A 222,117-nucleotide genomic window follows, 5' to 3' on the forward strand; every position below is an offset into this window, starting at 1 on the left:
CGGGCTGATCAGCGGCCGGCTGAACGTCTCCGAGATCGTGGAGGAGGTCATGTGGGACAGCCCGCCGCTGGCCGTCCTGCCGGGCCGCTTCGCCGCGAGCGACCTGGAACTCGGCGGTCACCGCGTCCAGGAGGGCGACCTGCTGGTGCTGGGGCTCGCCGCGGGCAACCGGGACCCCGAGATCCGCCCGGACGCCGGGGTGTCCGTCCAGGGCAACCAGGCACACCTGGCGTTCAGTTCGGGCCCGCACGAGTGCCCCGGACAGAACATCGGACAGTCCCTCGTCGAGATCGCCGTCGACGTCCTGCTGCACCGGCTGCCCGGACTGCGGCTGGCGGTGGAACCGGAGGAGCTCAGCTCGACCGCCTCCACCTGGGAGTCCCGGCTGGACGCCCTGCCCGTCGAGTTCGGCGGGTGACGCCGCCGCCCGGCCCCGGCGGCCGGGCGGCACGGCCGCCTCACACGGTCAGCAGATCGTCCACGGAGCCCCGCCCGGCCCGTTCCGCGGTGGCCACGGGGCCCTCCTTCGCCGCCGCGTACCGGCCGGTGGTCAGCGCCCACTCGTAGTTGCCGTTGATCCAGTGCTGGATGGCCTCCACACCCCGGCGCACCCGGTCGCGCTCGTCCGCGTCCAGCCCGAGCTCGTCGCACATCCGCGGCACCCGCGCTTCCAGTTCGACGTACTCCGCCAGCCGGGCGGTCGTCATGCCGTACGCCTCGGCGGCGGCCTCCTCCCAGGAACAGCCCCGCTCCCGGTGCAGGACGGCGATGAGGTTGTGACCGTCACCGCGACGGCGCTCCCGCTCGAAGGAGTGGATGTCGTTCATGAACCCGATGGTGTCCGCGGCCAGATCGCGCAGGCGCTCCATCAGCGGGTGCGCCATCGCCTGCGCCGGGACCTCGAAGCCGCGGCTGCGCTCGCCCGCGTCGATGCTGTGGTGGATGCCGACGGTACGGCGCCGGAAGGCCGCGTACTCGTCCAGGCCGAGTGTTCCGGCCAGCCCCCGGGCGGCCAGGTCGACCTCCTCGCAGTGCGCCACCAGGAAACGCCCCCAGGAAGCCGCGAACCGGGCCTGCCAGGTCAGGGACATGCCATCCGAGAGGTGCGTCCAGACCTCGGCCCAGGCCAGGGTGATGGGGCAGGCGACCCTGGGCGTGCTCCCCGCCGGCCGCAGCGGGGTCACGATCAGTTCCCGGGCCACCTCGGCTATGCGCTCGGCGCGGTCGGGCCGTGCGGCGTCGAACTGGTCGTCGAAGAGGAACGCGAGGGAGAACCAGTTCATCAGGACGACCAGGTCCTCGGCCGAGGCGTGGGGATAGGTGCGGGCGGCGGCCTGGGGCAGGTCCCAGGACCGGTACTCCTCGAAGCCGGCCAGGCTGCGCACCAGTCCCCTCTCCCGCACCCAGCGCAGATGGCGTGCCCGCGCGTACTCCAGATGGTCGCTGACGGGGGTGTCGAAGGGGAGATCGAACCGGACGTCCTGGGACATGTGTTTCCTTTCGGGAGACGGACCGCAGAGTCCCCCCGCCCTGCGAGCGGGCGGCCGTGACGGCGGCCACCCGCACACTCGAACTCGACTTCCCCACAAGGAAGTTGAATCGGCAAGCGCTACGAGAATGCCCCAAGATCGAAAAATTCGCACCGTGACGGCCGGTGATCTTCGTTACTGCACGGGGCAGTTGGGAAGAGTACGCTCACACGTCCCGCTGAAGTCACTTGCCACGGACCCCGGTTGAATCCGGCGAGCGGGGACAGGAGTCACGTACAGGGCGGGGCCGGAGCGCCCCGCGCCCCGGACTCCCGAGGAGGAGACATGACCCTGGTGACGGCCGGAGTGGTGGTGCTCGACTGTGCCGAACCCGAGAAACTCGCGGAGTTCTACAAGGAGTTGCTGGGGGCGCAGGACGTCGACGCCCACGTCAACCGGGTGGAGATCCGGGCCGCCGACGGTTTCCGCCTGGCGCTGCGCCGCGACGTGAACGCCACCGCCCCGAGCTGGCCCCGCCCGGAGAACTCCCTCCAGGCGCACCTGGAGTTCGTGGTGGACGACCTGGACGCGGTGGAACGCCTGATCGTGGGCCTCGGCGGGCGCCCGATGGAGGCGGGCGACACCTCGGGACCCACCGAGGAACGCGGCTACGCCGACCCGGCGGGCCACTCCTTCACCGTCCGCCGGGGCGCGTCGACGGCGCCCAAACAGGGCTGACCCGCCGCCGGGGGCGGCGGGCCGGCCGTCGTACGGACGCGTCAGTCGCGACCGCCCTTGTCCGGGACCGGCCAGGTGCCGGTGGAGCGTTCGATGGCCTTGGCGCCGGCCCGGTCCACGGCGCTGCGCACCACCGCGAAGATGGCGCCCTGGATCGCCGCGGCCAGCAGGATCTCCCCCCAGCGGCGGTCCCGGTCCAGCGCGTCCGGCGCGTCGTCCTCGTGCCGGATCACCTTCCAGGTCTTCTGGAACGCCATTCCCGCCACGGTGCCGCTGGTCCAGCCCAGCACGAAGCCGATCGGCTTGTACGCCAGGGGAAGCTTCTTCTTCGCCTTCTTGCTCTTCTTCGCCACGTGGATCTCCTAGGTCGGCTGCGTCGTCTCTCGTCGGTGGATGAAGCGTCGGTGGATGAAGCGTCGGTGGATGAAGCGTCAGCGAACGGACCGCCGGTGGACGGACCGCCGGGCCGGGACGGTCGGGGACGGTTCAGGGGCGTCCCCGGGCCGGCACCTCCTCGCCGGCCCGCACCGGACCGGGCGCGGTGCCGTCCCCGAACGGCCGGCCGCCCAGCTCCGCACGGTGGTGGGGCGCCGTCCAGCCGGACAGGTCGGGACCGAGGGGCACGATGCCGGACGGGTTGATACCGGTGTGCACCCGGTAGTAGTGCCGCTTGATGTGGTCGAAGTCCACGGTGTCGCCGAAGCCCGGCGTCTGGTACAGGTCGCGGGCGTACGCCCACAGCACCCGGTTCTCCGTCAGCTTCCACCGGTTGCACTTGAAGTGGCCGTGGTACACCGCGTCGAACCGCACCAGCGTGGTGAACAGCCGGATGTCCGCCTCGGTGATGGTGTCGCCGACCAGGTACCGCTGCCGCTCCAGCCGCCCCGCCAGCAGCTCCAGCCGCCGGAACAGGGCCGTGCACGCGGCCTCGTACTCCTCCTGGTCCGTGGCGAAACCCGCCCGGTACACGCCGTTGTTGACGTCCTGGAAGACGTCGGCCGTCACCGCGTCGATCTCCTCGCGCAGCGCCCGCGGATACAGGTCGGGCGCCCCCTCGCGGTGCAGGGCCGTCCACTCGGTGGCGAGGTCCAGGGTGATCTGCTGGTAGTCGTTGGTGACAAGTGCGCCGCTCCGCACGTCCACGACCGCCGGCACGCTCACCCCGCCCGGGTGACCCGCCTCCCGCCGGTCGTACGCCTCGCTCAGGTACCGGATGCCGAGCACCGGGTCGCGGCCGTCCGGATCCAGGGTGAAGCGCCAGCTCCGGTCGTCCTGGACCGGGTCCGCGACGGCCAGGGAGAGCGCCTCCTCCAGCCCGAGCAGCCGCCGGGACACCAGCGCCCGGCTCGCCCACGGGCAGGCACGGCTGACCACGAGCCGGTAGCGCCCGGCCTCCACCGGCCACCCGTCCCGCCCGTCCGCCGTGATCCGGTCCGCGAAGTGGGCCTTCGACCTCCTGAACTTCTTCCTGCCGTACGAACTGTTGCCGCCGCCCCCGTCGTCGCGGCCCATGGTGTCCTCCTCGTCGCCGTTCGGATGTCCCCGTGACCGCGTTCCCCGTTTTCCGCCGACGGCACGGTGTGCCCTGGGCCGACCGGGGCAATCGGCCGAAGGTGAGTACTCGATCGGATCGCAGAACCCGGATCACCGTACTGGTGGCGCTCGCCGCCAATCTCGTGATCGCCGTCGCCAAGGCCGTCGGCGGACTGGCCGCGTCCTCCCCGGCGCTGCTGTCGGAAGCGGCGCACTCGGTCGCCGACAGCCTGAACGAGGTGTTCCTGCTGGCCGCACTGCGCCGCAGCCGCCGCCCGGCCGACCGCCGTCACCCGTTCGGCTACGGCAAGGAGCGGTTCTTCTGGTCGCTCCTCGCGGCCGTCGGGATCTTCGTGATGGGCGGCTGCTTCTCGTTCTACCAGGGCGTCGAGGCGCTCGGGAACGGGGGCGAGGAGGACCTGGACGGCTACGTCGCCGGACTGGTCGTGCTCGGCGTCGCCCTGCTCGCCGAGGGCGGCTCCCTGCTGCGCGCCCTGTACCAGGTGCGCCGGCAGGGCGGCCTGGGCAGCGGACTGCGTGATCCGGCGCTGCGCACGGTGGTCGCCGAGGACGGCACCGCGGTGGTGGGCGTCACCCTGGCCATCGCGGGCATGGTGCTGCACATGATCACCGGACAGGTGGTGTGGGAGGCGTCCGCCTCGCTCGCCATCGGGGCGCTGCTCGTCTACGTCGCCTTCCGGCTCGGCCGCGACGCCCGCGACCAGCTGATCGGCGAGGCCGCCGACCCGGAGGCGAGCGACCGGATCCGGGAACTGCTGTGCGAGCAGCCCGAGATCGACAGCGTGGAGGCGCTCTTCACCATGAAGACGGGCCTGGACACCGCCCTGGTGGCCGCCCGCGTCGACCTGGTGCCCGGAATGGACAGCGAGCGGGTGGAGGAGGTCGCCGTACGCATCAAGCGGTCCATCACCCGTGCGGTTCCCGAGGCGGATCAGGTCTTCCTCGACGTCACCGAGCGGGGGGACCCGGAGGCGCGGGAGGCATGGGAAAGCCCCGCCGCGACGGGGGAGCGCGGCGGGGCCTGACACACGGGTGCCCGGCGGCCGGTGCTTCATGCGCACCGGGGCGGAGATTTCCTCCTCCGCCCGCCGGACCCGCATCCGTCAGCCCTGTTCCCGCCGCTCCAGCACGAAGACGGGGATCTCACGGTCCGTCTTCTCCTGGTAGTCGGCGTACGGCGGAAAGGCCGCGACGGCGCGCTTCCACCACTCGGCCTTCTCCTCCCCGGTGACCTCACGGGCCGTCATGTCGAACTTGGCCGGCCCGTCCTGGAGCTCGACGTGCGGATCGGCCTTGACGTTGTGGTACCAGACCGGGTGCCGGGGGGCGCCGCCCAGCGAGGCGACCGCCGCGTACCGCCCCTCGTGCTCGACCCGCATCAACGGGGTCTTGCGCAGCTTGCCGCTCTTCGCGCCCCGGCTGGTCAGCACGATGACGGGCCTGCCCTGCAGGGTCGTCCCCTCCGTGCCGCCGGAGCTCTCGTACAGTTCCACCTGCTCGCGCACCCACTGTGTCGGACTGGGGTCGTACTCACCTTGGAGAGGCATGGCATCCGTCCCGTCGTTCTCGTGTACCGCGGTCGAGTCGATCACCCCTGCAACACCACCGCACCTCGAATTCATCCGAACCGGGCCCGTAGGCCGTCAGACGGGCGCCACCACCGTGTGGACCGCGAGGGCCGTCATCACCCCGGACGCCACCAGCGAGGTCACCAGCCGGCCCCGGTGACCGGTCAGCGCCCGCCCCAGCAGCGCGCCGCCGCCGGCGAGCAGCACCTGCCAGCTCGCGGACGCGGCGAAGGCCGCCGTCACGAACACGGCCTGCTCCAGGGGCCCGGCCGCCTCCCCGCTCCGGGAGCCGAGCACGAGCGCCGCGAAGTAGACCACGGTGGTGGGGTTCAGCAGGGTGATCCCGAGCAGCGACAGATACGCGCGGGCGGCGCCCGGGGGAGCGGCTCCGGTGCGGGTGGCGAGCCGCCGCCCGCGATACCGGCGTACGGCGCCGGCCGCGCCCCACACCGCCAGCGTGAGCAGCACCAGCGCACAGACCCACCGCATCGGCTCCAGGACCGGTTCCAGCGCCGACGCGAGGGCCGAACCGCCGAGCACGGCCGCGAGGGCGTACAGCCCGTCGGCCGTGGCGACCCCGAGGGCCGCGCAGACCCCGGTGCGCAGGGTGGTGCGGGCGGTGAGGGAGACCAGGTGGGCCCCGACGGCACCCACGGGGACGGCGATGCCGTAACCGGCGAGCACTCCCGCGAGCAGGGCGGCCGTCATGAGCGCGGCGGCGTCGGTCCTCCCCGGGAGCCGGGCTGCCGCTGTCGGCCCGCCGCGGGGGCGGTGGCGGACGACGGCAGCGGGAGGGGGCTCGTGAACATGGCAGGATCCTGGGCCTTCCGGCCGGGGCGGGCAATCGGTTTTCCGCCCCCGGACGGCGGCGGGCCGCGCCCGGCGCCCGGCTTCGAGCGGGCACCGACACGTACGCTCGCCTCTGGCGACAACCCTTCCAGGTGACAGGAGCAGCAACGATGCAGTACGTGAAGCTCGGTTCGACGGGCCTGGACGTGTCGCGGATCTGTCTGGGGTGCATGACCTACGGCGTGCCCGGCCGCGGCACGCACGAGTGGACCCTCGACGAGGAGGCGTCCCGCCCGCTGATCCGGCAGGCACTGGAGGCGGGCATCACCTTCTTCGACACCGCGAACGTCTACTCGGACGGCACCAGCGAGGAGATCGTCGGCCGGGCGCTGCGCGACTTCGCCCGCCGGGACGACATCGTGCTCGCCACGAAGGTGCACGGCCGGATGCGGCCCGGACCCAACGGCGGCGGCCTGTCCCGCAAGGCGATCATGACCGAGCTGGACCACAGCCTCGCCCGCCTCGGCACCGACCATGTCGACCTCTACCAGATCCACCGCTGGGACCCCGACACCCCGATCGAGGAGACGATGGAGGCGCTGCACGACGTCGTCAAGGCGGGCAAGGTGCGCTACATCGGCGCCAGTTCGATGTACGCCTGGCAGTTCTCCAAGGCGCAGTACACGGCGGAACGGCACGGCTGGACCCGGTTCGTGTCCATGCAGAACCACTACAACCTCCTCTACCGCGAGGAGGAGCGCGAGATGCTGCCGCTCTGCGCCGACCAGGGCGTGGGCGTCCTGCCCTGGAGCCCGCTCGCCCGGGGCCGGCTCACCCGGGACTGGGACGCCGCCACCGGGCGCAGCGCCACCGACGCGTTCGGCGCCACCCTGTACCAGGAGGGGGACCGTGCGATCGTCGAGGCGGTCACCCGTGTCGCCGAACGGCGCGGGGTGCCGCGCGCCCGGGTCGCCCTCGCCTGGCTGCTCCACCAGGACACGGTCACCGCACCGATCGTCGGCGCGTCCAAGGCCCGTCACCTCGAGGACGCCGTGGCCGCCGTCGACCTCGAGCTGACCGGCGAGGAGCTCGAGGAGCTCCAGCGGCCGTACGCCCCGCATCCGGTCGCCGGTCACTGAGCGGCCCCCGGACCCCGTCGTCGCGTTCCCGCCCGCCGCGCGACGCCGTGCACGCACTCCCGCCGCACCGGGCCCCGAGCCGAGCACGTCCCGTACGGGGCTCGGGGCCCGGCACGCCGGGAGCACGCACCTGACGCCGCGCGGCCCGCCCTCCGGGCGGACGCCGGGAAGGTGACGACAGGGCCTAAGGCCCGGTACCCGGCTCCAGCACCGTGAGGAACACCGAGGACGCGTTTCCGGACACCGGGACCGCACCGGCCTTCCACGGCACCTTCAGGGGATCGCGTTCGTCCGGTGGGGTGACGAGGAGCGCCGCCGGGGTGGCCGCGCGGGCTCCGCTGACGCCGGGGCTCGCGTAGCGCAGCCCCGCCCAGGCACTGGCGCCGGGCCGCAGTGTGACGGTCGCCGGGTCGCCGGGGGTGCGCTTCGGGTCCTGGCCCAGTCGCTCGCCGGCCGCGTCCACGAAGGCGGCGCCGGGATGGCCGTACAGGGTGCAGGTGCGGGAGGAGACGTTCGTCAGCACGACGGGGAAGTTGCGCTGTCCCGCGCCCGGGTCCATCCGGCCGACGGCGGCGCTCAGCTCGGCGGTGCGGCACCGGGACACCGGGCGGTCCGTGGGCCCGGCGGACATCGGGGACAGGCCGTCCGCGGAACGGGCGGCGTCACCCGGGACGGCGCCGCGCGGAAGGTCCCCGGCGGTCCGTCCGGCGGACGCGGAGGGCCGCGGGGCGGAGCCCGCCGTTCCGTCCTCGGTGCCGCAGGAGACCAGCGCGCCCGCCAGGACCAGCGCGCCCACCACCGACATGCCCACGTGCCGTGATCCGTTCGCCATGGTCCACCCCATGTCACATCTCGTCCACCAGGGCCAGTTCCGACCAGATGGTCTTGCCGTCGGCCGTGTGTCTGCTGCCCCAGCGCTGGGAGAGCTGGGCGACCAGCAGCAGGCCCCGGCCGCCCTCGTCCCAGGTCTTGGCCCGGCGCAGATGCGGTGCCGTGTGGCTGGTGTCGGACACCTCGCAGATCAGCGTCGAGACGTCGTGGATGAGCCGCAGCCGGATGGGCGGGGCACCGTACCGGATGGCGTTGGTGACCAGCTCGCTCACCACCAGTTCCGCGGTGAACGACGCCTCGGTCAGCGCCCAGGTGGCCAACTGGTCGAGGACCTGCTTGCGGATGGGGGCGACCAGTGCCGGGTCGGCGGGGATGTCCCAGGTGGCCACCCGCTCGGACGGCAGACCGTGGGTACGGGCCAGCAGCAGGGCCACGTCGTCCGTCGCGCCACCCGGCGCGATCACGGTGTGCAGGACCCGGTCGCAGGTCTCGTCGAGCGGGCCGGCGGCGTTGGACAGCGCCTCGCGGAGCAGGGCCTGACCGACCTCGGTGTCCCGCCCGCGCGACTCGACCAGCCCGTCGGTGTAGAACGCCAGCACCGCGTCGTCGGGCAGCTCCAGCTCGACCGACTCGAACGGCAGCCCGCCCAGGCCCAGCGGCGGCCCGGAGGGCAGATCGAGGTGCCGGGCCGGACCGCCCGGCGGGATCAGCACCGGTGCGGGGTGCCCCGCCCGGGACAGGGTGCAGCGCCGCGACACCGGGTCGTACACCGCGTACAGACAGGTCGCGCCGACCTCGTCCGACGCGGGGGCGCCGCCCGACTCGTGCGAGAGGTGCAGGACCAGGTCGTCGAGGTGCGTGAGCAGTTCGTCGGGCGCCAGGTCGATGTCGGCGAGGGTGCGCACCGCCGTGCGCAGCCGGCCCATGGTCGCGGACGCCTGGATGCCGTGTCCGACGACGTCCCCGACGACCATGGCCACCCGCATCCCGGACAGCGGGATCACGTCGAACCAGTCGCCGCCCACGCCGGAACGCGCGGCCGGCAGGTAACGGGTGGCCGCCTCCACGGCGGCTGTGCGCGGCAGGGCGCGGGGGAGCAGGCTGCGCTGGAGCGCGAGGGTGGTCTCGCGTTCGCGGGAGTAGCGGCGGGCGTTGTCGATGCAGACGGCGGCGCGCGCGGTGACCTCCTCGGCCAGCAGCACGTCGTCGTGGGTGAACGACTCGGGACGGGTGAAGCGGGTGAAGGCGGCCACCCCGAGGGTCGTACCGCGCGCCTGGAGCGGGACGGACAGCATGGAGTGGACGCCGAACTCCCGGACCTGCCGGGCGCGTGTCTCGTCCACCGCGAGCCACGGGTCGAGATCGCCGGAGGGCACCGAGGCCACGATGCTGTGGCCGGCGATCAGCGAGTCGGCCTGGGGAGCGGCGGCCGGGTAGACGACCATCTCGCCCGTGCGGGCGACCGACTCGGGGCTGCCCGGCGTGAGGGACTGATGGGCGACCCGGCGCAGTGAGACCGGCGTGGTCAGCGGGCCGGCGGGCTCGCCTCCGGGCTCCTCGGGCTCCAGCAGGTCCACGCTGACGAAGTCGGCGAGCGCGGGCACGCACACCTCGGCCAGTTCCTGCGCCGTCCGGGTGACGTCCAGGGTGGTGCCGATGCGGATGCTGGCCTCGTTGACCAGTTGCAGCCGCTCCCGCGCCCGGTACTGCTCGGTGAAGTCGTGGGCCGTCGCGCACACGCCCCGCACCCGGCCGGACCGGTCGGTGAGCGGCGCGAGCCGGGCCAGCCAGGCGTGCGCGCGGTTCTCGCCGGTGGCCTTCATGTACGTCTGCATCTCGGTCGGCCGGCCGGTGCGCAGCACCTGGCGCAACTGGCGCTCGAGCTCGGTGTGCTGGGGCCGGCCGCCGATGTCGGTGGGCCTGAGCCCTCGCAGGTAGGGGGCCGGCAGCCCGAGGAGGTGGGCCATGGCGTCGTTGACCCCGCGCAGGCGCAGCCCTTCGTCGAAGACCATCGTGGCGCAGGGCGACTGGAACACGGCCGCCCTGACCAGTGGATCGTCGGGCAGTTCCTGGTCCGTGGCGTCCAGCGGGGTGACGGCGAGCCACTCTCCCGGACCGTCGTCCGCCGACTGCCTGCGGTGGGCGAGCAGCCACACCGTGACGGTGCCGCCGTCGCGGTGCCGCAGGGCGAGGGTGCCGCTCCAGCGGGCGGCCGGGAGCCGGGGCGGGCCGGAGCCCTCGGCCAGCAGGGCGGCGGCCGGGCGGCCGACGACCTCCTCGGCCGTGTGTCCCAGCAGCAGGCGCGCACCCTCGCTCCACCGCGCGAGCGTGCCGTCGGCGGCGATGACGGCCCGGGCCGTCACGGCATCGTCGAACGGGTCGTCCGGCCTCATCGTCGCCACTCCATCGCGCACACTCACCGTGAACCGGTGCATCGCCTGAGTTCCAGACTAGTGGGTCGCGGCCCGGTGCGGACTGCGAACCTCCGCTCCGGGCGATCCTCACCAGTCCCGTCCCAACCGTTGACGGAGTGTCACACCTGCCACAACCATGGTCCGCGTACGGAGATGGGAGCGCTCCCATCGTGTGCTTCCGCGCCCCCGCACCTCCCAAGAGGAGCCCAGACGTGAACAGACGCAGAACCGCCCTGCTGTCCCTGACCGGACTGCTGGCGACCGCGCTCACCGCGCTGCCCGCCGCCCCGGCCGGGGCGGACGAGGTCGAGCAGGTCCGCAACGGAACCTTCGACACCGGCACCGACCCCTGGTGGGCCTCCGCCAACGTCACCGCGGGCCCGTCCGACGGCCGCCTGTGCGCCGACGTCCCCGGCGGCACCACCAACCGCTGGGACGCGGCCGTCGGCCAGAACGACATCACCCTGGTGAAGGGCGAGTCGTACCGCTTCTCCTTCAGCGCGACCGGCTCGCCCGCGGGCCACGTCGTGCGGGCGATCGTCGGCCTGCAGGTGGAGCCGTACGACACCTACTACGAGGTGTCACCGCAGCTCAGCGTCTCCGGGGACACCTACTCGTACACCTTCACCTCGCCCGTTGACACCGCCCAGGGCCAGGTCGGCTTCCAGCTCGGCGGCAGCGCGGACCCCTGGCGGTTCTGCGTGGACGACGTGTCCCTCCTCGGCGGGGTCGCCCCCGAGCCGTACGAGCCCGACACCGGGCCCCGCGTCCGGGTCAACCAGGTCGCCTACCTGCCCTCCGGACCGAAGAACGCCACCCTGGTCACCGACGCGACCGAGCGGCTGCCCTGGCGGCTGAAGGACGACGACGGCCGGGTGGTCCGCAAGGGCTGGACCGTACCGCGGGGCGTGGACGGCTCCTCCGGGCAGAACGTCCACTCCATCGACTTCGGCGGACACCGCAAGCGGGGGACCGGCTACACGCTGACCGTGGACGGCGAGACCAGCCGGCCCTTCGACATCGACGCCGGCGCCTACGAACGGCTGCGGCTGGACTCGGCGAAGTACTACTACACCCAGCGCAGCGGCACGGAGATCCGCGACGACCTGCGCCCCGGCTACGGCCGCCCGGCCGGACACGTGGGCACGGCCCCCAACCAGGGCGACGGCGACGTGCCCTGCCAGCCCGGCGTCTGCGACTACACCCTCGACGTCACCGGCGGCTGGTACGACGCCGGCGACCACGGCAAGTACGTCGTCAACGGCGGCATCAGCACCTGGGAGGTGCTCAGCACCTACGAACGCGCCCGGCACGCCCGCACCGGTGAGGCGGACAAGCTCGGCGACGGCACGCTGGACATCCCGGAGAGCGGCAACAAGGTCCCGGACATCCTCGACGAGGCCCGCTGGGAGCTGGAGTTCCTGCTGAAGATGCAGGTCCCCGAGGGTGAGCCGCTGGCCGGCATGGCCCACCACAAGATCCACGACGAACAGTGGACCGGACTGCCGCTGCTGCCCAGCGACGACCCGCAGAAGCGGGAACTGCACCCGCCGACCACCGCCGCCACCCTCAACCTCGCGGCCACGGCCGCCCAGGCGGCACGGCTGTACCGCCCCTACGACAAGGAGTTCGCGGACGGGACCCTGGCCGCCGCGCGCAAGGCCTGGGCGGCGGCCCTCGCCCACCCGGACGTCCTCGCCGACCCGAACGACGGCATCGGCGGCGGCGCCTACAACGACGACACCGTGACCGACGAGTTCTACTGGGCGGCCGCCGAGCTGTACCTCACCACGGGGGAACGTCAGTTCGAGGAGTACGTCCTGAACTCCCCGGTGCACACCGCGGACATCTTCGGCCCCCTCGGCTTCGACTGGGCGCGCACCGCCGCGGCCGGCCGGCTCGACCTCGCCACCGTGCCCAACCGGCTCCCCGGCCGGGACAAGGTCCGCCGGTCCGTGATCAAGGGCGCCGACGGCTACCTGGCCACGCTGAAGGCCCACCCGTACGGCATGCCGTACGCGCCGGCCGGCAACGTCTACGACTGGGGCTCCAGCCACCAGGTCCTCAACAACGCGGTCGTCCTCGCCACCGCCTACGACCTCACCGGCGCCTCGAAGTACCGGGACGGCGCGCTGCAGAGCATGGACTACATCCTGGGCCGCAACGCCCTGAACATGTCGTACGTCACCGGCTACGGCGAGGTCAACGCGCACAACCAGCACAGCCGCTGGTACGCGAACCAGCTCGACCCGAACCTGCCGAACCCGCCCGCCGGCACGCTCTCCGGCGGACCCAACTCCAGCATCCAGGACCCCTTCGCCCAGTCGAAACTCCAGGGCTGCGTCGGTCAGTTCTGCTTCATCGACGACATCCAGTCCTGGTCCACCAACGAACACACCATCAACTGGAACGCGGCCTTGACCCGCATGGCCTCCTTCGTGGCCGATCAGGGCTGACACCCGTCCCGGCGCCGGGCCGGCGGCCACTCGGCCGCCGGCCCTCGCCGGTACCCTTTCCTGTACGGCTTGACCTGCACTTATTTACGATTCAGTACCCGCGCGGTACCGTGAAGGCATGCCAGCTCTCAACGTGGAGTTCAGCGACCGCGAGCTCGAGGACCTGCGGCAGATCGCCAAGGAACGCGGTACGTCCATGAAGGCGCTCGTACGGGAGGCGGCCGCGGCGGACATAGCACGCCACCGCGCCCTGCAGGAGGGCGCCGAGGCATTCCGCCGGTTCTTCGCCTCCCACGCCGACGAATTCGCCGCGGCCTTCCCGGACGACGAGCCCTCCGCCAGCGGTGCGGGGCGGGCCGCCTGACCGATGGCACCCGTGCTCCACATCGACGTGCCCTGGCTGCTCCAGCGGCACGAGGAGGTCCTCCCGGACCAGCCCGTCGTCAACGACTTCTCCGCCCTCGTCGCGGCCGTCGCCCGCCACCGCGTGGACCCGCCCCGGCTGGGCGTCGACTCCGATCCGGCCTGGCGGGCGGCGGCCCTGCTGCACACCCTCGCCGTGCTCCGGCCGCTGCCCTCGGCCAACGCCCGCTTCGCCTGCGCCACGGCGGTCGCCTACATGTTCGTCAGCGGGGTCGGCATCGACCCGCCCTACGGTGCCCTGGTCGATCTGGCGCGCGACCTGATCTCCGGCGAGGCGGACGTGTACAGCGCGGCCGACCGGCTGCGCTCCTGGCAGATCTGAACCGCGCGGGACGCCGGGGCCCTGGGGCCCCGGTCGAGGGTCGGAGGGCCGCCGTCTCCGCGCGTGATCTCCGGGAAGGAACGTGACCGGTTGACCGCGCTCCGGCGCGCGCCGGAGCGTGCGGGGCGTCGGCGCGAGCACGGAGCGCGCGCGGGGCGCGGAAGGGACCCCGGCACCCCCTGAGGCGTTCCGGCTGTGAACGGAGCGAAAACCCGGGCCGAAAGCCGTGGTGAGAGCGGCGGGCCGCGTTTCCCCTCTGACTTTCCGTCAACGGGCGGATGTTGCCCGAGCGCCTTGTTGGCCGAGCGCGGGTTGTGCGAGAGTGAGCCACCCGTGCGGGGGGCAATGGCCGGGGGCGCACGTGAGTTGATGAACCGGGTCCGATTCGCCGTCGGTGAATTCTCGCCCCCCGCGTCGCGCCCAAGAGGTATGCACCAAGCGGTCTCCTTTTCGGCGCCGGAAACCCTCGAATGTCACATGCGCTGTGGGAAGGAACCATCTCAGTGCACACCCCCCACCCTCCTGGCCCCCCGTATCCGCCGCCCGGCGGGGACCGGGGGGAATCCGACGAGTTCCTCGCCGTCCGGTTGCGGGGCCGTCCGGAAGGCGAGGCCGCCTATTCCGTCGCGCTGCTGTCGGCACGGCACTGGCAGTCCATGCACGACTACGCGGCCGTCTGCCTCGCCTCGTCGGGGCGGACGGCCGCCATGGTCACCGCGGCCGCCCTGCACCGGGTCCTGGACCGGGTCGCCGTCGGTGAATCGGCCGTCGCGCTCCGGCCGGTGCTGCTGGTGGGCGTGCGGGACACGGTCCGCGAGTGGGCCGCGGACGACCGAATAACCGGAGTCGTGCCGGAGCTGCAGAAACCGGCGGGCGGGCGCGGCATGCGCGCGGCGACCACCATGACTCCGGAAAACCGCGCACTCGCCCAGCGGGCATTCCGCTCGCTGCCCGCACTCGCGCGCTGTTTGCTCTGGCACGTCGAGGTCGAGGCCGAGCCGATTTCCGTGCCGGCCGGTCTGCTCGGCATGGACCCCGACATCGCATCGGGCGCACTCGAACAGGCACGTGAAAAATTCCGTCAAGGATGTGTCCACGCCCATCAGGAACTGGCACCGACGAAGGAGTGCCGCTTCTACAACCGCCTCCTCGACGTCCCCATCCGACGGGGCGGGGCCCTGCTGCCGGACGTCCGGCAGCATCTGGCGGAGTGCCGGCACTGCCGGAACGCGGCCGAACAACTCAGCCACTTCGAGGGCGGGTTGGGCACGCTGATCGCCGAGGCGGTGCTCGGGTGGGGGGCCCGGCGCTACCTCGACTCGCGTCCGGGGCGCCTGACGGCCGGCCCGCGCGGCGGACGTGCCGCCCGCCGACGCCGGGACGGGAGCGGGCGGCCCGGCGGCGGCCGGCACCGCGTGCTGTCCCGCATCCCCGTCCCCGGACGGCTGACGGGCATCGTGTTCCCGGACCCGGTGCGCTCCACCAGGACCCTGCTCACCGGCATCGGCGCGGTCTCCGCCGGGGTGCTGGTGAGCGTGCTCATCGCCGGGCCCTCCACCCCGGACGGCGGTGCCGCCGACCCGACGGGCTCCACCGGAGCGGTGGGCGGCCGCGCGGCCGTGCCGTCCGTGTCCCCGCCCGGCGCCGCCGGGCTTCCCACCGCACCGGGACGGACGCGGCTGCGCAACGTGGCCTCCGGCCTGTGCCTCGACACCCGGGGCGAGCCGCAGGACGGCTCCGGGACCCGGCTCGCGGACTGCTCCTCGGCGTGGACCCAGCAGTGGACGTACGAGGAGGACGGGCTGCTGCGCAGCGTGGCCGACCCCGGTCTCTGCCTGGACTCGCACAAGGACGCCGGTGTCGTCGTCCTCGGCACCTGCGCCGACCCCGGCGACCGGCGGGGCGACGACGTGCGGTACGACCTCACCGTGCAGGGCGAACTGGTGCCCCGCTGGGACGTCCAACTGGCCCTCACCCCGGCGACCCCTGACGCGAACGCCGACATCGTCGTCAAGGTGCGCGACCGGACCGTGAACCAGCGCTGGACCCCCGAACCGGTACGGGAGGCCACGGGCTCCCTGTCCATCAGCGGCACCGGCACCCCGGCGGCCCGGCACGTGGAGCTGGCCGAGCCGGTGACGTGACCCCCGGCCGGGCGGGGCGGGGATCCGGTCCCGGAGGCCGCCCCGCCCCGGCCAGGGACGTGCCGCGACGGTGCGGCACCGGGCAGGGCCTCGCCCCTGAAGCCCTCCGTCCCGACCGGGGCCGGTACGTGCCGTGGATCAGCGGGCGGCGGCCGCCTCCCGCAGGATCCGGGCCAGTTCGCGCGGCCGGGAGAACATCGGCCAGTGCCCGGTGTCCATCGTCACCAGGTCCCAGTTCTCGCTCTTGAGCGCCTCCGCCACGGACGGCAGCGGCTCCTCCCCGTCCAGCAGGCACTTGACGTACGTCGCCGGCAGCTCGCCGACCGGCCGCTCCAGCACGGCCGGTTCGGTGAGCGTGGCGCCGGGGTGCGGGGTCGATCCGGCGGTGATGCGGGCCGTCTGCTCGTCGGTCAGGTCCTGGCCCGCGTAGCCGTCGGCCCCCATGGGCGGCCAGAACCCGCCGTTGGCGTCGATCTCCCGCCGGACGTCGTCGCTCGGCCAGCCGGACAGGAACGACTCCCCGTCGACCGGCACGTTCGCGTCGACGAACACCACGCGCCGCAGCCGCTCGCCGATCCGCTCGGCCGCCTGGCCGACCGGTATGCCGGAGTAGCTGTGTCCCACGAGGACGACGTCCCGCAGGTCGAGCCGCTCCACCTCGTCCACGACGTCCTGGACATGGGTCCGCTGCCCCGCCGGCACCCCCTGTTTCTCGGCGAGTCCGGACAGCGTCAGGGGGTGTGCCTCATGCCCGCCCGCGCGCAGTTCGTCCGCCACCTCGTCCCACGCCCAGGCCCCGAGGCGGGCACCGGCCACCAAGATGAATCGAGTCATGCCCGCACCGTAACGGACGCCACCGACAACGCCGTTCACCCGCCGCCGGTGCCGGGCCCCGCCTCCCCGGGGTCGCCGTCCGGCCCCCGCTCCCGCACCCGCTGGACGTGTTCCAGCGAATCGCGCAGCTCGGTGAGCCAGTCGTCGGTGTGCCGCTGGACCAGGCGCACGCACCAGGCCAGCGCCTCGCTGCGGCTGCGGGCCACCCCGCCCGCGATGAGGGTGTCGAGGACCTGCCGCTCCGGCTGGCGCAGCCGGGTCATGACGGGCGCGGCCACATGCGTGAAGAGGGCGCGGCGTCCGTCGCACTCCACGCCCCAGGACACCTTCCGGCCGAAGCGGTGCTCGGCGTCCCGGGCGACCGCGATCCGGTCGTCCCGGGTGCGCTCCCGGAACTCCTGGACGCGACCCTCGACCGCCGCCTCCCGTTCGGCCGGAGAGGCGTCCTCCGTCGGCCGGGGACCGGGAATGCGGCCGATGACGGTGATCTCCTCGCGGTCGACCGTGACCTCGGTCAGCTCCTCGAAGAGACCGTCGGGGATCCGGCCGGTGAACCATCCCCGCAGTTGCTCTCGCTGCTCTGCCGTAATCATGTAATGACGATTACTCGCCCTGTCCATGAACACAAGGCGTCATGGAACGGTCTGCCGAGAGCGGAATCGGAATGTTTCAGGCCGATTAACGAGCAGCCGTGTTCCGGCCATCTGGCCACTTCGCGCGCCCGGAGTCCGTGCGGTTACAGGGCGGCGCCCCGCGCCTTCCGTGACTTCTAGCCACTGATTCAATACGCAAGGTTACTGAAATCCGCATGCCCGATGTGAAGTTCCGGCGCGGACTCGGCAGACTCCGGCACGCCGGTTCGGCACCGACCGAGCACGAGCCGGCGACTCGTCGACACGAGCGGAAGGATGCACACGATGCGGAACACCGCGCGCTGGGCCACCACCCTCGGCCTCACGGCCGCAGCCGTCTGCGCACCCCTGTCCGGGGCGGCGCTGGCCGCCCCGGGAACCGACCCGTCCGCGCTCTACGCCCCCTCGGCCCTGGTGCTCACCCTGGGCCACGGCGACAGCGCGGCGACCGTCACGCCGGAACGCGCGGTCACCCTGACCTGCGCCCCGGCCCCCTCGGGCACCCACCCGGCCGCGGGGGACGCCTGTGCGGAGATGGACCGCGTCAGCGGTGACCTCGACGCCCTGACGATGAGAGAGGGCGTCTTCTGCGCCAAGCAGTACGACCCGGTGCTCGTCACCGTCGACGGGGTGTGGCGGGGACAGCGCGTCTCCTACGAGCGGATCTTCCCCAACGCGTGCGTGATGAACGCTCACGGTTCGAGCGTCTTCGCGTTCTGAGACCGGGATCGCACGGTTTCCCGTGACCGCGTGGCGGCCGGCGGCTGGGGAGTAGCCGGTTCTCCCGCGGAACGTGCGATCCCGCGCAAGGAGGCCGGCGGGCGGAGTGGGGCCGCCCGCCGGCCTCCGGGCTTCACAGGCCCCCGGCCCCGGGGCTCACGCCCGGTCCCGGTGGCTGGTGTCGCACCACGGATACCGCCGGCTGCGGCGGCAGGTGCACAGGGCCACCCGGAAGCGGTCGGAGGCGACGACCGTGCCGTCCTCCAGCTCGACCTCCACCGGGCCCTCCACCAGCAGCGGCCCCTTGCGTTGGACGGTGACGCGACGCGGCGTGTCAGACGGGGAGTTCGGCACGGATCACCACCAGCTCTTCCTTGTCCTCGGCCCCGGACAGCAGCCCCCGCTCCCGCAGCCAGCGCTCCCTGCCCCGTACCACCGGGCCGAAGGCGATGCGCCGGCGCCGGATCACCGCGGCCTTCGTCCCGGCCGCCCGCAGTCGCCCGATCGTCAGCCCGGGGTCGCTGAGCGCCGACTGCACCAGCAGCAGGACGCCGCCCGGCCGCAGCAGCGCGGGCGCCTCCTCGCAGATCCGGTCCAGGACGAGCCGTCCGTCCCCGCCCGCGTCCCAGGCCCGGGCCGCGCCCCGCGGCGGCGAGCCGCCGCCGGGCGCCGGAACGTACGGCGGATTGGCGAGGATCAGATCGAACGACTCACCCCGCACCGGCGCGAACAGGTTGCCGCGCCGGACCCGGACCCGCACGCCGGCCCGCAGCGCGTTCAGCCGCGCCGCGCACACCGCCCGCCGCGAGACGTCGACCGCGGTCACCCGGCAGCCGCGCCGGGCGGCCGCCACCGCCAGCGCGCCGGATCCCGTTCCCACGTCGAGGACGTCCGCGCCCGGAGGGACGGGCTCGTCGTACAGGGCACCGGCCAGCAGCTCGGTGTCCTCCTGAGGGGCGTACACGCCCGGTGGCGCCAGTGGACTCACGGACCGCCGGGTACCCCCGCCGTCAAGAAGCATGGGTGAGCTCCCGGGGCAGCGGAGTGCGCAGCGACGAGCGGCCCGCGCTCCAGTCCGCGAGCAGCCTCTCGCCGAGGCGGTCCTCGGCGAACACGGTGGCGTCGACGCCGAAGGCGACGTCCGCCGCGAGGTGCGGCTCCACCTCCAGCAGACCGGCGACGACCTCGTGGCGCACTACCTGCTCGTGCACCGCGTCCGCCTCCACGTGCTCGTCGTAGAAGTGCTCGGCGGCGGGCCCCGCGCCCGTGCGGCGCATCGCCTCGGCGAGCCGCCGCGAGCCGGGCGACGAGGTGATCTCGACCGTCGCGAAGTGGCCCACCAGCGCGCCTCTGAGGGAGCGGTGCAGTCCGAAGAGGGACATCAGGTTCACCGTCACGAGCAGCTCGGCGCAGGCCGCGTCGAGGTAACGGCCGTACGTCGTGTCCAGTCCCAGGTCGGTCATCAGGTCGGCGAAGAGGCGGGCGTGCACCCGGTCGGCGCGGCCGCCGCCGTACTCGTCGAACTCGACCGCCGCCATCGCCGCCTTGGCCCGCCCCCACAGCCGGGGCAGCACCCACGCGTGCGGGTCGGCCTCCTTCAGGTGGTACAGGGAACGCTGGGCGGCGTACTCGCGGACGTGCCACAACTCGCCCTTGTCGCGCAGGAAGTGGCTGACGCCCGTGCCGTCCACCGGTTCCACCAGGAGGCCGGCGAGCGCCTCGTCGACGCCGTCGTGCCGCCGGGCGTCCGCGCGGAGCGCGGTGAGGAAGCGGTCCTCCAGGGCGGCGCGGACACGCAGCAGCTCCGGGTCCCATTCGAGGTCCGCCGCCACGCCCGCGAACCCGCGGTAGTGCAGCTCGTAGCACAGGTACAGGGCGAGCTGGAGATCGTCGCCGTACACGGGGGCGGCGGCGATCCCCTCGTCGGGCGGCAGCGGGCCGGTGCCTCTCAGATGGTCCTCGACGGCACTGCTCAAGGGGCCGCGCGGTGCGGGCAGCCGGGGTTCTTCACAGGGGTGCTCCATGCGTCCCGGGTACCCGGACGGCCCACGGACATCCGCGTTCGCGTGGCAGCCGGCCGCCCGCGGGGTACCCCATGTCCCCATGAAGGCACTAGTGATCAACTGCACCCTCAAGAAGTCACCGGAGACCTCCAACACCGAGGCGCTGGCCGGGACCGTCGTCGAGCAGCTGCGGAAGGACGGCGTCGAGGTCGACGTCGTCCGCGCGGTGGACCTGGACATCGCTCCGGGCGTGGTCAGCGAGGCCGTGCACGAGGGCGACGCCTGGCCGGGCGTCCACGAGAGGATCCTCGCCTCCGAGATCCTCGTCATCGCCTCGCCGACCTGGCTCGGGCAGCCGTCGTCGGTCGCCAAAAGGGTCCTGGAGCGGATGGACGCCATGCTCTCCGAGACGGACGACGACGGCCGGCCGGTCGCCTACAACCGGGTCGCGGGGGTCGTCGTCACCGGCAACGAGGACGGTGCGCACCACGTGATCAGCGAGATCACCGGCGGTCTGCAGGACATCGGCTACACCATCCCCGGCCAGGCGTGGACCTACTGGAACCAGGGCCCCGGCCCCGGGCCGAGCTTCCTGGAAGGCGGAAGCGGCCACGACTGGTCCCGCAGGACGGGCCGCGCCATGGCCGCCAACCTGCTGGGCGTCGCCCGGGCCCTGGCGGCGCGCCCCCTCGGCCCGCCGCCGCAGTAGGGAACCCGCCGGTGACCCGGGCCGGTTCCGCCGGCCCACGGGCGGGACGGCGTTCGGCCGCGTCCTGCCCCACCTCGACGGCGATCACACGATCACCACGTTCGCGAGCGGCTTCCCCGGCGACCCGTCCGGCCCCACGGGGCGCCACCGCCTCACGGGACTCCTGCCGTACGGGCTCGCACCCCGGGGGCGCGGAAGTGCCGGTGTCCGTCCACGGGCGGACACCGGCGTACAACCGGGGGCCGACACCGATCAGGCCGTGGACGGACGCCCGGGCGGAGTCCGCTCCCTAGTCTCACCGGTATGAATCATCTGCCCCGCGGCACAGCCGCCGCCTTGCTCGGCCTGTCCCTCGCCCTCCTCGGCACGGGCGTGGCGGGAGCCGCGCCACCCGCGTCCACGACAGTGCCGTCGGCCACCGGGACCGCCGACGTGCGCCTCGAACTGCCACCGCCCACCGGGGCGTACGCGGTGGGCCGGGACACCGTGCACCTCGTCGACAGGAGCCGCCCCGATCCCTGGGTGCCGGAGACCGGGGCGCGTGAGCTGATGGTGTCGATGTACTACCCGGCACGGTTCGGCGGCGGCCGGACGGCTCCGTACATGACCGCCGCCGAGGCCCAGGCCTTCATCGACGACCGGGGACTGACCGGAGTGGTGTCCGCCGGGACGCTCAGCGGCACCCGCACCCACGCCCGCCCCGCCGCCCCGCCCGCACGCGGGACGTACCCGCTCGTCGTGCTGTCGCCCGGATTCACCACCAACCGCGCCACCCTGACGCTGCTCGCCGAGGAACTGGCCGGCCAAGGGTACGTCGTCGCCGCCGTCGACCACGCCTACGAGTCGGTCGGCACGGCCTTTCCCGGTGGGCGCCTCCTGAACTGCGTCGCCTGCGAGAAGACCGCCCCCGGTGGGTACGGCGTGGTGCCCAGGGGCCGGGCCGAGGACGTGTCCTTCCTCCTCGACCGGCTGCTCGCCGACCGGCACCCCGCCTGGCGACTCGCCCGCATGATCGACCCGGCGAGGATCGGCATGGCCGGCCACTCCATCGGCGGCGCCTCGGCCGCGACGACCATGGCGGGTGACGAGCGGGTCCGCGCCGGGGCGAACCTGGACGGCTCCTTCATGGAACCGGTTCCGGCGGAGGGCCTGGGCGAGCGCCCCTTCCTGATGCTGGGCACCGGCGACGACGACCGCACCTGGACACGCGACTGGCCGCTCCTCGACGGCTGGAAGCGCTGGATCGACGTCACCGGCGCGGGACACTTCACGTTCACGGACGTGCCCGTCCTCGGGGACCAGCTCGGCCTCCTGCCGCCGGAGGAGCCCCTGTCGGGCAAGCGGTCGCAGGAGATCACCCGCGCCTACGTGACAGCCTTCTTCGACCTGCACCTGAAGGGCGTGGACCGGAAGCTGCTGGACGGGCCGACCGCCGAACACCCGGAGGTGGTCTTCCACACGGAGGGCTGAGGCGGGTTCGTCCGAGCGGCACCCCGGCGCCCGCGACGGCGCCCGGCACCGCGGACCCGGACGGACCGCGCGCCCAGGACCGGCCGCCCCCGTCCGGGTCTGCGGAGGGTCGCGTGCGTCGCTCCTTCAGGACGGGCCCGGGGCGTCGCGCGCGCGTTCACGTGGTCGGGGCGCGGCGGGGGCGGGCCGTGCGCCCGGTGCCACCGGCACGATGTCCGGTACCGGCCGTCCTCGTCCGGGTTTGCGGAGGGTCGCGTGCGTCGCTCCTCCAGGACGGGCCCGGGGCGTCGCGCGCGCGTTCACGTGGTCGGGGGGGTCCGCGTGGCACGGGCCCTTCGGACACCGGCCGGTCACGGGCGGCGTCTTCCTGCGGCCCGGGACCGGCCGGCCGGGGCCCGGTCGCCCCGGGACTCCTCCTGTGCCTCGGTGTTCGGGGTGACGGCGTCCCCGGCCTCGCCCCGGTGGGCGGGGTCCTCGGGGCGCCGCTCGGCCTCCTCGACCTCGCGCAGCACCTCCTCGGCGGCCGTCTCGGGCTTCTCGCGGTCGTTCCGCTCGGGCACGGGCCCGCTCCTTTCGTCGTGCGTCCGGGTCAGCCGCGTGCGGTGGCGACGCGCAGCGGTACGGGACCGGCGTCCGCCGTCTCCTTCTCGTTGAGGCGGACGATCTCCGCCCACCAGGACGGACCGTCCTCGATGTGGCGCAACAGCACCCCCTCGCGCAGCGCCCAGGGGCAGATCGTCACCGTCCCCAGGCCGGTCAGCTTCATCGCCGTGTGCCCCACGACCGCGCCCGCCAGGCTCTGCGCGGCGCGCGGGGCGGAGATCCCGGGCAGCCGGGCGCGTTCGGCGGCGGGCAGGGCGGCCAGCCGGTCGATCGCCCCCCGCAGGTCGGCGCAGGTCAACTCCCGTTCCACGAACGGACCGTGCCGTCCGGGGGCGGCCCCGCACAACCGCCCCAGCTGCTGGAAGGTGCGGGAGGTGGCCACCGCCGTACGGGGTCCCTCCCAGCGGATCCGGGCCGCCACGTCCCGCAGTTGGTGGCGCACCCGACGGCGCAGCGCCCGCACCTGCTCCGGGGAGGGCGGGTCCGCGTCCGCGAAGTACTCGTGGGTGAGCCGGCCCGCTCCCAGCGGCAGCGAGGCGACGAAGTCGGGCAGCCGGCCGCGCCCGAAGGCGACCTCCAGCGACCCCCCGCCGATGTCCAGCAGCGCCAGCGGCCCGCAGCGCCAACCCATCCAGCGCCGGGCCCCGAGGAACGTGAGCTCGGCCTCCACCTCACCGGGCAGCGTGCACAGGTCGACGCCGGTGCGGGCCCGGACCGTGCTCAGCACCTCCCACCGGTTCGGGGCGCCGCGCACCACGGCGGTCGCGAACGCCAGGGGACCCGACGCGCCCCACCGCGCGGCGGTCCTGTTCGCCGCGGCGACGGCGTCCACCAGGCGCTCCACCGCCTGCTCCGGCACCGGCTCCCCGGGCGTGACCTGCTCGGACAGCCTGAGCGGCCACTTCGCCGTGTGCACCGGCAGCGGCGCACCACCCGCCGTGTCCGCCACGACGAGTCTGACGGTCTTCGATCCCACATCCATCACGCTGGTCCGCATGGCCCGTGGGTACCCACTTACCGCGCGGAGCAACGGACGGGCCCCGCATATGGCGAAGACACGTCCCAGGCGTGACCGTAGGGTTACCGATCGTTGACATGCGGGTGATCACCGCCCGACGCCTCACGCCATCTGCCGCCGCACCAGTTCGTGCAGCCGCCCGCCGGTGTCGGCGAGCAACTCGGCGGGCGGACCCTGCTGGACCACCTTGCCGCCCTCCATCACCACCACCCGGTCCGCGTCGAGGACCGTCGACAGCCGGTGCGCGATGACGATCCGGGTCGCCTCCAGGGCCTTGGTGCTCTCGATGACCGTGCGCTGCGTCTCGTTGTCCAGGGCGCTGGTCGCCTCGTCGAAGAAGAGGATCCGCGGCCTGCGGATCAGCGCCTGGGCGATCATCAGCCGCTGCCGCTGGCCGCCGGAGATCGTGCCGCCGCCCGACACGAGGGTGTGCAGTCCCATCGGCATCCGCCTGATGTCCTCGGCCAGCCCCGCCATCTCCGCCGCCGCCATCGCCTCCTCGGGCGTGTACGGCTCGCTCCCGCAGATGACGTCCAGGACGGACCCGGTGAACGGCTGCGCGTGCTGGAGCACCACACCGCACTGCCGGCGCACCGCCGACCGGTCGAGCGCCGCCAGGTCCTGACCGTCGTACAGCACACTGCCGGACACCGGCCGGTCGAAGCCGATCAGCAGCCGCAGCAGCGTGGACTTGCCGCAGCCGCTCGGGCCGACCACCGCCACGAACTCGCCCGGCCGCGCCTCGAAGGACACGTCGTCCAGGACCAGCGGACCGTCGTCGGAGTAGCGGAAGGACAGCCGCCGCGCCTCGACCGCACCCGACAGCGGGCCCGGCCGGGTGCTCGCCGCGCGCACCTCGGGCATGGCGTCCAGCACCGGCCTGATCTGCTCGAACAGCGGCAGCGCGGCGACCGCCGAGACGAACGCGCCGGTCAGCTGGGTGACCGAGGTCAGCACCATCGTCACCGACGTGTTGAAGGTGAGGAACTCCGCTGCCGTCATCGATCCGCGCGCCGGACCGGCCAGCAGCATGAACATCGCCAGGGTGACCAGCGGCAGGTAGACCGCGCCCAGCACCGCCGTCAGGTTCTTGATCCGGCCGGCCTTCTGCTGGAGCTCGCGGCTGCGGGCGAACTGGGACGCCCAGGCGGCGTACGCGTAGTTCTCCGCCGCCGCCACCCGCAGCTTCGGCAGACCCCGCAAGGTCTGGAAGGCCTGGTTGTTCAGCTTGTTGGTGAGCACCACCAGCCGCCGCTGCCAGCGCACCTGCCACAGCCCGAGCCCCAGGAACACCCCCGCGACGACGACCAGCATCCCGAGCGCGGCCAGCGCCATCGGCACGCTGAACCAGAGCAGGATCCCCAGGTTCATCGCTCCCACGGTGACCGACTGGGCCACCGTCGGACCGACCCCGGCCAGCGTGCGGCGGATCGCGCTGACGCCCATGGCGGCGCTCGCCAGCTCACCCGTCGAACGCTCGGTGAAGAACGTGGTCGGCAGCCGCAGCAGCCTGTCCCACACGGCCGGCTGGAGGGTCGCCTCCACCCGGCCCTCGAGCCGCAGCAGGGTGAGGTTCTGCAGCAGCATGAACGCGGCGGCCACCACACTGCTCAGGATCACCGCGAGACACACCTGCACGATCAGCCCGGTCCGCGCCTCCGGCACGAACTCGCCGAGCACCTTGCCGGTCGCCAGCGGCACCAGGGCCCCGATCGCCACCGTCACCAGACCGCTCAGCACCAGACGCGTCAGATCACCCCGCGTACCCCTCATGCAGAACCGCAGCAGCCGCAGCGGGCTCAGCCGCCGCTCGGGCAGCGGACGGTAGAACATCACCGCGCGGGGCTCGAACTCCTCGGCGTTCGCCTTCTCGACCGGGGTCTCCCGGCCGGTCGCGGGATGCACCGCCACATAGCCGCCGCGCCGCCACAGCAGCGCCACGGGCGCCCCCGACAGGGCCCGGTGACCCACCAGCGGCCCCACGTCGTCCCGCCACCAGCGGCCGTCCAGCCGTACGACACGGGTCCGCACCCGGGAGGCCAGGGCGATCCGCTCGACCGGATCGAGCCGGTCCCCGCCGACGGCGGACCGCGCGGGCGCGGCGAGCGTGATCCCGGCCGCCCGGGCCACCAGCTCGCAGGCCGCGTACGTGGCGTCCGCGTCGGCCGCCGTCGTGCGCTGTCCCGACCGCTTGCCGATCGCGGCGAGCAGCGTCCGGTCGGCCCGGGCACGGACCGCCTCACCGGCCGCGATGCCCTCGGCGGTCCGCGTCTCGTGCGTCTGCTCCAGCTGCTCGATCCACCGGTCCAGCGCGGTCATCAGCCGGTACTGCTGGTCGACCATGCTCTGCCACAGCGCCGGATCCATCAGCAGATCGGCCGCCGCCTCGGCCCCGTACAGCGAGCCGTACTGCACACTGCCCGGCGGGACCTGCATCCAGAACACGTCGTCGTCGCCGGGCGCGCCGGCCCGCTCGGTGGCCATCGGAGCCTGGAACAGCACCGCCAGGCCGCGGCCCGCGCCGAGCGCCAGCGCGTACTCCAGGGGGCTCGTCGTCGGCGGCACGTACTGCGGGTTGCCGTACTCGTCGTACGACCAGGTCTGGGTGCTCGCCGGCTGGTACAGCTCGCGCAGGGCGATGCGGCGCACCACGCAGTCCCGCAGCGGACGCGCCACCAGCGTGTGCGCCGGGCCGGTCACCGGGCCCAGCACCAGCGAGCCCGCCTCCAGCCGGCCCAGATGGTGCCAGTGGCCCTGCCGCTCGGCGTCCACCGCGAACAGGTCCACGGCACCGGACACGATCAGCCACAGCGTCTGCGGCCCCTCCAGGTCCAGCCGGCCGGACCCGGAGCAGTCGACCGGCGTGCCCAGCGACCCGAGCGCGCCCAGGACGAGGTCGCCGCCCTGCCCCTCGTGCACGGTCGTCATCTCAACGCTCCCTGACCAGTGCCGCGTACGCGCCGCCGCGCGCCACCAGTTCCTCGTGCCGTCCGCGCTCCACGACCGTGCCGTGGTCCAGCACGACGATCTCGTCGCTGTCGCGGACCGTGCTCAGCCGGTGCGCGATCACCACGCAGGCACAGCCGCGCCGGCGCAGGTTGTCCATCACCACCAGCTCGGTCTCCGCGTCCAGCGCGCTGGTCACCTCGTCGAGGACCAGGATGCTGGGCCGGCGCGCCAGCGCCCGCGCGATCTCCAGGCGCTGGCGCTGACCGCCGGAGAAGTTGCGGCCGTCCTGCTCGACCGGGCTGTGGATGCCGCCCGGCCGGCGCAGGACCACGTCGTACAGCGCCGCGTCCTTCAGCGCCTCCACCACCGCCTCGTCCGGGACCGACGGGTCCCACAGCGCCACGTTGTCGCGGACGGTGCCCTCGAAGAGGAACACCTCCTGGTCGACGAAGGAGACGGAGGCGGCCAGCGCCCCGCGCGGGATGTCCTCGATGCGCTGCCCGTCGATCCGGATCACGCCCTCCCACGGCGTGTACAGCCCCGAGATCAGCCGGGACACGGTGGACTTGCCGCTGCCGGAACCGCCCACCAGCGCCACCTGCTGTCCGGGCCCCACGGTCAGGTCGAAGCCGGTCAGCAGCGGCTTGTCCAGCGGGTTGTAGCCGAAGGCGAGGTTCTGCAGCTCGACGTGGCCGTGCAGCCGGCGGGTCGACTCGCCGGCACCGGGACGGCCGTAGAGCGGGTCCGCCCGGAAGTTCTCCACGTCCTTCAGCCGGGCCACGTCCGCGGCGAAGTCCTGGATCCGGCCCGCGACGCCGTTGAGGCGGGTCAGCGGGGCGGTGAAACGGGCGACCAGCGCCTGGAAGGCGACCAGCAGACCGACCGAGACGTGCCCCTCGACCGCCCGCATGCCGCCGATCCACAGGATCAGCGCGCTGTTGAGCGTGGCGAGCGTCGGCGCGACGACACCGAGCCAGGCGCTCGGCACCCCGAGCCGCTGCTGCTCCTCCAGCGTGGTGGCGTGCTGCCCGGCCCACTTGCGGAAGTAGCCGTCCTCCCCGCCGGTCGCCTTCAGCGTCTCGATCAGCTGCAGACCGGTGTACGCCGTGTTGGTCAGCCGCGCGCTGTCCGCCCGCAGCTTCGCCGTACGGGTCGCGCGCAGCCGGATCACGATCCGCATCGCCACGATGTTCAGCAGCGCCACCCCGACGCCCACGAACGTCAGCTGCGGGTCGTACGTGTACAGCAGCACCGCGTACAGCACGACCACCACCGCGTCCACGCCCGCCGCCGACAGGTCGCGGGCCAGCGTCTCGGCCACCGCGTCGTTGGACTGCAGCCGCTGCACCAGGTCGGCCGGGCTGCGCTGGGCGAAGAACGTCACCGGCAGCCGCAGCAGATGGCGCAGGAAGCGGGCGCTGGACAGGGTGGAGGAGATCAGCCGGCCGCGCAGCAGGTTGCCCTGTTGCAGCCAGGTCAGCACCAGCGTGAGCAGCACGCAGGCGCCCATCGACGTGAACAGCACGTCCAGCGTCGAGGTCCGGCCGCCGATCAGGAACTCGTCGATGAAGGTACGGCTGAGCCCCGGCACCGCCGCGCCGACCGCGACCAGCAGCAGGCTCGACAGCACCACCGCGGGCATGGTGCCCGCCGTGCCGCGCAGCCGGGCCGGCATCGCGCCGAGCACGCCCGGCCTGCGCCCGCCCCGGGTGAAGTCCTCGCCGGGCTCCATCACCAGCACGACACCGGTGAAGCTGCCGTCGAACTCCTCCAGCGGGACGAACCGCCGTCCCTTGCCGGGGTCGTTGATGTAGACCCCGCGGCGGCCGAAGCGGCGGCCCATGCCGTCGTAGACGACGTAGTGGTTGAACTCCCAGAACAGGACGGCCGGCGCCGTCACCTCGGCGAGGGCGGCCAGGTCCATCTGCATGCCCTTGGCGGTCAGCCCGTAACTCCGGGCCGCCTTCAGCAGGTTGCCGGCGCGCGAGCCGTCCCGCGAGACGCCGCAGGCGATGCGCAGCTCCTCCAGCGGGACATGGCGGCCGTAGTGGCCGAGCACCATCGCCAGCGAGGCGGCACCGCACTCCACGGCCTCCATCTGGAGCACGGTGGGGGTGCGGACCGTCTTCGCCCGGGCCTTGGGAACACCGCGCTTCGGCGGGGCGGCCCGGCGCCGGCCGTGGGTCTGCCGCGCGGTGGTCACGGCAGCAGCCAGTCGACGGGGCGCCGGTCGGCCAGCCGGATCGAACCCGTGGCCAGGGTCATCGAGGTCAGCTCGAACGGCGGGCCCTCCGCGGAGGACCACGCGTAACCGCTCCTCGTGCCGGACGACTTCTCCAGCTCGACCGTGACCGCCACCGGCCTGCCCTTCTCGGTGAACTGCTCGCCGAGCTGGGCGTCCCCGAGGAACGCGGCGATCTGCCGGGGGGACTGCGCCGAGCGGCCCACCGACGTCACCTCGCCGCGCAGCACGCCGTACTCCTGGCTCGGCACCGACTGCACGGTCAGGTCCACGGAGGCGTGCGCGGGGATGCCGGCGGCGCTCTCGGCGGGGACGTACACCGTCGCCCGCAGCGGGGCCTTCGCACGGGCGACCTTCTCCACGGCGGCGACGTTCGCGCCGGTGGAGATGATCTGCCCGGTGCCGACGGCGAGCGCGGTGACACGGCCCGCGTCGAGGCTGCGGACGACCTCGTCGCCCTGCTCGGTGCCGACCTTCAGGACGGGGGAGCCGGCGGGCAGCCGCTCGCCCTCCTCGGCGAGGACGGCGGTGACCTGGCCGGCGACGGGGCTCTGCAGGACGTAACTGCCCTGTCCGTGCGTGAGGACGGCGGGCGCGCTGACCGTGGAGGACACCGAGCCGGTCACCGCCCACACCGACGCGGCCGCCATCACGACCACCGTCACGGAGAGCACCAGCCAGCCCTGCGGCCGCGCGAAGCGCACCGGGAGGTCGAGCTCCTCCGGCGACTGGAGCCTGGCGAGAGCCTGTTGGCGGAACTGCACGGGTCTTCCCTCACCTGTGTGAGCTGTGCGGCATGACGCGGGGGGCGTGGACGCGCCGCGAAGTCCCGGAGCCGGGGAGCGGCTTCGGGACTTCGCGGCACAAGGGCGCGATCAGAGACCGGCGACCAGGTTCGTGACCGGGGCGGTGTTCAGGCCGGTGACACCCTCGACGGTGCCGACGACCGTGTCGACCAGGCCGGAGACCGGGGCGATGCCGTCCACCGCGCCCGTGAGGGTGTTCACGGCGTTCACGGACAGGCCGCCGGAGACGTTGTCGAGGTCGGCGTCGGAGATCTCGGCGGTCTCGACCTGGGGGGTGGAGTTCATGATGGAACGTCCCTTCGTATGGATAGGTCACAAGGGGGAGAGCGGCCCCCTCCGGTGCGGATGAAGGCCGCGACCGCGGGCGCCGGACGCCCGTCGCCGGGAGCCCGAAGCGGCCTTGCGGTGCGATGGATCAAAGCACGCGGCGGGCGCGGCCTTCCAATCAATCAAACGTCTCACCAGGCAATTCGTGCTCCGCAGGGGTGCAGACGTGCAGACGCGGGCACGGCTCGGCGGCGACTTCTTCACATGCCCCACCGCATCGACGCGTCCCGGCCACTTGCGCCCTGGTGGCCGGAATCCGACACACCGGTCCCAAAGGCGTGGCCCGGTCCGCCGGCCTGTGGACGAATCCCGGCTCCGGTGACCGGGTTGGGCATTCGATGTGCAGATTCGCTGAAGCCAAGATTCCGCTACGTGATCGCGACCCACCGCACACGAACGATCACCGCACGTGGTCGATCGGACGGGATTGAACGCCCCTCGCTGCCCGTGCGTACCAACAGCCGTCCGGGCGCCCCACAGTCGCCGAACACCGGCGCGACTCCGGTCCCCCCAGGAGGTCGAGAAGTTTGAGTCACAAGCGGATTCCGAAGCGCAAGGCCGCGATGGCGGTGGGCGGTGTGGTGGCGCTCGGCGCCGCCGCGATCCTGCTCCCGAACGCGAACGCGTCCCAGGACGGCGCGTCGGACGGCGCCGCGGCGGCGCCGAAGACCCTGAAGGCGGGCGACGCCTCGGACCTCGCCTCGCGGCTCGCCGGGCTCCTCGGCGACGCGTTCGCCGGCTCCTACTACGACGTTGACGACAAGCAGCTCGTCGTCAACGTCGTACCGGGCGACGACAACAATGTGATCGTGCAGGCGAAGAAGGCGGGCGCGGCCGTCCGCGAGGTCGACAACAGCATGACCGAGCTGGAGGCCGGGGCGCGGACGCTGAAGTCGGAGGCGACCATCCCGGGCACCTCCTGGGCCGTGGACCCGCGCACCAACAAGCTCCTCGTCACCGCGGACAGCACGGTGACCGGTGACAAGTGGAACAGGCTGGAGTCCACCGTCGAGAGCCTCGGCTCCGGCATGGCGACCATCAAGAAGTCCGCGGGCACGTTCAGGACCTTCGCCTCCGGCGGCGACGCCATCTTCTCGGGCGGGGCGCGCTGCTCGCTCGGCTTCAACGTCACCGCTGGCGACGGCGCCCCGGCGTTCCTGACGGCCGGTCACTGCGGTGTCGCGGCCGAGCAGTGGTCCGACGCGCAGGGCGGGCAGCCGATCGCCACGGTCGACCAGGCGGTCTTCCCCGGCGAGGGCGACTTCGCGCTCGTCCGGTACGACGATCCCGCGACCGTCGCGCCGAGCGAGGTGAACCTCGGTGACCAGACCCTCCCCATATCCGGGGCCGCGGAGGCCACCGTCGGCCAGGAGGTGTTCCGGATGGGAAGCACCACCGGGCTCGCCGACGGCCAGGTGCTGGGCCTGAACGCCACCGTGAACTATCCGGAGGGCACGGTCACCGGCCTCATCCAGACGAACGTCTGCGCCGAGCCCGGCGACAGCGGCGGCTCGATGTTCACCCGGGACGGCCTCGCCGTCGGCCTGACCTCGGGGGGCAGCGGCGACTGCGCCTCGGGCGGCGAGACGTTCTTCCAGCCGGTCACCACGGCCCTGGCGGCGGTCGGCGCGACTCTTGGTGACGCGGGTGCGGAGGGCGCGGAGGGCGCCGCCGGCGAGGAGACGGGCGGTGAGGAGGCCGGCGAGGGCGCCGGTGACACCGCGGAGTGGGGTGCCCAGGAGGGCTCCGGCCTGACCGGAACCCACTGACGCGCCCTCGCTCCCGACGGCGTGCGGCCCGCCCCCCACAGGGTGGGCCGCACGCCGTCGGGGCGTCCCTCCTCCGCGGTTCCGCAGCCTGTGTCGTCCTGGGTTCCCGAGCCCTTTTTCGCCCCCGCCGCCCCTTCCCGTCCCGGCCCTGGGGGCTCCGCCCCCAGACCCCCTTTGCGCCCACGCGGCGGAGCCGCACAGTGGCACGGCCCCGCGCCCCTTTCCGTCAGACCTCCTTCGCGGCCACGCGGCGGAGCCGCACAGCGACAGGGCCCCGCGCCCCTGTCCGTCAGGCCCCTTTGCGTTCACGCGGCGAGCCGCGCAGTGGCACGGTCCCGCGCCCCTGTCCGTCAGCCCCCTTCGAGGCCACGCGGCGGAGCCGCGCAGTGGTACAGCTTCGCGTTCCTGAAGTGGTCAGGGCGGGGTGCGGGTCTTCAGTGGTTCGCCGGGGGTGTGTTCCCGGTCGTCGTGCCAGGTGGGCCGGGTCAGCCGTCCGGTAGGGCCCGCAGGAGGAGCAGGGCGATGTCGTCCAGCCGGTCCTCCGCGTCCGTGCCGTGCTGGACCAGGGCGTCGGCGAGACCGTCCAGGGGCAGGTCACCGAGGTCGGTGAGGCGGCGGCACAGGTCGGCGACGGCGTCCTCGAAGTCGGTGCCGGGGGATTCCACCAGGCCGTCGGTGTAGAGGACGAGCAGGGAACCGGGGGAGAGGGCGACCTCGGTCGCCGGGTACGCCGCCGAGCCGTCGATGCCCAGCAGCGGGCCCCCGGCCAGGTCCAGCACCCGCACCCGCCCGTCCGGCCTGCGCAGCAGCGGCGGCGGGTGACCCGCGCGGGACATCACGGCCCGCCCGCGCGCGGGGTCGAGCCGCAGGTACAGACAGCTGGCGAACAGGTCGGCCCCCAGGTCCAGCAGCAGCCGGTTGGTGCTGCGCATGACCTCCTCGGGCGCCTGCCCGACGGCCGTGTACGCGCGCACCGCGGTACGGACCTGCCCCATCAGCCCGGCCGCCGCCACGTTGTGCCCCTGCACGTCCCCGATCACCGCCGCCGTCATCCCCTGCGCCGGCACCAGGTCGTAGAAGTCGCCCCCGATCTCCATCCCCTGAGTGGCCGGCAGGTAGCGGGCCGCCGCCTCGAACCCCGCCAGCGACGGCAGCGTGTGCGGCAGCAGCGCCTCCTGCAGCCCGTGCGCGAGCCGGTGCTTGGCGTCGTAGAGCAGGGCCCGCTCCAGCGCCTGGGCGATCAGGCCCGCCAGGTTGGTCAGCACCGCCCGCTCCTCCGTCGTGAAGTGGTGCGGCGCCGCGTACGACAACACACACGTCCCCACCGGCCGCCCCGAGGCGATCAGCGGCAGGAACGCGAACGCCGCGAACTCCGACGGGTCCACCAGCAGCGCCGGATACAGGTGCTCGAGCTCCTTCCGGTTCTCGAAGAAGGCGGGCACCCCGGAGCGCAGCACCTGAGTGCCGGGAATCGGCTCCGACAGCGGCACCCCGTCGAACCGCTCCACGAACCGCGCGTCCGCGTACCCCCGGTGCCCCAGCACGCGCAGCCGGCCCGCCCGGGACCCGAGGATCACCAGCCCCTGGCCGCCCACCGCCGGGACGACCTCGGTCGCCACCAGCCGCACCACGTCCTCCACCCCGACCGTCTCGGTCAGCGCACCCGCCAGGCTCAGCACCTGGGTGATGGTGACCAGCCGCGGCTGCGCCTGTCCGGACCACGGCGCCGCACGGTTCGTCTCCGCCACCGCCCGCGCCCGGCTGATCCGCACGCTGAGCCCGGTGGTGCTCGGATACAGCCGGAACGACAGCCACTCGTCCGGAGGGCGCAGCGCGACGAACGAGGTGACCTGCTGGCTGAACAGCGCCGCCCGGTACCGTTCCTCGTACACGGGGTCGTTCAGCCACGGCACCGACGCCCACATCCGGGCCCCGAGCAGCCGGTCCGCCGGAACCCCCAGCAGCTCCTCGGCGGCGGCGTTGGCGAAGCCGACCCGCCCGTGCGGATCGAGCGAGCACAGGCCGTACGGCAGCCGGGACACCATCCGTGCCGCCTCCGCCGTGCCGAGCGTGCCGGCCATGCCGTCCACCAGCGGCGCCGCCAGCAGATCGGGCTCCGCCGCCGGCGGCAGGCTCTGCTCGGCGGCCCGTTCCAGCCGCACCGCGAGCCGGTCGCAGGCGGCGGTCAGATGATCGCGCTCCCGGTCGGACAGTTCCTGCGGATGCGTGGCGGGCCAGGTCACGAAGACCGCGCCGTACGCCTTGGCCGCGGTCGACACCGGCAGCGCGGCCAGCGAGAAGGGGTACGGCAGCACCATGGCGATCCGGGGGTAGCGGCGGGCCATCTCCCCCTCGTCGCCCACCCACACCAGCCGTCGTTCGCGCACCGCGTCGGAGACCGGGATCGGCGCGCTCAGCCCCACCCGCTCCCACGGGGCCGCGAAGGCGCGGGGCAGCCCCGCCATCACCGCCATCTCCAGCACCGGCTGGTCCGGCGAGAGCAGGTACACGGCCCCGGAGTGGGCGTGCACCTCGTCCATCATCGAGGTCAGTGTCAGCGACAGCAGCGGACGGCCGACCGGCGCCCGCCCACCCTCCGGTGTCCGCGCGGACGACTGCCCCTCGGACACGCCGACCACCTCCTCGCACGGCCGCGCCACCGGCCCCGGGACCCAATCTCCCCCCTGCCGGGCCGTCGCGCACGACGAGCGCCCGGGGGACCGCGCGCCCCGCCCGGTGACGCGCCCTCCGTACACCCCGCCCCCGGGCCCGCAGGGCTGTCCGGGGGGCCTCCGCGCCCCGCGCACCCCGGAGCCGCCGAACGCGCACAGGGGCTGCGCGGGTGTCCCACAAGCGCTGTAATGGCCAGTGTGGTCGGTGAGGGCGCTGCGGGACGCAGCACGAGAACGCTGCGTGCCGAAGGTGCCCTGACGGCGATCGCGGACGACCCCGAGTCACCCGAACGGGTGCGCAGGATCCTGGAGCAGGCCCTCGTCTTCGCCGGTGCCGCGTTCGCCGCCGTGTACACGGCCGACGCGGACGGGGAACTGCTGTACCTGGCGGAGTCCGTCGGGGTGCCGCGCACCCTGTGCGGGGTACGGGACAGCTACCCCGTCGCCGGGCGCGCGCCGGTGGCCGAGGCCCACCGCGGGCGGCCGGTGTGGCTGGGCCCGGACGACCTCGCCGCGCAGGCGCAGTCACGGCGCGTGCCCAGCCACGACTTCTTCCTGGCGGCGCTGCCCCTGCGCGGCGACCGCGGCGGCTGCCTGCTCGCGGTCGGCGAGCGCGCCGGCGGCTTCGACGCCGACGACCGCTTCTGTCTCGGCCTCGTCGCCGACGCCCTCGCCCTCCCCGCGCCGGCCGCCACCGCCGAGGGCGCCGACCTGCGGCCCGGCGGCTTCAGCCTCGCCGTGGACACCGGGCGGGTCCGGGTCGGCGAGGACATCCTGGAGCTGTTCGGCCTCGACCCGGACGACTTCGACGGACGGGTCGAGACCCTGCTGGCCCTGACGGTGCCGGAGGACCTGCCGTCGCTGATGTCGGTCGTTGAGGCCGACCACATGACGATCGGCGACCGCGAACTGGAGTTCCGGGTGCTCCAGCCCGCCGGCCCGCCCAGGTGGCTGCGGCTGCGCGGCCGGCTGGTGCCCGGTGGCGAGGGGCGCCCCGCCCGGCTGGTGGGCTCCGTCGCCGACGCCTCCACGCTGCGCTCCGACGTCACGGACGTGGCCCGCGTCCAGCGCCTCGCCGCCGCGCTCGCCACCGCGGTCACCGTCCGCGACGTCGGCAGGGCCGTGGTCGCCGCGCTGCGCCGGCCGCTGCGGGCCGACCGGATCGCGCTCGCCGAGCTGGAGAACGAACGGCTCGTCGTCACCGTCCTCGACCCGCCCGAACCGGAGGCCTGGCCGGAGCTGTGGCGCACGGAGTGGCGCACCGAGTGGCCCGACGCGCCGGTGCGCACCATGCCCACCCTCGCCGCCGCCCTGCGTGAGGGCCGCGCCGGGATCTGGCCGGCCGGGTCCCCGCTGGAGAGCGCCCTCGCCGAGGTCGGCCCCGGCGGACTCGCCGTGCTGCCGCTGCCGGCCGGGAACCGCATGGCCGGTGCCTGTCTGATCGGCTGGGACACCCCGCACGACTTCGGCCCCGACGAACGCGCCCTCCTCACCGCCGCCGCCGGCCTCGCCGGACAGGCCCTGACACGGGCCCGCGCCTTCGACGCCGAGCACGAACTGGTCGGCATGCTCCAGCGCCAACTGCTGCCGCGCCGCCTGCCCCGGCTGCCCGGCGCGGTCGCCGTCGCCCGCTATCTGCCCAGCACCGCCGGCCTGGGGCTCGGCGGCGACTGGTACGACGTGATCCCGCTGCCGGACAACCACGTCGCCCTCGTCATCGGCGACGTCCAGGGCCACAGTGCCGGCGCCGCCACCCTCATGGGCCAGATGCGCACCGCGCTGCGCGCCTACGCCGTCGAGGGACACCCCCCGGACGTGGTGGTCTCCCACGCCAACCGGCTCCTCATGGACATGGAGACCGACCTCTTCGCCACCTGCTGCTACGTCGACGTCGACATGGAGGAGGGCTCCGCCTGGTGCGTCCGCGCCGGACATCTGCCGCCGGTGCTGCGCCACCCGGACGGCCGCACCGAGATCGCGGAGGCCGAGGGCGGCCCGCCGCTCGGTGTGGTGCGGCAGAGCGACTTCCCCATGAGCCCGCTCCGGCTGCAGCCCGGCACGATGGTCGCGCTCACCACGGACGGCCTGGTCGAGTCCCCCGAGTCCGACATCGACGAGGGCATGAACGGCTTCGCCCGGCAGCTGTCCGCCGCCGACCCCGCCCACCTCGGGCCCGTCGCGGACGCCCTGCTCGGCAAGGCCCCGCGCAGCGACGACGTCGCCCTGCTGCTGCTGCGCTACGACGGCATGGCCTCCCGCCCGCTGCGGGAGAGCTGGACGGTGTGGCGGGTGCCCCAGGCGGTCGGGCACGCCCGCCGCTTCACCCGGCGCACCCTGCGCTCCTGGGGGGTGACCGCGGACTTCGACGGCGCCCTGCTCGTCGTCTCCGAACTGGTCACCAACGCCCTGGTGCACACCGAAGGGCCGGTCCGTCTCGACATCTCCCTGGTCAACGACCGGCTGCGCCTCGCGGTCGCCGACGTCTCGCCCCGTACCCCCGTGAAGCCCACCAGCATCAGCTGGGAGGCCACCGGAGGCCGGGGCATCCTCCTCGTCGAGGCCGTGTCGGCCGCCTGGGGGACCCTTCCGGTCAGCGGGGGCAAGCAGGTGTGGGCGGAGTTCGTGCTGCGGCCCTGACGGCCGCCGGGTCCGCCGGCCGGGAACGCCCGCGCCCGGTGACCGCACCGCTCCACCGGGTACCCGGGGCACCACCGGAAGAGAAGGAGAGAGGACACGTCATGGCACAGCACGTGCGCGACATCATGACCGGCGCGCCGGTGACCGTCGGTCCGCAGACCTCCGTCGCGGAGGTCGCCCGCATCATGCGCGACCGCGACCTCGGGTCCGTCCTGGTGACCGACGGAGACCGGCTGCGCGGACTGGTCACCGACCGCGACCTGGTGGTGCGGTCGGTCTCCCGGGGCGGCGATCCCGAGGACACCACCGTGGCCGGCGCGTGCAGCGACGACCTGGTGACCGTGGCACCGGACGACGACCTGGACCACGCGGTGCGGCTGATGCGCGAACACGCCGTGCGCCGCGTCCCGGTCGTCGAGGACGGGCGGCCCGTCGGGGTCGTCTCGCTGGGCGACACCGCGATGGAGCGCGACCCGGAGTCCGCCCTCGGCGACATCAGCGCGGCCCGGCCCAACACCTGACGAGGACCCCGGTCCGGACGGTGACTCCCCGTCCGCGCCGGGGTGTCGAGGAAGAGGCGGAGCCCGTATGCCGGGCGGGTGTTCGCCCGGCGCGGCACCGGGGAGCCGAAGTGCAGCGGACAGGAGGAAGTTGACGAGCCGTGGCCTCGGGGACCACCGACCGGCCCCGCCGTGGACCGCGGTACCCCCTCCACCACCCCGAACACGAGTGCGGGGGAAACGCCGTGGGGGTGAGGGCCCGCCCGCGTCCGGGCGGCTCGCCGGCCGTCTCGCGGGATTCCGTGACGCACGGGTGAGGCGAGCGATGTCCCCTCCGCCGGAACACGGCTATGGTGAGTCGGATGAAGGCTCTCGTGCTGTCCGGCGGTGCCGGAACCCGACTGAGGCCGATCACCCACACCTCGGCCAAACAGTTGGTGCCCGTGGCCAACAAGCCCGTGCTCTTCTACGGGTTGGAGTCCCTGGCGGAAGCGGGCATCACCGAGGTCGGGATGATCGTGGGCGACACGGCCGCGGAGATCGAGGACGCCGTCGGCGACGGATCGAAGTTCGGTCTGCGGGTGACCTACATCCCCCAGGAACAGCCCCTGGGACTGGCCCACGCCGTACTGATCGCCCGCGACTGGCTCGGCGACGACGACTTCGTGATGTACCTCGGCGACAACTTCATCGTCGGCGGCATCACCGGCCTCGTCGAGGAGTTCCGCCGCGACCGGCCCGACGCGCGGATCCTGCTGACCCGCGTCGCCGACCCCCGTTCCTTCGGAGTGGCCGAACTCGACCCGTCCGGCCGGGTGATCGGCCTGGAGGAGAAACCGGAACACCCCAAGAGCGACCTCGCCCTCGTCGGTGTCTACCTGTTCACGCCCGCCGTCCACGAGGCGGTGCGCGCCGTCGAGCCCTCCTGGCGCGGCGAACTCGAGATCACCCACGCCCTCCAGCACCTGATCGACTCCCGCGCCGACGCGCGCTGCACCGTCATCGAGGGCTACTGGAAGGACACCGGCGACGTCGTCGACATGCTGGAGGTCAACCGCTCCGTCCTCGAGGGCGTCGAACGCCGCATCGACGGCCAGGTCGACGACCGGTCGGAGACCATCGGCCGGGTGGTCGTCGAGGAGAACGCGCGGATCGTCAACTCACGTATCGTCGGCCCCGCCGTCATCGGCGCCGGCACGGTCGTCAGCGACTCCTACGTCGGTCCCTTCACCTCCGTCGCGGAGAACTGCCGGATCACCGACAGCGAGCTGGAGTTCTCCATCGTGCTGCGGGACTCCTCGATCGACGGCGTCGGCCGCATCGAGGCCTCGCTGATCGGCCGGCACGTCGAGGTGACGCCCGCGCCCAGCGTGCCCAGCGCCCACCGGCTCGTCCTCGGCGACCACAGCAAGGTGCAGATCCATTCATGAGCCTCCCGGCCACCGACCGCCGCACCGCCCGCGGCCGCCGCGCGCGGGCCGTACGGGAGGAACCGCCCGGCGCGGGCACGACCGCGCGTACCGTTTGGCTCCACGGGGTCCACGGCGCTAACTTCGTGCGAACGATGACCGGTCCGGAAGAAGCCGCCGCCCCACCGTCGCCACCGGCGCCGGCGGGACCACCTGGTGCGACCCGCCCCGGAGCGGGTACGACCCACCACCGGCCCTCCGCGCCCCCCGGTACCGCGCCCTCGCGCACGACCGCGGGCAGGACATCGGCCTGCCCGCGCCGCGCGACCGGCGCGGCCCTGCACGAAGCACTGCCCCGCATCCGCAAGGAGAGTCCCCTTCGTGAAACGCCATGAGTTCCTTCGGGAACTGCACAAGGTCAGCGCCAACCGCAACTACCTGGAGATCGGCGTCAACGACGGCCGCAGCCTGCGCCTGTCACGCGTCCCCAGCATCGCGGTCGACCCCGCCTTCAAGGTGGTCTCGGAGCTGAAGTGCGACGTCCACCTGGTGAAGGCCACCAGCGACGACTTCTTCGCCCGCGACAACCCGCTGGCCCACCTCAAGGGAGGCCGGCACCCGCTGCGCAATCTGCGCCGGGGCCGCAGCCCGTTCGGCTACTGGCGCCGCACCACGCTCGACCTGTCGTTCATCGACGGCATGCACCTGTTCGAGTACGCCCTGCGCGACCTCATGAACGTCGAGAAGCACTCCGACTGGGCCAGCGTGATCGTCCTCGACGACATGCTGCCGCGCAGCGTGGACGAGGCCGCCCGCGACCGGCACACCAACGCCTGGACCGGCGACGTCTACAAGATCACCGAGGTGCTGGCGCGCTACCGCCCCGACCTGGTGACCGTCCTGGTCGACACCCAGCCCACCGGCCAGCTCGTGGTCTTCGGCGCCGACCCCGACAACACGGTGCTGCACGACAAGTACGACGAGATCATGGCCGAGTACAAGGTGCCCGACCCGCAGAAGGTGCCCGAGGCGATCCTGGAGCGGGCCGGGGCGGTGCCCCCGGAGGCGCTGCTGCAGGCCGGGTTCTGGCGCGCCCTCGCCCAGGCCCGCAACCGCGGCCTGCCGCGGCGCGTGGGCTGGGAGCCCCTGCGCCGCGCCCTGGAACAGGTCGGCGTCAGCCGCTGAACCCCCGCCGCGCGGCCCTTCGCGGCGGGCGCGGCGGCTCCCGTACGAGGGCACCGGGCCGAAGGGCTCCGCCCCGGCCCCGCCGGCCCTCCGGGGACGGCACCGGGCCGGTGCCCGCGGGTCATGTGCGACCCGCGGAGCACGCCCCCGGCGGGACACCGGGCGGCCGGCCCGCGGTCACCGCTTCCCGCGGATCAGGGGAGACACCCTCGCACGGGCCGCGCCGAGCGCCCGCCGCGCGGCACGCACCAGTTTCCGTACGGTGCCGGGACGCGGGACGGCCACCACCCGCGTGCTGCCGCCGGCGGAGCGGATCGCGAACGGCAGCCCGCTCCAGGCGGGCCGCGCGGCGTCGGGGTCCGGGCTCAGGGCGACCCGCCAGACCCCCCGGGGGAGCCGGGCGGGAAACGCGGCCTCCAGCAGGGAGCCCGGCCCGTCCACCTCGCCGGTGAGCGTGCCGGACGCGTGCAGCGTCCTGCCGGAAGCGGTGAACCTGAGCCCCACCCGGGCATCCCCGGCCGCGTGCAGCGGGACCCGGGCGCGCAGCCGGGTCCCGGAGACGGTGACGTCCGGCCGCCGCACACCGCCCAGACCGAGCCGCCTGCCCTTGACGCCCGTGTCCAGCGAGAGATTGCCGTGCGGCTCGGTCCAGTACGGCAGGACCGCGCGACGGCCGGTCACACCCGCGTACGGCTCGGGACGGGTGGCGCGCGGGGCGGGGCCGAGCCGGCACTCCTTGGTCCAGCCGCCGAGCTTGACCCGTACGACCGCGTCCCAGACCCCGTCTCCCGGCAGCTCGGCGGGATCGACGGTGGCGGTCGCCCGCAGCACCAGCCGCACCCGCTCACCGCCGTCGACGGGGACCGTCTCCCGGGTGAACTCCACCGGCTGGAAGTACTGGGCGGAGCTGGACCGTTCACGCAGCAGCAGGTCCGCGGTGGCCTGTCCGAACCGGGCCGCGGTCTGGGCGCCGACCCACGCCACCGCCTCCTCCACGTTCTTCGGGGTGTCGGCCAGCGGGGTGTGGGCGGCGTCCGCGGGGAAGGTCATCGGCTCGCGGGCGGAGGTGTACTCGGCGGTGAAACCGATACGCAGCGAGCCGCCGTGCCACTCCACGCCCGTGGGCGTCGCCGTCGGCGCGACACCGGCCTCCCACGCGGCGAAGTCCACCACGTCGTCGTACCGGTCGGCCTCGGTCAGCGCGGCGACGACCTGCTGAGTCGGCTGCAGCCCGGCGGAGACCCCGGGGCCGAACCGCTCGACGACGACCTTGTGGATCTCCGCGAACAGCTCCCTGCGGTAGTCGTCCGGCAGGCCCAGCAACCGCCGCGCCCGCAGCCGCTCCACCATCTCCACCCGCAGCCAGCGGCGGAACAGCCGGTCCCGCACCGGGCCCGGCTCGGTGTACCGCTCGACGACGTCGAGCGCCTCCCGCAGGTTGCCGAAGTACCCCACGGGGTCGAAGCGCTGGAAGCCGGCGTTGGAGGCGTCGTCGCGTCTGATGTGGTAGTAGCAGACGTAGTCGCTGAGCACGGACACGTTGTCCGCGCGCAGGTACGCCTCGGTGACGAAGACGTGGTCCTCCAGGCGCCGCCGCCCCTCAGGGAAGCGCAGCCCGATACGGTCGAGGAACTCCCGGCGGAACATCTTGTGCGGGGTGAGGCTGTCGATCAGCGGGGCGTTCTCGACCGTCGCCCGCGGATGGTTGCGGCGGAACAACTCCACCGGCACTCCGCGGTTCTTGCCGGCCATCTTCCCCACGACGACATCGGCGCCGTGGGCCGTGCCGTACGCGTACATCCGCTCCAGGGCCTCGTCGCCGAGGTAGTCGTCGTTGTCGACGAACATCACGAACTCGCCCCGCGCGGCGGCGATCCCCACGTTGCGGGGCTTGCCCGACCAGCCGGAGTTCTCCTGGTGGATCACCCGCATCCGGGGGTCCTCGGCGGCGAGCCGGTCGAGCCGGGCGGGTGTCCCGTCGGTCGAGCCGTCATCGACGAAGATCGCCTCGTACTCGTCGGGGGGCAGTGACTGCCGCTGCAGCGAGGAGATGCAGTCCTCGATGTAGATCCCCGGGTTGTACACGGGAATGATGACGCTGACCTTGACCGGCATCTGGATCTGGGCCCTTCGGGTCTCTCGCCGTGGAACGTGCGGGCTTGACATGCGTCGCCCGATCGTAACGCCACGGCAGCCGCGTTCCCCGCTTCGCCCCGCCGCCGGGAGCCCGCCGTGACGGCCACCGGCGGCCGCCGACCGGCGTGCCCGCCGGGCCACTTGAGGCGTGGCGTCCCGCCGGGGACGCGGCGCCGCCTAGGCTGCCGCTCGTGCGACTGCTCCTGACCTCCGACACCCACCTGCCGAAGCGCGCCAAGCGGCTTCCCGCTCCCCTGCTGGACGAACTCCCCCGCGTGGACGTCGTGTTCCACGCGGGGGACTGGGTCGACACCGCCACCCTCGATCTCCTGGAGAGCCGTAGCCGCAGACTCGTCGGCGTGTACGGCAACAACGACGGGCCCGAGGTGCGGGCCCGTCTGCCGGAGACCGCGTACGCGGAACTCGGCGGGGTGCGCTTCGGCGTGGTCCACGAGACGGGCCCGGCGCGGGGGCGGGAGGACCGGTGCGCCGCGCGCTTCCCCGAGGTCGACGTGCTGGTATTCGGACACAGCCACATCCCGTGGGACACCACCGCCTCCACGGGACTCCGTCTGCTCAACCCGGGATCACCGACGGACCGTCGCCGACAACCCCACTGTACTTATATGACCGCCACGGTCGCCGGGGGCCGGCTCACGGAGGTGGAACTCCACCGGCTGCCCCCACGCTGACGGGCCGGGCCGCTTCGTGTCGGTGGAAGCGGCCCGGACGCTGCGAGTAGTTGTGTTCTCACGGACCTCCTTCCCACGATCGGAGGTGATACCGGGCGACTACCCCTTCCCGCGGAACTCACACACCTGATTCCCGGGTTTTCCGCCGGGCGTCGTCCCGTTGTGACCGGTGGGAACCGAGTGAGTCGGGTGAGCCGGAGGACCACAGAGGCCGGACGGGCTGCCCCGGTCCCCCGTGAACGGAGGGACGGCAGTGGTGTCGGTGCTGGTTGCGGTGTCCGAACAAGTGCAATATGTGGCGAGTTGTGCGGCAAGTCGCTGTCACACACCCCTTCGGCGTGTCACGCGCCACGACCATCCACCACGCATGCGCGAACACGTCGCGCCGGGAGTGACCCATGCCTGACCAGTCGACCCCGCGCGGGCCGAACACCGACTCGTACGGCGCCGAGCTCTCTCGGACCCCTCTCCGGGACACCGCGCCCGGCACGGAGCTGACGCGACGCAGGGTCCTCGGGCTCGGCGCCGCGCTGGGGCTGGTCGCGGCGGGCGGTACGAACGCCGCCGCCGCGCCGTCGCGCCACCGGGACAACACCGGTGGGCAGCTGCGCAGCGCCGTGCCGCTGCCCGAGCCCTACACCGTGCCCCTTCCCGTCCCGCCCGTTCTGGCGCCGGCCGACACCTCCGGCGGCACCGACCGGTACGAGATCACCCAGCGTCAGGTGACCGCCCGGATCCTGCCGGAGGTGACGACGACGCTGTGGACCTACAACGGCACATATCCCGGCCCCACGATCGAGTCCCGTCGCGGCCGGCCGGTCACCATGCGGCACCGCAACGAACTCCCCGTGCCGACCGTGGTGCACCTGCACGGCGGACGCACCCCGGCCGGGTCCGACGGCTACCCCACCGACCTCGTCCTCCCGGACGGCTGGCCCGACCCCGCCCCCGGCCGCCACGGCGAGGCGAACATGGCACACGACCCGCGCGCGGTGACGAGCCGGACGACACGGGAGTACACGTACCCGCTCGACCAGCGTGCCGCGCTGCTCTGGTACCACGACCACCGGATGGACTTCACCGCTCCGGCGATCTGGCGGGGCCTGGCCGGCATGCACATCGTCCGGGACGAGGTCGAGGACGCCCTGGACCTGCCCGGCGGGGAGCGGGAGCTGGCGCTGATGATCGCCGACCGGGCGTTCGCCGACGACGGTTCCCTGGCCTACCCGGCCCTCGATCCGGAGCTGCGCGACCGGCCCGGAGTGACCGAGCCCTACGCGGCCGGCGTCCTGGGCGACGTGATCCTGGTCAACGGGGCGCCGTGGCCCGTCCACGAGGTCGACGCCGTACGCCACCGGCTGCGGCTGGTCAACGCGTCCAACGCCCGCCACTACCGGCTGGAGGCCGTCACGGACGACGGGCACCGGCTCGACCTGGTGCAGATCGGCGCCGACCAGGGGCTGCTCGCCACCCCCGTCACCCTCACCGACCTGCCCATCGCGCCGGCGGAGAGGTACGACGTGGTCATCGACTTCGCGGGCCTGCCGCCCGGCAGCCGGGTGCGCCTGCGCAACCGGCTCGGCAGCGGACGCACCCGCGACGTCATGGCGTTCCGTGTCGCACGCGCGGCGTCCGACCCCAGCACGATCCCCGAGGTGCTCTGCGACGACCTGCCCTCCTGGCGGCGCTCGCAGGTGACCATGCTCCGCCGGTTCACCTTCCGCGCGGGGCACACGGAACAGGGGGTCGGCTGGTTCGTCAACGGCGAGCCGTTCGACCCGACGCGCACCGACGTCTACACCTGGCGCGGTGCCGTGGAGGTGTGGCGCCTCACCGCCGACGTCCACCATCCGGTCCACCTCCACCAGACGGGGTTCCAGGTGCTCTCCCGCGACGGGCGCGCACCGCTGCCGCACGACGCCGGCCTGAAGGACACGGTGTCGCTGCGCCCCGGTGAGACGGCGGACATCATCGTCCGCTTCGACGTCCACCGGGGCCGCTACCTCTTCCACTGCCACAACGCCGAACACGAGGACATGGGCATGATGGCCAACCTCGAGATCGTCTGACGCCGTTCCTCCGGACCGAGCGGGAGCGGGTCCGCCCCGCCGCACGCCCCGAACGGTCCTGGGCGCTCCGGTGGAGCGGGGTACCGCACACCGGGCACCGGAGGGCGACCGGCCGGGTCACCGCCCTCCGTCCTCCGCGCCCGCCCAGCCGGCCTCCACATGGCCGAGGCGTACCCGCTGCGGGTGGTCGCCCACGGGGACGGACACGGTCTTCTCGCCGGTCGCGAAGTCGATGGCGGTGACCCGGTCGGCGCCGCTCTCGGAGACCACGCAGGACCTGCCGTCACCGCTGACGGTCGCCCAGTACGGCTTGGACGCGGTGACGAGCGGCCCCTGCCGGAGGGTCGCGCGGTCGACGACGGTCGCGTAGTCGTCCATGGTGCCCGCCACACACAGCTTGGTGCCGTCGGGCTTCATGGTGATGCCGTGGTGGCGCGAGTCGTTGACCCAGGTGGTGCGGTCGTCGCTGGTGGCCGGGTTCTTCGGCAGGGTCTTGATGCGGGTGATGCGGTCGGTGGCGACGTCGTACTCGAAGAAGCCGTTGAAGAACGACACCTGGAAGTACAGCTTCGACTCGTCCGGGGAGAACGCGGCCGGGCGCACCGCGTCCGAGTGGTCCTTCAGGCCGATGGCGTCGAGCCGCTCCCGCATGTCGATCACCTTCGCCTGCTTGAAGGTGGTCGCGTCGACGACCGTGATGCGGCGGTCGCCCTTCGTCCAGTCCAGCCAGGTCGCGTCGAGCGCGGTGTTCACCTCGCCGATGGACATGTTCCAGATGTGCTTGCCGTCCTTGCTGAAGACGTTCTCGTGCGGCTTGTCGCCGGTCTTGAACGAGCCGAGTTCGTCACCGGTCGCGATGTCCAGGACGTGCACCGTGTTGGAGGTCGAGGCCGAGACGGCGACGCGCTTGCCGTCGGGGGAGACCGCCATGTGGTCGGAGCGGTAACCCGACACCGGGAAGCGCCAGTTGATCCGTCCGGTGGCGAGGTCGAGGGAGACCACGTCGGCGAAGCTCGGCCGGGAGACCACCACCGAGGTGCCGTCCGGGGTGGAGTACATGTCGTCGACCAACTGGTCGTGGCCCTCGCCGACGCCGCTGCGGATCGCCATGAAGTAGATCCAGCGGATCGGGTCGGCGTTGATCTCGGCCATCCGCTCGGCCTTGTCCGGGACGACGTCGATCCGGCCGATCCGTGCGAAGTCACCGGTGGACTCGATGACATCGGCGGTGCCGTCCCAGTTGTTGCCGACGAACAGCACCTCCCGCAGGGCGGGGGAGGAGTCGGCGGCCGCGGCGGTGGGCGCCGTGACGGTGAGGACGAGCGTGGCGGCGATGGCGTACAGGTGCCTGGTTCTGCGGACCGGCATGACGGCTCTCCCCACAATCCGGGATCACGTGCCCTGAAAAGCAACTTACTGAAAAGTAAGGAAGGGGGCCGTCCGCGACAAGAGCGCGTACACGACAAAATTGGATGTCGTCGGCGTCCGGTGCGGCGGCCCTCACTCGCGGCGCCCGGCATGCGCGGCGGGTGACTCTCCCTAACCGGCCGACAGGGCGACGAGGACGGCCCCGAAGGCCAGGGCGCAGCCCAGGAGCACCCAGCCCAGCAGCCGCTGCCGCAGATGGCGGTACCGGGTCTCGTACTGCGCCCGCAGTTCCTCGCCCCGCCGGGCGGTCCGCTGCCACGACGCCCGGCTGAGGGCCAGGTGCCGTTCGGTGAACCGCCGTACCACCTCCTCCCGTTGGCGTTCCGTCAGCCAGTCGAGGTCGGCGGTGAGCTCCGCCGCCGCCGTACGGGCCTCGGCGCGGGCCGCGTCGACGAGGAGATGGCCCTCGATCTCGTTCAGCAGGGCCTCCATGTCGACGAAGGAGCTGTCCCGGCCGGTCACCGGAGACTCAACTCCTTCACGGACTCCGAGGGGTGGTGCAGGTCGAACGCCGGGGACTCGCTGCGGATGCGGGGGAGTTCCACGAAGTTGTGGCGCGGAGGCGGGCAGGAGGTCGCCCACTCCAGCGAGCGGCCGTAGCCCCACGGGTCGTCGACGCCGACCGGCTTGCCGTACTTGGCCGTCTTCCAGAGGTTGTAGAGGAACGGCAGCATCGACATGCCCAGCAGGAACGAGAAGACGGTCGACAACGTGTTGAGCGTCGTCAGGCCCTCCACCGCCAGATAGTCCGGGGTCCGCCGCTGCATTCCGTTGGTGCCCAGCCAGTGCTGGACCAGGAAGGTGCCGTGGAAGCCGATGAACAGCGTCCAGAAGGTGATCTTGCCGAGGCGCTCGTCGAGCAGCTTGCCGGTGAACTTCGGCCACCAGAAGTGGAAGCCGGCGAACATCGCGAAGACGACGGTGCCGAAGACCACGTAGTGGAAGTGCGCCACCACGAAGTACGAGTCCGTGACGTGGAAGTCCAGCGGCGGCGAGGCCAGCAGGACGCCGGTCAGACCGCCGAAGAGGAAGGTCACGAGGAAGCCCAGCGCCCACAGCATCGGCGTCTCGAAGGAGAGACTGCCCTTCCACATGGTGCCGATCCAGTTGAAGAACTTCACCCCGGTCGGCACCGCGATCAGGAAGGTCATGAAGGAGAAGAACGGCAGCAGCACACCGCCCGTGACGTACATGTGGTGCGCCCACACCGTCACCGACAGACCCGGCTGGGCCGGCCCGGCCAGGCCTACGTGTACGACGACGGTTCCGGCATCCGCCACATGCTGGTCCTGGACCCGTCCACGGGCGCCGTCCTCGGCCTGGAGCAGACGTTCACCGCCGACCAGCCCGAGTACGGTGTGCGGGCGGGCGACGTCATGCAGTACAGCGCCTGGCTGCGCTGATCACCTCCGTACCGGCGTTCCTACTCGTCCCAGGCCTGGATCATCACCTGCCCGGTGATCCTGCCGTCCCGCAGGGTGAGCATCGACTCCGACAGCACCCGCACCCCGTCCGGGTACCGGCAGCTCTCGCAGTAGGCGGCGTGATCGCCCTGGACGACGCACGCCTCCAGGGAGTGCGTCATGTCGCGGCTGTAGACGTCGTCGAGCATGGCGGCGATCTCGTCCCGGCCGTGCAGGACCTTGGGGTGGCTGGGCTGGGTGTTGCGGTCCACGATGCGCAGTTCCGCGTCGTCGGCGTAGAGCGACACCAGCGTCGTCGGCGTGTCCGCCTCGATGCCCCGACGCAGCGTGTCGGTGCCGAAGACGGGGTGTGCCGCGGTCGTCATGGTGACCCACCTCCTCCGCGGGGCCGCGGTCCGGACCTCCGGCGGGCCGGGACGGCCCCTCCTACGAGCGTCCTCCGGCCCGCCGGGCACGGCAAGCCCGGCCCCCGCGCCACCCGGCGCCGCTCACTCGGCCGTCGCCAGGAACTGCGTGGCCGCCAGCTCCGCGTACAGCGGATCAGCGGCCACCAGCTCCCGGTGTGTGCCGACGGCCCGCACCCGGCCCGCGTCCATCACCACGATCCGGTCGGCCGCCGTCACCGTGGACAGCCGGTGCGCGACGACCAGGACCGTCGTCGTGCGCGCCACGTCGGCGACGGTGTCGCGCAGCGCCGCCTCGTTCACCGCGTCGAGCTGCGAGGTGGCCTCGTCGAGCAGCAGCAGCCGGGGGCGGCGCAGCAGGGCGCGGGCTATGGCGACCCGCTGGCGCTCCCCGCCGGACAGCTTGGTGCCACGATGCCCGACGAGGGTGTCGAGCCCCTCCGGCAGCCGGGACACCAGACCGTCCAGCCGGGTCGTCTTCAGCACCCGCGTCAGGGTGCCGTCGTCCGTCTCGGGATTGCCCAGCAGCAGGTTGTCCCGCAGGGAACCCGACAGCACCGGCGCGTCCTGCTCGACGTACCCGATCGCGGCCCGCAGCCGCGGCAGCTCCCAGTCGGCCAGATCACGGCCGTCGAGCGTGATCACCCCGGAGTCGGGGTCGTAGAACCGCTCGATGAGGGAGAAGACGGTGGTCTTGCCCGCGCCGGACGGGCCGACGAACGCGGTCATGCCCTGCGCGGGCACGGTGAACGTCACCCCGTGGTGGACGTACGGCAGGTCGTCGGCGTATCGGAAGCGGACGTCCTCGAAGGCGAGCGCGGCGGGCGCCGTGCCGGCGTCGGGCAACCGGGCGGGCCCGGCGGCCGGTTCGGCGGGCAGCCGCAGTGCCTCCTGGATCCGGGCGAGGGCGGCGCTGCCCGTCTGGTACTGCGTGAGCGCGCCGACGACCTGCTGGATCGGCGCCATCAGGTAGAACACGAACAGCAGGAACGCCACCAGCGTCCCGATGTCGATGGCGTCGGTCGCCACCCGCGCGCCGCCCACCGCGAGCACCGTGATGAACGCGATCTGCATCGCGAGCCCGGCCGTGTTGCCCGCCGCGGCCGACCACTTGGCGGCGTGCACGCTCTGCCGCCACGACTCCCGCGCGGCCTCGTGCAGCGCGCGCTCCTCGCGCGGCTCGGCACCGGACGCCTTGACCGTGCGCAACGCGCCGAGCACCCGCTCCAGCGAGGCGCCCATCGCACCGACCGCGTCCTGCGCCTGCCGGGAGGCCCGGTTGATGTGCGGCACGATCACCCCCAGCACCGTGCCCGCGAGCGCGATCACCCCCAGGGTGACACCCAGCAGCACCGGGTCCACGAAACCCATCAGCACCACGGTCGCGACCAGGGTCAACCCGCCCGTGCCGAGACCGACCAGCGAGTCCGTGGTCACCTCGCGCAGCAGGGTGGTGTCGGAGGTGACGCGGGCCATCAGATCGCCCGGCTCGGTGCGGTCGACGGCGGCGATCCTCAGCCGCAGCAGGTACGACGACAGCGAGCGCCGCGCCCCGAGCACCACCGACTCGGCGGTGCGCCGCAGCACGTACGAACCCAGCGCCCCCAGCACGGCGTTGGCGACCACCAGCGCCGACATCAGCAGCAGCGCGCCGGTGATCGCCCGGTCGTCCGAGAGGTCATCGATCAGGTCCCGGGCCACCAGCGGCAGCATCAGCCCCGTCGCCCCGGTCATCAGGGACAGCACCGCACCGCCCAGCAGGGCCCACCGGTGCGGTCGTACGTATCCGAGGAGCAGCCGCCAGGCGGGCGGACCGGATTCCTCTGCTGCGATGCTCACGTCGCCCCCCTCGGCGTCGGACGGAGGTCCAGGCTACGTCGCGGGGGCACACCCGCCGCACGGCGGGCGGCGGAAGCGATCATTCCCGCGTAGGGTCGGGGGAAGACGGACACGGCGGACGAAGGAGTCAGCAGCATGGCGCAGGAAGTACGCGGCGTGATCGCACCCGGCAAGGACGAGCCGGTGCGGATCGAGACGATCGTCGTGCCCGACCCCGGCCCCGGCGAGGCGGTCGTCCGGGTCCAGGCCTGCGGGGTGTGCCACACCGATCTGCACTACAAGCAGGGCGGGATCAGCGACGACTTCCCGTTCCTGCTCGGCCACGAGGCCGCGGGCGTGGTCGAGTCGGTCGGCGACGGCGTCACCGACGTCCAGCCCGGCGACTTCGTGATCCTCAACTGGCGCGCGGTGTGCGGGAAGTGCCGCGCCTGTCTGCGCGGACGCCCCTGGTACTGCTTCGACACCCACAACGCGAAGCAGAGGATGACCCTGACCGACGGCACCGAGCTCTCCCCGGCCCTGGGCATCGGCGCCTTCGCCGAGAAGACCCTGGTCGCCGCCGGACAGTGCACCAAGGTCGACGCGGCCGTCTCCGCGCAGGTCGCCGGGCTGCTCGGCTGCGGCGTGATGGCAGGCATCGGCGCCGCGATCAACACCGGGAACGTCGGCCGGGGCGACTCCGTCGCCGTCATCGGCTGCGGAGGCGTCGGTGACGCGGCGATCGCCGGGTCCCGGCTGGCCGGGGCGGCGAGGATCATCGCCGTCGACATCGACGACCGCAAGCTCGAGACCGCCCGCTCCATGGGCGCCACCCACACCGTCAACTCCCGCGAGACCGACCCCGTCGAGGCGATCCGCGAGCTCACCGGCGGCTTCGGCGCCGACGTCGTCATCGAGGCCGTCGGCCGCCCCGAGACCTACCGGCAGGCCTTCTACGCCCGTGACCTGGCCGGCACGGTCGTCCTGGTCGGCGTGCCCACCCCGGAGATGAAGCTCGAACTGCCGCTGCTCGACGTCTTCGGCCGCGGCGGCTCCCTGAAGTCCTCCTGGTACGGCGACTGCCTGCCCTCCCGCGACTTCCCGATGCTGATCGACCTGCACCTCCAGGGCCGCCTGGACCTGGCGGCGTTCGTCACCGAGACCATCCAGTTGGACGAGGTGGAGAAGGCTTTCGAGCGGATGCACCAGGGCGACGTGCTGCGTTCGGTGGTGGTGCTGTGATGGCCGCCCGCATCGAACGACTCGTCACCTCCGGGCAGTTCAGCCTCGACGACGGCACCTGGGACGTCGACAACAACGTCTGGATCGTCGGCGACGACCACGAGGCGATCGTCATCGACGCCGCCCACGACGCCGACGCCATCGCCGAGGCGGTGGGGGACCGGCGCCTCACCGCCATCGTGTGCACCCACGCCCACAACGACCACATCGACGCCGCGCCCGCCCTCGCCGAGCGCACCGGCGCCACCATCTGGCTGCACCCCGACGACCTGCCGCTGTGGAAGCGGACCCACCCCGACCGCGACCCCGACTCCTGGCTCGTCGACGGCCAGGTGATCGAGGCCGTCGGCGCCGACCTCACCGTGCTGCACACCCCCGGGCACGCGCCCGGCGCGGTCTGCCTGTACGACCCGGGCCTTGCGACCGTGTTCACCGGCGACACCCTCTTCCAGGGCGGTCCGGGCGCCACCGGCCGCTCCTTCTCCCACTTCCCGACGATCATCGACTCGATCCGGGACCGGCTGCTGACCCTCCCGCCGGAGACGAAGGTCCTCACCGGCCACGGCGACCCGACCACCATCGGCACGGAGGCCCCGCACCTGGAGGAATGGATCGCGCGCGGCCACTGAACGGTCCGTCCGGACGACCTGCGCGAAAAGGCGACAGAAGATGTCCGGCTTACCTGTCACGCTCGAGGTGACAGCAAAGAGCCGTTGAACAGGAGGCCGTACATGTCGGAGCAGTTGAAGGGCAAGGTCGCGCTGGTGGCCGGGGCGACCCGGGGTGCCGGACGGGGCATCGCCGTGGAACTCGGGGCGGCGGGCGCGACCGTGTACGTCACGGGCCGCACCACCCGTGAACGCCGCTCCGAGTACGGCCGCCCCGAGACCATCGAGGACACCGCCGACCTGGTCACCGAGGCGGGCGGCCAGGGCATCGCGGTGCCCACCGACCACCTCGAACCGGGGCAGGTGAAGGCACTCGTCGACCGCATCGCCGCCGAACAGGGCCGCCTGGACGTCCTGGTCAACGACATCTGGGGCGGCGAGACGCTCTTCGAGTGGGAGGCTCCGGTCTGGGAGCACGACCTGGACAAGGGCCTGCGCCTGCTCCGCCTCGCCGTCGAGACCCACGCGATCACCAGCCACCACGCGCTGCCGCTGCTGCTGCGCCACCCCGGCGGACTGGTCGTCGAGGTCACCGACGGCACCGCCGACTACAACCGCGACCACTACCGCCTCTCCTTCTTCTACGACCTCGCCAAGTCCTCCGTCCTGCGCATGGCGTTCGCCCTCGGCCACGAACTCGGCCCGCGCGGCGCCACCGCGCTCGCCCTCACCCCGGGCTGGATGCGCTCGGAGATCATGCTCGACCATTTCGGCGTGCGCGAGGACAACTGGCGCGACGCCCTCGGCGAGGTCCCCCACTTCGCCATCTCCGAGAGCCCGCGCTACGTCGGACGGGCCGTCGCCGCCCTCGCCGCCGACCCGGACGTGGCCCGCTTCAACGGCACCTCCCACTCCAGCGGCGGCCTCGCCCGGGAGTACGGCTTCACCGACCTCGACGGCAGCCGCCCCGACGCCTGGCGCTACATGGTCGAGGTGCAGGACGCGGGCAAGCCGGCGGACGTCACCGGCTACCGCTGATCCCGCCCGGCCCCTGACCGCGGACACGAGACGTCGCCGCGGCAGCCGATCGTTCCGGTCCCGTCCGCCGGATGTCACCGTTCGGTCGCACCCCGGTCCGTCCGTACAACCGATTTTCCCGCTGAGTCGTCTCTCTGGCAGAGTGCGCAGGCCCTGCGCTCACTTCTGCGGAAAGGCAAAACGGACCATGGGGGAAATACGTAGACGGAGTGCCGTCGTTCTCGGGGTCACCTCGCTGGTGGCCCCGCTCACGCTCGCGCTCGGTGCGACACCGGCGCAGGCCGCGAGCTGCACCACATCGACGGGCCCGTACCAGAAGAAGGTGGAGAAGTTCCTCGGCCGCCCGGTCGACGGGAAGCAGTCCTCCGCCGACTGCAAGGCCATCCGCGCCTTCCAGACCAAGCACGGCATCACGCCGAACATCGGGTACGCCGGCCCCGTGACCTGGGGTGTGATGGACCTGATGAACAAGCAGAAGGCCGTCGGGAAGAAACCCAACAAGTCAGGTAAGTGCCCCACGAACAAGGGGCGCATCGCCTGTGTGAACCTCACGCTCCAGATCAGCTGGATCCAGGACGGCAAGAAGCTCGTCTACGGCCCCGTCCCGGTCCGCACGGGGCGCAACGGGTACGAGACCCGCACCGGCCTGAAGAAGATCTACTGGCGCAACATCGACCACGTCTCGACCATCTACGACGTGCCGATGCCCTACAGCCAGTTCTTCGACGGCGGTCAGGCCTTCCACTCGGTCGGCGTCAGCATGTGGAACCCGCCCGGCTCCCACGGCTGCGTCAACATGACGAAGACCGCCGCCAAGAAGTACTGGTCGCTGCTGAAGAACGGCGACGACGTCTACGTGTACGGCCGCAAGCCGGGCACCTGATCGCCGCGGGCGCCCGGCCTGCCGGGCGCCCCGCACCCCGGACGTTCCCCGAAGACCGGGGTGTGAACTCGCCCACGTTGCCCGGCAGATGGACGTGATCAGCACCACTGCCCGAAATGTCCGATGGGCGTGCGATTGCTCACAGCGCCTTCACGTCGGGCCCCGTATGCTTCACGGCATGTCCACCACTGTTGAACCCTCCTCCGAGCGATCGGCTGCCGAGGTCAACGAGGAGATCCGGGCCCTGTGGCTCCGGTCGGGCGGGACACTGAGCGTCGAACAGCGCGAGGAGTACCAGCGCCTGGTCCAGGAGTGGGCCTCGGCCCTCCCGCAGCCGGCCAGAGCCGCCTGACCGCCCGGCATCGTCCTCCGCTCGACGGGGCACCCGTGAACGGACGGGTGCCCTCCTCGCACCGACCCCACCCCTTCGCCACGGCATCGTCGACCTCGCGGGCGGACCACCGCCCCGCCGCGTCCCGCATGCCGCCCTTCACCTTCCCCGTCCGGCTCGGCGGCCCACTGCTCGCCGCGAGGCCGCTCTCCTCCTGCCCGTCGACGCCCTCGTCGGCTCCGACCTCCTCCGGGGCGCCCGTCCGGCGCCGGTGGCGCCCACCGCCCGGCCTCCCGCAGCTGCCCGTACGGCCGTGTGCCCGGACCCTGCTGATCGCGGCCTCGTCCTTTGCCCGTGGGCCGTCCAATGGCAGACGCTCACCGTCGCGGTGGTCCTCGCCTCCCTCTACCCGGCGCTCCCGGTCGTCCTCGGTCTCGCCGTCCTGCACGAACACGTCTCCCGGCGGCAGGCCGCCGGGCTGCCGGGAGACGCCCTGGCGACCGTGCTGCTCACCGTCGACTGACGGTCCGGACCCGCCGCCCGCTCAGCCCCATGACGCCGAGTAGTGGCGCCGGTACTCCTTGCGGTCCTGCTCCGCCCGTATCCAGCGCGACGCCACCAGGGCGACCAGGCTGCCCGCGATCACCAGCAGTCCGGGACCGACGTTGCGGGGGTCGGCCAGCCGGGACAGCAGGGTCGACGGGTCCGGGAGGATGCCCCGCACCGGAGTCGACGGCCCCGGCGAGGCGGCGTCCGGAGCCGCCGCGCCCCGCGCGTCCGACGGGGCGGGGGAGGGCGCCGCCGCGCCCCCGTCGGCCCCGGGCGCCACGATGAGCCGTACGCCGAGCCGCGCCAGCGCCTTCGTCACCGGCTGGAAGTACGTCGTGCCGCCCGTCCGGCAGTCGCCGCTGCCGCCCGACGTGACACCGAGCGCGATGCCCTCGGAGAACATCGGACCACCGCTGTCCCCGGGTTCGGCGCACACGTTCGACTCGATGAGACCGCTGACCGTGCCCTCGGGATAGTTCACCGTGGCGTTGAGCGCGGTCACCTCACCGTCCCGCAGCCCGCTGGTGCTGCCGCTGCGGAACACCCGCTGGCCCACCGCCGGATCCGCCACCCCCGTGATCCGTACGCCCTTGCCGTCACCGACGGCCACCACCCCGGCGCCCTCGCCGGCCCGGCCGCCGGCGTACTCGATCAGCGAGTAGTCGTCCCCGGGGAAACTGCTGCCGACCGTCGTCCCGACCTCCTGCCTGCCCTGGTCGTCGGCGAACCACACCGACCCGTCGGGCCCGCAGTGCCCGGCCGTGAGGATGAACTCCCGTTCCCCGTCGGTCACGTTGAACCCCGCCGAACAGCGGCCGGCCGTCGACAGGATGGGCAGCGCCCCGTTGAGCCGGGTGGTGAAGGTGCCACCGCTCCGCTCCATGCGGACGAAATCGCCGATGCCGTCCGCCACTTCGGTCAGCTCGGACCAGTCGTCCGCCGACACCGTGCTGTCGCCCCGGACCACCACCTCGTTGGTCCGGTAGTCCATGGCCCACGCCGTCCCGGGCACGCGCGGCGCCGAACCCAGTGTCCTGGTCGCGGACTTGAAGTCGTCCATGCTGTGCCGCACCATCTTCGGCTCGGCACCGGCCGCGCGCACCTCGGCCGCCGCCTCCTCGTCGGTGACCGCGACCACCGTCCTGCCGTCGTCGGCGATCCAACTGCCCGCCGTACGGGACGTGCCGAGCCTCGACACCAGGCCGGCGCCCGGCCCGGCCGTCGCCTCCCCGGCGGTGGCGAACGGAACCGCGTCGGACGCGCGGGGCTCACCGGCGACGGCGTGGGTGACCATCGTGGCCCCCAGGAGGAGTCCGCCGACGGCCGCCAGCCGTGTCACTCGCCGGACGGCCCGTCGTCGTGCGTGGCTCATGCGTGGCTCCCGAACCTCGACGCGCGGTGCGCGCACCGCGGGAGCCTCCCCTGAGTCGAAGGCCCCCTTCCCATACGGGTCCGCGGCCCGACGTGTTCAGCCCGGGCATGATCCCGCCCGGCGGAAGGCGGAAGGCGGAGGGCGTCCGGTGGAAGGCGGGCGGCGGGAGGCGGGCGGCGCCCCGTCGTCCCGGTGCCCCCGCGCACCACGGCCGCCTATCGTGGGCCCATGACCAGGATTCCGCACGAGACGTCCGGTGAGCCGAATCCGCTGCACGCCCTCGACCTGGACCGCCTGCGCCGCCGCACCAGCATGAAGTGGCGCACCTACCCCGAGGACGTCCTGCCCCTGTGGGTGGCCGAGATGGACGTCCCCCTGGCCGAACCGGTCGTCCGCGCCGTCACCGGGGCGATGGAGCTCGGCGACACCGGCTATCCCGCCGGCCCCGCCTACGCCCGGGCGCTGGCCGCCTTCGCGGACAAGCGGTGGGACTGGGACGGAATCGCCGTGGAGCGCACCGCGATCGTCCCCGACGTCATGCTGGGCGTGGTCGAGATGCTGAAACTGGTCACCGGGTACGGGGACGCGGTGGTGGTGAACTCACCGGTGTACCCGCCGTTCTACGATTTCGTCGGGCACATGGACCGCCGGGTGGCCGAGGCCCCGCTGGGTGCGGACGCGCGGATCGACCCCGACGTCCTGGAGGACGTCTTCCGGCGGGTGACGGCCGGCCGGCGGCGCGCCGCCTACCTGCTGTGCAGCCCGCACAACCTCACCGGCACCGTGCACACCGCCGACGAACTGTCCGCCGTCGCCGCCCTCGCCGAGCGGTACGGCGTACGCGTCGTCGCCGACGAGATCCACGCCCCGCTGACCCTCGGCGGCACCCGCTTCGTGCCGTACCTGAGCGTGCCGGGCGGCGAGCGCGGTCTGTCGCTGATGTCGGCGTCGAAGGCGTGGAACCTGGCCGGACTCAAGGCCGCCCTCGCCGTCGCGGGGCCCGGGGCCGCGGACGACCTGGCGCGGATGCCCGAGGAGGTCGGCCACGGCCCGAGCCACGTCGGCGTCCTCGCCCACACCGCCGCCCTGCGCGACGGCACCGCGTGGCTGGACGCCCTGCTCGCCGGCCTCGACACCAACCGCCGGCTGCTCGCGGACCTCCTGGCCGAGCGGCTGCCGGCGGTCCGCTACCGGCCGGGCGACGCCACCTGCCTCGCCTGGCTGGACTGCCGCGCCCTCGGCCTCGGTGACGACCCCGCCGGCACCTTCCTCCGGCACGGCCGCGTGGCCCTCAACCCCGGTCCGTCCTTCGGTACGGGAGGAGCGGGCCACGCCCGGCTGAACCTCGCCGCCTCACCCGAGGTGCTCGAGGAGGCGGTGCGGCGGATGGCGGACGCCGTGGAGCGCGCGGGCGGCGCCCGTGGCTGACGAGTGCTACGGCCACCCGCGGCTCGCCGCGGTCTACGACCCGCTCGACCCCGACCGGAGCGACCTCGACGCCTACCTCGGCATGGCGGAGGAGTTCGGTGCCCGGCGGGTGCTGGACATCGGCTGCGGGACGGGGGTGTTCGCGCTGCTCCTCGCCGACCGGGGCATCGAGGTCGTCGGCGTCGAACCCGCCGGGGCCTCCCTCGACGTGGCCCGGGGCAAGCCGGGCGCCGCGCGGGTCCGCTGGATCGAGGGCGACGCGACGGCGCTGGAGCCGCTGCGGGCGGATCTGGCGACCATGACGGCGAACGTCGCCCAGGCCATCGCCGGTCCGGGCGCCTGGCACGCCACCCTGCGGGGCGCCCGCGCGGCCCTGCGGCCCGGGGGACGCCTGGTGTTCGAGACCCGCGACCCGGCCCGAAGGGCCTGGGAGGGGTGGACCCGGGAGGAGTCGTACCGCAGGACGGACGTGCCCGGCGTCGGCACGGTCGAGCACTGGCACCGGGTGACCGAGGTGGACGGCCCGCTGGTGACGTTCCGGACCACCTACGTGTTCGCCGCGGACGGGGAGGTGCTGACCTCGGACTCGACGCTGCGCTTCCGCGAACGGGAGGAGGTCGAGGCGGACCTCGCCGGGCACGGCTTCACGGTGGAGGAGGTGCGGGACGCCCCCGACCGCCCCGGCCGGGAGTTCGTCTTCGTCGCGCGCCGCCCGGACGCCTAGACTTCCCCGCATGGACGACGCGTCGAGGGACCGGCTGGGTGCGGGGAAGTACCTGCTGGTCACCAGCTACCGCAAGAACGGCACACCCGTCGCCACTCCGGTGTGGGTGGTGCGGGACGGTGACGCGCTCGGGGTGTGGACCGTCGCCGACTCGTGGAAGGTGAAGCGGATCCGCGCCCGCGGCGACGTCCTCGTCGGCCCCTGTGACGTACGCGGCAACCCGACCGGTGACCAGGTTCCCGCCACGGCGGAGATCTGCGACCCGGCGACCACGGCCCGTTACCGCAGGCTGCTCGCCCGCAAGTACGGCCTCGTGGGCCGGCTGACCCTCCTGGGCAGCCGTCTCCGCCGGGGCACGGACGGTACGGTCGGGATCCGCATCACCCTCTGAGCCGCGTGCCGGACCGTACCCGGCGGCCCGTCAGGTCCACGCCCGGAACGGCTCGTCCACCAGCTGGAAGACCGGCTCGCCGCGCACCGGGTCCTCGGCCGTCGACAGCCGTACCCGGTCGCCGCTGTGGATGCCGATGGGCGGCCCCATGACCCGGCCGCGCACCACGAACCCCTCGGCCATCTCGATCAGGGACACGTTGCGGGCCGCCGGGGTGTTGCGGTGCAGCACCGTGGAGTGACGGACCGTCCCGACGCCCTCGCTGCGCTCCGTGCGCAGGTCGCTGCCCTGGCAGACCGGGCAGAGCAGCCGGTGGTACATGGTGGTGCCGCACCAGGCGCAGCGCTGGAAGAGCATGGCCTCGGCCCGGCCCTTGTCCCGGGGGTCGAGGACGCCCGTCGTGGAGCCGGCTGCCTGCTGAGCGACGCTTTCCGAGGGGTGGTACACGCTGGTCAACTCCCTGCGCTCGGCCGGAATCCCGCGTGCGCGGTCACCCGGCACGCGCGTGCCGGTGCGTCGTGCCACCGCGCACAGCCACAGGGTATGGCACTCGGTGCCACCCGTAAAGGCACTCCGTACCCTCGCGTTCGGGCGGGCGTCCGTGCCCGGCCGCGGTCCCCGGTTCCCGCACCGTCCGCCACCGCGGTGTTCCGCACCGCGGAACGACCACCACCACGTCCTCGGGCCCGGCACCGAACGAGGCCCGCACACGGTCCACCACGGCCTCCGCGTCCGTCCCCGCCCGAACGCGGCCAGGAGCGCGGCGCGTTGTCGTGCACGGCGACCGCCGCCGTGATCACCTCGGCGCGGAGGACGTGGCCCCGTGGACCGGCGAAGCGCGCCCGCAGGCATCCGGCCGGCGCGCGCTCGCACCGCCGGGCCGCGGACGACGCGTACGCACGCGACCGCCGTCGGGAGGCCGTCCCGTCATGCCGGCCGGGCACCGCTCGTGGCCGGGAGGACCGCGTCCCCTCGGCCGGGAAGGAGCGGAAGAAGGACCGCCGGCCCGCCCCGGCGAGCGTCACGACGCCGTCGGCGGAACCCGGTGCCGCCGAGGCGGCGGGCCCAGGTCGTTCCTATGATCGGGCCACCGCCGTCCCCGAGGAGCCCGTATGCCGCCCGCCCGCCCCCGCGTCCTGTACGTCACCGACCTGGCCTACCCGGCCCGCGGACGCCGCTACGGCGACGAGGACGTCTTCCTCACCTCCCGGCTGCGCGAGCACCTCGACCTCGCCCTGTGCCATCCGCGGGACGCCGTCGCCCTGATGGACGGCTTCGACGCCGTCGTGGTCCGCAACAGCGGTCCCGTACTGGCGTACCGGGACGCCTACGACGCCTTCCGCGAGCGCGCCACCGCGACCGGCACACCGGTCTACAACCCGCTCACCGGCAGGGGTGACATGGCCGGCAAGCGGTACCTGCTCGACCTGACCGCCGCCGGCCGCCCGGTGATCCCCACCGTCGACCGGCCGGAGGACCTGCACCGGCTGCCCGCGGCGGAGCGCTACGTGGTCAAGCCCCGGCTCGGCGCCGACTCCATGGGCCTGCGCGTCGTCCCCGCCGACGAGGTGCGCGACCACGTCGACGGGGACGTCCTGGTGCAGCCGCACGTCGACTTCGCCTACGAGGTCTCCTTCTACTTCGTCGACCACGACTTCCAGTACGCCCTGTACGCCCCGCACACCGGGTGCCGCTGGCAGCTGGAGCCGTACGAACCCACTCGGGACGACCTGGACTTCGCCCGGGGCTTCATCGACTGGAACACCCTCGACCACGGCATCCAGCGCGTCGACGCCTGCCGCGCGCCGGGCGGCGGACTGCTGCTGGTCGAACTGGAGGACCTCAACCCCTACCTGTCCCTGGACGCCCTCGACGACACCGGCCGGGAGGCGTTCGTGTCCGCCATGACGGCGTCCCTGCGCCGCTTCCTCCACGACGCCTGAACCCGGGGCCCCTCCGTCACGTATCTCTCCGCACAGGCGGACCGACCCCCGCGCGCGGCACGGAAGGAGAGCGACGTGACGACACCGTCCGGGCCGGAACGGCCGCACGAGGGACCGCCCCTCGAACCCGTCCGCGTCCTGCGCCCGCGTCGCACCGACGCACTCGCCGAGCTGTTCCGGGAGTTCGAGCGGGAGGAGCGGGGCGGGTACGAGCCGGTGCCGCCGCCCGCCGGGGCCGAGGACCGGACGCGGGAACTCCCGCCCGTGCCCGCGGCCCGGCACGCCTCGGGGACCCGCCGCACCGCCCTCGCACTCGCCGTGGCCGCCGCCGCGGTGGCGGGCTTCGGCGGCGCGCTCCTGCTCACGGAACGCGACGCCGACGACCGCGCGGCACCCGGTCCGAGGCCGCCCACGACCGCCCCCGTCACCCCGGCCCCGCCCGTCCCCGCCGAGCGGGGATTCCTCCGCGAGGGCGACTCGGGCCCCGAGGTGACCGAACTCCAGGAGCGGCTGCTGCGCATCCCGGACGTCTACCGGTCCGGCACCACCGACGGCCGCTACGACGCCACCCTCTCCGCCGCCGTCGCCCGCTTCCAGCTCTGGTACGGCATCCGGGGCGACGAGACCGGCGTCTACGGCGACGACACCCGCCTCGCGCTGGAGTCCCGCACCGGCCGGCCGGACGGCTGACCCGGTGGCTACCGCTCCTTCGGCACCCGGATGTCCAGCACGCACACGTCGTCGCGGCGCTCGTCCTCCAGCATCGTCTCCAGCAGCACCCCCAGGGACCCGGCCTCGTCATCGGGGTGGGCCGCCACGGCCGCGGCGAGACGGGCGAGGCCCACGTCGATGTTCTCCGGGGGCCGCTCCACCAGACCGTCCGTGTAGAGCAGCACCCGGTCGCCGGGTTCGAGGAGGCACTCGGCCTCCTCGAAGTGCGGCCCGGCGGCACCGCCGAGCAGCATGCCGCTGGGCCGGCGCAGATACGTCACCTCGCCGTCGCGCAGCAGCAGGGGCGGGGTGTGGCCCGCCTGGGCCCAGACCAGGCGACGCTGCGCCGGCCGGTAGCGGGCCAGCACCATGGTCGCGGTGCCGTGGCTGTCCCGGGAGTGCAGCAGCAGGGTGTTGAGCCGGGCGAGCGCGCCGGTCAGCGAGGATCCGGTGATGACCATGCCCTTGGCGGTGAACCGCAGCTGGGCCATGGTGGCGACGGCGTCCACCCCGTGCCCGGCGACATCGCCGACGACGAACAGGGCGTCCCCGTCGGGCAGTTCGATGGCGCTGAACCAGTCGCCGCCGACGTGTATGCCGGCCTGGGCGGGAAGGTAGGCGACCTCCACGCGCAGTCCGGCCAGGTCGACCACCCGCTCGGGCAGCGGCAGCAGGGCGTTCTGCAGCCGGGCGACCAGGGACCGTTCGGCCTGGAGCACGTCGTGCTGGGTGACGATGGCCCGCTCGGTCTCCACCAGGGCGAGCTCGGCCCGCCGCCGCGCGGTCAGGTCCTGCACGAAGCCGTGCACCTCGACGGGCGTGCCGCGCAGGTCGGCCACCGCCTCCGCGGCGAGCCGCAGATGCCGGACCCCGCGCGCGTCGCGGACCCGGAACGGGGCGTCCAGCGGCAGCCCTTCACGTATCAGGGCGTCGACGGCACCGCTCAGCGCGGACCGGTCCTCGGGCACCGCGAGTCCGGGGAGGTCGACGAGCCGGACGGGCCCGTCCGCCGGGTCCCGGCCGAGTATCGCGAAGACCTGCGACGACCAGGACGCCTCGGACGTGGTCAGGTTCCAGTCGGCCCAGCCGAGGCTGCCCAGCCGCTGCAGGTCGGCGAGCCGCTGCTCCTGCCGGTCGGAGGAGGCGTGCCGGAGCCAGGTGACGACCAGGGCGTCCGCCGACCGGGTCACCCGTACGGAGTATGTGGCCGGCTCGGTGACGCCGTCCACGACCTCCTGGTGGGCGAACGGCTCGCTCTCGTACGTCCCCCCGCCGACCAGGGTGTCCAGGCAGCCCCGCCACATCGGTGTGTCCACCAGGTCGGGCCGCACCTCCCGCAGCCGCCGCCCGGCCGGATCGCCCCCGGTGCCGTCCAGGACGTCGGCCGCCTGCGCCGTCATGGCGTCGATCCGGAAGTCCTCGGTCCCGCCGGACGGGCCGGGCAGCGGGGTCAGCAGCACCGCCGGGACCGGCAGCGCCGCGAAGAGCGCCCGCACGGAGCCCGGGAGGGGGCCGGCCACGGGCTCGGACGGGGCGGCGAACGCGCGCAGCCGGTCGGCGCAGAGCCGGACCGCTCCGCGCAGATGGGCGCGGTCGCGCGGGGTGAAGGGGCCGGAGCGCCCGCGCAGCACACCGACGCAGATCCCGGGGCCCTCCCCGCCGGGCAGCGGCAGCCAGGCGCGCGAGCGCCACCGCTCGGGCGGGTCACCGATCAGCAGGTACCGGGTGCTGTCCTCGGCGAAGTCCTCCAGCCAGAGGGGCTCACCGGAATCGAGGGCGTCCAGTACGGCCACCCCGCCGAAGGGGGGCACCCGGCTCCACCGGGCGGCCAGCCGTTCACCGGTCCCGGCGTGCCCGAGCAGTTCCAGGCTGCCGTCGGTCCGGCGGGCGTAGATCATGACCGAGTCCGCGGCCAGGTCCGGCCCGAGGTGTTCCAGCAGGCACCGGGCCAGCTCCTGCGGGGTGTCGGTGCGGACGAGGACCCGGGCGAGGCGGCCCAGGGCGTCGGCGACGTCGTCGGGGGGCGAGGGCGTCGCCGGCGGGTCGGCCTCGGGGAAGCCGGCCGTCGTGTCCCCGGTGTCCTCGGCCGGCCGCGCGGACGGCTCACCGGACCGGGCGGGCGCCAGTTCCCCCAGGGTGATCCAGCACTCCTCCAGCAGGGTGCGGCGGGCCGCCTTGGCACGCTGGAGGAGGGTCTCGCCGGCGGTGTCGGCGGAGCATCCGCCCAGCGCCATCACCACGCCCTTGGCCCGTTCCACGACGGCCGATGTCGCGGCCTGCTCGCGCAGCCGGTCCATCTCGGCGCGCTGCCGGCCGACGACCCTGGCCAGTTCCACCAGGTCGGGCGCGGTTCCGGGCTCCGCCGGGACAACAGGTTCCCTCATCACGCGACGAGCATCGCACACGTTTCCCGGTTCGTTGAGCGGCCCGTTCGCCCGGGAGCCGCGGGCGGCCCGGACCAGGGGCCGTGACGCGTGCGCCCGGGGGGCACGGTCAGCGGCCGGACTCGGACAGGGCCAGGGCGACCGCCCGTACGCTGCGGGCGATGTGCTGGAGCTGTGTGACCTCGGCGGCGTAGAGCTTGATCGTGTGCTCGATGACCCCTTCGCGCAGTCCTGCCCGGGGCAGGTCGGCCCGGGCGGTCTGCAGGGCGGTGCGGGCCACCCGGATCTCGTGCTCGACCTGGATCTGGGCGTGCCGGGCCAGCAGGACGGGGTGCCGGACGAACGCCGGGTAGCTCGCGTAGCGCGCGGGCACCAGCTCGCGCAGCCACTTGGCGGCCGAGCGCTCCCAGTCGTAGCTGCCGGGGGTCTTGACCTGGCAGGGCCAGTCGGGACCGAGTCGCATGGTCGTCGAGGGCATGATCATCGCTTCCGGGTGTACGGCGTCGCACGGGCGGACGACGGAGTGGGGCGGCCCCGGCCTAGGGGATGACCGGAGCCGCCGTGGGTGGCCGGGCAGGGGATGCCCGGCCGAACACCCCGACCGCCGGAGCGGGCAGGAGCCGACGGCTTCGGGTGTTCGTGCAGGCGCCCGGTGCCGAGCGGCCGGGCTGTGATCCGTGAGCAGTATTTATATATGCCATCTGGTTTGCAAGACGTATGAAAACATTCATGCGTGCTTCGATGGGGACGTACCTCGCACGGCGCGCCCGCCGGAGGTCAGTCCCTGAGGAAGAACTGGTGCTCGTCGGCGACGTGCTCGTACTCGTCGAGCCGGGCCCGCGTCCGCTCCGGATCCGCGTCCGTCATGGCCTGCAGCAGCGCCGCGCACATCACGACCGGGGCGGCGTAGGAGTCGAACACCAGCCGGGACCCGGTGCCGGTGGCGAAGGTGACGTCGGCCTCGTCCACGATCGGTCCCAGTGCCAGATCGGTGATCAGCGCGACCTTCAGCCCGGCGCTGCGGGCGACCCGCACCGCGGTCAGGGTCTCCTGGGCGTGCCGCGGCATGGAGAACGCCAGCATCCAGGTGCCGCCCGCTTCCCGCGACTGCAGCAGCGCGTCGTAGGCGACGCTGCCGCCCAGCGTCACGAGCCGGACGTCCGGGTGGATACGGCGGGCGGCGTAGGCGAAGTACTCGGCCAGGGAGACGGAGATGCGCAGCCCGAGCACGGTGAGCGGAGCGGACGCGGCCAGCCGGCGGCCGACCTCGATGAACCGGTCGGCGTCGGCGAAGTCCCGCCGCAGGTTCTCCAGGTTCTCGATCTCGGCGTCCACCGCCGCCTGCAACTCGTTGCCCCGGACCTCCTCGGCGGGGCCCGCGGGGCGGGTGCCGAGCGTGATCGACTGGAGCCTCTCCCGCAGCGCGGGGTAACCGCTGAAGCCGACCGCCGAGGCGAACCGGGTCACCGAGGGCTGGCTCACCCCGGCCCGGTCCGCGAGATCCGTGATCGACAGGAACGCCGCCTCGGAGATGTGCTCGATCAGGTACCGGGCGATGCGCCGCTGGCCGGGGGAGAGCCGGGGCCGGTCGAACAGCGTGCGGAGCTGGGCCGTCGGGGACACCTCCGGGTCCCGGCCCGCCTTCCCCGAGGTGATCGCGGATGCCTGTGCGCGTGCCTGCTGCGGCGATCGCACCGGTGCGCCTCCTTCGTCTCCCACGAGAGTTCAACATAGCCCACCCACCGTGGTGACCAGGCCGCTCACCGGAGCACGACGGACCGCTCCACCGGGTATATCCGTGCCTTCCGGGGGAACCCGACGGCACAGCGAAGCGGAAACCCCCGACACACCAGGAGCCACCGGACATGACCGTCCCCGAGGAGAACCGGCCGAAGACCCGGGACACCGACGACGTCGTCGAACAGCGGCAGGACAAGGAGGCACGCGACCAGGGCGGCACCGGCCGCACGATGCGCGAGGCGCTGGAGGAGGCCGAGATCAAGCCCGACGACTTCCAGGAACGCTAGACCGAACCCGCCGCTCCCCGCCCCCGACCACAACAGCAGGTGAAAGCATGAGCGCCCTGAGCGCGCTGGAGAACGCCCTGGAGAACCGGTGGGAGGCGCTGTGGAGGCGGCTGTCCGGCCGGGAACCGGCCGAAATCGTCGACGCCCTGCGGCGCGAGTGCGACAGCCACGCCGTGGTGTGCCGGGCGGGCCGGGTGATGGTCCCCAACGCCTACGACGTGGAGCTCGCCGGGCCCGTGCACGAGGAGCTCACCCGTCGCGGCGGCCGTGTGGGCCAGGCGCTCGTCGACCGGCTGGCCCGGCACGCCGCGCGCCACGGCTACGAGTGGGCGGGCCCGCTCGCCGTGCACGTCAGCCGGTCCTCCGAGGTCCCCAACGGCCGCTTCCGCGTGGCGAGCAGCGTCATGCCGCACGTGAGCGCCGCGGGCTTCCGGCGGGCGGGAGACTAGTCCTCGGCCGGGCCCGGCCGACCGCGCGCCGGGCCCGGCCGGCCGTCGCACAGCGCCCGGTCGATGAGGTCCCGCATCGCTTCGTCGACCCGGTCCTGGCGCTCGCCGTCGAAGGTGTCGAAACTGTTCGTGGACACGGTCACCGCGCGCCGGCCGTCGGCCGTGACGCCGTTCTCACCGGCGTGGCCCAGGGCGTTGCCGCCGTGGTGCCGGTAGAAGCCGCCGCAGCTCAGCGGAGTCCGTTCCAGGCCCGGACCGCAGCCGCGTCCCGGCTCGTCGGGCACGGCACGGGTCCGTTGCATCTCGGCCGGCTCGTCCGGCCCCGGCAGGCGTCCGCCGATCAGCGCGGTGAAGAACCGGTTGACGTCCTCCGGCGTGGTGACCAGGGCGCCGGAGGCGTCGGCGGCCGTGGTGTCGACGCGGCGGCCGTCCTCGGCGTAGGTGTGGTAGCCGTGTACGTACGGGGAGGGCGGACGGGGATCGCCCGCCGACAGGGACGTACCCGTGAGAGCGAGCGGCCGGATGATCCGGTCGCGGACCTCGTGCCGCCAGGTGCGGCCGGTCACCCGCTCGATGACCATGCCGGCGAGCACGTAGTCGGTGTTGGAGCAGGCGTGCCGGTGCCCGCCTCGAAGCGGGGCGGCCACCGCATCGCCCCGGCCACCGGTTCCGCGGCGGTGTGGTGCCGGAAGCGGTTGTCGTAGTAGCCGCGCGCGGAGTACCCCGCCGGGAAGAGGTCGCGGACGCTCGTGTGGCTGTGGATGCCGCTGGTGTGCTGGAGCAGGTGGCGGACGGTAACGCGGCTGCCGTCGTTGCCGTTGCCGGTGACGACCCCGGGCAGCCACCGTTCCACCGTGTCGTCCAGCGACAGCCGGCCCTCGGCGACCAGTTGCAGCACCACGGTCGCGACGAACGCCTTAGTCGTACTGGCGGCCCGCAGGGCGGCGCCGTACGGCACGGGGCGGCCGCTCCCCGGCTCCGCCTCCCCGGCCCGCGCCCGCACGCGGTGGCGCCCGTCGCGGACCTCCACCGAGACGCCGACGTACCCGGCCTCCTCGAGGGTGAGCTCCACCTCGGCGCGCAGTTCCTCCCGGTCCAGCGGACCGGCCGGTTCGGACGGGGACGCGGAGGACGGGGGAGCCTCGGAGACCGGGGCCGCCGAGGCGGGTACGGGACGGCACCCGTGCCGAGCGCGGCGGCCGTCAGAAGGGCGGCCAGACGCGCACCGCGGGCTCTCGGCGATGGCTCGGTCACGGAACCAGCGTCGGCGAGGGAGGACGGCGGCGCCATCCGGGTACCGCCGGACGTGAAGGCGGGGAGCCCCGGCACCGGTCCCCGGTCACCCCGGTCCGCGGTCGCCCCGCCCGCCCGGAGGGGCGGCGCCCGCGTCACCGCCGGCGGGCCGTGAGCAAGTGACCGACGCCGCCGGGCCCGGCCCCGTACCGGCGCGTGCCGGACGGAGGGCCACCGTCCCGTCGGGCGTCAGGGCACCCGGTGCGTGACGGCCGGGGCGTGCGCGGCGAGCTCCTCGAGCGGGGCGCCGGTCAGCCGGCACCCCGTCCACTCGTCCAGCAGCTCCGCCCCGAGCGACTTGTAGAACCCGATGGCCGGCTCGTTCCAGTCCAGCACCATCCACTCGAAGCGCTCGAAGCCGTTCTCCCGGCAGATCGCCGCGAGGGCGGCGAGCAGCGCCTTGCCGTGTCCGGAACCCCGGGCGTGCGGTCGGACGTAGAGGTCCTCCAGATGGAGGCCGCGCGTGCCGGTCCAGGTCGAGAAGCGCGGGAACCACAGCGCGAACCCGGCGATCTCGCCGGTGCCGTCCTCCTCCGCGATCAGGACGGACGCGGCGGGGTGCTCCCCGAACAGTGCCCGACGCAACTGTTCCTCGGTGGCGCGTGCCTGCTCGGCGGCCTTCTCGTAGGCGGCGAGTTCGCGGATCATCGCACGGATGTCGGGAATGTCGTTCACGGTGGCTGCTCTGATCATGTCCCAGAGCCTGCGGCACCGCTCCGGATCACGTCCAGCCGGTTCCGAGGACCGGGACGGCCCCGGGCACCGGACGCCCGCCCGTCCTACGCCCCGGCGCCCGCACCCGGCAGGGCGGACCCCGGCACCACGAGATCGGCCCGGTCCCGTGTCGCGGCCACCAGCGCGGCGTTGCGCTCGTCCGTGCGCAGCACCCACGCCACCGCCTCCTCGTGGCTCTTGCCGAACTCCTCGTGCCGGGCCACCAGCCGCCGCACCCGCTCCTCCCCGTCCAGGTCGCAGAACCACACCTCGTCGAGGTGCGGCCGCACCCGGGACCAGGCACCGGTGTCCAGCAGCAGGTAGTTCCCCTCCGTCACCACCAGCCGGACGCACGGCGGCACCGGGAGCGCACCCGCGACCGGCTGCTCCAGCGTCCGCTCGAAACCGGGCGCGTACACGACGTCGTCGTACGTCTCCTCGCGCAGCCGCCGCAGCAGCGCCGCGTACCCGGCGGCGTCGAAGGTGTCCGGGGCGCCCTTGCGGTCGCGGCGGCCGAGGCGGTCCAGTTCGGCGTCGGCGAGATGGAAGCCGTCCATCGGCACCTGCGTGGCCCACGGCTCCCCGGTGCCGTTCAGCTCCCGCACCAACTCCCGGGCGAGCGTGGACTTTCCCGCGCCCGGGCTGCCCGCTATGCCGAGGATCGCGCGCCGGCCGCCCCGCGGGAGGGCACGGGCACGGCGGAGGAGGTCGTCGAAGGTCGGTGCCACACGGAAGAGTGTGTCACCCGGCACGCCGGAGTCCTGCCGCCATGTGGCCCGCGCCACTCACGGTCCTGCGGCGTGGGGGGGGAACGGTGTCCTCATGACGGATCCAGGTCTGCCCGATGACATCCTCGCCTGCCTCTTCGACCTCGACGGCGTCGTCACGAAGACGGCCGTCGTCCACAAGGCCGCCTGGAGGGAGATGTTCGACGCCTTCCTCCGCGAACGGGACGGCGACGCCTTCCGGCCCTTCACCGACGCCGACTACGACGAGTACGTCGACGGCCGCCCGCGCGCCGACGGCGTCCGCGTCTTCCTCGCCTCCCGCGGCATCGGACTCCCCGACGGCGACCCCGGCGACCCGCCCGACGCCCGCACCGTGCACGGCCTGGGCAACCGCAAGAACGAACTGCTGCTGGAGAGGATCCGCACCGACGGGGTGGAGGCCTACGACGGCACCCTGCGCTACCTCGCCGCGGTCCGCGCCCGCGGACTGCGCACCGCGATCGTCTCCTCCAGCGCCAACTGCCGTGACGTCCTGCGGTCGATCGGCGCCGAGGACCTCTTCGACGTCCGGATCGACGGCGTGGTCGCCGCCGAACGCGGCCTGCCGGGGAAGCCGGAGCCCGACACCTTCCTCGCCGCCGCGGCGGACCTCGGCGTCGAGCCGTCCCGGGCCGCCGTGTTCGAGGACGCGCTGGCCGGCATGGACGCGGGCCGTGCCGGGCACTTCGGATACGTCGTCGGCGTGGACCGGGTGGGCCAGGCCGACGCACTGTACGCGCACGGCGCCGACCGGGTCGTGACGGACCTCGCCGAACTCGGGGGCGACACGTGATCACACAGCGGGCGTACGCCGTCGAACCGTGCGCGAACGCGGCCTGGACCTCGACGTCCCGGCCCGGAGCGAGTCCGTGTTCGCGCTGTCCGACGGCCCCGTCGGCCGGCGCGGCGACCCTGACCGTGCGCGAGGGTGCCCCCGCCGGGTGTCCCGTCCCGCCGTCCGGGCTCCGCCCGGCGCCCGGGCAGTCCCTGCCCCGGGTCCCGTCCCCGCGCTGACCGGCGACGGGCCCGCAGGGCGGCCGTATCCCGCCCTGCGGGCCCGCCGCACGCGGGTTAGGTTGTCGGTGATCTCCGGAACGCCGGTTTCCCGGAACCCGTCCTCCAGCGCGCAGGGTCCACGGGACCCGGGACCCGACGACACGCGGGAATGAGGGACGGACGATGACCGACGGCACCGGTGCCCTTCTCACCGGCATACGCAAGCGCGAGCGGCGGCCCGGACAGGGCCCGTCACCGCGCGGCGGCACCCGTCCGCTCGCGGTGCTCGCCGTCGTCTTCACCCTCGCCCAACTCGCCCTGGTACGCCCCGTGCTGGGCCTGGGCTGGGACGAGATCGTCTACGTCAGCCAGGTCACCTCCCACCACCCGGCCGCCTTCTTCAGCGCACCCCGCTCCCGGGGCGTCTCCTTCCTGGTGGCGCCGGTCGCGTCCTGGTCCGAGTCCACCGTGCTGCTGCGCGTCTACCTCGCCCTCCTCTCCGGCCTCGCCCTCTTCCTGGCCCTGCGCTCCTGGCGCGGCCTGTTCCCCGTCCGGGTCCTGGTCACCGCCGGCGCCTTCTTCGCCTCCCTGTGGGTGACGCTCTTCTACGGTCCCCAGGCCATGCCCAACTACTGGGTCGCCGTCGGCGCGCTGACCGCCGTCGGCTGCTTCCTGCGCCACCGTGCGGACCCCTCGTCCGGCGGCCCCCTGTGGGGAGTCGTGGCGGGGGCCGCGCTCATGGCCTGGATGCGGCCCACCGACGCCGTCTGGGCGACGCTCCCGCTCCTCGTCCTCGCCCTGGCCGGCCGGCACGGGCGGTCCCTGCTCGCCCTCACCGGCGGTCTGCTGGCGGGAGGGGTGCCGTGGGTGGTCGAGGCGTACACCGCGTTCGGCGGCCTGCGGGAGCGGCTCGCCGAGGCCTCCCGCATCCAGGGCGGCCTCGGCCTGGACATCGCAGTCGACGACCAGCTGCGCAGCCTGGGCGGGCGCGCCCTGTGCCGTCCGTGCACGGGCTCGATGCCCCACCCGGTGATCACCCTGTGGTGGTTCGTCCTGCCGCTGCTCGCCGTCCTCGGACTGGTCGTCGCCGTGCGGGCCCGCCGCGCCCTGCGGACCGTGGTGCCGCTGGCCTGCGCCACGACCGTCGCCCTGCCCTACCTGTTCATGATCGAGTACGCGGCGCCCCGCTTCCTCCAGCCCGCCTACGCCCTGCTTGCGGTCCCGGTCGCCGACGCGCTGTGGTACCTGGTCACGGCACCGCGCGGAAAGTGGCGGCCGGCGGCCAGGATCCTGGTCGCGCTCGGCCTGGCCGGTCACCTCACGGTGCAGTTGACCGTCCTCGTGTACACCGCGGACCGCAACGTCGACAGCCGCCGGGACTGGGCCCGCACGGCCGGTGACCTGCACCGGCTCGGTGTCCGCCCGCCCTGTCTGATCACCGGCCACGAGGCGATCCCCATCGGCTACTACACCGGCTGCTCCTCCGGCGCGACCGCCGGGAACAACGAGAACACCACGGCCGCCGAGATCCTGCGCACCGCCGGCCGCGTCCCGGTCGCCGCCCTCACCGGGCCCGGCGGCACACCCCCCGGGTACGCCCGCTCCTGGCCCGTCCACCGGATCGGCGACCTCGAGGCCCGTATCGCCCCGGCGCCCGGCTCCGGCTGACGGCGACGGGTTTCCCGCGCGTCCGGCACAGGTAGGAGTCGACTGTCGGTGCGCGAAGAGGCGACGAGGGGGAGGCGGCATGACGCGGAGCGATCACGAAGGGCGGCTGGGGGAGGAGTTCCTCACCCCGGGCAGCTCGTCCTTCACCGAGTTCCTGGCGGCCCACCGCCCCGAACTGCTCGGCACCCGCACCCTGCCCGAGGGGGTCCGCGCCACGGAGGTCCCGCACGGCACCACGATCCTCGCCCTCACCTACGCCGACGGCGTACTGATCGCCGGTGACCGCAGGGCCACCATGGGCAACCTGATCGCCCAGCGCGACCTGGAGAAGGTACTGCCCGCCGACGACCACACCGCCGTCGCGATCGCCGGCTCGGTGGGGACCGCCCTCGACATGGTGCGGCTCTACCAGGTCGAACTCGCCCACTTCGAGAAGATCGAGGGCGTCCCGATGACCCTCGGCGCCAAGGCGACCCGGCTCGCCGCCATGCTCCGCCAGAACCTCGCCCAGGCCACGCGGGGCCTCGCCGTCGTCCCGCTGCTCGCCGGCTACGACACCACCGCGCCCGCAGGAGGGCGGGGCCGGATCTTCTCCTACGACGTCGCCGGCGGCCGCTACGAGAAGTACGGCTTCCACGCGGAGGGCTCCGGATCCCCGTACGCCAGGGGCGCCCTCAAAAAGCTCCACCGGCCCGGCATGTCCCGCGAGGAGGCCGCCCTGGCCGCCCTGGAGGCCCTCTACGACGCCGCCGAGGACGACTCGGCGACCGGCGGCCCCGATCTCTCCCGCCGCCTCTTCCCGGTCGTGTCCGTCATCACCGAGGACGGCTACGAACGGCTCGGCGAGACCGAGGTCCGACGGCTGAGCCTCGACATGGTCGACCGGCGTCGCTCCCGCCCGGACGGCCCGAACGCGCCCCTGTGATCCCTTGCGGGGCCCCTCCCCGTCATCACACGCACCGAGGTTAGAGATCGCGTCACGGGAAACGCGGATCTGACACCGAGGCGAACGCGCCGACGCGGCACGACAGGGAGGAAACCATGGGCACCGAGCCGATGGGGGACGACGCCTACCAGCCCACCGGGAGCAACGAGGAACAGGAGGACGCCGCACCGCTCGACATGCAGGACGCCCTCGACGAGCGGACCTACGACGACACCCTCGACGAGGGCTACTCCCCGCCGGAGAAACCGCTCGGCGTGACCAAGTACGGCACCACGGCCGCGGAGCAGCACGACGGGGAGAGCCTCGACCAGCGGCTGGCCCAGGAGGTGCCGGAGGCGTCCGAGCCCGTCGGGGACGCGGTGGGCGACCTCCCCGGCGGCGAGGGCGAGCCGGTCGACCCGGAGGCGGGCACCGGCCGCGCCGGACGCCTGGTCGCCCCGGACGAGGGCGCCCGCACGGACACCACGAAGGAGTCCGTCGCCGAGGACGTCGGCGTCGACGCGGGGGCGGCCGGCGCGGAGGAGGCCGCGATGCACGTCGTGGAGGACGGGACGGCGCTCCCGGAGGACCGGGACAGAACCTGACCCCGGCACGCCGCCGGCCCGGTGCGCTCGCGCACCGGGCCGGCGGCGCCGTGCTGTCCGCGCACGGGTGTGCGCGGGCTCAGGGCAGCATCTTGTCCAGGGCGGCGGGCCCCTCCTGGTCCAGCTTCCGCCTGGCCCACTCGAGGTTGTGCGGGGTGAGGTCCTTGCCCGAGGCGAGGACGATGTCCTCCGCCGACACATCGGTGCCGGTGCGGGCATGGAGCAGGCTGTCCGGGGTGGCGCGGTCCGCGGACCGCCGGGACGCTTCGGGCTGGGACGCGTCGGGCTGGGACGTCGACATCTTCTGGCTCCTCGGGTCCGGATCGCTGGAGCGGCCCCGGTGCTGTCATCGGGTCCGATGTCCACCATTCAACGCGGGAGCCCGCCGTGCATCCGGAACGCTCGCGGCACCGCGGTGAAGGGCCGCTCCTCCTGGCTGCCGGGGTACCTTCCCCGGCCCGCGGGAAACCTGCTCCGCGAGCCGCCTAGAAGGGCGAGAGCGTCAGCCGCAGGCCCGTGGGCGCCGTGTCCTGGATGTACGAGGCGAAGTCGGCCACGTCGTCGAAGGCGAAGCCGTACGCCTTGCCGTCCTCGGTGGCCGTGTGGATCGCCTTGGAGTAGTGGTTGGTGAGCTCGGTCCGGTAGAAGACCGAGGCGTCGGCCGTCGGCTGGTCGGGGTGGCTGAGCAGCGTCGAGCGGTTGAAGCCGGCGCCCAGCACGGCGGCGACCGGGCCGGTCGTGCCGTCGTTGGGGGCGGCGAGGGCGCCGTCGCAGAAGAGGACGTCCCGCGTGGAGGGCTTGCCGAAGGAGACCTGGGCGGGCCCGTCGAAGGTGAACCGCTCGCCGCGCACCCGGCCGGTGAAGGTGCCGGCGTTGGTGGTGACCTTGAGGTCCCGGCCGGTGTAGGTGCTCCACACCTCGTCGATGTACGGGGCGAAGTAGTCCTTGGCGAACAGCCCGGCGTCCAGACCGTGGCCGGGGGCGATGATCCGGGTGTCGTCCACGACGAGCCGGGAGAACGCCTCCACCCGCTTGACGGCGGCGAACGCCGCCGCGCGCCCGCCCTCGCGGACGGTGCCCGTCGTCTGGTCCTTGGCGCCGGTGAGCCGGATGCCCATCGGCACACTGAACATGTCGACCATGGTCGTGTTGCAGAACATGCCCGAGGAGTTGTACGTGAACTCGGCGCAGTCGTGCAGCACGCCGTAGTTGGGGTCGGAGGTGACCCAGCCGGCCGGGTACTGCAGCGCCGCGTTGCCGTTGCCGTCCGTGACGACCTTGAACTTGAGCTTCGCGCCGAGGGAGACGTAGATCCGGCCGGACATGTACGGCAGGGACAGTTTGGTCTCGCCGCTGCCGGCCAGGTCGATCGCGTAGTCGGTGAAGCCGTCGGGGCCGTTGTCGGAGGCGGCGACCGGGGCGACGGTGCCCTCCGGGGTGACCCGGACCTGACGGCCGTCCACGTTGCCCACGATGTAGAGGTGCACGCTCGCGTTGTCGAAGGAACCGCTGTTGTTGACGATCGTCAGCGGCAGGGCCCCCGCCGCCGTCGTACCGGCCTTCTGCCCGCCGGACTGGTCCGCGAGGGCGTACGGGGCGATCGCCGCCGCCGCGGGGATGGCCACGGCGGCTCCGCCGAGGGCGAAGAGGACCTTGCGGCGGCCGAGGTTGCGCTGGTGACGGGGGCTCATGTGGGGGATCTCCAGGGTGCTCGTGCGGGTTCCTGACCGCGCCGGCCCGCCGACGTGGGGGAGGAGACCTGGAGAGAGCGCTCTCAGGCGGTACGTCGGGAGCGGCGCGCGCCACCGATGGTAGGGACGGCCGAGGCCCCCGCCAATGGTCCGACTTGTCCATGGAATCGCTCTGACCTGCGGTTACACAGGGAACCGGCGAGGACCCCACGATCACTTAACCGGTCTTTAAGGGCCGCTTAAGCCGGCCGGGGCCGAAAGCCACGGAGCGCGTCGGGAGCGCTCCGTTGCGCAGCCGTCCGGCAGGGGGCCGCCGTCAGCGCGCCCCGCCGTCCAGCCGCGCCTCCGTCGCGGCCAGGACCTCCGTCACCCGGAGCGCGAACGCCGCGTCGCAGGGATGGGGGGTGCCGGTACCGGCCGCGGTGAGGAGGGCGTCCGCGGCCCGGGCGAGTGCCGGGACCGCGCCCTCGGAGGCCTCCGGGAGGGAGGTGACGCCCGCCGTGCCCCGGAGCTCGACCATGGCCCCGGCCGCGGCCGGGGGAGCGGTCAGGCTCAGGGTGAGGCTGCTCGACGCGCCGCCCGCGTGGTCGAGGACGAGGTGGACGGTGTCGCCGGGACCGTACGCCGCCGCCGTCACCCGCCGCGGTGCGCCGAGCACCGGGAGCAGGACGGACAGGGCGTGCGGTCCGACGTCCCACAGGGCGCCCTTCTCCCGCCGCCACGCGGAGGCGGCGAAGGGATCGCCGTCGGAGGTGAACACCGCCCCGAGCCACTGCGCGCGCCCGGTGAACCAGCCGCCCACGCGCTCCTGTTCGGCGATCCACGCCTCCGGTTCCGGCTGGAAGCGGGTGGTGAAGAAGACCACGGACGCGACCCCCGCCGCCTCGGCCGCCTCGACCACCGCGCGGCCCTGCGCGACGGTCGGCGCGAGCGGCTTGTCGAGCAGCAGGTGGCACCCGGCCCGCGCCGCGCGCACCGCCAGCTCCGCCTGCACCGCAGGCGGCAGCGCGACGGCGACGGCGTCCACGTCGGCGAGGAGCGCGTCGACGTCGCCGTACGCCCGGGTGCCGTGCAGCGCGGCCAGCTCCTCGGCGGCCTCGGGCCGGCGGCCCCACACCCCGGCGAGGTCGAGGTCCGGGTGGCCGCTCAGCGCGGGGGCGTGGGCCGCCCGCGCCCAGGGTCCGGTGCCGAGCAGTCCGATCCGCATGCCGCCGCCTCTCCCGGTGCGGCGACCGCCGCCCGGCCGGTGTCCTGTCGCGCTCCGCCGGCGCGCTCCGGTCAGTACGGTGATCCCCGCCGGAACGCCCTGTCAACGGCCGCTCACCGGGAGGCCGTCCGGGTTCAGTCCCCGGGCTGGTTGATGTTGACCATCCAGGGGACGCCGAAGCGGTCCGTGCACATCCCGAACACGTCCCCCCACATCTGCTTCTCCAGGGGTACGGCCACCGAGCCGCCGTCGGACAGCTTCTCCCAGTAGCCGCGCAGCGCGGTCTCGTCCTCTCCGCTGACGCTCACGGCGAAGTTGTTCCCGGGGACGTGTTCCATGCCCGGCGGTATGTCGGCGCCCATGAGGACGAAGCCGGCCGTGCTCGCCAGCATGCCGTGCATGATCTTGTCGGCGTTGTCGGATCCGGGCCGGCCGAAGTCGCCGTACGTGTTGAGCCGCAGCTCGCCGCCGAAGACCTCCTTGTAGAACTCCAGCGCCTGCCGCGCGTTCCCGTCGAAGCTGAGGTACGGGTTGAGGAGCGAGGCCATGATCACCTCCCGGAACGTCCGCACAGGGGCAGCCGCCCGCAGCGTAACGCCGGAGGCCGGCGTCCGCGCGGCGGCGGTGCCACGGGCGGGGCCCTGATTCAGTGCCCCGTCCGCTGAATGCGTTCGCTTTCTTCTATTGGATTTCGGGCCGTGCGGGGACCAGGCTGGTACGCGCTTTCCGAGACCGTGAGACGACAGCCGGAAGAGGTCACATGCACACCCGCCGTATCGGTGATGTCGAGGTCGGCGCCATCGGCCTGGGCGCCATGCCCATGTCGATCGAGGGGCGCCCGGACGAGGCCCGCTCCCTGGCCACCCTGCACGCCGCGCTGGACGCCGGTGTCACCCTGATCGACACCGCGGACTCCTACCACCTGCGCGCCGGCGAGGCCGGCCACAACGAGACCCTGATCGCCAAGGCCCTCGCCTCCCACGACCGGGGCGGTGACGTCCTGGTCGCCACCAAGGGCGGTCATCTGCGCCCCGGCGACGGCAGCTGGACCCAGGACGGCAGCCCCGGACACCTGAAGCGGGCGTGCGAGGCGTCCCTGCGCCGGCTCGGCGTGGAGGCCATCGGGCTCTACCAGTTCCACCGGCCCGACCCCCGCGTCCCCTACGCCGAGTCCGTCGGCGCGCTGCGCGAGCTGCTGGACGAGGGGAAGATCCGCATGGCCGGCATCTCCAACACCGACCCGGAGCAGATCCGGCAGGCCCGCGAGATCCTCGGCGGCCGGCTGGTCTCCGTACAGAACAAGTTCTCCCCGGAGTTCCGCTCCAGCGAGCCGGAGCTGCGCCTGTGCGACGAGCTCGGCATCGCGTTCCTCCCCTACAGCCCCTTCGGCGGCATCGCCCGGGCCGGTGAACTCGCCTCTGCCCACGCCCCGTTCGCACGGGTCGCCCGGGCGCGCGGGGTGAGCGCGTACCAGGTGTGCCTGGCGTGGATGCTCGCCAGGTCGCCGGTCGTCGTCCCCATTCCGGGGGCGAGCCGGCCCGAGTCGGTCCGTGACTCGGCGGGCGCCGCCGACCTCGTCCTGACGGCCGAGGAGATCGCGGAGCTGGACGCCGTCTGAGTCCGCACCCGCCCGTCCCAGGCGCCGGACGCCGCGGGCGGGCATCCGCGTGCCCTGGTGTACTCCTGGCACGCGGGTGTAGAAAGCGCTTGCTGAAGAAAGTCACAGGGGAGGACCACCACCCATGGCGTCGTCGCTGGAAAGACCGCTCGACCACCGCTACCGCGGCGAGCATCCGGTCCGCACCCTCGCCTATCTGTTCCGCGCCGACCGCGGCCGGCTCGCCGCCGCCGTCGGCGTCTTCACGGTCAAGCACAGCCCGGTCTGGCTGCTGCCGCTGATCACCGCGTCCATCATCGACACCGTCGTGCAGCACCAGCCGATATCCCGGCTGTGGACCAGCACCGGCGTCATCATGTTCATCCTGCTGGTCAACTACCCGCTGCACGTGCTGTACGTCCGCCTGCTGTACGGCAGCGTCCGCCGCATGGGCACCGCCCTGCGCTCCGCGCTGTGCACCCGCATGCAGCAGCTCTCCATCGGCTACCACTCCCGCGTCAGCGCCGGCGTGCTCCAGGCCAAGGTCGTCCGGGACGTGGAGACCGTCGAGCAGATGGTGCAGCAGACCGCGGAGAACGGGCTCGGCGCGCTCACCGTCCTCACCGGCGGACTCGTCATCATCGCGATCCGCACCCCCGAGTTCCTCTCCGTCTTCCTGATCGTCGTGCCCGCCGCCGCCCTGCTCGTCGCCCGGCTGCGGGCCAGACTGCGCACGCACAACGAGCACTTCCGCCACGAGGTGGAGACGCTGTCCTCCCGGGTCACGGAGATGACCCGGCTCATCCCCGTCACCCGCGCCCACGGCCTGGAGGGCAAGGCGCTGCGCCGGATGAACGGCACCCTGAACCGGCTGCTCACCTCCGGGAACCGGCTGGACCTGGTCAACGGCCGGTTCGGCTCGCTGGCCTGGGTCGTCCTCAACGTCGTCGGCGTGCTGGTACTGGCCGGCGCGGCCCTCATCTCGTACTACGACGTCTGGGGCGTCACCGCCGGCGACGTCGTGATGCTCAGCGCCTTCCTGACCACGCTCACCAACTCCACGACCACGCTGGCGGGTCTGGCCCCGGTCATCACCAAGGGGCTGGAGTCCGTCCGCTCGGTCGGCGAGGTCCTCCAGGCCCCCGAACTGGAGGACAACGAGGGCAAGGCGGAGGTCGACGGGCTGCGCGGCGCGATCACCTTCGAGGGCGTCGGTCACGCCTACGAGAGCGACGGGCGCCCCGCCGTGCGCGACTTCACCCTCGACGTCGCCCCGGGCGAGACCATCGCGCTCGTCGGCGCCTCCGGGGCGGGCAAGTCCACGGTGCTCAACCTGGTCATCGGTTTCATCCGTCCGACCTCCGGCCGGCTGCTGCTCGACGGCACCGACATGAACGGCCTCGACCTGCGCACCTACCGGCGCTTCCTGTCCGTGGTGCCCCAGGAGTCGATCCTGTTCGACGGCACCGTCCGGGAGAACGTCGCCTACGGCATGGACGACGCCGACGAGGAGACGGTCCGGGCAGCGCTGCGCGACGCCAACGCGCTGGAGTTCGTCGACCGGCTGCCCCAGGGCCTCGACACCCTCGTCGGGGAGCGCGGCGCCCGGCTCTCCGGCGGGCAGCGCCAGCGGCTCGCCATCGCCCGCGCGCTGATCCGGGACCCCAAGGTGCTGGTCCTGGACGAGGCGACCTCGGCCCTCGACACCCGCTCGGAGGCGCTGGTGCAGGAGGCCCTCGCCCGGCTGCTGCGCGGACGCACCACCTTCGTCGTGGCGCACCGCCTCTCCACCGTGCGCGGCGCCGACCGGATCGTGGTGATGGCGGACGGCCGGATCCAGGAGATCGGCACCCACGAGGAACTGCTGCGCAGGGGAGGGGCGTACACGGCGCTGCACAGCGGTCAGGTGGCGTGACCACTGGTCGGGATACGACGGTTTTCGGTCAATCGCGGTCAGTCGAGCATGTGGGGTGAGTGCTTCCGTCTGGTGTGGGCATACGCAGCGAAAACCAGAAAGGGGTGCTTCGTGCTCGTACCGGACCCGAAGGCCGTCAGACGGCTGCTGACGCGGTATGCGACGCTGCGGATAGCTCAGGCGGAACGGCATTCGCCGGCGGCGGCGCGTGAACTGGAGGACATCAGCCACACGCTCTGCGCGATGATGGGGACGTCCGGCGTCCAGGACGCCATCGCCCTGGCGGACGCCCTCCTCGACCGGGCGCGGCCCGCGGCCGGCCGGACCCGGGAGGCGGGCGGGGAGCGCGGTCTGCCTCTGGCCGTCTGAGCCGGCGGGCCGCTCACCCGGTCACCCGCCGCCGGCGATGGCGGCGCGCCGTCCGTTGAACGTGGAGCGGTAGGCGTACGGGGTGGTGCCCACCACCTTGCGGAACCGCTCGCGGAACGCCGTGGGGGAACCGAACCCGGCCTGCCGGGCGATCCGTTCGACCGTCTGGTCGCTGTTCTCGAGCAGGTACTGGGCCCGCCGCACCCGCGCCCGCAGCAGCCACTGCAACGGAGTGGTGCCCGTCTGCTCGCGGAACCGGCGGCTGAAGGTGCGTTCGCTCATGCCGGCGCGCGCCGCCATCGCCTTGAGGGTGACCTCGTGCGCCAGGTTGTCCTCGACCCATTCCAGCAGCGGTTCCAGATCCGACCCGCGAGGCACGGGCGGGTGCTCGTGCACGATGAACTGGGCCTGGCCGCCCTCCCGTTCCAGCGGCATCACCGACATCCGGGCGGCGTTCGCGGCCACGGCCGAGCCCAGGTCCCGGCGGATCATGTGCAGGCACATGTCCAGCGCGGCGGCGGCGCCGGCCGAGGTGAGGATCTGCCCGTTGTCGACGTAGAGCACGTCCGGCTGCACGTCGACGTCCGGGAAGGCCCGGGCGAGCCGTCCGGCGGCCACCCAGTGCGTGGTGGCGCGCAGACCGTCCAGCAGCCCGGCCTCCGCCAGCACGAACGCGCCCACGCACACCGAGGCGATCCGGGTGCCCGCCGCGGCCGCCTCGCGCAGCGCCGCGAGCACGGCGGGCGAGGGCGGGGGCGCGCCCTCGGCGCGGCCCGGGACGATGACGGTGTCGGCGTCCGCCAGCGCCCGGAGCCCGCGCTCGACGCGCAGGGTGAAACCGCCGTCCGCGAGCACCTCCGGCCGCTCGGCGCACAGCCGGACCCGGTAGGGACGGCGACCGTCGGGCAGCCGCGTCCAGTCGAAGACCTGCAGGGGCGCCGCCATGTCGAACGGCACCACCCCATCGAGAACCAGAACCACCACGGAGTGCATGACCGCCACGATAGGCGGATTCCCGCCACCCGCCGGAACCGGGGCGTCGAGGCGGTGACGCGCATGTGCCGTGGTGGAAGGTGTTGGCGGGAATCCGTTGGAACCTGTCGTTCCAGCCCCTGGGTGATCACCCGCCGGGCTCCTAACGTGAGCCCGGCACCGCCGATCACACATGGAAAGAGTCCCGGTGACCAAGCTCCTGCTGTCCCTCCACGTCCTGGCCGCCATCGTCGCCGTCGGTCCCGTCACCGTCGCGGCCAGCATGTTTCCGCCGGCCGCGCGCCGCGCCGTCCCGGCGGGGTCCGACGGACCCGTCGCGGCGGACGTGACCACCGTCACGCTGCTGCACCGCATCTGCCGGGTCTACGCCCGCCTGGGGATCGCGGTGCCCGTCCTCGGCCTCGCCACCGGCCTGGCGATGGGCGTCCTGGACGACGGCTGGCTCGTCACCTCGATCGGCCTCACCGCGGCCGCCGCCGGAGTCCTGCTCGCCTTCGTCCTGCCCCGACAGGACGACATCGTCGAACACTTGAGCGATAATCGGCCCGTCGACCGACGGAGCACGGTGCAACTCGCCATGTTCACCGGGGTGTTCAACCTGCTGTGGGCGACCGTCACCGTCCTGATGATCGTCCGCCCCGGCTCGACGACGGGCGCCTGACCATCAGGGCCGTCCTATATGCCCTACCTGTGCCTTACTTTAGAAATGTCCGTTCCGTATTCCGTTGTGCCGGGGAATTCCCCCGTCGGGGTGGTCGGCCGCCTAGACTCTGCACTCGCGTCCCGCATCGGGGCCGACGAGCAGAAAGGCACGTTGACGGGTGTTCCAGGATTCCCCCATCTACGACCGACTCATCGCGGAGTGCGGCGACGTGCCCGCACAGGTACGCCGCGAGGCCGAACGCGTGAGCAGGGAGCTGGAGCTGGTCATGCGGCCCCTGCGGTCCCCCGGTCACGCCCCCGGCCTCGATCGGCCGCACGCCCCGGGCAACGGATGGCAGCGCACCGCCCTGCTGCCGGGGCCGCGGTCGCACTGAGCCCCGCGCGGTGACGGTCCCCTCACCGCACCGTGCTGCCCGCCTCGTCGAACTCGACGGGTTCGTCGGGGGCGGGACGGGACAGCCACTCGGCGATGGTCCGGGCGATCGGCTGCCCCGTCTCCACCTCCACGAACCCGAACTGCCCCGACTGGTTGCACTCCAGGAACCACCAGGTCCCGTCGGCGTCCTCGGCGAAGTCGAAAGCGCCGTACGCCAGTTCGGACCGGCGCAGATACGCGCGTACGGCGTCGGCGGTGCGCGCCGGGACCTCGACCGGCTCCCAGGGTGACCCGGGAGCGGCGAAACGCACGTCCACCTCCTGCGGATCCGCGTCCGGCCGCGTGGCCTTGCGGGCCGCCAGCAACCGCCCGCCCACCGCGGTGAGCCGGATGTCGGCGCGCTTGGCGATCCGCCGCTGCAGCAGCGTCGGCCCGAACGCGACCGCGGAGAAGTCCGTGTCCGGCGCCACCCTGCTGGTCGGCACCGCCCGCGGCGGGTCCTGCGGATGCGCCCCCGACACCGGCTTGACCACCAGGTCCGGGAAGCGCTCCGCGAACTCCCGCGCGGCGCGCGGGAACGTGGTGATCAGCGTGGCCGGCACGGGCAGGCCGCAGCGCTGGGCCAGCCGCAGCTGCCACGGCTTGTGGCGGGCCCGCCGGGCCGCGTCCGGATGGTTCATCCAGCGTGCGTCGCAGCCGCGCAGCATGCCGTAGAGCGCCTGCGAGGCCTCCTCGGTCAGCCACGCGGACGGCTGCGGCGCGCGCCCGGCCGGCGTGCCGGGCCGGCGCACCCACACGGACCGCAGCCCGCCGACGCTCACCAGCCTCCCGCCGGCGGACAGATGACCGCGGAAGCGGCCGTGGACGTACTCGCCGGACAGCGAGACGCCGTCCGTGAGGTCGGCGGGATCGAGGCGCACCACCGGCACACCGGAGCCGTTCAGATGGACGACCACCATGTCGGCGGTCACATCCTCCTCACAGGTGAGGATCAGCACGGTCATGGTTCACGGTCCGCGTTCAGTCGTCGAAGTGGGTCTTGGAACCCGCGGTGGACGTCGTCGTCCCCGCCTCGCGCAGCAGCGCGTGGTCACAGGCCGCGATCCTCCCGTCGCCGAGTACGTTCAACTGCATTCCGGGGTCGTACGCGTACGGAGTGGCAACGGCCAACTCCACCGCCGGACGTGCGTAGTTGAGCGCGAACGGTTGCATCGTCTCTCCCTCGTCGGTGCCGCGTCGAGCAGGCGACGGCCCACGGTGCGCCGCCACTTGGTCCGCCGACTTCTCATGGCTTCCAGAGACTTATACGAATCGAACGGATGGTTGGTTTCCTTACGGAGCGTAATCATCGGCGGGTTGCCGGGCGTCCCGCCGGAGGGGCGCTCCGGGAGCCCGCGCGCCGGAGTAACCACGCATGATGCGCAGAGTGATCAGGAGCACGCCGATGTCGTCCAAATAGAACGGATCGGGCAGCAGATCGACCGGCAGCACCAGGTAGAGGACCGCGCCCCAGAACACCCGGCGGGGCCCCGTGGGCAGACCCGCGTGACGCAACTCACGCCGCGTACGCACCAGTCGGGCCAGAACGGCGACGGCGCCGGCCAGCGCCGCGGCCGCGAGGACCGCGACGACGAGGGCCACGGTGGTCGTCTCCAACGGGCCGTCCTCCTCCCGTGACATGCCGCGGCCTAGCCGCGACACGGCCTGCACTGAGCGGATTCCCGCTCGCGGTGCCGGTATGACGGCCGGGACCGGCCATGCGCGCACGCGTCCTATGCCCCGCGAAATCCGCGCGAAACGCCGGCTCGTCGCAGGTCGTCCCGATGGCTCGACCGAGTGCCGGGGGCGCCGGAAACGGTCAGGGGCCTCCTTCCCGCGGAACCGATCACGACCACTTTCCCTCCGGCACCTTCCTCGCGCGCACGCCGTGACCGAGGCGCCGCACGCCACCGGGGCGTCCTGCCGACCACGTGCCGGACCGGCACACGAGACTCGGGGCCGGTGAACGGCACGGCGAGAAGACCCACGCCCGGACGGCGGTACGGCCACTGGTTCCTCACGCCCCCAACGGACCTGCGCGGCCCGCATTCTGACGCTCGTTCACCCAGGACTCGCCGAGGGAGCGATGAGCCATGCGCCAGACCGTCACGTTCCGGTCCGCCGCGATGCCCGCCGTCACCGTCACCGTCGCCGCGCCGGGAGCCGCCCGCGCGGGAGCCGCCGTATGTGCTCCCTAGAGACCGGACGCGGTCGGTCCGTGTTCCGGGTCCTCGGGGGCGGGGCGGCGGGTTCGGCTGCCGGTCTTGAGGCGTTCCAGGGTGCGCGTCAGGTGCTGGAGGGGGGAGGACGCGGGGGTCCGGGGCGCGGGCGGCTGCCCGGTGCCCCGGGGCCCGGCCGACTCCTGGTACGCGGCCAGCGCCTCGTGGGCGCGTTCCGCGGCCTCACGGTAGAGGTCCCGGGACTTCGTCATCGCCTCCAGCGCCTCGGCGTACATCGCCACCAGCGCCCGCTCCCGGACGAGTTCCTCCTCCGTCGTCAGCAGGCGCCACTCCTCCCGCAGCGCCGTCAGCGCGTCCTCCGCCTCCTCCGGCAGCACGCGCGGCAGCGCGTCGTACCGGGTCACGGCCTCCACCAGGTCGACCGGTTCCGTGCCGTCCAGGAACACCGCGCGCACGGCGAAGGCGTCGGCGTCGTAGCCCTCGGGCGCCAAAGCGCCGGGCAGCACCACCGCGCCCCCGCGCGGAACCTCCACACCGAACTCCCGCAGCGCCCAGTTCGCCACCCGCGACTGCTGGGGCACGGCCCGGTGCTCCACCACCCGGTCCCGCAGCCCCGGCGGCAGCCAGCGCGCGAGCGGCACCCGGCCGCGCTCGTCCGTGGTCATCGCCTCGTGGACGACCACATGGACGTGCCACGGGTCGCGCGCGCAGGCGCGCAGCAGCCGTCGTACGTCCTTGTCGTCCTCGGGCAGCGGATTGATCACGCCCGGCCGCACGCCCGTCACCGGGTCGGCGTTCCACTTCGGGTCCGGCTCCGACGGCCAGAACATGGCGGCCGGGGACGGCCAGGAGGGGTCCCAGGGCTGCTCGGCCTCGGCGACCAGGATCCAGTCCCGGCCCGCGTCCGTGTCGGGCGCGAGGCGCAGCCGGGCGCGCACGGTGACCCCGCCCGCGACGCGCGTCCGGGCTTCGAACACCAGGTCGGGGGCGGTGTCCGGTGCGGGGAGTTCCAGGAAGTCGTCGATGTCCTGGCCGGCCTTGAGCCAGTGCAGGGTGTGCCGGATCGCCGTGTCGGGCGTGGGACCGGCGTGGCGGCCGCGGGCCAGCCAGACGGTGGGAGGGACGGTGGGGCGGGCTGAGGAGGAGGTCGGCATGGGTCCAGTCGTGAGCGGGGGCACGTGCTCCTGCCAGTATCGTCGTGGCCGGACGGAGGGGTGAGCCGGGGTTCCGCCGGTCGGCGTGTCGCGCGCGGGGTGTGCGCGGCGCGCACGTGGTGACAGCGGTTCACCCGTGGTCCCGGAGGCGGGGCCGGTACCAGCATGGGTCCCGCGGGCGGGGCCGGCCCGCCATCCGCACCGGGGCCGGCCCCGCCCGCACCCTGCCCCGGCGGTGGTCCGGCGGCAAAAGCCCGGACCCTACCAGCGGCGCACCACCTCTGTCGCATATTCCACCGGAAAAAGCCAAAGCCCTCACCACGGTCGAGCACACACCGTAGCGTCGACGTCACGTTCGCGGTACAGCCGTGCGAGAAGGGGGATCCGGCGTGCCCGGAATCGACGAGAGCCTGCTGGAAGCCATGCGACTGCCGGGGGCGCGCGGTGCCCTGGTGGTCGACTGGATCAGCGGGCTCGCCCTGGGGGCGGTGGGCGAGGCACCCGGCGAGGACGCGGAGGCCACGGCCGCGGAGACCGCCGAACTCGCCCGCCTGGCCATGGAGAGCGGCACCCTCGCGCCCGCCGGCGGCGGGGTCGGGGCGGGCGGGGGACCACCCGTCGACGACCTGATCCTGACCACCGCCGACGCGTACCACCTCCTGCGCTTCGTCGTCACGGCCTTCGACAGCACGGTGTTCCTGTACCTCTGGCTCGACCGCGCCGAGGGCAACCTCGCCCTGGCCCGGATCCGGCTGGCCGACATGGCGGACCGGCTGGTGCTCGGATGACCACGGCGTGCACCGGCACCACCGCGCCGGAACTGCTCGGCACCCTCGCGGCCGACCGCGCCACCGGCGCGCTCTCCACGGAGTCCGGGATCTTCTACCTCTCGGCCGGACGCGTCGTCCACGTGGAGTCCGCCCACAGCCCCGACCTCGGCGACCTGCTCACCCGCAGCGGCGCCGTCGCCCCGGCCGGCTGGTGGGACGCCGTCGAACGGGCGGGGGCGGTGCACCGCGTCGGCCGCCAGCTGGTGGACAGCGGGCGTCTCACCGCCGGGGCGCTGGAACTGTGCCACCTGGGCGCCCTGTTCGACGCGGCGTACTTCGCGCTCGCCCACGACGGCGCCACGCTCCGCTTCCGCCCCGGAGCCGCGCACTGGCTCGGCGAGGTCCACCCCGTTCCGGTGACGACCGTGCTCGACGAGTCACGACGCCGCCGCGACCTGCTGCACCGCATCTGGCCCGACCCGGCCGTCGACACCGCCCCGCTCACCCGCGTGCCCGACGCCCCGCCCGCCGGACTGCCGCCGCGCCGCGCCCGCGTCCTCGCACAGGTCGACGGCGCCCGCACCGCCGCACAGATCGCCGCGGACCTCGCCCACCGTGCCTTCCACACCCTCGTCGAACTGCGCCGCCTGGCCGCCGGCGGACTGGTCACCCCCGCGCCACCCCCGCCCGCCACGGTCGTCCACGCCGTCCCCGACGAGGGCGGCGCGGCGTGGGACGAGCCCGACACAGCGCTGCTGAGACGGCTCCTGGACGCCCTGGAGGCACTGTGATCCGCGCGCGCCGACAGCGTGCCGAAAGGAGACTGCTCATGGCCGTCGAGACCGACGTGCTGGACGAACTGCGTCGGCTCCGCACCCGCATACCCAAGCTGACGGGCTCCCTCGCGGCCACCGTCGACGGACTCGTCCTCGCCCACGACGCCCCCGACACCGAACCGGAAGGGCTGGCCGCGCTCACCGCCGCCGCGCTCGGCGTCGCGTACCGCATGGCGGACGCCGCCGCCCGCGGCGAGTTCCGTGAGCTCCTGGTGCGCGGCAGCCAGGGCTACATCGCCACCTACGCGGCCGGCACCACCGCCGTCCTCACCCTCCTCGCCGACGACCGGGTCAACGTGGGCCGGCTGCACCTGGAGGGACGGCGCGGCGGCGCCCGGATCGCGGAACTGGTGGACACCCGCATCGGCCCGGGGGGAGGGCGGCACGCCGACCGGCTCGCGCTCCGGGACACCCCCGCGCCGTCCCAGAACCCGGACCGGCCCATCGGCACCCTCCCGGTGCGGACCCCGCAGCGGCCCGCACACCGGCCCCGGCCCCAGCCCGGCGGCTGACTCCCGGCTTTCCCCTCCGGCCGGACGCCCCGTACGACCCGGCGCCCCGGCCCGAACCACCCGTCACGACCGAAAGGACACGTCCCATGGCCAACACCGAGACCTCGCTCAAGGAATGCCTCAGCTCCATCGACGGCGCGACGGCCGCCGCGCTCGTCGACTACACCAGCGGCATGGCCCTCGGCACGCTGGGCGGCAGCAAGGACTTCAACCTGGAGGTCGCCGCCGCCGGCAACACCGATGTCGTACGGTCCAAGCTGCGCACCATGGAGCACCTGGGCCTGAACGAGGAGATCGAGGACATCCTGATCACCCTGAGCAACCAGTACCACCTGATCCGCCTGCTCAAGGGGCGGGGCGGGAACGGCCTCTTCCTGTACCTGGTGCTCGACGCGGGCCGGGCCAACCTGGCGATGGCACGGCACCAGCTGCGGCGCATCGAGACCGAGCTCGAGGTCTGACCCGGCCCGCGGGCCCTTCGCGCCGCGGCGGCGCGAAGGGCCCGGACGGTCAGGCCGCCCCGGGCAGCCACAGATCGGGGCCGAAGACCTCGTAGCGGATGGAGCGGGCGGGCACCCCGGCGTCGAGCAGCCCGCCGCGCACGGCACGCATGAACGGCAGCGGGCCGCACAGGTACACCGTCGCGTCCGCCGGCACGCCGACCCCCGAGAGGTCCATCAGACCACTGCGGGCGCCGGGCTCCTCGGGGCCGGGACGCTCGTACCAGAAGACCGCCTCCGCGTCGGGCAGCGAGTCCACCGCCTCGCGGGTCTCGGCGCGCAGGGCGTGCTCGCCGGGCGAGCCGTCGGCGTGCAGGACGAGCACCCGCCGGGTGGAGCCGGTGGCGGCCAGCCGGGCGAGCATGCCCAGCATCGGGGTGCAGCCGATGCCGGCCGAGACCAGGACCAGCGGGGTGCCGGCCTCGTCGAGCGCCACGTCCCCGGCGGGCACGGACAGCGTCAGCTCGTCCCCGGTGCCGATCCGCTCGTGCAGCAGGCGGGAGACCTCGCCGTCCGGCGCGCCGTCCGCTCCCGCGACCCGCTTGACGGTGATGCGGCGCAGATCGTCCCCGGGGTCCGAGGACAGGCTGTACTGGCGCGGCTGGTGCACCCCGTCGGGCATGAGCACCTTCACGCTGACGTACTGGCCCGCCCGGGCCGGCGGGGCGGGCTCGCCGTCGGCGGGGCGCAGCAGGAACGACACCACGTCGTCCGTCTCCTCGTGGCGCTCCACCACCGTCCACGGACGCCAGACGTCGCCCGCCTCGACACCGGCCTCGTGGTACAGGCGCGCCTCCCGCGCGATGAGGGCGCCGGCCATCAGCCAGTACACCTCGTCCCAGGCGGCGGCGACCTCGGGCGTCACCGCGTCGCCCAGCACCTCGGCGATCGCGCCGAACAGGTACTTGTGCACGATCGTGTACTGGTCGTCGGTGATCCCGACCGCCACGTGCTTGTGGGCGATCCGGGACAGCAGGGCGTCCGGGCGGGTGTCCGGGTCCTCGAGCAGCGCCCGGGCGAAACCGGCTATGGACCCGGCGAGCGCCCGGCGCTGGGCGCCACTGGCCTGGTTGCCCCGGTTGAACAGGCCGTCCAGCAGCTCGGGTCGGTCGCGGAACATCGAGCCGTAGAAGCGCGTGGTGATCTCGTCGAGCGCCCCGGCCACGGCGGGCAGGGTGGCCCGCAGCACTGCGGCGGACTCTTCGGACAGCATGAGGTCTCCCAAAGGCGGGACGGGGGAAGCGGGTTGGACCGCGGATCCGGACCGGCGGCAGCACCTGTATAGCAATCCCCCCTGCCCGTTTCCGGGGGTAACGGGGCCGTCGGGGGCGATGCGGGACCGTCGTCCCCCCGGAAGGGGACCTCCGGCCCCGGAGGGCGGCCGCGGGACAGGGCCGGCCGGCCCGCCCGGCACGGTGGGCGGCGGCCCGCCCGCGGTCCCCGCCGCTCCGGCCGCCCGGCCCATGCCGTACCGTCGCGTTTACTGGACCGTTACCGGCGTGCCGGCCGGGTGGCCGCCGGGCGACGGCGTCGGACGAAGGGACGGGAGGCACACGGGTGGCAGGCTCCGAGCGCGACGGGGACGCCCGCGTACGGCTACCGCAGCTGAGGCTCGACGAGCTGCTGGAGGAGCTCCAGGCGCGGATCGACGCGGCCCGCGGCACCCGCGACCGGGTGCACAGCCTGCTGGAGGCCGTCCTCTCGGTCGGCCGGGAACTCGACCTGGAGCAGGTGCTGCACAGCATCGTCGAGGCCGCGGCGGCGCTGGTGGACGCGGAGTACGCCGCACTGGGCGTGATCGGCTCGGACGGCAAGCGGCTGTCCGCCTTCCACACCGTCGGGGTCAGCGAGGAGGAGATCGCCCGCATCGGCCACTACCCCGAGGGCCACGGCATCCTCGGCGAACTGATCCGCCACCCCGAGCCGCTGCGGGTGCCGAAACTCTCCGACCACCCCGCCTCGTACGGGTTCCCGCCCCACCACCCGCCGATGAACACCTTCCTCGGAGTCCCCATCCGGGTCCGCGACCAGGTCTTCGGCAACCTGTACCTGACCGAGAAGCGGGGCGGGGCGCACTTCGACGAGGAGGACGAGTCGGTCCTGTCCACCCTCGCGGTCGCCGCCGGCGTCGCCATCGACAACGCCCGCCTGTACGAGGAGTCCCGGCTGCGCGAACGCTGGCTGCGGGCCAACGCCGAGATCACCCACGGACTGATGTCCGGCAGCGAACGCGGCGCGGCGCTCGCGCTCATCGCCGAACGCGCCCGGGAGATCACCGGGGCCGCCCTCGCGGCGGTCGCGGTGCCCATGGCCGACACCGACTCACTGACCGTGGAACTGGCCATCGGACAAGGCGCGGACACCCACCGCGGGCTCGTCGTGCCCGTCGACGACAGCCTGCTGGGCCGCGCCTTCACCAGTGCCGCTCCCGTCGTCAGCGCGGACATCGCACGCGACGACCGGACCTTCCCGGGCCCCCAGCGGTACCCGGCCCTCGGTCCGGCGGTCGCCGTGCCCATCGGGTCGGGCGAGGGCGTGCGCGGCATCGTCCTGCTGGTGCGGGCCGAGGGCCGCAACGCGTTCACGGAGAAGGAGATCGAACCGCTGCGGGGGTTCGCCGCCCAGGCGGCCGTGGCGATGGAGCTGGCGGAACACCGCCAGGACGCCGAGCAGATCGCCGTGCTCGAGGACCGCGACCGGATCGCCCGCGACCTGCACGACCTGGCGATCCAGCGGCTGTTCGCCACCGGCATGACGCTGCAGAGCGCCGGCCGGTTCATCGAGCACAAGGAGGCCTCGGAGCGGGTGCTGCGAGCCGTGGACGACCTGGACGAGACCATCAAGATCATCCGGTCGACCATCTTCGGCCTGCGCTCGCCCGCCGACGAGGGCGCGGGCGGAACCGGTCTGCGGGCCCGCGTCGTACGGGTGGTCGGTGAGGCCGCGTCCGTACTGGGCTTCCCCCCGAGCGTGCGGATGGAGGGCCTGATCGACACCCACGTCCCCAAGGAGGCCGCCGACCACCTGGTGGCCGTGCTCTCCGAGGCGCTGACCAACATCGCCCGGCACGCCCGCGCCGACCGCGCCGAGGTGGTGCTCGAGACCGACGGGCGCGAGGTGCGGCTGACGGTCGCGGACGACGGCGTGGGCGTCCCGGACGGGGGCCGCCGCAGCGGGCTGCGCAACATGGCCGAACGCGCGGAACGGCTGGGCGGCACCTTCGACGTCACCAGCTCCGCCGGCCGGGGCACCACCCTGCTGTGGCGCGTGCCGGTGGGGGAGCGGTAGGCGGCTCCCGCCGGTCCGTGTGTGCCGGGCACCCGCCACGGGTACTCCGGTGGTCGGCCGCGGCGGCCGTCCGTGCGGTACCGGCGGGGTCTCACCGCCGGTGACGCCCGCGGGACGGACCGCGGCGGCGCGGAGCCGCACGGCGGCCGTCGGCGGGAGGAGCGTCGCAGTGACGGGCTGGACCTGGGAGCACGAGGGCTACGATCCCGCCGACGCGCGCCTGCGGGAGTCGCTGTGCACCCTCGGCAACGGATACTTCGCCACCCGGGGCGCGCTGCCGGAGTGTTCCGCGGACGAGGTGCACTACCCGGGCACGTACGCGGCCGGCGTCTACAACCGGCTCGTCTCCGAGGTCGCCGGACGGCACGTCGAGAACGAGGACATGGTCAACCTGCCCAACTGGCTGCCGCTGCGCTTCCGGCTCCCCGGCGAGCCCTGGCTCACCCCCGACACCGCGCCCGTGCTCGACCACGGCGAGACCCTGCACCTGTCCTCCGGACTCCTGGAGCGCAGGACGCGGTACGGCCTCGGTGCCGGACGGACGCTCCTGGTGCGCCAGCACCGCTTCGTGCACATGGCCGACCCCCACCTGGCGGGCCTGCGCACGGAGTTCACCGCCGAGGGCTTCTCCGGCGCCCTGGAGACCGAGGCGGCGCTCGACGGCGACGTCACCAACGCCGGGGTGCCGCGCTACCGGCAGCTGGACGGCCGTCATCTGACCCACGTGCTCACCGGCACGGCCGCCGCGGACACGGTGTGGCTGCGCTGCCGCACCCGCACCTCGGACATCCGGATCGCGCTCGCCGCCCGGCTGACGGCACCCGCGCCCGTCACGAACCGGCACGACCGCCCGCGCGCCCTGCAGAGCACCCGGCTGGACCTGGCCGCCGGGGACACCGTCACCGTCGACAAGATCGTCGCCCTGCACACCTCCCACGATCCCGCGATCAGCGACCCGCTGCACGCGGCCGTCGACCGGGTGGCCCGGGCGGGCGGCTTCGACGAACTGCTCCCGCCGCACCTGACGGCCTGGGCCCAGCTGTGGCGCCGGGCCGAACTGGACGTACCCGGCGAGGCGGGCCGCATCCTGCGGCTGCACCTCTTCCACGTCCTGCAGACCCTCTCCCCGCACACCGCGGAACTGGACGTGGGGGTCCCCGCGCGGGGACTGCACGGCGAGGCCTACCGGGGGCACGTCTTCTGGGACGAGCTGTTCGTCCTGCCGTACCTCAACCTGCACTTCCCCGAGATCTCCCGCGCGCTGCTGCACCACCGTCACCGGCGCCTGGAGCGCGCCCGCACCGCCGCCCGGGACGCCGGGCGGCACGGCGCGATGTACCCCTGGCAGAGCGGCAGCGACGGCCGGGAGGAGACCCAGCAGCTGCACCTCAACCCCCGCTCCGGCCGCTGGCTGCCCGACCACTCCCGCCTCCAGCACCACGTGGGGTCGGCGATCGCGTACAACGTCTGGCAGTACTGCGAGGCCAGCGGCGACCAGGAGTTCCTGCACACCAAGGGCGCCGAGATGCTGCTGAACATCTCCCGCTTCTGGGCGGACTCCGCCACCTTCGACGACCGGCTGGGCCGCTACCGCATCAAGGGAGTGGTCGGTCCCGACGAGTACCACGACGCCTACCCGGACGCCGCCGAACCGGGCCTCGACGACAACGCGTACACGAATGTCACGGCCGCCTGGGTGCTCGCCCGCACCCTGGACGTGCTGCGCGGCCTGCCCGAGCCGCGCCGCCGTGAACTCGCCGAGCGGACCGGACTGGACGCGAGGGAACTGGAGAAGTGGGAGGAGGTCTCCCGCACCCTCCACGTCCCCCTCCACCACGGCGTCATCAGCCAGTTCGAGGGCTACGGGGAACTCGCCGAGCTCGACTGGCGGGGCTACCGGCGCCGCTACGGCGACATCCGGCGCCTGGACCGGCTGCTGGAGGCCGAGGGCGACACCGTCAACCGGTACCAGGCGTCCAAGCAGGCGGACGTCCTGATGCTGGGCTACCTCTTCTCGCCCGCCGAACTCCGGGGGATCTTCCGCAGGCTGGGGACGATCCTGGACGAACGGACCTGGCGGCGCACGGTCGACCACTACCTGCACCGCACCAGCCACGGCTCCACCCTCAGCGGCCTGGTCCACGGCTGGGTGCTGGCCCGCGCCAGACGCGCGGACGCCTGGAAGTTCTGCCAGGAGGCCCTCCAGGCGGACATCGCCGACATCCAGGGCGGCACCACCGGGGAGGGCATCCACCTCGGTGCCATGGCCGGCACCCTCGACCTGGTCCAGCGCGGACTGACCGGTCTGGAGACCCGGGGCGGGGCCCTGTGGCTCGACCCGGTGCCCCTGCCCGAACTCTCCTCCTACGGCTTCACCCTGCGCTACCACGGCCACTGGGGCGTCCGGCTGCGGCTGGAACACGGCCTGCTGGAGATCGCCGTGCCCTCCTCCGGCCGCTCCCCGATCGAGGTCCACCTCCCGGACCGCACGGTCCGCCTCCACCCCGGGGAGACGGACCGTCTGGCCCTCCCGGACTGACCGCCGGGCGCCGGATCACTTGTGGAACGACACGTACCCGTTGCCGTCCCGGTCGGAGCCGCGCGCGGTGTACGCGTGGGCGTCGGCCCGGCTGCCCGTCGGCTTGACGAGGTAGACGGTGTCCTTGTCGTTGTTCCACATGAAGTTGCAGTTGTCGCGGTAGACGACGTTGTACTTGTCGGAGTCGGTGCCGTTGCCGCCGCGCAGCTTCACGTGGTCGCCGGGCTGGAGGCGGTGATGGGCGGTGAAGACGAACCTGTTCCCGGCGGTGTCCTTGACGAGGTAACCCTTGAGGTCGACCGTCTTCGACGACGAGTAGTTCCTGATCGTCAGGTACTCCTGGTGGGTGTTGCCCCCGGAGCACCGGTTGGAGTCGCGGCCGGGCGCGTCGTACTGGATGCCGCGCACCTTCAGCGCGGAGGTGTACTCGGCGGCCTGGGCCGGAACGGCCGTCAGAGCGGCCAGCGCGCCCGCGACGGCGGTGGTCGCGACGGCGGCGGTGCGTATGCGCATGAAATCGTTCCCCCCTGCATGACTCTTCCGTGAAGGTCATGTGGTGTTCCGGTGAAGGATCGGATCGTACACAACGCTCCGCCGTCTTCACCCTCCGGGGTGAGCACGCCGGCGGCCGTGGACGCGCCGAGCGCCCGTCGGGTCCGGGGAACGGACTCGACGGGCGCTCGGCGGTGGGCCCTTGGGGGCGGGAGGTCAGGCGCCGCTCTCGCGCAGCATGTCCTCGCGCTCCACGAGCTTCACGCGCTCACGGCCCTGCGGCTCGCCCAGCGCCTTCTCGGCGGCGTCCAGGCGGTACCAGCCCTCCCAGGTGGTGAAGCGGATGCCGCGTTCGGCGAGGAACGCGTCCACGGCCTCCGGGTCCGGCGACGCGGGGGTCTGGAGCCGGCCGCCCGCGTAGTCCGCCAGCAGGTTCCCCACCGTCTCGTTGGCGTCGCCCTTGGTGTGGCCGATCAGGCCCACCGGACCGCGCCGGATCCAGCCGGTGACGTACGTGGAGTCCAGGTGCTCGCCGTTCTCCTGGATGACGCGCCCGCCCTCGTCCGGGACCGTGCCGGAGCCGATGTCCCAGGGCAGCTTGGGGAGTTTGTCGGAGAGGTAGCCCACGGCCCGGTAGACCGCGCTGACGTCCCAGTCCTTGAACTCGCCGGTCCCCTTGACGTTGCCGGTCCCGTCGAGTTCGGTGCGCTCGGTGCGCAGGCCGACGACCTTGCCGTCCTCACCGAGGATCTCGGTGGGCGACTCGAAGAAGTGCAGGAACAGCTTGTGCGGACGGTCGCCGACGTCGCGGATCGCCCAGTTCTCCAGGGTCTTGGCGACCATGTCGGCCTGCTTGTTGCCGCGCCGGGTCGCGATCGAGCCCTCGTCGTAGTCGATGTCCTCGGGGTCGACGATGACCTCGATGGTGGGGGAGTGGTCCAGTTCCCGCAGCTCCATCGGGCTGAACTTCGCCTGCGCCGGGCCGCGGCGGCCGAAGACGTGGATCTCCACCGCCTTGTTGGCCTTCAGGCCCTCGTAGACGTTCGGCGGGATCTCGGTGGGCAGCAGTTCGTCGGCCGTCTTGGCCAGGATGCGGGCCACGTCGAGGGCGACGTTGCCGACGCCGAGCACGGCGACCTTCTCGGCCTGGAGGGGCCAGGTGCGCGGCACGTCCGGGTGGCCGTCGTACCAGGAGACGAAGTCCGCGGCGCCGTAGGAGCCGTCGAGGTCGATGCCGGGCACGTCCAGCGCGCGGTCGGCCGTGGCGCCGGTGGCGAAGATCACGCCGTCGTAGAACGTGCGCAGATCGTCGAGGTGGACGTCGGTGCCGTAGTCCACGTTGCCGAACAGGCGTATCTGCGGCTTGTCGAGCACTTGGTGCAGGGCCGTGATGATGCCCTTGATCCGCGGGTGGTCGGGGGCGACGCCGTAACGGATCAGTCCGAACGGCGCCGGCATGCGCTCGAAGATGTCGATGGACACGCCCGGTTCGGCGGCCACGTCGGACTTGAGCAGGGCGTCGGCGGCGTAGATCCCGGCGGGGCCGGATCCGACGATGGCTACCCGCAGGGGGCGGGGCATGGTCAGGTTCCCTTCGAGTGAGGACAGGCGACTCGATGGGAAGCCTAAACTGAGGCATGCCTTACCTGGTACGCGGGTCCGGTCTATGGACTCATAAGCCTCTCTTATGAGCTCTCCCCACCTCCCCTTATGTCTCGCGGAATGGGCTGTTCCGCCCGGATGACCTTGCCGGCGGGCGGATGGCGGGTGCCCCGGCGTTCGGCGAGCCGGGCCATCGGGAACAGGCCGCGTCCGCCCTCGTCCGTCATGGTCGCGTACCGCGGACGGGGCGAGGTGCTGCTGCTGTCGTAGACCTCGCAGATCAGGGTGCGGTCGTACAGCGTCCGCACCCGGACGGGGGCGCCGCCGTGGCGGAGCGCGTCGGTGACCAGCTCGCTCGGGATCAGCTCCGTGCCGACCGCCGGCCCCTCCAGCCCCCACTCGGCCGGCTTCCGGGCGACCGGCGGGCCGTGACCGTTCAGTGGTTCCCCGGGGGGGGGGGGGGGGGGGGGGGGGGGGCGGGCGCGCCCGCCGCCCCCCCCCCCCCCCCCCCCCCCGACCCTCCCCCCGGCGCGCGACTCGTCCCCCGAGGTCGCGCGCGTTCCTCGACCGGGCCACCCCGGAAACCGTGCTCCGCGGCCTCAGTCGGCCAGGACGCGGGCCAGTTCCGTGGTGGCGCGGGCGATCTCGGTGTCCGGCTCGGCCAGCAGCCGGTTCAGGTCACCGCGCCGGGCGCGCACCGCCTGCCGGGCGGCCCGTTCCCACACCACCGGGTTCTCCCTGCGGTTGAGCAGCTTGGGGTACGCGGCGGCGGTGCTCTCCCACTGCCGGGCGTCGGCGATGGCCTTGAGCAGCTGGATGATCCCGGCCCGGCAGGTGACGTGCGGCAGCTGGGCCAGCTCCCAGAGGAAGGGGACCGTGGCGGCGGTCGCCTGTTCCGTGACGAAGCCGTACTGGCAGATCCGTTTCCGCAGGTCCTCCAGGGCGGCGCGGGCGGTGTCGGCGTCTCCCCAGGCGATGCCGTTCAGCAGCAGGGGGATGGCCGCCGCCGAGCCGGTGGAGTCCCGCATGTCGGCCCACGGCACGTGGGACAGTGCCGTGAGGGGCGTGGTCCGTGCCACTTTGGTGGGAGACGCGTGGCGCACAGGGCGCTCGCTGCCCGGCTGTTCCGTAGAAGCGCTGCGCATGGCGTTGGGTGCCTTTCCGCGGCAGTCGTGTCAGATGGGGGGTCGGGTCGACAACCGGGCCCACACCGTCTTGCCCGCCGGAGGGGTGGGGGTCCAGCCCCACCCCTCGGACAGGGCGGCGACGATGCACAGCCCCCGGCCGTCCTCCTCCAGGCCGAAACCGGCACCGGGCGGGCGGACGGGTGGGCGGTCGTCGGGGTCGGAGACGGTGGGCAGCAGGTGCGCGGGCTCCAGGCGGAACCCGAGCCGGATGTCCGGCGCACCCGCGCACCGCGGTGCCGCGTGCGTCACGGCGTTGGCGGCGAGCTCGGTGATCACGAGGGTGGCGTCGTCGCAGTGGCGGCCGAGCGACCAGCCGCGCAGGGTGTCCCGGGTGAAGGACCGCGCCCGCGCGAGCCCCTCCCGGCCGCGTGCGAGGCGCAGTGTGACCGAGGCGGACGCGGGGCGTGCCGTCTCCGGCACCGGGAGCGGCCGGCGAGGATCCGCCGCCGCCGGGCCGCGGCCGCTCGCCCGTACCGCGGCGGCCGGTGGCCGGAGCAGTGGATGCGCAGGTGATGACACGGCATCTCCCCGATGCGACGTCAGGACGTGGCGCCAGCACGGGGGTTGACGCCACGGCTATTATCCACGCTGTCAGCGCTCGCGTGCAATTGCACGAGAAATTGCGCGAGATTTTTCCCGGTGCGCGGCCGGACGTCCGGCCGCGCACCGGGAGACACGGGAACAGCGAGGAGACAGCGGTGCCAGGAGTGCGCAACGGAGTGCGGGCCAGCCAGTTGGACGCCCGCTGGATCAAGAGCCGGCACAGCAACGCCGAGGGCAACTGCGTCGAGGTGGCCCCGCTGGCCGACGGGGGGATCGCGATGCGCAACTCCCGTGACCCCGACGGTCCCGCCCTCGTCTACACGGCCGCGGAGCTGGCGGCGTTCCTGGCCGGCGCGAAGGACGGGGAGTTCGACCACCTGGTCTGAACGCCCGCGACGGACCGGCGCCGGCTGTCCGGGCCCGCACCGGCCCGGACAACCGGCGCCGATGAAGCGGAACTCAACGCGTCATTTCCTCGGGGCTTTTCGTACGCGGATGCGGTGAGGGTCAGTCAGGTGCGATAGTGTGAACCGCCCTTGTGCCTGTCTGCTGGGAGTCAGGATGTCCGCCGCGTCGCCTCGAATCTCCCGTCTGGAACCCTATCTGGACAGGTCCGAGCCCGCTCCGACCCTGCTGAAGATGCTGGTCGGCGTGCAGTTGGCGGGCTTTCGTGACGATGCCGGACTGTCCCAGGACCAGGCGGCGCGCTCCGTCGGCTTCAGCCCGGCGAAGCTGTCCCGCATCGAGTCGGGCAAGGGCCGCCGCCCGCCGACCGAGGGCGACGTCCGGGCCCTGCTGACGCTGTACGGCACCGACGAGTACGAGGCGTCGGTACTGCTCAAACTGCTCCGGCGAGCCGGGGAGCCAGGCTGGTGGCAGCGGTACGACAAGCGGCTGATGCCCGAGTGGTTCGACCGTCTGGTCGGACTCCAGGAGGCCGCCGCCACCATCCGCACCTTCGAGATCCAGTACGTCCCCGGACTGCTGCAGACCGCCGCCTACACCCGCGCGGTGGTCGAGCGGGGGCTGCCGAACGCCACGGCGAGCGAGGTGCAGCGCCGGGTCGAACTGCGCATGCGCCGCGCCGAACTGCTGCTGCGCGAGGCCGCGCCGCAGCTCTGGGCCGTCATCGACGAATCGGTGCTGCTGCGCGTCCTGGGCAGCCCCGCGGTGATGCGCGAACAGCTCGAACACCTGGTGACGATGGCCGAGCGGCCCAACGTGACGGTACAGATCGTGCCGCTGGACGTGACGAACGCGTCGGCGCCCGCCATACCCGTGACCTACCTGCGCTTCGGCGGGCTCGACCTGCCCGACGTGGTCTACCTGGAGCACATCAGGAGCGCCAACTTCCTCGAGGACCTCGACGAGACGGAGGAGTACCGGATCGCGCTGGACCGCCTCGCCGACGAGGCCCTCAAACCGCGCGATTCGGTGGAACTGCTCCACAGGACGATCAAGGAGCGCTACGCCACGGCGTAGCGGCGGGCGCGAACGCGCCGACGCCCCCGTGGGACCCGAGCGGTCCGGCGGGGGCGTCGTGGCGTCGGGGGATCACAGCGGGAGCCGGCCCACACCGCCGAACTCGATCCACTCCTTGGTGAGCTGACGGGGCGCCACCTCGGTGTCCGGGCGCCAGGTGGACACCTCCACCAGGCCCGGCTCCAGGACCTCCAGGCCCTCGAAGTACGACTCGACGTCCTTCTCCTCGCGCACCCGGCCCCAGTTCCCGTGGGTCGTCCGGTCCATGAAGTCGGTGACGGACGCGCGGACCTCCGGGTCCTCGCTGACGAGCTGGCACATCACCATGAAGCTGCCCGGCGCCAGCCGCTCGCGCACCCGGCGGGCCAGGGCGAGCGGACCGTCGGTGTCACTGTCCGGGATGCAGTGGAAGACCGAGTTGAACAGCACGCACACCGGCTCCGAGAAGTCGATCAGCCGCCGGGTCTCCGGGTGACCGAATATCCCGTCGGTGTCGCGCATGTCGGCCTGGATGACCACGGTGCGCTCGTCCTGCTCCAGCAGGGCACGGCCGTGCACCAGGACCATCGGGTCGTTGTCGGTGTACACCACATGGGTGGTCGGGTCGACGCGCTGCGCGACCTGGTGGACGTTGTCCTGGGTGGGCAGGCCGGAACCGTGGTCGATGTACTGCCGTATCCCGTACTCCTGAGTGAGGGTGCGGACCACCCGCTGGAGGAAGCGCCGGTTGTTCAGCGCCAGGCGGCGGGTGCTGGGCACCACCTTGTCGAGTTCCTCGACCGCGGCGCGGTCCGCCGCGTAGTTGTCCTTGCCGCCCAGGTAGTAGTCGTACATGCGCGCTGCCGTCGGCACGGTCGCGTCGATCTCGGTGGACAGCTGCTTACCGGTGTGCATCGTTCCCCCTGCGGGCGCGCCAACTGGACTGGCCGGACAGGGAGTACATCCTAGGGAGCCGCGAAGGGGCCGTGCCAGTCCGGTGGCGGACGGCCGCCCGGAGAAAGAGCACGCCGACCGCTCGAAAAGGCACAAAGCGCCACATCGGATGCCCCGTGTGAGCGCTTGCCCTCCGGAAAGGGGGTACTCGCGGAGCGACACCGTTCCCCGTGGGAGGCCGGACCTTGGACAGCTCGACGGACCGGATCGCGGACCCCTGGGGCACGCGCACCCCCTACGCGCCCGGCACCCCCTGGCCGGCCCGCACCGACACGCACCTGGCGGAGGGGCTCACGGAGGAGGACGTGGAACGGTGGGTGCGGTCCGCCTCCATCCTGCACTCCAACGGCGACGCGCTGGACATCGCGGTGCGCGAGGGGCGCATCGTGGGCGTGCGGGGCCGCGCGGTCGACCGGGTGAACCGCGGCCGGCTCGGCCCCAAGGACCTCTACGGCTGGCAGGCCAACCACTCGCCGAACCGGCTGACCAGGCCCCTCGTACGGGAGAACGGACGGCTGGTGGAGTCGGACTGGGACACCGCCATGGACCGGATCACCGCCCGCACGAAGCACCTGCTGGACGAACGCGGTCCGGGCGCCGTCGGCTTCTACACCACCGGACAGCTCTTCCTGGAGGAGTACTACACCCTCGCCCTCATCGCCCACGCCGGCATCCGCACCAACCACCTCGACGGCAACACCCGCCTGTGCACGGCGACGGCCGCCGAGGCCCTCAAGGAGACCTTCGGCTCCGACGGCCAGCCCGGCTCGTACGAGGACGTCGACCACGCCGACACCATCGCCCTGTTCGGGCACAACGTGGCGGAGACCCAGAGCGTGCTGTGGATGCGGATGCTGGACCGGCTGGAGGGCTCCGACCCGCCCCGGCTGCTGTGCGTCGACCCCCGGTACACCCCCGTCGCCCGCCGCGCCGACATCCACCTGGCGCCGCGCCCCGGCACCAACGTCGCGCTGCTCAACGCCCTGCTGCACGAGATCATCCGCACCGGCCGGACCGACCGCGCCTACATCGACGCGCACACCGTCGGCTTCGACGAACTCGCCGCCCGCGTCGAGGCGTGCACCCCGAAGTGGGCGGCGGGGATCTGCGACGTCCCCGCCGCGCAGATCGAACGGGCGGCGGAGCTCCTCGGCGACGCGCGGCGGCTGCTGTCCACCGTCCTGCAGGGCGTCTACCAGTCCCACCAGGCCTCCGCCGCCGTCCAGGTCAACAACCTGCACCTGATCCGGGGCATGCTGGGCCGCCCCGGCTGCGGCCTGCTGCAGATGAACTGCCAGCCCACCGCCGAGAACACCCGCGAATGCGGCGCCGACGGCGACCTGCCGGGCTTCCGCAACTGGCAGAACGACCGGCACGTGGCGGAGCTCGCCGAGATCTGGAACGTTGAGCCGGACGCCATCCCGCACTACGGCCCGCCCACCCACGCCATGCAGATCTTCCGCTACGCCGAGCAGGGCTCGCTGGGCATGCTGTGGATCACCGGCACCAACCCGGCCGTCTCCCTGCCCGAACTCGCCAGGATCCGCTCGATCCTCGCCCAGGAGCGGCTGTTCGTGGTGGTGCAGGACCTGTTCCTCACCGAGACCGCCCAGCTCGCCGACGTCGTCCTGCCGGCCGCGACCTGGGGCGAGAAGACCGGCACCTTCACCAACACCGACCGCACCGTGCACCTGTCGGAGAAGGCCGTCGAACCGCCCGGCGAGGCCCGGGCCGACCTCGACATCTTCCTCGACTTCGCCGCCCGCATGGACTTCCGCGACAAGGACGGCGGCCCGCTGATCGGCTGGCGGGACCCGCAGGGCGCGTTCGCCGCCTGGCAGCGGTGCAGCGCCGGGCGCCCCTGCGACTACACCGGACTCAGCTACGACAGGCTGCGGCACGGCAGCGGCATCCAGTGGCCCTGCACGAAGGACGCCCCCGACGGCACCGCCCGCCTCTACACCGACGGCTTCGACCACGCCCACCCCGACCGGTGCGAGAGCTACGGCAAGGACATGGTGACCGGCGCGCCCGTCACCCCGGTCGAGTACCGCTCCCTCAACCCGGACGGCAAGGCGGTGATCAAGGCCGCGGAGTACCTCCCGCCGCACGAGGACGCCTCACCCGAGTACCCCCTCCAGCTGATCACCGGCCGCACCGTGTACCACTTCCACACCCGCACCAAGACCGGCCGCGCGCCCGAGCTGAACGCCGCCGCGCCGGACGTGTGGGCGGAGATCTCCCCCTCGGAGGCCGCCGCACAGGGCCTGTCCGACGGCGACCTGGTCCAGGTCGCCACCCCGCGCGGGGCGATCCGGGCCCGGCTGCGGACCACCGCGATCCGCGACGGCGTGGTGTTCGTGCCCTTCCACTACGGCTACTGGGACACCCCCCAGGGCCACCGGCCGCCCGACGACACCCCCGGCCGCGCCGCCAACGAGACCACCGTCACCGACTGGGACCCGCTCTCCAAGCAGCCCCTGTTCAAGACGTCCGCGGCCCGCGTGACACTGGTCGCCCGGCGCGGCGCGGGGCCGGGCACGGACACCGACGGCACCGGGACGACGAGGAGCGGATCATGAACGGCGTCGACAACACCCTGCGCACCCTGCACGACGACGAGCGGGACCTGGAACAGGACCTGCTGGCCGCCGCCGAGCGCCATCGCGCCGAGCACGAGTTCCACCACGTCGCCACCGACGTCGCCCGCTGGTCCCGGGAGCACGCCGCGCGGCTCGCCGCCCTCGGCCACGGCCGTGGCGTCCGTCTGTCCGGCCCCCGCGACCACCCCTCGCCCGGACCGCTCACCGCCCTGCGGGAGAAGGCCTCCCAGGCCCTCGGACGACGCCCGGAGACGGGCCTGCCGCTCCTGCACGACCTGCGCGACCTGCATCTGGCCGCCTCGCGCAATTCGCTCCACTGGGAGATGCTCGCCCAGGCGGCACAGGCCACCCGGGACCGGGAGCTGCTGGAGCTGGTCTCCTCCTGCCATCCGCAGACCCTCCGCCAGATGCGCTGGACCAACACGATGATCAAGGTGCTGTCGCCGCAGCTCCTCGTCAGCGCGTAACCGGTACGGGTGGCGGCCCCCGGGGAGGCCTGCGCCGACGTGTGTGCCCCGCTATCGTCGGTTTCGTCCCTACCGGACGCCCGCTGCCCCGGGAGGCACACATGGACGACTACTACGACCTCGGCGACCACCACCGGCCCGTGACGACCTCCTCCGCCGACGCCCAACTCTGGTTCGACCGGGGTCTGACGTGGACGTACGCGTTCAACCACGAGGAGGCGGTCGCCTGTTTCGAGAAGGCGGCCGAGGCCGACCCGGACTGCGCCATGGCCCACTGGGGCATCGCCTACGCCCTCGGCCCCAACTACAACAAGCCCTGGGAGGCCTTCGACGGCACCGAACTCGTCGACACCGTCGCCCGCACCCACCACGCGGTCGAGCGGGCGCACGAGAAGGCCGCGCACGCCACCCCCGTCGAGCGGGCCCTCATCGAGGCCCTGCGCGCCCGCTACCCGCAGGCGGAGGCCGCCGAGGACTGCTCGGTGTGGAACGAGCCCTACGCGGACCGGATGCTCGCCGTGTACGAGGACGCCCCCGGCGACCCGGACGTGGCCACGCTCTGCGCCGACGCCCTGATGAACCTCACCCCCTGGCAGCTGTGGGACCTGAAAACCGGCCGTCCGGCCGACGGCGCCCGCACCCTGGAGGCCAAGGCCGTCCTCGACGGCGCGCTCGCCACCGACGCGGGCGCCCGGCACCCCGGAGTCCTCCACCTGTACGTCCACCTGATGGAGATGTCCCCCACGCCGGAAGCCGCCCTCACCGTCGCCGACCGGCTGCGCGGCGCCGTACCCGACGCCGGGCACCTGCACCACATGCCCTCACACCTGGAGGTGCTGTGCGGCGACTACCGCCGGGTCGTCTCCGACAACACCGTCGCCGTCGCCGCCGACGAGAAGTACCTCGAGCGGGCCGGCGCCATGAACTTCTACACGCTCTACCGCGTCCACAACCACCACTTCAGGATTTACGGCGCCATGTTCGCCGGCCAGTCGCAGGTCGCCCTGGACGCCGCCGCGCGGCTCGAGGCCGCCGTCCCCGAGGAACTCCTCAGGGTGCAGAGCCCGCCCATGGCCGACTGGCTCGAGGGATTCCTGGCGATGCGCGTCCACGTCCTGATCCGCTTCGGCCGCTGGGACGACGTCCTGGCGCTGCCGTTCCCCGCCGACCCGGAGCTGTACTGCGTGACCACCGCCATGCTCCACTACGCGCGGGGCGTCGCCCTCTCCGCGACCGGCGCCACCGACGGGGCCGAGGCGGAGCGGGCCGCCTTCCGCGCGGCCGTGGCCCGCGTCCCGGGGACCCGGATGCTGTTCAACAACACCTGCCACGACATCCTCGCCATCGCGTCGGCGATGCTGGACGGCGAACTCGCCTACCGCAAGGGCGAGTACGACACCGCCTTCGCCGCGCTGGAGCGGTCGGTCGAGCTGGACGACAACCTGCCCTACGACGAGCCCTGGGGCTGGATGCAGCCCACCCGGCACGCCTACGGGGCGCTGCTGCTGGAGCAGGGCCGCGTCGAAGAGGCCGAAGCCGTGTACCGGGCCGACCTCGGCCTCGACGGCGTCCTGCCCCGGCCGCTGCAGCACCCGGGCAACGTCTGGGCGCTGCACGGGTTCCACGAGTGCCTGCTGCGCACCGGGAGGACCGGGGAGGCGGCGATCATCGCCCAGCAGCTCAGGCAGGCGGCCGCGCTGGCGGACGTGCCCGTCGAGTCCTCCTGCTTCTGCCGGCTGGAGACCCACCGCCCGGAGACCTCCGGCGCGGGCCACCCCTGTCACTGAACCGGCCAGCCCGGGCCGGTCCGGCGGAGCCGGACGGCGGCCGGTCTCAGCTCGCCTCGACGACGGCCTGGAACGTCTTCATGCAGGAGAAGCAGTGCCGGTCCGTCACATGCCGGTGAGTCGGCTCGTCCTGCTTCTCCACTCCGCAGAGCGTGGATGACTTGTCCGACGTGAGGACATGCCACACCAGCTCTCCCGAAGTGTCTGCACCGCACCACATCTCGTGCATTTCCAGCTCCCTCCGGGTAGGCATGGGGGCTGCTCCCATTCGAGCACGGACCGGGCCCGGGGGGCTCGTCCGGCGGGCCAGTCGGGTGACGCGCGGCGCCGGAACGCATGGCGGCGGTGCCGGCCGGATCCCGGAAGGACGACGAAGACGCCGGTCACGGTGCGCCCGCCTACCGGGCCGGCCCGGCCCGGTAGGCGGGCGGGTGACCGCGCGGTGGGACCGCCGGCCGTGCGGACTCCGGCCGGGACGCGGTGGAGTTCTCGCGGCGAGGGGCCGTCGGCGGGCGGACGACTGCCGGCCTGTCCCGCGTCCGTGGCGCGGGGCAAGGCTTCTGCCGGCCGGCTGGGGGCCGGTGAGGAGCCGGGAGCGGCGCGGGACGGTCAATGGGCGGACGACTGCCGGTCGGCCCCGCGTGGGCCGGGCCCGTGTCCGTGGTGCGGGGCAAGGCTTCTGCCGGCCGGTTGCGGGCTGGTGAGGAGCCGGGAGCGGCGCGGGACGGTCAATGGGCGGACGACTGCCGGTCGGCCCCGCGTGGGCCGGGCCCGTGTCCGTGGTGCGGGGCAAGGCTTCTGCCGGCCGGCTGGGGGCTGGTGAGGAGCCGGGAGTGGCGCGGGACGCGGTCACCGTCGGCGCCGACTCCGACGGTGACCGCGCCTGCCCGTGTACCCCCGTTCCGCACCGGCACGCCGTACGCGCGGGCACGGCCGCTTCGGGTGCCCGAGCCCGTCGCGGAGCCCCGCCACCCGGCACCCGGGACGCCCGGCGCGGTGCACGAGACCGGTGAGATTGCCGGTCCGCACCGGCCCCCTTCTCTCCGACAGTGGCACCCCCCAGTCAATCGGCGGCGCCCCCGGCCGGGGCACGGCCCCCACCACGCCGTGATCCCCGCGCACCGGCCGGGCGGGCCGCCCGCCGCGACAGAGAGGACCACTCGTCGTGCAGCAGCACCCCCACACCAGCAGGCGCCGGACCGGCCGGCTCGCCGCACTGGCCGCGGCCGTCACCGCCGTCGTCGGCCTCACCACGCTCAGCGGCCCCGGCGCCCAGGCGGCCGACAACCCCTACGAGCGCGGCCCGGCACCGACCGAATCGAGCATCGAGGCGCTGCGCGGCCCGTACGCCGTGTCGGACATCTCCGTCTCCTCACTGTCCGTCACCGGCTTCGGCGGAGGCACCATCTACTACCCGACCAGCACCGCCGACGGCACCTTCGGGGCGATCGCGATCTCGCCCGGCTTCACCGCCTACCAGTCCTCCATCGCCTGGCTGGGCCCGCGCCTGGCCTCCCAGGGGTTCGTGGTGTTCACCATCGACACCAACACCACCCTCGACCAGCCCGCCTCCCGCGGCGACCAGCTGCTCGCCGCGCTGGACTACCTCACCCAGCGCAGCGTGGTCCGCGGCCGCGTCGACAGCAGCCGGCTGGGCGTCATGGGCCACTCGATGGGCGGCGGCGGAACCCTCGAAGCCGCCAAGGACCGGCCCTCGCTCCAGGCGGCGATCCCGCTGACGCCCTGGAACCTCGACAAGACCTGGTCCGAGGTCAGGACCCCCACCCTCCTCTTCGGCGCCGACGGCGACACCATCGCCCCCGTCTCCAGCCACGCCCAGCCCCTCTACAGCGGCCTGCCGTCCTCCCTGGACCGGGCCTACATCGAACTGAACGGTGCCACCCACTTCACGCCCAACTCGTCGAACACGACGATCGCGAAGTACAGCATCTCCTGGCTGAAGCGGTTCATCGACAACGACACCCGCTACGAGCAGTTCCTGTGCCCGCTGCCCCGGCCGAGCCTGACCATCGAGGAGTCCAGGGGCAACTGCCCGCACACCTCCTGAGACACCCGGCTCCCCCCGAACGACCACCCGGTGGCGGTCCGCGCACGACGCGGGCCGCCACCGGCGTTGTGCGCGCGCACCGCCGGGCACCGGGCGCCCTGGGCCACGGCACACTCGTGGACGCGCCCCCTCCACATCACCTTACGCATGAGTAACATCGGGTGGATGACCGGACAGACGATCCCCCGGCGGCAGGCGCTCCACCGGCTGCCGGACGGGCTGCGCACCGACGGCGGCGTCCACGTCGTGACCGGTGAACCCGGCTGCGGACGTACGAGGTTCCTGGAGTACGCCGCCGGCTCCTTCCGAGCCGGACCGGTGTGGCACGTACGCGCCGAACCCGGCCGTGACGCACCGCCGCTGAGCGGCCTGCGCACCCTGCTGCGCGCCGCCGGCCGTACCGCGCGGGTCGCCGGGGACGGCACGGCGGGGGAGGCGCTGTTCGACGTCCTGCGCGCGGCGGCCGACGCGTCGCCGCTCCTGGTGTGCGTGGACGACGCCCACCTGTGGGACCCCGCGTCGCGCGCCGCGCTGGGACACGCCGCCGCGCGGGTGCGTGCGACGGGGGTCCGGGCGGGAGTGCTCCTCACGGTTCCCGGACACCGGCCCGTCGACCGGGAGCTGGCGGCACTGCCCGTGCTGCGGCTGGGCCCGCTGGCCCCCGGGGACGCGGCCCGGATGGTCGACGACGTGACCGGCGGTGCCGTCGACCCCGGCGTGCGTGAGGAACTGGTGACGGCGGCCGAGGGCAACCCCGCGCTGCTGCTGGCGCTGGTCCACCGGCTGTCGCCCGCCCAGCTCGCCGGAGGCCGGGCGCTGCCCCGGCCGCTGGCCGACGGGGAGGTCCTCACCGGAGTGGCCGGCGGGTGCCTGACCGGCGTACCGCCGGACCGGACCGGCCTGCTGCTGACGACGGCGGCCGCCGTGCGCGCGACGGGCGAACCGGACGCCGACGCGGACCTCGTACGGCGGGCGGCCGGGGCCGACGCGGCGCGGCCGTTGCCCGAGGTGCTGGTCCTGGCCGAGGGCCGCCTGCGGTTCCGCAGCGCGCTGCTGGGGCGGGCGGTGTACGCCGGCGCGCCGCCCGAGCGGCGCCGTGCCGCGCACCACGCACTGGCCGCGTGCCTGACGGGCACCGGCACGGACGGCGTCCTCGCGCTGCTGCACCGCTCCCGGACCGTCACGGGTCCCGCCCCCGCCCTCGCGGCCGAACTCGCGGCGGCGGCGGCCTCCGCGCCGCCGGGCCTGCGCCGGGAGGCGCTCACCCGCGCCGCCGAACTGACGGCGGACGGGGCGGAGCGGGCACACCGCTACACCGCCGCCGCGTCGCAGGCCCTGCTCACCGGGCACTCCTCCGAGGCCCTGCGCCTGCTCGACGCCGCCCGGAGCGGTCCGGTCCCCGCCTCCGCACGCGGCGGCGCGGAACTCCTGCGCGGCACGGTGCTCCTCGCCGACGGGCCGGTGGACGACGCCCGCGAGTCCTTCCTGCTGGCCGCGGGCCTGCTCGCCGGGGCCGGCCACGAGGCCGCCGGCACGGCGACGCTGGGAGCGGTGGACGCGGCATGGGCGGCGGGCGACCCGGACTCCTGCCTCCACGCCCTCACCCCCACCGGGGCGTCCTCCTCCGGGGCCTTGGCCGCCGGCCCGTCCTCCGTACCGCTGCGGGAGCACCGGGACGGGATGCGGGCCGTGCTCCTGGGACGGTTCGACCGTGCCGCCGGCCCGCTGCGGCGGGTGGTCGAGCGCGGGCTGTCCGGCGACGAGCCCGAGCCGCTCCTGCGGTCCGCCTCCGCCGCGCTCGTGCTCGGCGACCTGACCGCCGCCCGCCGCGCCGGCGCGCGGGCACTCGCCACGGCCCGCACCCTCGGCAGTGCCGCCCTCGAACCGAGGGCGCTGGAGTACCTGGCCTACGCCGAACTGCGGGCCGGACGCCACCAGCTCGCCCGGACCCACGCCGAGGAGGGGCTGCGCGCCGCGGCGCGGACCGGACAGCGGAACACGGCCGCCCACCACCACGCGGTCCTGGCGCTCGCCGCGTCCATCGAGGGGGAACGGGAGATCGTCGCCGAGCACGTCGCCGCGGCCCTGCGCACCGCCCGCCGGCACGGGCTCGCGCAGGCCGCGACGCTCGCCCAGTGGGCCGCGGCCCGCGCCGACCTCGGCGCCGGACGCCCCCGCGAGGCAGCGGACCGGCTGGGCCCCCTGGTCCGCCCCGGTGCCCGCCGCGGCCACTTCGCGGTGTGGATGCTCGCCGTCCCCTGTTTCGTGGAGGCCACCGTGCTCGCCGGGCGCCCCGAGCACGCGGCCGCGGCCGTCGAGGACTTCGCCCTGTGGGCCGCCTGCGGGGCCGACCCGCAGGCCCCCGCCCAACTTCTGCGCTGCCGCGCCCTGCTGGCCGCCCCGGACGCGGCCGACGCCCTGTACCTGCGCGCCCTGGACCGCCACGAGGAGACGGCCGGGGACTTCGAGCGGGCCCGCACGGAACTGCTCTACGGCAAGTGGCTGCGGCGCAGACGCCGGCTGCGCGAGGCGCGCGGCCGTCTAGGGGAGGCGCTGATGGGCTTCGAGCGCTGCGGCGCGCACCTGTGGGCGCAGCAGGCCGCCGCGGAGTCGCGGGCGGGCGGCGCGGCCCCCGGGCGGCCGGGGACCGGGGAGCTGTCCCGGCTGACCCCGCAGCAACTGCGCATCGCGCGGCGCGTCGCCGAGGGCGCCACCAACCGGGAGGTGGCCCTGAGCCTGTCCGTCAGCACCCGCACCGTCGATTACCACCTGCGGAACATCTTCGCCACCCTGGGGGTCCGTTCCCGCGTCGAGCTGGTCCGCCTCGTCGGTCAGGCGGAAAAGACCGGTGCACAACCCTAGGGACCGACCGGACGGTATGTCATCCTTCGGGCAGGACGAGTCCGACGGCGGCCGGCCCACGGCTCTCCCGTACCGGCCGGGCGCCGGTACGGGGACCGCCGCCGTACGGGCACCGCCGGGAAGCCGACCCTGGGGGAGATGCGCGATGCGACACGCCGTACGGCCACGTACCCTGCCGCGCCCTGGGCCCGCGCCCGCCGCGCGGCCCCGGACACCGCGCGTGCGGTCGCTGATCGACGCCGACGCGCTGCGCGTGCTGCACCGGGCCGCCCGCGTCCTGCTGGACGACCTGCCCCAGCTCACCGACGGGCTGGTCGCCGTCCTGCAGGAGCAGGAGCCCGCCTACCGGGCCGCGGTGGAGGGCGACGCCGCCACGATCTGGCAGGAGGTGCACCGCTCGCTGCGGCACAGCATCTCCTCCCTGCTCGATCCGCGGGGCGCCCGCGACGCGGCGCGGCGCTGCACCTGGAAGATCGGCGCCGCGCGCGCCGAACAGGGGCTGCCGCTGGACGCCCTGCTGCACGCCTTCCGGCTGGGCGGCTCGCTGGTGTGGCAGGGCCTGGTCGACGAGACGTCCCGGACGGCGCCCGAGGACGTACGGCTGCTGGTGCACGTGGCGTCCGACGTGTGGAACTTCGTCGACGAGCACTGCACCCTCGCCGCGGACGCCTACCGGCAGACCGAGCGACAGCTCGCGTGGCGGAGGGAGAACAGGGTGCGTCTGCTGGCCGCGGCCCTGCTGGACGGCACGAGCAGGATCGCCGACCTGCCCGAGGCCGCGCGGGCGCTGGACCTGCCCGAGCACGGGCGGTACGTGGTCGTCGCGGTCGCCGGCGACCGGTCCACCGGTTGTGCCGGTGCCCGGGCGGCCCTCGCTCCGGGTGTGCGCGCGCACTGGCACACGGGCGTGGACGCCGACCACGGCATCGTCCTGGTCGAGGACGGCACGGAGCCCGTCGTGACGGAGGAACAGGCGGCCGGTGCGCGGGTGGGCGTCAGCAGCGTGGTCGAGGGGCTGGCCGCGGTGGGGGAGGCGCGGCGGCTCGCGGACACCGCGCTGAGCCTGTGCCCCGGACAGGGCGGCACGGTCCACCTGACCGAGCACCTGCCGGCGGCGCTCGTGGTGTCGGCTCCCGAACTCGGCGCCGCGCTGGCCGAACGGCTGCTCGGCCCGCTGGCCCACCTCGAACCCGCCGACGCGGAGGTCCTGCTGGACACCCTGGCCACCTGGCTGGCCTGCGACGGCTCGGCCCAGCGGGCGAGCCGCCGCCTCTACTGCCACCGCAACACGGTCCTCAACCGCCTCCGCCGCTACGAACAGCTCACCGGCCGCTCCCTCTCCCGCCCCACCGACCTGATCGAGGTCAGCCTGGCCCTGACGGCCCGCACCCTCCTCACCTGACAACAACCAGCCACACCGCCCCCGCCGACGCCCAACCACGCCCCCCACCCACACCACACCGCCCCCTAGCTGCGGGCAGTCGTGCCTCCCCCAGTGCCTCAAGGGCCTGGGAGGTACCCCCAGGGCGGCACGGGTGGGCGCGGCGGCACCTACGTCGGAGCCGGCGAGCGACACCCCGCCCCTGTGCTCCGGCCCCGGTGCCGCCGCGACGGGCCCGCATGGGCACCCGCACAACCCCCACCCGCCCCCATTGGTACGCCGCAGCGTACGGGCGCCGGAACCTGTACCGCCCGCCCGCCCCCGTGCTGTCGTGAGCACCCCTTCCCCCGAAGCCGCCGCCGCGCCCCCGCGGCCCGGCCCCGAGGAGCCGTGATGCCCGAAGCACCACCGGACAGCCCGCCCGCGCTCCACGTCGAGAACGTCGACGTGACCTACGGCCGCGCCCTGTCCGCCCTCCGCTCCGTGTCCCTGACCGTGCCGCCCGGCACCGTCGTCGCCCTGCTCGGCGCCAACGGCGCCGGCAAGACGACCCTGCTGCGCGCCGTCTCCGGCACGCTGCGCCTGCACCGCGGCGCGATCACGGCCGGCCGCGTCCGCTACGGCGACACGGTGCTCGACGGCAAGGACCCCGTCGCGGCGGTACGCGCCGGAGTCGTCCAGGTCCCCGAGGGGCGACGGGTCTTCGCCGGACTCTCCGTCGACGAGAACCTGCGCTCCGGCGGTCTCGGCCTCGGCCGGCGCGGCCGCGCCCAGGTCCAGGAGGCCCGCGACCGGGTCTTCACCCTCTTCCCCCGCCTCGCCGAGCGCACCCACCAGGCCGCCGGCCTGCTCTCCGGCGGCGAGCAGCAGATGCTCGCCATCGGCCGCGCCCTGATGGCCGCCCCGCGCCTGCTGCTCCTCGACGAGCCCTCCCTCGGTCTCGCCCCGCGGATGGTGTACCGCATCGCCGAGGTGATCCGCGAGATCAACACCCAGGGCACCGCCGTCCTCCTCGTCGAGCAGAACGCCGGCATGGCGCTCTCCCTCGCCGACCACGCGCACGTCCTGGAGGTCGGCGAGACCCGCCTGTCAGGACCCGCCGACGAACTCGCCCGCACCGACGCCGTACGCCGCCTCTACCTGGGCGAGCCGGCCGAGGACCAGGGGGCGGCGTGACCGACCGCACCACCACCGCGCCGCCGCCCGTGCTCGACGTACGGGACGTCACCGTGCGCTTCGCCGGACTCACCGCCCTCGACGGCGTCTCCTTCACCGTCACCCCCGGCTCGGTGCACGCGCTCATCGGACCCAACGGCGCCGGCAAGTCGACCTGCTTCAACGTGCTGTCCGGCCTGTGCCGCCCGGCCGCCGGCACGGTGACGCTCGGCGACACCGAGCTGACCCGCCTCGCCCCGCACCGCATCGCCGCGCTCGGCGTGGCCCGCACCTTCCAGAACATCGTCACCACCCACGGCACCGTCGCCGACAACCTGATGCTCGGCCGCCACGCCCTGTCCCGCGCCGGGTTCGCCGCGAGCGCGCTGCGCCTGCCGGGCGCCGTACGGGAACAGCGCGAACACCTCGCCAGAGCGCGCGAGATCGCCGAACTCACCGGCCTCGGCGACCACTTCGACAGCCCCGTCGCCCTGCTGTCGTACGGCGACCGCAAGCGCGTCGAACTCGCCCGCGCCCTCTGCCTGGAGCCCCGTGTGCTGCTCCTCGACGAACCCGTGGCCGGCATGAACGCCGCAGAACGCGCCCGCACCGCCGAGGTGGTGGGCGAACTCCGCGCCGAACTCGGCCTGTCCGTCGTCCTCGTCGAGCACGACATGGGCCTCGTCATGCGCCTCGCCGACGACGTCACCGTGCTCGACTTCGGCCGGCCCATCGCCCACGGCACCCCCGACGAGGTCCGCCGGGACCCCGAGGTGCTGCGCGCCTACCTCGGCACCGACGCGACCGGGGAGGACGCGGCATGACGGCATTCCTCGACAACATCCTCGGCGGACTGGCGCTCGGCGCGGTCTACGCGCTGGTCGCCCTCGGCTTCGTCGTCATCTTCAGGGCCTCCGGCGTCCTCAACTTCGCCCACGGCTCCCTGCTCCTGCTCGGCGGCTACCTCACCGCCGTCCTCCACGATGACCTCGGCTTCGCCGGAGCGCTCGCCCTGGCGGTCCTCACCACGGCCGCCCTCGCCGGCGCGCTCGACCGGTTCCTGCTGCAACGCGGCGGCCAGGACGCCCACTCCGCCCACGTCCAGACCATCGTCACCATCGGCATCGACATCGTCCTGCTCACCGACCTCTCCCGGCGCATCGGCGGCGACCTGCTGTCCCTGGGCGACCCGTGGGGAGACGCGGTGACCGAACTGGGCCCGGTGACCGTCGCCGACAGCCGGCTCGCCGCGATCGTGGTGTCGGCCGTGGTCATCGGCGGGGTGTTCGCGCTCTTCCGGTTCACCTCCTGGGGACTGTCCCTGCGGGCGGCGGCCGAGGACCTGGAGGCCGCCGCGCTCATGGGCGTACGGCTCGGCCGGGTCCGCGCGGGCGCCTGGTGCCTGGCGGGCGCGCTCGCCGCGCTGGCCGCCGTGTTCCTCGCCGCGTTCCCCGCGCCCGGACTGGAGCGCACCACCGGCCAGATCGCCCTCAACGCCTTCCCGGCCGCGATCCTCGGCGGCCTCGCCTCCCCGGCCGGCGCCCTCGCGGGCAGCCTGATCATCGGCCTGACCGAGGCGCTCGTCGTCGGCTACCAGTCCGACCTGCACGTCCTCGGCGAGGGCTTCGGCGACGTCGCCCCGTACGCGGTGATGCTGCTCGTCCTTCTGGTACGGCCCACCGGGCTGTTCGGCGCGAAGGGGACGGCCCGTGTCTGACCGACTCCTCGCCGCCCTCACCCGCCGCCGGGCCATGCTCCCGCTGCTCGCCGTCCTCCTGTGCCTGCCGCCGTTCTACCTGGACGCCTTCTGGCTGCGCATCGGCCTGTTCTCCCTGGCGGCCGCCATCGGCGCCACCGGTCTCGCCCTGCTCAGCGGCACCGCCGGGCAGCTCTCCCTCGGTCACGCCTTCTTCCTCGCCGTCGGCGCCTACGGCTACACCTGGCTGGCCGGCGAACCCGGACCCGGACTGCCCCCGGTCCTCGCCGCGCTCCTCGCGGTCCTGCTCGCGGGAGCGGCCGGCGGGCTGTTCAGCCCCGTGGCCGCCCGGGTCAAGGGCATCTACCTGGGCATCGCCACCCTCGCGCTGGTCTTCCTCGGCCACCACGTCCTGCTGACCGCCGATTCCGTCACCGGCGGCTTCAACGGCCGCTCCGTGCCCCCGCTCACCCTCGGCGGGTTCACCTTCGCCGAGAGCGACCCCGAACTGACCGTCCTCGGCGTGCCGTTCGGCGCGGAGGAACGCCTGTGGTTCCTGGGCCTGGCCCTGTTCGCGTTCACCTGGTTCACCGCCCGCGGCCTGCTGCGCGGGCGCCCCGGCAGGGCGCTGGCCGCCCTGCGCGACAGCGAGACCGCGGCCGCCGTGATGGGCGTCGACGTCGCCCGGCACCGCTCGGCGGCCTTCGTGGTGTCGTCGATGTACGCGGGCCTCGCGGGAGTGCTCCTGGCACTCGCCTTCCGCCGTGTCGTCCCGGACTACTTCTCCCTCGCGCTCTCCGTCGACTACCTCGCCATGATCGTCATCGGCGGCCTCGGGTCCGTCGCCGGAGCCACCGCCGGCGCCGTCTTCGTCACCGCCCTGCCGCTGCTGATGACCCGCTACGCCGACCAGCTCCCGCTGGTGACCGCCCCCGGCACCACCGAGGGCGCCGTGGGCCCCACCGAGGCGGCCCGCTACCTCTACGGCGCGGCGATCGTCCTGGTCCTGCTGTACGCCCCCGACGGGCTGCACGGCCTGGCACGCCGGGTCCGGGACCGGGTACGGCGCCGCCGGTCCCGTACCCCCGCCCCGGACACCGTCGTCCCCTCGCCTCCGCAACCGGCCGCACGACCCAAGGAGCACACCCCGTGAACACCACGCACCGCACCCGCCGTGACCGGCACCGCACCACCGGGACCGTCCTCGCCGGCGCCCTCGCCCTGCTGCTCGCGGTCACCGGATGCAGCTCCAAGGCGGACGACGGCGACAAGGGCGGCGAGGCCGCCGACGGCGTCCGCACCGGCCCCGGCGTCGACGCCGACACCATCAGGCTGGGCGCCCTCACCGACCTGACCGGGCCCTACGCCACCCTCGGCAAGAGCATCGTGCAGGCCCAGCGGATGTGGGCCGAGGAGACCAACGCCGAGGGCGGCATCTGCGACCGCGAGGTGGAGATCGTCGTCAAGGACCACGGCTACGACGTGCAGAAGGCGGTCACCGCCTACGCCGACATCGCCCCGGACGTCGTGGCGCTGCCCCAGGTCATCGGCTCCCCGGTGGTCGCCGCGCTGCTCGACGACATCGAGCGGGACGAGATGCTCACCTTCCCGCAGGCCTGGGCGGCCTCCCTGCTCGGCAAGGACGCCGTCCAGGTCCTCGGCACCACCTACGACGTCGACATGATCGCCGCCGTCGAGTTCCTCACCCGCGCCAAGGGCCTGGAGAAGGGCGACACCATCGGCCACGTCTACTTCGAGGGCGACTACGGCGCCAACGCGCTGGAAGGGTCCACCTGGGCAGCGGAGAAGGCCGGACTGAAGGTGGCCGGGCAGAAGATCAAGGCCACGGACACCGACCTGTCCGCCCAGGTCTCGGCCCTGCGCGCGGAGGGCGTGAAGGCCGTCCTGATCAGCGCCGGACCCGCGCAGACGGCCTCCCTCGTCGGCGTCGCCGCCTCCCGCGGTCTGAAGGTCCCCGTCGTCAGCAGCGCCCCCGGCTTCGCGCCCCAGCTGATGAAGACCCCCGCCGCGCCCGCCCTGGCGGCCATGCTCAACGTGGTCAGCGCGGCGCCCGCGGTCAGCTCCGACCTGCCCGGCGTGAAGACCATGGTGGCGTCGTACCGGAAGAAGTACCCGGACTCGCCGGTCGACTCCGGCGTGCTGTCCGGGTACAACGCCGCCCGGCTCATGGGCGCCGACCTGAAGGCGGCCTGCGAGGCGGGCGGCCTCACCCGGGAGGACGTCGTCAAGGCGCACCGCGCGCAGACGAACGCCGACACCGGACTCGGCACCCCGCAGGACTTCTCCGACGTCGACCGTCCCGCGAGCGTCGAGACGTACGTGCTCAAGCCCGACGCCGAGGCGGTCGGCGGCGTGGTGAACGCGGAGGACGCGCACACGGCACCGGGAGTGGAGGACTACCTGTCCGCGCGGTGACGGACGGCCGGCCGACCCCGACTGCCCCAGGGGACGCCGGGGTCAGCCGCCGGCCGCCTCCGGATCGCGGTCGGACGACGGCCAGACGTACGGCAGGTCGTCCGGCTCCCCGGGGAAGAGCTCCGCGTAGACGGCCGGGTCCTTGCGGACCAGCGCCGAGCGGTGGCTGCGGTGCACGGCGTCGTCCCCCAGCCAGGGCGGCAGCTCACCGGCCTCGGCCAGCTCCCGCTGACCGCGCACCGGCGCCCCGGGCCGCACCTTGGCCAGGTCGGCGACGAGGGTGGCGGCGCAGCTGTCCTGGTGGCCACGGTCGCGCCAGACCCGGCAGATCTCCAGGCCGTACCGCACCAGCGCCTCCTCGTAGCCGGTCCACATGCGGACCGCGGGATGGCGGCGCCACCCGTAGCCCGGCACGGTCAGGCCACGCAGCACCTGGAGCGCCTCGACCCGCTGTTTGCCGAGCCGGCGCCGGTCGAGCACCAGCGCCGACTCGCAGAAGTCGGGGTACGGCAGGAAGGTCTGCATGGGGCCGTCCGAACGGTGGGGGCAAGCGGTTCACCGCACCGCAGTTCCCCTTCCGCGGCGGCGCACACCTCACGGCGGCCCGGCGTGCCGGGCCGGGCCCCGCGCCACGGGCCGACGCCGCCGTCGCCGGCGTATGCGTCGCTCCAGGCCGTCCCCTCGACGCCGGGAGGGACAGCGGGGAGGCCGAGTCCCGGGCGGCCGGTGCGCCGGCGGCGCACGGTGCCGTCGTGACGCTCGGGGTCGCTGACGTGGTTCACCGGGTGTCCTCGGTGGTGCGGCCGGGGGTGTCCCGTGGCATGGTGTGGACTCCTGCCCGCGGCGTCCCCGAGCGACCGGGAAGTCCGAGCGGTGCCTTCCACGGCGTGCGGCGGTACCGCTTCTCGCCCGGGGTCGGCCGGAATGAGGGATTGGCGGCCGTGCCGGTGGGGCAGGAACGCCGGGTGTGTCATGTGCACGACTACCTTTCCCCCACATGGAGGTCGACCATGCGCGTTCGCAAGGTGACCGGCGGCCTGGCCGCGGTCGTCACGATGTCCCTCGCCCTGCTGGGCGGCCAGGCCGCGGCCGCGCCGTCCGGCGAGACCGCGCGACCGGCCGCCGCCCGGGTGCTCACCTACGACGCGAGCGGTGCCGCGGAGTTCCGGTCCGCCGTCGACCGGGGCGCGGCGATCTGGAACGAGAGCGTCGACGCCGTGGAACTGCGCCCGGTCGCGTCCGGACAGCGCGCGAACATCCGGGTCCTGGCGGACAACGGCTGGCCGCGCGCCCTGCCCGGCTCCCTGGGCAACGGCACCGTCTACATCGGCCGCCAGGCCGTGAACCAGGGGTACGACACGGTCCGCATCTCGGCCCACGAGCTCGGTCACATCCTGGGCCTGCCCGACCGCAAGCCCGGCCCCTGCTCCAGTCTGATGTCCGGGTCCTCCGCGGGCGTGGCGTGCACGAACCCGTACCCGAACGCGGCGGAGAAGGCGGAGGTCGAGCGCGACTTCGCCCGGGCGGCCGCCGGGCGGCGGACACCGGCGCCGCGAGCCGTCCTGATCGGGGACTGACGGACCGCCCGACCCCCGCACGGGATGCCTCCTGCCCGGCGCTCATGTGACTGATGTGACTGCTGAGGCGAATACCGCTATGGTTGAGGCACGTCACGGCGGCGGGATCCCCCGCAGCCCGGCCGTGCGTTGGTGGTCCAAGGAAAGACGCCCCGCTTCCTGCGGGGAGATGCAGGTGCAAGGCCTGCCCGGCGCTCCAGCACGAGCCCCGTCCCGGAATCCCGGGACGGGGCTCGCGGCGTTCGCGGGCGCCTCGGTGCCGTGCCGGCATGCCCCGGCGGCTCGCCCTCGAGCCGGTCCGCCGGCCGGGCCGGCGCGTCGCCCCGGTCGGTCGTGGGGACGCGCTTCCGGCCGCACGTGAGAGCGGGCCCCGCCGGTCACCCGGCGGGGCCCGCTCCCGGTCGTGGCCGGTCAGGCCGTGTGCAGGGTCAGCCCGTAGCGGTTGAGGATCTCGTTGATCGGCTGGAACCAGGTCTCGCCCCCGCCGGAGCAGTTGCCCCAGCCGCCGGAGGTGACGCCCTGTGCCTGATCACCGCTGATGAACGAGCCGCCCGAATCGCCCGGTTCGGCGCAGACGCTGGTCTTCGTCATCTGACGCACCGCGCCCTGGCTGTAGTTCACCGTCTCGTTCTTGGCCAGCACGTTGCCGCAGTGCCAGTGGGTCGTGGAGCCGGAGCGGCAGATCGAGGCGCCGATCGGGGCCTCCGCCGAGCCGCGCACCAGCTGGTCCGACACCGTGCCCCAACCGAGCACCACCGGCACCGTCCACCAGCCGCTGCCCACGTTCACCCAGGCGTAGTCGTTCTCCGGGAACGAGGAGCCCTGGAAGTTGCCGATGTACGAACCGTCCCAGCCTCGGACCTGCTGCCCGGCCCCGCCGCAGTGTCCGGCGGTGACGAAGCCGCCGTGCACCGAGAAGCCTATGGAGCAGCGGACGTTGCCGGTGTAGTACGGGTCGCCGCCCACCGTTCCGGCGGCGAAGGTCTCGGCCAGGGCCTCCACGGTCCGCACGGTGACCGGGCCGGCCTCGCGGGCCTCGTCCACGAAGGCGCGGACATCGTTGTCGGCGCGCCGGCCGGCGACGACGTTCACGACGACCGTGTTGGCGGTCGGGTCGACGGCCCAGCTGCTGACGCCCGAGGGCGCGTCGAGGCGGTCGATGCGGGACTTGGCCGCGTCGAGCTGCCGTGCGCTGTGCTCGACGGTGCGGACGGCCGCGCCGGACGCGCGCAGGGACCGTACCGTCGAGGCGTCGGCGTCCGGGGTGACGGCCACGGTCAGCTTCTCGCTCTTCGCGTCGAACCAGGCGCCGCCGTAGGCGGACCCGGCGGTCCTGCGGGCCCGGGGCGCGAGATCGGTGGCCTCGCGCTCGGCGGCCAGCCGGTCCTCCGCCTCGGCGCGGGTCAGCCCGAAGTCCCGCTGCATCGCCTCCAGCAGGCCGGCGGAGGCGGGTGCGGAGTCGGCGGCGCGGGCGGTGGGGGAGTCGGGGGCGTCCTGTGCCGTGGCCGGCAGGGTACCGGCCGCGGTCCAGCTGCCGATCATGAGCAGGGCGGCCACGCCGGCATGCGTGAGTCGGGTGCGTCTCATGGAGGGTTTCCTTCGCCGTTCCAGCAAGGTGGGGGTGGAACAACCGCAGTGTGAGAGCGCTCTCAGGCTGAGTCGAGCAGAGCTTAGCGAGCCGAGCGCTGTCAGGTCTATGCCAATGCGGGAACCGGTTTCCGCGCGCCCCGGGCATCACGTCCGGATCCGGCCGAAGCCGGGGGCGCGGGACCTCCCGGAGCGCTGTCGTGGAAGGCGGCCCGAGCCGTGCGCCACTTCGGGCGGGGAGCGGTCAGAGCCGTTCGCCCGCCACCTCGTCCCCGCCCGGCTCCGGTCCCGCGCCGGACGCCCGGGCCCGGTGGGTCCGCAGCCGGTCGAGGCGCGAGATGACGGGGGTGGCGCTCATCCCGTGCAGCACGACGGACGCCAGTACCGTGAAGGTCACCACCGCCCACAGCCGCTCGGCCGGGACGCCGAAACCGGTGGAGCCGAGCGCGTGCGCCAGGTAGAACAGCGAGCCGATGCCGCGGACCCCGAAGAAGGCGATCACCACCCGCTCCCGGGGGCCGGCGGACGTACCGAGCTGGGCGGCCCACGCGGTCAGCGGCCGGACCGCCACCAGCAGCAACAGGCCCACGACCGCTCCCTGCCAGGTCAGCGACGCCAGCCCGCCCTGCGCGACGAACACACCGAGCAGGAACAGCAGGGCGGCGGTCAGCAGCCGTTCCACCTGCTCCACGAAATCGTGCAGCACCACGTGATAGCCGTGGGCGCGCTCCGCCGCCCGGATCCGGCAGGCGGTGACGAACACGGCCACGAAGCCGTAGCCGTGCAGCAGCTCCGTCACCCCGTAGGCGAGGAACGTGGCGCCGATGGCGACGAAGCCCTCCCGGTGCTCGGACAGCCGCATCGCCCGCCACCCCGCCCGGAAGAACAGCCACCCGAGCAGCGCGCCGACGGCGAGCCCCGCGGACACGCCCACCGCGCACTTGTACAGCACGTCGACCAGTGCCCAGCGGGCGATCCCGCCACCGGTGGGACGACCGCCCGCGGCGGCGAGGGCGACGGCGGCCAGGACGAAGGGGAAGGCGAGACCGTCGTTCAGCCCCGCCTCGCCGGTCAGCGTGAAGCGCACCTCGTCCTCGTCGTGCTCGGAGTCGGTGGGCGCGCCCACCCGCACCTCGGAGGCGAGCACAGGATCGGTCGGCGCCAGCACGGCCGCCAGCAGCAGCGCGGCGGCCGGCGGCCAGTCGAGCAGGCCCCAGGCCAGGAGACCCACGGCCGCGATGGTCAACGGCAGGGTGACGCCCAGCTGCCGCCAGGTGCCCTGCCAGCGCCGGCGGCCGAACGGCCGGTTCAGGGCGAGACCGGCGCCCATGAGGGAGACGATCACGCAGATCTCGGTGACGTGCTCCACCCACGTCCGGTCCGACACCGGGTCGATGACGGGCATGGGCAGGGGCAGCGCCTGGAGGGCGACTCCGCAGACGAGGAACACCAGTGGCAACGACAGCGGTCTGCGGGCCACCACCCGGGGCAGCACGGCCGCGCCGAGGGCACCGGCTCCGAGCAGGACGAAGAGGTAGTCGGGAGAGGTCACCGATCACAGGTGCCCGGAGTGGGCCGCGGCCACGCCACGGCCCCGGCCGAAACATCATCCCGGTACGGGGAGCCCGCCCGAACGGACGGACGGGTGCGGCCCTGACCGCCCGCCGGGGCGCGCACTCCGGTGTGAAGGGCGGGACCCGCGGGAAGCACCGAGACCGGTGCGCACCGAGTGCGCCGCCTCGTTGCACGGAGGACTTGACGGAGCGGGGCGTGCTCGGCGCTACTGGAAGACGCGCCGGGCGCACATGTGTGGGGGGCCTGCCCGGCGCCGAACCGGTGTACCCACCCCCGCCGGACGCATGCCGAAGGGGTGACCGGTGCGGTCTCGATGGGCGGCGGCGGTCGTACTGCTGGCCTCGGTACTCCTCCTGACCCTGTGCGCCCCGGCGCCGGCAGCGGACCGGCCCGCCCCGGCGCCCCCCGTGGCACAGCAGGACCAGCCGGCGCAGGACCGGCACGACGAGGCGGCCGAGGCCGTGCCGGAGACCGCCGGAACACCTTCCCCCGGAGAGGGCGACGCCTCGTTCCACCGGCCCGTCGCCCGCCCGCCGAGGGCCTCGGGAGCGGCCGGGACGGCCGGCACCGCCCACCCGGCGGCCGGGACCGCGTCGACGGCCACCGCGCAGCGGCGATCCGTTCCCGGACCGTACCCGGTGGGACCGCCACGGGGCCGGGGCCCGGCCGATCCGGCCCCCGTCACCGCCTGCCTGCAGACGTTCCGCTGCTGAGCGACCGCGGTACCGCCCGAGGCCTGCGCCGTGCGGCCGGGTACTGCCCGCAGCGTGCTCCCCGAGCCGGTCCACGGCGACGAGCAGGCCTTCTCGTGTCCCGGAAACCATGACGACACAGGAGGCACACATGCAGGGAAAGCGCGTTCTCGTGGTGCGGCCCGACGAACTCGGGCCGAGCGAGCACAAGACGTGGAGGCAGTTGCGCGCGGAGTCCGGCGCGCCGGAGAACCCGTTCCTCGATCCGGTGTTCACCACGGCCGTCGGACAGGTCAGGCCCGGCGCCAGGGTGGCCGTCCTGCAGGACGACGGGACCCCGGTCGGCTTCCTCCCGTACGAGAAGGGGCCGCTGGGCCAGGGCCGGGCCATCGGCCTGGGAGTGTCGGACAGCCAGGGCGCCGTCCTGCGCCCGGGCCTCCGGCTCGACCCGCGCACCCTGCTCGCGGCCTGCGCGCTCTCCTCCTGGGAGTTCGACAACCTGGAGGCCGGCCAGCACCTCTTCGTGCCGCACGCCGTCGAGGAACTGGCGAGCCCGGTCGTCGACCTCGACCGGGGGTACGAGCACTACACCGACGGACTGCGCGCCCGTTCCCCCGGTTTCCTCAAGCAGACCCTGGCCAAGGAACGCAGGCTCGCCCGGCAGGTCGGCGAGGTGCGGTTCGTGTACGACAGCCGGGACCCGGAGGCCTTGCGGGCGCTGATGCGCTGGAAATCCGCCCAGTACCGGCGGACGGGCCGCCGGGACCGGTTCGCCCAGCAGTGGATCACCCGGCTGGTGGACCTGCTGGCGCACGGCGACGATCCCGAGTGCCGCGGACTGCTCTCCGTGCTGTACGCCGGCGGCCGCCCCGTCGCCGCGCACTTCGGCCTGCGCTCGGCCACGGTGCTGTCCTGGTGGTTCCCCGCCTACGACCGTGACCACGGCCGGTACTCACCCGGACTGGTGCTGCACCTGAGGATGCTCCGGGCGGCCGCCGCCGACGGTATCCGCATGGTCGACCTGGGCAGTGGTCCCGCCCGCTACAAGGACTCCCTCAAGACCCGCGAACTCACCGTCTACGAGGGCGCCGTGGTGCGTCCGGGACCGGGCGGCGCCGCGTACCGGCTGGGCCGGGAGCCGGCGCGGGCCGCCCGCCGCCTCGTGCGCGGCCACCCCCGGCTGGCCGACGCGGCCCGGCGCACCCTGACGGGGCTGGGCCGGCTGCGCGAGCGCTGACCGCGTCCGGCGTACGCCGACGTCCGTACGCGGGATTACTCCCGCCGTCAGATGTCCGCGCCGCCCGGGCCCGGCACCGTGGGCCGTGTGAAACTCAGCCGACCCGCACGCCGGGCCCACCTCGTCCTCCACGTCCTCGCCTCCGCCGGCTGGCTCGGGCTCACCGCCGGGCTGCTCGCGCTCGGCGTCACCGCGAACACCACCGGGTCCGCGGCCGCGGTGGAGGCGTCCGTCCGGGCCATGAAGCTCTTCGCGGACTGGCTCCTGCTGCCGGTCGCCCTCCTGACGCTCACCAGCGGCCTCGTCCTGTCCCTGGGCACGCCTTGGGGACTGGCGAGGCACCGCTGGGTGTGGACGAAGTTCTGGCTGACCCTGGCCACGACCACCGCCACGGCCTTCGCGCTGCGGCCGGGTGTGAACGCCGCCGCGGCGGCCGTGTCCGCCGGGCATCCCCTGCCCGACGGGGGCGACGTCCTGACGGGGCCGGTCGTCTCCCTGGCCGCCTACGTCTTCATGACGGTGATCCCGGTCCTCAAACCGTGGGGCCCGACCCGCCGCGGCCGGCGCCTCCGGGCGGCCGCCCGGAGGCCGGGGACGGCCGAACCGGCACGCTCGTGACCCGCGGTCACGTCACAGGGTGCGCTCCAGCCGGTCCGCCATCAGCCGCACGAAGCGCGCCGGGTCCTTCGGCCGGCCGCCCTCCGCCAACTCGGCCAGGAAGTACAGGAGTTCGGCCGTCTCGGTGAGGTCCGAGCGGTCCTCGCGCTCCCCGTACGCCTCGTTCAGGCCCTTCACCAGCGCGTGGTCCGGGTTGAGTTCGAGGATGCGCTTGGTGCGCGGCACCTCCTGTCCCATGGCCCGGTACATGTTCTCCAGCGCCGGCGTGAGGTCGTTCGCGTCGGCGACGAGACAGGCCGGGGACACCGTCAGACGTGTGGACAGCCGCACCTCCTTGACGTCCTCCTCCAGCCGCTCCCGCAGCCAGCCGAGCAGACCCGCGTACTCCTCGGCCTGCTGCTCCCGCTCGCCCTCGCCCTTGTCGTCCTCCCGCGCGCCGAGGTCGACCTCGCCCTTGGCGATCGACCGCAGCCGCTTGCCCTCGTACTCGCCCACGGCGTCGACCCACATCTCGTCGACGGGATCGGTGAGCAGCAGCACCTCGATGCCGCGCTCCCGGAACGCCTCCATGTGCGGCGAGCTGTCGATGCTCTCCCGGGACTCGCCGGTGATGAACCAGATGGTGTCCTGCCCGTCCGGCATCCGCTCCACGTACTGCTTCAGCGTGGTCGTGCCGTCGTCCTCGCGCGTGGTCGCGAACGAGGCCACCGCGAGGAGGGCGTCACGGTTGTCGGGGTCGGTGACCAGGCCCTCCTTCAGCACGGCGCCGAACTCCCGCCAGAACGTGGCGTACCGCTCGGCGTCCTCGGTCATCATGCTCTTGACCGTCGTCAGCACCTTCTTGGTGAGCCGGCGCTGCATCATCCGGATGTGCCGGTCCTGCTGGAGGATCTCGCGGGACACGTTCAGCGAGAGGTCCTGCGCGTCGACCACACCCTTGACGAAGCGCAGGTACGGCGGCAGCAGCTCCTCGCAGTCGTCCATGATGAAGACGCGCTTCACGTACAGCTGCAGACCGTGCCGGAAGTTCTGGGTGAACAGGTCGTGCGGGGCGTGCGACGGGACGAACAGCAGGGCCTGGTACTCGAAGGTGCCCTCGGCCCGCAGCTGGATGGTCTCCAGCGGTTCGCGCCAGTCGTGGCCGATGTGCTTGTACAGCTCGTGGTACTCCTCCTCGGACACCTCCTCGCGCGAGCGCGCCCACAGCGCCTTCATCGAGTTCAGCGTCTCGGGCCCGGCCGCCTCGCCGTCCTCGCCCGTCTCCCCGACGAGCCTGATCGGCCAGGTGATGAAGTCCGAGTAACGCTTGACGATCTCCTTGACCTTCCACACCGAGGTGTAGTCGTGCAGTTGGTTGTCGGGGTCGGCCGGCTTGAGGTGCAGCGTGACCGAGGTGCCCTGCGGCGCGTCGTCGACCCGCTCCAGGGTGTACGTTCCCTCGCCGCGCGACGTCCACCGGGTGCCCTGCCCCTCGCCCGCGCGCCGGGTGAGCAGGGTGACCTCGTCCGCGACCATGAAACCCGAGTAGAAGCCGACGCCGAACTGGCCGATCAGCCCTTCCGCCCCGGCATCCTCCTGCGCCTGGCGCAGCTCCCGCAGGAACTGGGCGGTCCCCGAGTTGGCGATCGTGCCGATGAGCTGCCCGACCTCGTCGTACGACATGCCCACGCCGTTGTCCCGCACGGTGAGGGTGCGGGCGTCCTTGTCGATCTCGAGCTCGATGTGCAGGTCGGAGACGTCGGCGTCGAGGGAGTCGTCCCGCAGCTTGGCCAGACGCAGCTTGTCGAGCGCGTCGGAGGCGTTGGAGACGAGTTCACGGAGGAAGACGTCCTTGTTCGAGTAGACCGAGTGGATCATCAGCTGGAGCAGCTGACGGGCCTCTACCTGGAACTCAAACGTTTCGGTCGGCATGATGCGCGATTACCTCACTGATCCAAGGATCACCGGACACTGGCACGATCACTTTAGTAAAAGACGGCGTCGGCCGGTCGCGTTCGCCGCCGCTTCCCGGCGTCCCGGACGCGGGCCCGACGGCCGGCGCCGTACCCCGGGCGCTCCCCCCGAGGCGCGCGGACGGCTCTTCCGCCCGACGTGCGAGCATGGACGGATGAGCATCCACCGCAGGAACAACATCCGTGTGACCGGGCGCACCTCCGGCCGCACCGTGGTCCTGGTGCACGGGTTCGGCTGCGACCAGAACATGTGGCGGCTGGTCGAGCCCGCACTGGCCCGGGACTTCCGGGTGGTGCTCTTCGACTACGTGGGCGCGGGCCGCTCCGACCTGTCGGCCTGGCAGGAGGAGCGCTACTCCTCCCTCGACGGTTACGCCCGTGACGTGGTGGAGGTCTGCGAGGAGCTCGATCTCCGGGACGCGGTCGTGGTCGGCCACTCCGTGAGCGCGATGACCGGAGTGCTGGCCCGGGCCGCGGCCCCGGACCGGATCGGCTCCCTGGTCATGGTGTGTCCGTCGCCGTGCTACATCGACGGGGACGGCTACCGCGGCGGCTTCAGCGCGCAGGACATCGACGAACTCCTGGAGTCCCTGGACTCCAACTACCTGGGCTGGTCGGCGACGATGGCTCCCGTGATCATGGGCAACCCGGACCGGCCCGAGCTGGGCGAGGAGCTCACCAACAGCTTCTGCGCCACCGACCCGGACATCGCCCGGGTCTTCGCGCGCACGACGTTCCTGTCCGACAGCCGCGAGGACCTCGCGGGCGTGACCGTGCCCACGCTGATCCTGGAGTGCGAACAGGACGTCATCGCGCCCCCGGAGGTCGGCGCGTACGTCCACGCCGCGATACCCGGCAGCGAGCTGGTCACCCTGCCCGCCACCGGCCACTGCCCCCAGCTGAGCGCCCCGGAGGCCACCACCGCGGCGATCCGCGCGTTCGTGTCGTCCCTCGGCCGATGAGCAGGGCGGCAGGCGGCCCGGGGGAGCCCGGCACGCGCGCGGCGTTCAGCGCGCTGCTGGAGGACTCGGCGGAGGACCTGTACGAGTCGGCGCCGTGCGGCTACCTGTCCACCCTGATGGACGGCACCATCGCCAAGATCAACGCGACCCTGCTGGGCTGGCTCGGTCTCTCCCGCGACGAGGTGGTGGGCCGGATGCGCTTCAGCGACCTGCTCACCGTCGGCGGCAAGCTCTACCACGAGACGCACTTCGCCCCCCTGCTGCGCATGCAGGGACACCTCGGCGGCATCGCGCTGGAGATGAGGACCGCGTCCGGCTCCCGGCTGCCGGTGCTGGTCACCTCGACGGTCAGGAGCAGCGACGGCGGCGAGCCGATGCTGATCCGGACCACCGTCTTCGACGCCACGGACCGGCGCGCCTACGAGAAGGAGCTGCTGCGCGCCCGCCGCGCGGCCGACGAGGCCCGCAGACAGGCCGAGACCGACCGCGAGGCGCTGCGTGAGGCGCTGGCCGTACTCCAGCAGAGCCTGCTGCCCGCGACCCTGCCCGACCTCCCCGGGGTGGAGACCGCCTGCCACTACCACACGGCCTCCCCGATCCAGCTGGGCGGCGACTTCTACGACCTGTTCGCGCTCGACGACGACCGCTCCGCCTTCTTCCTCGGCGACGTGTGCGGCAAGGGGCCGCAGGCCGCCGCGCTGACCTCACTGACCCGCTACACCCTGCGCGCCGCGGCGCTCCACGACACCGACCCCGTCGCCAACCTGCGTGTCCTCAACACGGTCCTGCTGGACCGGTACACCGGCGACGATCCGCGCTACTGCACCGTCGTGGCCGGTGTGCTGGAACGCGCGGGGGACACGGTGGAGGTCCGCCTGGCCTCCGGCGGCCACCCTCCCGCGCTGGTCCTGCGCGCGGACGGCCGGGCGGAGTACCTCCCGACCCGGGGCGGCATGCTCGTCGGAGTCCTGCCGGGGGCACAGTTCGTCCAGGTCCGCACCGCCCTGCACCCGGGCGACACCCTGCTGATGTACACCGACGGCCTCACCGAGGCCCGTACCGGCCCCGGCCGGGAGCTGTACGGTTATGAGGCCCTGGAGTCCTTCGCCGCCGGCCTCGCCCCCTCGGGCCCCCGCCGCGTGGTCGACGCCCTGAAGGACCTGCTGAAGGGCTTCGGCGAAGGGCTGGACGACGACACCGCCCTGCTCGCCATCGGCCTCCCCGCCCGCACCGACACCGAATGCAGAACCCCGCGATGAAACCTCTGACGATCACCGAGTCGCCCACGCCCGCCGGTCTCGCCCTCGAGGTCGCCGGTGACCTCGACCACAGCAACGCGCGGCGGCTGCGCGAGGCCGCGCACGGAGCGGCCCTGCCGGCCGGGCGGCTCCTGGCCGTGGACCTGGGCAAGCTGGAGTTCTGCGACTCGAGCGGCATCACCGCGTTGATCGCCGTCCGCAACCACGTCCTCTCGGCCGGTGCCGACGTCGTTCTCGTGGCTGTGCCGGCCAACCTGCTGCGCCTGCTGCGCCTGACCGGCCTCGACGAGTGGTTCGACATCCGCGACAGCGTGTAGCCCGGCGGGGAACGGCCCTCCCGCGCACCCCCGGAGGACCCGGCCGCTCATTCGAGCACCGCGCCCCGATTGCGGTCACCGCATCCGGGGCACCCGGACCGTGCCGCATCCACCGCCGGCGACCCCGGGAACCGCGTGGGGCGGCTCAGGACTACCGGCAAGGGGACAGCGGTGACGGTGCGTATCGGAGCAGAGGAAGAGTTCCATGTCCTGGACGTGGAGAGCGGCCGGCTCGCACCACGGGCCGACACGCTGCTCGGCCGGCTCGGCGGATCCGGGTTCGGCCGTGAGCTGCAGCAGTCGGCCGTGGAACGCAACAGCCGGGTGCACGACACCCTCGACGGTCTCCACGCGGACCTGTCCGGCGCCCGGCGCCGGCTGGACGCCGCCGCGTCCTCCTGCGGCCTGGCCGTCGTCGCCGCGGGCACCGTTCCGCTGGCCCGCGTCACCTCCCGCGACGTCACCGCGGACCCCCGCTACCGGCGCATGGCCGACGACTACCGCCGGGTCGCCGACGAACAGCTCATCTGCAGCGCCCAGGTGCACGTCGACGTACCGGACCGGGACACCGCGGTACGCGCCATGTGCCTGGTGTCGCCCTGGCTGCCGCCGCTGCTGGCCCTGTCGGCCAGCTCACCGTTCTGGCTCGGCTCCGACACCGGATACGCCAGCTGGCGCACCATGGTGTGGCAGCGGTGGCCGACCGCGGGCCCCGCGGGATGCTACGAGGACGCCGCCGACTACGACGCCGCCGTGACCGAGCTCATCGGTTCGGGCGTCATCGGCGACACCGGAATGCTCTACCACGACGTACGGCCGTCGGCGCACCAGCGCACGCTGGAACTGCGCGTCTGCGACGCCTGCCCGCGCGCCGAGACCGTGGTGCTGGTCGCCGGACTGTTCCGCGCGCTGGTGCGCGACGCCTGCGACCGCCTGGAGCGCGAGGCGGACCGCGGGTGCGACGGACACCACGAGTGGCTGCGCGCCGCCACCTGGCGTGCCGCGCGCTCGGGCCTGGAGGACCGGCTCGTCGACCCGGGGACCCGCCGCGCGACTCCGGCCCCCATGGTGCTGCGCGGGATGCTCCACCGGCTGCGCCCGGCACTGGAGGCCTCCGGTGACTTCGCCACCGTGCGCACGCTGCTCGAGGAGGCCCTCGCGACGGGCAGCGCGGCGCACCGGCTGCGGCGGGCGGCCCGGGACGAGGACCTCCTCGCCGGCATCGACACGCTGGTCGCCGAGACCCGCGGCGACCGCCTCGCGGCCGGCGCCTCCGGCCGCCGTCACCGGCGTACGGACCCCCCGCGCGGCGCCGGCCGGACCCGGGCCCGCGTCCACTCGGCGACGACACCGGGCACACCCGGCTGATCCGGACGGACCGCGGGCCCTCCGGCCACCCTCACGCGCGTCCGCCACCCCCTGACCAAGGAGAGTGTCACACCGTCATGTCCAGCAGCACGCACGCCTCCACACCCCTGCCCCAGGACCGGTACCCGAGGGAAAGGAGGGCCCGCTGATGTGCGGCCTCTGCGGGGAGATCCGGTTCGACGGCGGGCAGCCGGACATCGCGGCGCTGGAACGCACGACCGACCGGCTGGCGCCGCGCGGCCCCGACGGACGCGGCCTGTGGTCCCAGGGGCCCGTGGCCCTCGGACACCGCCGGCTGAAGATCATCGACCTGTCGGACAGCGGCGCCCAGCCCATGACCGACCCGCGCGCCCGTCTCGCCGGCGTCTTCAACGGCTGCGTGTACAACTACCGCGAGCTGCGGGACGAACTGCGCGCCCTCGGCCATCACTTCTTCTCGCGGTCCGACACCGAGGTGGTGCTCAAGGCCTACCAGCAGTGGGGCACCGGCTGCGTCGAGCGCTTCCACGGCATGTTCGCCCTCGTGATCGTCGAACAGGACACCGGGCGCGTCGTCCTGGCCCGCGACCGGCTGGGCGTCAAGCCGCTCTATCTGTCCGCCACGACCGAACGCCTGAGGTTCGCCTCCTCCCTGCCCGCCCTGCTCGCGGCCGGCGGCGTCGACACCTCGCTGGATCCCGTCGCACTGCACCACTACCTCAGCTGGCACGCCACCGTCCCCGCACCCCGCACCGTCCTGAAGGGCGTCCGCAAGCTGCCCCCGGCCACGGTGCGGGTCGTCGAACCCGACGGGAGCCATCGCGATCACCGCTACTGGCATCCCGCCCACACCCGACGCCCCGAGTACGCCGGCCTGGACGCCGACGACTGGAGCGACGCCGTGCTCGACGCCCTGCGCACCGCCGTACGCCGCCGCATGGTCGCCGACGTGCCGGTCGGCGTACTGCTCTCCGGCGGCCTGGACTCCAGCCTGATCGTGGCCCTGCTGGCCGACGAGGGCCAGGAGGACCTCGCGACCTTCAGCGTCGGCTTCGAGTCCGAGGGCGACGAGGAGGGCGACGAGTTCTCCTACTCCGACCTCGTGGCCCGGCACTTCGACACCCGCCACCACCAGCTGATGGTTCCCTCCGACCGGGTCGCCGGCGCCCTCGACGGGGCGGTCCGCGCCATGAGCGAGCCCATGATGAGCCATGACGCGGTCGCCTTCCACCTGCTGTCCGAGCAGGTGGCCAAGGAGGTCAAGGTCGTGCAGAGCGGCCAGGGCGCCGACGAGGTGTTCGCCGGTTACGACTGGTACGCGCGGATGGCGCGGGTGCCGCGCCCGCGTGCCGCCGAGGCGTACATCGACACCTACTCCGACCGCTCGCACGCCGATCTCGCGGCCATGGTCCACCCCGACCTGCTGCCCGGCCACGACGTCTCCGCCGAGTTCGTCCGCGCGCACATGGCGACCGAGGGCGCCGAGACGGCGCTCGACGCCGATCTCCGCCTCGACACGCTCGTGATGATGGCCGACGACCCGGTCAAACGGGTCGACAACATGACGATGGACTGGGGCCTGGAGGCCAGGGTGCCGTTCCTCGACCACGAACTGGTCGAACTGGCCGCCGCCTGCCCGCCCGGGCTGAAGCTCGCGGACGGCGGCAAGGGCGTCCTGAAGGCCGCCGGCCGCAAGGTCCTGCCGCGCCGGGTCGTCGACCGGCCCAAGGGCTACTTCCCCGTCCCGGCGATCAGGCACATGGCCGGGCCCGTCCTCCAGCGGGTCCGCGAGACCCTCGCCGCCCCCGAGGCCAGGGCCCGCGGCGTCTTCCGCGAGGAGTACGTCGCCGAACTGCTCGCCGCACCCGACGCGCACCGCACCAGGCGAGGAGCGAACACACTGTGGCAGATCGCGCTGCTGGAGACATGGCTGCAGACGCACGGGATCCGCTGACGCCCGTGGAGACGCGCACCGACGCCACCACCCGGGCGCTGCCCGCACCCGAGCCCGCCCCGCTCGCCGACGCCTCGACGCCGTACGACGTACCGCCCCCGGCCGTCCACGGCTGCTGGTACCCCTCGGCCGACCCCGGCGGCCGGCACGTCGCCTTCATCTGCGACCGGGCCGGGGTGCCGCAGCTGTGGACCGCCCCCGTGGCCGGCGAGGAGGCGCACCGGCTCGACGCCGACCCCGATCCGGTCACGGAGGTCTCCTGGTCCCCGGACGGGCGCTGGATCGCCTACACCGTGGCACCGGACGGCGGCGAGCTCACCAGCGTCCTGTGCGTACGCCCCGACGGCACCGGTCGACGCCTGCTGGCCGGCGGCGAACCGGGCACCTCCGCACGCCTGGGCTGCTGGCAGCACGACGGCTCGGCGGTCGCGGTGACCGTCACCGATTCCGCCCCGCCGGGGCGGCCCTTCGCCGCGCGCTCCGGGGCGGACGGCGTCTCCCGCCCCGTCCGGACGGGCCGGGACGGCGGCGCCGTGCTGCTGGAACCCGGCGCGCCACGGCCCGGACCCGCCACGGCCGTCGACGGTGACCGGACGGTGTCCGCCGGGGAACCGGAACCGAGGGCGCTCTCCGCCTACCTCGTCGACCCCGACGGCATGGCCGCACCCGTGCTGCTGGCGAGCGAACGCGGGGCGGCCAATCAGCGCGTGTGCGACCTCAGCCGGGACGGCCGGCTCGCCCTGGTGTACCGGGGCCCCCGCGGACGCCGCGAGGCCCTCGTGGTCCGCACCGGCGACCGGGTGGTGACCTGCGCGCTGCCGGTCGCCGACGGCGACCCGTGGATCGGGGGCTTCTCACCGGACGCCGGCACCGTGTGGCTGCGCAGCGACGGCGACCGCGAGCACGCCGCCCTCGTCGCCGCCCACCTCGACCCACGGGGACACCTGACCGGCACGACGGTGGCCGCCGGGCGCCCCGACTGCGGCCTGGAGCTGCTCGCCCTGAGCCGCGACGGGCGGAGCGCGGTGCTGGCCTGGAACGTGCGCGGGGTCAGCGAACTGGAGGTGACCGAGCTGACCGCCGCCCGGTCGCCCGACCTCCCGGCCGGAGTCCCGTCCTCCCGGCCCGCCTCCGCCGGTGCCGCACGGACCGTCGGCCTGCCCCACGAGGTGGTCACGCGCATCGCGCCCACCGCCGACCCCGACGCCCCCGTCGTCGCGCTGTCCGGGTCCCGGCGCCACCCCGGAGTGTGGTGGTTGCCGCGCGGACTGCCCCTGCGCACCCCGTGGTCCTCGCGCGACGAGGACGCGTTCCCCGAAGGCCGCACGCCGGTGCGGCCGGTGCCCATGAGCCCCGTGGCCCGCGACGGCCTCGTCCTGGGCGGCTGGTACTACCGTGCCCCGGGCCGCTCGCCCGGCGAACCGGCACCGTGCGTGCTGCACCTGCACGGCGGGCCGGAGGAACAGGAACGCCCGGTGCTCGAACCGCTCTACCTCGAACTGCTCGGCAGGGGACTGGACGTCTTCGCGCCCGACGTCCGCGGCTCCTCCGGCCACGGCCGCTCCTTCGTCGACGCGGACCTGGGCACCGGGCGCTTCGACGCGATCAACGATGTCGCGGACTGCGCGGCGCACGTGATGGTGCGGGGCCTCGCGGACCCCCGGCGGATGGCCGTGATGGGCCGGTCGTACGGCGGCTACCTGGTGATGGCGTCCCTGGTGTGGCACCCGGACCTGTTCCGCACCGGCGTGGCGGTCTGCGGCATGTCCGACCTCACCACCTTCTTCGCCGGGACCGAACCCTGGATCGCGCAGTCCGCCGCCCACAAGTACGGACACCCGGAACATGACCGGGAACTGCTGCGCGCGCTGTCGCCGATGAGCCGGATCGACGCCCTGCGGGTCCCGGTCCTCGCCGTGCACGGCGAGCACGACACCAACGTGCCTCCGGGGGAGTCCGAGCAGTTCGTCCGGGCCGCCAGGGAGCGGGGACTGGAAGCGGAACGCCTCCTGCTGCGCCACGAGGGCCACGACTTCCGCCGCTTCGACAACCGCCGCCTGTTCCGCCGGACCGCCGCCGACTGGCTGGAACGGCACCTGGCGGACTGAGATGTCGGAGGCACCTGTCACACTTCGGTGGCGTGCGGGGGAGCGACGCGGGTAGTCGCGCGGTGTGATCGGTGAGTGAAGGCGGACCGGATGGAACCAGTTCCAGTCGACGAAGGGGACACGGTGCCGGTGGCACCGCGACTGCGGGCTTCGTACGCCCTGGACGAGGACGGCACCTGGATAGCCCAGGCGCGTCATCTCGCCGCCGCGTTCCTGGCCCGGGCGCGGGCCGAGGACGGCCTGCCGGTGTCGGCCCGCGCGGTGGAGATCACCCAGCTCGTGGTCAGCGAACTGGTCACCAACGCCCGCAAGTACGCTCCGGGGCCCGTCGGCCTCGACCTGCGGGTCGCCGGCGACACCGTCGAGGTGATCGTCCGGGACGGCAACCCCGCGCCGCCGGTGGCCCGGAACGCGGACCCCGGCCGGGTGGGCCAGCACGGGCTGGAGATCGTGATGGCCGTCGCCCAGGCCCTCCACGTACGGCAGGAGCCGGCCGGCAAGAGCATCACGGCCCGCATCTCGCTCCTCGCCTGAGCCCGCCTCTCGCCCGAGCCCGCCGGGCCCGTGGCCCGCCCGCCGTCCCCGGCCGGCGGCGGCTGCTCCGCCCGGACGGTCCCGGCGCCGGCCGTGTACCGCGTGCCCCGGCCTTCGGCGGACCGCTCGACGGGGGACAGCCCCGCGCACGCCACCGCCCGCCCCGCCGTCCGGAGGCGGCGGCGCGGACGGAACAATGGGGCCGTCACTGCGGTTCTCACCGGTGAACGCCGCAGGACACGTGGGAGAAGGGCGAGACGAAGATGACGACGCACGAGGAGAGGGCGCTGCTCGCGGGCGGCTGCTTCTGGGGCATGCAGGAGCTGATCCGCACGCTCCCGGGTGTGCTGACCACGCGGGTGGGCTACAGCGGCGGTGACGTGCCGAACGCGACGTACCGCGACCACGGCACCCACGCCGAGTCGATCGAGATCACCTACGACCCCGCCGCCACCGACTACCGCACGATCCTGGAGTACTTCTTCCAGATCCACGACCCGAGCACGAAGAACCGGCAGGGCAACGACATCGGGACGAGCTACCGCTCCGCCATCTTCTACTTCGACGACGAGCAGAAGCGCGTCGCCGAGGAGACGATCGCCGATGTGAACGCCTCGGGACTGTGGCCGGGCCCCGTGGTGACCGAGGTCGTGCCGGCCGGCCCGTTCTGGGAGGCCGAGCCGGAGCACCAGGACTACCTCCAGCGCTACCCGGACGGCTACACCTGCCACTTCCCGCGGCCCGGCTGGCGTCTGCCGAAGCGCGCGGAAGCCTGACCGGACGCCCGCCCCGGCCCGTCGTGCGGGCCGGGGCGGGCGCGGTCGGGTCAGCCGGACCGGCCGGACCGGCCGGTCCGGTGGTCGCCGACGGCCGCGGCGGCCTCTTCGGTGTGCACGTCGGTGCGGGAGCCGCAGCCGTTGATCCGGCCGGCGAAGAGGCCGAGGCGCGCTTCCATGACGATCTCCTGTTCGGTCCTTGCGGTGACGCGGTACCGACGGGCGGGTTCGGCCCTGTGCGACCGGAACGGGAGTGTGACCTACGTCTCTCCGCCGGGCGGCGTCGCGCAGCGTGCCGTTCTCGGGGCACCGGACGACCGATAACCTGGCCGGATGGACGGGGAGCGGAGCGTAGGTGAGTGAGCGTCGGGAACGCGACTGGACGGACATGACGCCCGGGGACTTCGACCTCGACGCTCCGCTGTGCCTCAACGTGGGGACCGGCCCCGTCGTGGTGCCGGCCGAGCCGGACGAGTACGGCACGGCGCCGCTGTTCGGGGAGGAGACCCCGGTACGGCGCCCCGGCCCGCGCCGTACCCCGCGCCGGACCGCCCCCGACGAGCAGGGGCAGTTGTTCTGAGCCCGGCGCGGGGCACTGTCGTGCTCAGGGGAACTGGACGACCTTGGACGGGATGGTGTCCGTCCCCGATGTCGGGGCGCCCGTGTCGTTGATGACGTGGCGGTACTGCCCCTTGCCGCCGAGCGAGATCACCTGCAGGTGCCGCATCCTGATGCCGGGCTTCACCGGCACCTGGAACCCGTGGTGCTGCACGATGGTGTCGTCGGACGTGTAGTTGCAGTAGCTGCCGAGCGCCCAGGCCTCGTGTTCGTTCACCGAGTCGGCGACCTTGTAGGCCGCGTAGCCGACGATGCCGTCATGGGTGATGGCGGCCTCGTCGGGGGCGTCGTACGCCTTCTCGTTCTGGAAGAAGATCGTGCGGCCGCGTTCGCCGCTCCAGACCACGTCGTACTTGTTGAAGTGTTCGACGAACAGGCCCGTGGTGAGGACGTCGTCGCCGTTGACGCGCAGTCCGTAGTCGGCGCGGTTGGTCTCCCAGCCGACGCCCTCGCCGTGGTCGGCACGCCAGATCCAGGTGTGGTCGATGATCACGTCGTCGCTGTTGACGACCACGGAGTCGGTGGCCCGGCCGGGACCGGCGCCGCCGACGCGGATGAACACGTCCTGCATGGTGGTCGGGTTGGCGGCGTGGTCCGCGGAGGAGTCCTCCTCGCCGATCCGCAGCAGGGTGTCCGAGTTGACCGGGCCCGCGTCGATCAGGAAGCCGGCCAGCCGGACGCCGTCGACGTCCGCGACGTGCATGGCGTCGACCCCGTTGTCCGGGATGATCGTCGCCAGGCCGAGACCGAGCACGACGGTGTCGGCACGGTCGACCTCGATCGTCCGGTCGAGGTGGTAGACGCCGGGCGTGAACAGCAGGTGGAGGCCCTGGTCGAGCGCGGCGTTGATGGTCGCGGCCGTCGCGCCGGGCTTCACCACGTAGAACCGGTCGAGCGGAAGGGACGTGCCGCCGGCGTTGGCCGGCCAGGAGACGCCGCGCGCGTTGGTGCGCTTGGCGGGCACGAACACCTTGTACTGGTTGCCGTCCAGGTAGAGGAACGGCTTCTCGCGGGAGATCGGCGTGGTGTCGAACGTGGTGTACGGGCCGGTCTCGAAGTTGCTCGCCGGAGCGCCCTGGACACCGGTGAACGTCATGTTCCACACGCCGTTGGTCCAGCCGCCGACGGAGCTGTCGCGCGTGTACCACTGCTGCTGGGAGTACGGGCCGACGGTGCCGTCGATCTTCGAGTCGGCGATGTAGCCGCCGGAGGCCCAGCCGTAGCCGTTCGGGGCGAGGTTGAGGCCGCCCTTGACGTGGATCCGGCGGAACGGAGCGGCCTGCGCGACCGCCCAGCGGTCGGTGCCGTTGACGGGGCTGAGGGCGAGGTTCTCCGCCGAACGCCAGAAGTTCTGCGTGGCGTTGCCGTTGAACCAGCCGGCGTCCACGGTGATGTCGCCGTTGATCTGGACGTCGTCGGGGTTGAGGCCGAGCCCGGAGACCGAGGTGTAGAAGCCGAGTTGGGCGTTGATGTTGTTGTACGTGCCCGGCTTCAGCAGGAACTGGTAGCGGCCGCTGCCGAACTGGTTGCTCTCCTGCTGGGCGAAGACCTGGTCGAACTTCTGCTGGAGGTTCGGCGTGGACGGGTCCACGACGATGACGTTCGGGCCGAGGTCGCCGCCGCCCTCGATCGGACCGCCGCCGCCGTCGTCCGAGGCGGTGTGCACGGCGACCTCCCACAGGGAGTAGCCGTAGCCGGTGCCGCGGGCCGTGCCGAGGACGCGTACGTAGCGGCCGGAGCCGCTCACCTCGTAGGAGGCCCGGCCCCCGGTGGCGCCGGTGACGGACTTGAGCGTGGTCCAGTTCTGACCGTCGGCGGAGGCCTCGATCCGGAAGTCCTTGGCGTAGGCGGCCTCCCAGTTCAGGTCCACCCCGCACAGGTCGCGTACGGCGCCCAGGTCGACCCGTACCCACTGCGGGTCGGAGGCCTGGCTGGACCAGCGGGTGCCGGCGTCACCGTCGAAGGCGGCGGAGGCGGGGGTGCCCGCGTTCTCCGTGGAGGAGGCGGAGGCGGGTCTGCCCTGGGCGGCGTTGGCCGTGCCGCAGGAGGCGGGCGGGTTGCCGCCGCCGGTGGTGCCGAAGACCTGGAACTCCCACAGCGAGTAGCCGTAAGGGGTGGCCCGGTCCAGGCCCTGCATGCGGACGTAGCGGGCCTGCCCCGACACGTCCACGGTGTCGACGCCGCCGTCGCTCCCGGTGACCGTCCGGGCGTCGGTCCAGCCGCCGCCGTCCCGTGAGAGCTGGATCTTGTAGTCCTTGCCGTAGGCGGCCTCCCAGTTCAGGACGACCCGGGAGACCGACGCCGTGGCGCCGAGGTCGACCTGCAGCCACTGGTCGTCGCTCGCGGCCGACGACCACCGGGTGCCCGTGTCGCCGTCCACGGCGCCGCTCGCGGGCGTGCCGGCGTTCTCGGTCGAGGAGGCGGTGGCCGCCTTGCCCTGGGACAACGGGGTCTCGGCCGCGGCGGCCGGGGTCTGGGCGGCGGGCAGGGTGACGAGTGCCGCCGTGGCGGCGAGCGCCGTACCCAGGGCTCCGCGTCTCAGGCGGCTCGAGTGCTTCGTGTGTCTCATGCGTCAGCCTTCTGCTGGTGCGGTGTGGGGATGCGGGCGGGCCCGCGTGCGGGTGGGCCGGGCCGTCCGGGCGGCGGGTGGTGCGGTGAGGCGGCTCTCCGCGTGTTCTGCGCGTGCTGTGCGTTTCTGTACGTGAGGGCATGCCGGAGGACCGAACACGGCTCCGTACCCGCTTAGTTCAGGATTTGATTTAAGTGATGAGACATCGCGCGGGCAAGTCCTCGGACACGAATTGGTGAGCGAGCGCCCGTCGGTGGAGCGGTGTACCGGAGCGAATCCGCATGCCTTGACCGCCGGGCCGGGGGTACGCGGGCGGAGCGGTCGGATCCGGTGGGGGAGCGCGGAGAGGGGAGCGCGGGTGTGCCGAGGTGCGGGGCGCGGTGTCCCGGGGCGGAGAGTTCACCCCAACGGCGGGTGTCCGCTGCGAGGGTGTGCCCGCCGTGGGACGTTGGTGGCACCCGATGCCCTTTTCCGAGCAGTTCGTCCCCTCGGGTCGCCCGCAGTCGGCAATGGAACGCACGGCCACCCGTCCGTGGCCGGTCTGAAGCGGAGGAGTGTCACCCCATGAGCGAGGCCAACCCCGTCAAGCGGGCGGCGAAGAAGATCGCCGAGAAGCTGCAGGACGACGGATCGGCCCCGGCCGACGGCATTCCCGGACGGCCGGGCTCCCAGCCGCCGTCCGTGGCCGAGCCGACCGAGCCCCGCGAGCCGCTGCCGCCGAAGCCGGACCAGAGCGGCCCGGCCACCGTGTCGCCCACCGGTCAGCCCACCGGCGCCGACCAGGCCAGGATGGCGCAGTCGGGAAGCTACCTGACCAACGCGCAGGGCACCCGGCTGTACGACACCGACCACTCGCTCAAGGCGGGCCCGCGCGGCCCCGTCCTGCTCCAGGACCACCACCTGCGCGAGAAGATCATGCACTTCGACCACGAGCGCATCCCCGAGCGCGTGGTCCACGCCCGCGGCGCGGGCGCGCACGGGGTCTTCCAGAGCTACGGCACGGCCGCCTCCGTGACCAAGGCGGGGTTCCTCGCCCCGGACGTCGAGACGCCGGTGTTCGTACGGTTCTCCACCGTGGTCGGCTCCCGCGGGTCCGCCGACACCGTGCGCGACACCCGCGGCTTCGCCACGAAGTTCTACACCAGCGAGGGCGTCTTCGACCTGGTCGGCAACAACATCCCGGTCTTCTTCATCCAGGACGCCATCAAGTTCCCCGACGTCGTCCACGCCGCGAAGCCGCACCCCGACAGGGAGATCCCGCAGGCGCAGAGCGCTCACGACACCTTCTGGGACTTCGTCTCCCTGCACACCGAGGCGACCCACCACACCCTCTTCTTCATGGGCGACCGCGGCATCCCGCGCTCCTACCGCATGATGGAGGGCTTCGGCGTCCACACCTTCCGGCTGGTGAACGCGGAGGGCGCCACGACGCTGGTGAAGTTCCACTGGAAGCCCAAGCTGGGCGTGCACTCCCTGGTGTGGGACGAGGCGCTGACGATCAACGGCGTCGACCCGGACTTCCACCGCCGGGACCTCGCCGACGCCATCGAGGCGGGCGCCTACCCGCAGTGGGAACTGGGCATCCAGACCTTCCCCGACACACCGGAGCAGACCTTCGAGGGCATCGACCTGCTGGACCCGACGAACATCGTGCCCGAGGAGCTCGCCCCGGTGCAGCCGGTCGGGCTGATGACCCTCAACCGGAACCCGTCCAACTTCTTCGCCGAGACGGAGCAGGTCGCCTTCCACGTCGGTCACCTCGTGCCCGGCATCGACGTCACCGACGACCCGCTGCTCGCGGGACGGCTGTTCTCGTACCTGGACACGCAGATCACGCGCCTGGGCGGCCCCAACTTCCCGCAGCTGCCGATCAACCGGCCGCAGGCACCGGTCAACGACATGCTGCGCGACGGCATGCACCAGACGGCCGTGCACCGGGGCGTGGCCCCCTACCGGCCCAACTCCCTCGACGGCGGCTGCCCGTTCACCGCGGGCGCGGACACGAGCGCGTTCATCGAGACGCCGGTGACCGTCCCGGAGGGGCGGAAGGTGCGCGAGGCGCCGGAGTCGTTCGCGGACCACTTCAGCCAGCCCCGCCGGTTCTGGCTGAGCATGAGCCCGGTGGAGCGCGAGCACATCATCGGCGCCTACACCTTCGAGCTGGGCAAGTGCTACGAGCAGGCCATCAAGGAACGAACCCTCCAGGTCCTGGCCAACATCGACCCCGAACTGTGCGCCGGTGTCGCCGAAGGGCTCGGCCTGCCCGCGCCGGAGCCCACCGTGCCGCTCGCCGACGTCGAGCCGAGCCCGGCCCTCTCGCAGATCGGGGGGACCTGGCCGGTGGACGGGCGCGTCATCGGCATCGTCGCCGGCCCGGACGGCGACCTCGACGGCGTCCACGCGGTACGCGACGCGGTGCTCGAGGCGGGCATGGTCCCGCTGGTCGTGGCACCGACCGGCGGCACGCTCGGCTCGGGCGACCCGGCCCTGACGGTCCAGCGCACCTACGTCACCGCGCGGTCCGTCGAGTTCGACGCCGTACTGCTGGCCGGGGCGCCGGCCATGGGAGGCGACCTGCCCGGCGCGCGCGACGGCAAGGGCGCGCCGTCCGCCGCGCGGCGGACGGCGACCGACCCGCGGATCGGGCTGCTGCTGACCGAGGCGTTCCGGCACGGCAAGGCGATCGGCGCGTGGGCGGGCGGCGAAGCCGCCCTCGAAGCGGCCGGCGTCCCCACCGACGCCCCCGGCATCGTGGTCGGTGACTCCGGGGCCACCGTCCTCGGCCAGGTCCGCGAGCTGCTCGGCTCGCACCGCGTCTGGGAGCGCTTCACGACCCGGGCCTGACACCCCGCGGCCCCGGCGGCCGGCTCACCCCCGGCCGCCGGGCGACGCGACGGCGGCGCCCGTGCGGTGACGCGTGGGAGCGGCCGGGCGCACGGGGCGTCCCCGGCGGCCGGTCCGGCCGGGTTGTGGTGGGATCTGCGTCACCGCCGTTCGCACGGGTGGGAGGGCCGGGTGGGTGCTGGTGAATCTCCGGCGGCCGGTCCGGCCGCGGTTGTGGGGGAGCGGGTGTCGCCCACCGCTTGCGGGGGAGGGTGGGACGGGTTTTTGGTGTGGGTCCGGCCGGGTCGTGGTGGGATCTGCGTCACCGTTGTCCGCACGGGTGGGAGGGCTGGGTGGGTGCCGGTGAATCCCCGGCGGACGGTCCGGCCCGGTCGCGGCGGGGCACGTGCCGCCCACCGTTCCTACCGCCGGGCGGGGGCCGGTCGGCCGCGGTGCGGTGTCCCGTCGCCGTACAGTGGGAGGACTGCCGGATCCCGACGGAACCGGTCGGCGGACACTCGTACCGCCTCCCCGCCCGAGAAGCCGGTTCAGCACATGCGCCACCACCCTTCCCCGTCCCACGGCCCGCAGGAGCCGCTCTTCGGCCTGGGCGACCTGCCGGTGGCACCGCCGACCGAGCCGGCGCCGTCCACCCCCGCCTTCCGGGACTCCGCGCAGGCGCGCCGGCTTCTCGCGATCCGGGAGATCCACGCCGAACCGGCCGCCGCCGCCTCGCCCCGCGGGCGGCAGATCCTCGCACGCTTCCCCGGGGCCCGGCTGATCGAGACGGACTCCCACTGGCGCGTCCCCGAGCTGCACGGCAACGAGGGCAGCGCCGACCGCTGGATGCGGATCAAGCGCGAGACCCTCGTCCTGGGCGTGAAGAAGACGCTCACCACCCGCCCCAACGGCCGCTCCGCCGACTGGATCGCCCCCGGCACGTCCAACGGCTGCGCCCTGTCCTGCGTGTACTGCTACGTCCCCCGCCGCAAGGGCTTCGCCAACCCGATCACCCTCTTCACCAACATCGACCGGATCGTCGCCCACCTCGGCCGCCACGTCGCCGCCCAGGGGCCCAAGACGGAGCCCAACCAGTGCGACCCCGAGGCCTGGGTGTACGACATCGGGGAGAACGGCGACTGCTCCGTGGACGCCCTCGTCTGCGACAACACCGCCGACCTGGTGCGCGCCTTCCGCGACTGGCCCACCGCGAAGGCGTCCTTCGCGACCAAGTTCGTCAACCCCGACCTGCTGGAACTCGACCCGCGCGGCCGCACCCGTATCCGCTTCTCGGTGATGCCGGCCGACGACTCGCGCCTGCTGGACCTGCGCACCAGTCCGGTCGACCGGCGGATCGCCGCCGCCGCGGACTTCCTCGACGCCGGGTACGAGGTGCACTTCAACCTCTCGCCCGTCGTCGTCCGCCCCGGCTGGCAGGACGCCTGGGCCGGGCTGCTGCGGCACATGGACGACGTACTGCCCGAGCGCGTGAAGCGGCAGGCCCGCGCCGAAGTCATCATGCTCACCCACAACGCGGACCTGCACGACGTCAACCTCCGCTGGCATCCGCGCGGCGAGGACGTGCTGTGGCAGCCTGCCGCGCAGGAGACCAAACGCTCCCAGAACGGCGCCCTCAACCTCCGCTACCGCGCCGGCATCAAGCGCCGGGCCCTCACGGAGCTGCGGGAACTGGTCGCCCGCCACACGCCGTGGCTGGATATCCGCTACGCCTTCTGACGGTCCGACGAAATCCGGTCCGGCCTTCCCGCAGGTCACCCCTCGACAACGGGAGTTAAGGGTAGGCTAACCTTGCCCTGTGATTCCTGCTGAAGAGGCGGCCCTGGGCCCCCGTGGCCACCGACTGTCGGCCACCGACGTGACCGTGGCGTACGACGGCACCGACGTCGTGCACGACGCGGCGCTGACCCTGCGGCCCGGCGAAGTGACCGTCCTGGTGGGCCCGAACGGCAGCGGCAAGTCGACCCTGCTGCGCACCGTCGCCCGGCTGCAACAGCCCCGGCACGCCACGCTCACGATCGACGACGGCACCGACGCGCTGGCCCTCGGCCCCCGGGAGTTCTCCCGCCGTGTCGCCCTGCTGCTCCAGGGACGCCCCACCCCCAGCGGCCTGAGCGTGCGGGACGTCGTCGAGTTCGGACGCTACCCGCACCGCGGCCGATGGGGCGGGAACGACCCCGGCGGCCGGGCCGCCGTGGACCGCGCGCTCGCCCTCACCGGCGTCGCCGAACTCGCCGACCGCGGGGCCGAACACCTCTCCGGAGGACAGCTCCAGCGCGTGTGGCTGGCCGGCTGCCTGGCCCAGGAGACCGGCGTCCTCCTCCTCGACGAACCGACCACCTACCTCGACCTCCGCTACCAGGTCGAACTCCTCGACCTCATGCGCGACCTGGCCGACGAGCACGGCATCGCGGTCGGTGCCGTCCTGCACGACCTCGACCAGGCGGCGGCCGTCGCCGACCGGATCGTGCTCCTCGCGTCCGGACGCGTCGCCGCCGAGGGCCCGCCCGAGGACGTCCTCACCCCGGAGCGCCTGACCGAGGTCTACGGCATCCGGATCGAGGTCGACACCGACCCCCTCACCGGCCGGCTGCGCACCCGCGCCATCGGCCGTCACCACACCCGAAGCGAAAGGCTCGGCACCACCTCATGAGACGCCTCCTGCTCACCGCGCCCCTGGCCACCGCCGCCACCCTCCTGCTGGCCGCCTGCGGCACCACCGAACCCGCCGCCGACGACGACACGGCCGTCAAGGAGTCCGCGCAGGCCATCACCCTCACCGACGCCACCGGCGCGAAGGTGGAACTCGACGGCCCCGCCAAGAAGGTCGTCGGCACCGAGTGGAACGTCGTCGAGCACCTGGTCTCCCTCGGCGTCGACCCGGTGGGCGTCTCCGACGTCAAGGGCTACAAGACCTGGGACGCCGCCGTCCCGCTCGAGAACGAGCCCACGGACATCGGCACCCGCGGCGAGCCCAGCATGGACACCATCGCCTCGCTCAAGCCCGACCTCATCGTCGCCACCACCGACCTGCAGCCCGACGCGGTCAAGCAGCTGCGCGAGGTCGCCCCGGTCCTGGAGGTGAAGTCCGCCGACGCCGCCGACCCGATCGGGCAGATGCTGAAGAACCTCGACCTCATAGCCGAGGCCACCGGCACCACCGACCGCGCCGCGACCCTGAAGAAGGACTTCGACACCAAGCTCGCCGAGGGACAGAAGGCCCTCGCCGACGCCGGCCTGGACGGCGCGGAGATCGCCTTCGCCGACGGCTACGTCGCCTCCAACCAGGTCTCCCTGCGCCCCTACACCTCCGGTTCGCTCATCGGCGCCGTCAACGAGCGGCTCGGCCTGAAGAACGCCTGGAAGCAGAAGGGCGACGAGGCCTACGGCCTGGCCTCCACCGACGTCGAGGGGCTGACGGACCTGGGCAAGGTCCAGTTCGCCTACATCGGCAACAAGGACGACGCGAGCAGCAACCCCTTCGGCAAGGAACTCGCCGACAACTCCGTGTGGAAGTCGCTGCCGTTCGTGAAGTCCGGTGACGTCCACCGGCTGGACGACGGCATCTGGATGTTCGGCGGCACCGGCTCGATGGAGGCGTACACCGACGCCCTCGTCGCCTCGCTGACGAAGTAGCGCGATGGCCGTCACCGCCACCACTCCCACCGCCCGTCCGGCGACGGCCAGGTCCCGGACGGGCGCGGCCGCGGTGACGACCGCGCTCGTGCTCCTGGTCGCGGCCCTCGCCGTCGTCGACATCACCCAGGGCACCGCCGCGGTCGGCCCGGCCGAGGTCCTCAAGGCCCTCACCGGACGGGCCGACCCCGCCGACGCGTCCGTCGTCATCGCCTCACGGCTGCCCCGGATGACCGCCGGGCTCCTCGTGGGCGCGGCCCTCGGCATGGCCGGCGTCGCCCTGCAGGCCGTCAGCCGCAACGTCCTGGCCTCCCCGGACACCCTCGCCGTCAACGCGGGCTCCTACTTCGCCCTCGGCGTCGCCGCCGTCACCGGCGTCTCCCTGCCGCTGCTCGCCTCGTCGGGCATCGCCTTCGCCGGCGGACTCGCGGCGGCGGCCGTCGTCCTCGGACTGTCGGGGCTCGGCGCCGGCACCGTACGGCTGGTGCTCGCCGGCACCGCGCTCGCGCTCGGGCTCACCGCCGTCACCGAGGGGCTGCTCCTGCTGTTCCCGCAGCAGACCGAGGGCCTCTACCAGTGGAACCAGGGCAACATCGGCCAGAACGGCTTCGACGGTGTCCTCCAGATGCTGCCCGTCGCCGTCGTCGGACTCGCCGGCCTGCTGCTCATCGCCCGCCGGGTCGACGCCCTCGCCCTCGGCGACGACGCGGCGCGCGGACTCGGCGTCCCGGTGCGGGCCACCCGCGTCACCGCCGTCGTCCTGGCGACGCTGCTGTCCGCCGCGGCCGTCACCCTGGCCGGACCGATCGGCTTCGTCGGCCTGTGCGCCCCGGCCCTGGTCCGTCCGCTCGCCCGGTGGTTCCGGGGAGTGCTGCGGCTGCGCGCGGGCGTGCCGGTCGCGGGTCTCGTCGGCGCCGCGCTGGTGCTCGGGGCGGACGTGCTGCTGCGCACGTTCGTCGACGCGGACACCGCGGTCGCCGTCCCCACCGGCGTGGTCACCAGCCTGGTCGGCGCGGTGTTCCTGGTGGTGATGGCGGCCCGGCTCCGCGACACCGCCGGCGCCGCCGCGCCGGACGCACTGCGCATCCGCAGCCGCGCCGTCTTCCTCACCACGCTCACCGTGCTGTCGGTCGTCCTGGTCGGCGTCACGATCGCCGCCGTCCTGCTGGGCGACAGCAAGCTGCTGCTGGGCGACGTGGTCAACTGGGCGCAGGGCAGGGCGGGCAGGACCGTCTCCTTCGTGCTGGACACCCGTGTGCCCCGGGTGTTCGCCGCGCTCCTCGCCGGGGCGGCGCTCGCGCTGGCCGGCACCCTGGTGCAGGCCGTCACCCGCAACCCGCTGGCGGAACCCGCCGTCCTGGGCGTCTCCGGCGGCGGCGCGCTCGGCGCGGTGATCCTCGTGACGACGGCCCCCGTCGCCGGGGGGTGGGGCGTCGCCGGGGCGGCCTTCGCGGGATCCGCGGTCACCGCGGTCGTCGTGTTCGGCCTCGCCGCGCGCGGGGGCTACCGGCAGAACCGGCTGGTGCTCGTCGGCATCGGTACCGCGACCGCGACGACGGCCCTGATCAGCCTGCTGATCGTGCTCACCGACCCGTTCAACGCGACCAAGGCCCTCACCTGGCTGTCGGGCTCCACGTACGGCCGGAGCATGCCCGACGTCCTCCCCCTCGCGGCCGTCCTCGCCGTCGGCGCCGCGGTGGCCGGCGTACGGCACCGGGAACTCGACCTGGTCTCCCTCGACGAGGACACCCCCCGGCTCCTCGGACTCGACCTGGCGCGCGGCAGGCTGGGCTTCCTCGTCCTGAGCGTGCTGCTCACCGCCACCGCCGTGGCCGCCGCGGGCACCATCGGCTTCGTCGGCCTGGTCGCCCCGCACGCGGCACGCGCCCTCGTCGGGCGGCGGCACACCCGTGTCCTGCCGGTCGCGCTGCTGCTCGGCGCCGTACTGGTGTGCACGGCCGACCTGTTGGGCCGCACCGTGATCGCCCCCGCCCAGCTGGGCGCCGGCCTGATGACGGCCGTGATCGGAACGCCGTACTTCCTGTACGTGCTGGTGCGCGGCCGCCGGTAGTCCGCGCGGGCCGGCGGCGCACCGCCGCCGGCCCGTCGGGCGGCCGGCGGCGGTGGGACCGGGTGCGGTGGGACGGCGGGCTCAGCCGAAGGCCCTGACGGCCTGGTAGTACGTCCACGCGGTGCTGTCGCAGGCGGTCTTCGTGGCGCCGCCGTAGCCGTTGCAGACACGCTTGAGGTCCTCGTGGAAGGCGCTGTCGAGCCGCGTCTTGTGGGCGCTGAACGTGCCCGCGGCCTTGTAGTTGCGGTAGCCGAAGTCGTGGCGGGCGCAGGCGGTCGAGAACGGGAAGCCGAAGGGGTTGTCGGGGGAGGAGGAGCAGTAGTCGGTGGACCAGTCGAACTGGTAGGCGGACCAGGCGGATCGGTTCGCGCGGGCGGCGGTCCAGGAGTTGTAGCTCGACGCGCTGGTCTGCGTCCAGCTCGCCAGGACCTGGGACTTGTCGGCGGGTACGGCCTCGGCGCCGGTGGCGGTGCCGAGGACACCGGCCAGGGCCAGGGCCGGGGCGGCGAGTGCGGTGGCGAGCCTTCGGTTCATCCCACACCTCCGTGAGACTGCGGCCCGGCCATCGGGTCGCAGGTTCATGCCAAGACGATGCCCGTGACGTCTGTCCTGTCATGCGCGCGCCGTCCGACGCGTCATGAACAACCGGTGACAAGGCACTGCGCGCCAAGGCCGCCCTCTTCGCCGAACCGGGCGTCGAGGTGCACCTGTGCGGAGACGTGACGCTGTAACCACCCGAGCGGCACCACCGCCGCCGCGTTCCGGTGGCCCGCCCCTGCCCGTCGCCCCCGTGCGGCCGCCCGGGCGGGCCACCACCGCACGTACCGGAACCCGCCGAGGAGCACCCCCCGTGCGCACATCAGGAGCCCCGGTCACCCTGACGGCCGAGCCGGAGGCGTACCACCGCCGACGGCGAAAGGCACCTGACAGATCGCCACACGGAGAGCTATGCTCGCCGCGATGACCACTCAATCTGTTCTCGGATTGGAGGTCCCGTCCACGCAAGGTGAGTGCTGATGCACCCACCGACAGCGAACGGGAACTCCCGCCTCTCCTTCTGGCGGCGCGTACGTGAGTACGCCGTGCCGCCCTCCATGATCGAAACCGCGACCGCCCGCCGGCACGTCGGCGACTGGGCGGGGGCGTGTGCCGCCGCAGGTGTCGACGTCGATCTGGACCTGCGTCTCCTGACCCGCACCCACGGCCGGGAGCTCACGGCCCAAGTCCGGGACGACCTACGGCATTTGGCGCCCGACCTGCTGCGCTGGCACATGCCGAGAGTCGCCCCCGACGGACTGCTGCGCCCCGGCCTCACCGTCGCCCTGGCCCGTTACCGCCATCAGGACCCGGTGTACCTCGTGGTCCGCACACCGCCCGCCTGGGCGGAGGGCGGTCAACGGATCAGCCTCGCCCTGTGGGACGGCGACCGCCTCCGGGCCGGCGCCGCCCGGCACCCGCGGGCGCGCCCCAGCCCCCGGTTCCGCCTCGACCTGCACCGTCACCTGTGGGACGCGCGCAGGCCCGGCGAACTGCCACTCCGGGCCGGCGCCGGCCCGCGGACGGGGCAAGGGGACCAGCCGGTGCCGCTTGCGCCCGGGCACCACTGCGCCGTCGACCGCTGGGCCGACGAGACGCGGATCGTGCTCCGCGACGCCGAGCGCACCAGCGGCGCCGTCACCGTGCGCGTCGGGGTCCGGCAACGGCTGCGCCTGGACCTCGCCGAGGACGACCAGGGCGGCGCGGCACCCGCCCTGCGCATCGGGCGCGCCCCCACCGACGGCTCCGCCACCGCGCTGCCGGTCCTGCCCGAAGCGGCGACCTACGTCCTGCCCGACCTGGAACTGCTCCGCGCCGGGGCGATCGAACCCGGCCGGCTGCACCCGCTGGTCGCCTCCGCGCTCGTCCCCGGGCACGCGCCGGCCGGCCCGCCCCGGACACCGGCACCGGCACCGGCAGGACGGCCGCAGGTCGTGGAGTGCCGGGGAGCACAGCACCGCATCGGCCTGGTCGACGGCGTCCTGGCACCGCTGGACCACGACCCGGACGAGCTCAGGCGGGAGGAGCTGCTGGTCGCCCTGACCGGCACCCCGCTTCCCTGCCTGCGGGCCGTCGACCGGGCACACCGGCGTCCCGACTGTCTCACCGACGTCCGGGAACGCCTGGACCACGGTGACACCGCCGGTGCGCTGGCCGTCGTCGAGGGACTGCTGGGCCCCGGGGCACACCTGCGCGACGGCCCGCTGCGGGACGCACTCGAAGCGGCCGCGCGACGGCGGATCCTGCACGGGCTGTACCGGTCGGGAATGAGCGAACCCGCGCCCCGCTTCGGCCTCCCGGACCCTGCCCGCCCCGGCTACCACCGGTCCCACCCGCGCCACGCGACCTACGACTGACCCCACGGGGACTCGCGTCCCCGGCCCTCCCCACACACGCGCCCTCTCACACACCACAGGTGATCACCCATGTCCTCACACGCCCTTTCCGCCTCTCCCTCCCGACTCGACGTCGCCGGTGACCTGCTCACCCTCCTGCGCGACACCTCCACCGAACCCCGCCCCGACGTCCAGCTGGAGGCCCTCACCCTGGCCGTCGCCGCCGACCTGCCCGTCCTGCTGTGGGGCGAGCCGGGGATCGGCAAGACCGCCGCCCTGAACCAGCTCGCCGCCTCCCTCGACCTCCCCCTGACCACCGTGATCGCCAGCGTCCACGAGCCGTCCGACTTCTCCGGGCTGCCCGTCGTCGGCGACGACCCCGCCGAACAGGGCGTCCCCATGGCCCCGCCGGACTGGGCCGTGCGCCTGGTCCGGGCCGGCCGGGGCCTGCTCTTCCTCGACGAACTGTCCACCGCGCCGCCCGCCGTCCAGGCCGCCCTGCTGCGGCTGGTGCTGGAACGGCGGATCGGCACCCTCCGGCTGCCGCCCGGCGTACGGATCGTGGCCGCCGCCAACCCGCGCGCCTCGGCCGCCGACGGCTGGGAACTCAGCCCACCGCTGGCCAACCGGTTCGTGCACCTGAACTGGACCCACGACCCCGAGGTCGTCGTCCGCGGCCTCGGCGGGACCTGGCCCCGCGCCACCCTGCCCCGCCTCGACCCCGGGAAGCTCACCGAGGCGGTGGCGTTCGCCCGGCGCGCGGTGTGCGCGTTCCTCACCGCACGGCCCCCGCTCGTGCACCGGCTGCCCGACGGCGAGACCCGCCGGGGCGGCCCCTGGCCCTCCCCGCGCAGCTGGGACATGACCCTGACCCTGATCGCCTTCGCGACCGCGGCCGGCTCCTCCCGCGACGTCCTCTCCCTGCTGGTCCGCGGCACCGTCGGCGACGGACCCGGCCTGGAACTGCTGGCGAGCCTGGACCGGCTGGACCTCCCCGACCCCGAGACGCTGCTCGCCGACCCGGCCGGCGCCGAGCTGCCCGAGCGGGGCGATCTGCGCCAGGCCGTGCTCGACGCGGTGGTGGCCGCCGTGCGCGCCCACCCCGAGAAGTCCCGCTGGGACGCCGCCTGGGCGCTCCTCGCCCGCGCGGTCGACACCGGCGCGCCCGACCTGGTCGTCGTCCCCGCCACCACCCTCGCCGCCCTGCGCCGCGAGGACTGGGAGGTACCGGTGACGATCGAACGGCTCACCTCGGCCGTGGCCCTGTCCCGGCGCGCGGACCGGGTCGCGGCCCGCGTCACGGCCGGAGCGGTGGCGGGCCGATGACCACCCACCCGCCGGGGACACCGGCCCTCGCGCTCGACCTCGACAAGCTGCTCGCCGCCCGGCTGCAGGCCGCCCGCGCCCGCCCCTACCTCGCCACGGCACTGTTCGCGCTGCACCCCGTCGAGTCCCGGCGCGTCCCCACGATGGCCGTCGACCGGCACTGGCGCTGCTATGTCTCACCGGCGTTCGTGGCCGCCACACCGGAGGAGGAACTGGCCGGCGTCTGGGTGCACGAGGTGTCGCACCTGCTGCGCGACCACCACGGACGCAGCGACCGCGTCGCCCGCGAACGCGGACTGCACGGCCCGGGGGAGCGGCTGCGGATGAACATCGCCGCCGACTGCGAGATCAACGACGACATCTACGGCGACGGGCTGGCGCGCCCCGAGGACGTGGTGCTGCCGAGCACCCTGGGGCTCACCTCCGGAGAGCTGATGGAGGACTACCTGCGCCAGTTCACGCTCGGCCCGTACACCCAGGGCCTGGTCTGGCTGGACTGCGGCAGCGGCGCCGACGGACTCGCACGGGACTGGGACCTCGGCCCGGACGGCGCCCACGGGCTCAGTGAGCAGGAACGCGACGCCGTGCGCTTCCGCGTGGCGCAGGGCATCAACGCCCGGCCGGGCGACGTGCCGAAGAGTTGGCGGCGGTGGGCGGAGAAGGCGTTCCATCCGCCGCAGCCCTGGCGGGACCTGCTGGGCGCGGCGCTCCGCTCGGCGGTCTCCGGTTCGGGCGCGGGGGACGACTACAGCTACGGGCGGCCGTCCCGGCGGTCGGCCGGGGTGCCCGGTGCCGTACTGCCGAGCCTGCGGCGTACGCCGCCCCGGGTGTCGGTCGTCATCGACACCTCGGGCTCGGTCAGCGACGCCGAACTGGGCAGCGCGCTGCTGGAGGTGGCCGCGATCTCCCGGGCCGTGGGCGGCCGCCGCGACATGGTCTCCGTGGTGCCCTGCGACGCGGCGGCCGGCCGGGTGCACCGGCTGTGCGGTGCCGAGGGCATACCGCTGACGGGCGGTGGCGGTACGGATCTGCGGAGCGGCTTCATCAGGGCCCTCGGGTCCCGGCCCCGGCCGGATGTCGTCGTCGTCCTCACCGACGGACAGACACCCTGGCCGGACACCCGGCCACCGTGCCGGACGGTGGTGGGCCTGTTCTCCCGCGTGGGGGAGTCATGGGACGAGGACGACCCCGACTACGTACCGGACACCCCGCCCGACTGGGCCCGCGTGGTGACGATCGGCGCCGGACCCGGAGCCCGGTGAACGGCGCCCGGACCCGCTCGGCCCCGCGCGGTGTCCGGCCGCACCACCGGGCGGTGGTGCGGCCGGACGCGGGCGGACCGGTCAGTCCGTGACGTCCGTGACCGTCCAGCGCTGGTTGGAACCGGAGTTGGGCTGCCACGTCGTGACCGCGGCGCCCTCGTGCGTGGCCTGCCCGCCGACCTCCAGGAGGCGGCCGGTGGCCGCGTTGACCAGGGTCCAGGTGCCGTCGCCCGTCGTGGACATGATCCATTCGGCGGCCGGGTCCCGCTCGCCGGTGTGCGGTTCGGTCACCGGGACGTCGTCGCGCACGGCCAGCCGCTCGCCGTCCACCGGGCTGGTGAACTCGTAGCGCTCCCGCACGCCGTCGTCGGGGCGCACCGCGCTCAGCCGCCACCGCTGGGAGGCGGAGCCGTCGCCGGTGCCGATGACGAGGTGCGTGCCGTCGTCCGCGACGGTGACCGCCTTGCCGCTCTGCACGCCGGTCAGGGTGTACGTGTGGCCCTTGCGCAGCAGCGGGGCGTCCTTCGCGACGCCGGAGACGCCCTTGACGACGAAGGACGTCACCGACTGGGCGGGCACGGTGAAGGTGGCCGCACGGTCGGTGACCTTGATCGGCCGGTGCCGCTCCAGCTTGCCGTCGGCGCTGGTCACGACGGGCGTGACGGTCGCGTTCCGGCTGACGGTGCGGAACTTGGACAGGTCGAGGGTGACGTCGCGCGCCTCGGTGGTGCTGTTGACGTGGACGAGCGAGGCGCCCTTGCCGTTCTTCGTCACCGCCGCCGCGCTGGAGGTGTCGTCCACCTTGATCAGCCGGTCGCCCGGCTTGATGAAGTGGGTGAAGTTGCGGGCGGTGTCGAACTTGGTGTTGGTGCGGATCGGGCAGGTCTCGAGGGTGTCCTTCGAGGTGCAGCTGAAGGGAAGCTGGATCTCGCCCCAGTTGCCGCCCTTGGCGGACTCGCCGCCGGGCTTCATGTTGTCGTGGTCCTCGACGGGCTGCCAGAACACCCAGGCGCGCGGCTCCAGTTCGCGCAGGTCGTCGACGATGCGCTGGGCGAGGCCGAGACCGGGGCGCATGTCCGTGAAGCTCTGTCCGTCGCCCCAGTCGCCCTCGACCTCGCTCATCCACAGCCGTTTGTCCTCGGCCTTGGCGATGTCGCGCACGGTGGTGCGCTGACCGGTGCCGTAGGTGTGGACGTTCATCTGGCCGACGAGGTCACGCGCCTCGGGCGAGTAGGAGTTCCAGTTCTGCGCGAAGATGGACGGGTTGGTCTCGTCCATGGCGGAGATCTCCGCCTTGGTCCTCGCCTTCTTCAGCGCCGGGGCGAGCGCGTGGAGCACCTTCTCCTGGAGTCCGGGACCGATGCGGGCGCCCTCCTGGCGTCCGCCGACGGGTTCGCCGTCCGCGCCGAGGCGGGTGCTCCAGTAGTTGGTGTTGGGTTCGTTGAAGGGGTCGACGGTGTCGACCTTGATGCCGTGCGCCTTCTCCAGCCGCTTGGTGGCGCCCGCCAGGTAGGCGGCGAAGTCGTCGACCGACTCCGCCTTCAACTGGTCGGCGGTGGCGTCGAACCCGCCGGACACGTAGCCGCTGACGGTCATGAACCAGGGCGGGGAGTTGCTGAAGGTCTCCCAGTGGGTGATGTCCTTCTTGATGCGGTCCACCCACCACCGCTGGGTGGCGTCGGCGTCCTCGTTCCAGTCGGCGGGGTCCTCGGCGTCCCACCAGTCGGTGTCCTCGCGGGTGGTGCCCGCGGGCGCCTTCCACCAGCCCTCGACCGCGCCGCCGGCCCGCAGGTAGTCCTTCACATCGGGGGCGTTGCCGCCGCCGATGTTGTACCGGGCGATGTTCAGGGCGAGGCCGTCGTCGCCGAACAGGAGCCGTGCGAGCTTCTCGCGGATCTGAGGCGGGTAGTCGCCGGTGGCGTTGGCGAACCAGACGAGGCTGGTGCCCCAGCCCTCGAACTCCTCCTGCTGGTAGGAGGGGTCGGGCCGGACGGTGACGGAGGGGAGGTCCGCGGCCTGGGCGGCGGACGTCGGCCCGGGGATCAGGGCGGCCCCGGTGGCCAGGGCTGCGGTGAGCCCGGTGGCCGTGAGGAGCCGTCTGGTGCGGGTGCGGGTGCGGGTGCGGGTGCGGCGTGCCATCGGTGTGCTCCCAACATGGAGGTGTGTGGTCGCGCTTCGGTGGACCCTCCCGCCGCACCGGCTGCCGCGGCGGGAGGGGACGGCCCCCGGAACGGGTGTGTGCCGTTCCGGGGGAGTGGTGGGGGCGGGTGTCAGGCGGCCGGCTGCCGCAGTACGGCGACCGCGCGGGGCCCGAGCGTGAGGACGCCGTCGGCGCCGGTGGTGCCGACGAGGACCTCCCCGTCGAGACCGCGCACCGGGACGGTGCCGTCGGTGCGGTTCACCAGGAACAGGAACCGGACCCCGTCGCCCCGGCGTACGACCGGCTCGACCAGCCCCCGTACCTCGGCGGGCAGTTCGCTCTCCACGCCGGCCGGCTCCAGCAGCCGGGGCAGCAGCGCGGTGAGCCCCTCCACGCCGAGCCGGGTGGACACGTACGCGGCGGAACCCCCGCCCGCCGGACGCCGGGTGACGGCGGGCCTGCCCGCCTGCTCGCCGGTGCGGTAGCGGGCCAGGACCTCGGTCCCGGCATCGGTCACGGTGATCCGGTCGGTCCACAGGGTGCCGGTCGTGCCGTCGTCGAGCTCCACACGGTCACCGGCGAGCAGCGGACCGAACTCCTCGATGCGGATGCCGAGCAGGTCCCGCAGCGCGCCGGGATAGCCGCCGAGCCAGACGTGGTCGTGCTCGTCGACGACACCGGAGAAGTACGTGGTGATCAGATGGCCGCCCTGTTCGGCGTACCGGGTGAGGGTCTTCGCCAGGCCGGCGGGGACCATGTGCAGCACGGGGGCGATCAGCACCTGGTGGCGGTGAAGGTCGGCCCGGGTGGTGACGAGGTCGGCGCGGACGCCGAGGGCGAGGAGCGCCGAGTACCAGTCGAGCGCCTCCTGCCGGTAGTCGAGCAGGGAGGTGGGGTGGGAGTCCTGTTCGCTCGCCCACCACGACTCCCAGTCGTAGAGGATGCCGACCCGGGCGGGCTCCCGCTCGGACCCGGTGACCGGGGCGAGGGTCTCGAGGGTGGCGCCGAGCGCGGCCACCGCGCGGAACAGCTCGCTGTCCGCGCCGGCGTGCGGGACCATCGCCGAGTGGTACTTCTCGGCGCCCGCCGCCGACTGCCGCCACTGGAAGAAGCAGACCGCGTCGGCGCCGTGGGCGACGTGCAGCAGCGAGTCGCGGGCCAGGTCACCGGGGCGCTTGGCCACGTTGACGGGCTGCCAGTTGACGGCGCTGGTGGAGTGCTCCATCAGGAACCAGGGCCGCCCGCCGGAGATGCCGCTGGTGAGGTTGGCGGAGAAGGACAGCTCGTCGCGGTCCTGCGGGCCGGGGTGGACGTAGTGGTCGTTGGAGACGAAGTCGACCTCGCCCGCCCAGTCCGGGTAGTTCATGCCCTTGATGCCGCCCGTCAGCATGAAGTTGGTGGTGACGGGGACGTCCGGGGTGAGCTCCCGCAGGATCTCCCGCTCGGCGCGCAGGTGATCCTTGAGCACGTCCGAGGAGAAGCGCTTGAAGTCGAGCTGCTGGGTGGGGTTGGGGTGGGAGGCGGCCAGCCGCGGCGGCAGGATCTGCTCCCAGTCGGTGTACCGCTGCGACCAGAAGGCCGTGCCCCAGGCGGTGTTGAGCTCCTCCAGCGTGGTGTAGCGGGCGCGCAGCCAGTCGCGGAAGGCACGGGCCGCGTCGTCGGAGTAGTCGTAGACGTTGTGGCAGCCCAGCTCGTTGTTGACGTGCCAGGCGACGAGCGCCGGATGACCGGCGTAGTGGGTCGCCAGCTCCCGGACCAGGCGCAGCGCGTACCGGCGGAAGACGGGCGAGGTGGGCCGCCAGTGCTGGCGCGCCCCCGGCCACAGGGTCTCGCCGGTGGCCGTGACCGGGAGGATCTCCGGGTGGGCGGTGGTGAGCCAGGGCGGCGGGGAGGCGGTGGCGGTGGCGAGGTCGACGCCGACGCCGCCGGCGTGCAGCAGGTCCATCACCTCGTCGAGCCAGGCGAAGTCCCAGGTGTCCTCGGCCGGTTGCAGCCGGGCCCAGGAGAAGATCCCCACGGACACGAGGTTCACGCCGGCCTCGCGCATCAGCCGGACGTCCTCCTCCCACACGGTGCGGGGCCACTGCTCGGGGTTGTAGTCGGCGCCGTAGACGAGACGGGGGGCGGGGTCACCGTCCGCCCCGCCGGTGCGGGACAGGAGGGTGGAGATCATGGCGGTCCTTCCGGGTGGGGGCAGCGGGGGGGGGGGGCGGGGCCCCCCCCCCCCCCCGGGAGGGATAAAGGAAGTGTAAACCCCCCACCCACGGGCCAGAAAACCCAAGCCCGCACACACCGAAAGAGCCCCCCCCGCCGGGGGGGCGGGGGGGGTCGGGGGGGTGGTTTTTGGGGGGGGGGGGGGGGGGGGGGGGGGGGGGGGGGGGGGCCCGCCCCCCCCCCCCGGCGGGTGCTACTTCTCGACGGTGAAGCCCTGCTCCTCGGCGTACTTCACCGAGACGTCCTGCCAGTCCTTCAGGCCCTCCGCGAGCGTGGTGCCCGAGACGTAGGCCTGGCCGACCGTGTCGTGGAAGACCGAGTTGGCGTACTGCTGGAACGGCAGGTACGACCAGTCGCCGGCGACGTTCGCGGCGGACTCGGCGAAGATCTTGTTCGCCTCCTGGCCGCCGAGGTAGTCGAACTTGGTGCTCTGGAAGTCGGCGGACTGCAGTTCCGCCTTGGTGGCGGGGAAGGCGCCCTGCTCGACGCGGGTGTGGACACCGTCACCGGAGTTCGCGTACTCCACGAAGGCGTAGGCGAGTTCCTTGTTCTTGCCGAGCGAGGGCAGGGTCAGCGAGCTGCCGCCGTTCTCCGCGCTGGTCTTGTCGCCCTCGGTCCAGGACGGCATCGGGGCCGCGCGCCAGTCGCCGGCCGCGCTCGGCACGCCGCTGACGAAGTTGGCGGGCATCCAGGCACCGGTGGTCAGGGTGGCGATGGTGCCGTCGCCCAGGCCCTTGTACCACTCGTCGGTCCAGCCGTTGACCGGGGCGAGGAGCTTCTCGTCGATGAGCTGCTGCCAGGTGTCCGTGTACTTCTCGGCCTCCGCGCCACTGAAGTCGATCTTCACGTCGGTGCCGTCGACCTTGTAGGGACGGGCACCGGCCTGCCACAGCATGCTGGTGGTGAAGCCGGCGTCGCCCGCGTCGTTGGCGATGTAGACCTTGGGGTCGGCCTTGTGCAGCTTGCGCGCGGCGTCGACGTACTCGTCCCAGGTCGTCGGGACGGCGATCTTGTGCTTGTCGAAGACCTTCTTGTTGTAGAACATCGCCATCGGGCCGGAGTCCATCGGCAGGCCGTAGACCGCCTCGCCCTCGCTCACGGCGTTCCACGGACCGGGCGTGTACTTCGAGGCCAGCTTGTCGGCGCCGAAGGGGGCCAGGTCGGTGAGACCCTTGCCGAGGGCGTACTGGTTCACCGCGAAGTACTCGACCTGCGCGATGTCCGGGACGCCCTTCTCGGCCGATATCGCGTTCGACAGCGCGGTGTAGTGCTTGTCGCCCGACCGCTCGCTGACGAGGTTGATCTTGACCTTCGGGTACTTCTTCTCGAAGTCGGCGGCGACCGTCTTCAGCGTGGGCTCCCAGGCCCACACCGTCACCGTGCCGCCCTCCTTCAGGGCCGCCTGGACGTCCGAGGCGGAGACCGCCTCGCCGGTGGAGCCGTCGTCGGAGCCGCCGCAGGCGGTGGCGCCCAGGGCCACGGCGGAGACGAGGGCGATGCCGCGCAGCAGGCGGCCGGTGTTTCTGCGCATGAGGGTGCTTCCACTTCTTCGTGGGCGGGACGGGGTGAGGGCGGTGGTGCGGGGGCGGATCCGAGGGGGCGGCCGGGGGCCGCGCGGTCACTCCTTGACGCTGCCCGCGGCGAGACCCGACTGCCAGTACTTCTGGAGCAGCAGGAACGCGGCGATGAGCGGCAGGATGGTGATCAGCGAACCGGTGATCACCAGGTTGAAGACGACCTCGCCGCCGACGGTCTCGGCCTGGGAGTTCCACGCGCTCAGACCGAGCGTCAGCGGGTACCAGTCCGGGTCCTTGAGCATGATCAGCGGCAGGAAGTAGTTGTTCCAGGTGGCGACCGTGGTGAACAGCAGCACGGTCACGATGCCGGGGGCGAGCAGCGGGAGGGCGACGGTGAAGAAGGTGCGCGCCTCGCCGGCCCCGTCGATGCGGGCGGCCTCGAGGAGTTCGGTGGGGATGGCCTCGGTGGCGAACACCCACATCAGGTACAGGCCGAACGGCGAGACCAGCGAGGGGATGATCACCGCCCACGGGGTGTCGGTCAGGCCCATCTCGCTGAACATCAGGAAGGTGGGCACCGCGAGGGCCGTGCCGGGCACCGCCACCGCGCCGATGACCGTGGCGAAGACGCCGCGCTTGCCGGGGAAGTCGAACTTCGCCAGCGCGTAGCCGCCGAGGACCGCGAGGAGGGTGGCCCCGCCGGCGCCCAGCACCACGTACAGCAGGGTGTTCAGCAGCCAGCGCGTGAACACGCCGTCGTGGTAGGTGAACGTGGAGCGGAGGTTGTCCCACAGCGCGAAGTCGTCGGCGAACCACATCCCGGACGAGTCGGCCAGACCCGCCTGCGTCTTGGTGGCGTTGACGGCCAGCCAGACCAGCGGCACGACGGTGTAGAGGACGACCAGGGAGGTCAGCACGGTCAGCAGCACGCTGCGCTTGGGCTTGCCGGCGGAGTGCCGGCGCGTCGTGCGCAGCCGTGGCGCGGCGCGGCCGGAGGCCTTGGCGGGGGCGGCCGGGGCGGCGGTGGTGAGAGGGCTGCTCATCGGGTCACGCTCCCTTGCGCATGCCGCGCAGCTGCACGACGTAGGCGATCACCATCGTGATCAGGCCCATGATGATGGCCACCGTCGCGGAGTAGTTGTGCTGCTGGCCGTTGAAGGACAGCGAGTACGTGTAGAAGTTCGGCGTGTAGTCGGTGGTGAGGGCGTTGCGGGCGAGCGGACGCAGGATGTTCGGCTCGTTGAACAGCTGGAAGCTGCCGATGATGGAGAAGATCGTCGCGATGACCAGGGCGCCCCGGATGGCGGGCAGCTTGATCGCGGTGATCACGCGGATCTGTCCGGCGCCGTCGATCTCCGCCGCCTCGTACAGGGAGTTCGGGATGACGCGCAGCGCCGAGTAGAAGATCAGCATGTTGTAGCCGACGAACTCCCAGGTGACGATGTTGCCGATGGAGGCCAGCACCAGGTCGGGGGAGAGCGGGTCGGGCAGCGTGACGCCGAACGCCCCGTTGATGTCGCCGACCAGGCCGTACTTCGTGCCGTACATGAAGCCCCACATGAGGGTGGCGACCACGGCGGGCACCGCGTACGGCAGGAAGATCGTGATGCGGAAGAAGCTCTTGCCGTAGAGCCGGCCGCTGTCCAGGGCCAGCGCCACCAGCAGCGCGATGCCGAGCATGATCGGCACCTGGACGCACAGGAAGAGCGAGACCCGGCCGAGGGCCGCCCAGAACCGGTCGTCCTGGAGCGCCTGCCGGTAGTTGTCGAGGCCGACGAAGGTGGTCCCGCCGATGAGCCGGTCGCGGAAGAGGCTCAGATAGACCGAGTACGCGATCGGTGCCAGGAAGACCAGGGCGAACACGGCCACGAAGGGACCGATGAAGCCCCATCCCGTCCAGGAACGGCGGTCCCGTCTCGTCGGGGGAGGTGCCGGCCTCGGCTCGGCGTCCACCGGCGGTTGCAGCGTCGTCATGTCGTTCCTCGCTCGTCACCGTTCCGGACCGGCGGCCGCCCGGCGCGTGAGCCGGACGGCATGCCCCCTGCACATGATGTTTGCGTAAACATCGGCTGCCGCGAAGGGCCGGCGAGCTGTTATGTTTACGTAAACATCGGATGGCGGCATGTTTACACCGCCCTCCTGAGGACGGTCAAGGGTCCCTTGGGAAACCGTGACGCGAGCAGTGACAGGAAGGCGGCTGACGGCGAGTGGACACGGCCGAGAGAACGCCGGCGAACGCACCCGGCCCCGGCACCGGGGCGGCCACCGCGGCCGGCGGTGCGCGCCGTACCCGGGGCGGCGCCCGGACCACGGCCTCCATGGCCGACGTGGCCCGCCTGGCGGGGGTCTCCTCCCAGACCGTCTCCCGCGTCTCCAACGGCTACGCGGGGGTCACCGAGGAGACCCGCCGCCAGGTGCTGGCCGCGATGAAGGAGCTCGGCTACCGGCCCAACAGCGCGGCCCGCGCCCTCAAGCGCGGCGAGTTCCGCACCATCGGCGTCATCACCTTCACCCTCTCCACCACCGGCAACGTGCGCACCCTGGAGGCGATCGCCACCTCCGCCGCGCGCGAGGGCTACGCGGTGACGCTGCTGCCGGTCGCCGTACCCACCCAGGACGAGGTGCGCGGGGCGTTCTCCCGGCTGGAGGAGCTCGCCGTCGACGCCGTCATCGTCATCATGGAGGTCCACCTCCTGGACGCGGCGACGGTCACCCTGCCCCCGCACGTCCAGGTCGTGGTGGTCGACTCCGACGCCGGCGACCACTACACGGTCGTCGACACCGACCAGGCGGGCGGCACCCGTACCGCCGTCCAGCACCTGCTCGGCCTCGGCCACCGCACGGTGTGGCACCTGGGCGGCCCCGAGGACTCGTTCGCCGCGCAGCGCCGCACGGACGCCTGGCGCGCCGCCCTCACCGAGGCCGGGCGGGTGCCGCCACCCCTCGTCCGGGGCGACTGGTCGGCGGACTCGGGCTACCGGGCCGGCCTCGAACTCGCGGCCCGGGACGAGTGCACGGCCGTCTTCGCCGCCAACGACCAGATGGCGCTCGGCCTGCTGCGCGCCCTGCACGAACGCGGCCGGCGCGTGCCCGAGGACGTCAGCGTCATCGGCTTCGACGACATCCCCGAGGCGTCCTCCTTCCTGCCCCCGCTGACCACCGTCCACCAGGACTTCGCCGAGGTGGGCCGGCTCTGCGTCCAGGCGGTGCTGAGCAAGATGCGGCAGGGCGGTCCCGAGCGGGGCACCACCCTCGTCCCGACCCGGCTGGTGCCGCGCGCCAGCACGGCACCGCCGCCGGACCCCGCCCGACGATCGAACTCCTGACCCCCGTACACCGGTTGTGCGTGCGAGACTTGATGATCGTCAGGCACTCCCGAGCCACTCCAGGAACGGACTCCGCCATGTCGACGGGCACACCCCCCACCCCTCCGCGGATCGACACCAGCAGGGCGCACCCCGCGCGGGTCTACGACTGGCTCCTCGGCGGCAAGGACAACTACCCGGTCGACGAGGCCGTGGGGGAGAAGCTGCCGCCCCAGGCGCGCGACGCCGCCCGCCAGAACCGCCGGTTCATGCACCGGGCGGCCGCCTGGCTCGCCGAACAGGGCGTCGACCAGTTCCTCGACATAGGCACCGGCATCCCCACGGAGCCGAACCTGCACCAGATCGTGCAGGGCGTGGTCCCGGCCGCGAAGGTCGTCTACACCGACAACGACCCGATCGTGCTGCGGCACGCCGAGGCCCTGCTGATCAGCAGCCCCGAGGGCACCACGGACTACATCCAGGCCGATGTGCGCGACCCGGGCGGCATCCTCCGGCACGCCCGCGGCGTGCTCGACTTCGAGCGCCCGATCGCGCTCTCCCTGATCGCCCTCCTGCACTTCCTCCCCGACGACCAGGACCCCCTCGGCATCGTCGGCGAGCTGCGGGCCGCGCTGCCGCCGGGCAGCTACCTCGTGCTGTCGCACGCCGCCTCCGACCTCCACTCCGAGCTGGCCGAGCAGGTCACGGCCGAGTACGCCCGCGCCGGCATCCGCCTGGGCTTCCGCACCCGCGCCGAGGTCGCCCGCTTCTTCGACGGCCTGGAACTGGTCGACCCCGGCCTGGTGACCGCACCGGAGTGGTTCCGCACGACCCCGCCGCCGCCCCCCGAGGACAGCGGCATCTACGCGGGTGTGGCGAGGCTCTCCTGACCCTCCGGTGATCACCGAAGGGTCCGCGGGCTAGCGTCCTCACATGAACGTTTCCTCGGACCAGGGCCGGCACCGGGCACCCTCGGGCGGCGACGACACGACCGGAGCCACGGCGTGACGCCGCTGGAGATGGCCGGCGTCTTCGCGGCGGGCGTCGGCGCCGGCGCCATGAACGCCGTCGTCGGCTCGGGAACGCTGGTGACCTTTCCCGTGCTGCTCGCCACCGGGCTGTCCCCCGTCACCGCCACGGTCTCCAACGCGCTCGGACTGATCCCCGGCTCCGTCAGCGGCGCCATCGGCTACCGCAGGGAACTCGCGGGACAGGGCCGGCGCGTCCGCAAGTTCGGCATCGGCGCCGCGCTGGGCGGGCTCTGCGGCGCGACGCTCCTGCTGGCCCTGCCCGCCGAGGCGTTCGAGACCATCGTGCCCACCCTGGTGGGGCTCGCCCTCCTCCTCGTCGCGTTCCAGCCCCTGATCGCCAGGAAGGTGCGCGCCCGCCGCGCGGAGGGACACCCCTCCCGCCGCGACGGCGGACGGCCGCTCTCCGCCGGCCTGGCCCTGGCCAGCGTCTACGGCGGCTACTTCGCCGCCGCGCAGGGCATCATCTACATCTCCCTGATGGGCCTGCTCCTCGACGAGCCGCTGCAACGTCTCAACGCCGTCAAGAACGTGCTCGCGGCGATCGTCAACACGGTCGCGGCGGCCTTCTTCCTCTTCGTCGCCGACTTCGACTGGACGGCCGTCGCGCTCATCGCGGCCGGATCCGCCCTCGGCGGCCAGCTCGGCGCCAGGACCGGCCGCAGGTTCAGCCCCGCGGTGCTGCGCGCCGTCATCGTCGTGATCGGCACCCTCGCCCTCGTCCAGCTGCTCCTGCGCTGACCGCCGCCCGTCCTCAGGGCAGGATCGCATCCACGTAGCCGCCGTCGACGCGCAGCGCCCCGCCGGTCGTCGCGGAGGCCTGCTCCGAGCTGAGGTAGACGACCATGTGGGCGATCTCCTCCGGCTCGATCAGCCGTTGCAGCAGCGACTGCGGCCGGTGCTCGCGCATGAAGGCGCGCTGCGCCTCGTCCCACGGAAGGTCGCGGTCCACCAGCTCGTAGACGAAGTCCTCCACCCCGCCGGTGTGGGTGGGCCCGGCGATGACCGAGTTCACCGTGACGCCCGTGCCCGCCGCCTTCTTGGCGAAACCGCGGCTCACCGCGAGCAGCGCCGTCTTGGACATGCCGTAGTGGATCATCTCGGCGGGGGTGACGACCGCCGAGTCACTGGCGATGTACTGGACGCGCCCCCAGCCGCGCCCGGTCATGCCCGGCAGGAACAGCCGGGTCAGCCGCACGGCGGCCAGGACGTTCACCTCGAAGTAGCGCCGCCACTCCTCGTCGGTGATCTCCAGCGGGTCGGCGGAGCCGAAGACGCCGAGGTTGTTGACGAGGATGTCCACCCGCGGCAGCGCCTCGGCGATCCGCTCGGCGCCCGCCTCGGTGGTCACGTCCGCCGCGACCGGTACGACGTCGGCGCCGGGCACCTCCCGCTCGAGGGCGGCGGCGCTGTCCCGTACGCGCTCGGCGGAGCGCCCGTTGACCGCGACCCGGGCGCCCGCCCGCGCCAGCCCGGTGGCGATCGCCGCGCCGATGCCCTGGGTGGAGCCGGTGACCAGCGCCGTACGGCCCTTCAGATCGATCTGCACGTCGTGCGTCCCCTTCGTCCGGGTACCAGTGCCTGCATGAGATGCCTCGACATGGACGGAAGACGCCGCTCGCGCACGGGCTCCGCCCGATCCTGCTCCTTCCCGGGTCCCGCGCCCGCATCACCGCGAAACGCCCGGTGGGCATACGCTTCTTGTGACGCACTCGTACGGACGCGGGAGGCGACGTGACGGCCGAACACACGGACGCGACGGACGGCCGGACGGATGCCGGCGCCGACGGCGACGACCTGCTCCACGGGCTGGAGGTGGATGACCGGCGCCCGGAGCGGCCCGTGCTGCTCGACGCCGACGGCACCCCGATCGAGACCTGGCGGGAGAACCACCCCTACGACCGCAAGATCCGCCGGGCGGAGTACGAGCGCACCAAGCGCATCCTGCAGATCGAGCTGCTGAAGATGCAGCGGTGGGTCAAGGACACCGGCCAGCGGATCGTGGTGCTCTGCGAGGGGCGGGACGCGGCCGGCAAGGGTGGCACCATCCAGCGGTTCATGGAACGCCTCAACCCCCGCGGTGCCCGCGTGGTCGCCCTGGAGAAGCCGACCGAGCGGGAGGCGGGGCAGTGGTACTTCCAGCGCTACGTGGCCCACCTGCCGGCCCGCGGCGAGATCGTCTTCTTCGACCGCTCCTGGTACAACCGCGCGGGCGTCGAGCGGGTCATGGGATTCTGCACGGACGACGAGTACCGCCAGTTCCTCCAGCAGGCGCCCCTGTTCGAGCGGCTGCTCACCGACGACGGCATCATGCTGGTGAAGTTCTGGTTCTCGGTGTCCCGGGCCGAGCAGCGGACCCGGTTCGCGATCCGCCAGGTCGACCCGGTGCGCCGCTGGAAGCTGTCGCCGATGGACCTCGCCTCGCTCGACCGCTGGGACGACTACACCGAGGCCAAGATCGAGATGTTCCGGGCGACGGACACGCCCCACGCGCCGTGGACGGTCGTGAAGAACAACGACAAGCGCCGGGGTCGGCTGGAGGCCATGCGCAGCCTCCTCGACCGCTGCGACTACCCGGCGAAGGACCACGAGGCCCTGGGCAAGCCGGACCCGCTGATCGTGGGCGCGGCGGACACCCTGCTGGAGGCCGGTGAGGAGCCCGCGGCCCTCTCACCGACCCCCCTCGCGGGTCCCGGGGGCGGCCCGGGCAGTCACCCGGACACGTGACCCGGTCACCCCAGCGGCAGTGTCACCTCGCCCGAGCCCTGTGCCTCGGCCCCGCCGGGCACGCGCACCGTGAACGGCCGGTCGGTCCCGGACGCGGTGACCCGCAGGACGTCGCCGTCCCGCCGGACCCGGAACACCGCGGCCGGGAGCCCCGCCGTGTCCGGCACGGTGACCTCGGCCGCGTAGTCGGCCGCGGCCGGCGGGTGCACGAGCAGGACCGGGGCGTCCAGCCAGTCGCCGTCGGGCCGGGAGTCGTCGCCGGCCAGCGGCAGCACGGCGCCCTCGCGGACGTACAGCGGAAGGCTGTCGTAGCCGTGCCGTTCGGTGCGCCAGCACGGGCCGGTGACCCGCTCGCCGCTCAGCAGGTGCGTCCAGGTGCCCTCGGGCAGATAGACCTCCACCTCGCCGTCCTCGCTGAACACCGGCGCGACCAGCAGGTCGGGGCCCAGCATGTACTGGCGGTCGAGCGGGCGGCACGCCGGGTCCCGCGGGAACTCCAGCACCATGGGCCGCATCACCGGCACGCCCGTGTGGTGGGCCTCGGCGGCGGCGCCGTACAGGTACGGCATCAGGCGGTGCTTGAGCAGGGTGAACCGCCGGGCGACGTCGACCGCCTCGTCGCCGAACTCCCACGGCACCCGGTACGACGTGGAGCCGTGCAGCCGGCTGTGCGAGGAGAGCAGGCCGAAGGCGAGCCAGCGCTTGAACACCTCGGGGACGGGCGTGCCCTCGAAGCCGCCGATGTCGTGGCTCCAGAAGCCGAACCCGCTCAGCGACAGGGACAGGCCGCCCCGCAGCGACTCGGCCATCGCCTCGAAGGACGACCAGCAGTCGCCGCCCCAGTGCACCGGGTACTGCTGCCCGCCGGCGGTCGCGGACCGGGCGAAGACCACCGCCTCACCCTGCCCGCGCTCCTTCTCCAGGAGCTCGAACACGGTCCGGTTGTACAGGTGGGTGTAGTAGTTGTGCATCCGCTCCGGGTCGGAGCCGTCGTGCCAGACGACATCGGTGGGGATGCGCTCGCCGAAGTCCGTCTTGAAGCTGTCCACCCCCTGGTCGAGCAGCGGCTTGAGCTTCGACTGGAACCAGGCGCGGGCGTCGGGACTGGTGAAGTCGACCAGACCCATGCCGGCCTGCCACAGGTCCCACTGCCACACGTCGCCGTTCGGGCGGCGCACCAGGTGCCCGAGGGCCGCGGCCTCGTCGAAGAGCGGGGACTTCTGGGCGATGTACGGGTTGATCCAGGCGCTGATCCGCAGGCCCTTCTCCTTGAGCCGGGCCAGCATGCCCTCCGGGTCGGGGAAGACGTCCGGGTCCCACTGGAAGTCGCACCACTGGTACTCGCGCATCCAGAAGCAGTCGAAGTGGAACACCGACAGCGGGATGCCGCGCTCGGCCATGCCGTCGACGAACGAGGTCACCGTCGCCTCGTCGTACGACGTGGTGAAGGAGGTGCTGAGCCACAGGCCGAACGACCAGGCCGGCGGCAGAGCCGGACGTCCGGTGAGGGCCGTGTAGCGGCCGAGGACCTCCTTCGGGGTGGGTCCCGCGACGACGTAGTACTCCAGCGCCTGGTCCTCGACGCTGAACTGGACCTGCCCGACGGACTCGGAGCCGATCTCGAAGGAGACGGCGCCAGGGTGGTTGACGAAGACGCCGTAGCCGCGGGAGGACAGGTAGAACGGGACGTTCTTGTAGGCCTGCTCGCTGCTCGTGCCGCCGTCGGCCTGCCACACGTCGACGGTCTGGCCGTTCTTGACGAACGGGGTGAAGCGTTCGCCCAGGCCGTAGACCTGCTCGCCGACGCCGAGCGAGAGCCGGCTCAGCACGTGGTGGGCTCCCTCGCCGGTGGTGGCGAAGGCGGTGCTCTTGGCGCCGGCGCGGGTCAGCTCGCGCCCGTCCGCGTCGTGGAAGGTGAGCGCGAAGGGGCCGGCCCCGTCCAGGCGCAGGGTCAGGGGGCCGCTGGTCAGCTCGGTGACGGTGCTGTCCTCGCGTACCGTCCCCGCGCCGTCCGCGTCACCGGTGAGGGCGAAGTCGGGGCCCGGCCGGTACTTGCCCGCGTGATGGGTGACCCGGACGCCGATCACGCCCTCGGCGGGGGAGAAGCACTCGACCGTGATCAGTGGCGCGTTCAGGGTGTCGCCCCTGCGGGTCACTTTCTTCACGGCGGCATAGCCGGTGAAGCGCTTCGATTCCGGGCGCACATCGCGCACTTCGGTGGCGTACGAGATCTGGACGCCGTCGCGGATGCGCCAGAAGCCGTCGGTGAATTTCATGGTCTTCCTCGGAGGGGGAGGGCGGCAGAGGCTCGGAAGGAAGCTTCTGACCAGGAACTATGACAGGAGACGCAGGACCTGTCACGCCTTGGCGCAAGCAGATCGTAGCTCTGGGGGTCTAGCGCGACCGGCTTCCGCTGGCGTATTAGTAATCAGGCAAAACAAATTACACCCGGTGCAGCGCCAAGCAACACCTCGACGCGAGCCGCCTCGAGTCGAAGCGCTTCACCAGCCTCCCGAAAGAGTCACCAGCTCAACGCAGGTTGGGCCGGTCCCCACGCAAGGGCACCCACCGTGACAGCACACCCTCCGGTTGCCGCACACCGCGCGCGCGGACGTTCGCGCGGAGCCGTCACGTCGTTCGCCGCCGTCTCCGTCCTCATCGCCGGAGCGGCGCTGACGGGCTGCGCACAGCAGCGCGACAGCGACGTGTACACCGTGATGAACTCCTCGACCGACGAGACCTACCACCGCTGGGACGCCGAGGCGATGGCCCGCTGCGGCAAGCAGCTGGGCGTACGCATCGAGCAGCAGAGCGTCCCCGCCGCGCAGGTGATGACGAAGGCCCTGCGCATGGCCTCGTCGAAGTCGCTGCCGGACATCGTGCAGTTCGACGCCTCCGAGATGCCGACCTTCGCCGACGCCGGCGGCCTCGTCGACCTGCGCACCCTGGGCCTGGCCACCGACGACATCCCCGAAGGCATCGTGAACTTCGGCTCCTACAAGGGGACCTACTACGGAGCGGCCCGCTCCGTGAACACCCTCGCGCTCTTCTACAACAAGGACATCCTGGACGAGGCGGGCGTACGGGTGCCCACCACCTGGGACGAGCTGCGCCGGGCGGCGAAGAAGCTCACCGAGGGCAACCGGTACGGCGTGGCGCTCAGCGCGGGCGGCGCCGAGGACGGCGTCTTCCAGTTCACGCCGTTCATGTGGTCCAACGGCGGAGACGAGACGGACCTGGACAGCCCCCAGGTCGTCGAGGCGCTCGACTACTGGAAGGCGCTGCTCCAGGACGGGTCGCTGTCCAAGTCCACGGTCAACTGGACGCAGGCCGACGTGAACGACCAGTTCATGGCCGGCAACGCCGCCATGATGATCAACGGCCCGTGGCAGGTCGAGACCCTCAACACCAAGAAGTCGCTGCACTGGGAGATCGCGCAGATCCCCGTCCCGGAGGCGGGCGCCGACTCGGTGGGACCGCTCGGCGGCGCCGTGCTCACCGTGCCCAACACCGGCGACACCGAGCGCGAGAGGACGGCCGGCCGGATCGTCGCCTGCCTGGCGAGCGAGAAGGAACAGCTCACCTACGCCCTGAACAGCTGGATGGTCCCCGCCAACGAGAAGGCCGCCGCGAAGTGGCGCCAGGAGGTGCCCGAGCTGGACGCGCTGGCCGACCAGGTCGCCGCCGCCCGGTCCCGCACCGCCAAGCTCGGCGCCGGCTGGTCGGGCGTCTCGCTCGCCCTGCAGAGCGCCTTCCAGTCCGCCCTCACCGGCCAGTCCAGCGAAGCCGCCCTGCGGCGCGCCCAGCAGCGCGCCACGAGCGGGAACTGAGGTACGCGCCATGACCACGTCCACCGTCACCCCCCCGGTGTCCGCGCAGACCTCCGGGAAGTCCGCCGCGCCGGACCCGGCCCGGCAGCGCCTGCGCCGCAGGCTCGCCCAGTGGGGCTTCGTCGCCCCCGCCGTCGCCTTCATGCTGCTGTTCTTCGGCTACCCGCTCGTCCGCAACATCGTGATGAGCTTCCAGCACTACACGCCGAAGACGTTCTTCACCGGCGAGGCCCCCTTCAACGGCACCGACAACTGGTCGTCCGTCTTCCAGGACGTCCTGTTCGGCAAGGCCCTGTGGCACACCCTCGTCTTCACCGCCGGCTCCCTGCTCGGCCAGTTCTGCATCGGCCTCGCCCTCGCCGTCTTCTTCAACCGCAGGTTCCCCCTGAACGGCGTCCTGCGGTCGCTGATCCTGCTGCCCTGGCTGGTGCCCATGGTGGTGTCCGGCATCGTCTGGCGCCGCATCCTCGACCAGGACACCGGCGTACTGAACACCTTCCTGGACACCCTGGGCCTGGGCGGCAGCACCCCGTGGCTGACCAGCCCCGACATGGCGCTGCTCTCGGTGATCCTGGTCAACATCTGGATCGGCATCCCGTTCAACATGGTCATCCTCTACGGCGGCCTCCAGGAGATCCCCAAGGAGCTGTACGAGGCGTCCGCCCTGGACGGCGCCTCGGCCTGGCGGACCTTCCGCTCCATCACCCTGCCGATGCTCAAGCCGGTGATCACGGTCGTCCTGGTGCTCGGCTTCATGTCGACGGTCAAGATCCTCGACCTGATCCTCGCCCTCACCGACGGCGGGCCCGCCGACGCCACCCAGACCCTGGGCACGCTCACCTACCAGAACTCCTTCGTGGAGCTGGACTTCGGCGCCGGCGCGGTCGTCGGCAACGTCCTCATTCTCGTCTCCGCGGTGTTCGCGGTGTTCTACCTGCGGGCCAACCGCACCGAGGGGAAGTGACCGACATGGCCGCTCACACTCCCGCCGCGTCCCGGCGCCGCTGGGGCTCCACCGTCGCCGGTGTGCTGATCCTGGGCGTGATGCTGTTCCCGCTGTACTGGATGCTCAACACGGCGCTCCAGCCCGAGTCCGGCCTGCTCCAGGTCGACCCGGTGCCCGGCAGCCTGGACCTCTCCGGGTTCTCCAAGGCCGTCACCGACCAGGGCGGTCACCTGCTGACCTCGCTGCTGGTCTCGTTCGGCGCCGTCGCCATCTGCCTGGCCGTCTCCGCCCCGGCCGCCTACGGCCTGGCCCGGTTCGGCCTGCGCGGCTCGCGCACCATCGTCTTCGGCACCCTGATCACCCAGATGGTGCCGGGCATCGTCATCGCCAACGCCCTCTACAACTCCTACGTCGACCTGGGCCTGGTGAACTCCTACTTCGGCCTGATGCTCGCGGACGCCTCGCTCGGCATCCCGTTCTCCATCGTCCTCATGCGCTCCTTCATGGTGTCCATCCCGGGCGAGGTCATCGAGGCCGCCGAGATCGACGGCGCCGGACCGGTACGGGTCTTCCTGCGGGTGGTGCTGCCGATGAGCCGCAACTCGCTGATCACCTCCGGCCTGTTCGCGTTCCTGTTCTCGTGGAGCGACTTCATGTTCGCGCTCACCCTGAACACCACCGACGACGTCAAACCGATCACGCTGGGCATCTACCAGTACATCGGCGCCCACGTCGGCGACTGGGGCGCCGTGATGGCCGCGTCCGTGCTCTCCGCCGTCCCGGCCGCGATCCTGCTCGTCCTCGCCCAGAAGTACATCGCCGCCGGCATCACCGGGGGCTCCGTCAAGTGATCACCGCACACACCGAGATGGACGCGCACCACATGAGCGACTTCCCCCGTTTCCCGCCCGGCTTCGTCTTCGGCGCCGCGACCGCCTCGTACCAGATCGAGGGCGCGGCGCACGAGGACGGCCGCGGCCCGTCGATCTGGGACACCTACAGCCACACCCCCGGCCTGGTCGCGAACGGCGACACCGGTGACACCGCCTGCGACCACTACCACCGCTACCCCGAGGACGTGGCCCTGCTGCGCGACCTCGGCGTCGGCTCGTACCGCTTCTCGATCGCCTGGCCGCGCATCGTGCCCGACGGCACGGGGCCGGTGAACCCCAAGGGCCTGGACTTCTACTCCCGCCTGGTCGACGAACTCCTCGCCGCCGGCATCGAACCCGCCGCCACCCTCTACCACTGGGACCTCCCGCAGGCCCTGGAGGACCGGGGCGGCTGGCGGGTGCGGGAGACCGCCGAGCGGTTCGCCGAGTACACGGCCGTCGTCGCCGAGCGCTTGGGCGACCGGGTGCCCCGCTGGATCACCCTCAACGAGCCGTGGTGCAGCGCCTTCCTCGGCTACTCGGTGGGCCGCCACGCGCCGGGCGCCCGCGAGGGCCGGGGCGCCCTGGCCGCCGCCCACCACCTCCTGGTCGGCCACGGACTGGCCGTCCGGGCGCTCCGGTCCGCCGGGGTCCGTGAGGTCGGCATCACCCTCAACCTCGACCACCACCTGCCCGCCACCGGCTCCGCCGCCGACCGGGAGGCCGTCGTACGCGCCGACACCCTGCACAACCTGGTGTGGACCGAGCCGATCCTCGCCGGGCGCTACCCGGACACCGAGGAGGACACCTGGGGCGAGCTGATCACCGGACAGGACTTCCGCCGCGACGGCGACCTGGAGCTGATCTCGCAGCCGCTGGACTTCCTCGGCATCAACTACTACCGCCCGATCGTCGTCGCCGACGCCCCGTACCGGGAGGACGACCCCGCCCTGCGCGTGGCGACCGACAACCGCTACGCCGAGACGGCGATGCCCGGCGTCCGGCACACCGCGATGGGCTGGCCGGTGGCCCCGGACACCTTCACCGACCTCCTGGTGGAGCTGAAGGAGCAGTACGGCGACGCCCTGCCGCCGGTGCACATCACCGAGAACGGTTCCGCCGAGGACGACGAGGCGGGCGCGGACGGCACCGTGCACGACACCGACCGGGTGGCGTACCTGCGCGACCACCTCACCGCGCTGCGGGCCGCGATCGACGCCGGCGTGGACGTGCGCGGCTACTACGTGTGGTCGCTGCTCGACAACTTCGAGTGGGCCTTCGGCTACGACAAGCGCTTCGGCATCGTCCGGGTCGACTACGACACGCAGGAGCGCACCCCGAAGGACAGCTACCACTGGTACCGGCGCATGATCGCCGCCCAGCGGCCCTGACGGACCGGCCGCGCTAGGCGGCGCCTTCGCGGTCGTCGGAGGTGCCGTCGGCGTCCGGTTCCGGTCGTGTCGTGAGCGGCAGGACGACGGGGGAGGCCGCGTCCGCCGCCCCGGCGCCGGCGGGGGGCTTGCGCAGCAGGAGCAGGGCCGCGTCGTCGTGCAGCCGGCCGCCCACGTGGTCCAGCAGTTCCTGGTGCAGCGCGGCTAGCGTGCGGGCCGGCTCGTCGCACAGGTGCCGGGCCAGGCCCTCGGCCAGCGGGTAGAACGCGCGGCCGGAGTCGCGGGCCTCCGTGACCCCGTCGGTGTAGAACAGCAGCTGGTCCCCCTCGGCGAAGGACACCACCTGGAGGCCGGGGGACTCGCCCGACAGGGCGCGCAGCCCCAGGGGCGGAGCCGGGCGGTCGGGGTCCACCGGCACCACCTCGGTGCCGCGGACCAGCAGCGGGGGAGCGTGCCCGCAGTTGACCATCTCCAGCCGCCCCGGCTCCGGGTAGCCGGCGACCACGGCGGTGACGAAGTCGTCGTGGCCGAGGTTGCGGGCCAGGCTCCGTTCGATCCGGCAGACGACGTCCAGCAGGTCGGGCTCGTCGTGGGCGGCCTCCCGGAAGACACCGAGCACGAGCGCGGCCGTCCCCACGGCCGGCAGTCCCTTGCCGCGCACATCGCCGACGATCATCCTGATCCCGTGCGGAGTGGGGATGAGGGCGTAGAGGTCGCCGCCGATCCGGGCCTCCGCCGCGGCGGCGCTGTAGTGGACCGCCGCCTGGAACGGGCCGACGGTCTCCGGGACCGGCAGGAGCAGGGCGTGCTGCGCGGTCTCCGCGACGGAACGGACGGCGGCGAGCACCCGCTCGCGGCGTTCCCGCAGGGCGCTGGCGAGCGTGCCGGCCAGGGCGACGGTCACCAGCGCGGCGAGTACGACGGCCAGCTCCGGGGCCGCCATGCCGTGCCGGGCTCCGATCGCCGCGCCGAGGAGGGAGGCGAGGAGACCCACCCCGAGGACCCCGGCCGGCCGGCTGGTGGCCGCCGCCAGCGCCGGCCCGGCGGCGAGCAGCGGCAGCCAGACCTTGCCCGTTCCGCCGACGAGGTCGACGAACACGACGAGGAAGACGATCAGTACGGAGAGGGCGGGCGTGCCGGCGGCCCAGTGCGCGGCGGCCCGTGCCCGGGGCGACCACGTGTGGCGGACCCCCCGCTTGTACTGCCGCATCGGCCAGTGGTCGCGTCCATGCTGACGGGCGTGACTCATGTGTCGTCCGCAGTCCTCACCTTTGCGCGGCGTGCGCGCGTCCGTAATGTCTGACTTAATCAGGAAAGATGACTGTCACGAACGTCACAAGGGTGTGCTTTTCAGATGGTGAACGACAGTCCCCGGGTCACCCGCCCGGCGGTCGGCAGGAGGCGCTCGCGCACCTCGTCGAGCCGGTGCAGCCGGTCCTTCGGCATGGAGACGCCGAGCGAGCCCAGGGTGTCCCCGCTGTAGACCGGCACCGCGACACAGACGGTGCCCAGGGAGTACTCCTCCAGGTCGGCGACGGCCGGCGCCAGGTCGCTGCTCTCCAGCCGGCGCACCAGCTCCTCGGCCGTGGTGATCGTCCGCGGGGTGAGGTCGTTGAGGGGGTGCCGGGAGAGGTACTCCTTGCGGGCCTCGTCGTCGAGCTCCCGGAGCACCGACTTGCCCAGCGCGGTGGCGTGCCCGGCGTCCTCGAACCCCACCCACAGCTCGGCCCGCGGGGTGCGGGGGCTGTCGACGATCTCGGCGACGCGGATCTCACCGTCCTCGTAGAAGGTGAGGTAGGCGGCGGTGGACAGCTCGTCCCGCAGCGCGGCGAGCGCCGGCCGGACCCGGCTGAGCAGCGCCTGACCGCGACCCGTCGTGTGCAAGGTCTGGAACCGGTCGCCCAGGACGAATCCGCCGTCGTCCAGCTTGCGCAGGTACCCGTCGTGCACCAGCGTGCGCAGCAGGTGGTAGGCCGTGGCCAGGGGCAGCCCCGTCTCCCGCGCCAGCTGTTTCGCCGGCGCGCCGTTCTCATGGGCGCCCGCCGCCTCCAGCAGCCGGAAGGCGCGCTGCACGGAGGTGATGAGCGTCGGGCCCGCACCCATGGGACCAGCCTGCGCCGACCGCCCGCCGCGGGCAAGTGAGGCCCCGCTCGGCCTGGGGCGAGCGGGGCCTCACGGCGAGGGCCGCGGTCAGCGGCCGGCGGCCGGGGCGGGCGGTACGGGCACCCCGTCCTCGGTCACGTACTTCGTGCCGTCGTCGTACTTGGTGATGGTGAAGGAGTCCAGTACCTCCCCGGGCTCCTTGTCCGTGGTGGACCGGTCGTCCCACTTCGCGGCGACGACCGCCTCGTAGCGGATCGTGTCCTTCGTGACCTTGATCCCCTGGAAGGTGGAGGTGTGTCCGGCGCGCACCACCTGGGTCGCCCCGTTGCGGGTCCACACGTTGTCGTCCCCGGGGGCGAGCTCGTAGTACTTCGGCCCGGAGACGGCGACCGTGTACACGGGGCCGGTGGTCACGCCGGGCGTGGCGGTGGCGTCGGAGTCGACGTACCCGCGGGCGTACACGTGGTCGTGTCCCATCAGCACCAGGTCGATGTCGCCGCGCTGGAACACCGGCAGCCAGGCGTCCCGCACCGCCTTCTCGTCGCGGCCCTCGGCCCCGGAGAACACCGGCTGGTGGAACACCGCCACCGCCCATTTGCTGGGATTGTCCTCGAGGACGCGGTCCAGCCACCTGCTCTGCATGCCGAGCCAGAGCTTCTCGGGGTCGGGGCAGTTCTCGCTGCACTCCGGGAGGTCGTCCGGCGTCATCAGCGAGCGGGCGTCACCCGTGCTCGCGTTGAGGGAGATGAACCGCACCCCCTGGTAGTCGGTGTAGTACGCGGTCTCGGCGAGCGCCTTCGCCATGTGCGCCTCGTAGGCGGCGCGCTGCCGCCCGGCCGGGGTGTCGTTCTCGGCCGGCGCGGCGACCGGCCCGTTGCCCGGGTACTCGAACGTCGACTTCCACTTCTTGAGGAAGGTGTCCCCCGAGTACTCGTGGTTGCCGGGCGCGGCGATGACGTTGGTCGTCTGGCTGTAGCCGTCCATCGCCCCGAACCAGTCGCGCCACTCGCTGTCGTTGCCCGAGGAGTTCACCAGGTCTCCGGCGTTGACGCTGCCGACGGCGTCGGGATAGCGCGCGTACGCCTGCTTCACCACCGGCGCCCACTTCGCCGACAGCTCGTTCTGGGCGTCACCGAAGTACAGGAAGGTGAAGTCCTCACCGGCGGGCCGGGCGGTGGTGAACCGGTACACCGGGCTGAACCGGTCGCCGGTGCCGACCTGGTACTCGTACGCGGTGCCGGGGGAGAGGCGGTCGAGGACCGCGGAGTGGGTGCGGGTCTGCTCGCCGTCCGAGGTCAGCTCCTCGTTCGCGCGGGCGGCCACGGTCCGCCACGGTGCGGTGCCGGCCTCACGGACCCGCACCTCGCCCGAGGTGAACGCCGCCGCCGTGCGCCAGGTGACGGCCTGGGACGTCTCCGGCTTCCCGGTCGGCGTCAGGACGATCCGCTCCGGGGCGGAACCGGGGACCTCGAGATCCGGATTGTCGGTGAGCGCTACGTCGAACACGTGCATGACGCCCCGGTCGGTGCCCTGCGGCAGGACGACGGCGGCCACCCGCTTCGCCGGGTCCAGCAGCTGCGGACGGGTGGCGAACACCTTGGTCTGCGTGGTGTCGGCGCCGCCCGCGGCCCGGTTGCGTCCCGTGGTGGTCACCAGGGGCTCGTTGCCGAACTGGTAATTCGTCCCGGGGGTCCAGTCGGTGAACCGCACCGGCACCGGCTGGGTGGAGCCGTCGGTGTACTCGACCACCGCGGTGCCCTGCGAGGGCCCGTTGGTGGCCAGCCCCAGGAAGGAGATCCCGGTCGCCGGAGTCCCGGCCAGGGGGATGCGCTGGCCGTGCGGGATCCAGTTGTCGGGCTCACCGGGCTCGGTGTCCGGCCAGGTGAACTCGACACCGGTGTCGCCCAGCGCGAGCTTCGCGCCCGGCGTCGCCCCGGCCGCCGCCAGCCGCTCCCGGGACAGGGAGTTGTCGCTGAGGTCGAGGGAGCCGAGGTTCCCCCGGCCGTCGGGAGTGGTGCCGATGTTGTTCCGGGCGTCCGTGCCGTCCGTGTGCGACGGGGGGACGTCGGCCGTACGGGTGCCCCAGGTGCCGGGCGTCTCCGACATCCGGAAACCGAGCCTGCCGCCCTCGCGGGTGAACTCCGCGGGGAGCCAGGAACGGGTGGTGGCGCGGCCGTTCACCTTCAGCGTGCTCACGTACGGTGCCTCGTCGGCGTGCGGCGCGTCGAGGACGATCCTGCGCCGGCTGTCGGCGCTGTCCACCACGACCCGGTCGAACATCGGGCCGCTCACCACCAGGTCGGCGGTGCCGGGGACGGCGGGGAAGAGCCCGATGTTCGCCCACACGTACCAGCTGCTCAGCGAACCGAGGTCGTCGTTGCCGGGCAGCCCCGAGGGCGTGGTGTCGTACATCTCGTCCACCGCGCGCCGCAGCACGTCCGCCGTGCGGTGCGGCTGCCGCAGCCAGTTGTAGACGAACGGCATGGTGAAGCTGGGCTGGTTGCTCAGGTACGCGCCCGAGGTGTTGTACACGCCGGCGTCGAGCTCACGGGTGTGGTCGTCCAGCGCCTTGGTGGTGGCCTCGACGCCGCCCCGCTTCTCGATGAGCGCGCCCACGTTGTGCGGGACCATCCAGCCGTACTGGTAGCCGGTCGCCTGCTCGAACTGGTCGCCCCGCTCACCGAGGTCGAACCCCCGGTCGAAGCCCGTACGGTCACGGGGGCGGATGTGGTCACTGGCGTCGTCGAACACGTTCTGCCAGTTCTGCGCCCGGACCATGTACCGGTCGTACGTCTCCCGGTCGCCGAGGCGCCGGGCGAGCTGGGCGATGCCGAAGTCGTCGACGGCGTACTCGAGCGTCTTCGACGTCGCCGAGTCGCCCTTGCGGTTCTCGATGAAGCCGACGGTCGCGTACTGGTAGGCGTGCCGCCGCAGCGTGGAGTCGGCGGGCAGGTCCTGCGTCGACTTCATCGACTCCAGCGCGGCCCGCCGGTCGTAGTCCGTGCTGCCGAACGCGTCGATCGAGGCGACCACCGACTGCAGCGAGTCACCGCTCATCTTCTGCTGCGCCTGGTTCAGGTGCGGCCAGTTGGGCCAGCTGCCGGTCTGGCGCACCATGTCGGTGATCGACTGGTTGATGTCGCTGCCGACCTCGGGGAACAGCAGCGCGATCAGCTGGGCCTGGCTGCGGTAGGTGTCCCAGCCGGCGTAGGTGACGTAGTGGTGGCGGCCCTCGGCGACCCGGTGCACCTCGCCGTCGTAGCCGCGGTACTCGCCGTTCACGTCGTCGAAGACGTTCGGATGGAGCAGCGCGTGGTAGAGCGCGGTGTAGAACTTCACCCGCTCGTCCCGGGTGCCGCCGTCCGCGTCCACCGTGCCGAGCGCGTCCCGCCACACGCGGGCGGTCCGCGCGCGGACCCGGTCGAAGCTCCGGCCGCGGGTCTCGTCGGCGGCGTTGCGGGCCGCGCCCGCGACGCTCACGTAGCTGAGGCCGGTCTTCGCGGTGACCTTCGCGCCCCGGTCGAAGACGAGGTAGGCGCCCGCCCCGTGCTTGGTGTCACCGCCGGAGGCGGCGGCCGATCCCGGCCGTACGTCCGAGCCCTGCCAGGTGCCGTGGGCCTTGACGGGCCGGTCGAACGTGGTCGAGAAGTAGGCCCGGTAGCGTCCGCCCTCGTCGCACACCGAGGCGGTCTCCACCCAGCCGCTGACGGTGTCGCCGTCGACCTCCACCTCGCTGTCGAAGACCCGGTTGTTGGAGCCGGCCACGTCGAACAGCAGCGTCGAGGTGCCGTCCGAGGGGAAGTCGAAGCGGCTCACGGCGGTGCGGGTGGTGGCCGTCAGCTCCGTCTCCACGCCGTTGGCGAGGTCCACGGAGTAGTAGCCGGGGTCGGCCTTCTCGTCGGCGTGGTCGAAGCCGACGTGGTAGTCGGTGACCTTCTCGGCCGGGCTGGACGGCAGGGCGCCGTCGGTGAGGTCACCGGTGTAGGGCAGGACGGGGAAGTCGAAGCCGCTGTACCGGCCCTCGCAGCCGGTCCCGGAGAGCCGGGTCATGCCGAAGCCGCGGATCCTGTCGGCCGTGTACTCGTAACCGCCCTTCTGGTCCCCGTCCGAGGAGCGGTACGTGGTGGGGGAGGACTGCACCATGCCGAACGGCACCGTGGCGCCCGGCCAGGTGTTGCCGTACGCGCTGTTCCCCTTGTTCTGGGAGGTGTCCAGCCGGGTGCCGATGAACGGGTCGACGGCGTCGAAGGCGGCGACGTCGCGGCCCTTGGCGGCGGCGCCCGTGACGGGCGTGAGCCCGGCGACCAGGGTGCCGAGGATCAGCGCGGCGGCGAGGAGTCTGTGCCGACCCGGCGGGGGTGTGGGCGGATGGGGTCCGGTGGCGTTCCGCATGGCGTGGGCATCCCCGCTTCCGGTAGGTGTGACAACGTTGTCCGCGTGCGGCCCCGGTCGGGCCGCGTCCTACAGTCCAGCCTTTCGGGCTCGACGGCGGAAGCCCTTGGAGAAGATCACGTGAACTCGGGGGGAAGCCCGCTGGCCCGAACGCGGCCGGGACCCCGGTGAGGGGCCCCGGCCGGCCGGTCGGACTCAGGCCGTCACGGCGCGGGGACCTCGTCCACGAAGGACGTGCCGACGCCTCGGTAGGCGTTGATCTTCGCGGTCACCTGGGCCGGGGTGAGCACCTGGTCCTTGACGTGCAGGACGTAGTCGACCTGCTGGTCGTAGGCGCGGGGGGCGGTCGACGTCTGGCCTTGGAGGTCGATCAGCCACTGGTTGAAGTTGATCGACATCGGGCGCTCGGGCAGGTACGCGGCGTCGTGCGTGCCGAAGTGCTGTCCGTCGACGTAGTAGGTGATGGCGCTGTCGTCGATGGTCACCACCAGGTCGTGCCAGCCGGCGAAGCTCCGTCGGCTCTCGGTGTGCTGGTTGACGGCCTGCCAGGGGTCGGGGTTGTAGGTCTCCCAGGAGGTCGTGTAGAGGATGTTCGAGGGCTCGCCCCAGCCGCCGTTGGGCAGGTACTCGAAGTCGTACTCGGCGTAGTCGTCGGCCATCGGGGCCTTGAGGTCGTTGATGGTGAAGAAGGTCTGCACGACGCGGTCGCCGTCGGGGCCGTACTTCGGGGTGTCGGAGAACCGCACCCGGGCGGCGTAGGTGCCGTTCCTGAACTTCATGCTCCTGGTGAGGACTTCGGTGTGGACGGTGGAGGCGCCGGTGCCGGCGGTGGAGGTCTCCAGGTTCATCACCGAGTTGCCGCCCGAGGTGCTGAAGGTGACCTTGGACGGGTCCCAGGTCGCGCCGGGCACGCCGGGGCCGCCGGAGTTGGACCGCACGCTCCAGCCGTGCGCGGAGATCGCCGGGTCGGTGTGCGAGGTGTAGTCGAAGTCGTCGAACAGGGTCTGGCCGCCGCCCGGCGGGTCGGTCGGGTCCGTGGGATCGGTCGGATCGGTGGGGTCGTTGCCCTCCGGGGCGGTGCCCCACACCGTGGCGCCGGCGAGCTGGGCGGTGACCTTGTTCCAGTCGGCGTACGAGGTCCGGGTGGCGTCGAAGGAGTAGTCGTCGCTCTGCCTGAGCGTCTGCCAACTCGACTGGTGGAAACGGAGTTGCATGTCCCCGGTGTCGGCGCCGGGCGCCAGGGAGCCGGCGGCCGGGGTGAAACCGATTTCCAGGTAGCGGTCGGCGGTCGCGGTGGGGTGCGCGAGCGTGCCGAACGTGCCGGTGACGGCGGAGCAGCCCCTGACCGCCCAGGAACAGGCGAAGCGGTACGTGGCGTTCGGGGCGTCCGCCTTGAAGTAGTAGCGGACCTTCACCTGGTTCAACTGCACCGGTGTGGAGCCCGTGTTGCGGACCTTCAGCCAGGGCTCGCTCTGGTCGGCGGTGGCTCCGCCCGCGCTGGTGCGGTACTGCACGGTGACGGCGCCGTCCGCAGCGGCGGCGGTGGTGGCGGGGAGGCCGGCCAGGGCGGCGCCGCCGAGCAGGGCGGTCAGCGCGAGTGCCGCGCGGGTGCGGCGGCAGCGGGGACGAGTGCTCATCCGTGTTCCTTTTCTGTGGGGGTGGCGCACGGTGGATCGTCTGTGCGGCGTGCGCGGGTGCCGCCGCGCGCCGTGGAGCGCGAGGGGCGGCCCGGACCTTCGCGGGACACGCACGGTCGCGGACGGACGGCGAGCGGCGGTACACGCACGGTCCTCGGGATTGACCAGTCGGCCCCCGAGGCTTTACCAGTCGATGTCGAACGAAGGTGGCATAGACCAATGTGGCCGTCAACCCTCCTGGCAGGAAAGGAAATCGATGTTCCCCGACAGTCCCCCTCGGGCGGCGGACCAGTTACGGTCGAAGCCGTACCAGTGCCACGACGACCCGCCGGTCCGACGACGAACGAGGGTCCCGCATGGAGATCGATCCCGCCGCCTCGCGCGCCGTGCTCAAGCGCGAACGGGTCCGCGACGCGATCCTCGAGCTCATCGAGGCCCGGCGCCCCGGTGACGCCATCCCCTCGGAACGCAGCCTGTGCGCCCGGCTCGGCGTGTCCCGGCCCACGCTGCGCGCCGCCGTGGACGAACTCGTGGTCGCGGGACTGCTGGTGCGCGAGCACGGCCGCGGCATGTTCGTCGCCGCCGAGAAGATCACCCAGGAACTGGTCTCCGCGCGGGGCTCCCTCGCCGTGCCGCGGGCCGGCGGTGTGTGGACCAGCCGGGTCCTGGAACTCCGTACCCTGCCGGCCGGCGCGCGGGTGGGCCGCAGGCTGCGCGTGTCGCCCGCGGCGCGGATCCGGTACGTGGCCCGCCTCCGGCTGGTCGACGGCTCGCCCATGGCCATCGAGTACCTGCACGTCCCGGCGGACCTCGTGCCGGAGCTGACCAGGGAGGAACTGGAACAGGGCGATCTGTACGAGCACTTCCGCGACCGCCACGGCGTGCGGGTCGGTGAGGCGGTGCAGTCCATCGAGCCCACCGTGGTGACCCGCGCGGAGGCGGAGCTGCTCGAGGTGCCCGAACTGTCGCCCGCCCTGCTGTTCGAACGCCTCACCACCGACACCGGTGACCGTCCGGTCGAGTACGTCCACTCGCTCTACCGGGGAGACCGGTACCGCATCGTCTCGCGGCTCGCCCTCGGGCCCCGCACCGTCCCCGCGCCGCCGCCCGGGGGACACCACCCGGGCATCCCTCCCGGGGACCTCCCGTCCGGCACACCGGTCAGCTTCTCCACGCGTGGAGTGGTGCAGGACGACCGGTGAGCCGGCGCAGGCCCCGCGCCCGGTCCTCCGAAGACTCGGAAATTCCTTAGCCGTTTCGGTGTTTGCATGGCTGCCACGAGGACGGCTCGTGAGTCAGCGCAGGCCGTGCGTCCCGGTATGCGGCAGGACCGGCCCTCCGGCCGAGTCTCCGGCCGGTGCGCGTCCCGCGCCGGATGCCGCCGCTTCCGGTCCGCGGACACGGTGCGGACTCCCGCCGACCGGTCCTCTCCGTGGCGGTGGAAAGAGAGAAGATGTCCAAGCGCGCACTGATCACCGGAATCACCGGACAGGACGGCTCGTACCTGGCGGAACACCTGCTGAGCCAGGGGTACCGGGTGTGGGGGCTCTGCCGTGGGCAGGCCAACCCGCGGAAGGACCGGATCGCCGAGCTGATCCCCGGCCTGTCCTTCGTGGACGGCGACCTGATGGACCAGGGAAGCCTGGTCTCCGCGGTCGACCTGGTCCAGCCCGACGAGGTCTACAACCTGGGGGCGATCTCCTTCGTCCCCATGTCCTGGCAGCAGCCCGAACTGGTCACCGAGGTCAACGGCACCGGCGTGCTGCGCATGCTCGAGGCCATCCGCATGGTCAGCGGACTCGGCAGGTCCTCCGGCGGCGGTCCCCGGGGCCAGATCCGCTTCTACCAGGCGTCGTCCTCGGAGATGTTCGGCCAGGTCGTCGAGAGCCCGCAGAGCGAGACGACCAGGTTCCACCCCCGCAGCCCCTACGGCGTGGCCAAGACCTTCGGTCACTACATCACCCGCAACTACCGCGAGTCGTTCGGGATGTACGGCGTCTCCGGGATCCTCTTCAACCACGAGTCCCCGCGCCGCGGCGCCGAGTTCGTGACCCGGAAGATCACCCTGGCGGTGGCCCAGATCAAGCTGGGCCTGATGGACAAGGTCAGCCTCGGCAACCTGGACGCCGAGCGCGACTGGGGGTTCGCCGGCGACTACGTGCGCGCCATGCACCTGATGCTCCAGCAGGACGAGCCCGGCGACTACGTCGTGGGCACCGGGCGGATGCACACCGTGCGCGACGCGGCACGCATCGCCTTCGAGCACGTGGGCCTCGACTGGCGCGACCACGTCGTGGTCGACCCCGGCCTGGTGCGGCCCGCCGAGGTCGAGACGCTGTGCGCGGATTCGACCAACGCCCGCAAGGAGCTGGGCTGGGAACCCGAGGTCGACTTCGAGCAGCTGATGCGCATGATGGTCGAGTCCGACCTGCGCCAGGCCTCCCGCGACCGCGACTACAGCCGGCTGGTGGCCGCCGCCGGCAGCTGGTAGGCCCCTTGGGCCGCCGGACCGTCCCGCGCCCCCGGCGTCACACACTAGGGATTTCCGCAGACGCGCCGTCCGAGACTGGGCCCATGGTCTGCGGAAGTGTGTGCGCACCACGCGCGTGGTGCGGAGGAGTCGTCGCGGCGGTCCCCGCCCGGCGCGGTGCCGGGGGTCCGCCGCGGACCGGCGGACCCCGGCACCGCGTACGGCCCGGCCCGCGCGGCGCGTGACCTCCCGCACCGGCCGCCCCGCCCCGCCGGCCCCGCCTCCTTCCGACACCCCGGCCGTCCCGCCGAACGGCCGCCCCGAACACCCGGTGTCCCCGCCGGACCACCAGCCGTCCGCCGGTCTTCTTCCAGATGGGTTGCGTTGAAATGGACAAGGAACAGAAGCTCCGGGACTACCTCAAGCGAGCCAGTGCCGACCTGAAGCGTTCGCGGCAGCGGGTGAGCGAGCTGGAGGCGGCGGCCACCGAGCCCATCGCGATCGTCGGCATGGGCTGCCGCTACCCGGGCGGCGTGAACAGCCCCGAGGACCTGTGGCGGATGCTGGCCGCCGGTGAGGACGGCATCACCCCCATGCCCGGCGACCGCGGCTGGGAGGCCGCGATCGGCGACGGGCCCGCAGACTTCGCCGGCGGCTTCCTGCACGACGCGCCCGCCTTCGACGCGGACTTCTTCGGCATCTCGCCCCGCGAGGCCCTGTCCATGGACCCGCAGCAGCGCCTGCTCCTGGAGACCTCCTGGGAGGCCTTCGAGCGCGCCGGCATCGACCCGTCCGGCGTGCGCGGCAGCCGCACCGGCGTGTTCGTCGGCGCCATGCCGCAGGACTACCGCGTCGGCCCCGACGACGACGTCCAGGGCTTCCAGCTCACCGGCAACGCCACCAGCATCCTGTCCGGCCGGCTCTCCTACTTCTACGGCGCCGTCGGCCCCGCCGTGACCGTCGACACCGCCTGCTCGTCCTCCCTGGTCGCCCTGCACCTGGCCGCGCAGTCGCTGCGGGCGGGGGAGTGCTCGCTGGCGCTGGCGGCCGGTGTCACCGTGATGGCGAGCCCCACCACGTTCGTCGAGTTCGCCCGCCAGGGCGGCCTCGCCGGTGACGGCCGCTGCAAGTCCTTCGCCGACGCCGCCGACGGCACCGGCTGGTCCGAGGGCGTCGGCGTCCTCGTCCTGGAACGCCTCTCCGACGCCCGCCGGGGCGGCCACCGCGTGCTCGCCGTCGTCCGCGGCTCCGCCGTCAACCAGGACGGCGCCTCCAACGGCCTCACCGCTCCCAACGGCCCCTCCCAGCAGCGCGTCATCGAGGCCGCCCTGGTCAACGCCCGCCTCTCCGCCGCCGAGGTGGACGCGGTCGAGGCGCACGGCACCGGCACCGTCCTCGGTGACCCCGTCGAGGCGCAGGCCCTGCTCGCCACCTACGGCCGGGGCCGCGACCCCGAGCGCCCGCTGCTCCTCGGCTCCGTCAAGTCGAACCTCGGCCACACCCAGGCCGCCGCCGGTGTCGCCGGCGTCATCAAGACGGTCATGGCGCTCCACCACGACCTGCTCCCGCGCACCCTGCACGTGGACCGGCCGTCCACCCACGTCGACTGGACCGAGGGAGCCGTCCGCCTCCTCACCGAGCCCGCACCGTGGCCGCGCCGCGACGACGGCCCGCGCCGGGCCGGCATCTCCTCCTTCGGTCTGTCCGGCACCAACGCGCACACCATCATCGAGGAGGCCCCCGCCGAGGAGACCCCCGCGGCCCCCGCCGTCGAACCCGGCGTCCTGCCCTGGCTGCTGTCCGGCCGCACCACCGACGCCCTGCGCGAGCAGGCCGGCCGGCTGCTGACCCACCTCCGCGACCGGCCCGCGCTCACCGCCCTCGACACCGCCCACGCCCTGGCCACCACCCGCTCCGCCTTCGAGCACCGCGCCGCGCTCACCGCCGCCGACCGCGACACCGCCCTCGCCGCCCTCACGGCGCTCGCCGCCGGCGAGGACGCGCCCGGCCTCACCGTCCGCCACACCCGCGGCCGCCCCAAGCTCGCCGTGCTCTTCTCCGGCCAGGGCTCCCAGCGCCCCGGCATGGGCCGCGGCCTGTACGCCCGCTTCCCCGTCTTCGCGCGCGCCCTCGACGAGGTCCTCGGCCACCTCGACACCCTGCTCGACCGCCCGCTGCGCCCCCTGCTGCTGGCCGAGGAGGGCACCGCCGAGGCCGCCCTGCTCGACCGCACCGGATACGCGCAGCCCGCCCTCTTCGCCCTCGAGGTCGCCCTATACCGGCTGGTGGAGTCCTGGGGCGTGACCCCCGACCACGTCACCGGCCACTCCGTCGGCGAGATCACCGCCGCGCACGTCGCGGGCGTCTTCTCCCTCCAGGACGCCTGCACCCTGGTCGCCGCCCGCGGCCGGCTGATGGAGGCGCTGCCCGAGGGCGGCGCCATGGTCTCCGTCGAGGCCACCGAGGACGAGGTGGCCCCGCTGGTCGCCGAGCGCGCCGAACGGGTGTCGATCGCCGCCCTCAACGGCCCCCTCGCCGTGGTCGTCGCGGGCGCCGCCGACGACGTCGACGCCGTGGCGGCCCACTTCGACGGGCTCGGCCGCCGCACCCGCCGGCTGCGCGTCTCGCACGCCTTCCACTCGCCGCTGATGGAGCCGATGCTCGCGGAGTTCCGGGAGACCGTCGCCGGGCTGAACCCGCAGGCCCCCGCGCTGCCCGTGGTCTCCAACCTCACCGGCACGCCCGCCACCGTCGGACAGCTCACCTCCGCCGACTACTGGACCGACCACGTCCGCCACGCCGTCCGCTTCGCCGACGGCGTCTCCTGGCTGGCCGGCCACGGCACCGGCGTCTTCCTCGAACTCGGCCCCGACGGCACCCTGTCCGCGCTCACCCGCGCCTGCCTGGACGCCGCCGGACACGAGGACGCCGCCGTCCTGCCCGCCCTGCGCAAGGACCGCCCCGAGCCCACCGCGCTCACCGAGACCGCCGCCGGCCTGTACCTGCACGGCGTGCCGCTGCGCTGGGACACCTGGTTCGAGGGCACCGGCGCCCGCCGCGCCGACCTGCCGACGTACGCCTTCCAGCACCGCCGCTTCTGGCCCAAGGGCGTCACCGGGACCGCCGGCGACGTACGGGCCGCGGGCCTGGGCGCCGCCCACCACCCGCTGCTGGCCGCCGCCGTCACCCTCGCCAACTCCGACGGACTGCTGCTCACCGGCCGCCTCTCGGTGCGCACCCAACCCTGGCTCGCCGACCATGCGGTCCGCGGCACCGTCCTGCTGCCCGGCACCGCCTTCCTGGAGCTGGCGGTGCGGGCCGGCGACGAGGTCGGCTGCGACCGCGTCGAGGACCTCACCCTCGCCGCCCCGCTCGCCCTGCCCGAGGACGGCGGCGTCCAGGTCCAGGTGTGGATCGCCGGCCCCGACGACACCGGCCGCCGCGCCCTCAGCCTCTACGCCCGCCCCGACGGCGACGACGAACTGCCCTGGACCCGGCACGCCACCGGCACCCTCGCCCCCGGCGCCCGCCACGAGGACGGCTTCGACGCGACCGTGTGGCCCCCGGCCGGCGCCGAACCGGTCGGCCTGGACGGCTTCTACGACTCGCTCGCCGACGCCGGCTTCGGCTACGGCCCGGCCTTCCGCGGCCTGCGGGCGGTGTGGCGGCGCGGCGAGGAGACCTTCGCCGAGGTCGCCCTCGACGCCGGACCCGCCGGCGACGCGCCCTCCTTCGGCCTCCACCCCGCGCTCCTCGACGCCGCCCTGCACGCCACCGCCTTCGCCCCGCTCGGCGAGGACGGACGCGGCGGCCTGCCGTTCTCCTGGCAGGACGTCACCCTGCACGCGAGCGGTGCCACCGAGGCCCGCGTGCGGCTCGTCCCGGCCGGCGACGACGCCGTGTCGATCACCGTCGCCGACACCACCGGCGCGCCCGTCGCCTCCGTGGCCTCCCTGGTGCTGCGCACCGCCCCGGACGCCCGCGCCACCGCCGCCTCCCACCTGGAGCGGGACGCGCTGTTCGCCCTGGACTGGACCCGGACCACCGCCCCCGCCGACGGCACCGCTCCGCCGGCGGCCGTGGGCCTGCTCGGCGGCGACCCCTTCGGCCTCACCGCCGCCCTGACCGCCGCCGGCACGACGGTCACCGACGCCAGCGAGGGGACGCCGGACCTGGTGCTCGCCCCCGTCGCCGGCGCGGGCGACGACCGGATGCCCGACTCCGTGCACGAGGTCACCGCACGCGCCCTCGGCCACCTGAAGGACTGGCTCGACGACCCGGCCCGGTCCGGCTCCCGGCTGGTCTTCGTCACCCGGGGTGCCGTCGCCACCGACGGCGGCGGCGTCACCGACCCCGCCGCCGCGGCCGTCTGGGGCCTGGTCCGCTCCGCGCAGACCGAACACCCCGGCCGCTTCGGCCTGCTGGACCTCGACCCGGCGTCCACGGCCGACCCCTCCTCCGCCCTCCAGGCCGCCCTCACCGCCGACGAACCGCAGACCGCCGTCCGCGACGGCGAGGTCCTCGGCGCCCGCCTCACCCGCGTCCGCCCGCCCGCCGAACGGGACACCCCCGCCTGGAACCCCGACGGCACCGTCGTGATCACCGGCGGCACCGGCGGCCTGGGCGCCGTCCTCGCCCGCCACCTCGTCGCCGAACACGGCGTACGGCACCTGCTCCTCGCCGGCCGGCGCGGACCCGACGCCCCCGGCGCCGCCGAACTCGCCGACGCCCTGCGCGCGTCGGGCGCCGAGGTCACCCTCCGGGCCTGCGACGCCGCCGACCCCGACGCCGTCTCCGCGCTCTTCGCCGGCGTCCCCGAGGACCACCCCGTCACCGCCGTGGTGCACACCGCGGGCGTCCTCGACGACGGGCTCGTGGAGTCCTTCACCGCCGACCGCCTCACCGCCGTCCTGCGGCCCAAGGCCGACGCCGTCTGGCACCTGCACCGGGCCACGCGCGACCTCGACCTCGCCGCGTTCGTCGTCTTCTCCTCCTTCGCCGGTACCGCCGGCGCCCCCGCCCAGGCCGGCTACGCCGCCGCCAACGCCTTCCTCGACGCGCTCGCCGCGACCCGGCGCGCCTCGGGGCTGCCCGCGCTCTCCCTCGGCTGGGGCCCCTGGGCGCCCGGCACCGGCATGACCGGCGAACTCACCGAGCACGACCTGCGCCGCCTGTCCCGCTCCGGCACGCCCCCGCTCACCCCCGAGGAGGGCCTGGCCCTCTTCGACGCCGCCCTCGCCCTGCCCCGCGCGGCCGTCCTGCCCGTCCGGCTCGACCTGGCCGCGCTACGCGGTGGGGGAGAGGTGCCGCCGCTGCTGCGCGGCCTGATCCGGGCCCGCCGCCGCACCGTGCGCACCGGCTCCGAGGCCGCCCTCGGCCTCACCCGGCGACTGTCCCGGCTCGACGCCGAGGCCCGCACCGAGACCGTCACCGACCTGGTGCGCGCCCAGGTGGCCGCCGTACTCGGCCACGCCTCCGCCACCGACATCGACCCCGAACGCGCCTTCCAGGACCTCGGCTTCGACTCCCTGACCGCCGTCGAGCTGCGCAACCGGCTCGCCGCCGTCACCGGCCTGCGCACCTCCGCCACCGTCGTCTTCGACCACCCCACGGTCTCCGCGCTCGCCGCCCACCTGCTGGAGGAGCTGACCGGCGCCGCGGACACGGACGCGGCCGCCCCGGCGGCCGGCCCGGCGGCCGGCGCCGACGACCCGATCGTCATCGTCGGCATGAGCTGCCGCTACCCCGGCGGCGTCAGCTCCCCCGACGACCTGTGGCGCCTGGTCACCGAGGGCACCGACGCGGTCGGCGGGCTGCCCGTCAACCGCGGCTGGGACCTGGACGCGCTGTACCACCCGGACCCCGACCACCCCGGCACCTCGTACACCCGCCACGGCGGATTCCTGCACGACGCGGGCGACTTCGACCCCGGCTTCTTCGGCATGAGCCCCCGCGAGGCGCTGGCCACCGACTCCCAGCAGCGGCTGCTCCTGGAGGCGTCCTGGACCGCCGTGGAGCACGCCGGCATCGACCCGGTCTCCCTGCGCGGCAGCCGCACCGGCGTCTTCGCCGGCGTCATGTACAGCGACTACTCCGCCGTCCTCGCCGACGAGCGCTTCGAGGGCCACCAGGGCAGCGGTACCGCGCCCAGCATCGCCTCCGGCCGGGTCTCCTACGCCCTCGGCCTGGAGGGCCCGGCGGTCACCGTCGACACCGCCTGCTCCTCCTCCCTGGTCGCCCTGCACTGGGCGATGCAGGCCCTGCGCTCCGGCGAGTGCTCCCTCGCCCTGGCCGGCGGCGTCACCGTGATGTCCACGCCGACCTCCCTGATCGAGTTCTCCCGCCAGCGCGGCCTGTCGCCCGACGGCCGCTGCAAGGCGTTCTCCGACGACGCCGACGGCGTCGGCTGGTCCGAGGGCGTCGGCGTCCTCGTCCTGGAACGGCTCTCCGACGCCCGCCGCAACGGCCACGAGGTCCTCGCCGTGGTCCGCGGCTCGGCCGTCAACCAGGACGGCGCCTCCAACGGCCTGACCGCCCCCAACGGCCCCTCCCAGCAGCGCGTCATCCGCCAGGCCCTCGGCACCGCCGGGCTCACCCCCGCCGACGTGGACGCCGTCGAGGCCCACGGCACCGGCACCACCCTGGGCGACCCCATCGAGGCACAGGCCCTCCTCGCCACCTACGGCCAGGACCGCGACCCCGAACGCCCCCTGCTGCTCGGCTCGGTGAAGTCCAACATCGGCCACACCCAGGCCGCCGCCGGCGTCGCCGGCGTCATCAAGATGGTCATGGCGATGCGCCACGGCGAACTGCCGCGCACCCTGCACGCCGACCGGCCCTCCCGCCACGTCGACTGGGAGTCCGGCGCCGTCGCCCTCCTCCAGGAGCACACCGCCTGGCCCGAGACGGGCCGCCCCCGCCGCGCCGCCGTCTCCTCCTTCGGCATCAGCGGCACCAACGCCCACGTCGTCCTGGAACAGCCCGCGCCGCGCCCCGCGCCCCGCCCCGCCGCCGCGGACGCCGGCGCGCCCGCCGTCCTGCCCTGGGTCCTGTCCGGCCGCACCCGGCCCGCGCTGCGCGCCCAGGCCGCCCGCCTCCTCGCCCACCTGGACGAGCGCCCCGCCCTCGCACCCGCCGACGTGACCCTCTCCCTGGCCACCACCCGGCCCGCGTTCGAACAGCGCGCCGTCGCCGTCGGCACCCCCGACGACGTACGGCGGGCCCTGGCCGCCCTCGCCGCCGACCGGCCCGACCCGGCGCTGGTCCTCGGCGAGACCGGCGGCGCCGGCCGCACCGCCCTGCTCTTCACCGGACAGGGCAGCCAGCGCCCCGGCACCGGCCGCGAACTGTACGCCCGCCACCCGCGGTTCGCCGAGGCGCTCGACGAGGTCGTGGCGAAACTCGACCCGCTGCTCACCGACCCGGAGACGGAGGCCGCGCCGCGCTCCCTCAAGGACGTCCTCTTCGCCGAGGACGGCACCCCCGAGGCCGCCGCGCTGTACGAGACCGGCTGGACCCAGCCCGCCCTGTTCGCCCTCGGAACCGCCCTGTACCACCTGGTCCGCTCCTGGGGCGTGCGCCCCGGCGTGCTCCTCGGGCACTCCATCGGCGGCATCACCGCCGCCCACGTCGCGGGCGTCCTCTCCCTGGACGACGCCTGCGCCCTGGTCGCCGCGCGCGCCCGGCTGATGCAGGCACTGCCCGAGGGCGGCGCCATGTACGCCGTACAGGCCACCGAGGACGAGGTGCTGTCGCTGCTGGACGGCCTGGAGGACCAGGTCTGCCTGGCCGCCGTCAACAGCCCCGGCTCCGTGGTCGTCTCCGGGGACGAGGACGCCGCCGAGCGCGTCGCCGCCCACTTCGCCGGCCAGGGCCGCACCACCCGCCGGCTGCGGGTCAGCCACGCCTTCCACTCGCCGCGCATGGACGCGATGCTCGACGCCTACCGGCAGGTCGCCGAGGGCCTGACCTACCACGAGCCGGCCGTGCCGGTCGTCTCCGACCTCACCGGCCGCCCCGCCACCGGCGACGACCTGCGCACCGCCGACTACTGGGTGCGCCACGTCCGCGGCACCGTCCGCTTCGCCGACGCCGTGCGCGCCGCCCACGAGGCGGGCGCCGCCACCTTCCTCGAACTCGGCCCCGGCGGCTCCCTGGCCTCCCTCACCGAGGACACCCTCGGCGACGACGCCGGCACCGACGCCGTCCCGCTGCTGCGCGCCGACCGCCCCGAGGACGTCAGCGCCCTCACCGCCCTCGCCCGCCTGCACGTGCGCGGAGTCCGCGTGGACTGGTCCGCCCCGCACACCGGCACCGGCGCCACCACCGTCGAACTGCCCACCTACGCCTTCCAGCACGAGACGTACTGGCCCGACACCACCGCCCTCGGCGCCCGCCGCGCCGTGTCCGACCCGGCCGACGCCGCCCTGTGGACCGCCGTCGAACGCGGCGACGCCGACGGGCTCGCCGGACTCCTCGGCCTGCGCGACGAGGAACACGCCTCCCTGTACGCGCTGCTGCCCTCGCTGTCGTCCTGGCGGCGCGCCCGGCAGGAGAAGTCCGTCCTGGACGCCGCCCGCTACCAGGTCGCCTGGCGACCCGCCACCACCGGCGCCCCCGTCCTGGACGGCACCTGGCTCGCCGTCACCACCGCCGGCGACGAGGCCGGCGAGGTCCTCGACGCGCTGCGCGGCCACGGCGCCCTGTTCCGGCGCCTCGAACTCGACGCCACCCACCTCGACCGCGAGCACCTCGCCGACGCCCTGCGCGCCGCCGGCGCCGGCGAAGCCGCCGGCATCCTGAACCTGCTGCCGCTCGCCGACGGCCCCCACCCCACCGACGGGACCCCCGGGGACACCGCCACCGGCGGCCTCCCGCCCGGCTTCGCCCTCGGCGTCGTCCTCGCCCAGGCCTGCGGCGACACCGGCACCACCGCCCCGCTGTGGACCGTCACCCGCGGCGCCGTCTCCACCGGCGCCGGCGACCCGCTCACCCACCCCGCCCGCGCCGCCCACTGGGGCCTGGGCCGGGTCACCGCCCTGGAACGCCCCGAACAGCCCGGCGGCCTCGTCGACCTGCCGGCCGTCCTCGACGCGCCCGCCGCGCAGCGCCTGGCCGGCGTGCTCGCCGCCCGCGACGGCGACGACCAGGTCGCCGTCCGCGCCTCCGGCGTCCTCGTCCGCCGCGTCGTCCGCCACCCCGGCGCCGACCTGCCCCGCGAGGACGCCCTCACCGCCTCCGGCACCGTCCTGATCACCGGCGGCACCGGCGGACTCGGCGCCGAGACCGCCCGCCTGCTGGCCCGCGCCGGCGCCGGCCACCTGATCCTCACCGGCCGGCGCGGCCCCGACGCGCCGGGCGCCGCCGACCTCGCCGCCGAACTTCAGGAGTCGGGCGCCCGCGTCACCCTCGTCGCCTGCGACAGCGCCGACCGCGACGCCCTCGCCGCCGTCCTCGCCGCGATCCCCGAGGACGCCCCGCTCACCGGCGTGGTGCACGCCGCGGGTGTCGGCCAGGCCGCCCCGCTGTCCGCCACCCCGCTGGCCGACACCGCCGCCACGATGGCCGCCAAGACCCTCGGCGCCGCCCACCTCGACGCCCTGCTCGACGGCCACGACCTGGACTTCTTCCTGCTGTACTCGTCCGTCGCCGGAGTGTGGGGCAGCGCCGGACAGAGCGCCTACGCCGCCGCCAACGCCTACCTCGACGCCCTCGCCGAGCACCGGCGCGCCCGCGGCCTGACCGCCACCGCCGTCGCCTGGGGCCCGTGGGCCGAGACCGGCATGGCCCACGCCCACCACTCCGTCTCCGACACCCTCGAACGCAGCGGACTGCGCCTGCTGGCCCCCGCCACCGCCGTCACCGAACTGCGCCGCGCCCTCGTCCAGCGGGACACCGCCGTCACCGTCGCCGACGTCGACTGGGAGCAGTACCACCCGGTCTTCACCGCCGTACGCGCCAGCCGCCTCTTCGACGAGATCGACACCGTGCGCGCCCTGGCCGTCCCCGCGGACACCACCGCCGCCGCCGCCTCCGAACTGGCCGGACGGCTGCGCGGACTGACCGGCGACGAGCAGCAGCGGCTGCTCGTGGACCTGGTGCGCTCCGAGGCCGCCGTCGTCCTCGGCCACACCTCCGCCGACGGCGTCCCCGCCAAACGCGCCTTCCGCGACGCGGGCTTCGACTCGCTGACCGCCGTGGAACTGCGCAAGCGCCTCGCCGCGCTCACCGGCCTCGCCCTGCCCACCACCCTGGTCTTCGACCACCCCAGCCCGGCCGCCCTCGCCCGCCACCTCCGGGACGAACTCCTCGGCACCGGCGACAGCGCACCCCTCGCCACCGCCGGCCAGGCCGCCACCGACGAGCCCATCGCCATCATCGGCATGAGCTGCCGCTTCCCCGGCGGCGCCCGCTCCGCCGACGCGTTCTGGCGGCTCGTCGCCGACGGCACCGACACCATCTCCGACTTCCCCACCAACCGCGGCTGGGACGCCGACGCCCTCTACGACCCCGACCCCGACCACCCCGGCACCACCTACTCCACCCTCGGCGGCTTCCTCCACGACGCGGGAGAGTTCGACCCCGGCTTCTTCGGCATCTCGCCCCGCGAGGCCGTCACCATGGACCCGCAGCAGCGGCTGCTCCTGGAGACCACCTGGGAGGCGTTCGAGCACGCCGGGATCGACCCCGCCGCGGTGCACTCCACGCCCACCGGCACCTTCATCGGCTCCACCTACCAGGACTACGGCGTCGCCATGGACGACGGCTCCGCCGGGCACGCCGTCACCGGCTCCAGTCCCAGCGTCCTGTCCGGCCGGCTCGCCTACACCTTCGGCCTGGAGGGCCCGGCGGTCACCGTCGACACCGCCTGCTCCTCCTCCCTGGTCGCGCTGCACCTGGCCTGCCAGTCGCTGCGCAACGGCGAGAGCAGCCTCGCCCTCGCGGGCGGCGCCACCGTCATGACCAACCCGATGTCGTTCATCGCGTTCAGCCGGCAGCGGGCCCTGGCCCGTGACGGACGCTGCAAGGCGTTCTCCGACGACGCCGACGGCATGACCCTCGCCGAGGGCGTCGGCGTCCTCGTCCTGGAGCGGCTCTCCGACGCCCGCCGCAACGGCCACGAGGTCCTCGCCGTCATCCGCGGCTCCGCCGTCAACCAGGACGGCGCCTCCAACGGCCTGACCGCCCCCAACGGCCCCTCCCAGGTCCGCGTCATCCGCCAGGCCCTGAACGCCGCCGGACTCACCCCTGACGACATCGACGTGGTCGAGGCGCACGGCACCGGCACCGCGCTCGGCGACCCGATCGAGGCACAGGCCCTGCACGCCACCTACGGACGGGACCGCGACCCCGAGCGCCCCCTGCTGCTGGGCTCGGTGAAGTCCAACATCGGCCACACCCAGTCGGCCGCCGGTGTCGCCGGCGTCATCAAGATGGTCATGGCGATGCGGCACGGCACCCTGCCGCGCACCCTGCACGCCGACCGGCCGTCCACCCACGTCGACTGGTCGAGCGGCACCGTCCGCCTCGTCACCGAGACCACCGACTGGCACAAGGACGACGCCCCGCTGCGCTGCGCCGTCTCCTCCTTCGGCATCAGCGGCACCAACGCCCACGCCGTCCTGGAGCAGGCGCCCGCCGCTCCGGAACCCGACGGGGCCGCCGAGCCCGCCCTCCCGGCCGGCGGCACCCTGCCCTGGATCCTGTCCGCCGCCGCCCCCGCCGCGCTGCGCGACCAGGCCCGCAACCTCGCCGCGCACGTCACCGCCGCCGGCCCGCACCCCACCGACGTCGGCCACACCCTGATCACCGCCCGCTCCGTACTGGAGCACCGGGCGGTCGCTCTCGGCACCACCACCGGCGAACTCACCGACGCGCTCACCGCGTTCGCCGACGGCGCGTCCACCGCCCAGGTCGTCGGCGGCACCGCCGACACCGACGGCCGCACCGTGTTCGTCTTCCCCGGCCAGGGCTCCCAGTGGGCCGGCATGGGCGCCGAACTCCTCGACACCTCACCCGTGTTCGCCGAGCGGCTGCACGAGTGCGCCGCCGCGCTCGCCCCGTTCACCGACTGGTCCCTGACCGACGTCATCCGCGGCGCCGACGGCGCGCCCGACTTCGACCGCGTCGACGTCGTCCAGCCCGCCACCTGGGCCGTCATGGTCTCCCTGGCCGAGCTGTGGCGCGCCCACGGCGTCACCCCGGACGCCGTCGTCGGCCACTCCCAGGGCGAGATCGCCGCCGCCGTCGTCTCCGGCGCCCTGTCCCTGGAGGACGGCGCCCGCGTCGTCGCCCTGCGCAGCCAGGCCATCGGCCGCGTCCTGGCCGGCGCCGGCGGCATGATGTCCGTACAGCTGCCCGCCGCCGAGGCGGAGGAGTACCTGGCCGCCCACGACGGCGCCGTCTCCGTCGCCGCCGTCAACGGACCCCGCTCCGTGGTCCTCGCCGGCACTCCCGAAGCGCTCGACGCCCTGCACGCCGAGTTCACCGCCCGGGACGTACGGGCCCGCCGCGTCGCCGTGGACTACGCCTCCCACTCCCCGCAGGTCGAGCGTATCCACGACGAACTCCTCGCACTCCTCGCCCCCGTGACGCCCCGCCGGGCACGGGTGCCCTTCCACTCCACCGTCACCGGCGAGATCCTCGACACGGCCGCCACGGACGCCGCCTACTGGTACCGCAACCTGCGGCAGACCGTCCGCTTCGAGGACGCCGTACGCGCCCTCCTCGACGCCGGGCACAGCGTGTTCGTCGAGATCAGCCCGCACCCCGTGCTCACCATGGCGGTGCAGGCCACCGCCGAGGAGACCGGCGACCACATCGCCGTCACCGGCACCCTGCGCCGCGAACAGGGCGGCACCGGACGCTTCCTGGCCTCCCTCGCCGAACAGTGGGTCCGCGGCGGCCGCGCCGACTGGACCGCCGTCTACGCCGGCTGCGGCGCCCGCAGGACACCCCTGCCCACCTACGCCTTCCAACGCGAGCACCTGTGGGTCCAGGCCGCGCCGCCGCGCGCCGCGGACGGCGGCGACCCCGCCGACGCCGAGTTCTGGACCGAGGTCGAGCAGGAGGACGTCGACTCCCTCGCCACCCGCCTGCACCTGGACCGCGACGCCCTCGCCCCCGTCCTGCCCGCCCTGTCCACCTGGCGGCGGCAGCGCCGCGACCGCTCCACCGTCGGCTCCTGGCGCTACCGCGCCACCTGGAAGCCGCTCGCCGCCCTGCCCGACGCCGCCCTCACCGGCACCTGGCTGCTCGTCACCGCAGACGGCACCGACCCCGAGTACACCACCGCCGTACGGGAGGCGCTCGCCGCGCACGGCGCCGACCCGGTGCCGCTGCGCCTCGACGCCGCCGACACCGACCGCGCCCACCTCGCCGCCCGCCTGCGCGAGCTGCCCGAACCCACCGGCGTGGTCTCGCTGCTGGCCGCCGCCGAGGACACCGGCACCCTCCACCCCGTGCTGCCCGCCGGGCTCGCCCTCTCCGTCACCCTGGTCCAGGCCCTCGGCGACGCCGAAGTCGACGCGCCCCTGTGGGCGCTGACCCGCGGCGCCGTCTCCACCGGCCGCGCCGACCGGCTCACCCGGCCCGTACAGGCCATGGTGCACGGCCTCGGCTGGACCGCCGCGCTGGAACACCCGCAGCGCTGGGGCGGCACCGTCGACCTGCCCGAGACCCTCGACCACCGCGCGGCCCAGCGGCTCGCCGCCGTCCTCACCGGCACCACCGGCGAGGACCAGCTCGCCGTCCGCGCCTCCGGCGTCCTCGCCCGCCGCGTCGCCCCGGCGCCCGCGCCGTCCGGCGGCCCCGGCTGGAGCCCGCGCGGCACCGTCCTGGTCACCGGCGGCACCGGCACCCTCGGCCCCCACCTGGCCCGCTGGCTCGCCGACCGGGGCGCCCGCGACCTGGTCCTCACCAGCCGCCGCGGCGACACCGCCCCCGGAGCGGCCGAACTCGTCGCCGAGCTCACCGAACGCGGCTGCACCGCCACCGTCGCCGCCTGCGACGTCACCGACCGGGACGCCGTCGCCGCGCTCCTGGACGGGCTCGCCGCCGAGGGCCGCACCGTCCGCAGCGTCTTCCACACCGCCGCCGTCATCGAACTCCAGTCGATCGACGAGACCGGCCTGGACGCCTTCGCCAAGGTCGTGCACGCCAAGACCGCCGGCGCCGCCCACCTCGACGAACTCCTCGACGACGACCAGCTCGACGCGTTCGTCCTGTACTCCTCCACCGCCGGCCTGTGGGGCAGCGGCCGGCACGCCGCGTACGTCGCCGCCAACGCCCACCTCAACGCGCTCGCCGAGCACCGCCGCGCCCGCGGCGCCCGCGCCACCGCGATCTCGTGGGGCATCTGGGCCGACGACATGAAGCTCGGCCGCGTCGACCCCGGCCAGATCCGCCGCAGCGGCCTGGTCTTCATGAACCCCGAACTGGCCCTCGCCGGACTGCGCCAGGCCCTCGACGCCGACGAGGGCGTCCTCGCCGTCGCCGACGTCGACTGGGACCGCTACCACCCGGTGTTCACCTCCTCCCGCCCCACCAGCCTGTTCGAGGACGTCCCCGACGTACGGCGCCTCACCGAGGAGTCCGAGGCCCGCGCCGCCGACGGCGGCGAGTTCACCGCCCGGCTGCGCGCCCTGCCCGCCGCCGAACAGGACCGCCTCCTGCTGGACCTGGTGCGCTCCGAGGCCGCCACCGTCCTCGGCCACGCCTCCCCGGAGGTGCTGTCCGAGCGCCGCGCCTTCCGCGACGTCGGCTTCGACTCGCTCACCGCCGTCGACCTTCGCAACCGGCTCGCCGCCGTCACCGGCCTCACCCTGCCGAGCACCCTCGTCTTCGACTACCCGGACCCGCTCACCCTCGTCGCGCACCTGCGCGGCCTCGTCGGCGGCCCCGGCACCGAGGACCACGGACCGGTGCGCACCACCGCCGCCGTCGACGACGAGCCCATCGCCGTCGTCGCCATGAGCTGCCGCTACCCCGGCGGCATCACCAGCCCCGAGGCCCTGTGGGACCTCGTCGCGGCCGGCGGCGACGCCATCACCGGCTTCCCCGCCGACCGCGGCTGGGACGCCGACGCCCTCTACGACCCCGACCCCGACAAGCCCGGCACCACCTACTCCACCCAGGGCGGTTTCCTCCACGACGTCGCCGACTTCGACGCCGCCTTCTTCGGCATCTCGCCGCGCGAGGCCCTCGCCATGGACCCGCAGCAGCGGCTCCTGCTGGAGACCGGCTGGGAGGTCCTGGAACGCGCCGGCATCGACCCCGCCACCCTCCGGGGCAGCCTCACCGGCACCTTCATTGGCGCCAGCTACCAGGACTACACGGCGGGCGGCGCCGCCTCCGAGGGCGCCGAGGGCCACCTCATCACCGGCACCATCTCCAGCGTGATGTCCGGCCGCCTCGCCTACACCTTCGGCCTGGAGGGCCCGGCCGTCACCCTGGACACCGCCTGCTCCTCCTCGCTCGTCGCCCTGCACCTGGCCTGCCAGTCGCTGCGCAACGGCGAGAGCACCCTCGCCCTCGCCGGCGGCGTCAGCGTCATGGCCACCCCCAGCGCCTTCACCGGCTTCAGCCGGCAGCGCGCCATGGCCCCCGACGGCCGCTGCAAGGCGTACGCCGAGGGCGCCGACGGCATGAGCCTCGCCGAGGGCGTCGGCCTCGTCCTGGTCGAACGGCTCTCCGACGCCCGCCGCAACGGGCACCCCGTGCTCGCCGTGATCCGCGGCTCCGCCGTCAACCAGGACGGCGCCTCCAACGGCCTCACCGCCCCCAACGGTCCCTCCCAGGCCCGGGTGATCCGCCAGGCCCTCAGCAACGCGAACCTCACCCCCGCCGACGTCGACGTGGTCGAGGGCCACGGCACCGGCACCGCGCTCGGCGACCCCATCGAGGCCCAGGCCCTCCTCGCCACCTACGGCCAGGGCCGGCCCGCCGACCGGCCGCTGCTGCTCGGCTCGGTGAAGTCCAACATCGGCCACACCCAGATGGCGTCCGGCATCGCCGGCGTCATGAAGGTGGTCATGGCGATGCGCCACGGCACCGTGCCGCCCACCCTGCACGTGGACACCCCCTCCCGCCACGTCGACTGGGACTCCGGCGCCATCGACCTGGTCACCGACACCGTGCCCTGGCCCGAGACCGGCCGGCCCCGCCGCGCCGCCGTCTCCTCCTTCGGCCTCAGCGGCACCAACGTCCACACCGTCGTCGAACAGGCCCCCGACACCCCCGACGCGGAGCGGCCGCAGGCCGTACCCGCCGCGGACCCCGGCACCCTGCCGGCCGGCGTGCCGCTGGTCCTGTCCGCCCGCACCGCCCCCGCCCTGCGCGCCCAGGCCGGCCGGCTCCTCGACCACACCGGGGCCCACCCCGACGTCCCGCTGCTCGACGTGGCCCACTCCCTGGCCACCACCCGCGGCACCCTGGAACACCGCGCCGCCGTCCTCGCCGGCGACCGCGACGGGGTCCTGCGCGCCCTGACCGCGCTGCGCGACGGCACCCCCGACGGCGCCCTCGTCACCGGCGCCCCCTCCCGGGGCCGCCTCGCCTTCCTGTTCACCGGGCAGGGCAGCCAGCGCGCCGCCATGGGCCGCGGACTGTACGACCGGTACCCGGCCTTCGCGGACGCCCTGGACGCCGTCCTCACCCGCTTCGACCGGGAACTCGAACGCCCCCTGCGGGACGTGCTGTTCGCCGAGGAGGGCACCGAGGACGCCGACCTCCTGCACGACACCGCCTACACCCAGCCCGCCCTGTTCGCCCTCGAAGTGGCCCTCTACCGGCTCGTCGAGTCCTGGGGCATCGTCCCCGACGGCGTCGCCGGTCACTCCGTCGGCGAACTCGCCGCCGCCCACGTCGCCGGCGTCCTCTCCCTGGACGACGCCTGCACCCTCGTCGCCGCCCGGGGCCGCCTCATGGCCGCCCTGCCGGCCGGCGGCGCCATGGTCGCCGTACAGGCTGCCGAGGACGAGGTGCTGCCGCTGCTGGACGGCCTGGAGGACCAGGTCTGTCTCGCCGCCGTCAACGGCCCCCGCGCCGTGGTCCTGTCCGGCGAGGAGGACGCCGTCACCCGGATCGCCGCCCGGCTCGCCGCGGACGGCCGCAGAATCCGCGCCCTGCGCGTCAGCCACGCCTTCCACTCGCCGCGCATGGACGCCATGCTCGACGACTTCGCCCGCATCGCCCGCGGCCTCACCTACCACCTGCCGTCCGTCCCGCTGGTGTCCACCGTCACCGGCGAACCCGCCGACACCGACGCGCTGCGCACCCCCGACTACTGGGTGCACCAGGTCCGCGCCACCGTCCGCTTCGCCGACGCCGTGCGCGCCCTCGCCCGGCAGGGACACACCACCTTCCTGGAGATCGGCCCCGACGGCACCCTGTCCGCCGCCGCCCGCGACACCCTCGACACCGCCGACGTCACTCCGGACCACGCCGAGGTGACCACGGTGCCCGCGCTGCGCCGCGACCGCGACGAGGTCACCGCGCTCACCGCCGCCCTGGCCCGCCTCCACGTCCACGGCGCACGCGTCGACTGGTCCGGCGTCCTGCACGGCACCGGCGCCCGCCGCGTCGACCTGCCCACCTACGCCTTCCAGCACAGCCGCTACTGGCCCGACACCGCCCACGGTCCCGCCCCGGCGACCGCGGCCGGCCCGGCCGACGGCGCGGACGCCGCGTTCTGGTCCGCCGTCGAACGCGCCGACCTGCCCGCCCTCGGCGCCGACCTCGGCCTCGACGACGACACCCTCGCCGCCCTCGTGCCCGCCCTGTCCGCGTGGCGGCGCCGCCGCACCGAACGGGCCGCCGCCGACGCCCGCCGCCACCGCGCCGTGTGGAAGCCGCTGGACGGCGCCCCCACCGCCCGCCCGGCCGGCACCTGGCTCGTCCTGCTCCCGGCCACCGGCCCCGGCACCGACGCGGCCGGACTGCCGGACGCCCTCGGCCTGCACGCCGTACGCGTGACCACCGACGGCCGGGACCGCACGGACCTCACCGCCCTCCTGCGGGAACTGCCCGCACCCGACGGCGGCTTCGCCGGCGTCCTGTCCCTGCTCGCCCTCGGCGCCGACGACTCCGTAGGCCTCGACGGAGTGGTGCCCACGGCCACCGCCGTGCAGGCCCTCGGCGACGCGGGCGTCGACGCGCCCCTGTGGGTGCTGACCCGCGGCGCCGTCTCCACCGGCCGCGCCGACCGCCTCGCCCACCCCGGACAGGCCGCCGCACGCGGCCTCCTGCGGGTCGCCGCCCTGGAACACCCCGAGCGCCGCTTCGGCGCCGTCGACCTCCCCGAACACCTCGACACCCGGGCCGTACGCCGCCTGGCGCACCTCCTGGCCGAACCCGGCGACGAGACCGACCTCGCCGTCCGCGCCTCCGCCACCTACGCCCGCCGCCTGGCCCACCACCCCGCGCCCGACGGCCCCGCCCCCCGACGCTTCGCCCCCGAGGGCACCGCCCTGATCACCGGCGGCACCGGCGCCCTCGGCGCCCACGTCGCCCGCCGCCTCGCCGGACGCGGCACCCCGCACCTGCTGCTGGTCAGCCGCCGCGGCCCGGACGCGCCCGGCGCCGCCGAACTCGCGGCGGAGCTGAGGGACCTGGGCGCCCAGGTCACGATCACCGCCTGCGACACCGCCGACCGCGACGCCCTCGCCGCCGTCCTCGCCGCCGTACCCGCCGAACACCCCCTCACCGCGGTGATCCACACCGCCGGCGTGCTCGACGACGGCGTCCTCGACACCCTCACCCCCGAGCGGTTCGACACCGTCCTGCGGGCCAAGGCGCACTCCGCCGCCCACCTGCACGAACTGACCCGCGACAGCGGCCTCACCGACTTCGTGCTGTTCTCCTCCACCGCCGGCAGCCTCGGCGCCGCCGGCCAGGGCAACTACGCCGCCGCCAACGCCTACCTGGACGCCCTCGCCGACCACCGCCGCGCCGCCGGCCTGCCCGCCGCCTCCGTCGCCTGGGGCCCCTGGGCCGGCACCGGCATGGCCGGCGACGGCACCGGGGTCGAGGACCGCGTCCGCCGCGGCGGATTCACCCCGATGACCGCCGAGGACGCGCTCGCCGCCCTCGACACCGCCGTCGAGCACGGCGACACCGCGCTCACCGTCGCCGACATCGACTGGCAGCGGTACGCGACGGTCTTCACCGCCCACCGCCCCCTCGTCCGCGACCTGCCCGGACTGCGCGCCACCACCGCCGACGCCACCACTACGGCCACCACCGCGGCCCCGGCGCTCGGCCGGGAACTCGCCGCGCTCACCGGACCCGCCCGGCAGCGCCACGTCCTGGACTTCGTACGCGCCCGGGTCGCCGGCGTCCTCGGCCACCCCGACCCGGCCGCCGTCGAACCCGACCAGCCCTTCACCGACCTCGGCTTCGACTCGCTGACCACCGTCGAACTGCGCAACACCCTCAACGCCACCACCGGCCTGACACTGCCCGCCACCCTCGTCTACGACCACCCCACCACCCGCGACCTGGCCGCCCACCTCCTCACCGAACTGCTCGGCACCCTGCCCGACCCGGCCGACGACCGCGCCGCCACGGACACCACCGGACGCGCGGCCGACGACGACCCCGTGGTCATCGTCGGCATGGGCTGCCGCTTCCCCGGCGGCGTCGACTCACCCGACGACCTGTGGGACCTGCTGTACGACGGCCGCGACGCCATCACCGGCTTCCCCGCCGACCGCGGCTGGGACCTCGACACCCTCGCCCGCGGCGGCTCCGCCACCCTGGAGGGCGGATTCCTCGACGGCGCCGGCCTGTTCGACGCCGCCTTCTTCGGGATCTCCCCGCGCGAGGCCCTCGCCATGGACCCGCAGCAGCGCCTGCTCCTGGAGACCTCCTGGGAGGCCCTGGAGCGCGCCGGCATCGACCCGGCGGGCCTGCGCGGCAGCGCCACCGGCGTCTTCGTCGGCACCAACGGCCAGGACTACGCCACCATGCTGCGCCGCGGCACCACCGACGTGCGTGGCCACGCCGCCACCGGCACCACCGCCAGCGTCATGTCCGGACGGCTGTCCTACACCCTCGGCCTGGAGGGCCCGGCCGTCACCGTCGACACCGCCTGCTCCTCGGCGCTCGTCGCCCTGCACATGGCCGCCACGGCGCTGCGCTCCGGCGAGTGCTCCCTGGTCCTGGCCGGCGGCGTCTCGGTGATGTCCAGCCCCGACGCCTTCGTCGAGTTCACCGCCCAGGGCGGCCTCGCCGGCGACGGCCGCTGCAAGGCCTTCGCGGACTCCGCCGACGGCACCGCCTGGTCCGAGGGCGCCGGCGTCCTGGTCCTGGAGCGCCTGTCCGACGCACGCCGCAACGGGCACCCGGTGCTCGCCGTGGTCCGCGGCGCGGCCGTCAACCAGGACGGCGCCTCCAACGGCCTGACCGCCCCCAACGGCCGCGCCCAGCAGCGCGTCATCCGCGCCGCCCTCGCCGACGCCCGCCTCACCCCGGCCGACGTCGACGTGGTCGAGGCGCACGGCACCGGCACCGCCCTCGGCGACCCCATCGAGGCGCACGCCCTCATCGCCGCCTACGGCGACGGGCGCGATTCGCGGCACCCGCTGCTGCTCGGCACGGTCAAGTCCAACCTGGGCCACACCCAGGCCGCCGCCGGTGTCGCCGGCGTCATCAAGACCGTCCTCGCCCTGCGCCACGGCGAACTGCCCCGCACCCTCCACGTCGACACCCCGTCGACCCACGTCGACTGGTCCGACGGCACGGTCTCGCTGCTCCGCGAGCGCCGCGCCTGGCCGGAGACCGGGCGTCCGCGCCGCGCCGGCGTCTCCGCCTTCGGCGTCAGCGGCACCAACGCCCACGTCCTGCTGGAGCAGGCCCCGGCGGACGTCGAGCCGCGCGGCGACGCGGCTCCCGTGGCGCCCGCCGAGGTGCCCTGGCTCGTGTCCGCCCGCACTGCCGAGGCCCTGGAGGACCAGACCGGGCGACTGGTGTCGTTCACCGCCGCCCACCCGGACGTCCCGGCCCTCGACACCGCGTACACCCTGGCCGTCGGCCGCACCGCGTTCGAGCACCGGGCGGTGCTGCTCGCGGGCGCCGAGGGCGGGGCACCGGTCGAGGTGGCGCGTGGTCGTGCGGCGGAGCGGTCGTTGGCGGTGCTGTTCTCGGGGCAGGGGTCGCAGCGTGCGGGGATGGGGCGTGAGCTGTACGCCCGGTTCCCGGTGTTCGCGGAGGCGCTGGACGCCGTACTGGCGCGGCTGGACGCCGAGCTGGAGCGTCCGTTGCGGGAGGTGCTGTTCGCGGAGGAGGGCACGCCCGAGGCAGAGCTCCTGGATACGACCGGGTTCACGCAGCCCGCGCTGTTCGCGGTCGAGGTGGCCCTGTACCGGCTGGTCGAAAGCTGGGGTGTGCGGCCGGAGTTCGTGGCCGGGCATTCCGTCGGTGAGATCACGGCCGCGCACGTCGCGGGTGTCCTCTCCCTGGAGGACGCGTGCGCGCTGGTCGCGGCGCGCGCCCGGCTGATGCGGGAACTGCCGTCCGGTGGTGCGATGGTGGCCGTCCAGGCCACCGAGGAGGAGATCGCTCCGAGGCTGACGGACGGCACCGCCCTGGCGGCGGTGAACGGTCCGGACGCGGTGGTGATCGCGGGTGTCGAGTCCGAGGTCGTGGCGCTGGCGGAGGAGTTCGCCGCGCGGGGCCGCAGGACGCGGCGCCTGTCGGTCAGTCACGCCTTCCACTCGCCGCTGATGGACCCGATGCTGGCGGAGTTCCGCCGGGTCGCCGAGAGCCTCGCCTACGCGGAGCCGTCCCTCCCCGTCGTCTCCAACGTGACCGGTGGGATCGCAGGCCCGGAGCTGCTGTGCTCGCCCGAGTACTGGGTACGCCACGTCCGGGGCACGGTGCGGTTCGCCGACGGTGTACGCGCGATGTCCGGTGCCGGTGTGAACGCGTTCCTGGAGCTGGGCCCCGACGGTGTCCTGACCGGGATGGCCGCGCGGGTGCTGGACGGAGCCGCCGACACGGTGTCCGTGCCGGTGCTTCGAGGGGACCGCCCCGAGGAGACCGCCCTGCTCACCGCGCTGGCCCGGCTCCACGTCACCGGCGTCGACCTCGACTGGGACGCCTGGTTCCGCGGAACCGGCGCCCGTCGTACCGAGCTGCCCACCTACGCCTTCCAGCGCGAGCACTACTGGCCCGAACCGGCCGCCGCACCCGGCGCGGGAGCCGGGCAGGACCCGGCGGACGCCGCCTTCTGGGCCGCCGTGGAACGGGAGGACCTCCAGGCGCTGTCCGCCGCGCTCGACCTGGACGACACCGTCCTGTCGGACGTGCTGCCCGCGCTCTCCTCGTGGCGCCGCGGGCTCAACGAGCGGTCCCTGGTGGACGGCTGGCGGTACCGGGTGACCTGGCGTCCGCTGACGGTCGGCGCCGTCACCTCCCCGGCCGCCGACGGTCCCTGGCTCGTCCTGATCCCCACCGTGCTCGACGGCGACCCGTGGGCCGAGGCCCTCGCCGGCGCCCTCGGCGCGGACGCGGTGCGCGTGGTCTGCGCCCCGGACGACACCGCGCTCGCCGCACGGCTGGCGGAGGCCGCCGACGGCACCGAGTACGCCGGTGCGGTGTCCCTGTTCGCTGCGGACAGCAGTGACCGTGCCCTGCCGTCCGGTGCCGCCTGGCCCGGCACCCTGCTGGACGCCCTGGACGGCGCCGGGATCACCGGCCGCCTGTGGGCCGTCACCCGGGGCGCCGTCTCCGTCGGCCGTTCCGAGGCCGGGGCGGACCCCGCGCAGGCGGCCGTCTGGGGCATGGGCCGGGTCACCGCCCTGGAGCGGCCCGACCGCTGGGGCGGTCTCGTCGACGTCGACCACGTGGCCGACGCCCGCACCGCCGAGCGCCTGCGGGCCGTCCTGACCGCGACCGGTCCGGACGCCGAGGACCAGGTCGCGCTGCGCGCCTCCGGCGCCTACGGCCGGCGGCTGGTCCGGGCGGCGGCACAGCGCCCGGACGCCCCCTGGCGGCCCACCGGCACCGTGCTGGTCACCGGCGGCCCCGAGGGCTTCGCCGGTCACGTCGCCCGCTGGCTGGCCGGGAACGGCGCCACCGGCGTACTGCTGGCCGTCCGCGGTGAGGCCGAAGCCCGCGCGCTCGACGCGCTGCGTGCCGAACTCGCCGATTCGGAGACGGAGTTCACGGCGGTCGTGCACGACCCGGCGGACCCTGCCGTCCTCGCCGACGCGGTGGACGCCCTGCCCGGCGACCGTCCGCTCACCGCCGTGATCCACACCGGCGACGACGGGACCCCCGCCGAGGACGCCGACACTCTCCTCGCCGCCGTGCGCCGGGACCTCGACGCGCTGGACGCGGCCACCGGGGACCGGGACCTGGACGCCTTCGTCGTGTTCGGCTCCATCTCCGGCATCTGGGGCGTCAGCGGTCAGGGAGCCGGCGCCGCCGCGGGCGCCTACCTGGACGCCGTCACCCAGGAACGCCGGGCGGAGGGCCGTACCGCGGTCGCCGTCTCCTGGGGCGCCTGGGTCGGCGCCGGGCCGGACGGGCTCGCCGCCCACCTGCGCGCCAACGGCCTGCCCGCGATGGACCCGGACCGGGCCCTGACCGTGCTCGGCGCGGTCGTCGGCGACGCCGTCGCCGACCCGTCGGCACCGGCCTCGGTGACCGTCGCCGACGTGCTGTGGGACCGCTTCGCGCCCGCCTTCACCCGCACCCGGCCCGGCCGCCTGTTCACCGAACTGCCCGAGGCGCGGCGCGCCCTGGACGCGGTCGGCGGCGGCGACCGCGCGGACGCCGGCACCGCCGGCACGCTCCGCACCCGGCTGCGGCGGCTCGACGAGCGGGACCGGCTCCCGTACGCCCTGGACCTGGTCCGCACCGAGGTCGCCTCGGTGCTCGGCCACGCGGGCGCCGACGCCGTACCCGCCGAACAGGCCTTCAAGGACCTCGGGTTCGACTCGCTGACCGCCGTCGACCTGCGCAACCAGCTCGCGACCGCGACCGGCCTCACCCTGCCCGCCACCCTGGTCTTCGACTACCCGACGCCCACCGCGCTCGCCACGCACCTGCTGACCGGGCTCCTCGGCGAGGACACCGGCCCGGCCGCCCCGGCCGTGCCCGGGACGGACGCCGTGACGGCCGACGACCCGATCGTCATCGTCGGCATGAGCTGCCGCTACCCGGGCGGAGTGCGTTCGCCCGAGGACCTGTGGGAGCTGGCCGTCGCCGGCACCGACGCCATCGGCGCCTTCCCCACCGACCGCGGCTGGGACCTGGACCGGCTCCTGAACGGGGACCGGGACGGCCGGGGCCGCAGCGTCACCCGCCATGGCGGATTCCTGTACGACGTCGCCGACTTCGACCCCGACTTCTTCGGCATCTCCCCGCGCGAGGCCCTGGTCATCGACCCGCAGCAGCGGATCGTGCTGGAGGCCGCCTGGGAGGCCCTGGAGCGGGCCGGCATCGACCCGGCCGGGCTGCGCGGCGGTGACACCGGCGTGTTCGTCGGCGGCGGCAGCGGCGACTACCGTCCCGCCGTCGGCCAGGTCGGCCACGTCGAGACCGCCCAGTCGGCGAGCCTGCTCTCCGGCCGGCTGTCCTACACCCTCGGCCTGGAAGGGCCCTCGGTCAGCGTCGACACGGCCTGCTCGTCGTCGCTGGTCGCGCTGCACCTCGCGGCGCAGGCCCTGCGCAACGGCGAGTGCTCCCTCGCCCTCGCGGGCGGTGTCACCGTGATGTCGACGCCGGTCGGCTTCGTCGAGTTCGGCGAGATGGGCGCGCTGTCCCCGGACGGCCGCTGCAAGGCCTTCTCCGACGACGCCGACGGCACCGCGTGGGCCGAGGGCGTGGGCGTCCTCGTCGTCGAACGGCTCTCCGACGCCCGCCGCAACAACCACGAGGTCCTCGCCGTGCTGCGCGGCTCGGCGATCAACCAGGACGGCGCCTCCAACGGCCTGACCGCCCCCAACGGCCCCTCCCAGCAGCGCGTCATCCGCAAGGCGCTGGCCGCCGCGGGCCTCACCGCCCGCGACGTCGACGCCGTCGAGGCGCACGGCACCGGCACCACGCTCGGCGACCCGATCGAGGCCCAGGCCCTGCACGCCACCTACGGCCAGGACCGCCCCGCCGGACGGCCGCTGCTGCTCGGCTCGGTGAAGTCCAACCTCGGCCACACCCAGGCCGCCTCCGGTGTCGCCGGCGTCATCAAGATGGTCCTGGCGATGCGGCACGGCACCCTGCCGAAGACCCTGCACGTCGGCACGCCGTCCTCGCACGTCGCCTGGGACCCGGACGCCGTACGGCTGCTGACCGAGACGACCGCCTGGCCCGAGACCGGGCGTCCGCGCCGCGCGGGCGTCTCCTCCTTCGGCGCCAGCGGCACCAACGCCCACGTCGTCCTGGAGCAGCCCACGGCCGCCACCACCGCGCCGGCGGCCCCGCCCGCCGGGGAGGGCCCGGCGGCCGCGGGACCGCTGCCGGTGGCCCTGTCCGCCGTCACCCGGGACGCCCTCGCCGAGCAGGCGGACCGCCTGCTCGCCCGGCTCACCGACGGCGCGGACCCGGCCGCCTCGGTCGCCGACCTGGCGCTGTCCCTCGGCACCACCCGCTCGGCGTTCGAGCACCGCGCCGTGCTCGTCGCCGCCGACCGGGCCGAACTCCTCGACGCGCTCACCGCGCTCGCCGCGGACCGGACCGTCCCGGACGTCCTGCGCGGCCGGGCCGTGCCCGGCGGCCGGACCGCGTTCCTCTTCCCCGGCCAGGGCTCCCAGCGGCCCGGCGCCGGCCGTGCGCTGTACGACCGGTACCCGGTGTTCGCCGAGGCCCTGGACGCCGTCGCCGCCCACCTCGACCCGGAGCTCGACCGGCCGCTGCGCGAGGTGATGTTCGCGCCGGAGGGCACCCCCGAGGCCGCCCTGCTGGACACCACCGGCTACACCCAGCCCGCGCTGTTCGCCCTCGGCGTCGCCCTGTACCGGCTGGTCGAGTCCTGGGGCGTCCGCCCGGACCTGCTGGCCGGGCACTCCGTCGGCGAGATCGCCGCCGCCCACGTCGCCGGGGTGTTCACCCTGGAGGACGCCTGCACGGTCGTCGCCGCCCGCGCCCGCCTGATGCAGGCCCTCCCGGCCGGCGGCGCCATGATCGCCGTACGGGCGAGCGAGGAGGAGGCCGTCGCACGGCTCGGCGACCGGACGTCACTGGCCGCCGTCAACGGCCCCGACACGGTCGTGGTCTCCGGCGACGAGGACGCGGTCACCGCCCTCGCCGAGGAGTTCACCGCACTCGGCCGGAAGACTAGGCGTTTGCGGGTGAGCCATGCGTTTCACTCCCTGCACATGGACGCCATGCTCGAGGACTTCGCAAGGGTCACCCGGAGCGTGTCGTACACCGCGCCCACGCTGCCCCTGGTGTCGAACCTCACCGGGGAGACGGCCGCACCGGAGCGGGTGTGCGACCCCGGGTACTGGATCGAACACGTCCGCCACACCGTCCGGTTCGGCGACGGGGTACGCACCCTCGCCGCCCGCGGCGCCACCCGCTACCTGGAGCTCGGGCCCGACGGCGTGCTCTGCTCCCTGGCGCAGGACACCTTCGACGCCCTCGCCGACGACAACCGCCCGGCCCCGGCCGCCGTACCGGCGCTGCGCACCGGACGCGACGAGGAGCGGTCCCTGATCGCCGCGGTCGCCCGGTTGCACGCCGCCGGGCAGCCCCTCGACTGGGCCGCGCTGCTCGACGGCACCGGCGCCCGCCGCGTCGACCTGCCGACGTACGCCTTCCGGCGCCGCCGCTTCTGGCCCGACGCGGCCCCCGCCACCGCGGACACCGCGGCCGGCGCCGGGGACGGCGACGCCGCGTTCTGGGCGGCCGTCCAGGGCGAGGACTTCGACGCCCTCGCCGGTGACCTGGGCGTCGACGGGGAGTCCCTGTCCCGGGTGCTGCCCGCGCTGCGGGACTGGCGCCGCAAGCGCGGCGACCAGGCCACCGTGGACGGCTGGCGCCAGCGCATCGCCTGGCGCCCCCTGAACCGGGCCGCCACCGGCGCCCCGGCCGGCACCTGGCTGGCCGTGCTGCCCGCCGGAGGCGCCGACGAACCGTGGACCGCCGAGGTGCTGCGCCTCCTCGGCCCCGCGACCGTCCGCCTGGAGGCCACCGGCGCCGACCGGGCCGGCCTCGCCGCCCGGCTGCGCGAACTCCAGGACGGCGAAGACCCGTTCACCGGCGTGGTGTCGCTGCTCGCCCTCGCCGAGGGCGGCGACCCGGGAGCGCCCGGCACCCCGCTCGGCGCCACCCTCACCACCGCGCTGCTCCAGGCGCTCGGCGACGCCCGCGTCGACGCACCGCTGTGGTGCCTCACCCGCGGCGCCGTCGCCGTCTCGCCCGGCGAGAGCGTGCCCGCGCCGCTCCAGGCCGCCGTGCACGGCCTCGGCCGGGTCGCGGCCCTGGAGTACCCGCACCGCTGGGGCGGCACCGTCGACCTGCCCGACACCCTCGACGAGCGGTCCGCGCGGCGGCTCGCGGCGGTCCTCGCCGACCCCGAGGGCGAGGACCAGCTCGCGATCCGGCCCGCCGCCGTCTTCGGCCGCCGCCTCGCCGCCGTACGGCCCGGCACCCCCCGCGACTGGCAGCCCACCGGAACCGTCCTGATCACCGGCGGCACCGGCGCCCTCGGCGCCCACGTCGCCCGCCGCCTCGCCGGCGCCGGGGCCCGCCACCTGCTGCTCCTCAGCCGCCGCGGCCCCGACGCGCCCGGCGCCGGCAAGCTCCGCGCCGAGCTCGCCGAACTCGGCGCCGAGGCCACCCTCACCGCCTGCGACACCGCCGACCGGGACGCCCTGGCCGCCGTCCTCGCGGACATCCCCGCCCACGCGCCCCTCACCGGCGTCGTGCACACCGCGGGCGTCCTCGACGACGGCGTGCTCGACGGTCTCACCCCCGAACGGTTCGAGACGGTCTTCCACGCCAAGGTCACCGGCGCGCTCCTCCTGGACGAGCTGACCCGCGGCCACGACCTGGACGTCTTCGCCCTGTTCTCCTCCGCGTCCGCCGCGGTCGGCAACCCCGGCCAGGGCAACTACGCGGCGGCCAACGCGGTCCTCGACGCCCTCGCCGAACGCCGCCGCGCCGACGGCCTGCCCGCCACCTCCGTCGCCTACGGCGCCTGGGGCGGCGACGGCATGGCCGGCGACGACCGCGCCGCCGCCCTCGCCCGGCGCACCGGCATCCGGCCGCTCGACCCGGATCTCGCGGTCCTGGCACTGCGCCAGGCCGTCACCGGGAGCGACCCGGTCGCGGTCGTCGCCGACGTCGACCCCGAGCGGTTCGTACGGGCCTTCACCACGGTGCGGCCCAGCGCCCTGCTGACGGAGATGCCCGCCCACGCCGCCCTCACGGCCGCCGCGACCACCGCCGGGGACGACGCCGGACGGGACGCGCCCGCCCTGCGCGACCGGCTGGCCCGGCTGCCCGGCAACCGGCGCCTGGGCGCGGTGCTCACCCTGGTGCGGGAACGCGCCGCCGAGGTCCTCGGCCACACCGGAACCGACCTGGTGGGCCCCGACCGGGCCTTCCGCGACCTCGGCTTCGACTCACTCGGCGCCGTCGAGCTGCGCAACCAGCTGGGCGCCGCCACCGGACTCACCCTGTCCGCCACCCTCGTCTTCGACCACCCCACCCCCGCCGCCCTCGCCGAGCACGTCCTCGGCCGGCTGCTGCCCGCCGGCACCCCGGGCGGCGGGACCACCGGCGAGACCACCGACGAGACCGCGCTGCGCGCCGTCCTCGCCTCGGTGCCCCTCGACCGGCTGCGGGAGATCGGCGTCCTGGAACCGCTCCTGAAGCTCGCCGGACGGGCCCAGGCACCGGCGGCCGGGACACCGGCGCGGGACACCGGCGCCGAGGACGTGTCCGACGCGTCCATCGACGCCATGGAGGTCGACGACCTCGTGCAGGCGGCACTCAACGGCAACCTTGACGAACAGCGGGACTGACGGAGCGACCATGACCACGCCCAGCGAAAAAGTTGTCGAAGCTCTCCGGGCCTCGCTCAAGGAGACCGAACGGCTGCGCCGGCAGAACCGGGAACTCGCGGCAGCCGCCGCGGAGCCCGTCGCCGTCGTCGCGATGAGCTGCCGCTACCCCGGAGGCGTCACCTCCCCCGAGGACCTGTGGCGGCTCGTCGAGTCCGGCACCGACGCCATCTCCGGCTTCCCCACCGACCGCGGCTGGGACCTCGACGCCCTGCGCGACGCGGGCGTCGACGCCCGCGGCCACTCCGTCAGCCAGCAGGGCGGATTCCTCGACGGCGTCGCCGACTTCGACGCCGCCTTCTTCGGGATCTCCCCGCGCGAGGCCGTCTCCATGGACCCGCAGCAGCGCCTGCTGCTCGAAACGTCCTGGGAGACCCTGGAACGGGCCGGCATCGACCCGCACAGCCTGCGTGGCAGCGCCACCGGCGTCTTCGTCGGCACCAACGGCCAGGACTACGCCTACCTGCTGGTCCGTTCCCTGGCCGACGCCACCGGCGACATCGGCACCGGCATCGCCGCCAGCGCCACCTCCGGCCGCCTCTCCTACACCCTCGGCCTGGAGGGCCCGGCCGTCACCGTCGACACCGCCTGCTCCTCCTCCCTGGTCGCCCTGCACGCCGCCGTCCACGCGCTGCGCGCCGGGGAGTGCGGCCTCGCCCTCGCGGGCGGCGTCAACGTCATGTCCGCGCCCGGCTCCCTGATGGAGTTCAGCCGCCAGGGCGGACTGGCCGGCGACGGCCGCTGCAAGGCGTTCTCCGACGACGCCGACGGCACCGGCTGGTCCGAGGGCGTCGGCATGCTCCTGCTGGAACGCCTCTCCGACGCCCGCCGCAACGGCCACCCCGTCCTCGCCGTGATCCGCGGCTCCGCCGTCAACCAGGACGGCGCCTCCAACGGCTTCACCGCCCCCAACGGCCCCGCCCAGCAGCGCGTCATCCAGCGCGCCCTGCACACCGCCGGCCTGACCACCGCCGACGTCGACGCCGTCGAGGCCCACGGCACCGGCACCCCCCTCGGCGACCCCATCGAGGCCCAGGCCCTCCTCGCCACCTACGGCCAGGACCGCGACCCCGAGCGCCCGCTGCTCCTCGGCTCCATCAAGTCGAACATCGGACACGCACAGGCCGCCGCCGGTGTCGCCGGCGTCATCAAGATGGTCATGGCCATGCGCCACGGCGTCCTGCCGCCCACCCTGCACGCCGACCGGCCCTCCCGCCACGTCGACTGGAACGCGGGCGCGGTACGCCTGCTCACCGAACGCACCCCCTGGCCGGAGACCGGCCGCCCCCGCCGGGCCGGCGTGTCCTCCTTCGGCATCAGCGGCACCAACGCCCACGTCCTGCTGGAACAGGCCGAACCGGCCCCGGAGCCCGAAGAGCCCGCCACCCCGCCCCTCACCCCGGGGATCGTGCCGTGGCCGGTCTCCGCCAGGACCGAGGACGCCCTGCGGGACCGCCTCGCGCAGCTCACCGCACCCACCGACGCCACCGCCCTCGACACCGGCTACTCCCTCGCCACCGGCCGCTCGGTCTTCGAGCACCGGGCCGTGCTGCTCACCGGCGCCGACGGCGTACCCACCGAGGTGGCCCGCGGCCGGGCCACGGAACGCTCACTGGCCGTCCTGTTCTCCGGCCAGGGCTCCCAGCGGCCCGGCATGGGCCGTGAACTGTACGCCCGCTTCCCGGTGTTCGCCGAAGCCCTCGACGCCGTACTGGACCGGCTCGACCGCGACCTCGACCGCCCGCTGCGCGACGTCGTCTTCGCCGCGCGCCGCACCCCCGAGGCGGAACTCCTCGACACCACCGGCTACACCCAGCCCGCGCTGTTCGCCGTCGAGGTCGCCCTGTACCGGCTCGTCGAGTCGTGGGGCGTGACACCGGAGTTCGTCGGGGGCCACTCGGTCGGTGAGATCGCCGCCGCGCACGTGGCGGGCGTGCTGTCCCTGGACGACGCCTGCGCCCTGGTCGCCGCCCGCGCCCGGCTGATGGCACAACTTCCGGCGGGCGGCGCCATGACGGCGATCGAGGCCACCGAGGAGGAGGTCACCCGCGAGCTGACCGCCGGTGTGTCGGTGGCCGCGGTCAACGGCCCGGACGCCGTGGTCGTCGCCGGTGACGAGAGGGAAGTCCTCGCCCTCGCCGCCGGATTCGCCGACCGGGGCCGCAGGACGCGGCGCCTGTCGGTGAGCCACGCCTTCCACTCGCCGCTGATGGAGCCGATGCTCGACGCCTTCCGCGCCGTCGCGGAGACCCTCACCTACCACGAACCGCTCCTCCCGGTCGTCTCCAACGTGACCGGCGAGATCGCCGGCCCCGAACTGCTGTGCTCCGCCGACTACTGGGTGCGCCACGTACGGCAGGCCGTGCGCTTCGCCGACGGCGTACGCGCCCTGGCCGCCGCCGGCGCCGACGCCTTCCTGGAACTGGGCCCCGACGGCGTCCTCACCGGCATGGCCGCGCGGGTGCTCGACGGCACCGCCGACACCGTGTCCGCGGCCGCCCTGCGCAAGGACCGCGCCGAGGAACGCGCCCTGCTCACCGCCCTGTCCCGGCTGCACGTCGCGGGCGTCGGCGTCGACTGGGCCCGCTGCTTCGACGGGACCGGCGCGCGCCGCACCGACCTGCCCACCTACCCGTGGCAGCACGAGCGGTACTGGCCCGTCCTGATGGCCGCCGCCGGCGACGTGTCGGCCGCCGGCCTGGTCTCCGCCGAACACCCCCTGCTGGGCGCCGCGGTCTCCCTCGCCGGCCTCGACGGGGTCCTGTTCACCGGACGCCTCTCCGCGCAGACCCACCCCTGGCTGATGGACCACACGGTGGGCGGCGTCGTCGCCTTCCCCGCCACCGGCTTCCTGGAACTCGCCGTCCGCGCCGGCGACCAGGTCGGCTGCGACCGCATCGACGAACTCACCCTCGCCAAACCGCTCATCCTCACCGAGAACGCCGCCGCCGTCGTCCAGGTGTGGGTCGGCGCCCCGGACGAGACCGGCGCCCGCAAGGTCACCGTCTACTCGCAGACCATGGACGACCCGGAGCAGCGCTGGACCGAGCACGCCAACGGCGTCCTCACCACCGGCGAGCGCACCACCCCCTTCGACGCGAGCGTCTGGCCCCCGCGCGGCGCCGTCGCCGCCGACCTCGAAGGCTTCTACGAACGCACCGAGTACGGCCCCGTCTTCCAGGGACTGCGCGCCGTCTGGCGGCGCGGCGACGAGGCGTTCGTCGAGGTCGCCCTGCCGAGCCAGGTCGACGACGCCGAGTACTACGGCATGCACCCGGCCCTGCTCGACGCGGCCGTGCAGTCCGTCGGCTTCGTCGGCCTCGGTGACGGCAAGAAGCTGCTGCCGTTCTCCTGGTCCGGGGTGTCCCTGCACGCGGGCGGCGCCTCCGTGGTCCGCGTCCGCGTCGCCCGGGTCGGCGAGGACTCCGTCTCCATCGCCGCGGTCGACGTCGAGGGCGCGCCCGTGCTCTCCGCCGAGTCGCTGATCCTGCGCGTCCCCTCCGCCATCCAGGCCCCCGCGCTGCGCGGCAGCGCACAGGACGGCCTGCTCCGCCTCCAGTGGACCCCCGCCCCCGACACCGGCGCCGACACGGACGTCCCCTGCGCCGTCCTCGGCAGCGGCACGGGACTGCCGGGCACCCCGCTCACCGCCCTCGCCGACAGTGTGGCCGCCTCACCGCGGCCCGAGCTGGTCCTGGTACCGCTGGGCGACGGCGGCGGCGAACTGCCCGCCGCCGCCCACACCCTCACCGCCCGCGCCCTCGACCTGGTGCGCGAGTGGCTGGGGCTGAACCCGTCCGGACCGTCCCGGCTGGTGTTCGTCACGCGCGGCGCCGTCGCCGCCGACACCGGCGAGCGGGTGCGCGACCTCGCCGCTGCCGCCGCCTGGGGCCTGATCCGCAGCGCCGAGGCCGAGAACCCGGGCCGCTTCGCCCTGCTCGACCTCGACGCGGACACCACGGGCGCCACCGCCCGCACACTGCTGGGACGGCTGCCCGCCCTGCTGGCCGGGGGAGACACCCAGTTCGTCGTCCGTGACGACACCGTGCGCGTCGCCCGGCTGGCCCGGCTGACCAGCGGCGCGAGCCTGCTCCCGGCCGCCGGACTGCCCTGGCGGCTCGACAGCGACGACCGCGGCACCCTCGACGCCCTCACCCTCGCCCCCTCCCCGGAGGCGCTCCAGGCGCCGGAGGGCCGGCAGGTGCGGCTCGACGTGCGGGCGGCCGGGCTGAACTTCCGCGACGTGATGAACGCGCTCGGCATGTACCCGGGTGAGGCCGGACTCCTCGGCTCGGAGGCCGTCGGCGTCGTCGCCGAGACCGGCCCCGAGGCCACCGGGCTGCGGGCCGGCGACCGGGTGATGGGCATGGTCCCCGGCGGCCTGGCCGACACCGTCCTCATCGACGAGCGCTACCTCGTCCACGTCCCCGACGGGTGGACGGACGAGCAGGCGGCGTCGATGCCGCTGGTGTTCCTGACGGCCCTGTACGCCTTCCGTGATCTGGCGGGTCTGCGGGCGGGGGAGTCGGTGCTGGTGCACGCGGGTGCGGGTGGTGTGGGCATGGCTGCGGTGCAGCTGGCCCGGCATCTGGGCGCGGAGGTGTTCGCGACCGCGAGCGAGGGCAAGTGGGACACGCTGCGGGCTCTGGGGCTGGATGACGATCACATCGCGTCGTCGCGTGATCTGGGCTTCGAGGAGAAGTTCCGGGCGGTGACCGGTGGCCGGGGCGTGGATGTGGTGCTGAACGCGCTCGCGGGTGAGTTCGTGGACGCGTCGCTGCGGCTGACGGCGGACGGTGGCCGGTTCCTGGAGATGGGCAAGACCGACATCCGGGACCCGCGGGCGGTCGAGCGGGTGGCCTATCGGGCGTTCGATCTGGGTGAGGCGGGTCCCGACCGTACGGGGGAGATGCTGCGGGAGCTGGTGGGTCTGTTCGCCGAGGGGGCGCTGCGGCCCCTGCCGGTGACGGTGTGGGACGTGCGGCGGGCGCGTGAGGCGTTCCGGTTCATGAGCCGGGCCCAGCACGTGGGCAAGATCGTGCTGACGATGCCGCCGCGCTGGAACCCCGACGGCACCGTCCTCATCACCGGCGGTACGGGAGGCCTGGGCCGGGAACTGGCCCGCCACCTGGTGACCGCGCGGGGCGTGCGCCGTCTCCTCCTGGTGTCCCGCCGGGGCGTCGACGCCGAGGGCGCCGCCGAGCTGCGGGACGAACTCACGGCCGCCGGGGCGGTCGTCGACATCACCGCCTGCGACATCGCCGACCGCGAGGCGGCCGAGGCACTGCTCGCCGGGATCGACACGGCGCACCCGCTGACCGCGGTCGTCCACGCCGCCGGTGTCCTCGACGACGGTGTGGTGACGTCCCTGTCGGCGGAGCGGGTTTCGAAGGTGCTGCGGCCGAAGGTGGACGCCGCCTGGCACCTGCATGAACTCACCCAGGGCCTGGACCTGGCCGCGTTCGTCATGTTCTCCTCGGTGTCCGGTGTGATGGGCAGCGCCGGTCAGGGCAACTACGCGGCGGCCAACGTCTTCCTGGACGCGCTCGCCCAGCAGCGGTCCGCCGCCGGCCTGCCCGCCCTCTCCCTGGCCTGGGGCGCCTGGGAGCAGAACGCCGGCATGACCGGCACCCTCTCCGACGCGGACATGCGGCGCATCGCCGCCTCCGGCGCCGCCCCCCTCCCCGTCGAGCACGGCCTCGCCCTCTTCGACACCGCCACCGGCTCCGCCGAACCCCTCGTGGTCCCCATCGGCTCCACCGGCGGCGACCTGCGCGTCCAGGGCGAGGTGCCCCCGCTGCTGCGCAACCTGGTGCGCGGCACCCGGCGCGCCGCCGCCACCGCCGTCGGCGGCGCGAGCACCGCCGCCGACCTGACCCGCCGCCTGCTGGCCCTCCCCGAGGACGAGCGCGTCCGCCACCTCGTCGAACTGGTACGGGCCGAGGCCGCCGCCGTGCTCGGCCACTCCTCGCCCAAGGCCATCGAACCCGGCCGTGAGTTCCGCGAACTCGGCTTCGACTCGCTCACCGCCGTCGAACTGCGCAACCGCCTCACCACCGCCACCGGCCTGCGGCTGACCGCCACCCTCGTCTTCGACTACCCGACCCCGCACGGCCTCGCCGAGCACCTGGTCGCCGAACTCCTCGACGAACACGGCGACGCGGGCGCCCCCCTCGTGTCCGCCGACGTCGCCGACGACCCGGTGGTCATCGTCGGCATGGCCTGCCGCATGCCCGGCGGCATCACCACCCCCGACGAACTGTGGCGGATGCTCGCCGACGGCGAGGACCGCATCACCGCGTTCCCGACCGACCGCGGCTGGGACCTGGACGCCCTGTTCGGCGGAGGCCACGACAACCGGGGCGTCAGCGCCACCCGCCGCGGCGGCTTCCTGCACGACGTGGGCGGCTTCGACGCCGGCTTCTTCGGGATCTCCCCGCGCGAGGCCCTCGCCATGGACCCGCAGCAGCGGCTGCTCCTGGAGACGTCCTGGGAGGCGTTCGAACGCGCCGGCATCGACCCGCAGAGCCTGCGCGGCAGCGCCACCGGCGTCTTCGTCGGCACCACCGGCCAGGACTACGCGACCCTGGTGATGACCTCCCGCGAGGACGTCGAGGGCCACGCCAGCACCGGCCTCGCCACCAGCGTCATCTCCGGCCGGGTCTCCTACGCCCTCGGCCTGGAGGGCCCGGCGCTCACCGTCGACACCGCCTGCTCCTCCTCCCTGGTCGCCCTGCACCTCGCCGCCCAGTCCCTGCGCAGCGGCGAGAGCTCCCTCGCCCTCGCGGGCGGCGTCACCGTGCTGTCGACCCCGATGAACTTCTCCGGCTTCACCCGGCAGGGCGGCCTGGCCGGCGACGGCCTGTGCAAGGCGTTCGCGGACGCCGCCGACGGCACCGGCTGGTCCGAGGGCGTCGGCCTGCTCGTCCTGGAGCGCCTCTCGGACGCCCGCCGCAACGGGCACGAGGTCCTCGCCGTGGTCCGCGGCTCGGCCATCAACCAGGACGGCGCCTCCAACGGCCTGACCGCCCCCAACGGGCCCTCCCAACAGCGCGTCATCCGGCAGGCCCTGGCGAGCGCTGGGCTCACCCCCGCCGACGTGGACGCCGTCGAGGCGCACGGCACGGGCACGACCCTCGGCGACCCCATCGAGGCGCAGGCCCTGCTGGCCACCTACGGCCGCGACCGCGACCCGGAGCGCCCGCTGCTGCTCGGCTCCATCAAGTCGAACATCGGGCACACCCAGGCCGCCGCCGGTGTCGCCGGCGTCATCAAGATGGTGCTCGCCATGCGCCACGGCGAACTGCCCAGGACCCTCCACGTCGACCGGCCCTCCACGCACGTCGACTGGGAGGCGGGCGCGGTGCGCCTCCTCACCGAGCCGACCGCGTGGCCGGACACGGACCGGCCGTGGCGTGCCGGTGTGTCGTCCTTCGGCCTCAGCGGCACCAACGCCCACGTCATCCTCGAACAGCCCGAACCGGCCGCGCCGGAACCGGAGCCGGCCACCGCGCCGTCCGTCTCGCCGGTCCTGGTGCCGTGGCCCGTCTCGGCGCGGTCCGAGGACGCCCTGCCGGGACAGATCGACCGGGTGACGTCCTTCGACACCGGGTCCGTCCTGGACGTGGGCTACTCGCTGGCCTCCGGACGGTCGGTGTTCGAGCACCGGGCGGTGCTGCTCGCGGGCGTCGAGGGCGGGGCACCGGTCGAGGTGGCGCGTGGTCGTGCCGTCGAGCGGTCGTTGGCGGTGCTGTTCTCGGGGCAGGGGTCGCAGCGTGCGGGGATGGGACGTGAGCTGTATGCCCGGTTCCCGGTGTTCGCCGAGGCGCTGGACACCGTACTGGCGCGGCTGGACGCCGAGTTGGAGCGGCCGTTGCGGGAGGTGCTGTTCGCGGAGGAGGGCACGCCGGAGGCGGAGCTCCTCGACACCACCGGGTTCACGCAGCCCGCGCTGTTCGCCGTCGAGGTGGCCCTGTACCGGCTCGTCGAGTCCTGGGGCGTACGGCCCGACTACGTGACGGGTCACTCGGTCGGCGAGATCACGGCCGCGCACGTGGCCGGGGTGCTGTCGCTGGAGGACGCGTGCGCGCTGGTCGCGGCGCGTGCCCGGCTGATGCGGGAACTGCCGTCCGGTGGTGCCATGGTGGCCGTCCAGGCCACCGAGGAGGAGGTCACCCGCGAGCTGACCGCCGGTGTGTCGGTGGCCGCGGTCAACGGCCCGGACGCCGTGGTCGTCGCCGGTGACGAGTCGGAAGTCCTCGCCCTTGCCGCTGAGTTCGCCGACCAGGGGCGCAGGACGCGGCGCCTGTCGGTGAGCCACGCCTTCCACTCGCCGCTGATGGACCCGATGCTGGCGGAGTTCCGTGCCGTCGCGGAGGGGCTGAGCTATGCCGAGCCGGTGATTCCGGTCGTCTCGAACGTGACCGGTGAGGTCGCGGACCGGGAGCTGCTGTGCTCGGCGGAGTACTGGGTGCGCCACGTCCGCGGCACGGTGCGGTTCGCCGACGGTGTGCGGGCGTTGTCCGGTGCCGGTGTGAACGCGTTCCTGGAGCTGGGCCCTGACGGTGTCCTGACCGGGATGGCCGCGCGGGTGCTGGACGGAGGCCAGGACGTCGTGTCGGTGCCCGCCCTGCGCGGGGACCGGCCCGAGGAGAGCGCGCTGCTCACCGCGCTGGCCCGGCTCCACGTCACCGGCGTCGACATCGACTGGGCGCCGTGCTTCGAGGGGACGGGTGCGCGCCGGGTGGCGCTGCCGACGTACGCCTTCCACCACGAGCGGTACTGGCCCCGCCCGGCGGCCCACACCGGTGATGTCACGGGAGCAGGGCTCCGCCCCGCCGAACACCCGCTGCTGGGCGCCGCCACGGCGCTCGCCGCCTCCGAGGGCGTGCTGTTCACCGGGCGCCTGTCGCTCACCACGCACCCCTGGCTCGCGGACCACACCGTCGGCGGCGGCATGGTCCTCTTCCCGGCCACCGGCTTCCTGGAACTGGCCGTGCGCGCCGGCGACGAGGTCGGCTGCGCGTGCGTCGAGGAGTTCACCCTCGCCACACCGCTGCTGCTGCCCGAGGACGGGGCCGTCGTCGTCCAGGTGTGGGTCGGGGCGCCCGACGAGTCCGGCGCCCGCAAGGTGAGCCTGTACTCGCGGGCCGCCGACGTGCCGGAGGCGGCCTGGACGGAGCACGCGGCCGGCGTGCTCGGCACCGACGCACGGACCGCCGGCTTCGACGCGAGCGTCTGGCCCCCGCGGAACGCGGTCGCCGCCGACCTGGAAGGCTTCTACGACCGCACCGAGTACGGACCCGTCTTCCGCACCATCCGCGCCGTGTGGAAGCGCGGTGAGGAGGCGTTCGTCGAGGCCGCGCTCCCGGCGGAGGCGGACGACGCCGGTTACTACGGCATGCACCCGGCCCTGCTGGACGCGGCCGTCCAGTCCGTCGGCTTCGCCGGCCTGGACGACGAGCACAAGCTGCTGCCGTTCCTGTGGGGAGGGGTGTCGCTGCACGCGGGCGGCGCCTCCGTGGTCCGCTTCCGGGTCGCCCGCACGGGTGAGGACTCGGTCTCGATCGCCGCCGTGGACGTCGAGGGCGCGCCCGTCCTGTCTGCCGAGTCGCTGGTGCTGCGCGTCCCCGCCGGGACGCAGGTGCCCGCCGCCCGCCGCACCGAACTGGACTCGCTGCTCCGCCTGGAGTGGACCGCCGCTCCCGAGACCGCCGCCGACCCCTCGGTCCGCCACGCCGTCCTGCCCGCGCTCGGCACCCAGGCCGCCGCGGCCGCCCTGGCCGGTCTCACCGGCACCGAGACCCTGGTGTGCGTCCCCGTCTCCGGCGACGGCCACGGCGAGGACGTGCCACAGGCCACGCACACGCTGCTCGCGCACGCCCTGGACCTGGTGCAGGAGTGGCTGCGGCAGGACCGCTTCGAGACGGCCCGGCTGGTGTTCGTCACCCGGGGCGCGATGTGCTCCGGGCACGGCGACCGGGTCGAGGACCTGGCGGCCGCGGCCGTCTGGGGTCTGCTGCGCGCCGCGCACTCCGAGAACCCCACCCGCTTTGCCCTCGTCGACCTCGACGCGGACAGCCGCGTCGAGACCGTGCTGCCGCTGCTGCCGGAGCTCCTGGCGGGCGGCGACGCCCAGTTCGTCGTACGGGACGGGGAGGTGCTCGTCGGGCGCCTCGACCGGGTGGTCACCGGTGCCGGACTGCTGCCCCCGGCCCACGGCCCCTGGCGGCTGGACAGCACCGGCAAGGGCGACCTGGACGCCCTCACGCTCGTTCCGTGCCCGGAGGCGCTGGACGCTCCGGAGGGCCGGCAGGTGCGGCTCGACGTGCGGGCGGCCGGGCTGAACTTCCGCGACGTGCTCAACGCGCTCGGCATGTACCCGGGGGAAGCGGGACAGCTCGGAGCCGAGGCGGTCGGTGTCGTCACCGCCACCGGGCCCGAGGCGACCGACTTCGCGCCGGGCGACCGGGTGATGGGCATGGTGCCCGGCGGCCTGGCCGACACCGTCCTCATCGACGAGCGGTTCCTGGTCCACGTCCCCGACGGGTGGACGGACGAGCAGGCGGCGTCGATGCCGCTGGTGTTCCTGACGGCCCTGTACGCCTTCCGTGATCTGGCGGGTCTGCGGGCGGGGGAGTCGGTGCTGGTGCACGCGGGTGCGGGTGGT

At 73.7% G+C, this 222,117-nt stretch carries 156 protein-coding genes and 4 pseudogenes (1 of these 160 running past the window's edge); 93 read left to right on the top strand and 67 right to left on the bottom strand.

Translation table 11 applies throughout. The features are described from left to right. A protein-coding gene (locus ACH5AO_RS17575) for a cytochrome P450 (RefSeq protein WP_398925500.1) crosses the window boundary here: on the top strand, positions 1-418 show its end. 818 nt of this gene lie to the left of the window's left edge; 418 of the gene's 1,236 nt are visible here — the last part of the coding sequence; its start codon lies off the left edge, out of view; it ends in the stop codon at positions 416-418. Positions 419-458: 40 nt separating this feature from the next. On the opposite strand, the gene ACH5AO_RS17580 is transcribed toward ACH5AO_RS17575, so the two are convergent. Further along, positions 459-1,490, bottom strand: a complete 1,032-nt coding sequence (locus ACH5AO_RS17580) for a 7-epi-alpha-eudesmol synthase (protein ID WP_398925502.1) — start codon at positions 1,488-1,490, stop codon at positions 459-461. 324 nt (positions 1,491-1,814) lie between these two features. On the opposite strand from ACH5AO_RS17580, the gene ACH5AO_RS17585 reads away from it, so the two are divergent. Next, entirely contained in the window at positions 1,815-2,207 is a 393-nt protein-coding gene (locus ACH5AO_RS17585; RefSeq protein ID WP_398925504.1) for a VOC family protein, read from the top strand. A 41-nt stretch (positions 2,208-2,248) separates the two neighbouring features. Here ACH5AO_RS17585 and ACH5AO_RS17590 read toward each other — a convergent pair whose 3' ends face one another. Then, the gene (locus ACH5AO_RS17590; RefSeq protein ID WP_398925506.1) at positions 2,249-2,560 is read right to left on the bottom strand and encodes a DUF4235 domain-containing protein; all 312 of its coding nucleotides are present in this window, start codon (positions 2,558-2,560) and stop codon (positions 2,249-2,251) included. A gap of 133 nt (positions 2,561-2,693) precedes the next feature. After that, on the bottom strand, positions 2,694-3,719 hold the full coding sequence (locus ACH5AO_RS17595; protein WP_398925508.1) for a glutathione S-transferase family protein: 1,026 nt from the start codon (positions 3,717-3,719) through the stop codon (positions 2,694-2,696). A 101-nt stretch (positions 3,720-3,820) separates the two neighbouring features. Between ACH5AO_RS17595 and ACH5AO_RS17600 the strand changes: the two genes are divergently transcribed. Beyond that, positions 3,821-4,786, top strand: coding sequence for a cation diffusion facilitator family transporter (locus ACH5AO_RS17600; protein WP_398925510.1), 966 nt, complete (start codon positions 3,821-3,823; stop codon positions 4,784-4,786). 78 nt (positions 4,787-4,864) lie between these two features. On the opposite strand, the gene ACH5AO_RS17605 is transcribed toward ACH5AO_RS17600, so the two are convergent. Further along, positions 4,865-5,308, bottom strand: a complete 444-nt coding sequence (locus ACH5AO_RS17605) for a nitroreductase family deazaflavin-dependent oxidoreductase (protein WP_030821370.1) — start codon at positions 5,306-5,308, stop codon at positions 4,865-4,867. Positions 5,309-5,404: 96 nt separating this feature from the next. Beyond that, positions 5,405-6,037, bottom strand: a complete 633-nt coding sequence (locus ACH5AO_RS17610) for a LysE family transporter (protein ID WP_398925512.1) — start codon at positions 6,035-6,037, stop codon at positions 5,405-5,407. Positions 6,038-6,288: 251 nt separating this feature from the next. On the opposite strand from ACH5AO_RS17610, the gene ACH5AO_RS17615 reads away from it, so the two are divergent. Next, complete coding sequence (locus ACH5AO_RS17615) at positions 6,289-7,257, top strand: aldo/keto reductase (protein WP_398925514.1); 969 nt, start codon at positions 6,289-6,291, stop codon at positions 7,255-7,257. 184 nt (positions 7,258-7,441) lie between these two features. On the opposite strand, the gene ACH5AO_RS17620 is transcribed toward ACH5AO_RS17615, so the two are convergent. Continuing rightward, positions 7,442-8,089 carry a DUF4232 domain-containing protein gene (locus tag ACH5AO_RS17620; protein WP_398925516.1) on the bottom strand — a complete coding sequence of 216 codons (648 nt, stop codon included), beginning with the start codon at positions 8,087-8,089 and terminating at the stop codon, positions 7,442-7,444. A 13-nt stretch (positions 8,090-8,102) separates the two neighbouring features. Further along, positions 8,103-10,481 (bottom strand): SpoIIE family protein phosphatase, encoded by a 2,379-nt coding sequence (locus ACH5AO_RS17625; RefSeq protein ID WP_398925518.1) that lies wholly within the window; start codon positions 10,479-10,481, stop codon positions 8,103-8,105. 233 nt (positions 10,482-10,714) lie between these two features. On the opposite strand from ACH5AO_RS17625, the gene ACH5AO_RS17630 reads away from it, so the two are divergent. The 4 genes from ACH5AO_RS17630 (at position 10,715) to ACH5AO_RS17645 (ending at position 15,847) form a co-directional block, all read left to right on the top strand. Next, positions 10,715-12,958 (top strand): glycoside hydrolase family 9 protein, encoded by a 2,244-nt coding sequence (locus tag ACH5AO_RS17630; RefSeq protein ID WP_398925520.1) that lies wholly within the window; start codon positions 10,715-10,717, stop codon positions 12,956-12,958. Between the two features lie 118 nt (positions 12,959-13,076). Continuing rightward, a complete protein-coding gene (locus tag ACH5AO_RS17635) occupies positions 13,077-13,322 on the top strand; it encodes a hypothetical protein (RefSeq protein ID WP_361742090.1) in 246 nt (81 codons plus the stop codon). A 3-nt stretch (positions 13,323-13,325) separates the two neighbouring features. After that, complete coding sequence (locus tag ACH5AO_RS17640; RefSeq protein WP_217134275.1) at positions 13,326-13,703, top strand: toxin Doc; 378 nt, start codon at positions 13,326-13,328, stop codon at positions 13,701-13,703. Positions 13,704-14,206: 503 nt separating this feature from the next. Then, complete coding sequence (locus tag ACH5AO_RS17645) at positions 14,207-15,847, top strand: RICIN domain-containing protein (RefSeq protein ID WP_398925522.1); 1,641 nt, start codon at positions 14,207-14,209, stop codon at positions 15,845-15,847. Between the two features lie 138 nt (positions 15,848-15,985). On the opposite strand, the gene ACH5AO_RS17650 is transcribed toward ACH5AO_RS17645, so the two are convergent. Together ACH5AO_RS17650 and ACH5AO_RS17655 are read right to left on the bottom strand one after the other, a co-directional pair. Next, on the bottom strand, positions 15,986-16,681 hold the full coding sequence (locus ACH5AO_RS17650) for an alpha/beta fold hydrolase (protein WP_398925524.1): 696 nt from the start codon (positions 16,679-16,681) through the stop codon (positions 15,986-15,988). A 35-nt stretch (positions 16,682-16,716) separates the two neighbouring features. Continuing rightward, entirely contained in the window at positions 16,717-17,274 is a 558-nt protein-coding gene (locus ACH5AO_RS17655; RefSeq protein WP_398925526.1) for a hypothetical protein, read from the bottom strand. A 324-nt stretch (positions 17,275-17,598) separates the two neighbouring features. Between ACH5AO_RS17655 and ACH5AO_RS17660 the strand changes: the two genes are divergently transcribed. After that, positions 17,599-18,033, top strand: coding sequence for a subtilase-type protease inhibitor (locus ACH5AO_RS17660; RefSeq protein WP_398925528.1), 435 nt, complete (start codon positions 17,599-17,601; stop codon positions 18,031-18,033). 156 nt (positions 18,034-18,189) lie between these two features. On the opposite strand, the gene ACH5AO_RS17665 is transcribed toward ACH5AO_RS17660, so the two are convergent. Genes ACH5AO_RS17665 through ACH5AO_RS17675 form a run of 3 tightly spaced genes read right to left on the bottom strand, consistent with a single transcriptional unit; the run spans position 18,190 to position 20,057 of the window. Continuing rightward, positions 18,190-18,387, bottom strand: coding sequence for a CDGSH iron-sulfur domain-containing protein (locus tag ACH5AO_RS17665; RefSeq protein ID WP_398925530.1), 198 nt, complete (start codon positions 18,385-18,387; stop codon positions 18,190-18,192). Continuing rightward, positions 18,368-19,054: a HemK2/MTQ2 family protein methyltransferase gene (locus ACH5AO_RS17670; RefSeq protein ID WP_398925532.1), complete on the bottom strand. Its 687-nt coding sequence runs from the start codon at positions 19,052-19,054 to the stop codon at positions 18,368-18,370. The genes ACH5AO_RS17665 and ACH5AO_RS17670 overlap by 20 nt, the downstream gene beginning before the upstream one ends. Beyond that, positions 19,044-20,057, bottom strand: coding sequence for an iron-containing redox enzyme family protein (locus ACH5AO_RS17675; RefSeq protein ID WP_398925534.1), 1,014 nt, complete (start codon positions 20,055-20,057; stop codon positions 19,044-19,046). The genes ACH5AO_RS17670 and ACH5AO_RS17675 overlap by 11 nt, the downstream gene beginning before the upstream one ends. A 79-nt stretch (positions 20,058-20,136) precedes the next feature. On the opposite strand from ACH5AO_RS17675, the gene ACH5AO_RS17680 reads away from it, so the two are divergent. Together ACH5AO_RS17680 and ACH5AO_RS17685 are read left to right on the top strand one after the other, a co-directional pair. Beyond that, complete coding sequence (locus ACH5AO_RS17680) at positions 20,137-20,745, top strand: flavodoxin family protein (RefSeq protein ID WP_398925536.1); 609 nt, start codon at positions 20,137-20,139, stop codon at positions 20,743-20,745. Positions 20,746-21,048: 303 nt separating this feature from the next. After that, complete coding sequence (locus tag ACH5AO_RS17685) at positions 21,049-22,215, top strand: alpha/beta hydrolase family protein (RefSeq protein WP_398925538.1); 1,167 nt, start codon at positions 21,049-21,051, stop codon at positions 22,213-22,215. Between the two features lie 350 nt (positions 22,216-22,565). On the opposite strand, the gene ACH5AO_RS17690 is transcribed toward ACH5AO_RS17685, so the two are convergent. The 6 genes from ACH5AO_RS17690 to ACH5AO_RS17715 all read right to left on the bottom strand — a co-directional run bounded on the left by ACH5AO_RS17690 (position 22,566) and on the right by ACH5AO_RS17715 (position 30,118). Continuing rightward, positions 22,566-22,775, bottom strand: coding sequence for a hypothetical protein (locus ACH5AO_RS17690; RefSeq protein WP_398925540.1), 210 nt, complete (start codon positions 22,773-22,775; stop codon positions 22,566-22,568). Between the two features lie 29 nt (positions 22,776-22,804). Next, entirely contained in the window at positions 22,805-23,815 is a 1,011-nt protein-coding gene (locus tag ACH5AO_RS17695; RefSeq protein WP_398925542.1) for a Ppx/GppA family phosphatase, read from the bottom strand. Positions 23,816-23,938: 123 nt separating this feature from the next. After that, a complete protein-coding gene (locus ACH5AO_RS17700) occupies positions 23,939-26,764 on the bottom strand; it encodes an NHLP bacteriocin export ABC transporter permease/ATPase subunit (protein WP_398925544.1) in 2,826 nt (941 codons plus the stop codon). Position 26,765: 1 nt separating this feature from the next. Next, on the bottom strand, positions 26,766-28,988 hold the full coding sequence (locus ACH5AO_RS17705) for an NHLP family bacteriocin export ABC transporter peptidase/permease/ATPase subunit (RefSeq protein WP_398925546.1): 2,223 nt from the start codon (positions 28,986-28,988) through the stop codon (positions 26,766-26,768). After that, entirely contained in the window at positions 28,985-29,791 is an 807-nt protein-coding gene (locus ACH5AO_RS17710; protein ID WP_398925548.1) for an HlyD family efflux transporter periplasmic adaptor subunit, read from the bottom strand. Before ACH5AO_RS17710 ends, ACH5AO_RS17705 begins: the two co-directional genes overlap by 4 nt. A gap of 111 nt (positions 29,792-29,902) precedes the next feature. Next, positions 29,903-30,118, bottom strand: coding sequence for a hypothetical protein (locus tag ACH5AO_RS17715; protein ID WP_030863769.1), 216 nt, complete (start codon positions 30,116-30,118; stop codon positions 29,903-29,905). Between the two features lie 569 nt (positions 30,119-30,687). Here ACH5AO_RS17715 and ACH5AO_RS17720 point away from each other — a divergent pair. Beyond that, positions 30,688-31,929: a S1 family peptidase gene (locus ACH5AO_RS17720; RefSeq protein ID WP_398925550.1), complete on the top strand. Its 1,242-nt coding sequence runs from the start codon at positions 30,688-30,690 to the stop codon at positions 31,927-31,929. A gap of 485 nt (positions 31,930-32,414) precedes the next feature. On the opposite strand, the gene ACH5AO_RS17725 is transcribed toward ACH5AO_RS17720, so the two are convergent. Further along, positions 32,415-34,559 (bottom strand): SpoIIE family protein phosphatase, encoded by a 2,145-nt coding sequence (locus ACH5AO_RS17725; RefSeq protein WP_398925552.1) that lies wholly within the window; start codon positions 34,557-34,559, stop codon positions 32,415-32,417. Positions 34,560-34,790: 231 nt separating this feature from the next. Between ACH5AO_RS17725 and ACH5AO_RS17730 the strand changes: the two genes are divergently transcribed. The 4 genes from ACH5AO_RS17730 to ACH5AO_RS17745 all read left to right on the top strand — a co-directional run bounded on the left by ACH5AO_RS17730 (position 34,791) and on the right by ACH5AO_RS17745 (position 40,332). Next, positions 34,791-37,238, top strand: coding sequence for a SpoIIE family protein phosphatase (locus tag ACH5AO_RS17730; RefSeq protein ID WP_398925554.1), 2,448 nt, complete (start codon positions 34,791-34,793; stop codon positions 37,236-37,238). 101 nt (positions 37,239-37,339) lie between these two features. After that, the gene (locus ACH5AO_RS17735; RefSeq protein ID WP_398925557.1) at positions 37,340-37,759 is read left to right on the top strand and encodes a CBS domain-containing protein; all 420 of its coding nucleotides are present in this window, start codon (positions 37,340-37,342) and stop codon (positions 37,757-37,759) included. A gap of 341 nt (positions 37,760-38,100) precedes the next feature. Further along, positions 38,101-39,168: a glucose-1-phosphate thymidylyltransferase gene (locus ACH5AO_RS17740; RefSeq protein ID WP_398925559.1), complete on the top strand. Its 1,068-nt coding sequence runs from the start codon at positions 38,101-38,103 to the stop codon at positions 39,166-39,168. A 360-nt stretch (positions 39,169-39,528) separates the two neighbouring features. Beyond that, on the top strand, positions 39,529-40,332 hold the full coding sequence (locus ACH5AO_RS17745) for a class I SAM-dependent methyltransferase (RefSeq protein WP_398925561.1): 804 nt from the start codon (positions 39,529-39,531) through the stop codon (positions 40,330-40,332). A 177-nt stretch (positions 40,333-40,509) separates the two neighbouring features. On the opposite strand, the gene ACH5AO_RS17750 is transcribed toward ACH5AO_RS17745, so the two are convergent. Next, positions 40,510-42,447 carry a glycosyltransferase family 2 protein gene (locus ACH5AO_RS17750; RefSeq protein ID WP_398925563.1) on the bottom strand — a complete coding sequence of 646 codons (1,938 nt, stop codon included), beginning with the start codon at positions 42,445-42,447 and terminating at the stop codon, positions 40,510-40,512. Positions 42,448-42,659: 212 nt separating this feature from the next. On the opposite strand from ACH5AO_RS17750, the gene ACH5AO_RS17755 reads away from it, so the two are divergent. Both ACH5AO_RS17755 and ACH5AO_RS17760 read left to right on the top strand, forming a co-directional pair. Next, positions 42,660-43,160, top strand: coding sequence for a metallophosphoesterase family protein (locus ACH5AO_RS17755; RefSeq protein WP_398925565.1), 501 nt, complete (start codon positions 42,660-42,662; stop codon positions 43,158-43,160). 398 nt (positions 43,161-43,558) lie between these two features. Continuing rightward, positions 43,559-45,229, top strand: coding sequence for a multicopper oxidase family protein (locus ACH5AO_RS17760; RefSeq protein ID WP_398925567.1), 1,671 nt, complete (start codon positions 43,559-43,561; stop codon positions 45,227-45,229). Positions 45,230-45,346: 117 nt separating this feature from the next. On the opposite strand, the gene ACH5AO_RS17765 is transcribed toward ACH5AO_RS17760, so the two are convergent. The 3 genes and pseudogenes from ACH5AO_RS17765 to ACH5AO_RS17775 all read right to left on the bottom strand — a co-directional run. Next, positions 45,347-46,597, bottom strand: a complete 1,251-nt coding sequence (locus ACH5AO_RS17765; RefSeq protein ID WP_398925569.1) for a YncE family protein — start codon at positions 46,595-46,597, stop codon at positions 45,347-45,349. A 171-nt stretch (positions 46,598-46,768) separates the two neighbouring features. Further along, positions 46,769-47,119, bottom strand: a complete 351-nt coding sequence (locus tag ACH5AO_RS17770; RefSeq protein ID WP_398925571.1) for a hypothetical protein — start codon at positions 47,117-47,119, stop codon at positions 46,769-46,771. Next, positions 47,116-47,880: pseudogene (locus ACH5AO_RS17775) on the bottom strand (cbb3-type cytochrome c oxidase subunit I); the annotation flags it as partial. The pseudogene ACH5AO_RS17775 and the gene ACH5AO_RS17770, both read right to left, overlap by 4 nt. Between ACH5AO_RS17775 and ACH5AO_RS17780 the strand changes: the two are divergent. After that, a pseudogene (locus ACH5AO_RS17780) lies at positions 47,878-48,060 on the top strand (hypothetical protein); the annotation flags it as partial. The pseudogenes ACH5AO_RS17775 and ACH5AO_RS17780 overlap by 3 nt on opposite strands. A 20-nt stretch (positions 48,061-48,080) precedes the next feature. On the opposite strand, the gene ACH5AO_RS17785 reads toward ACH5AO_RS17780, so the two are convergent. Further along, entirely contained in the window at positions 48,081-48,446 is a 366-nt protein-coding gene (locus ACH5AO_RS17785; protein ID WP_398925573.1) for a nuclear transport factor 2 family protein, read from the bottom strand. A gap of 123 nt (positions 48,447-48,569) precedes the next feature. Next, a complete protein-coding gene (locus tag ACH5AO_RS17790; protein ID WP_398925576.1) occupies positions 48,570-50,324 on the bottom strand; it encodes an ABC transporter ATP-binding protein in 1,755 nt (584 codons plus the stop codon). Between the two features lie 135 nt (positions 50,325-50,459). Between ACH5AO_RS17790 and ACH5AO_RS17795 the strand changes: the two genes are divergently transcribed. From ACH5AO_RS17795 to ACH5AO_RS17820, 6 genes are all read left to right on the top strand, one after another. Continuing rightward, the gene (locus ACH5AO_RS17795) at positions 50,460-51,545 is read left to right on the top strand and encodes an S-(hydroxymethyl)mycothiol dehydrogenase (protein ID WP_398925579.1); all 1,086 of its coding nucleotides are present in this window, start codon (positions 50,460-50,462) and stop codon (positions 51,543-51,545) included. Further along, positions 51,545-52,174, top strand: a complete 630-nt coding sequence (locus ACH5AO_RS17800; protein WP_398925581.1) for an MBL fold metallo-hydrolase — start codon at positions 51,545-51,547, stop codon at positions 52,172-52,174. Before ACH5AO_RS17795 ends, ACH5AO_RS17800 begins: the two co-directional genes overlap by 1 nt. Before the next feature lie 102 nt (positions 52,175-52,276). Then, positions 52,277-53,191: an SDR family oxidoreductase gene (locus ACH5AO_RS17805; protein ID WP_398925583.1), complete on the top strand. Its 915-nt coding sequence runs from the start codon at positions 52,277-52,279 to the stop codon at positions 53,189-53,191. Between the two features lie 187 nt (positions 53,192-53,378). Further along, complete coding sequence (locus tag ACH5AO_RS17810) at positions 53,379-54,074, top strand: L,D-transpeptidase family protein (RefSeq protein WP_398925585.1); 696 nt, start codon at positions 53,379-53,381, stop codon at positions 54,072-54,074. A gap of 166 nt (positions 54,075-54,240) precedes the next feature. After that, positions 54,241-54,426 carry a hypothetical protein gene (locus tag ACH5AO_RS17815; RefSeq protein WP_030863721.1) on the top strand — a complete coding sequence of 62 codons (186 nt, stop codon included), beginning with the start codon at positions 54,241-54,243 and terminating at the stop codon, positions 54,424-54,426. 367 nt (positions 54,427-54,793) lie between these two features. Continuing rightward, positions 54,794-54,928, top strand: a complete 135-nt coding sequence (locus tag ACH5AO_RS17820; protein ID WP_398925588.1) for a hypothetical protein — start codon at positions 54,794-54,796, stop codon at positions 54,926-54,928. A 21-nt stretch (positions 54,929-54,949) separates the two neighbouring features. Here the strand turns inward: ACH5AO_RS17820 and ACH5AO_RS17825 are convergent, their stop codons facing one another. Then, positions 54,950-56,326, bottom strand: a complete 1,377-nt coding sequence (locus ACH5AO_RS17825; protein WP_398925590.1) for a S1 family peptidase — start codon at positions 56,324-56,326, stop codon at positions 54,950-54,952. A 228-nt stretch (positions 56,327-56,554) separates the two neighbouring features. Here ACH5AO_RS17825 and ACH5AO_RS17830 point away from each other — a divergent pair, with 228 nt between their 5' ends. Genes ACH5AO_RS17830 through ACH5AO_RS17840 form a run of 3 tightly spaced genes read left to right on the top strand, consistent with a single transcriptional unit; the run spans position 56,555 to position 58,869 of the window. After that, positions 56,555-57,754 carry a MalY/PatB family protein gene (locus ACH5AO_RS17830; protein ID WP_398925592.1) on the top strand — a complete coding sequence of 400 codons (1,200 nt, stop codon included), beginning with the start codon at positions 56,555-56,557 and terminating at the stop codon, positions 57,752-57,754. Next, complete coding sequence (locus ACH5AO_RS17835; RefSeq protein ID WP_398925594.1) at positions 57,747-58,478, top strand: class I SAM-dependent methyltransferase; 732 nt, start codon at positions 57,747-57,749, stop codon at positions 58,476-58,478. The genes ACH5AO_RS17830 and ACH5AO_RS17835 overlap by 8 nt, the downstream gene beginning before the upstream one ends. 10 nt (positions 58,479-58,488) lie before the next feature. Next, positions 58,489-58,869, top strand: coding sequence for a PPOX class F420-dependent oxidoreductase (locus ACH5AO_RS17840; protein WP_398925596.1), 381 nt, complete (start codon positions 58,489-58,491; stop codon positions 58,867-58,869). Between the two features lie 30 nt (positions 58,870-58,899). Here the strand turns inward: ACH5AO_RS17840 and ACH5AO_RS17845 are convergent, their stop codons facing one another. Further along, positions 58,900-59,316, bottom strand: coding sequence for a Zn-ribbon domain-containing OB-fold protein (locus tag ACH5AO_RS17845; protein WP_398925799.1), 417 nt, complete (start codon positions 59,314-59,316; stop codon positions 58,900-58,902). Positions 59,317-59,981: 665 nt separating this feature from the next. Here ACH5AO_RS17845 and ACH5AO_RS17850 point away from each other — a divergent pair. Beyond that, positions 59,982-60,812, top strand: a complete 831-nt coding sequence (locus ACH5AO_RS17850) for a hypothetical protein (protein ID WP_398925598.1) — start codon at positions 59,982-59,984, stop codon at positions 60,810-60,812. Positions 60,813-60,887: 75 nt separating this feature from the next. Beyond that, complete coding sequence (locus ACH5AO_RS17855) at positions 60,888-61,502, top strand: peptidoglycan-binding protein (RefSeq protein ID WP_398925600.1); 615 nt, start codon at positions 60,888-60,890, stop codon at positions 61,500-61,502. An 8-nt stretch (positions 61,503-61,510) separates the two neighbouring features. Here the strand turns inward: ACH5AO_RS17855 and ACH5AO_RS17860 are convergent, their stop codons facing one another. The 3 genes from ACH5AO_RS17860 to ACH5AO_RS17870 all read right to left on the bottom strand — a co-directional run bounded on the left by ACH5AO_RS17860 (position 61,511) and on the right by ACH5AO_RS17870 (position 65,602). Beyond that, positions 61,511-63,907 (bottom strand): SpoIIE family protein phosphatase, encoded by a 2,397-nt coding sequence (locus tag ACH5AO_RS17860; RefSeq protein WP_398925601.1) that lies wholly within the window; start codon positions 63,905-63,907, stop codon positions 61,511-61,513. A gap of 109 nt (positions 63,908-64,016) precedes the next feature. Then, positions 64,017-64,391, bottom strand: coding sequence for a hypothetical protein (locus tag ACH5AO_RS17865; protein WP_398925603.1), 375 nt, complete (start codon positions 64,389-64,391; stop codon positions 64,017-64,019). A gap of 293 nt (positions 64,392-64,684) precedes the next feature. After that, on the bottom strand, positions 64,685-65,602 hold the full coding sequence (locus tag ACH5AO_RS17870) for a MurR/RpiR family transcriptional regulator (protein WP_398925605.1): 918 nt from the start codon (positions 65,600-65,602) through the stop codon (positions 64,685-64,687). Between the two features lie 170 nt (positions 65,603-65,772). Here ACH5AO_RS17870 and ACH5AO_RS17875 point away from each other — a divergent pair, with 170 nt between their 5' ends. Together ACH5AO_RS17875 and ACH5AO_RS17880 are read left to right on the top strand one after the other, a co-directional pair. Beyond that, a complete protein-coding gene (locus ACH5AO_RS17875; RefSeq protein ID WP_398925607.1) occupies positions 65,773-65,934 on the top strand; it encodes a hypothetical protein in 162 nt (53 codons plus the stop codon). A gap of 47 nt (positions 65,935-65,981) precedes the next feature. Then, on the top strand, positions 65,982-66,383 hold the full coding sequence (locus ACH5AO_RS17880) for a DUF3662 domain-containing protein (protein WP_398925609.1): 402 nt from the start codon (positions 65,982-65,984) through the stop codon (positions 66,381-66,383). On the opposite strand, the pseudogene ACH5AO_RS17885 reads toward ACH5AO_RS17880, so the two are convergent. The 3 genes and pseudogenes from ACH5AO_RS17885 to ACH5AO_RS17895 form a co-directional block, all read right to left on the bottom strand. Further along, a pseudogene (locus ACH5AO_RS17885) lies at positions 66,380-67,455 on the bottom strand (serine hydrolase domain-containing protein). The gene ACH5AO_RS17880 and the pseudogene ACH5AO_RS17885 overlap by 4 nt on opposite strands. A gap of 410 nt (positions 67,456-67,865) precedes the next feature. Beyond that, positions 67,866-68,369, bottom strand: coding sequence for a GNAT family N-acetyltransferase (locus tag ACH5AO_RS17890; RefSeq protein ID WP_398925610.1), 504 nt, complete (start codon positions 68,367-68,369; stop codon positions 67,866-67,868). 86 nt (positions 68,370-68,455) lie between these two features. Beyond that, complete coding sequence (locus tag ACH5AO_RS17895; protein WP_398925612.1) at positions 68,456-69,118, bottom strand: nucleoside/nucleotide kinase family protein; 663 nt, start codon at positions 69,116-69,118, stop codon at positions 68,456-68,458. Positions 69,119-69,212: 94 nt separating this feature from the next. Here ACH5AO_RS17895 and ACH5AO_RS17900 point away from each other — a divergent pair, with 94 nt between their 5' ends. The 4 genes from ACH5AO_RS17900 (at position 69,213) to ACH5AO_RS17915 (ending at position 73,351) form a co-directional block, all read left to right on the top strand. Continuing rightward, positions 69,213-69,950 carry an HAD family hydrolase gene (locus tag ACH5AO_RS17900; RefSeq protein WP_398925614.1) on the top strand — a complete coding sequence of 246 codons (738 nt, stop codon included), beginning with the start codon at positions 69,213-69,215 and terminating at the stop codon, positions 69,948-69,950. A 386-nt stretch (positions 69,951-70,336) separates the two neighbouring features. Continuing rightward, positions 70,337-71,821, top strand: coding sequence for a hypothetical protein (locus ACH5AO_RS17905; RefSeq protein ID WP_398925616.1), 1,485 nt, complete (start codon positions 70,337-70,339; stop codon positions 71,819-71,821). A 79-nt stretch (positions 71,822-71,900) separates the two neighbouring features. Further along, the gene (gene prcB / locus ACH5AO_RS17910; RefSeq protein WP_398925618.1) at positions 71,901-72,746 is read left to right on the top strand and encodes a proteasome subunit beta; all 846 of its coding nucleotides are present in this window, start codon (positions 71,901-71,903) and stop codon (positions 72,744-72,746) included. A gap of 116 nt (positions 72,747-72,862) precedes the next feature. Then, the gene (locus ACH5AO_RS17915) at positions 72,863-73,351 is read left to right on the top strand and encodes a DUF5709 domain-containing protein (protein ID WP_398925620.1); all 489 of its coding nucleotides are present in this window, start codon (positions 72,863-72,865) and stop codon (positions 73,349-73,351) included. A gap of 79 nt (positions 73,352-73,430) precedes the next feature. Here ACH5AO_RS17915 and ACH5AO_RS17920 read toward each other — a convergent pair whose 3' ends face one another. The 4 genes from ACH5AO_RS17920 to ACH5AO_RS17935 all read right to left on the bottom strand — a co-directional run bounded on the left by ACH5AO_RS17920 (position 73,431) and on the right by ACH5AO_RS17935 (position 76,797). After that, positions 73,431-73,652, bottom strand: coding sequence for a hypothetical protein (locus tag ACH5AO_RS17920; RefSeq protein WP_398925622.1), 222 nt, complete (start codon positions 73,650-73,652; stop codon positions 73,431-73,433). A gap of 184 nt (positions 73,653-73,836) precedes the next feature. After that, a complete protein-coding gene (locus tag ACH5AO_RS17925) occupies positions 73,837-75,042 on the bottom strand; it encodes a glycoside hydrolase family 64 protein (RefSeq protein ID WP_398925624.1) in 1,206 nt (401 codons plus the stop codon). A 316-nt stretch (positions 75,043-75,358) separates the two neighbouring features. Beyond that, positions 75,359-76,249 (bottom strand): Gfo/Idh/MocA family protein, encoded by an 891-nt coding sequence (locus ACH5AO_RS17930; protein WP_398925626.1) that lies wholly within the window; start codon positions 76,247-76,249, stop codon positions 75,359-75,361. Between the two features lie 134 nt (positions 76,250-76,383). Next, a complete protein-coding gene (locus ACH5AO_RS17935; protein ID WP_398925628.1) occupies positions 76,384-76,797 on the bottom strand; it encodes a VOC family protein in 414 nt (137 codons plus the stop codon). A 212-nt stretch (positions 76,798-77,009) separates the two neighbouring features. On the opposite strand from ACH5AO_RS17935, the gene ACH5AO_RS17940 reads away from it, so the two are divergent. From ACH5AO_RS17940 to ACH5AO_RS17950, 3 genes are all read left to right on the top strand, one after another. After that, positions 77,010-77,867 carry an aldo/keto reductase gene (locus ACH5AO_RS17940; protein ID WP_398925630.1) on the top strand — a complete coding sequence of 286 codons (858 nt, stop codon included), beginning with the start codon at positions 77,010-77,012 and terminating at the stop codon, positions 77,865-77,867. Between the two features lie 124 nt (positions 77,868-77,991). Further along, a complete protein-coding gene (locus tag ACH5AO_RS17945; RefSeq protein ID WP_398925632.1) occupies positions 77,992-79,761 on the top strand; it encodes an ABC transporter ATP-binding protein in 1,770 nt (589 codons plus the stop codon). A 111-nt stretch (positions 79,762-79,872) separates the two neighbouring features. Beyond that, positions 79,873-80,130: a DUF5133 domain-containing protein gene (locus ACH5AO_RS17950; protein WP_398925634.1), complete on the top strand. Its 258-nt coding sequence runs from the start codon at positions 79,873-79,875 to the stop codon at positions 80,128-80,130. A gap of 21 nt (positions 80,131-80,151) precedes the next feature. On the opposite strand, the gene ACH5AO_RS17955 is transcribed toward ACH5AO_RS17950, so the two are convergent. After that, positions 80,152-81,123, bottom strand: a complete 972-nt coding sequence (locus tag ACH5AO_RS17955; protein WP_398925636.1) for a GlxA family transcriptional regulator — start codon at positions 81,121-81,123, stop codon at positions 80,152-80,154. 187 nt (positions 81,124-81,310) lie between these two features. On the opposite strand from ACH5AO_RS17955, the gene ACH5AO_RS17960 reads away from it, so the two are divergent. Together ACH5AO_RS17960 and ACH5AO_RS17965 are read left to right on the top strand one after the other, a co-directional pair. Next, positions 81,311-81,784, top strand: a complete 474-nt coding sequence (locus ACH5AO_RS17960) for a hypothetical protein (RefSeq protein ID WP_398925638.1) — start codon at positions 81,311-81,313, stop codon at positions 81,782-81,784. Between the two features lie 160 nt (positions 81,785-81,944). Continuing rightward, positions 81,945-82,160 carry a hypothetical protein gene (locus ACH5AO_RS17965; protein WP_398925640.1) on the top strand — a complete coding sequence of 72 codons (216 nt, stop codon included), beginning with the start codon at positions 81,945-81,947 and terminating at the stop codon, positions 82,158-82,160. A gap of 22 nt (positions 82,161-82,182) precedes the next feature. On the opposite strand, the gene tgmB is transcribed toward ACH5AO_RS17965, so the two are convergent. From tgmB to ACH5AO_RS17985, 4 genes are all read right to left on the bottom strand, one after another. Continuing rightward, positions 82,183-83,166: an ATP-grasp ribosomal peptide maturase gene (tgmB, locus tag ACH5AO_RS17970; RefSeq protein WP_398925642.1), complete on the bottom strand. Its 984-nt coding sequence runs from the start codon at positions 83,164-83,166 to the stop codon at positions 82,183-82,185. Between the two features lie 16 nt (positions 83,167-83,182). After that, positions 83,183-83,374, bottom strand: a complete 192-nt coding sequence (tgmA, locus tag ACH5AO_RS17975) for a putative ATP-grasp-modified RiPP (protein ID WP_398925644.1) — start codon at positions 83,372-83,374, stop codon at positions 83,183-83,185. Between the two features lie 120 nt (positions 83,375-83,494). Next, positions 83,495-83,818 carry a YkvA family protein gene (locus ACH5AO_RS17980; RefSeq protein ID WP_398925646.1) on the bottom strand — a complete coding sequence of 108 codons (324 nt, stop codon included), beginning with the start codon at positions 83,816-83,818 and terminating at the stop codon, positions 83,495-83,497. A 577-nt stretch (positions 83,819-84,395) separates the two neighbouring features. Further along, positions 84,396-85,535, bottom strand: coding sequence for a hypothetical protein (locus tag ACH5AO_RS17985; RefSeq protein WP_398925648.1), 1,140 nt, complete (start codon positions 85,533-85,535; stop codon positions 84,396-84,398). Positions 85,536-85,924: 389 nt separating this feature from the next. On the opposite strand from ACH5AO_RS17985, the gene ACH5AO_RS17990 reads away from it, so the two are divergent. From ACH5AO_RS17990 to ACH5AO_RS18005, 4 genes are all read left to right on the top strand, one after another. Beyond that, positions 85,925-86,323: a hypothetical protein gene (locus tag ACH5AO_RS17990; RefSeq protein ID WP_398925650.1), complete on the top strand. Its 399-nt coding sequence runs from the start codon at positions 85,925-85,927 to the stop codon at positions 86,321-86,323. Beyond that, positions 86,320-87,096, top strand: a complete 777-nt coding sequence (locus tag ACH5AO_RS17995; protein WP_398925652.1) for a DUF4388 domain-containing protein — start codon at positions 86,320-86,322, stop codon at positions 87,094-87,096. Before ACH5AO_RS17990 ends, ACH5AO_RS17995 begins: the two co-directional genes overlap by 4 nt. A gap of 38 nt (positions 87,097-87,134) precedes the next feature. Further along, positions 87,135-87,653: a roadblock/LC7 domain-containing protein gene (locus ACH5AO_RS18000; protein ID WP_398925653.1), complete on the top strand. Its 519-nt coding sequence runs from the start codon at positions 87,135-87,137 to the stop codon at positions 87,651-87,653. Between the two features lie 86 nt (positions 87,654-87,739). Beyond that, on the top strand, positions 87,740-88,114 hold the full coding sequence (locus ACH5AO_RS18005; protein ID WP_398925655.1) for a hypothetical protein: 375 nt from the start codon (positions 87,740-87,742) through the stop codon (positions 88,112-88,114). Positions 88,115-88,163: 49 nt separating this feature from the next. Here ACH5AO_RS18005 and ACH5AO_RS18010 read toward each other — a convergent pair whose 3' ends face one another. Beyond that, positions 88,164-89,366, bottom strand: a complete 1,203-nt coding sequence (locus ACH5AO_RS18010; protein ID WP_398925657.1) for a globin domain-containing protein — start codon at positions 89,364-89,366, stop codon at positions 88,164-88,166. 344 nt (positions 89,367-89,710) lie between these two features. Here ACH5AO_RS18010 and ACH5AO_RS18015 point away from each other — a divergent pair, with 344 nt between their 5' ends. After that, positions 89,711-91,441 carry a GAF domain-containing protein gene (locus ACH5AO_RS18015; protein WP_398925659.1) on the top strand — a complete coding sequence of 577 codons (1,731 nt, stop codon included), beginning with the start codon at positions 89,711-89,713 and terminating at the stop codon, positions 91,439-91,441. 169 nt (positions 91,442-91,610) lie between these two features. Continuing rightward, positions 91,611-93,980, top strand: a complete 2,370-nt coding sequence (locus tag ACH5AO_RS18020; RefSeq protein ID WP_398925661.1) for a glycoside hydrolase family 65 protein — start codon at positions 91,611-91,613, stop codon at positions 93,978-93,980. A gap of 15 nt (positions 93,981-93,995) precedes the next feature. Here the strand turns inward: ACH5AO_RS18020 and ACH5AO_RS18025 are convergent, their stop codons facing one another. From ACH5AO_RS18025 to ACH5AO_RS18045, 5 genes and pseudogenes are all read right to left on the bottom strand, one after another. Beyond that, on the bottom strand, positions 93,996-94,493 hold the full coding sequence (locus ACH5AO_RS18025; RefSeq protein WP_398925663.1) for a lamin tail domain-containing protein: 498 nt from the start codon (positions 94,491-94,493) through the stop codon (positions 93,996-93,998). A gap of 195 nt (positions 94,494-94,688) precedes the next feature. Further along, entirely contained in the window at positions 94,689-96,053 is a 1,365-nt protein-coding gene (locus ACH5AO_RS18030) for an FAD-dependent oxidoreductase (protein WP_398925665.1), read from the bottom strand. 104 nt (positions 96,054-96,157) lie between these two features. Beyond that, a pseudogene (locus ACH5AO_RS18035) lies at positions 96,158-96,493 on the bottom strand (ATP-binding protein); the annotation flags it as partial. A gap of 180 nt (positions 96,494-96,673) precedes the next feature. After that, positions 96,674-97,219: a hypothetical protein gene (locus ACH5AO_RS18040; RefSeq protein ID WP_398925667.1), complete on the bottom strand. Its 546-nt coding sequence runs from the start codon at positions 97,217-97,219 to the stop codon at positions 96,674-96,676. Positions 97,220-97,249: 30 nt separating this feature from the next. Further along, positions 97,250-97,780 (bottom strand): ATP-binding protein, encoded by a 531-nt coding sequence (locus ACH5AO_RS18045; RefSeq protein WP_398925669.1) that lies wholly within the window; start codon positions 97,778-97,780, stop codon positions 97,250-97,252. Positions 97,781-97,959: 179 nt separating this feature from the next. Here ACH5AO_RS18045 and ACH5AO_RS18050 point away from each other — a divergent pair, with 179 nt between their 5' ends. Continuing rightward, positions 97,960-98,190 carry a DUF397 domain-containing protein gene (locus tag ACH5AO_RS18050; RefSeq protein WP_030863603.1) on the top strand — a complete coding sequence of 77 codons (231 nt, stop codon included), beginning with the start codon at positions 97,960-97,962 and terminating at the stop codon, positions 98,188-98,190. 175 nt (positions 98,191-98,365) lie between these two features. Continuing rightward, positions 98,366-99,286, top strand: coding sequence for a helix-turn-helix domain-containing protein (locus ACH5AO_RS18055; protein WP_398925671.1), 921 nt, complete (start codon positions 98,366-98,368; stop codon positions 99,284-99,286). 72 nt (positions 99,287-99,358) lie between these two features. Here the strand turns inward: ACH5AO_RS18055 and ACH5AO_RS18060 are convergent, their stop codons facing one another. Beyond that, positions 99,359-100,180: an SAM-dependent methyltransferase gene (locus tag ACH5AO_RS18060; RefSeq protein ID WP_398925673.1), complete on the bottom strand. Its 822-nt coding sequence runs from the start codon at positions 100,178-100,180 to the stop codon at positions 99,359-99,361. 224 nt (positions 100,181-100,404) lie between these two features. Between ACH5AO_RS18060 and ACH5AO_RS18065 the strand changes: the two genes are divergently transcribed. From ACH5AO_RS18065 to ACH5AO_RS18115, 11 genes are all read left to right on the top strand, one after another. Continuing rightward, positions 100,405-102,801, top strand: a complete 2,397-nt coding sequence (locus ACH5AO_RS18065) for a molybdopterin oxidoreductase family protein (RefSeq protein ID WP_398925675.1) — start codon at positions 100,405-100,407, stop codon at positions 102,799-102,801. After that, positions 102,798-103,289, top strand: a complete 492-nt coding sequence (locus tag ACH5AO_RS18070; protein WP_398925677.1) for a hypothetical protein — start codon at positions 102,798-102,800, stop codon at positions 103,287-103,289. Before ACH5AO_RS18065 ends, ACH5AO_RS18070 begins: the two co-directional genes overlap by 4 nt. Before the next feature lie 101 nt (positions 103,290-103,390). Next, positions 103,391-105,076: a hypothetical protein gene (locus ACH5AO_RS18075; RefSeq protein WP_398925679.1), complete on the top strand. Its 1,686-nt coding sequence runs from the start codon at positions 103,391-103,393 to the stop codon at positions 105,074-105,076. A gap of 1,165 nt (positions 105,077-106,241) precedes the next feature. Then, positions 106,242-107,144, top strand: coding sequence for an alpha/beta hydrolase family protein (locus tag ACH5AO_RS18080; RefSeq protein WP_398925681.1), 903 nt, complete (start codon positions 106,242-106,244; stop codon positions 107,142-107,144). Between the two features lie 165 nt (positions 107,145-107,309). After that, positions 107,310-110,006 (top strand): LuxR C-terminal-related transcriptional regulator, encoded by a 2,697-nt coding sequence (locus tag ACH5AO_RS18085; protein ID WP_398925683.1) that lies wholly within the window; start codon positions 107,310-107,312, stop codon positions 110,004-110,006. A 145-nt stretch (positions 110,007-110,151) separates the two neighbouring features. Continuing rightward, a complete protein-coding gene (locus ACH5AO_RS18090; protein WP_398925685.1) occupies positions 110,152-111,408 on the top strand; it encodes a helix-turn-helix domain-containing protein in 1,257 nt (418 codons plus the stop codon). A gap of 372 nt (positions 111,409-111,780) precedes the next feature. Continuing rightward, positions 111,781-112,563, top strand: coding sequence for an ABC transporter ATP-binding protein (locus ACH5AO_RS18095; protein ID WP_398925687.1), 783 nt, complete (start codon positions 111,781-111,783; stop codon positions 112,561-112,563). Continuing rightward, positions 112,560-113,366 (top strand): ABC transporter ATP-binding protein, encoded by an 807-nt coding sequence (locus ACH5AO_RS18100; protein ID WP_398925689.1) that lies wholly within the window; start codon positions 112,560-112,562, stop codon positions 113,364-113,366. The genes ACH5AO_RS18095 and ACH5AO_RS18100 overlap by 4 nt, the downstream gene beginning before the upstream one ends. Beyond that, a complete protein-coding gene (locus tag ACH5AO_RS18105) occupies positions 113,363-114,259 on the top strand; it encodes a branched-chain amino acid ABC transporter permease (RefSeq protein ID WP_398925691.1) in 897 nt (298 codons plus the stop codon). Before ACH5AO_RS18100 ends, ACH5AO_RS18105 begins: the two co-directional genes overlap by 4 nt. Then, on the top strand, positions 114,252-115,391 hold the full coding sequence (locus ACH5AO_RS18110; protein ID WP_398925693.1) for a branched-chain amino acid ABC transporter permease: 1,140 nt from the start codon (positions 114,252-114,254) through the stop codon (positions 115,389-115,391). Before ACH5AO_RS18105 ends, ACH5AO_RS18110 begins: the two co-directional genes overlap by 8 nt. After that, positions 115,388-116,674, top strand: a complete 1,287-nt coding sequence (locus ACH5AO_RS18115) for an ABC transporter substrate-binding protein (RefSeq protein ID WP_398925695.1) — start codon at positions 115,388-115,390, stop codon at positions 116,672-116,674. Before ACH5AO_RS18110 ends, ACH5AO_RS18115 begins: the two co-directional genes overlap by 4 nt. 42 nt (positions 116,675-116,716) lie before the next feature. On the opposite strand, the gene ACH5AO_RS18120 is transcribed toward ACH5AO_RS18115, so the two are convergent. Then, a complete protein-coding gene (locus ACH5AO_RS18120; RefSeq protein WP_398925697.1) occupies positions 116,717-117,199 on the bottom strand; it encodes an MSMEG_6728 family protein in 483 nt (160 codons plus the stop codon). Between the two features lie 485 nt (positions 117,200-117,684). On the opposite strand from ACH5AO_RS18120, the gene ACH5AO_RS18125 reads away from it, so the two are divergent. Then, positions 117,685-118,251 carry a snapalysin family zinc-dependent metalloprotease gene (locus ACH5AO_RS18125; RefSeq protein ID WP_398925699.1) on the top strand — a complete coding sequence of 189 codons (567 nt, stop codon included), beginning with the start codon at positions 117,685-117,687 and terminating at the stop codon, positions 118,249-118,251. Between the two features lie 411 nt (positions 118,252-118,662). Here ACH5AO_RS18125 and ACH5AO_RS18130 read toward each other — a convergent pair whose 3' ends face one another. Beyond that, positions 118,663-119,838, bottom strand: a complete 1,176-nt coding sequence (locus tag ACH5AO_RS18130) for a trypsin-like serine protease (protein WP_398925701.1) — start codon at positions 119,836-119,838, stop codon at positions 118,663-118,665. A gap of 244 nt (positions 119,839-120,082) precedes the next feature. Next, on the bottom strand, positions 120,083-121,390 hold the full coding sequence (locus ACH5AO_RS18135) for a cation:proton antiporter (RefSeq protein WP_398925703.1): 1,308 nt from the start codon (positions 121,388-121,390) through the stop codon (positions 120,083-120,085). 325 nt (positions 121,391-121,715) lie between these two features. Here ACH5AO_RS18135 and ACH5AO_RS18140 point away from each other — a divergent pair, with 325 nt between their 5' ends. The 3 genes from ACH5AO_RS18140 to ACH5AO_RS18150 all read left to right on the top strand — a co-directional run bounded on the left by ACH5AO_RS18140 (position 121,716) and on the right by ACH5AO_RS18150 (position 123,960). After that, on the top strand, positions 121,716-122,126 hold the full coding sequence (locus tag ACH5AO_RS18140) for a hypothetical protein (RefSeq protein WP_398925705.1): 411 nt from the start codon (positions 121,716-121,718) through the stop codon (positions 122,124-122,126). 130 nt (positions 122,127-122,256) lie between these two features. Further along, positions 122,257-123,342: a GNAT family N-acetyltransferase gene (locus ACH5AO_RS18145; protein WP_398925707.1), complete on the top strand. Its 1,086-nt coding sequence runs from the start codon at positions 122,257-122,259 to the stop codon at positions 123,340-123,342. 51 nt (positions 123,343-123,393) lie between these two features. After that, the gene (locus tag ACH5AO_RS18150) at positions 123,394-123,960 is read left to right on the top strand and encodes a DUF2269 domain-containing protein (protein ID WP_398925709.1); all 567 of its coding nucleotides are present in this window, start codon (positions 123,394-123,396) and stop codon (positions 123,958-123,960) included. A 12-nt stretch (positions 123,961-123,972) separates the two neighbouring features. Here the strand turns inward: ACH5AO_RS18150 and htpG are convergent, their stop codons facing one another. After that, positions 123,973-125,871: a molecular chaperone HtpG gene (gene htpG / locus ACH5AO_RS18155; RefSeq protein ID WP_398925711.1), complete on the bottom strand. Its 1,899-nt coding sequence runs from the start codon at positions 125,869-125,871 to the stop codon at positions 123,973-123,975. A gap of 196 nt (positions 125,872-126,067) precedes the next feature. Between htpG and ACH5AO_RS18160 the strand changes: the two genes are divergently transcribed. From ACH5AO_RS18160 to msrA, 8 genes are all read left to right on the top strand, one after another. Next, positions 126,068-126,874 carry an alpha/beta fold hydrolase gene (locus ACH5AO_RS18160; RefSeq protein WP_398925713.1) on the top strand — a complete coding sequence of 269 codons (807 nt, stop codon included), beginning with the start codon at positions 126,068-126,070 and terminating at the stop codon, positions 126,872-126,874. Continuing rightward, positions 126,871-128,133 carry a PP2C family protein-serine/threonine phosphatase gene (locus ACH5AO_RS18165; RefSeq protein WP_398925715.1) on the top strand — a complete coding sequence of 421 codons (1,263 nt, stop codon included), beginning with the start codon at positions 126,871-126,873 and terminating at the stop codon, positions 128,131-128,133. Before ACH5AO_RS18160 ends, ACH5AO_RS18165 begins: the two co-directional genes overlap by 4 nt. Next, entirely contained in the window at positions 128,130-128,450 is a 321-nt protein-coding gene (locus ACH5AO_RS18170; RefSeq protein WP_398925717.1) for an STAS domain-containing protein, read from the top strand. Before ACH5AO_RS18165 ends, ACH5AO_RS18170 begins: the two co-directional genes overlap by 4 nt. A gap of 171 nt (positions 128,451-128,621) precedes the next feature. Continuing rightward, on the top strand, positions 128,622-129,818 hold the full coding sequence (locus tag ACH5AO_RS18175) for a glutamate--cysteine ligase (protein WP_398925719.1): 1,197 nt from the start codon (positions 128,622-128,624) through the stop codon (positions 129,816-129,818). Between the two features lie 148 nt (positions 129,819-129,966). Then, complete coding sequence (locus tag ACH5AO_RS18180; RefSeq protein ID WP_398925721.1) at positions 129,967-131,751, top strand: N-acetylglutaminylglutamine amidotransferase; 1,785 nt, start codon at positions 129,967-129,969, stop codon at positions 131,749-131,751. Further along, positions 131,724-133,859, top strand: coding sequence for a S9 family peptidase (locus tag ACH5AO_RS18185; protein WP_398925723.1), 2,136 nt, complete (start codon positions 131,724-131,726; stop codon positions 133,857-133,859). The genes ACH5AO_RS18180 and ACH5AO_RS18185 overlap by 28 nt, the downstream gene beginning before the upstream one ends. Before the next feature lie 90 nt (positions 133,860-133,949). Next, on the top strand, positions 133,950-134,393 hold the full coding sequence (locus ACH5AO_RS18190) for an ATP-binding protein (protein ID WP_398925725.1): 444 nt from the start codon (positions 133,950-133,952) through the stop codon (positions 134,391-134,393). A 263-nt stretch (positions 134,394-134,656) separates the two neighbouring features. Then, positions 134,657-135,169 (top strand): peptide-methionine (S)-S-oxide reductase MsrA, encoded by a 513-nt coding sequence (gene msrA, locus ACH5AO_RS18195; protein ID WP_398925727.1) that lies wholly within the window; start codon positions 134,657-134,659, stop codon positions 135,167-135,169. Between the two features lie 50 nt (positions 135,170-135,219). On the opposite strand, the gene ACH5AO_RS18200 is transcribed toward msrA, so the two are convergent. After that, positions 135,220-135,348 (bottom strand): hypothetical protein, encoded by a 129-nt coding sequence (locus tag ACH5AO_RS18200; RefSeq protein WP_398925729.1) that lies wholly within the window; start codon positions 135,346-135,348, stop codon positions 135,220-135,222. A 176-nt stretch (positions 135,349-135,524) separates the two neighbouring features. Between ACH5AO_RS18200 and ACH5AO_RS18205 the strand changes: the two genes are divergently transcribed. Next, on the top strand, positions 135,525-135,749 hold the full coding sequence (locus ACH5AO_RS18205; RefSeq protein ID WP_030863527.1) for a hypothetical protein: 225 nt from the start codon (positions 135,525-135,527) through the stop codon (positions 135,747-135,749). A gap of 24 nt (positions 135,750-135,773) precedes the next feature. Here the strand turns inward: ACH5AO_RS18205 and ACH5AO_RS18210 are convergent, their stop codons facing one another. Continuing rightward, on the bottom strand, positions 135,774-138,356 hold the full coding sequence (locus ACH5AO_RS18210; RefSeq protein ID WP_398925731.1) for a discoidin domain-containing protein: 2,583 nt from the start codon (positions 138,354-138,356) through the stop codon (positions 135,774-135,776). A gap of 564 nt (positions 138,357-138,920) precedes the next feature. Between ACH5AO_RS18210 and ACH5AO_RS18215 the strand changes: the two genes are divergently transcribed. From ACH5AO_RS18215 to ACH5AO_RS18235, 5 genes are all read left to right on the top strand, one after another. Beyond that, positions 138,921-141,200: a catalase gene (locus tag ACH5AO_RS18215; protein WP_398925733.1), complete on the top strand. Its 2,280-nt coding sequence runs from the start codon at positions 138,921-138,923 to the stop codon at positions 141,198-141,200. A 534-nt stretch (positions 141,201-141,734) separates the two neighbouring features. Next, entirely contained in the window at positions 141,735-142,916 is a 1,182-nt protein-coding gene (locus ACH5AO_RS18220; RefSeq protein WP_398925735.1) for a spore photoproduct lyase family protein, read from the top strand. A 79-nt stretch (positions 142,917-142,995) separates the two neighbouring features. Then, complete coding sequence (locus tag ACH5AO_RS18225; protein WP_398925737.1) at positions 142,996-143,850, top strand: ABC transporter ATP-binding protein; 855 nt, start codon at positions 142,996-142,998, stop codon at positions 143,848-143,850. Continuing rightward, positions 143,847-144,833: an ABC transporter substrate-binding protein gene (locus ACH5AO_RS18230; protein WP_398925739.1), complete on the top strand. Its 987-nt coding sequence runs from the start codon at positions 143,847-143,849 to the stop codon at positions 144,831-144,833. Before ACH5AO_RS18225 ends, ACH5AO_RS18230 begins: the two co-directional genes overlap by 4 nt. 4 nt (positions 144,834-144,837) lie before the next feature. Continuing rightward, on the top strand, positions 144,838-146,904 hold the full coding sequence (locus ACH5AO_RS18235; protein ID WP_398925741.1) for an iron ABC transporter permease: 2,067 nt from the start codon (positions 144,838-144,840) through the stop codon (positions 146,902-146,904). Positions 146,905-146,985: 81 nt separating this feature from the next. Here ACH5AO_RS18235 and ACH5AO_RS18240 read toward each other — a convergent pair whose 3' ends face one another. Beyond that, entirely contained in the window at positions 146,986-147,438 is a 453-nt protein-coding gene (locus tag ACH5AO_RS18240) for a phospholipase (RefSeq protein ID WP_398925743.1), read from the bottom strand. Between the two features lie 482 nt (positions 147,439-147,920). On the opposite strand from ACH5AO_RS18240, the gene ACH5AO_RS18245 reads away from it, so the two are divergent. The 3 genes from ACH5AO_RS18245 to ACH5AO_RS18255 all read left to right on the top strand — a co-directional run bounded on the left by ACH5AO_RS18245 (position 147,921) and on the right by ACH5AO_RS18255 (position 151,864). Then, positions 147,921-149,297: a hypothetical protein gene (locus tag ACH5AO_RS18245; RefSeq protein WP_398925745.1), complete on the top strand. Its 1,377-nt coding sequence runs from the start codon at positions 147,921-147,923 to the stop codon at positions 149,295-149,297. A gap of 69 nt (positions 149,298-149,366) precedes the next feature. Next, positions 149,367-150,602 (top strand): AAA family ATPase, encoded by a 1,236-nt coding sequence (locus ACH5AO_RS18250; RefSeq protein ID WP_398925747.1) that lies wholly within the window; start codon positions 149,367-149,369, stop codon positions 150,600-150,602. Continuing rightward, positions 150,599-151,864 (top strand): VWA-like domain-containing protein, encoded by a 1,266-nt coding sequence (locus ACH5AO_RS18255; RefSeq protein WP_398925749.1) that lies wholly within the window; start codon positions 150,599-150,601, stop codon positions 151,862-151,864. The genes ACH5AO_RS18250 and ACH5AO_RS18255 overlap by 4 nt, the downstream gene beginning before the upstream one ends. A gap of 81 nt (positions 151,865-151,945) precedes the next feature. Here the strand turns inward: ACH5AO_RS18255 and ACH5AO_RS18260 are convergent, their stop codons facing one another. The 5 genes from ACH5AO_RS18260 to ACH5AO_RS18280 form a co-directional block, all read right to left on the bottom strand. After that, on the bottom strand, positions 151,946-154,003 hold the full coding sequence (locus ACH5AO_RS18260) for an RICIN domain-containing protein (protein WP_398925751.1): 2,058 nt from the start codon (positions 154,001-154,003) through the stop codon (positions 151,946-151,948). Between the two features lie 131 nt (positions 154,004-154,134). Then, a complete protein-coding gene (locus tag ACH5AO_RS18265; protein ID WP_398925753.1) occupies positions 154,135-156,177 on the bottom strand; it encodes a beta-galactosidase in 2,043 nt (680 codons plus the stop codon). A 234-nt stretch (positions 156,178-156,411) separates the two neighbouring features. Then, a complete protein-coding gene (locus tag ACH5AO_RS18270; RefSeq protein ID WP_398925755.1) occupies positions 156,412-157,749 on the bottom strand; it encodes an ABC transporter substrate-binding protein in 1,338 nt (445 codons plus the stop codon). A gap of 87 nt (positions 157,750-157,836) precedes the next feature. Beyond that, positions 157,837-158,778 (bottom strand): carbohydrate ABC transporter permease, encoded by a 942-nt coding sequence (locus tag ACH5AO_RS18275; protein ID WP_398925757.1) that lies wholly within the window; start codon positions 158,776-158,778, stop codon positions 157,837-157,839. 4 nt (positions 158,779-158,782) lie between these two features. Continuing rightward, positions 158,783-159,709, bottom strand: coding sequence for a carbohydrate ABC transporter permease (locus tag ACH5AO_RS18280; RefSeq protein WP_398925759.1), 927 nt, complete (start codon positions 159,707-159,709; stop codon positions 158,783-158,785). A 344-nt stretch (positions 159,710-160,053) separates the two neighbouring features. Between ACH5AO_RS18280 and ACH5AO_RS18285 the strand changes: the two genes are divergently transcribed. The 3 genes from ACH5AO_RS18285 (at position 160,054) to ACH5AO_RS18295 (ending at position 162,809) form a co-directional block, all read left to right on the top strand. Beyond that, a complete protein-coding gene (locus ACH5AO_RS18285) occupies positions 160,054-161,061 on the top strand; it encodes a LacI family DNA-binding transcriptional regulator (RefSeq protein WP_030863486.1) in 1,008 nt (335 codons plus the stop codon). 77 nt (positions 161,062-161,138) lie between these two features. After that, positions 161,139-161,930 (top strand): SAM-dependent methyltransferase, encoded by a 792-nt coding sequence (locus ACH5AO_RS18290; RefSeq protein ID WP_398925762.1) that lies wholly within the window; start codon positions 161,139-161,141, stop codon positions 161,928-161,930. A gap of 114 nt (positions 161,931-162,044) precedes the next feature. Further along, positions 162,045-162,809 carry a sulfite exporter TauE/SafE family protein gene (locus tag ACH5AO_RS18295; RefSeq protein WP_398925764.1) on the top strand — a complete coding sequence of 255 codons (765 nt, stop codon included), beginning with the start codon at positions 162,045-162,047 and terminating at the stop codon, positions 162,807-162,809. 13 nt (positions 162,810-162,822) lie between these two features. Here ACH5AO_RS18295 and ACH5AO_RS18300 read toward each other — a convergent pair whose 3' ends face one another. Further along, the gene (locus ACH5AO_RS18300) at positions 162,823-163,617 is read right to left on the bottom strand and encodes an SDR family NAD(P)-dependent oxidoreductase (RefSeq protein WP_398925766.1); all 795 of its coding nucleotides are present in this window, start codon (positions 163,615-163,617) and stop codon (positions 162,823-162,825) included. Between the two features lie 185 nt (positions 163,618-163,802). Between ACH5AO_RS18300 and ppk2 the strand changes: the two genes are divergently transcribed. Next, positions 163,803-164,795 (top strand): polyphosphate kinase 2, encoded by a 993-nt coding sequence (gene ppk2 / locus ACH5AO_RS18305; protein WP_398925768.1) that lies wholly within the window; start codon positions 163,803-163,805, stop codon positions 164,793-164,795. Between the two features lie 5 nt (positions 164,796-164,800). Here the strand turns inward: ppk2 and yicI are convergent, their stop codons facing one another. Beyond that, positions 164,801-167,071, bottom strand: a complete 2,271-nt coding sequence (gene yicI / locus ACH5AO_RS18310; RefSeq protein WP_398925770.1) for an alpha-xylosidase — start codon at positions 167,069-167,071, stop codon at positions 164,801-164,803. A 294-nt stretch (positions 167,072-167,365) separates the two neighbouring features. Between yicI and ACH5AO_RS18315 the strand changes: the two genes are divergently transcribed. The 4 genes from ACH5AO_RS18315 to ACH5AO_RS18330 are packed head-to-tail and all read left to right on the top strand — an operon-like array spanning position 167,366 to position 171,834. Then, positions 167,366-168,625 (top strand): ABC transporter substrate-binding protein, encoded by a 1,260-nt coding sequence (locus ACH5AO_RS18315; RefSeq protein ID WP_398925772.1) that lies wholly within the window; start codon positions 167,366-167,368, stop codon positions 168,623-168,625. 10 nt (positions 168,626-168,635) lie between these two features. Continuing rightward, on the top strand, positions 168,636-169,589 hold the full coding sequence (locus ACH5AO_RS18320) for a carbohydrate ABC transporter permease (RefSeq protein WP_398925774.1): 954 nt from the start codon (positions 168,636-168,638) through the stop codon (positions 169,587-169,589). Between the two features lie 5 nt (positions 169,590-169,594). Beyond that, the gene (locus ACH5AO_RS18325; RefSeq protein WP_398925776.1) at positions 169,595-170,422 is read left to right on the top strand and encodes a carbohydrate ABC transporter permease; all 828 of its coding nucleotides are present in this window, start codon (positions 169,595-169,597) and stop codon (positions 170,420-170,422) included. A gap of 32 nt (positions 170,423-170,454) precedes the next feature. Continuing rightward, entirely contained in the window at positions 170,455-171,834 is a 1,380-nt protein-coding gene (locus ACH5AO_RS18330; RefSeq protein WP_398925801.1) for a GH1 family beta-glucosidase, read from the top strand. Positions 171,835-171,847: 13 nt separating this feature from the next. Here ACH5AO_RS18330 and ACH5AO_RS18335 read toward each other — a convergent pair whose 3' ends face one another. The 4 genes from ACH5AO_RS18335 to ACH5AO_RS18350 form a co-directional block, all read right to left on the bottom strand. Further along, entirely contained in the window at positions 171,848-173,083 is a 1,236-nt protein-coding gene (locus tag ACH5AO_RS18335) for a PP2C family protein-serine/threonine phosphatase (RefSeq protein ID WP_398925778.1), read from the bottom strand. 101 nt (positions 173,084-173,184) lie between these two features. Beyond that, the gene (locus tag ACH5AO_RS18340; protein WP_030863458.1) at positions 173,185-173,937 is read right to left on the bottom strand and encodes an IclR family transcriptional regulator; all 753 of its coding nucleotides are present in this window, start codon (positions 173,935-173,937) and stop codon (positions 173,185-173,187) included. Between the two features lie 87 nt (positions 173,938-174,024). Beyond that, positions 174,025-178,329: a GH92 family glycosyl hydrolase gene (locus ACH5AO_RS18345; protein WP_398925780.1), complete on the bottom strand. Its 4,305-nt coding sequence runs from the start codon at positions 178,327-178,329 to the stop codon at positions 174,025-174,027. 203 nt (positions 178,330-178,532) lie between these two features. After that, the gene (locus ACH5AO_RS18350; protein WP_398925782.1) at positions 178,533-179,966 is read right to left on the bottom strand and encodes a cellulose binding domain-containing protein; all 1,434 of its coding nucleotides are present in this window, start codon (positions 179,964-179,966) and stop codon (positions 178,533-178,535) included. Positions 179,967-180,322: 356 nt separating this feature from the next. On the opposite strand from ACH5AO_RS18350, the gene ACH5AO_RS18355 reads away from it, so the two are divergent. From ACH5AO_RS18355 to ACH5AO_RS18370, 4 genes are all read left to right on the top strand, one after another. After that, complete coding sequence (locus ACH5AO_RS18355) at positions 180,323-181,168, top strand: GntR family transcriptional regulator (RefSeq protein ID WP_030863450.1); 846 nt, start codon at positions 180,323-180,325, stop codon at positions 181,166-181,168. A 251-nt stretch (positions 181,169-181,419) separates the two neighbouring features. Continuing rightward, positions 181,420-182,457, top strand: coding sequence for a GDP-mannose 4,6-dehydratase (locus ACH5AO_RS18360; RefSeq protein WP_398925785.1), 1,038 nt, complete (start codon positions 181,420-181,422; stop codon positions 182,455-182,457). A 368-nt stretch (positions 182,458-182,825) separates the two neighbouring features. Next, entirely contained in the window at positions 182,826-211,409 is a 28,584-nt protein-coding gene (locus ACH5AO_RS18365) for a type I polyketide synthase (RefSeq protein WP_398925787.1), read from the top strand. 10 nt (positions 211,410-211,419) lie between these two features. After that, the coding region (locus tag ACH5AO_RS18370; protein WP_398925789.1) for an SDR family NAD(P)-dependent oxidoreductase at positions 211,420-222,117 on the top strand (10,698 nt) is incomplete at its 3' end.

Source organism: Streptomyces sp. NPDC018964, from assembly GCF_044390325.1.
Taxonomy (GTDB): domain Bacteria; phylum Actinomycetota; class Actinomycetes; order Streptomycetales; family Streptomycetaceae; genus Streptomyces.

Coding starts and splice junctions, on each gene's coding strand:
- prcB (WP_398925618.1), top strand. CDS start 71,901: ATGACGCGGAGCGATCACGAAGGGCGGCTGGGGGAGGAGTTCCTCACC.
- ACH5AO_RS17850 (WP_398925598.1), top strand. CDS start 59,982: ATGCCGCCCGCCCGCCCCCGCGTCCTGTACGTCACCGACCTGGCCTAC.
- ACH5AO_RS18210 (WP_398925731.1), bottom strand. CDS start 138,356: ATGAGACACACGAAGCACTCGAGCCGCCTGAGACGCGGAGCCCTGGGT.
- ACH5AO_RS17805 (WP_398925583.1), top strand. CDS start 52,277: ATGTCGGAGCAGTTGAAGGGCAAGGTCGCGCTGGTGGCCGGGGCGACC.
- ACH5AO_RS18165 (WP_398925715.1), top strand. CDS start 126,871: ATGAGCAGGGCGGCAGGCGGCCCGGGGGAGCCCGGCACGCGCGCGGCG.
- ACH5AO_RS18245 (WP_398925745.1), top strand. CDS start 147,921: ATGCACCCACCGACAGCGAACGGGAACTCCCGCCTCTCCTTCTGGCGG.
- ACH5AO_RS18055 (WP_398925671.1), top strand. CDS start 98,366: ATGTCCGCCGCGTCGCCTCGAATCTCCCGTCTGGAACCCTATCTGGAC.
- ACH5AO_RS17800 (WP_398925581.1), top strand. CDS start 51,545: ATGGCCGCCCGCATCGAACGACTCGTCACCTCCGGGCAGTTCAGCCTC.
- ACH5AO_RS18285 (WP_030863486.1), top strand. CDS start 160,054: ATGGCCGACGTGGCCCGCCTGGCGGGGGTCTCCTCCCAGACCGTCTCC.
- ACH5AO_RS18105 (WP_398925691.1), top strand. CDS start 113,363: ATGACGGCATTCCTCGACAACATCCTCGGCGGACTGGCGCTCGGCGCG.
- ACH5AO_RS17875 (WP_398925607.1), top strand. CDS start 65,773: ATGACCGTCCCCGAGGAGAACCGGCCGAAGACCCGGGACACCGACGAC.
- ACH5AO_RS18030 (WP_398925665.1), bottom strand. CDS start 96,053: ATGCCCCGCCCCCTGCGGGTAGCCATCGTCGGATCCGGCCCCGCCGGG.
- ACH5AO_RS18260 (WP_398925751.1), bottom strand. CDS start 154,003: ATGGCACGCCGCACCCGCACCCGCACCCGCACCCGCACCAGACGGCTC.
- ACH5AO_RS18145 (WP_398925707.1), top strand. CDS start 122,257: ATGCAGGGAAAGCGCGTTCTCGTGGTGCGGCCCGACGAACTCGGGCCG.
- ACH5AO_RS18230 (WP_398925739.1), top strand. CDS start 143,847: ATGAGACGCCTCCTGCTCACCGCGCCCCTGGCCACCGCCGCCACCCTC.
- ACH5AO_RS17890 (WP_398925610.1), bottom strand. CDS start 68,369: ATGATCAGAGCAGCCACCGTGAACGACATTCCCGACATCCGTGCGATG.
- ACH5AO_RS17880 (WP_398925609.1), top strand. CDS start 65,982: ATGAGCGCCCTGAGCGCGCTGGAGAACGCCCTGGAGAACCGGTGGGAG.
- ACH5AO_RS18280 (WP_398925759.1), bottom strand. CDS start 159,709: ATGACGACGCTGCAACCGCCGGTGGACGCCGAGCCGAGGCCGGCACCT.
- ACH5AO_RS17925 (WP_398925624.1), bottom strand. CDS start 75,042: ATGAGCCCCCGTCACCAGCGCAACCTCGGCCGCCGCAAGGTCCTCTTC.
- ACH5AO_RS18325 (WP_398925776.1), top strand. CDS start 169,595: ATGGCCGCTCACACTCCCGCCGCGTCCCGGCGCCGCTGGGGCTCCACC.
- tgmA (WP_398925644.1), bottom strand. CDS start 83,374: ATGCAACCGTTCGCGCTCAACTACGCACGTCCGGCGGTGGAGTTGGCC.
- ACH5AO_RS18075 (WP_398925679.1), top strand. CDS start 103,391: ATGGACGACTACTACGACCTCGGCGACCACCACCGGCCCGTGACGACC.
- ACH5AO_RS18240 (WP_398925743.1), bottom strand. CDS start 147,438: ATGAACCGAAGGCTCGCCACCGCACTCGCCGCCCCGGCCCTGGCCCTG.
- ACH5AO_RS18360 (WP_398925785.1), top strand. CDS start 181,420: ATGTCCAAGCGCGCACTGATCACCGGAATCACCGGACAGGACGGCTCG.
- ACH5AO_RS17920 (WP_398925622.1), bottom strand. CDS start 73,652: ATGTCGACGTCCCAGCCCGACGCGTCCCAGCCCGAAGCGTCCCGGCGG.
- ACH5AO_RS17795 (WP_398925579.1), top strand. CDS start 50,460: ATGGCGCAGGAAGTACGCGGCGTGATCGCACCCGGCAAGGACGAGCCG.
- ACH5AO_RS18350 (WP_398925782.1), bottom strand. CDS start 179,966: ATGAGCACTCGTCCCCGCTGCCGCCGCACCCGCGCGGCACTCGCGCTG.
- ACH5AO_RS18085 (WP_398925683.1), top strand. CDS start 107,310: ATGACCGGACAGACGATCCCCCGGCGGCAGGCGCTCCACCGGCTGCCG.
- ACH5AO_RS17860 (WP_398925601.1), bottom strand. CDS start 63,907: ATGAGGGAACCTGTTGTCCCGGCGGAGCCCGGAACCGCGCCCGACCTG.
- ACH5AO_RS17865 (WP_398925603.1), bottom strand. CDS start 64,391: ATGATCATGCCCTCGACGACCATGCGACTCGGTCCCGACTGGCCCTGC.
- ACH5AO_RS17765 (WP_398925569.1), bottom strand. CDS start 46,597: ATGCCGGTCCGCAGAACCAGGCACCTGTACGCCATCGCCGCCACGCTC.
- ACH5AO_RS18010 (WP_398925657.1), bottom strand. CDS start 89,366: ATGCTGTCCGAAGAGTCCGCCGCAGTGCTGCGGGCCACCCTGCCCGCC.
- ACH5AO_RS17825 (WP_398925590.1), bottom strand. CDS start 56,326: ATGAGCCACGCACGACGACGGGCCGTCCGGCGAGTGACACGGCTGGCG.
- ACH5AO_RS17930 (WP_398925626.1), bottom strand. CDS start 76,249: ATGCGGATCGGACTGCTCGGCACCGGACCCTGGGCGCGGGCGGCCCAC.
- ACH5AO_RS18130 (WP_398925701.1), bottom strand. CDS start 119,838: ATGAGACGCACCCGACTCACGCATGCCGGCGTGGCCGCCCTGCTCATG.
- ACH5AO_RS17615 (WP_398925514.1), top strand. CDS start 6,289: ATGCAGTACGTGAAGCTCGGTTCGACGGGCCTGGACGTGTCGCGGATC.
- ACH5AO_RS18320 (WP_398925774.1), top strand. CDS start 168,636: ATGACCACGTCCACCGTCACCCCCCCGGTGTCCGCGCAGACCTCCGGG.
- ACH5AO_RS18330 (WP_398925801.1), top strand. CDS start 170,455: ATGAGCGACTTCCCCCGTTTCCCGCCCGGCTTCGTCTTCGGCGCCGCG.
- ACH5AO_RS17785 (WP_398925573.1), bottom strand. CDS start 48,446: ATGACGACCGCGGCACACCCCGTCTTCGGCACCGACACGCTGCGTCGG.
- ACH5AO_RS17625 (WP_398925518.1), bottom strand. CDS start 10,481: ATGAGGCCGGACGACCCGTTCGACGATGCCGTGACGGCCCGGGCCGTC.
- ACH5AO_RS18095 (WP_398925687.1), top strand. CDS start 111,781: ATGCCCGAAGCACCACCGGACAGCCCGCCCGCGCTCCACGTCGAGAAC.
- ACH5AO_RS17810 (WP_398925585.1), top strand. CDS start 53,379: ATGGGGGAAATACGTAGACGGAGTGCCGTCGTTCTCGGGGTCACCTCG.
- ACH5AO_RS17640 (WP_217134275.1), top strand. CDS start 13,326: ATGGCACCCGTGCTCCACATCGACGTGCCCTGGCTGCTCCAGCGGCAC.
- ACH5AO_RS17715 (WP_030863769.1), bottom strand. CDS start 30,118: ATGAACTCCACCCCCCAGGTCGAGACCGCCGAGATCTCCGACGCCGAC.
- ACH5AO_RS17830 (WP_398925592.1), top strand. CDS start 56,555: ATGACCAGGATTCCGCACGAGACGTCCGGTGAGCCGAATCCGCTGCAC.
- ACH5AO_RS18275 (WP_398925757.1), bottom strand. CDS start 158,778: ATGAGCAGCCCTCTCACCACCGCCGCCCCGGCCGCCCCCGCCAAGGCC.
- ACH5AO_RS17750 (WP_398925563.1), bottom strand. CDS start 42,447: ATGCCGGTCAAGGTCAGCGTCATCATTCCCGTGTACAACCCGGGGATC.
- ACH5AO_RS18090 (WP_398925685.1), top strand. CDS start 110,152: ATGCGACACGCCGTACGGCCACGTACCCTGCCGCGCCCTGGGCCCGCG.
- ACH5AO_RS17685 (WP_398925538.1), top strand. CDS start 21,049: ATGAATCATCTGCCCCGCGGCACAGCCGCCGCCTTGCTCGGCCTGTCC.
- ACH5AO_RS17610 (WP_398925512.1), bottom strand. CDS start 6,037: ATGACGGCCGCCCTGCTCGCGGGAGTGCTCGCCGGTTACGGCATCGCC.
- ACH5AO_RS18265 (WP_398925753.1), bottom strand. CDS start 156,177: ATGATCTCCACCCTCCTGTCCCGCACCGGCGGGGCGGACGGTGACCCC.
- ACH5AO_RS18255 (WP_398925749.1), top strand. CDS start 150,599: ATGACCACCCACCCGCCGGGGACACCGGCCCTCGCGCTCGACCTCGAC.
- ACH5AO_RS18120 (WP_398925697.1), bottom strand. CDS start 117,199: ATGCAGACCTTCCTGCCGTACCCCGACTTCTGCGAGTCGGCGCTGGTG.
- ACH5AO_RS17730 (WP_398925554.1), top strand. CDS start 34,791: ATGGCCAGTGTGGTCGGTGAGGGCGCTGCGGGACGCAGCACGAGAACG.
- ACH5AO_RS18250 (WP_398925747.1), top strand. CDS start 149,367: ATGTCCTCACACGCCCTTTCCGCCTCTCCCTCCCGACTCGACGTCGCC.
- ACH5AO_RS18150 (WP_398925709.1), top strand. CDS start 123,394: ATGTCCGCGCCGCCCGGGCCCGGCACCGTGGGCCGTGTGAAACTCAGC.
- ACH5AO_RS18185 (WP_398925723.1), top strand. CDS start 131,724: ATGGCTGCAGACGCACGGGATCCGCTGACGCCCGTGGAGACGCGCACC.
- yicI (WP_398925770.1), bottom strand. CDS start 167,071: ATGAAATTCACCGACGGCTTCTGGCGCATCCGCGACGGCGTCCAGATC.
- ACH5AO_RS17635 (WP_361742090.1), top strand. CDS start 13,077: ATGCCAGCTCTCAACGTGGAGTTCAGCGACCGCGAGCTCGAGGACCTG.
- ACH5AO_RS17695 (WP_398925542.1), bottom strand. CDS start 23,815: ATGCGGACCAGCGTGATGGATGTGGGATCGAAGACCGTCAGACTCGTC.
- ACH5AO_RS18340 (WP_030863458.1), bottom strand. CDS start 173,937: ATGGGTGCGGGCCCGACGCTCATCACCTCCGTGCAGCGCGCCTTCCGG.
- ACH5AO_RS17670 (WP_398925532.1), bottom strand. CDS start 19,054: ATGCTTCTTGACGGCGGGGGTACCCGGCGGTCCGTGAGTCCACTGGCG.
- ACH5AO_RS17740 (WP_398925559.1), top strand. CDS start 38,101: ATGAAGGCTCTCGTGCTGTCCGGCGGTGCCGGAACCCGACTGAGGCCG.
- ACH5AO_RS18200 (WP_398925729.1), bottom strand. CDS start 135,348: ATGGAAGCGCGCCTCGGCCTCTTCGCCGGCCGGATCAACGGCTGCGGC.
- ACH5AO_RS17585 (WP_398925504.1), top strand. CDS start 1,815: ATGACCCTGGTGACGGCCGGAGTGGTGGTGCTCGACTGTGCCGAACCC.
- ACH5AO_RS18000 (WP_398925653.1), top strand. CDS start 87,135: ATGGCCGTCGAGACCGACGTGCTGGACGAACTGCGTCGGCTCCGCACC.
- ACH5AO_RS18365 (WP_398925787.1), top strand. CDS start 182,826: ATGGACAAGGAACAGAAGCTCCGGGACTACCTCAAGCGAGCCAGTGCC.
- ACH5AO_RS17940 (WP_398925630.1), top strand. CDS start 77,010: ATGCACACCCGCCGTATCGGTGATGTCGAGGTCGGCGCCATCGGCCTG.
- ACH5AO_RS17735 (WP_398925557.1), top strand. CDS start 37,340: ATGGCACAGCACGTGCGCGACATCATGACCGGCGCGCCGGTGACCGTC.
- ACH5AO_RS17650 (WP_398925524.1), bottom strand. CDS start 16,681: ATGACTCGATTCATCTTGGTGGCCGGTGCCCGCCTCGGGGCCTGGGCG.
- ACH5AO_RS18220 (WP_398925735.1), top strand. CDS start 141,735: ATGCGCCACCACCCTTCCCCGTCCCACGGCCCGCAGGAGCCGCTCTTC.
- tgmB (WP_398925642.1), bottom strand. CDS start 83,166: ATGACCGTGCTGATCCTCACCTGTGAGGAGGATGTGACCGCCGACATG.
- ACH5AO_RS18170 (WP_398925717.1), top strand. CDS start 128,130: ATGAAACCTCTGACGATCACCGAGTCGCCCACGCCCGCCGGTCTCGCC.
- ACH5AO_RS18270 (WP_398925755.1), bottom strand. CDS start 157,749: ATGCGCAGAAACACCGGCCGCCTGCTGCGCGGCATCGCCCTCGTCTCC.
- msrA (WP_398925727.1), top strand. CDS start 134,657: ATGACGACGCACGAGGAGAGGGCGCTGCTCGCGGGCGGCTGCTTCTGG.
- ACH5AO_RS18060 (WP_398925673.1), bottom strand. CDS start 100,180: ATGCACACCGGTAAGCAGCTGTCCACCGAGATCGACGCGACCGTGCCG.
- htpG (WP_398925711.1), bottom strand. CDS start 125,871: ATGCCGACCGAAACGTTTGAGTTCCAGGTAGAGGCCCGTCAGCTGCTC.
- ACH5AO_RS17935 (WP_398925628.1), bottom strand. CDS start 76,797: ATGGCCTCGCTCCTCAACCCGTACCTCAGCTTCGACGGGAACGCGCGG.
- ACH5AO_RS18180 (WP_398925721.1), top strand. CDS start 129,967: ATGTGCGGCCTCTGCGGGGAGATCCGGTTCGACGGCGGGCAGCCGGAC.
- ACH5AO_RS17900 (WP_398925614.1), top strand. CDS start 69,213: ATGACGGATCCAGGTCTGCCCGATGACATCCTCGCCTGCCTCTTCGAC.
- ACH5AO_RS17675 (WP_398925534.1), bottom strand. CDS start 20,057: ATGGAGCACCCCTGTGAAGAACCCCGGCTGCCCGCACCGCGCGGCCCC.
- ACH5AO_RS18160 (WP_398925713.1), top strand. CDS start 126,068: ATGAGCATCCACCGCAGGAACAACATCCGTGTGACCGGGCGCACCTCC.
- ACH5AO_RS17815 (WP_030863721.1), top strand. CDS start 54,241: ATGCTTCACGGCATGTCCACCACTGTTGAACCCTCCTCCGAGCGATCG.
- ACH5AO_RS18290 (WP_398925762.1), top strand. CDS start 161,139: ATGTCGACGGGCACACCCCCCACCCCTCCGCGGATCGACACCAGCAGG.
- ACH5AO_RS17955 (WP_398925636.1), bottom strand. CDS start 81,123: ATGCACTCCGTGGTGGTTCTGGTTCTCGATGGGGTGGTGCCGTTCGAC.
- ACH5AO_RS18125 (WP_398925699.1), top strand. CDS start 117,685: ATGCGCGTTCGCAAGGTGACCGGCGGCCTGGCCGCGGTCGTCACGATG.
- ACH5AO_RS17580 (WP_398925502.1), bottom strand. CDS start 1,490: ATGTCCCAGGACGTCCGGTTCGATCTCCCCTTCGACACCCCCGTCAGC.
- ACH5AO_RS17905 (WP_398925616.1), top strand. CDS start 70,337: ATGACCGACGGCACCGGTGCCCTTCTCACCGGCATACGCAAGCGCGAG.
- ACH5AO_RS17760 (WP_398925567.1), top strand. CDS start 43,559: ATGCCTGACCAGTCGACCCCGCGCGGGCCGAACACCGACTCGTACGGC.
- ACH5AO_RS17620 (WP_398925516.1), bottom strand. CDS start 8,089: ATGGCGAACGGATCACGGCACGTGGGCATGTCGGTGGTGGGCGCGCTG.
- ACH5AO_RS18070 (WP_398925677.1), top strand. CDS start 102,798: ATGAACGGCGTCGACAACACCCTGCGCACCCTGCACGACGACGAGCGG.
- ACH5AO_RS18335 (WP_398925778.1), bottom strand. CDS start 173,083: ATGAGTCACGCCCGTCAGCATGGACGCGACCACTGGCCGATGCGGCAG.
- ACH5AO_RS17680 (WP_398925536.1), top strand. CDS start 20,137: ATGAAGGCACTAGTGATCAACTGCACCCTCAAGAAGTCACCGGAGACC.
- ACH5AO_RS17985 (WP_398925648.1), bottom strand. CDS start 85,535: ATGCCGACCTCCTCCTCAGCCCGCCCCACCGTCCCTCCCACCGTCTGG.
- ACH5AO_RS17595 (WP_398925508.1), bottom strand. CDS start 3,719: ATGGGCCGCGACGACGGGGGCGGCGGCAACAGTTCGTACGGCAGGAAG.
- ACH5AO_RS17840 (WP_398925596.1), top strand. CDS start 58,489: ATGGACGACGCGTCGAGGGACCGGCTGGGTGCGGGGAAGTACCTGCTG.
- ACH5AO_RS17945 (WP_398925632.1), top strand. CDS start 77,992: ATGGCGTCGTCGCTGGAAAGACCGCTCGACCACCGCTACCGCGGCGAG.
- ACH5AO_RS18235 (WP_398925741.1), top strand. CDS start 144,838: ATGGCCGTCACCGCCACCACTCCCACCGCCCGTCCGGCGACGGCCAGG.
- ACH5AO_RS18345 (WP_398925780.1), bottom strand. CDS start 178,329: ATGCGGAACGCCACCGGACCCCATCCGCCCACACCCCCGCCGGGTCGG.
- ACH5AO_RS18190 (WP_398925725.1), top strand. CDS start 133,950: ATGGAACCAGTTCCAGTCGACGAAGGGGACACGGTGCCGGTGGCACCG.
- ACH5AO_RS17995 (WP_398925652.1), top strand. CDS start 86,320: ATGACCACGGCGTGCACCGGCACCACCGCGCCGGAACTGCTCGGCACC.
- ACH5AO_RS17655 (WP_398925526.1), bottom strand. CDS start 17,274: ATGATTACGGCAGAGCAGCGAGAGCAACTGCGGGGATGGTTCACCGGC.
- ACH5AO_RS17700 (WP_398925544.1), bottom strand. CDS start 26,764: ATGACGACCGTGCACGAGGGGCAGGGCGGCGACCTCGTCCTGGGCGCG.
- ACH5AO_RS17605 (WP_030821370.1), bottom strand. CDS start 5,308: ATGCCTCTCCAAGGTGAGTACGACCCCAGTCCGACACAGTGGGTGCGC.
- ACH5AO_RS18005 (WP_398925655.1), top strand. CDS start 87,740: ATGGCCAACACCGAGACCTCGCTCAAGGAATGCCTCAGCTCCATCGAC.
- ACH5AO_RS18215 (WP_398925733.1), top strand. CDS start 138,921: ATGAGCGAGGCCAACCCCGTCAAGCGGGCGGCGAAGAAGATCGCCGAG.
- ACH5AO_RS17660 (WP_398925528.1), top strand. CDS start 17,599: ATGCGGAACACCGCGCGCTGGGCCACCACCCTCGGCCTCACGGCCGCA.
- ACH5AO_RS18355 (WP_030863450.1), top strand. CDS start 180,323: ATGGAGATCGATCCCGCCGCCTCGCGCGCCGTGCTCAAGCGCGAACGG.
- ACH5AO_RS17915 (WP_398925620.1), top strand. CDS start 72,863: ATGGGCACCGAGCCGATGGGGGACGACGCCTACCAGCCCACCGGGAGC.
- ACH5AO_RS18040 (WP_398925667.1), bottom strand. CDS start 97,219: ATGCGCAGCGCTTCTACGGAACAGCCGGGCAGCGAGCGCCCTGTGCGC.
- ACH5AO_RS18025 (WP_398925663.1), bottom strand. CDS start 94,493: ATGCGCATACGCACCGCCGCCGTCGCGACCACCGCCGTCGCGGGCGCG.